The following is a 230,686-nucleotide window of genomic DNA, read 5'->3' on the forward strand; positions in this document are numbered from 1 at the left end:
GAGTGCTCGCCGCCGAAGATGGCGCCATGCTCGGCCATCGCGGCCTTGACGAAGGTGTGGCCGACCTTGGTCACCACGATCTGACCACCGAGGCGGGTGACCGTCTCGGGTACGCACCGGGACGTGATGGTGTTGCAGACGATGGTGGCCCCCGGCTCGCGGGCCAGCTCCTGGCTGGCGATCATGGCCGTGATGGCCGACGGGCTGACCACCGCACCGTGCTCGTCGATCAGGAAGCACCGGTCGGCGTCACCGTCGAAGACCAGGGCCAGATCCGCACCGTGCTCACGGACGGCCGCCTGTGCGGCGCGCAGGTTCTCCGGCTCCAGCGGGTTGGGCGGGTGGTTCGGGAACGAGCCGTCGAGGTCGGTGAACAGACCGATCAGCTCCAGGTCGGCCGAGCCCAGGACGGCGGGCAGCGTGTGCCCGGCCATCCCGTTGCCCGCGTCGGCCACCACCCGGAGCCGGCGGGCGCCGGTCAGGTCCACCAGGGAGTGCAGGTGCGCGGCGTAGTCGGGCAGCAGATCGGCCTCGGTCACGATGCCCGGCTCAGCGGCGAGGGCCGGGTCGGTGTGCATCGCCCGGTCAGCCACCGTGCGCAGCAGCTCCGACGAGACCGGGCGTGCCCCCGCCAGGCAGAACTTGATGCCGTTGTAGTGACCCGGGTTGTGGCTGGCGGTGAACATCGCGCCGGGCAGGTCGAGCCGACCGGAGGCGAACCAGAGCCCGTCGGTGCTGGCCAGCCCGATGTCGACCACGTCGACGCCCCGGCTGGTCACGCCCTGGATGAAGGCGGCTGACAGCTCGGGGCTGGTGAGTCGCATGTCACGGCCGAGCACCATGGCCGCTCGAGGGCTGCGCTCCGCCAGCCCCATGGCGTCCGCCACGGCAGCACCGATGGCGTAGGCCCCGGCGGTGTCCCACTCGGCGTCCGGGCCGACGACCACGCCGCGGATGTCGTTGGCCTTGAAGATTCCCGGCTTGATCATCGCGGCATCTTACGACTGATCTGAGACCTCGCGCGGCTCCGGGCACCTTCCGGGCACCCTCCGCTCAGGCGTCGGGGTCGGCCAGCACCGTCAGATGACCCCGCCGGCCGAGCTCGACGATGCCGGATCGGCGTTGGACGGTGCGGTCCTCGTGGTGGTCGACGGGCTGGTCGTAGGACAACCCGACCTCGCGGACGGCGTCGGCCAGTGCGAGCAGGTCGTCGGTGCTGGGCGCCGGGTCCGACTCATCCACCAACCGGATGACCTCCCAGCCGAGCGGCGCCGACAGATTCTCCGCATGCCGCTGGCACAGGTCGTAGCAGTGGGGTTCGTGCCGGGTCGCGAGCGGTCCGAGGACAGCTGTCGAGTCGTCGTAGACGTAGGTCAACGTGGCAACGGCGGCGCCGTGGCACCCCGACCGCGAACACCGTCTCGTCCTCACCGACGTGACGCTACCCGGACCCGCCCGCGATGGCGTCGCGACACTCGGTGCGGCGACGGCACAGGTTAGGCTCACCGGGTGCCCAGCCGTCGTGATCGTCATCAGCGCGGCCTACGTGGACCGCTCGCCCTGGCCAACCCGCTGTCCGGGCGGCCCGCCGTCCCGCCACGGCCGGCCACCAAGGCGGACTTCTTCACCGACGCGGTCGCCGCGGCCGTCGAGCGGATCGCCACCCAGTGCCCCGAGGCCCTGGTGGGGGTCACCTTCGGGGTGGAGGACGTACCGCTGCTGGAGACCGCTTGGTCCAGCGACCGGGTCCCGCTGGCTGCGGCGCTGGAGGCCGACGCCGACCGGATGGCGCAGGTGGTGGTCTATCGGCGACCGCTCGAGCACCGTGCCGCGTCGCGGCGAGGGCTGCGGATCCTCGTCTACCGCACCATCGTGGAGCAGCTGGCCGCCTTGACCGGTCGCTCGGTCGACGACATCGACCCCGAAGGAGCAGCGGACGATCCCGACTGAGCGATGAGCGCCGACGGCCCTCGAACGCTCAGCGTCCGACCGTGGGATCCGGGGTCACCTCGGGTGCCCGCCCCGCCACGTCGGGTGACACCAGCCCGACGGTAGCCAGCCCGGCGGTCTCGCCGTCCGGCTGGGACAGCACGACACCGCCGACCACCTGGGCGCCGGCCGGTGCCCGGACCACGAGATAGGACGGCGCCGGCGAGTTCAGCCGCCGGGTCGAGGTGCTGTTCGGGCCCATCGTGACGTCGTCGGTGCGGAGCACCACACCGTCGTAGCTGAGCACCTCGATGCCCACCGTCACCTCGGTGTCGCTGTCGTTGCTGAGCACCAGCTCGCTGTCGGCGAGGTCACTGGTCGCGGTGGCCACCAGGCCCGTCCCGGTGATCGGGGTGGCCGCCGACTGCACAGCAACGTCCGGGGTCGCGTCGGTCCGCGCACTGGTCGACACCACCGAGCCGGTGACCGGCTGCGGGCTGGTCAGCCGGATGGCGGCCGGGGTGCCGGCCACGCCGGGGGCCAGATTGACGGTGGCGGTGCTCTCCGGCGGGACCGTCACGGTGTCGGCGCCGGCGGGGGCGAAGCTGCCCTGCATGCTCAGCACCTCGACCGACACCTCAGCGGGAACCGTGTGGGGATTGGTCACCACCAGCGCCCGCCCACCCGCGCCCTCGGGGATGCCGGGGATGACCACGTGGGTGCTCGGCGCGCTCGACGGCACCTGCCAGTCAGCGCCGGCCGGCTTCAGCTTGGTGCTGCGCAGGGTTCGGGCCACGGCACTCACCCGCCCGTCGTCGGCCTGCACCTCAACGGTGAGCGGACCGGCGACTCCGACCAGCGACTCCAGCGAAATGGTGCGGCTGGACCGGGCCCCGACCACCACGCCGGGGCTGCCGGGCACGACGACCAGCCCGTTCCTGCCGTAGAACCGGAGGTCGACCTCGGCCTGAGTGTCGTCGGGGTTGGTGAGCACCAGGTCGGTGCGGGAGTCGGCGGTGGCGCCGACGCCGGGGAACCAGTGCTCGGTGGCCGGAGCCAGGCACGGCGCCGCCATCAGCCCTTCCTCGACGCCGGAGGTGGCCGTGGTGAGCACCCCGCCGCCGCTCGCGACAGCCATCACGCCCTCGCCGTTGAGCACCACGGACGCGCGCTGGTCGACCAGCGCGGCCCCCTTGCCCTGCTCGGTGATCTGGACCTTCGGTGTCGTGGCGCCGAGCTCAACGGCCCGCAGCGACCCTTCCCGGCCAGGTGCCTGCCGGGTGGCGACCGCGGCGACCGTGGTGCTGCTGCCGGCTTCGTCGGGTCCGACGGTGCAGACCGCACTCGTCCGGCCGACGACCGGGACCGGGGCGGGGACGAAGGTGGCCGACTCGGGCCGCAGCACAGCGCCACCGCCGGCGAGCAGCGCCACGGCGATCACCGTCAGCAGCACGGCGAGCGAGCCGCGACCGGGTCGCCAGCCGGTGCGAGGCGTGACGGCGGTGCTCATCGGGTCTCCTTGCGCGGCGTAGCGATCGGCTCGACGCCGGTGACGACGGCCGAGCGGCGGGCGGTCTTGGCGGGATCACGGACCTCGGGTCGCCGGACGGCGGGCGCGGCCAGCACCACCGCCACCAGCAGCAGCAGCCCGGAACCGGCCCACCACCAGCCGGTGTGGGTGCTCAGCCGATATTCCAGCCGGCCGCCGGCGGCCGGGAGGGCGTACGTCTGTTGCCAGCTGCCGCCGACCGGCGTCAGCGCGACGCCGTCCAGGGTGGCCCGCCAGCGGCGGTCGGCCGCCTCCCCCAGCCGGAGCGTACGTCCCTGCGGCCCGGGCGCCACGACCATGCCCGACTGGGCCGGGACGGAGCCGTCCGGACCGACCACCGCTGCCCGGGTGACGGCCGGCTCCAGCTGCCACACCGTGCCGCGCGCGTTGCCGCTGGCGGCACCGAGCCCGGGGGTGTTGTCGATCCGGGCCCGCTCGGCGTCATCGGCGCCGCTCACCCACACGTAGTCGATCCCCAGGTCGGCCAGCTGTGGGGCGATACCGGCGTCGGAGGTGCCGGCGATCAGCCGCAGGAGGGCATCCTGAGCCAGCATCGGCGCCTCGGTGGAACCGCCGAAGGCGAAGCCACGGTCGGCGTCGCCGAGGCGGAGCCCGTCGCCGGCCAAGACCGAGAAGCGGGCCTCGGGCTGGGTCAGGTCGACCGCCAGCACCCGCACCGCCGCCTCCCCGGCCATCGCGTTGCGGACGTAGGGCGGGATCGCGTTGAGCTGGGTCCGCTGCACCGGCCCGGAGGCACCGGCCCAGACCCACCAGCCGGCACCGGTCAGGCTCACCAGGGCGACCAACGCCCCGGCCAGCACGGTGGCCGGCTGCACGGCGGAGAAGCTGCGGTCGCCCAGGTCGACCCAGATCTTGTCGGTACCCACCCCGGCCACCATCAGCAGCGCGGCGAACCCGATCAGCAGATAGGTGCCGACCCACGGGCGTACCTCGATCCCGATCGGCGGCACGCTGACCACCAGCCGGGACAAGACGATCGCGATGGCGAAGGCCAGCAGGCTGGTGCCGATCCCGGCGACCACAGCGCGGCTGCGCGGTCGGCGACCGACCCCGACCAGCGCCAGCAGCCAGATCACCCCGAAGATCAGAGCGCCGAGCCACAGCGGTGGCAGACCCTCGCCGCCCGGACGCCCCAGCAGCAGCTGCCAGACCTCGACGGCCGCTCCGGCTCCGTCCAACGCTGAGTCCGGCCCGACCAGCAGCCGACCCCAGTCGGTGACGACGCTGGGCCACCAGGGCGCGAGGACTCCCAGCGGCACAGCGAGAGCGATCCCGATCCGCCCGATCTTGCGCGGCGTCCGCCGGAGCGCCACCGCTCCGACCAGACCGGCGATCAGGGCCATTCCCATCACCGAGGGCTCGAAGGCGACCAGGGCCACCAGCACCACGCCGGCTCCCCAGCCGCCACGCCAGGCCTCCGGCGCTCGCGGGCGCCGCATCACCAGCGCACGGACGGCCAGCATCAACAGCGGAAGGGCGATGGCGAACACGCCGAGGCTGAGCCGGCCCTGGTTGCTGCCGCCGAGCAACACCGGCAGCAGGGCGTAGGTGCCGGCCACCCACAGCCGCACCCGCCGGTCATGGATGGCGTGTCGCACCACTGGGTAGACCGCCAGCAGGGCCAGCGGCACGACCAGGCAGAGCACCGTGAAGACGAACCACTCCGGCCGCCCCGCGAGCACCGTCGAGCCGAGCGCTGACAAGACCAGCCAGGGCGGGGCGATCTGCGTCGGCGCGCCGGAGATCGGCGCCACCACCGACTGCCAGAGCGCCGACAGGCTGGCCGGGGCCGGCAGCAGGGCGGGCGCGGTCAGCGCGCCCGTGGTGAGCAGCGACCGCGCGGCGACAATGCTGCCGACCACCGAGAGCACCACCGCGATCACCACCGGGGAGAACCAGGGGCTGGAGCGGCGCTCCTCGATGGTGCTGGCGAAGTCGTCGCCGGTCAGCTCGTCCAGCAGCGGGATCTCGGCGTCGCCCGCGACCGAGCGATAGCGGTCCGACGCCACCGCGGAGATCGTCTCGGAGGCCACCTTGAGACTGGACCACCACGGCGGCCGGAGCTTGTCGACCAGCGGGCCGGTGCCGGCGACCACATCCAGCTCCGCCAGTCGGCGGCGGTACGCCCGGATTCGGTCGGGGTGCCGGACGAAGGACCACAATGCGGCCAACTCGTCCACCGACCGGCCGGGGACCTTGCCGAGCAGGTAGCCGAAGGCGTGCAGCAGACAGCTCCAGACCAGGCGGAGCCAGATGAAGGGCACCAGCCGGGACGGTGCGTGACCGAGAACGACGACCATCCCGAGCTCTCGGTCGATGCGGGCCGGCCGGCGGCCGGCGGCACCGCGGCGTCGCAGCCCGGCGTGACCGACCTGTCGGTGGGTCAGCTCCGCGGCCGGGGTGGTGACCACGGTGTAGCCGCTGAGATGGGCCCGCCAGCCGAAGTCGACGCCGTCGCGGAACACCGGCAGGGCCGGATCCAGCCCGCCCAGCTCCTCCCAGACGCTGGTGCGGACGAGCATCCCGCAGGTGGAGACACCGAGCCGTGCCTGCGGCTCGTCCCGCTGCCCCTGGTCGATCTCACCGGCCTCCAGCTGCAGCTCGCGCCGTCCGGTGCCCGAGATGGAAACACCGATCTCACTGATCTGCTGGGCGTGCTGGCGTGGCTTGGGCAGCAGCAGCTTGGGCCCGGTGATGTCGATGCCGGGTTGGCGGACGACATGGCTCAGCAGCTGTTCGAGCGCGTCCGGCGCCGGCACCGCGTCGTCGTGCAGCAGCCAGAGCCAGGACTGTCCTGGCCCGCCCACCGGGGTGCTGGTCCGCCGGGCCTGCCGCGGCGGGGAGGCGAGCAGCGCGGCGTGATCCTGGGCCAGCGCGGAGCGGACGGCGTCGCCGAAGCCGAACCCCCGCTCGCCGGAGTAGACGGCGTCCAACAGCCCGACCGCGAGCGCCTGGTCGAGGATCGCCCGGGTGTTGTCGGCGCTGGCGTTGTCGATGGCCACCAACCGCTGGGGCCGAACCGTCGACGCGGCCAACCCGTTCAGCGTCTGCGGCAGCCAGGACGCCGCGTCCAAGGTGACCAGCACGGCGGTGACCTGGCAGGACGAGAGGTCGGCCTCGGCTTCGGCGTCGTACTCGGTCTCCACCCACGCCCACGGGTTGGCCTCGTCGTGCTCGCCGGCCGGTGCCGCCGGGGCGAGCACCATGTCGCTGCGGTCGGTCACCGGGTGCGGTCGGGTCGGGGTCGTCGAGGTGGCCGCGGGGCCCGGATCGGTTCCGGGCAGCGGACGCGTCTGCGGCTCGGCCACGTCGTCGGCGATGTCTCTCTCCATCAGTGTTCGAGCAACCTCTGGACTTCTGTCCGCCTGCTGTTGCGAGCGCCCCGACGGGCGTTCGGGCTGGCAGTGCCCGTCGGTGGTCTTGACCCCGGGCGCGGACTTGGCGGACTGGCACCTTCTCGGCCCCCACCGCGAGCACCGTCGCGGGAACGGTTCCGGGTGGAGAAACGACAAAGGCGCCCCTGGTTGGGCGCCCCTACTTTAGGCGAGGTGGTCCGAAGACTCCATTCGCGGCTGTGCGATGTGGCCGGCCCGAACCACCCCCGATGGTCCGAACATGCCGACGAGCTGGTCAGACAGCCCGTTTCTTGAGCTTGCGCCGCTCCCGCTCGCTCAGCCCACCCCAGATGCCGAACCGCTCGTCGTGCGCCAAGGCGTACTCCAGGCAGTGCCCGCGTACGTCGCAGGACAGGCAGACCTTCTTGGCCTCCCGAGTCGATCCGCCCTTCTCGGGGAAGAAGGCCTCGGGGTCGGTCTGCGCGCAGAGCGCGCGTTCTTGCCAGCTGAGGGCACCTTCGTCGTCGAAGTCCATTAGTTCGTGCATGTGCCGCGCCTCCTCGACCCGAATGTGCATAGCTCGCCACCGTGGTCGGGACTTCGCGGGTCCGTGCTACACAGCAGCTCTGTTGTCCGCGGCTCGACGGCCGGGGCAGGTCCGGTGTTCGTCCCTGCCCCGCCCATCGGCGAATAACATATGTGGAATTACATGCCCGTCAATACCCGAAAGTCAAGTGCTGACCTGATATTGGGGTGCGCACCCGAAGCCCACCGGGCGAGTCCCTCGGACCCGCCTCCGGCGCCTCGGACCGCCCGCTCGGGTCAGGAGCGGCCGGGGCTCCACCAGTCGCCGCCCTGACGGTTCGGGTCGTCCCCGGCCGGGGGCTGCGGCTGCTGCGGGGTGTCCTGCTCGTCGCCCGTCACCGCGTGGGCTCCGCTCGGGCGTACGGGACCGTTCGGATCGTCCTGCGCCGGCACCACCCGGGTCGTCATGGCGGCCTCCGGGTCCTCGGTCGGGATCGGACCCGTCTGCTCGTAGCGCGGCGCCGAGGCGGCCGACGCCGCGGACCAGCCGGAGGCCTGCGAACCGGGCTGGGGCTGGCCGTACGGGGCCTGCGGCTGGCCGTACGGGGCGCTCTGGCCGGGCTGACCGTACGCGGGCTGGCCGTACTGGCCCGGCTGGCCCGGCTGGCCCTGCGGGGGCTGCGGCTGGTAGCCAGGCTGTTGCGGCTGCCAGCCACCGGGCTGACCCGGGGTGCCCCAGCCCGAGGCCGGAGCACCGGACGCGGCGTCGCCGGCGGTGTTCCAGGAAGCGCCGGCAGCCTGGTCGGGCTGCCAGGTCGGCTGCTGCTGGGCAGCGCCCTGGCGGGGGTCGTACCCCGGCTGCGGGTAGCCGCCCTGGCCGGCGGGCAGCGACTGCTGCCGGGCCGGCGCGGGCTGACCGGCCAGCAGCCGGAACAGCACCACAACGACCAGCACCGGAACGGCCAGCGTGGCCAAGAAGATGAAGAAGTCGGCCACTCGGTTGCTGCCGAACGGCGAGGCCAGACCGATCAGCTGGGTCAGAAAGGCGAGCAGCACCGAGGTGGCCACCACGATGGCGGCATAGAGGGTGAGCGAGCGGGCCCGGGACGTCCGCTCCCACAGCACGCAGGAACCGACCACAGCCAGCAGCACCACCGAGAGCAACGGGTCGAGGAACCGACCGGCGGTGCTGTCCGCTGCCGCCGCGAAGGAGTCGAGCCGTTCGTCGCTGGCCAGCACAAAGAGGCTCACCAACGCCATCAGCACTCGCAGCGCCAGCGCGCCCAGCAGCACGAAGGCCGCCGTCTCGCGAAACTTCTTCAGATTCTCGACCACTGTCGTTCTCTCCTCGCTTCACCGTCCACGCTGCCGCAGCGCAGTCTCCACCCTAGCGAGGTACCGCCCCCGGTTGCGGGTCTGGAACACTGGGCCGGTGCAGATCGTGGTGTTGGCCGGTGGAGTCGGTGGGTCCAGGTTCGTCTCGGGGGTCCGCGCCGCGTACCCGGAAGCCGAGATCACGGTGGTGGTCAACACCGCCGACGACCTCACCATCCATGGACTGCGGGTCTGCCCCGACCTGGACACCATGATGTACACCCTCGGCGGCGCCTCCGACCTGGTCCGGGGCTGGGGCCGCGCGGAGGAGACCTGGCGGATCAAGGACGAGCTCGCCGCCTACGGCGTGGAGCCGTCCTGGTTCGGCCTGGGCGACCTCGACATCGCCACCCACCTGGTCCGGACCCAGATGCTCGACGCCGGCTATCCGCTCTCGGAGGTCACCACAGCCCTGACCACCCGCTGGCTGGCCGACCAACCCCGGCTGCATCTGGTGCCGATGAGCGACGACCGGGTGGAGACCCACATCGTGATCCCCGACGACGGGCCGGCCGGGCGGCGGGCGGTGCACTTCCAGGAGTACTGGGTCCGGCTGCACGCCGGACCCCAGGCGCTGGACATGGTCCGGGTCGGGATCGAGCAGGCACGCCCCTCCCCCACCGCCGTCGCTGCGCTGGCCGCCGCGGACCTCGTCCTGATCGCGCCGAGCAACCCGGTCGTCTCGATCGGACCGATTCTGGCCGTACCGGGGATGCGCGAGGCGGTACGGGCGGCTGCCGCACCGGTGATCGGCTTCGCCGGCATCCTCGGGGGTGCCCCGGTGCTGGGAATGGCGCACCGGCTGCTGCCGATGATCGGGGTGGCCGTGGACGCCGCGGCGGTCGGGCTGCACTACGGCGCCCGCTCGCACCAGGGAGTGCTGGACGGCTGGGTGGTGGACCACGCCGACGCCTCCTCGCTGCCCGATCTGGCCGCCGCGGGGCTGCTGGCGCACGCCGACGACCTGATCATGTCCGACCCGCACCGCACCGCCACGTTCGTGACCGCGGCGGTCGCCGCGGTGACCGAACGGCGAGATCTCGACCAGCGGCACCAGACCGGCCAGGACCGTTCGGCGTGATCACCATCACCGCACCCGCCGGCATCGGTGAGGTCCACGCCGGGGACGACCTGGTCGACGTGATCGGCGACGCCCTCGCCGCCGACGGCGGCGTGCTGGACGGCGACATCGTGGTCGTGACGTCGAAGATTCTCAGCAAGGCCGAGGGCCGGCAGGTCGACGCATCCGAGCGGGAGGACCGGATCACCGAGGCTGCGATCGAGACGGTGGCCCGCCGCGGCGCCACCCGGATCGTCCGTACCCCCTTGGGGCTGACCATCGCCGCGGCCGGGGTGGACAACTCCAATGTCACCGCCGGCACCATCTTGCTGTTGCCCGAGGACCCCGACGCCAGCGCGGCGAGGATCCGGGCCGGTCTCGGTGACCGCTTCGGCGTCCGCCTCGGCGTTGTGGTGTCCGACACCGCCGGGCGGGCCTGGCGGATCGGCCAGACCGACCACGCGATCGGGTCTGCGGGGCTGCGGGTGATCCAGCGCTACGACGGCCGCATCGACGAGTACGGCAACGAGCTGCAGGTGACCGCCATCGCGATCGCCGATGAGGTGGCCGCCGCAGCCGATCTGGCCAAGGCGAAGCTGGCCGGCCGGCCGGTGGCGCTGCTGCGTGGGCTGGCCGAGCACGTCCTCGATGACGACGCCGTGACCGGGCCGGACACCCGGGCGGCGGAGCTGGTCCGGACGCCGGCTGAGGACATGTTCCGGCGGGGCGCGCGGGAGGCGGTGGTCGAGGCGCTGCTGGAGGCCGGCGGCTGCGGCGCGGCGTACGACGCGGTGATCGCCCTGCCACCGGACCAGCTGTGCGACGACGTCGTCGGCCGGCTCGGCGTCACCGGCCCGAGCGAGGACCTCGTCCGAGCGATGCTCGCGGTGGCGCTGCGCTGAGACCGCCCGCACAGCCGAGGGACGACCGGCTGGGCTGACGAGAGCCGAGAGATGTGGCGCCGCGGGATAGACTCCGCTGGCTCGTCCGTTGGGACGTGCGTGCGGTCCGCCGGAGTGTGAATGCGGGCGTGGCCGCTGCTCTGCTCAGGAACAACTCGCAACAGGAGACAACACCGGTGGCCAAGTCCAATCCGAAGAAGGTCGTCGAGTCCGGCGGAAGTCGCCGCGACAAGCTGGCCTCGTTCGAGGCCGCCCGCAAGCGGGAGCAGCGCCGACGCACCGGGGGGCTGCTGGCCATCTGCCTCGTGCTGGCCCTTGCGCTGCTGGCTTATCCGATCTATCTCTTCGTCGACGACTACCGACTGAAGTCGGCCACCCTCGACGAGCTGGGTACCAGCGTCGCCGCGGCGGGCTGCGACCCGGTCGCGGAGAACCCGGCCACCGGCAACCAGGAGCACGTACCCGACGGGACCACGGTGCAGTACGCCCAGGTGCCGCCGGACTCGGGCGCGCACTACGCCGGCCCGGCCCCGTTCACCAAGCGGTTCTACACGATGGCGGACCGCCCGGCGGTGGAGACGCTGGTGCACAACCTCGAGCACGGCTACACCGTCGCCTGGTATCGCGACACGATGGCCGAGGACGAGACGAAGGTGCTGGAGCAGATCTCCAAGACCTTCGCCGATGACGACTACACCAAGGACAAGTTCATCGCCGCCCCCTGGAGCGAGGCCGACGGCGCCGGCTTCCCCGAAGGCAAGAACGTGGTGCTGACCCACTGGTACGCCGATCCGGCGGATCCGACGAACACCACGCTGCAGAAGGGCATCCGCCAGGCCTGCGCCCAGGTCAGCGGTGCCGCGATCAAGGACTTCATGGCTGCCTACCCCTACACCGCGTCGCCGGAGCCGAACGGCGCCTGAGCCGGGGCCCATGTGGGCTGTCCTCGGCGGCTCGCTCCTGGGTCAGGCGTACGTGCGACCGAGCTGCTCGGTCACCTGGGCGACGAGCTCCTTGATCCGCTCCGCGTCCGCCATCGGGCAGACCAGGGTGATCTGCGGGGTCTGCACGATCACGGTGTCGCTCAGTCCCACCACCGCCACCAGCCGGCCGTCCTCGGCCTGGTTGATGACCAGGTTGTCCCGGGCATCGACCAGGACGCTGACCCCGGAGGTGGCGTTGCCGTGGTCATCGTGGGGCAGCTGCTCGCTGAGAGCGGCGAAGCCACCGACGTCGTGCCAGGAGATCGGCAGTCGGACCGCGACCACGTGGGCGGTGCCCTGGCCCTGGGAGACCGGTTCCATCACCGCATAGTCGACGCTGATCTTCGCCAGCTGCGGATAGAGCGTGGTCAGCAGCTCCGGCTCCCGGGCGAGCCGGGTGACCCTCGCGTGCGTCTGCGGCAGCAGGATCTCCAGCTGTTCCAGCAGCGTCTGGGCCCGCCAGACGAACATGCCCGAGTTCCACCAGTAGTTTCCGGTCCGCAGATAGGCCTCGGCGGTCTCGCGGTCGGGCTTCTCCCTGAACGCTCGGACGTGGCTGACATCTGGCCGCTCGGGCAGGTTGTCGCCCCGCTCCAGATAGCCGTAGCCGGTGTGCGGGGTGGTCGGTACGACGCCGAAGGTGACCAGCGCAGTCGGGTCCTCCTCGGCGACGGCGAACCCCTGCTGCAGCGCCAGCTGGAAGCTCGCCACCGGGTGGATCACCTGGTCGGCGGCGACCACGGCGACCACCGCGTCCGGGTCGCGCTCCGCCAGCACCGCTGCCGTCCAGGCCACCGCGTTCAGCGAGTCGCGACCCTCCGGCTCGCCCAGGATCGAGGAGGCGGGCAGCTCGGGCAGCTCGCGCGCCACCACGTCGGCGTAGTCCGCGCCGGTGCAGACCAGGACCTGGTCGGCGGGCACCAGGTCACCGAGGCGCTCGTACGCGATCCGCAGCAAGCTCTTGCCACCCACCACGTTGAGCAGCTGCTTGGGCATGTCCTGCCGGGACAGGGGCCACAGCCGCTTGCCCGAACCGCCGGCCATGATCACCACGTAGCGCATGGCTCGTAGCGTAGCGTCAGCGGGCCAGCCAGCCGCCGTCCACGGGGAGCACCACGCCGTGCACGTAGCCGGCCGCCTCCGACGACAAGAAGGTCACCGCACCGGCCAGGTCGTCGGCGTTGCCCCAGCGCCCGGCCGGGATGCGTACGGTGATCTGCTCGTTGCGGGCGGTGTCGGCGATCAGCGCCTCGTTCATGTCGGTGGCGATGTAGCCGGGAGCGACGGCGTTGACGCAGACCCCCCGTCCGGCCCACTCGTTGCACAGCGCCTTGGTCAGCTGGGCCACCGCACCCTTCGAGGCGGCGTACGCCGGCACCCGGAGCCCGCCCTGGAAGCTCAGCAACGAGGCCAGGTTGACGATCCGGCCCCAGCCGCGCTCGAGCATCGCCGGCGCGAATCCCTGGCAGAGCTGGAAGACCGCCCGCGTGTTCACCGCCATCACCTGGTCGAAGTCGGCCAGCGGGAACTCGACCGAGTCGTGCCGGATCTGCGTGCCGGCGTTGTTGACCAGGATGTCGACCTCGCCGATGGCCAGGCACTCGGCCACCGCCTTGTCGATGGAGGCTTCGTCTGACAGGTCGACGCCGACGGAGCCGACCTGCACCCCGTGGGCCGAGGCCAGCTCGTGCAGCTCGGCCGGTACGTCGCTGCGCTGCAGCCCGATGACGTCGGCACCGGCGCGGACCAGCCCCGAGGCGATGGCCAGCCCGATGCCCTTGGAGGCACCGGTGACCACCGCGCGACGACCGTGCAGGGAGAACGGGTCGGCCGCGGTCACCGGTCCACCTCCTCGGCCGTCGAGCTGACCAGCACCTTCAACGTGGCGCTGCCCGCCATCGCGGCGTCGAAGGCCGCCGAGGTCTGCTCCAGCGCGAACACCTCAGTCGGCAGCCGACCGAGCCCGAGCGCGTCCGCCTCGATCAGCGCGACCGCCCGCTCCACGTCGGTGCGGGTATAGACCCGGACCCCGACCGTACGCAGCTCGCGGAAGGTCAAGGCCTGCAGGTCGACCTCGGTGGGCCGCTTGTAGACCCCGACGAACACGACCAGGCCGCGGATCCGACACACCCGCGGCAGCACCGCCGCGACGCCAGGATGGGCGGCGGAGTCGAAGACGACGTCGGCACCCACCCCGTCGGTCCAGGCGTCGACAGCCTCGACCGGGTCGGAGCCGGGTTCGGCCACGTCGAAGCCCAGCGAGCGGGCGACCGCACAGCGTTGTGGGCTCGGCTCGATGACGAGGACCCGGGGCGCGCCATGCTGGCGGGCCATCAGCGCGGTCAGCACACCGATCGGACCTGCCCCGAACACCACCACGGCGGAGTCGGCCAGGACCGCCCCGCTGCCCTCCGCCTGGCCGATCGCGTGCACGGCCACCGCCAGCGGCTCGGCCAGCGCCGCCTCGCGGACCGGAACGCGGTCATCGATCGGGATCAGGGCGCTGGCCGGCAGGGCCACGAACTCGGCCAGCGATCCCGGCCGGTCGATGCCGTACAACATCAGCCGCTGACATACGTGCGCAGCGCCGTGGGTGCAGGGCCAGCACTCGCCGCAGCTGATCAGCGGCTCGACCACCACCCGGCGGCCGACGGCCGGGCCGGCTGCGGCCGCCACCTCGACCCTGCCGACCATCTCGTGCCCCATCACCAGCGGTGCGGCGGCCCGGGGGTGGGACCCGTGCAGGATGGAGAAGTCCGTGCCACACAGCCCGGTCAGCTCGGTCCGCACCAGCGCCCATCCGTCGGCCGGCTCCGGCACGGCCAGCTCCGTCAGCTCGATCGTGTCCGGCCCGGTCCACACCGCGGCGCGCATGGTCGATCTCACCGGAGCACCTCGGGGTTGAGCACGTTGCGAGGCTTCCGGCCGGCGACCACGTCGCAGACGTTCTCGGTCACCCGGCGCTTCAGCTCGCCGTAGGACTCCTCACTGTGCCAGGCGGCGTGCGGGGTGAAGATCACGTTCTCCTGCGCGGCGATCGGGTGATCGACCTCGAGCGGCTCGACCTCCAGCACGTCGAGCCCGGCGCCGGCCAGCCGGCCGTCACGAAGTGCGCGCAGGACGGCGTCGGTGTCGGCCACCCCGCCCCGGCAGGTGTTGACCAGGATCGAGTGCGGCCGAACCCGGGCCAGCACGTCGTCGTTGATCAGGTGGTGGGTCCCCTCAGACAACGGCACGTGCAGGGAGATCACGTCGCTGCCGGTCACCACGTCGTCGAAGCTGACCACCTCGATTCCCTCCTCGGTCACCTCCCCCGGCTCGACCTGCAGGTCGAAGCCGATCACCCGATAGCCGACTCCGGCCGCCTTGCGCCCGGTCGCCCGACCGATGCGGCCGAGGCCGACCACCCCGAAGGTGCGGGTGTTGAACCGGTGGATCGGCCGCACCGGTGTCAGGTCGATGCTGCCGCGCCGCAGGTTGCGGTCCAGCTGTGGCAGCCCGCGGGCCAGGCTCAGTGCCAAGGCGATGGCGTGGTCGCTGACGTCCTCGGTGCCGTAGTCGGGCACGTTGCAGACCGCGACCCCGTGCCGGGTGGCGGCCGCCACGTCGACGGTGTCGACGCCGACACCGTAGCGGCCGACCGCCTTGAGCTGGGGCAGCGCGGCCAGCACCCGCTCGGTGATCGGGGCGTACTGGACGATGATCGCGTCGGCCTCCGCTGCCGCAGCGATCACGTCCTCCTCGGTCCGGCACTGTGCCAGCGTGAGGCTGCCGTCTCGCTCGGCTGCGACCTCTCGCTCGATGTCGACCGCGTCATGGTCGCAGTCGGTGATCACGATGATCATCTGTCTGTCCTCTCCTCGCCTCGTTGCGCCGGCCATCTCTGGTCCGGGCTCCACCCTCGGTGATCTGATCATCCCGGACCGCTGGAACCCTAGGTCAGCAGCGAACCGCATCGGTCAGCGCGGTGCCGACACCGACGCCCGGACGACCACCTCGACCCCGACGTCGCTGATCACCAGGTCGGCGCGGGGGGCGCCGTTCAGCCGCTCGTGCAGGGCCCTGACCCCCTGCAGCCCGAGGGGATGCAGCGGCGTGTGCACTGTGGTCAGCGGGGGCCAGGTGTGATCGGCGGTCCAGACGTCGTGGATCCCGATCACCGAGAGATCGGCCGGGACGTCGAGACCGAGAGCCCGGGCATGGGTCAGCACCCCGAAGGCGGCGTTGACGTTGGCCACCACCAGACCGGTCGGCGGCCTGCGTCGGCTCAGCAGCTGCTCCAGGGCCGGCGGTGCGCTGTCCACCTGGTAGCCGGCGTGCGTGACCTGGCCGGCGGTGACCTTGAGTCCGGCTGCAGCCATCGCCTGCCGATAGCCCTGCTCGCGCTCCCGGGCGGTGCTGGACGCCCGCAGACCGTTGACCAGGGCGATCCGCTCGTGGCCGGCGTCGATCAGGAACTGCGTCGCCGTCCGGGCCGCCGCCTGGTCGTCGATCATCACGCTGCCGGGCCGGCCCTCGATCCGGGTGTGGATCAGCACCACCGGCGCATCACCGACCAGCCGCATCAGTCCCTGGGTCGTCTCGTCGTCTCGGGCCTGCAGCAGGAAGCCGTCGACCCTGCCCTCGTCCAGGAGCCGGGAGAGCTGCTTGGAGTCCGTCATCGACTCGGCCCGCCCCAGCAGCACCGTGTAGTCGAACTCCTGCGCACCGTCCTCCACCCCGCGCAGCAGTTCGGTGAACAGTGCGTTGGTGAGGTCGGGCACCACCAGGCCGATGGTGTTGGTGCGGGCGAACTTCAACGCTCGCGCCGCGTAGTGCGGCCGGTAGCCGAGGTCCGCCGCCGCCTGGACGATCCGCTGCCGCGTCTCCGGGGTCGCCCGCGTGGCCGGGGCGTCATTCAGCACCCGGGAGACCAGTCCGACCGACACCCCGGCTGCCTCTGCCACATCCACGAGCCGCGCCACGCTGGCGATGCTAACGGCTCGCCCGCCGGCGTGCGCCCCGACGGCCCTCAGCGCCGGCCCGTGCCGACCTCAGCCGACCGGGAAAATCCCCGCCATTGAGCAAACGTTTGCCCTCCGCTACGCTGCTCGGACCTCAAGTGGTGGTCACCGACCAGCGTGAAACGGCGGTCTCGGTGCTCATCCAGCTGTCTCGTCAACAAGGTGGGCAACATCTCGTGAACAAGTTCGGTCAGCCAGCGTGAGCGACACCTCCCGACCGGTCACCGTCGATGCACCAGCGCGGGTGGTGGACGCCCATCAGCACTTCTGGGACCCGTCCCAGGTCGACTACCCGTGGCTCTCGCCGGCCGACGCAGAGCTCTACCGCCGCTATGACTTCGACGACCTGGTCGGCCATCTGGTCCGCAACCAAGTGGACGGCACGGTGCTGGTCCAGGCGGCCGACAATGACGCCGACACCGAGGCCATGTTCGACATCGCCGACGATCACCCCGAGATCCTCGGCGTCGTCGGCTACGTGCCGTTGGAGCGGCCCGAGGAGGCCGCCGCCCGGTTGGCCCAGCTGCGCCGCCGACCGAAGTTCGTCGGCATCCGCAACCTGATTCACGACCAGCCCGATCCAGACTGGCTGCTCCGCGATGACGTCAACGAGGGCCTGCGGCTGCTGGAGCAGCACGACGTCCCGTTCGACCTGGTCGGAGTGCTGCCCCGGCACCTGGAGCACGCCAGCACCTTGGCCGGCCGCTATCCCGGCCTGCGAATCGTGGTGGACCACCTGGCCAAGCCGCCGATCAAGACGGCGACCGACCAGCCGTGGCGTGACCTGATCACCCGGGCAGCCGAACAACCCAACGTCTACGCCAAGGTGTCGGGTCTCTATCCGGCGGTCGGCGACCAGCGGGACCACACCGCCGAGGACCTGCGGCCGTGGGTCGACGTCGCCGTGGAGGCGTTCGGTCCACAGCGGCTGATGATCGGCAGCGACTGGCCGGTCTCCGTGCTGGCCGGCGGCTACGACGTGGTCTGGTCACACCTGCTGACCGTGCTGCGGGGGTACGGGCCCGAGGTCGCCGAGCAGGTCCTGGGCCGGACCGCCACCGCGTTCTACCGGCTGCCCGAAGCCACCAGCTGAGCCTCGGTGCCCGCCACGGACACGCTCGGCTCGTCACCGACTGACGCCCCTTCCCGCTGGAGACTGCCATGACGACCGCCCTGCTCGACTCCCTCGACGACTACAACGTCTGCTGGACCTCACCCAGCACGTCGGCTGCGGAGTCGATGCCCTGCGGCGGCGGGGACATCGGGTTGAACGTCTGGTGCGCCGACGGCGATCTGCTGATCTACCTCGACCGCTCCGGCAGCTTCGACGAGAACAACCAGATGCTCAAACTGGGCCGGCTCCGGGTCCGCACCGACTCCGACCTGCTGGCGGTGCACGACAGCTTCCGCCAGGAGCTGGTGCTGCGCACCGGCCACATCGAGATCGAGGCGGTCCGCGGTGCGGAACGGCTGCGACTGACGGTCTGGGTGGAGGTCGACCGGCCGGTGGTGCACATCGAGGTGACCTCGACCGGCGCCACCGGGCTGACCTGCGCCTACGAGTCCTGGCGGACCGCCCCCCGGTTGCTGGACACCGGCGAGCGGATGGCCTGCCTGAGCTTCCAGGGCTCCGGCCCCGACACCGTCGAGGTCACCACCTGGCCCGACGTCATCCGCGCCGACCCCGACCAGCTGGTCTGGTATCACCGCAACGCCAACGATGACCTGCTGTTCGACAAGGTGCTCCGCGTCCAGCACCTCACCGACTACGCCGACGAGCTGGTCAACCCGCAGCGGGACCGGGTCTTCGGCGGTCGGCTGAGCGGGTCCGGGCTGCGGTTCAGTGAGCAGACCACCGGCGTGCACCAGGCCACCCCCTTCACCGCCTGGTCCTACGTCGCCGCACCCGCGGACGCGCACCAGGTCGAGCTGACGCTGCACGCCGGGACGTACCCCGATGCCGGCGACTGGGAGGCAGCCCTGCCCGCCCCCACCGGTGCACCCGAGCGGGCGGCCGCGTGGGCTGCCACCACGGCGTGGTGGCAGCAGTTCTGGTGCCGCAGCCACATCCAGGTCAACCCCGGGTCGGGTCCCGACGACGTGGCCTGGCAGGTGGGGCGCAACTACCAGGTGTTCCGCTACACCCTGGGCTGCAACGTCCGCGGCTCCCACCCGACCAAGTTCAACGGAGGGTTGTTCACCTACGACCCGGAGGTCACCGCGCAGAACCAGTCGCCGGACCGGACCCCGGACTTCCGCGCCTGGGGAGGCGCCTCGGCGACGGCGCAGAACCAGCGGCTGGTGCACTTCCCGATGCTGGCCGCCGGTGACTACGACCTGCTGCTCCCCCAGCTCGAGTTCTACCGGCGGGCGCTGCCCGGGGCCGAGCTGCGGACCCGGGTGGCGTTCGGGCACCCGGGTGCCAGCTTCACCGAGCAGATGGAGGACTTCGGGCTGCCCTGCCTGAGCATCTACGACTTCACCTGGGGTCGATACGGGATCGCCCCACGCCCCGGGGACGAGATCGGGTTGCTCCGCAACGAGTGGTGCCGCGACCAGTACGACACGGTGTTCGAGTTCGCGCTGATGGCGCTCGATCTGCACGCCCACACCGGCGCCGACCCGACGCCGTACCTGCCGATGATCACCGCCGCGCTGGCTTTCTTCGACGAGCACTACCGTCGCCGGCACGCCGCGGAGCACGGCACCGAGCTGGACGCCGACGGCAAGCTGGTGATCTTCCCCGGGAGCGCGCTGGAGACCTACAAGGACGCGCTGGACCCGGCCCCGACGGTCGCCGCGCTGCAGGTGATCACCGACCGGCTGCTGCAGCTGCCCGAGGACCTCGGGACCGCCGACCAACGACAGCGCTGGCGACGGGTGGCCGACGCCGTGCCGACGCTGGGGCTGCGGGAGATGGCCGGCCGCACCACTGTGGCACCGGCGAAGCGCTGGTCGAAGATCCAGAACGTCGAGTTCCCGCAGCTGTACCCGGTCTATCCCTGGGGTCTCTACGGTGTCGGCCGGCCCGACCTGCAGCTGGCGATCGACACCTTCCGCCACGGCGCCGACGAGGAGTTCCAGCACGGGGTGGTGGGCTGGAAGCAGGACCCGATCTTCGCCGCCCGCCTCGGCCTCACCGCCGAAGCCACCGCGATGGTGGCCGAGAAGCTCGCCGATGCCCCCCGCCGGTTCCCCACCTTCTGGGGACCCGGCTTCGACTGGATCCCCGATTTCAACCACGGCGGCAGCGGGGCGATCGCGCTGCAGGAGATGCTGCTGCAGACCGACGGCCCGACGCTGCACCTGCTGCCGGCCTGGCCGGCGGAGTGGGACTGCAGCTTCCGGTTGCACGCCCCGCAGCAGACGGTGGTCGAGGGCACCGTTAGCGACGGTGTGCTGACCGAGCTGGTCGTCACCCCCGCCGAGCGCGCAGCGGACGTGGTGGTGCACCCGCTGCAGCCGGGATCGGGCAGCCCGGGTTCGCTCTAGGCTGCTGTTCGTGTCTCCTTCCGTCCTCGGCGCCCTGCGCCACCGCGTCCGCAGCACCGGTTCCGAGCCGTTGCTGACCTACTACGACCTGGGCACCGGCGAGCGCACGGAGCTGTCGGGGATCTCGTTCGGCAACTGGGTCGACAAGACGGCCAACCTGTTGCTGGACGAGCTGGACCTCGACCCCGGGGACGTGGTGGCGCTGTCACTGGCCACCGAGGCGCCCGGGCACTGGACCACCCTGATCTGGCAGGTCGCCTGCTGGCAGGTCGGTGCGGTGGTGGCAGTCGGACCGGCGCCGGCGGGCGCGCGGGTCCAGGTCCTCGGACCCGGGCCGCTGCCCGACGATGCACCGCAGGTCGCGGGCGCACAGCTGGTGGCCTGTGCCCTGCACCCGCTCGGGCTGGGGTTCGCCGAGCCGCCGCCGGCCCCGGTGCTGGACTACGCGCTCGAGGTCCGCAGCCAGCCGGACAGCTATCTGGGCGGTCCGGCGGACGAGGACTCACCGGCCTGGCAGGACCCGCAGCGTCAGCTCACGCTGGCCCAGCTGGCCGCGGTCGAGCTGCCGCCGCCGGGGCGACGCCGGCTGGTGCTCCCCGCCGACCCCTGGTCCACCACCGTGGCCGCCCTGGTGGCGCCGCTGCTCACCGGTGGCTCCAGTGTGGTCGTGGTGGGCGCGGACGACGACCGCGCTCGGCTGCAGCACATCGCCGACACCGAGCGGGCCGAGTGGGACTGAGACCCGGTCGCGCCGGAGACGTCAGGAGTTTTGCGGGAACCCGAGGTTCAGTCCGCCGTGGCTGGGGTCGAGCCAGCGGGATGTGACCACCTTGGTCCGGGTGAAGAAGTGCACGCCATCGGTGCCGTGAGCGTGGGTGTCGCCGAACAGCGAGGACTTCCAGCCGCCGAAGGAGAAGTACGCCATCGGCACCGGCACCGGCACATTGACGCCGATCATCCCGACCTGGATCTCGTTGGCGAAGCGCCGGGCAGCGCCGCCGTCGTTGGTGAAGATGGCGGTCCCGTTGCCGTACGGGTTGGCGTTGATCAAGGCGACGCCGTCGGCGTAGCTGTCGACCCGGAGCACCGCGAGCACCGGGCCGAAGATCTCGTCGGTGTAGATGGACATGTCGGGACTGACATGGTCGAACAGCGTCGGTCCGACGAAGAAGCCCTGGCCGTCGCTGTCGGGCTGTACCCGCCGCCCATCCACCACCACGGTCGCACCGGCGGCCTCGCCCGCGTCGACGTAGCCCAGCACCCGGTCCCGCGCCTGGGCTGTGACCAGCGGACCCATGTCAGCGCCGCGGCGGCCGTCCCCAGTGCGCAGGGTGAGCGTTCGTTCCCTGATCTTGCCGACCAGCTCGTCGGCGATGTCGGCGACGGCGACGACAGCCGAGATGGCCATGCACCGTTCGCCGGCCGAGCCGTAGCCGGCGTTGACCGCCTGGTCGGCGGCCAGGTCGAGGTCGGCGTCGGGAAGCACCAGCATGTGGTTCTTGGCGCCGCCGAGAGCCTGCACCCGCTTGCCGTGGGCGGTGGCCGTCTCGTACACGTGGCGGGCGATCGGGGTCGAGCCGACGAACGAGACCGACGCGATGTCGGGGTGGGTGAGCAGCGCGTCGACGGCGGTCTTGTCGCCGTTCACCACATTGAAGACACCGTCGGGCAGGCCGGCCTCCTGCCACAGCCGGGCCATCCACAAGGCGGCGGTGGGCACCTTCTCACTCGGCTTCAGCACCACGGTGTTGCCGGCGGCGATGGCGATCGGGAAGAACCACATCGGCACCATGGCGGGGAAGTTGAACGGCGAGATGATCACCACCGGTCCCAGCGGCTGCCGGACCGAGTGCACGTCGACACCGGTCGAGGCGTTCTCGGTGAACCCACCCTTGAGCAGGTGCGGCATGCCGCAGGCGAACTCCACCACCTCCTGGCCGCGGGTCACCTCACCGAGCGCGTCGGAGAGCACCTTGCCGTGCTCGGCGGTGATGATCGCGGCCAGCTCGTCCTTGCGCTGGTTCAACAGCTCGCGGAAGGCGAACAGCACCTGGGAGCGCTTGGCCAGCGAGGTGTCGCGCCAGGCCGGGAACGCGTCCACCGCCGACGCCACCACGGCATCGACGTCGGCTGGCGTGGCCAGCGCGAGCCGAGCGCTGACCTGGCCGGTGGCTGGGTCGGTCACGTCGGCGAAGCGGGTGGAGCTGCCCTCGAACGAGCTGCCGTTCGCGAAGTGATGAAGCGTGGTCGCCATGATCGGGTCCTACTTTCCTAGCGGGCTCAACGGGGTGCGGGCAGCGGTCACCGGTCGGAGGGCCATCTCGACAGTGACCTTCTCGCCGGTCGCGACGGCGCGGACGCCGGCCTCACAGACCGCCACGGCTGCGTAGCCGTCCCAGGCTGTCGGTCCGTCGACGCCACCGTGACGGGCGGCGTCGACCCAGCGTTGCAGCTCGGTGTCGTACGCCCGCGCGAAGCGCTCGACGAAGCCCGAGGCGATGGGAGAGCCGCAGCGCCCGTCCGCCGACTTCACCACGAGGTTGGTGTCCAGACCGATGAGGGCACTGCCGGACTCCCCCACCACCTCGGTGCGGACCTCATAGCCCACGCCGGTGCGGACGAAGATCTCGTCGGTGACCAGGGCACCGGCGTCGGTCTCGAAGATCACCATCATCGGGTCGTCGAAGCCGGCCGGCGCCTTGCTGGTCGGCCTTCCCCGGACCACCTGGACGGTGGTGATCTCGCAGTCCAGCAGGAACCTGGCGATGTCGACCTCGTGCACGACCGAGTCACGGATCATCATCTCGGCGTCGAAGTGCCCCGGTGCGGCGGGGTTGCGATGGGTGCAGTGCAGCAGCAGCGGCGTGCCGACCCCGCCGTCGGCGATGAGCTTGCGCAGCGCGACGTACTCGGCGTCGAAACGGCGCATGAAGCCCACCTGGACCAGCTGGCGACCGAGCGTGGCCTCCCGGGCGACGATCGCGTACGCGCTGTCGATCTCGGTGGTCAGCGGCTTCTCGCACAGCACCGGGATCCCCCGGTCCAGGCAGGCCAGCACCTGCGCCTCGTGGGCCGGTCCGGGCGAGGCGATCACCACAGCGTCGACGTCGTCGGCGTTGATCGCCTCCACCGGGTCCGCCACCACCCGTGCCCCGGGCACCGTCGCTGCCACCGCAGCGGCCCGGTCGGCGGAGAAGTCGTTGACGACCGTGACGCGAGCCCCGCGGGTGCGCCGGCTCAGCCCGTCGACGTGGTAGCTGCCCATCACCCCGACGCCGAGGACGGCGACGCGCAGCTCGGTCACCGCACCACACCCATGTCGATCGCGACGCTGCTGCAGCCGGCCAGATACGCCTTGGTCCGCCGGGCGATCGGCAGCGGCACCTCTGGCGCGCACGGATACAGGTCGTGCTCGATGATTCCGGCGATGTCGCGGTCCAGCCCGGCCAGCGCCTCCAGCACCGGCGCCATGGCGGGCACCCCCAGCGGCGGCTCGGTCATCGCCCCCATCCGGACGGCTTCTGGCCAGACGAGGTTGCGGTCCCGGACGACCTCCATCACCGCCGGGTTCACCTGCTTGAGGTGCACATAGCCGATCCGCTCGGGGTAGGTGGTGATCAGCTCCACCGGATCGCCGCCGTAGTAGGCGACGTGGCCGGTGTCCAGGCACAGGTTCACGTAGTCGGGGTTGGTCGCCTCGAGGAACCGCTCGATCTCGGACTGGTAGCCGACGTGGCTCTCGGCGTGGGAGTGGAACTGCACAGCCAAGCCGTACTCCTGGCCGATCCGACGACCGAGCTCGTCGGTCTGTCGGGTCAGCAGCGACCACTGCTCGTCGGTCAGGGTGGACGGTTCGAGCTCGGCACCGGTCTTCTCATCGCGGTACATGCCGGGGATGACCACGATGTGCTCGCCCCCCATCGCGCTGGTCAGCGCGGCGACCTCGGTGACCTGCTGCCAGGTGGCGTCCCAGGCGTCGGGGTGGTGCAGCCGGGAGAAGACGGTGCCGGCCAGCACCGACAGCCCATGCTCGGCCAACGCCTCGCGCAGCTCGCCGGGGTCGGTCGGCAGGTAGCCGTACGGACCGAGCTCGATCGCGTCGTAGCCGGCCTCGGCCACCTCGGCGAGAAAGGTGCCCGCCGGCACCTGCGCCGGGTCGCTGGGGAACCACACGCCCCACGAGTCGGGGGCGGTTCCGATGCGGATCTTGGGCACTGCGTCACTCCTGAGGGGGTCCGGGGTCACCGTTGCGGGGTCGAGGTCAGCGAGTTGCGGGCGGACGCAGATAGGCCCGCTGCGTCGCCTTGTGGAGGTCGTAGTCGGCCCGGGCGGCCTGGGTGGATGACAGCGTGGAGACCTCGCTCACGGGTACGTCCCACCAGGCGTCGGAGTCGGGCGCGTGCACCAGCGGGTCGGTCTCGACGTAGATCACGGTGCTGACCTCGGCTGCCTTGGCCACCTTCACCGCGTCGGCGAACTCGGCCGCGGTGGCGACCTTGATCACGTCCACCCCCAGGCTGGCCGCGTTGGCGGCCAGGTCGACCGGCAGGAAGTCGCCGTCCAACCGGCCACTGGCGGAGCGCCGCCGATAGCGGGTGCCGAAACGCTGCGAGCCCAGCGACTCCGACAGCGCCCCGATGGAGGCGAAGCCGTGGTTCTGCACCAGCACGGTGATGATCTTGATGCCCTCCTGGACGGCGGTCGCCAGCTCGGTGGCCATCATCAGATAGGAGCCGTCACCGACCATCACGAACACGTCGCGGTCAGGACAGGCCATGGCCACACCGAGTCCGCCGGCCACCTCGTAGCCCATGCAGGAGTAGCCGTACTCCACGTGGTAGCCCAGCGGGTCGCGGGTCCGCCACAGCTTGTGCAGATCGCCCGGCATCGACCCGGCTGCGCAGACCACCACGTCGGACGGCTCGGACAGCTCGTTCACCAGGCCGATCACCTCTCCCTGGCTGAGCAGCCCGGCCTCGGTCAGGCCCGGCTCCGGGTGGTACGTGGCGTCCACCACCGCAGCCCACTCGGCCTGAAGCTCGCTCACCCTGCTCGCGTAGTCCGCGTCGACCCGATAACCGGTCAAGGCCGCGGTCAGTGCCGTCAGCCCTTCCCGGGCGTCGGCCACCACGCTCAGTCCCGACTGCTTGACCGAGTCGAGCACGGCGACGTTGAGGTTGACGAAACGGACGCCGGGTGCGGCGAAGGCGGTCCGGCTGGCGGTGGTGAAGTCGGAGTAGCGGGTGCCGACCCCGATCACCAGGTCGGCTTCCCGGGCGATCGCGTTCGCCGCTGTCGTCCCGGTCGATCCGATCGCACCGAGGCACTGTGGGTGGTCGTGGACCAGCGACCCCTTGCCTGCCTGGGTCTGTCCGACCGGGATGCCGGTCGCCGCGCAGAACGCGGCCAGCGCGGCCTCGGCGCCGGAGTAGCCGACCCCGCCGCCGGCGACGACCAGCGGCCGCTCGGCGGCCCGGATCGCCGCCACCGCCGCCGCGAGCGCTGCCGGCTCCGGCAGCGGCCGGGCCAGGTGCCAGACCCGCGTCGCGAAGAGGTCCTCGGGCCAGTCGTGCGCCTGCGCCTGGACGTCCTGCGGCAGGCAGATGGTGACGGCCCCGGTCGCCACCGGGTCGGTCAGCACCCGCATCGCCGACAGCAGCGCGGCAGGCAGCTGCTCCGGCCGCCAGACCCGGTCGAAATAGCTGGAGACGGGGCGGAAGCAGTCGTTGACGCTCAGGTCACCGGCATACGGCGCCTCCAGCTCCTGCAGCAGCGGCGACGCGCTGCGGTCGGCGAAGGTGTCCGACGGCAGCAGCAGCACCGGCAGCCGGTTGATGTTGGCCAGTGCGGCGCCGGTGACCATGTTGGTGGCACCCGGGCCGACGCTGGTCGTCACGGCCCAGATCTGGCGCCGGCGCTTCATCCGGGCGTACGCCACCGCGGTGTGCACCATCGCCTGCTCGTTGCGACCCAGCACGTACGGCAGCGCGTCCGGCTCGGACAGCTCGGCCTGCAGCAGTGCCTGGCCCACGCCGGCGACGTTGCCGTGGCCGAAGATGCCCAGGCAGCCGGCGAAGAGCTTCTGCTCCACCCCGTCGGACTCGGTGACCTGGGCGGCGAGGAACCTCACCGTGGCCTGGGCGACGGTGAGGCGGACGGTGCTGGCTGCCATGTCAGTGGCCTTCCTGCGACGAGACGAGGCGCGGGTCGACCGGCTGGTCGGCCCAGGTGCTGCGGATCCAGCCCTGGTCGGGATGGTCACGGATCAGCCAGGCCCGCTCGTCGGCGGGGCCGGCCATCACGTTGAGGTAGTACATGTCCGAGCCCGGCCCGGCGACGCAGGGACCGTGCCAGCCGTGCGGGACGAGCACGGTGTCACGGTCGTGGACCTCCTCCAAGACGTCCATCTCGGCACCCGAGGAGGATGTTCGGTGGAAGCCGAAGCCCGGTTGGCCGTCGGGGCCGGCGGCGATCTCGAAGTAGTAGATCTCCTCCAGCTCGGCCTCGGTGGCGCTCTGCTGGTCGTGCTTGTGTGCCGGGTAGGACGACCAGTTGCCCGCCGGGGTGATCACTTCGCAGGCGATGATCTTGCCGGCCTCGAAGGCCTCCGGGGTGGCGAAGTTGCGTACCAACCGGCTGCACCGGCCCGCCCCGCGCAGCTCGACCGGGACCGCGCCGGCCGGCCCGTGGCGCGCCGGCAGCCGCTCGGTGGTGCGGGCGCCGGCCAGCGCGAACCGGCCGCCGCCAGCGGAGCGCAGCACGGCGCGTGAGTCGAGCGGCAGATAGGCGAAGTCGGTCGGGCCGGCGAAGACGTCGGCGCGACCAGCCAGCTCGATCGAGATGGCGTCGACCTCGACGTCGACCGACCCCTGCAGCGGCACGAGGAGCATCTCGTCCGGTCCGGTGTGCAGCAGGTGGCTGCCGCCGGCCGGCAGGTTCACCACCCGCAGGCTGGAGTAGCCCCAGCCGGCGGACTCCGGAGTGACGTCCACGGCGATGCCGTCCGGCCCAGCGGGCGCCGCCGGCAGGAAATAGGGCGAGCGGGGCCGGGTCATCGTGGGCGCACCATCGCCACGGCGGTGTCGACGGCGCCGACCACGTCATCGTCGGCGGGATAGAGCAGGGCCCGCCCCACCACCAGGCCCCGGACCGAGGGCAGCGCAAGCGCTGCGGCCCAGGCGGCGTAGGTCGCGTCCGGAGCACCGGCGTCCGGGTCGCCGCCGAGCAGCAGGGTGGGCAACGTGGTCGCCTCCATCACCCGTGCCATCTCCGGCACCACCGGCAGCTTCAACCAGGTGTAGGCACTGGAGGCGCCCAGCCCTTGGGCGATGTGGACGGATCTGATCACGGCGTCGGTGGACAGGTCGTTGACCACCGTGCCGTCGACCCGGCGACAGAGGAACGGCTCGACCAGGGCCACCAGCTCGGCCCGGTTCAGCTCGCTGATGGCGCGCCCGCAGGCCTCCAGCGTGCGTACCGTCGCCGGGTCGTCCAGGTCGATCCGGGTCAGCATCTTGGCGCCGTCGCAGCCGGCCTCGAGCGTGCCCTGCACGTCGAAGCCGGTGAGCCGGTCGTCGAGCTCGAAGGACGATCCCTGCAGCCCGCCGCGGTTCAGCGAGGAGAAGATGATCTTGTCCTCCAGCGCACCGAGCAGCACCAGGTCCTCGAGAATGTCGGCCGTCGCGAGCACGCCATCGACCCCTGGGCGGGCCAGGGCCGTGGTCAGCCGGGTCAGCAGCTCGGTCCGGCTGGCCATGGCGTTCGGACGTCCGCTGGCCGCCAGCGACCCCCGCGCCGGATGGTCGCAGGCGATGATCATCAGCCTCCCGTCGTGGCCGACCAGCGGTCTGCGCCGGCGAGAGGAGAGCAGCTTCTTGATCCGCCCCGGCTCGCGGAGCCGGATCTCGGTGAGCTCGGCGATGTCGGTGGCGAACGGGACCGGCGCCTCGGCCGTACCGGTGTCCGATCGCCGGCTCATGATCGGCTCTGCTGCATCGATGCGGTCCGGCCGGCATTGGGATCGCCACCGGCGAGCAGCAGGTCGATCTCACGCTCGGTGGGCATGGCGGTGGAGCACTCCAGCCGGGAGGCGACGATGGCGCCGGCCGCGTTGGCGTTGGCCAGCACCTTGGCCAGCGGCCAGCCGGCCAGCAGCCCATGGGCCAGCGAGCCGCCGAAGCTGTCGCCCGCTCCCAGTCCGTTCAGCGGCTGGATCTCGATCGGCGGTGACTCCACCCGTTCGGTACGGGTCTTGGCCAGCACCCCCTTGGGGCCCTGCTTGACCACGGCGAGCTCGACGCCGGCGTCCAGCAGCGCATCGGCGGCACGCTCCGGGTCGCTCTCGCCCACCGCGACCTCGCACTCCTCCCGGTTGCCCACCGCCACCGTCACGAACGGCAGCGCCGTGCGGATCTGCTCACCGGCGTGGGCGGCCGTCTCCCAGAACATCGGGCGATAGTCGAGGTCGAGCACGGTGTACGGCTGGCGCGACCGCGCCTCGAGCACAGCGAAGTGGGACGACCGGCTCGGTTCCTCGCTGAGACCGCTGACCGAGAGCCACAACAGGTCGGTCCCACGGACAGCGTCGAAGTCGATGTCGCCGACGCGGACCTGCAGGTCGGGCGCACTCGGCTTGCGATAGAACCACAGCGGGAAGTTGTCCGGCGGGAAGATCTCGCAGAAGGTGACCGGGGTGGCGTACTCGGAGTTGACGACCACGTGCGCGTCGTCGACGTCCAGGTCGCGCAGCGCACGGCGGACGAAGCGGCCGAACGGGTCGTCGCCGACTCCGGTGATGATGGCCGCTCGTCGGCCCAGCCGGGCGGCGGCGACCGCCACGTTGGCGGTGGTCCCGCCCAGATATTTGCCGAAGGTCTCCACATCCTCGAGCCCGACCCCGATCTGGTGCGGGTAGATGTCCACCCCGCTGCGGCCAAAGGTCAGCACCTCCAGCGCGGCCGGGCGAAAGGGGACCTCGGACCTCATAGCTCTCCTTCGATGCCAGAACCCGTGCCGCAGTATGTCAAGACAAAGTATCAAGCCAGACCGTCGTGCGCTAGGACGTTCCGCTCCCCGAGGAAAGCGCCGACTCGGCTGCTATCAAGACGGCATTGTCGGCCGGCGATCTCGCAGGCCGACCAGGAATCCGGTCCCCCAGCACAGGTGCATCGTGGCCAGGACCACCGGAAGCCAGCGGCGCGCGGCCGGGCTGATCTCCTTGGGCGTGGTCGCGGCCCCGGCGACCACCAAGGCGAGGTAGCCCAGCGGGGCGAGGAAGCCGACGCGCAGCCAGTGTCGCCGGCTCAGCAGCCCCACCAGCCCGGCCGCGGTGCCGCCGCCGATGCCGAGGACCGCGACCGGCGGAGCGAGGTAGCGGTGTCCGGCGGTCTCCGGATGCCGGCGGACGACCTCGCGGCGCCACTTGCCGGTCTCGTACATCTGCGCGGCCAGGGCACGCAGCGACGAACGCGGCCGGTAGGTCACCTTCAGCTCCGGCGAGAACCAGATCAGCTGACCCGCCTGCCGGAGCCGATAGTTCAGCTCCCAGTCCTGGGCGCGATGCATCGTCTCGTCGAACCCGCCGACCGCCAGCAACGCGTCCTTGCGGAAGACACCCAGGAAGACCGTGTCAGCCTCGCCGGCCGGCGAGTCCGCCAGATGGAACCGGGAGCCGCCCATCCCCAGCCTGGTCGTGTACGCGCACGCGACAGCTTCCTCGAAGGCGCTCTCCCCCTGGGCGTCCATCACCCCGCCCACGTTGGCCGCGCCGGTGCTGGCCAGCAGCGCCACCGCTGTCGCGATGTAGCCGTCGGTCAGTTCGCCGTGGCCGTCCACCCGGACGATGATGTCGTAGCGCGACGCGGCGATCGCGGTGTTGAGGGCGTGCGGCGTACGTCCGGCCGGGTTGTCGACCACCCGCAACCGGTGGTCCTGGGCGGCGAGCTCGGCCGCGATCTCGGCCGTACGGTCGGAGCTCGGACCGACGGCCATCACCACCTCGAGCGGACCCGGATAGTGCTGGTCGAGCACCCGGCGGACGGCGTTACGCAGGTGGCGCTCTTCGTTCAGCACCGGCATCACCACGCTGACTCCGGGCAAGGAGTCGTCGGTCAGGTCGGTGCTGGGGGTCTCGTTCACGGAGAACATCATGCCGTCCGGCCCGGCTGTGGCCGCATTAGCGCGCCGAGCACACGCTCGCCAGGTCCTCGGTGTCCTGCGGTGCCTTGGTGCTGCTGGCCGATGGGCTGGCCGACGCCGACTGCTTCGCGCTCGGCTCGGCCGATCCCTTCGTACTCGGCTCGGCCGATCCCTTCGTGCTCGGCTCCGCGGAGGTCGTCGTCGGTTGGGCAGCAGGCTTCGCCGCCGGCTTCTCGCCCCGGTCGGCGGCTTCCGCCGTCTCGATCTTGGTCCGCACCAGCTCATGCATGACGGGGAACTTCGGGCTGCCGGGATAGACCAGCGGCGGCACGAACGACAGGCTCGAGATGGGCAGATTCTTGGCCTGAAGCGCCAGCTCCATCAGGCTGTTGATGGTGGAGCCCGGGATGTCGGTGGCCATGATCTGCTTGCCCGCCGAGGCGATGGAGTTGAACTTGGTCAGCACGGTCACCGGGTCGAGCTGGTTCAGCATGGCGCTCATCACGCACTTCTGCCGGGCCATCCGCTCGTAGTCGGAGGAGTCGGCGCGGGACCTGGCGAACCACAGCGCGTCCACCCCGTTCAGGTGCTTGTTCTCGCCCGGCTCGATGTAGCGCGAGATCTTGGTGCTGCCGCCACCGACGGGAACCCGCTTGTTCACGTCCAGCCGGATGCCGCCGACAGCGTCGATCAGGGACTCGAAGCCCTTCAGGTCGATCAGCGCGTAGTAGTTGATCTTCAGCCCGGTGGCGCCCTCGACCGCTTCCTTGGTCGCCTGGGCCCCCGGGTCGTGCACGCCGGGATAGAGGTCCTTGTGTTCGGTGGCATAGGTGTAGACGGCGTTCAGCATGCAGGAGTGGTCGGGGCAGCCGAAGCCGTGCGGGAACCTGGCGTGCAGCGGTGACGACTCCGGGAAGGGGACGTCCTCGAGGTTGCGGGGCAGACTGATCAGCACCGTACGTCCGGTCTCGGCGTCGACACTGGCCACGGTCAGGCTGTCCGGCCGCAGGCCGTCGCGAGTCTTCCCCGCATCCGCACCCATCAGCAAGATGTTGAAGCGACCTGCCTGCTGCTTGGTCTCGCCGCCGCCGGCGAAGACCGCCGCCATCAGGTCACGCTGCGCCGACACCATCGACGCCGACGCGAAGAGGCCGCCGGCCACCGCCAGGACCAGCCCGATATGCAGCACGGCGAACCCCAGGCGATGCTGGCGAGCCAGCTCGGGTGGCCGGGAGATCCGCCACGCGTCCATCAGCAGCCCCGCCCAGCCGAGCCCGAGGCAGACCAGCACCACCTGGACCAGCCGCAGGGTGGGCCCGAAGGTGAAGACCGCGATAGCGCCGCCGCGCCAGACCAGCGCGAGCACCGCGACGAGGATCACCGCAGCCCACAACCCCAACCAGATCCGGATCGCGATCCGCCCGACCCGCTTGTTGCCCGCCGTGAGCTGCGCCGATCCCGGCAGCACCAGGGTCATGGCGAGGAAGGTGAGACCACGCCGGAGCTTGATCCAACTGCTCCGTCGCTCGGTCCCGGGTGCGGTCGAGGCGAAACGCTCGTTCGTGGTGTTACTGGACACCCTCAAGGGCCTTTCGATGTACAACGGGGAAGTGAGGTCTCCGGGGAGATCTGGTGTCAGTATGTCCGCCGCCCGAGGGCCGCCCGATGCGCCACGCCGTCGGAAACGGCTTTGCGCCGGGTAAAGTCCCTGACCATGGGCCGAAGCCGAGACGAGGACCTGAACTGGCTGTACGGCCGCCCGGGCGCACCGGACAACGAGCCGGAGCCGACCCGGGTGATGCCCCCACTGGGGGGCGAACCGACCCCGTCGACCCCTCCGCCGACCCCTGGGCCACCCCACCCCGGCATCGGTGGCTCGCCGGGTCCTCGGCCACCGGATCCTCGGCCGGCGGGTTCTCGGCCGGCGGGACGCCGGCGGCCGGCGCGGACCGCGGTCCGGGTGATCGCCGCCGTGGTCGCACTGCTGGTGGTCTGGCTGATCGGGGTGCCCGCCTACGCCTGGAGCCAGGTGGAGCGCGCCGATGACGCGCCCGCCGGGGACCGGCCGCCGAAGCAGCCCGGCACCGCCCTGCTGCTGCTCGGCTCGGACTCGCGCGAGGGCCTGTCGGCCGCCGAGCGCAAGAAGCTGGGGACCGGCTCCGCAGCGGGCAAGCGGACAGACACGGTCATGGTCATGTACATCCCACCGGGCGGCAAGCCGGCGCTGATCTCCATCCCGCGCGACTCCTATGTCGCCATCCCTGAGCACGGCAAGAACAAGATCAACGCGGCGTACGCCCTCGGCGGGCCGGAGCTGATGGTGCGGACCGTCGAGCAGAGCACGGGGCTGCGCCTGGACGGCTACCTCGAGATCGGGTTCGGCGGGTTCGTCAGCGTCATCGACGCGCTGGGCGGGATCGAGATGTGCCTGCCCACGGCGGTGAAGGACAAGAAGAGCCACATCAACCTCAAGAAGGGGTGCCAGACACTCGGCGGCGCCGACGCCCTGGGCTACGTCCGGATGCGGTACGCCGACCCGCAGGGCGACCTCGGCCGGGTCCAGCGGCAGCGGCAGATGCTGGCCGCCGTGGCCGCCGAGGCGGCCTCACCGGCGACCGTGCTGAACCCGGTGCGCTACTGGCGGGTCTGCAACGCCTCCACTCAGTCAGTCAGCGTCGGCGAGGACACCAGCGCCTGGGAGATGGCCAAGCTCGCGCTCGCCCTCCGCAAGGTCTCCGGTGACGGCGGCTACACCCTCACCGTGCCGGTCGCCAGCACCGACGCGTCGACCGCGGCCGGCTCGGCGGTGCTATGGGACACCACGAAGGCCAAGGCGCTGTTCTCCGACCTGGCCCGTGGCGACACCTCCGAGCTCGGCCAGTACGTGGAGTGAGCAGGGGTCAGACGGCGTGGCCGCGGACCGTGGCCATCTGCTGGGCGGTGAGGGCCAACCGCATCGCCTCGAAGGTGTGCTCCTGCGGGCAGGCCGTCCGGGTGCCGTTGCGGACGTCGTTCAGCACGTCGGCGTAGTAGGTCAGCACGACGTCTGAGGTATCCACGTGATGGGTGCCCTCGGCGTCGACGCAGAACAGGTGGTCGCCACCCTTCCGGCCGGCGATGTCGACGTACTTGCGCATCTCCAGGTAGCCCTCGGTGCCGAGCACCACCAGTCGTCCGTCACCCCAGGTGGGCAGGCCATCGGGGGTGTACCAGTCGACCCGGACGTAACCCTGTGCGGTCTCGCTGCGCAGCAGCACCTCGCCGAAGTCCTGCAGGCCCGGAGTGTCCGGGTGGGCGAAGTTGCCCACCGTGCTGGCCACCACCTCGCCGGTGCTGGAGCCGGTGAACCAGAGGAACTGGTCGATCTGGTGGGACGCGATGTCGGCCAGGATGCCGCCGTAACGCTGCCGGTCGTAGAACCAGTCCGGCCGAGCCTGACCGCCGGCCAGATGCGAGCCGATCCGGTGCGGGCCGAGCCCGAGGGTCTGGACGACGGTGCCGATCCGGCCGGAACGCACGATCTCTCCGGCCCGGCTGACGCAGGGCACCTCGAACCGCTCGGAGAATGTCACCGACCAGAAGTGACCCGACTCCTCGACCGCGGCGCGGATCCGGTCCAGGTCCGCCAGCGTGGTGGCGCCGGGCTTGTCGCTCATCACGTCCTTGCCCGCGCCGAGGGCGGCCAGCGTGATCGCGGTGCGTCGGTCCGGCACCGCGGCGGTGACCACCAGATCGACCGACTCGTGCTCGACCAGCTGCTGCACGTCATCGAACACCGCAGCGTCGGGATAGCGCTGCCGGACCTCGGTCGCCACGGCGGCGGTGGGGTCGTCGGTGGCCAGCCCGACCAGCTCGGCGCCCTGGCCGATCAGCCCGGCCAGCTGGCCGAAGATGTGGGCGTGGTCGAGGCCGACGGCGGCGATCCGTACCGGGGGTGGGGTGGTCGAGGTCATCGAGCTCCTTCGGTCGGGCGCGGTCGGCAAGCACAGCTATGACGTGAGCCTAGAGCGGTGCCGCCGAGGCGCCGCCGCTGCCCCGCCGTGTCTTCGAGAGTCTTAGGCCGGCTTGGTCGGCAGGTCGAGCTTCTTCAATCGCTCGTACGCCCCGCTCAGATGCTTCTGCACCGCTGCGCAGGCCACCGACGGGTCCGCCTGGCTGAGCGCATCTCGCAGCTCGCGATGCTCCAGATGGCCGACCTGGGTGAAGTCGGGGAAGTTCACGTTACGGACGTGCAGGAAGAAGGACACCTGGCTGCGGATCGAGGTCCACACCCGTTGCACCCGTTGGTGATCACAGGCGGCATAGATGATGTCGTGGAACTGGAGGTCGAGCCGGACCGCGTCCTCGGGGCTGACGGTCCCGGTCGCCCCCTTCATCTCCTCCAGCACCGCGTCCATGGCGGCGAACTCCGCCTCCCCCATCCGGGTGCAGGCGCGCTCGCCGGCCAGCCGTTCGATGGCGGTGCGCAGGGTGTGCACCTCCTCGACGTCCACCCGCGTCAGCGTGCTGACGAAGGCGCCGCGATGACGCCGCAGCTCCACGTGCCCTTCAGCCTCGAGCTGGGTGAGTGCCTCGCGGACCGGGCCACGGCTGACGTTGAGGGCGGTAGCCAGCTCGGCCTCCTTGAGGTGCTGGCCCGGTTTGAAGTGGCCGCTGGAGATCATGTCGCGCAGAATCCGCAGCACCACCTCGCTGAGCGCCGGTTGGCTGGGTTGCGGCAGCAGGCCGTCTGGGATCATGCCCTCACCTCGACTCGTGCCTTCCCTCGAACATGGACGGCTGCTCCCGGGGGCGGGACCAGGCGCCAGCGCGTCGGCACAGTGCCGCTCCGGCGACGGGAGCATACCCCCCGACTTCGACGGAGACTCAACCCGCCGGAATCTTAGATTGTTAGCAATTAATCATTGACAATAATTATCCACCTAGCAAGACTCGATCTCCTGACGGAAATGCAGACCCAGCTGCTGGCCGAGGGCCGGCAGCTCCCGAGATCGCCAATCCTGACGTGGAAGGCAGCGAAGCCGACGTGAGCACCAGAACCGCCATGAAGAACCCCGGATTGGCCGACGAGAAGCACCCGTTCCCGCGCTCGGCCCCCAGCGATCCCAGCGCCCCGTTCGTCCGCGAGGCGGTGATCTCGGTGGATGCATCTCTCGACCGCGGCCCCCTGACGCGGCTGTGGGAGAGCTTCGGCTACGACGAGATCAACTGGACCTACACCCCGACGGGCAAGAAGCTGCTCCGGACGTTTGCCGAGCTGGCGCAGCGCCCCTATTACGTCCGGCCGCATTACGTGTTCTGCTCCGGCAGCGGTTTCGGCGTGCCCCACTGGGGCAACGGCAACGTCTACCACGAAGACGCCGACGGCAATCCCTCGTACGACTTCACCATCGCCGACCAGACCTACGACGCGATCGTGGGTGCCGGTCACCACGTGCTGGTCGAGCTGGCCTTCACTCCGCGGGACATGCTGCCCGACCACGCCGATGACCTGGTGGTCGAGGCGAGCCCGACCGTCTACAGCAACTACGAAGCGGGCACGTGGGCGTACCCGCCGCGCGACTACGGCAAGTGGCGCGCGTTGATCGCGGCCCACGCGCGGCACTGCCTGGAACGCTACGGCGAGGCCGAGGTCAACGCCTGGCTCTGGGAGCTGTGGAACGAACCCGACATCTTCTACTGGCGCGGCACCCCGGAGCAGTTCTACGAGCTCTACACGGTGACTGCCGAGGCCGTCCGCAGCGTGCTGCCCCAGGCCAAGGTCGGCGGACCCGCCGTCACCGGCGGCGGGGTCGAGTTCCTTCGCGGCTTCTTGGCCCATACCTCAGCTTCCGGCGTGCCGCTGGACTTCGTCTCCTTCCACACCAAGGGCTCCGCCTTCACGCCATGGCGCGTCTACGGCCCGACCGGCGGCCCAGCGCCTGAGAAGCAGAACCCATCGGCGACCAAGATGCTGTTCGAGGTCCGCCGGATGCTGCGGGTGATTGCCGAGTTCGAGCAGTACGTCGATCTGCCGGCCATCGTGGACGAGTGCGACGCGGGAGTGCCGGCGCACTACAGCGTCTACGACAACGCGAACTTCGCGTTCCAGAACACCGAGTACTACCCCGTCTTCCAGGTGAAGCTGTTCAAGAAGCTCCTCGACCTCAACCAGCAGGAGGCCGTCCAGGTCGAGCAGGCGACGTCGTGGAGCTTCTACTTCGAAGGTGAGCGCTACTTCGAGGGCACCCGGGCGTTCCTGACCGCCGGAGGAGTGGAGAAGCCGCTGCTGAACGCCTACCGGATGATGGCCCAGCTCGGCTCGCGCCGGGTCGAGGCCACCTCCACCGCCGACTGGCCTGTCGGTGACCTCGACCAGATGGCCGGTCGCAACATGCCGGAGGAGATCGACACGCTCGCAGCTCGGGACGACGACGGCTCCGTCGCGGTGCTGGTATGGCGCCACACTGACGACCAGTACCAAGTCGACGAGCAGGCTGCGAGCGTCGAGGTCGGCGTGGCGGGCCTGGACGCCACGAGTTACGAGGTGCAGCATTTCCGGATCGATGCCGACCACAGCAACGCCCACACCGTGTGGCGAGCCCTCGGCTCACCGCAGGACCCGACCGAGGACGAGCTGACCCAGATCAAGCAGCGTCAGGGCTTGGAGGCACTGGGGGCGACCAGCACGCACTCCCCGGCGGACGGGAGCCTCAGCTTCTCGCTGACCCTCCCGCTGCCGTCGGCGTCACTGCTGGTGCTGACTCCCCGATGACCGCCCCCACGTCGCTGACGCTGAACAACGGCGTTTCGATCCCCCAGCTGGGTCTCGGCGTCTTCCAGGTGCCCTCGGCGGACGCGCAGCACGTCGTCGAGGCCGCCTTGGAGATCGGCTACCGCCACATCGACACCGCGGCGGCCTATAACAACGAAGCCGGCGTCGGGGCGGCAGTGCGCGCGTCCGGGCTGGACCGCTCGGAGGTCTTCCTCACCTCCAAGCTGCGTAACGGCGAGCACGGCTTCGACTCGGCCATCTCGGCGTACGCCGACAGCTGCGAGCGGCTCGGCGTGGACCAGCTCGATCTATATCTCGTCCACTGGCCGAACCCGACGGCCGGTCGCTACCTGGACAGCTGGCGGGCGTTGGAGCAGTTGTACGCCGACTCGCGGGTACGCGCCATCGGGCTGTCGAACTTCATCAGCCCATACCTGGAGGAGGTGCTGGCTGCGGCGGAGGTCGTGCCGGCGATCAACCAGATCGAGCTGCATCCCACCTTCGGCCAAGACGAGCTAGTCAGCCGCACTACCGCGGCGGGGATCGCCGTCCAGGCGTACTCGCCGCTCGGTCAGGGGGCCGACCTGTCAGCGCCCGCGGTCACCGAGATCGCCGCCGCACACGAGGTCACACCGGCCCAGGTCGTGCTGCGCTGGCATCTGCAGCGCGGACACGTGGTGATCCCCAAGTCCGCCAGCCGCGAGCGGCTCGCGGAGAACTTCCAGGTCACGGACTTCGAGCTCAGCCCAGCCGAGCTCGCCCGTGTCACCGCGCTGGAGGCGGGCAACCGGATCGGCAACGACCCGCACACCTTCACCCTCAGCCAGATCCGCTAGCTCAGCCCTACTCCGCCTGACAAGAAGGACGAGGAGACTGATCGATGGCGACGCTCTCTGTCCCAACCGACCCCACTCTGATCGGGAACGGATCCACGAAAGGCGCGCGACCGAGCGCTGCGCGCCGGTCGCGGAACCGGCACCGGTCGCTGTGGATCTGGCTGTTCCTGACGCCGACCGTGGTGCTCTACGGGCTGTACACGATCTATCCGATCGTCGCGAGCTACTGGTACTCGCTGGTGGAATGGAACGGCTTCGAGGCCGACCAACGGTTCGTCGGCATCGCCAACTACCAGGCCGTCTTCGCCGACCCGATGTTCTGGAGCTCAGTCAAGATCACCTTGGTGTTCATGCTGTTGGTGGCTCCGGCGCGCATCATCCTCAGCTTCTTGCTGGCCATCGTGCTGAACTCCCCCAAGCTGCCGTTCGCCCGATTGTTCCGCACGGTGTATTTCCTGCCGGTAGTCACCACCACCGCCATCGTTGGGGTGGTGATGCAGTTCATCTTCGACCCGAGCAGCGGGCCCGTCAACGCCGCGCTGCGCACCTTCGGCATCTCCGATGGGGTCAACTTTCTTGGTGACTCCAACACTGCGCTGATCACCGTCTCCGTCATCTACGTCTGGAAGTTCTTCGGCATCACAATGATCTACTGGCTCGCTGCGCTGCAGACCATCTCCCCCGACGTCACCGAGGCGGCCCGGATCGACGGCGCCGGTGTGGTGCAGATCTTCCGCTACATCACCCTCCCCCTGCTGATGCCGTTTCTGATCATCATCAGCCTGCTCACGATCGAGGACACCTTCCGGGCGTTCGACCTGATGCAGACCATGACCGGCGGCGGGCCGTTCTTCAGCACCGAGGTGATCGAGATCTACATTTACCGGTGGGCGTTCGCCGCCTCGATCCCCCAGCTGGGTTTCGCCTCTGCGGCGGCCGTCCTCTTCGGGCTGTTCGTCTTCCTCGTCGGGCTGGTCCAGCTCTGGGGTGTGTACGCTGCCCGCCGGCTCCGGGCGGAGCAGGCATGACCGCCGTCCCGCAGACCACGCCAGCCCGCGTCGGTGCTGTCGTCCCGCCGAGCCGGGCGCGCCGGGCGCTACGTCGACTGCCGTGGTGGATCGCCTTCGGGTTCCTGGTCGTCAGTGCACTGTTGTGGGTCTACCCCTTCGTCTGGATGGTGTCGGCCTCGCTGAAGGACTCGCTTGAGATCTTCTCGGCCGGGCTGGACCTGGTGCCGAAGGTGTTCGCTTGGGACAACTACCGCCGGGCCTGGGACGACGCAGGCTTCGGTCGATACATGATCAACACGGTGATCGTCACCGTCTGGACCGTGGCCATCGTGGTGTTCCGGTGCGCCCTGTGCGGCTACGTGCTGGGACGCTACAGCTTCCGCGGCTCCCGCATCATCATGGGGATCCTGGTGGCGACCCTGTTCGTTCCCACCGGCTACACCATCATCCCGATCGTCAAGCTGTCGTTGCAGCTGGGACTACTCAACTCGCTGACCGGGATGATCCTCGCCCTCAGCGGGGCGGCCAACGTGTCCGCGATCTTGATCTACGCCGGCTATTTCAGGCAGCTGCCGAAGGAGCTGGAGGAGGCGGCGATCGTCGACGGGGCCGGCTTCTTCCGGGTCTTCTTCACCATCATGCTGCCGCTGGCCATGCCGGTCACCGCGACGGTGGCGCTGCTGACCTTCCTCGGGACCTGGAACTCGTTCTTCCTGCCTCTGGTGTTCTCCTTCAGCCGACCCGAGCTGCGCACTCTCAGCGTGGGAATGCAGGCCTTCGTCGGCGAGAACGCCGTCGACTGGTCCGGCATGGCCGCCGCCGGTGTCATCTCGATCATCCCTGTCGTCGTCTTGTTCATCTTCTTGCAGAAGTTCTTCGTCGAAGGCATCGCAGGCGCCGTCAAGTCCTGATCACCAACCCATCCATTCTCAATGAGGAGATCTCATGTCTGCACTGACTCGTCGCACCTTCCTGGGCGGCACCGGAGCACTCGCCGTCACCGCCGTCCTCGGTGCCTGCGGCAACGACCAGAGCTCGGGCGGCGGGGGCGACAGCGAGGGCTTGCGCTGGTGGGACCACTACTCTGCGCTCCAGAAGTTCCACGCCGACTGGGCCGCGCAGCAGAGCACCACGTTGGGCACCACCATCGCCTACACCTACAACGACGCCTCGAAGTCTGCTCAAGCCCTTCAGCTGGCCAACCAGAGTCAGCAGCTCCCCGACATCTACTCCAACACCTTGGGCATTCCGCTCTCGGCGCTGGTGAAGGACAAGTGGGTCGGCGAGATCACCCTCAGCAGCGAGGCCCAGGCGCGGCTGCCGAAGGGGTCCTTCACCGACGGGATCACCAACCTCGACGGCAAGCTCTACGGTCTGCCGTTGTTCTCCTTCCGGCAGTACAGCACCGCCACCTGGTTCAACAAGGACATCATCGCCAAGGCCGGCATCGACGGCGACAACCCGCCGAGGACCTACGACGAGTACCGCGAGGCATGCGGCAAGATCAAGGCGCTCAACGGCGGGTTCTCGGCCATGACGTTGGCCCTCGGCGATCCGGGCCGGATGCGGGACCAGATGGACGACATGGCTCAGGCTGGGGGCTTCCCCGGCTATCAAGGGCTGAAGTTCGCCACCGGCGAGTACGCCTATGACGACGACGCGTACGTCAATGGGATCGAGTTCTGGAAGGAGCTCAACGACTCCGGCTACATCGTCCAGGGCAGTTCCAACTTCACCGTGGCCAACGCGCGGACCCGCTGGGCGTCCGGCGCGGCCGGGTTCTTCCCGGACGGTCCCTGGTGCGCCGGGGGCGTCCGCAACATCCTGGCCGCCTTCGTTCCCACGTTGAACGTCGGGCCCCTGCTCATGGCCGAGCCAGGAGCCGAGGTCACCGTCTATCGTGGTGCCCCGGGCTCGCAGTTCTTCATCGCCGGCAACTCCAAGGACCCCGCCAACGCGAGCAAGCTGCTTGAGTCCTTCACCACACCGGAATATCAGAAAGGGCTCGCCGCCGGGATGGACCAGCCACCGCTGAACCTGGACGTGGTCGACACCGCCGACGTGATCGAGCCGTACAGGAAGGTCGTCGGGTACTTCAAGGAGACTGTCCACCGTGCCCCCCAGGCGCTGATCCGCAACCCGGAGATCGCGGTGGCGCAGGCGGCCTCGAAGCCGATCGCCACGCACCTGGGCAACATCGTCCAGGGGTATTTGGGCGGGGACATCGCCGATCTCCGGGGCGCGCTACGCAAGCTCAACAGCGACTTCGAGAGCGACCGGGAGCAAGCGCTCAAGGCCGCCACCAGCGCCGGGGCAAAGGTTAGCGTGGACGACTACGCGTTCGCCGACTGGAAGCCCAGCACCGACTACACCTACAGCAGCTGACCCCGACCACCTTGTGAGGACATTCCATGAGCACATACCCCGAGGCCAAGACCGCCATCGTCACCGGGGCGGTGTCGGAGCGAGGCATCGGCCGGGCCACAGCTGACCTGCTGGCCAGCCGTGGCTGGAGCATCGGCATCGTCGACCTGGACGAGGGCGGGTGCAAGGCGCTGGCCGGAGACCTCGCCGACCGCCACGGTGTCGAGGCGTTCGGCGCCGCCGCCGATGTGTCCGACGAGGTCGGCGTCCGAGCGGCGATCGACCAGCTCGAGGCCAACCTGCCGCAGATCGTCGCCCTGGCCAACATCGCCGGCGTCAGCTCGTCGGTGAGCTATCTCGAGCTGACCTCCGAAGAATGGCACCGGGTTCTCAACATCAACCTGAACGGCGTGCACTACGTCACCCGCCGGGTGGCCGAGTCGATGGTGCGCTCGCGGCTGGGTCGGATCGTCAGTATCTCCTCGGTGTCGGCCCAGCGCGGCGGCGGCACGTTCAGCAAGACGCCGTACTCGGTCGCCAAGGCCGGGGTGATCGGGCTGACCCGGTCGCTGGCTCGAGAGCTGGGGCCGTACGACATCACCGTCAACGCCATCTCGCCCGGACCGATCGACACCGACATCATGGGCGGCACGCTGAGCGAGGAGCGTAAGGCGACGCTGGTCGAGGACCTGCTGGTCAACCGGCTCGGCACCACCCACGACATCGCCAGCGCGATCGGCTTCCTCTTCGCCGAGGACGCCGGCTACATCTCGGGTCAGACGCTCAACATCGACGGCGGGCTCTACATGCACTGACGCCGTCCCTGACCAACCAGCCGGACCCCCTTCCCCACCCGCGCCCGACGTACGAGGATGTCCCCGTGACCACCGACACCACCGCCTCCTGGCCCATCGCTGCCGCCATGATCAATTTTCCCGGAGTGCTGCCTGATGGCACCGCGGTGCAGGACCAGCCCGTCGAGAGCTGGCGTGACACCCTCGAGCAAGTGGCCGACGCCGGCTTCGACTACCTGGACCCGACCGACTCGTGGGTTCGGATCGCGGACCTGGAGCCGGAGCGGCTGGCCGAGTTCTCCTCGCTGCTGGACGAGGTCGGTCTGAAGCTGGGTGGCATCTCCACCGCCCGGCGGAGTGTGATCGACGCCGAACACGGTCTGGAATACCTCGCCTACGGACACCGGGTGATCGACACCGCCGCCGCCCTGGGCGTGGCTGATGTGTCCTTCGGCCTGTTCCAAGCCCTCACCGAGCAGCAGAAGCGGGCGCTGTGGTTCTGGACCGCACCCGGCTATCAGGACTCCCCCGACCCGGACAGCTGGCAGCTGGCGGTCACCCGGTTCCAGGACCTCGCCGCCCACGCCGAGCAGGTGGATGTGCACATCTCGCTGGAGATGTATGAGGACACCTATCTCGGCACAGCCGACTCCTCGGTGCGCCTGGTCACCGACATCGGCTCCGATCACGTCTGGCTGAACCCCGACATCGGCAACCTGCAGCGGCTGCACCGCCCGGTGGAGCACTGGCAGACCATGGTGGAGAAGACGGTGCCGTACGCCAGGTACTGGCATGTGAAGAACTACTTCCGCACCGAGGACGCCAGCACCGGCTCCATCGTCACCGCACCGGCCCCGATGGAGCTGGGGGTCATCAACTACCGGATGGCGGTTCGCGCCGCCATCGCGGCCGGGTTCGACGGCACCTTCCTGTGCGAGCACTACGGTGGTGACGGTCTCAGCGTGAGCGCACGCAACCGGGAGTATCTGCAGCGGATCCTGCCGCCACGTCGCCCGCGACCCTGAGCCGTACGTCCGCCGCTTTCCACAGAGTCGAGGAACCATGAGCAGACCGATCCGCACCGTTGCCGTCATCGGAGCCGGATACATGGGGGGCGGCATCGCGCAGTCCCTGGCCATCAACGGGGTCGACGTGGTGATGGCCGACCGCGACCCCGAGATCACCCGGCGGGCGTACGAACGTCTGGTGGTCGAGACCCAGGACCTTCAGGACCAGCGGCTGGTGCCGGCGGGGTCCACCGACCGGCTGGCCGCCCACCTGTCGGTGGCCGACTCGATCGCGGCGGCGGTGGCCGACGTCGACTTCGTCGAAGAAGCGGTGTTCGAGGATGTGGCAGTCAAGCACGCCGTCCTGGCGGAGATCTCGGCCGCCGCTCGAGCGGACACGATCATCGGCAGCAACACCTCCACCATCCCGGTGCATGTGCTGTGCACCGCGGTCACCGGGCCGGAGCGGTTCCTGATCGTGCACTGGTCGAACCCGGCGCCGTTCATCCCGGGGGTGGAGATCGTCTCCGGCCGGGACACCGACCCGTCGTTGGTCGCCCCCGTCAAGGAGCTGCTGGCCCGTGCGCAGCACCAGGGCGCGGAGGTGGCCGACACCCCCGGCTTCGTGCTGAACCGGCTCCAGTACGCCCTGCTCAAGGAGGCGACGGCCATCGTCGAGGAGGGCATCGCCACCCCGCAGGACGTGGACACCATCGTCAGCACCACCTTCGGCTTCCGGCTGGCCTTCTTCGGCCCGTTCGCCATCGCTGACATGGCGGGATTGGACATCTATCGCAACTGCTTCGCCACCTTCGAGCAGGCATACGGCGATCGGTTCGCCACCCCCGCGGTGCTCACCGAGCAGGTCGAGGCGGGTCACTTCGGCTTCAAGACCGGCGCCGGCTTCACCGGTGAGCACTCACCGGAGGAGATCGCCGCAGTGGTCGCCTACCGCAGCCTGGCCTACAGCCGACTCTCGCAGCTACTGCAGGAACTGGGCCCGTCGGGCATCTGGCCGCCGGCCGAGCTTGGCCAGCCCGCGCCCGAGGCCGACACTGACGGGGAGCCGCAAGCATGACCCGGGTGCTGAACACGGCCGCCAGCTTCACCGCCGACGCGGTCGCCGGACTGGTCCACGCCCAAAGTGACTATCTCGAGCCGGTGGAGGGCGGTGTCATCCGCCCCGGGCTGACCCGTCCGGGCAAGGTGGCCGTGGTCATCGGCGGCGGCAGTGGCCATTACCCCGCCTTCGCCGGCTGGGTGGGACCCGGGCTGGCCGACGGGGCCGTGATCGGCAATGTGTTCGCCTCGCCATCCACCCAGCAGATCGTCTCGGTGGCCCGTGCGGTCGACGACGGCGCCGGGGTGCTGCTGTCGTACGGCAACTATGCCGGTGACGTGCTGAACTTCTCGCTGGCCGAGGAGCGATTGCGGGCCGAGGGCATCGAGGCGGTCAACCTGCCGGTCACCGACGACGTGGTCAGCGCCGCCGCCGATGACAAGGCGCGCCGTCGGGGCGTGGCCGGTGACCTGGTGGTGTTCAAGATCGCCGGGGCCGCCGCGGAACGCGGGCTCGATCTTGCAGCCGTGGCCGCGGTGGCGGCCCGGGCCAACGCGGCGACGTACTCCTTCGGGGTGGCGTTCGCCGGCTGCACCCTGCCGGGCGACGACCACCCGCTGTTCACCGTGCCGAAGGGGTCGATGGGGGTCGGACTCGGTGTGCACGGCGAGCCGGGCGTGGACGAGGTCCCGGTCGAGCCGGCCGCCGACCTGGCTGCGCGGCTGGTCGACCGGCTGCTCGAGGAGCGTCCGGCCGGAGCCGAGCGCGCCGCGGCGCTGCTCAACGGGCTGGGCGGCACCAAGTACGAGGAGCTGTACGTCTTGTGGAACGACGTCCGGCGCCGGCTGGAGGCGGCCGGAGTCACGCTGGTGCGGCCCGAGGTGGGCGAGCTGATCACCAGCCTGGACATGGCCGGCGTCTCGTTGACACTGAGCTGGCTTGATGAGGAGCTGGAGCAGCTGTGGTGCGATCCGGCCGATACACCCGCCTTCCGCCGCAGTGAGCCGGCACGGCTGTGGCCGCGACCGGAACGGGCCGAGCGGGTCAGCGATGCCGAGGCCCGCGACGAGGCCACGCCTCAGAGCCGTGAGCTCGCCGCCGCGGTGGTGGAGACGTTCGAGGCCGTGGCGGCGTTGCTGCATGAGCGGGAGTCGGCGCTGGGTGAGCTGGACGCGATCGCCGGCGATGGCGACCACGGCCGCGGGATGACGACCGGCTGCGACGCCGCGCTGGCGGCGGCCCGGCAGGCGGCAGCTGACGGGGCCGGCCTGGCCGGCACTCTGGCCGCCGCCGGTGATGCCTGGGCCGACAAGGCCGGGGGGACGTCCGGAGCGCTGTGGGGTAACGGGCTGCACGCAGCCGCCGCCGTGCTCGACGATGTCACCCGCCCCGCGGCGGATCAGGTGGTCGCCGCGGTCACCGCCGCGCAGGACCTGGTGCTCACCTTCGGCAAGGCCAAGCGTGGCGACAAGACCCTGCTCGACGCCTTGTTGCCCTTCACGGAGGCTCTGGCCGCCGGGCTCGATGGCGGCGCGTCATTGGTGCAGGCGTGGCGGTCCGCGGCTGAGACGGCCACCGCCGAGGCGGCGGCCACCGCCCAGCTGTCCCCGCGGATCGGCCGCGCCCGGGTGCTGGCCGAGCGCAGTCAGGGTCATGCCGACCCCGGGGCAACCTCGCTGGCTCTGGTGTTCGGCGCCGTCGGGCAACGTCTTGGCTGATCAGCCGGATCCGTCGCGATCGGGCGGTTCACGCCGCCGGGTCGCGGCAGTGGGACTCAAGGCGTATTTGAGCCGCGAGCGCACTCTGGCCTGGCTGGAATCGGTCGTCCCGGCGTGCGCGGAGTATGCCGACGCGGTCGATGTGGTCGTGTTCCCCTCGCTGCCGCTGATCGAGTCTGCGCTGTCGGCGGCCGGCGGGCGGGTGGCGATCGGTGCGCAGCAGGTGTCCCAACACGGCGTCGGGGCGTACACGGGTGAAGTGCCCGCCGAGCTGCTGGCCGAGCTGGGGGTGCGGTACGCCGAGATCGGTCACGCCGAGCGCCGAGCCGAGTTCGGCGAAACGGCGGCCGTGGTCCGACAGAAGACCGCCGCCACCCTCGCCGCAGGTCTGGTGCCGCTTGTGTGCGTCGGCGAGGGCACTCGAGGCGACACCACGCCGGTCGAGCTCGGCCGGGCGATCGCGGCGGCCGGCGACCAGCTGAGCGACGTCGTGGCGGGATGCCCGACCGACGCCGAGCTGCTGATCGCCTACGAGCCGGTCTGGGCCATCGGCGCCGACCAGCCCGCCTCGGCGGACCATGTCGTCGCAGTCGCGACCGCCCTGCGCCAGATCCTGGCCGACCGCCCTCGGGCCCGCCTGCTCTACGGCGGGACGGCGGGGCCAGGGATGTTCACTCAGCTTGCGGCGGTGGTCGACGGGCTCTTCCTCGGCCGCCGAGTCCACGACCCGGCTGCCTTCGTGACCACGCTGACGGAGATCGCGACCTCCCCCTGATGGGCGCGAAGTCGGGGCGGATCGTCTGGATGCGGCCGCCCTGGGACGATCATGACCAGTGTCGACCGACATGTCGGCGATCACCCCATCACAGGTCGATGCGTGAAAGGATCAACGATCATGCCGGCCAACCAGAGTCTCGACCGCCCCGCCCCGCCGCCCAGCGCCGCCCCGCCCCAGTTCGGAGTGCTGGTGCTCGCCGGGCTGGTCATCGTCTGCGCCGGGCTGAAGGTCGTCTCCAGCATCATCGGACCGGTGTTCTTGGTCATCACCTTGGTGATCACGGTGCATCCGCTGAGCCGCTGGCTGGTGCGTCACCGGGTACCGCGGGCGCTGGCCAGTGTGATCGCGATGCTCACCGTCTATGCCACGGTGCTGGCCATCCTGGGCGCGGTGGTGTGGTCGCTGACCCGCCTCGTCAGCGCGCTGCAGGACTATGCCGACGCCTTCACGAAGATCTATAACCAGAGCCTCGAGCAGCTCGCGAAACTGGGCGTCAGCTCGGCCGCCATCGGGGACGCCCTGTCCAAGGTGAACCTCTCCAGCTTCGCCGGACTGGCGCAGACGCTGCTGAACAGCGTCACCAACGGGTTGTCGTTGCTGGCCCTGATGCTCGCCGTCGTCTTCTTCCTGGTCTTCGACGCGGCCGACATCGGCAAGCGGATGAGCATGATCCGAGCCAGCCGCCCGCCGGTGGCCACCGCTCTGACGGAGTTCGCCGACAGCGTCCGCAAATATTGGATCGTCACCACCGTCTTCGGGCTCATCGTCGCCATCTTGGACGTGGTGGCCCTGGCCATCATCGGCGTCCCGATGGCACTCACCTGGGGCGTACTGGCGTTCGTCACCAACTACATCCCCAACGTCGGCTTCCTGCTCGGCATCGTGCCGCCCGCCCTCATCGCCCTGCTGGACAGCGGTTGGGGGGCTGCCATTGCCGTGATCATCGTCTACACCGTCATCAACGTCGTCGTGCAGACGCTCATCCAGCCACGCTTCACCGGGGACGCGGTCGGGATCACCGGCACTGTCGCGTTCTTGTCCCTCATCTTCTGGGCCTATCTGCTGGGTGTGCTGGGCGCGCTGCTGGCCGTCCCGGCCACGCTGCTGGTCAAGTCGGTGCTGGTCGACAACTCCCCTTCCGGGCACTGGCTTGGCGCCCTGATCAACTCCAACCCGGGGGGCGAAGAAGACAAGCCGGTTCGACGGCGTCCGGCGCGGCCGAGGCCGGCCAACAGCTAGCTCAGGCGGCGACCGGGTCCCGCTGCGGTGCGTCCCGGCCTTTCACCGTCGCCCGGCGCCAGATCCGGCCCGCGAGCACACCGTTGCCGAGGGCGTACGTCCCCTGGTTAGTGACTAGATAAACCCAGCCATGCGGGGACCGCCACAGGTATTCACCGGGGACGGGTTGTCGGAGTCGCCAACGGCCGTGGGTCTTCAGTCGGTGATGCCTTCGATCCAGCGGGCCGAGGTTCGCCAGGCTGGTCTGCTGAGGTGGGCCTGGGTTGGCGTACGGGATGGTGTGGTCGAGGTCCATGCTCCGGCTCAGGCTGGTGCTGTAGGGGAAGACGTCGGCCGGATTGCGGAGCCGGAGGGCTTCGCGGTGGCGGTGTGGGATCTCGTAGGCGTCTACGGGTGCCGGGTTCGGGTCGAGCACCGGCCGGACGGTGATCGTGTTCGGGGTGTCGCGGAGGAATCGGCGGATCTGGTCGATGGTGACCGGGCCGTCGCCCTCGATCCGACCCACGAAGCCACCGATGGTGCCCGGGTCGTCGCCCTTGGCCCCACCCACGTAGCTGCGGGCACCACGGTGCGCGGTGTCGTGGGAGCGGGCAGGGCCGGTGTCGGGGGTTGCGGGCCGGTCGGGGCGCGCAGGGCTGGTGTCGGGGTCGCCCTCGTGGGTTGCGGCCATCAGTGCTTCGTGGCTGAGGTGGATGTAGAGCGTGGTCTGCGGCCGCGCCTTCACCGGATCCACTGTCGGTCCGTCGAACCGCACCGACTGATGCGTGTCTGCCTGGTCCGGGTCATCCGTCGACGGCTCAATCTGCTCACACGAGTCATGCCGGTGGGCCTGCAGCAGCGCCAACGCCATCGCCGGCTGACCGAGAATCCCGATCGCTTTCGATCGGCGGACCCCGACCGGACCGGTATCGCCCTCCAATTGAAGGATCTCCGCGATCCGGTTCACCATCGCGACGAACCAGACCACATCACCGGCGTTGGCCCGGGCGACCAGCACTTTGAGGCCGCCGACTTCGGTCCGACCGGCCCGGACGAACCGCTCCGCCTCCCACAACCGCGCCCGCGCTTCCGCACCCACCGGGTCCGCGCTCATCACCGCCGCCTGCAGCAGATTCTCAAACCGTGCCCACGAGATCGTCCCGATCGGACCGCACACCATGGCGTCGACAATCGCCGCTGCTTCAACAGAGAGGTGGCGGGTGTGTTGCGCGACCTTACGGGCCTTCCACCCCCGCACCTCGCCAGCCAGCACCCGTGCCCACAAGCGCGGGAAGCGGTGCCGCAGATCCAACGCATCCGCCATCTGCGCCGACGCAGCGCCGGTGGTGGTCTCCTGCAACGTCCCCAGCTCACCGGCGGCGTACTCCGACACCAACGGTGTCCCATCTCTACCCAACTGACGAAACTGCTCCCGCACCAGTCCAGGTTCGGACACCAGCTCCGGATCCGGATCCGGTCCGTGCAGGTCAGCCCAATGCGCGGCAACCATCAGCAGCCGCGTCTCCGCCATCACCACCATCCGGTGCAGTTCCGCGACACATGTCGCAGTCGCCGACGTGTCTGCCGGCAACTCCATCCGTAAATCGAACATACGTACAATTTACGAGCCGCCACTGACAATTTCGGCGCTCATCCACAGGCTTCTCCCCGTACCGATCTCCCCGCCAGACGTCTGACAGGGCACCTGTCTGAATCGCTTCCTAGACTGTCTGCGTGATGTCCGGCCGCACCCCCTCCCCCCTGCGCTCCCAGCCCCGCCCTGAGGCGGACAGCGGGACCGACTCGCGCGCGGACGTCGCCACCTCTGTACGCGACTGGATCCCGATCGCCGGAGCGGTGGGGCTCGCCCTGCTGGTCGTACTCCTCGTGTCCGGAACCACCGGTGCACTCGCCGCGATCACGCCTGCCCAGTTCGACCCCGGCGCCCTGGTCCGATACGGCCTGCCACTCGCGCGGACCGTGCACGACCTCGCCGCGGCGGTGACCGTCGGGCTTGCCGTGTTCGCCACCTGGTTCGTCGCTCCCCCTCGCGGCCGCACCAAGACCGACCGCAGCGGCGTCCTCGAAGGTCCACAGATCTGGCTGATGCGGAAGGCGGCCGTCGCCGCTGGGATCTGGCTGGGCAGTGCGATCGGCGTCATCGTCCTGACGGCCGCCGAGGTGTCCGGCACCGCACCGGGTACGCCGCTCTTCTCCAGCGTGGTGTTCTCCTTCGTCAGCCAGGTGGAGCTCGGGCGCTCGCTCGCCATCAGCGCCCTTGTGGTCGCCGTCGTGCTGAACCTGGCCATGCTGGCCACCACGGTGACCTCGGCCGCGTTCGCCGCTGTGCTGTCGCTGCTGGCCCTGCTCCCCCTCGCGTTGGGTGGGCACGCATCCGGGTCCCAGGACCACATGAACTCCGTCGACAGCCTGGCGCTGCACCTGGTGGGGGTCTGTCTGTGGGTGGGCGGCCTGGCCGCCTTGTTGCTGGTCGCCGTCCGGCTGCGAGACCAGCTGGGCACGGTGGCCGCGCGCTACTCCACCCTTGCGCTCTGGTGTTTCGTCGCCGTCGCGGTGTCGGGACTCGTCAACGGCTGGCTGCGGATCGGCTCGCTCGGCAACCTGACCAGCACGTACGGGCTGCTGCTGGTGGGCAAGACCGTCGCCCTGGTGTTGCTCGGCCTGGCCGGCTGGCTGCACCGCCGTGCCACGCTCCGCCGGCTGGGCAGCGACCGGCACTGGTTCGTCCGGCTGGCTGCGGTCGAGCTGCTCGTGATGGGCGCAACGATGGGGCTGGCCGTGGCTCTGTCCCGGTCCGCACCGCCGGTCGACGCCGAGGCGGTCGACCCGGTGTCAGGCCTGCTGGGTTATCCGGCTCCGCCGCCCATGACGGTGTCCAGCTATTTCACCACCTTCTATCCCGACCTGCTGTGGGTCGGCGTCGCGCTGCTGGCCGCAGGCTTGTACGTGGCCGGCGTGATCCGGTTACGCCGCCGCGGCGACAGCTGGCCGACCCTTCGGTTGGTGCTCTGGCTGCTCGGGTGCCTGGCGCTGATCTGGGTGACCAGCGGCGGCACCGGGGTGTACGGCCGGCTGCACTTCAGTGCCCACATGATCCAGCACATGAGCCTGGTCATGGTGGTGCCGATGTTCTTCGTCTTCGGCGCCCCGGTCACGCTTGCGCTGCGAGCACTGACCGCGCGCAGCGACGGCAGCTTCGGCCCCCGGGAGATGCTGCTCCGTCTCGTGCACAGCCGCTACCTCAGCTTCCTCGGCCACCCGGTCGTGGCCGCGGTACTGATGACCGGCAGCCTGGTCGTCTTCTATTACTCGCGGCTGTTCTCGCTGGCCATGTTCACCCACACCGGCCATGTGCTGATGACCGCCCACTTCCTGCTCAGCGGTTATCTGTTCGTCTGGGCCTTGGTCGGCACCGACCCCGGCCCCTCGCGACCGCCGTACCCGTTCCGGTTCGGGCTGCTGCTGATCACGCTGGCGTTCCATGCCTTCTTCGCCATCTCCCTGATGGCCACCGGCAGCATCCTGGCGCCGGACTGGTGGGCGGCCCTCGGTCAGACCGACCAAGCGGCGCTGCTGGCCGACCAGGAGCGCGGCGGGCAGATCGCCTGGGCCACCGGCGACCTGCCGTCGGCTCTCATCGGCGTAGCGCTGATCGCGGCGTGGGTCCGCGACGATACCCGCGAGTCACGGCGTCGCGACCGCAAGGCGGACCGTGACGGTGACGCCGAACTACGCGCCTACAACGAGCAGCTGGCGGCCATCGCCCGGCGCGACCAGTCGTCCTGATGCCTGCCTCGAGCCACGTACGTCGCCCGGCCCGGCCGGGTCGCGGCGTGGTCCGTGGGGTTCGCGCCGCGGCGCTGGGCGGCGGCTCGCTGCTGCTCGCCTGCAGCGCCCATCTCGCCGGCGGCGGCCAGCTGCCCGGAGCGGGACTGGTGGTGGTCCTGGCCGGCGTCTTCGCCCTGGTTGCCCTCTCGGTGACGGTGCGCCGCTGCCGGATGCCGCTGCTGCTCATCGTGCTCGGGCTCGAACAGCTCGCGACGCACCACGTCCTCAACGTCGCCACCCGGGTCGAGGTCATCGCTGCCGGCGGCCACGCCGAAGTGTCGGCATGCGTCCCCAGCGGCCACCACGCCACCGTGGGCTGCGGGGTCCCCCTGGGAGACGTCACCGCGAGTGGGCTGGCCCAGCCGCAGGTTGTCGGGGCCGGCTGGGGGATGACGGTGGCCCACCTGATCGCCACCGTCGCCGCGGCCTGGCTGTTGGCCCGCGGCGAGGCCTGGCTGTGGCGGGTGAGCGATCGTTTCATCCGGGCGGCGACCAGCGCGCCGACCGAGCGACCCGCCGGCCGCCGCCCTGGTGCCGCCGGCGCTGCCCCGGCCGGGCGCCCGAGCCGCATCGACCCGGTGGCGGCCCCGCGCGGGCCACCGACCCTCAGGCTCATCCCGCTGTGCTGCGCCTCGCCGGCGCACCCACCCGCCTGAGCGGCTCACCACCTGTCCCGTGCCGGACCTGAGCACGGTGACCGACGGTCGACAGTCGCGCGCGGGCCCAACCCGTACTCGACCTTGAAGGAAACCCATGTCGCACGCCCCTGGTCAATCTGTTGACCCTGTCCGCCCCGTTCAACCTGTCCGCCGCCGGCGCGCAGCCCTCCGGGTGCTGACGGCCGCCGTCCTCTGCGGCGGCCTTGCAGCGCTGTCCCCCGCGCCCGCCGCCGCCCACGTCCGGGTCATCCCGGACAGCAGCACCACCGGCTCATACAGCGCCCTCACCTTCCGGGTGCCCAACGAGTCGGACACGGCAGGCACCGTCAAGGTGTCGGTCCAGCTCCCCCAGGACACCCCCTTCCTGCACGTCAGCGCCAAACCGGTCCCTGGCTGGCAAGCCGTTCAGCAGGAGGCCACGCTGCCCGAGCCGGTCGTTATGGACGGCGCCACCATCACCAAGGCCGTCCGGACAGTGACCTGGACCGCTGACGACGACGTGCAGATCGGCCCGGGCGAATATCAGGAGTTCTCGCTCTCGGTCGGACCTCTGCCGGCGCCGGGGACCGTGCTGCTGCCGGCCACGCAGACCTACTCGGACAAGTCGGTCGTCGCCTGGGACCAGCCCACGCCCGCCTCCGGCGAGGAACCGGCGCACCCCGCTCCCGAGCTCCAGGTGATCGCCGCCGCGGCGTCCGATCCACAAGCCGCCGCCGCGCCTGCAGAGTCCAGCACCACCGACCCGGTGGCCCGGGGTCTGGGTGCCGCGGCGCTGGTGGTCAGCCTGGCCGGACTGGTCATCGGGGGGTTGGCGCTGCGCCGCCGAGCCGGTCGGACATCATCGAACCCATGACCGTCCCCGTATCGCCGGCCGGCCGTCGGCACCGGGTCCTGGCCCGGCTCGCGCTGTCGGTCGTCGGCGCGGTGGCCACCCTCGTGGTGGCCGCCGCTCCGGCGGCCGCCCACAACGCCCTGAGCCAGACCTCCCCTGCGGATCAGGAAGCGGTGGCGAGTACGCCGGCCGAGGTGGTGCTGACCTTCGACGAGCCGGCGGTCGCGATGGGCACCCAGGTGGTGGTCACCGGGCCGACCGGCCAGGTGCAAAACGGTGATCCGGTGCTGATCGACAACACTGTCCGCCAGCCGCTGAGCCCTGGATCCCCCGCCGGCCGATACACGGTCGAATGGCGGGTGACCTCCATCGACGGCCACCCGATCGCCGGGTCGTTCACGTTCACCAGCGAGTCCGCCGGCTCGGCCACCGCGTCGGCAGCACCCGCACCCACACCGGCCCCCGGCGGTCACCCGCACGAGCAGCCGGTCTTCGGCGGACGCTGGATCGCCTTCGCCGCGGTGACCATCGCGGGCGTCGCCGCCATCAGCCTGTGGCTCAGGTACGAGCGCCGGATGCGCTCCTGACCGAGCGCCCGGCGAGCATGCTCAGTAAGGTCGTCGACATGGTGCCCGCCCCTCTCGACCTGCCCACCGACGACTGGACGACCTGGCTGCAGAGTCGCGGCCACGGCCAGCTGCAGCAGGCGGCAGACCACGTCGCCGCGCTCAAGACCACGACCCCGGGCGACCCAGCCATCCTGCAGCACTGGAACGACGCCGCCATCGCCCTCCGCAACGCCTCGGCCGTCTCCTCCTTGCTGTCGGCAGTGCACCCCGACGCTGAGGTCATCGAGCTGGCCGAGGCGCTGGAGGTCGAGGCCGAGGCGTTCAGCACCGACCTGCACCTCGACACCGTGGTGTTCGAGCGACTCCGCTCGGTGCCGTCCGACGCGCTCGACGCCGGCGGCCGGCGCGTCGTGGAGACCGCACTGCGCGCCTTCCGTCGTTCCGGCGTGGACCGAGGCGATGAGATCCGTGACCGCGTCCGTGCCCTGGACCAGCGGCTCACCGACCTGAGCCAGACCTTCGCCCGTACGCTCCGCGACGGGCGCCGCAGCATCACCCTGCCGCCCGCCGCCCTGGACGGGTTGTCAGATGAGTACGTCGCGGCGCACCCGGTCGGCGAGGACCAGACGGTGACCGTCACCACCGACTACCCGGACGCGCACCCGTTCCTGGCCTACGCCCGCGATCCCGAGGCACGGCGAGCGGTGGCCCGGACGTACTTCAATGTCGGCTGGCCCGACAACGAGGCGGTACTGCAGGAACTGCTCCAGCTGCGGGATGAGAAGGCCCAGCTGCTCGGCTACGCCAGCTGGCCGGACTACGACGCCGAGATCAAGATGATCGGGACCGGCTCGGCCATCGCAGCGTTCATCGACCGCATCGCGGCCGACTCGGAGGTCGCCGCGCATCGCGAGCTCGACGTGCTGCTCGACCGGGCCGCGGCCGACGGCGAGGAGGTCATCGACCTGGCGAACTGGCGCTACTACTACGAGGCGGTCAAGCGGGAGCGGTACGGCGTGGACGCGAACGAGGTACGTCGCTACCTCGACTTCGCCAAGGTGCGCGACGGCCTGCTGAGCGTGACCAGCCGGTTGTTCGGCCTCCGCTACACCCCGGTCGACCGCGACCATGCGGGCACCTGGCACGCCGATGTCACCTCCTATGACGTGGCACTCGTGGCCGAGGACGGGAGCGCCGACGTGCTGGGCCGGATCCACCTCGACCTGCACCCGCGGGAGCGGAAATACAACCACGCCGCCCATTTCGAGTTGGTGCCCGGCATCCTCGACCGGCAGCTGCCTGAAGGCGTCCTGGTCTGCAACTTCCCGCGCGGGCTGATGGAGCACCGCGATGTGGTGACCCTGTTCCACGAGTTCGGTCACCTGATGCACCACGTGCTGGCGGGACGCCACCCGTGGGTGCGCTTCTCCGGGGTGGCCACCGAGTGGGACTTCGTCGAGGCGCCGTCGCAGATGCTCGAGGAGTGGGCCTGGGACCCCGCGGTGCTGCAGACCTTCGCCACCGACGCCGCCGGCACCTCGATCCCGACCGAGCTGGTGGCGAAGATGCGGGCCGCGGAGGACTTCGGCAAGGGCTTCCTGGCCCGGACCCAGATGTTCTACGCCGCCGTGTCCTACCGACTGCATCTGGAGCGGCCTTCGGACCTGACCGCGCGGATGCTCGAGCTGTCGGCCCAGTACAGCCTGGTGCAGCCGCTGCCCGACACCCACTTCCACGTCCGGTTCGGTCATCTGGCCGGCTACACCTCGGCGTACTACACCTACATGTGGTCGCTGGTCATCGCCAAGGACCTGTTCAGCGCCTTCGACCCGGACGACCTCTTCGACGCCACGGTGGCCACCCGCTACCGCGACACGGTGCTGGCTCCTGGCGGTTCGGACGACGCCGCCGCCCTGGTGGAACACTTCCTCGGGCGGCCGTACGACACCGCCGCGTTCACCGCGTGGCTGAACCGCTGAGCTGCATCCACCCACCGATCGCCTAGGTTGAGGCCATGAGTGCTACCCAATATCTGCCGGTCTTCTTCGTCGCGCAGACGTTCGCCATGACCCTTAACCGCTATGAGCTGCACGCCGCCAACCCCGACCTCAGCGTCGGATCCCTGCTCGGGGTGGCCGAACAGAAGCGGCTGGCGATCAAGGAGCAGGTGACGTTCTACGCCGATGCGACCCGGACGCGGCCGGTGTTCAGCTTCCGGGCGCGCAAGGCCATCGACCTCAACGGTTCCTACGACGTCTTCGACGAGGATCAGCAGCCGCTGGGCACCTTTCGCAAAGACTTCGGCCGGAGTCTGGTGCGGACGACCTTCCATCTGGAGGGACCGGGATACGCCGGCACCGGTCAGGAGCGCAGCCTGCTGGTGGCGCTGCTGAGCCGGTTCGGCGACATGCCGTTCCTGCCCGTGCACTTCGACTTCGTCGGGACCGACGGCGCCCCGCTGCTATCGGTCGAGCGGCAGGCCTCGGTCCGGGACCGCTACACCGTGCGGGTCCCGGACCAACGGATCGACTATCGGGTGGCCGCCGCCGTGGCCGTGGGCCTGGACGCTCTGCTCGGTCGCTGAGGTCCGCGCGCTCAGGCGCTGGTGACCGCGACCGTGATGGCGGCCCAGGACAGCGGCGGCAGCCGTACCACCAGGTTGCCGTCGACGACGCTGACCTCGTTCAGCTCGACCATCCCGACCGGCTGGTGTCCGGCGGAGTTCGACGCGAACCGGTCACCCCCGTCGGGGATGGTGAGCACCTGGGCCGAGGTGACGGTCCCGGCCCGCAGGCCGCGCAGCACAACATCGACGTCGGCGGGCTGCTCGAGTCCGCGGTTGGCGACGAAGACGCTGACGCTGCCCCGAGCCTCATCCCAGGTGGCACTGAGGTCGACCACGTCGGCCTCGCCGTACTTGGCGTTGTGGCTGCGGTCCGACGTCACCGCCGCGCGCAGGATCTGCCCGGTCGCGGCGCCGGCCATGGCGGCGAACGGGAAGAAGATCGACTGGCGCCAGGCGGGTCCGTTCGGCTCGGTCCGGATCATGCCGAGCAGGTTCACCAGCTGCGCCTGGTTGGCGATCTTGACCCGGTCACCGTGGCGCAGCAGCGAGTTGAGCAGGGTGCCGACCACCACCCCCTCGGTGACGTCATAGTTGCCCTCCCCGATTGGCGGTGCCTGGTCCCAGTTCCGGGTGATCTCGGACTCGGTGACCACCTCGGCTGCGTCGGTGCGCCGGTAGGTGACGTTCCACTCGTCGAAGGAGAGGTCGATCCGCTTCTGGTGCCGGCCTTGGGCCCGGACGGCGTCGGCCGTGGCCACCACCGACTCGATGAAGCGGTCCATGTCGACCGCGCTGGCCACAAAGCTGTCCACGTCGCCGTCGGAGTCGGAGTAGTAGGTGTGCAGCGAGATGTAGTCGACCTGCTCGTAGGTGTGGGCCAGCACCGTGGACTCCCAGGCCCCGAACGTCGTCATCGAGGAGTTGGAGCTGCCACAGGCCACCAGCTCCAGCCGCGGGTCGATCATCCTCATCGCGCGGGCCGCCTCGGCAGCCAGCCGCCCGTACTCGTCGGCGGTCTTGAAGCCGATCTGCCACGGGCCGTCCATCTCGTTGCCCAGGCACCACAGGCGGATGTCGAACGGCTGCTCGGCGCCGTTACTGCGCCGCAGGTCCGACCGCTGCGTTCCGCCGGGATGGTTGGCGTACTCCACCAGCGCGCGAGCCTGCTCCACTCCCCTGGTGCCGAGGTTGACCGCCTCCATCACCTCCACGTCGGCCAGCCGGGCCCAGTCGACGAACTCGTGCAGACCGAAGGCATTGGTCTCGAGGGTGTGCCACGCCCCGTCCAACCGCCGCGGCCGCTGCTCGACCGGGCCCACCCCGTCCTCCCAGTTGTAGCCGGAGACGAAGTTGCCACCCGGGTAGCGGACCACCGTGACCCCGAGCTCCTTGGTCAGCTCCAGCACGTCGCGACGAAAGCCCTGAGCGTCGGCGTCGGGGTGGCCCGGCTCATAGATCCCGGTGTAGACACACCTCCCCATGTGCTCGACGAACGACCCGAAGAGGCGCCGCGGCACGGGGCCCACGGTGAAGTCGCGGTCGAGAACGATACGTGCACGGGCCATGGACGGGTGCTCCTTGTCGTGGTGCCTGGTGGGGTGTGACACGACCTCGGTCGCCGGTCAGGCTGGCGGCCGAGGTCGTGTCGGTTCCGATGTGAAGGTCGGCGGTGAAGCAGGGTGTCAGCCCTTGAGCCCGCTGGTCGCGACCCCTTCGATGATGTAGCGCTGAAGTGCGATGTAGAGGATCAGCACCGGCACCGAGGCGATCGTCGCCCCGGCCATGATCACCGGGTAATCGGTCGCGAATGCGCCCTTGAGCGTCGACAGACCAGCCGGCAACGTCAGCCGCTCCGGGGAGAAGAGGACGAAGATCGGCCAGACGAAGTCGTTCCAGCTGGCCAGGAACGAAATCACCCCAAGGGTGACCAGGGCCGGCCGCGAGATCGGCAGGATGATCCTGGTCAGGATCGTCCAGGTGTTCGCTCCGTCGATCAGCGCGCTCTCCTCCAGCTCCCGGGGGATGCTCATGAAGAACTGCCGCAGGAAGAACACCCCGAAGGCTCCGGCCGCACCTGGCACGATCAGAGCCAGCAAGGTGTCGAGCCAGCCCAGCTGGTCCATCAGCAGATAGTTGGGCATCAAGAAGATGAAGCCCGGCACGAACAGCGTCGAGATGATGACGCCGAACATGAGCCCTCGACCCTTGAACTGCATCCGCGCCAGCGCGTACGCCGCCATCGAGGCCACCACCATCACCAACAGGGCGTGTGCGGTGGCGGCGATGAAGGAGTTCAGAGCCCAGACCAGCACCGGGTTCTGCGAGTCGGCGAAGATGAACCGGAACGCCCGCAGCGTCAGCTCATCGGGGATGATCGTCAGCGGGATCCGGCGTGAGTCAGACTGCGTGCGGAACGCCGTCAGATACATCCACAGGATCGGCACGATGAAGATCGCCGCCAGGATGACCATCCCGGCCCAGAAGAACGGGCCGTTGCGGTCCCGGGTATAGCTGCGCGTGCGGCTCATGACTTGCGCTCCCTCATCACAGCGAAGTTGATGATCGAGACGATCGCCAAGAAGATGGCCAACATGTAGCTCATCGCGGACGCCGTCCCCATCTTGAAGCCACGCAGGCCCTCCTGAGTCATAACCATAATCGCCGTCCGGGTGCTGTCACCCGGTCCGCCGTTGGTCACCAGATAGGACTGGCCGAACATGTTGGCACTGGCCAGGATCGTCGTCGTGACCACGAAGACCATGACCAGCCGGAGGCCGGGCAGCGTGATGAAGCGGAACTTGCCCCACGCGCCCGCGCCATCCAGCTCGGCCGCCTCGTACTGCTCCACCGGGATGTTGCCCAGACCCGCCAGATAGATGACGGTGTTGAAGCCGAGCGTCCACCAGACAGTCATGCCGACCAGGGCGACCCAGGCCCACGGTTGGGTCTGTGCCCAGCCCACCGGCGGAATGCCGACCAGACCGAGGACATAGTTGACCAGACCGAATTGTGCGTCCAGCAGATAGCTGAACAGCACACCGATGACCGCGATACCCAACACGTACGGGGCGAAGATCATCGCGCGGAAGAAGGTCCGCCCCGGGAACTTCCGGTTGAGCAGCAGAGCGATCATCAACGGGATGGCGATCAGGAACGGAACGCTGGCCACGGTGAAGATCGCCGTCGCCCGCATGCCGTTCCAGAACGACTCGAAGATCACCGATGCCGGGTCGAAGAGGTCCTTGTAGTTCTGCAGGCCGATGAACGGCTTCTGCGGCAGCATGAAGTCCCAGTCGTGCAGGCTGATCCAGATGCCGAAGACTGCCGGACCGAGCACGAAGGTGACCAGCAGCAGCAGATACGGCAAGCACAGCAGGTACGGCGTCGCCGGATGGTGCAGGCGGAGCCGCCCCGACTTGCGTGGGGTCGAGGAGGCCTGCGCCGGCGAGGTCTTCGCCGGCGCCGTCGCGGTGCTCATCCGTACTTCTTCTTGTTGGCCTCAAGGATCTTGTTGGCCTTCTCCGCACCTTCCCCGAGAGCCGTGGCGATGTCCTTCTTGCCGAGCATGGCCGTGCTGACCGCACTCTCGAACTCGGGCGAGACGTCCTGGATACCCGGAACGGCAGGCACGAAGTTGACATAGTCGATCTGCTTGGCGAACTCGGTGACCGCACCGAGCTTGGCGAAGCCCGGGTCCTCGCGGACGCTCTTGCGCGCCGGCACCATGCCGGCCGTCGCCCAGTTCAGCGACTGCTGCGACATCCAGTTGACGAAGACGCGAGCAGCCTGGGCCTTGTTCTGGTCCGCCTGGACCTGACGCGGCAGCACGAAGTGGTGCGCGCCCGACCAGGTCTGCAGCGAATCGCCGATCTGCGGCACCGGTGCAGCGCCCCACTTCAGCTTCTTGTTGTCGCTCAGCGGGGTCGTCATCCACGGGCCGTTCATCATGAACACGGCCTTGTCGTTGTTGAACGAGACGTAGTTGCCGTCGCCGGCGGCGTTCTTGGGGCTGTAGCCCTGGTCGATCAGGCTCTTCCACCAGGTGATCGCCTTGACCCCCTGTTCGCCGCCCCAGCCGACAGTGAGGCCGTCATCGTTGACCATCTTTCCGCCGAACTGGTAGACCAGCGTCTGGGCCTCGAGGCCGAAGACGCTCAGCGCTGAGGTCCACATGCCCTGCATTCCCTTGGACTTCGCCTTGTCCAAGATCGCCATCAGCTCGTCGCCGGTGGTCGGCGCCTTCTCCGGGTCCTCACCGAGCTTCTCCAGCACGGTCTTGTTGTAGTAGAGACCGGCCGGGTGCATGTCCAGCGGGAGGCCGTACCGGACCGGTGCCTCGTCCTTCGGACCCTTGTAGAGGCCGGCAGCCCAGACCAGCGGGGAGAAGTCCTCTTCCTTCAGATCAAGGGCGGTTGCCACATCGTCGAGCGGCTGCAGCACCTGGCGGGCTGCGTTGGTGGCCAGCGCGTACTCGTGCATGATCCCGATATCGGGGCCTTTGCCGTTGCTCACTGCGGCCGGCAGCTTCTGGTAGTACTCGGCCCAGGCGATGGCGGTCATGCTGACCTTGATGTTGGGGTGTTCCTTGTTGAAGTTGTCCATCATCTTCTTCATGATGGGCCCGTCACCACCGGTCAGGCCGTTCCAATAGGCCAGAGTGACGTTGGGGCCGTCGTACTTATCGGCACCGCCACCACCGGGCGCCGACTGGGCCTGGCCGGGCGCACCGGACGAGCCCGCACCACAGGCGGCGAGTCCCACGGCTGCGGCGGCGCCCATGGCACCGGTCAGCACGCCGCGGCGACTGATCGCCCGGTCGCGGAGGAAAGCCCCGTTGCTGGATGAGCTGAACGTCTTTGTCATCGTGCTCCTTCTTCCAATGGTGGTGTTGCTTCGCGCTGTGTGTGCTTCGCGAGGCGGGCGATCGCGGCCTTCCGCGTCGTACCCGTGGCTTCGTCTATCGGCTGCTCCTGCAGGTACTGGTTGATTATGTGAGCGTCGTCACACGAAATGTAGCCCCCTTTCTACCAATCGGTGGGACCTCGCCGGTGACAGATTTACAACGGTCACCCGCTCTGGATGAGCTGTCAGCCGCGCGGGCACTCGAACTCGAAGACCGTCCACGACAGCGCCGGCAGCGTCGCCGTGAGCTGGCCAGAGTCGAACGTGTGGTCGGTGAACGCCCGCGGGGTCACGGCATCGTGCACCTCCAGGTTGGTGGTGTGCCGGTCCTGACCCAAGCCGGCGTGCAGCGTGCTGGCGCTGCGCACCGAGGTGACGTTCAGTCCCCGAAGGTCGACCTCCAGGGTCGAGGTCTCGTCCTGGCTGCGGTTCGCCACGAACAGCGCCGCCCGGCCGGCCTCGGCGTCGTACGTTGCGCTGGCGTCGACGAGCGGTACGTCGGTGTAGGTGGGCGTGTCGTACTTGTCGGAGGTGGCCACCACCTGCACGATCTGGCCGGTGGCCAGGTGCCGCATCTGTTCGAACGGGTAGGCGATGGTCTGCTTCCAGGCTTCGCCGCCCTCCTCCGAGCGCAGCAGCCCGATCACGTTGACCAGCTGGGCCTGGTTGGCCACCGTCACCCGGTCGCCGTGGCGCAGCAACGAGTTCATCAGCGTGCCGACCACGACGGCGTCGGTGATCGTGTACTCATCCTCGATCAGCCGCGGCTTGGGCCGCCACTGAATCGTGTTGGCCTTGGGCCCGTCGCCGCTGAAGCGGCCGATGTACCAGACGTTCCACTCATCGAAGGAGAGGTTGATCCGCTTCTTGTAACGACCACGGGCACGAACGGCATCGGCGGTGGAGATGACGTCGTCGATGAAGTTGTCCATGTTGACCGCGGAAGCCAAGAAGGTGCCGGCGTCCTCGTCGGTCTCTTCGTAGTAGGCGTGCATCGAGATGTAGTCGACCGTGTCGTAGCACAGGTCGAGCACCGTGGACTCCCACGACCCGAAGGTCGGCATCCGCGAGTTCGACGAGCCGGAAGCGACCAGCTCTATGTCGGAGTCGATCAAGCGCATGGCCTTGCCGGTCTCGTTGGCCAGCCGGCCGTACTCGGCCGCAGTCTTGTGTCCGACCTGCCACGGGCCGTCCATCTCGTTGCCCAGGCACCAGAGCTTGTAGTTGAACGGATCCTTGGCACCGTTGGCGATCCGCCGGTCCGACCAATAGGTGCCGCCGGCGTGGTTGGTGTATTCCAGCAGGTCGCAGGCCTCTTGCAGACCGCGGGTGCCGAGGTTCACCGCCATCATCACCTCGGTGCCGACCTTCTTGGCCCAGTCATCGAACTCGTGGATCCCGAACTCGTTGGTCTCGATCGAATGCCAGGCCAGGTCCAGCCGCGTCGGGCGCTGGTCCCGAGGGCCGACGCCGTCCTCCCAGCGATAGTTGGAGACGAAGTTGCCGCCCGGGTAGCGGACGACCGTCGGCCCGATCTCCTTGGTCAGCTCCATCACGTCGCGGCGCAGCCCTTGATCATCGGCGGTGGGGTGACCGGGCTCATAGATGCCGGTGTAGACGCAGCGACCCATGTGCTCCACGAAGGAGCCGAACAGGCGGCGCGGAACCGGGGCGATCGTGAAGGCCGCATCAAGAACGAGCTTGGCTGAGGGCATGAAAGAAAGACTTCCTTGTCTGCTTGGTGGTCGATCAGGTTCGAAGAAGAACTGTCACGCGTGCGGCGCAACTGGTGGAGCGGGTGGCGATGAGTGGCCAGGACGGCACTGACGAAGCGGCTGAACCACACGGTCGTGGGGTGGTCAAGCGGAGCGCCGATGGTGTCCCTACTCGCCGAGTACCTCGCCTACTACATCGTTGTAAAAGCTCGCGGCCCGCCCAGTTCGCTACCGACGGTCATGTGAAAGGGACAGTACATCGTTGTAGGCGGGGCTACAACGATGCATCTTCCACTGTGACCCAGATCACTCAGAGCCGCGGCGGCGGGTGCTGTCGCGCCGAACGATCGAATGCGGCAGGGTCACCGTCGCCACGGGCCGGTCCGGATCCGCGATCCGCTGGGTCAGCAGCTCCAGCGTCGTCTCGGCGAACAGCGCCTTGTCGAACCGAACGGTGGTGAGCGGCGGCACGGCGTAGCGGCCCTCGGCGACGTCGTCGTAGCCGACCACGCTGACGTCGTCGGGCGCGCGCAGGCCCGCCGACCAGAGGGCGTTCAGCGCCCCCAGTGCGAGCGAGTCGGTGAAGCAGAAGATGGCTTCGGGCACCTCGTGCTCGGCCAGATGGCCGGTCAGCGCCGCGGCGCCGCCGGCCGGGGTGTACTCGCTGGTCTCGATCTCCAGCCGGGAGTCGAGCGGGATCCCGGCTGCGGTCAGCGCCTGGTGATAGCCGGCGAGCCGCAGCCGCGCAGTCGCGGACTCCATCTTGCCGAGCACGGCGATCCGGCGGTGGCCTTCGTCGATCAGCAGCTGGGTGATCTCCCGCGCGGCGGCGGTGTTGTCCAGCCAGACGTGATCGGCGAGCGGCTGGTCCACTTCCCCGATCAACACGACGGGGGGCAACCAGACACCCCGCTGCACCACCGTCGTCTCCAGCAGCACCGGGTTCAACACCATGCCGTCGATGAGATGCGCCCGTGCCCTGGACAACAGCTGGCGCTCCCGGTCGGCCGCGCCGGACGTCTCCTCGATCTGCACGCTGAGGCCGCGGCGAGCCGCCGCCACCACCAGGTGGTGGGCCATCTCGGCCGAGTACGGCGTGCCGAGATCGGGCAGTGCCACCGCTATCAGGCCTGACCTGCCGTTGCGCAGGCCGCGGGCGGCGAGGTTGGGGACGTAGTCGAGGTCGGCGAGCGCCTGCTCCACCCGGAGCCGCGTCGATGGACTGACCGGGAAGGTGCCGTTGACGACGTTGGAGACAGTCTTGGGTGAGACACCGGCCCGGTGGGCCACGTCCCTGACTGTCGCGCGCATCCGGTCAAACTACACCGGCGCGACCACCGTGGTGCACGCCTTCCGCGGCAGCGAACGCCGTGATCAGTTGAGGGCTGACTGGGGACGGACCGGGGCCGGGCGCAGCCGGAAAGGTCCAACCACTAGCCTTAGTGGCGATGTCTGACCAAGCCGCCATGACCAGGCCCGGGTCCGCGCTCACCCTCACCTTCAGGACCCCGTTCTACCGGCGGGCGATGATCAGCCTCTTTCTCGGCGGTCTGGGGTCCTCGATCGCCCTGCCGCAGCTGTCCCTGTTCCTGGTGCAGGACCTGCATGCTTCGCTGCCCGTGGCCGGGCTGTTCTTCCTCACCAATCTCGGTGCGCCCGTCCTGGGTTTCGTGGTCGGTCACTGGTCGGACCGGATGACTGACCGGTTGACGCTGTTTCACGTCGGCGCGGTGGTGGGCCTGGTCGGCTGGGTGGCGATGGCCTTCGCCACCGAGGTGTGGATCGCGTTCGCGATCAACCTGACCGTGCTGGGGTTCGCCGGTGCGACGAGCTCGCTGGTCTTTGCAGCAGTGCGCGACCAGCTGGACCATGCGCCATCGGGCGCCGACAACCGGGTGATGTCCACGGTCCGGCTCGGGTTCAGCGCGGGGTTCCTGACCGGGCCACTCGTGGGCAGCGTGCTGGGCGGCGTTGTCGGACTGCGATGGACGCTGGCCGCGGCCGGGATCTGCACGCTGCTGCAGGCGTTGCCCCTGCTGGGTCAGACCGTCCTGCGCGCTGTGCCCGACCCGGTCACCACGTCGGCCGACGGGAATGGGCAGGACACGGCCGGTGCCCCGAGCCTGCGTCCCCTGGTGACGTTCCTCAGCCTCGGCGTGCTGGCGATGTGCGGCGACACCATCAAGTTCGCCTACCTGCCGATCTACATGGAGCTACAGCTCGGAACTCCCGACTGGTTGCGCGGTGCGGTCATCTCCGCCCAGTCGGTCGGAATGCTCGTGTTCATCCCGATCATGGGGGTGCTGGCTGACCGGTTCGGCGCACAGCGGTTGGTGGTCGGCAATGTGCTCCTGGGGGTGGTGGCCAACCTCGGCTTCATGGTGGGCGGCAGCGAGGCGATGCTGATCGCTGCGACGGCGCTCAACGCGGCGATGTGGGCGACCCTCGGCGGCATCGGCATCACCGTGGCCCAGGAGCTCTATCCGAGTGGCATCGGGATGGCCTCCTCGCTCTACTTCTCCGCTGTCCGCTTCTCCGGCGCGGTCGGCGGCATCGCCGGCAGCCTCACGGTGGGCTGGTTGGGCGTCCCCGGGGTGTTCCTGGTGCCAGCCGTGCTGTGCCTGATAGCCGCAGCCGGACTGCTGCTGCAGGCCGTGGTCGCGCACCGTGGTGCGGTCGCTGGGGCTCGCGACTCCATTCCAGCCAGCACCTAGCCGGAGTGCGTTTCAGGTCCTAGGTTCTGACCATGGAGAAGCGCGCGCTGGGACGTAGTGGACTTGAGGTTTCGGCCCTCGGACTGGGCTGCATGACGATGACCGGCGGCTACGGCAACACGCCGGACCGCGACGACATGATCACCCTGCTGCGTACGGCAGTGGAACACGGTGTCACGTTCTTCGACACCGCCGAGATCTACGGGCCGCACCTGAACGAGGAGCTCGTCGGTGCGGCGCTGGCACCCTTCGGCGGCCAGGTGGTAATCGCCACCAAGTTCGCCCAGGACATCGATCCGGTCGACCGCCGGCCACGGGGCCGGATGCTCACCCCCGGCGACCTCCCCTCGACTGTCGACGGTTCACTGCGCCGCCTCGGCGTGGAGGCGATCGACCTCTACTATTCGCACCGGGTCAACCCGGACGTGCCGATCGAGGAGATGGCCGGGGCGGTGAAGGAGCTCATCGAGGCTGGGAAGGTGAAGCACTTCGGCATGTCCGAGGCCGCCGCCGACACGATCCGTCGTGCCCACGCGGTCCAGCCGGTGACCGCCGTGCAGAGCGAGTACAGCCTCTGGTGGCGGCACCCCGAGCAGGAGGTGCTCGCGACGTGCGCCGAGCTCGGCATCGGTTTCGTCCCGTACAGTCCGCTCGGCAAGGGCTTCCTCACCGGAACAGTGACCAGCTCCACGTTCGCCGCCAACGATCTTCGCGCCCAGATCCCCCGGTTCGCCGATGAGGCGCTCGCGCACAACGTCAGCCTGGTCGAGGAGATCACCACCATCGCGAACATCCGGGGCGCCACTCCCGGCCAGATCGCGCTGGCCTGGCTGCTTGCTCAGCAGCCGTGGATCGTGCCCATCCCCGGCACCACCAAGCGTCACCGTCTCGCCGAGAACCTCGCTGCCGAAGACATCGACCTCACCGCCGACGAGCTCGCCCAGCTCGACTCCCTGTCGTCTCGGATCGACATCCGAGGGGGCCGCTACCCCGATCACCTCGAGGCACAGACCAACCTGTAAGACCCGGCAAGGAACTGACGTCGGCGGGTGTCCCAGCGGACCGACTAGCCCTTTGACCCTCCTGTTTTGACCCTATGCGCACATCGGGCGGCTTGAGCTCAACCGCCGTGCCTGACCTCCTCTGCTAGCAATAGCCTCAGTGGCCGGCCTGTCTCAACTGACCCGGTCGACGTGGATGCCGGCGGATCGCTGCTTGGAACTGGACCTGGGGCTCGCGGCATTCTCACGGCTCTTGGTTTGGCCGCCTACTTGGGAATGCCGAACTGCTCGGCGAAACGGCCGGTGAAGATGTCGGTTCCTTTGTACGCAGAGACAATCTCGGCGGGGGTAGGAGTTGGCCCGTCGGGGGATGGCAGCTGTCCGACTCCCTTTGCCGTGCCTAGTGGGAGCAGGACCATCTGGTATCCGAGTGGCTGGTAGGTGGCCTCGGGGGTGTTGCCGGCGATCTGCGCGCGGATGTTCGCGGCGACCGTGGTGGCGTGCTGGCCGGCATAGCCGGCCATCTTCGCTTCGGCCATGTTCGTGATGTCGCCGATGGCGTAGACGCGGTTGTAGCCGTCGACGTTGAGCTGACTGGTGACCGCGACCTCGCCCTCTTCGGTGCGCTGGGTCAGTCGTCCGTCGTCGAGGTAGTCGCCGTTGAGCGTCGCTCCGTAGGCGCGAAACCAGATGTCCGCGGTGATCTCCTCCCCGCCGGTCGTCGTGACTGTGGTGGGCTCGAGCTGTCCAGGCTGGGTGGTGGGCGGGTTGGTCAGGTGGGTGCCGAGGAGGACGGTGATGCCGAGCTCGTCGAGCTGGCGGTGCAGGTCGGCGCGGACCTCGGCCAGGAATCCCGGGAGCAGCTCGCGGCCGGGATCGAGAATGGTGATCTCTTTGTCGGGCCAGACTTCCTTGGTTTCGCCGGCGAGCTCGAGACCGACCGGGCCGGCACCGAGGATGAGCACCTGCTGTGCTCCGGCGAGGGCTTTGTGGGTGCGGCGGAAATCCTCGATGGCCTCGGCGGAGGAGTCGGCGGTGGGGTTGGCCGGGTAAGGGTACGTCGAGCCAGTGGCCAGGACGATGAAGTCCGCCTCGACCCGCTGCCCGCCGGCGAGCGTGACGCCGTCGGGGTCGACCGAGACTGCGCGGTCTCGGATGTGAGTGCCGCGGGTCAGCAGCTGGTCGAGGGGGAAGAACATGTTGACTGCCCAGTCGGGCTGGGTGACCGCGCGGAGCGAGCCGGCGACATTGACGAACGCGTCGCGGGGGTCGATGAGGACGACGTCGGCGTCGTTCTCGAGATCCTTGGCAAGAGCTGCGCCGCCGTAGCCGGCACCGATGATGGCAACTGTGGGTGACATGGGTGTTCCTTCGTGTTGGTGATGCTGGTGGGTGGACTGCCGACGCGCTTCCAGCCGGACGTACCTCCCGGGGGAGCCGGTGGCCGGATCTGTGTCATGCGGTCAACGGTGCGGGACCGCTGCGGCATCGAACAGGCCGAGCGCAGGCTAGCCCTCACAGGGCCACTCAACGGCCCCGTCGCCTGGGCCGACGGAGCGTACCCTCAAGCCATGAAGACACCACTGGGCGACTTCATCCGCGCCAAACGGGACACCACCCAGCCTGCCGATTTCGAGCTCCCCGAGCACGGCCGCAGAAGGGCCCCCGGTCTACGACGAACCGAGCTAGCGGCCCGCGCCCAGATCAGCGTCGAATACCTCACCCGCATCGAGCAAGGCCGCGACCGCAACCCGACCGGTCCGGTGATCAACGCCATCGCCGACGCGCTCAGCCTCGATGGGCGGGAACGCCGGCACCTGGCCTACCTCGCCAAGATCACCGGGGGCGCTTGCGCAACGCACGCCGAACCGGAACGTCCGACGCGTCAGGTGCGTACGTCGGTGCGCAAGACCCTCGACCTCCTCGAGCCCGGGATCGCGATGCTCACCAACCGGCTCGGCGATATCCTCGCCTACACCGACGGGTTCGAGCGCATCATGCGACCGACCGGGATGCTCGACACCGACGAGCCCAACCTCACCCGCTACGTCTTCACCGACCACAGCGCACGCGACGTCTTCCCTGACTGGGGCCAGGTCGCCGACGAGCAAGCCTTCAACCTATGGCTCGGCCCGTCCGCGAGCGCTTCCGAATGGTTCAAAGCACAGCTCGCGCCCGTAGCTGGAATCGAGTTCACCAGCCGGCTCGACCAACACCTCCCCCCGGACCGAGCCCCCCTCCGGATCCGCATCGGTGATGGACTCGAGTTTCGATTCGATCGGGAGACCCTGGAACTCCCCGATCCAGACGCGCAACAAGTCATCATCTTCTTGCCGGCCGACGAACCCACCTCACAAGCTGTCAGCGGACGGTGAGTTCAGTGATCACCCGGCCTGACCTGCAAGAAGCTGCCTAGCCATGACGATTCGTTGAATCTGGTTAGTGCCCTCATAGATCTGGGTGATCTTGGCGTCGCGCATCATCCGCTCCACCGGATAGTCCTTGGTGTAGCCGTAGCCACCCAGCAGCTGGACCGCATCCGTGGTGATCTCCATCGCCACGTCGGAGGCGAAGCACTTGGCCGCGGCACCGAAGTACGTCAGGTCCGGGTCGGTCCGCTCCGACTTCGCGGCGGCGGCGTACGTCAGCTGGCGGGCCGCCTCCAGCTTCATGCCCATGTCGGCGAGCATGAACTGCAATCCCTGGAACTCAGCCAACGCCTTGCCGAACTGCTGTCGCTGCTTGACGTAGTCCAGCGCAACGTCGAGGGCGCCCTGGGCGATTCCGACCGCCTGCGCGGCAATGGTCACCCGGGTGTGGTCGAGGGTCTTCATGGCGGTGCCGAAGCCGGTCCCGGGGGCGCCGATCATCCGCTCGGCCGGGATCCGTACTTGATCAAGGTAGACCTCACGGGTCGGCGACCCCTTGACACCGAGCTTCTTCTCCGGCGCACCGAAGGACACACCCTGGTCGTTCTTCTCCACCACGAAGGCCGAGATTCCCCTGCTGCGCAGCGATGGATCGGTGACGGCGAACACCGTGTAGTAGTCGGACACCCCCGCATTGGTGATCCAGCGCTTGACCCCGTTGAGCACCCAGCCGTCCCCGTCGGGTACGGCCCGGGTGGTCATCGAGACCGCGTCCGAGCCGGCCTCGGGCTCGGACAGGCAATAGGAGAACATCGCCTCACCCCGGGCCACCGACGGCAGATAGCGCTGTCGCAGCTCGTCGGACCCGCTGAGCAGCAGGGGCAGCGAGCCGAGCTTGTTGACCGCCGGGATGAGCGAGCTGGACGCGCAGGCGCGGGCCACCTCCTCGATCACGATCACTGTGGCCAGCGCGTCGGCGCCGACGCCGTCGTATGCCTCAGGGATGTGCGGGGCATGGAAGTCGGCGGCGCGAAGCGCCTCGTAGGACGCCTTCGGAAACTCGCTCAGCTCGTCGACCTCGGCGGCGTGCGGGGCCACCTTCGCATCGCACACCTCGCGGACCGCGGCCCGGAACGCCTCGTGGTCCTCGGTCGGACGATAGATGTCGGTGAAGTCGGTCACACCCGCAGCGTACTCTCGGACCTACTGGTGAGTAACAACTTCCACCTTGTCGGGCGCTGAACCGGTCAAGTAGCGTGCCTACGTGACGACGACGCAGCCGATCCAGCCGCCCGCCGCAGTGCGGCGTACGCCTTTGACCTCCGCGGCGGGGGTCGACTGGACGGTGCGTGCCACCGGCGGGCCGGCGCCGGACTGGGCCAGGTCCGCCGACCTGCCCGCGATCGTTCCCGGCGAGATCCACACCGACCTGCTGGCCGCCGAGCTGATCCCTGACCCGTTCGATGCCGATCACGAGGCAGCCCTTGGCTGGATCGGGCGGACGGACTGGGTCTATCGCGCAGCCTTTACGTTCCACCCCGGCGACGAGGCGCGTCACGACCTGGTCGCCGACGGTCTCGACACGGTCGCGACGATCACCCTGAACGGCACCGAGGTGGCCCGGACGGCGAACCAGCATCGGCACTACCGGTTCGATGTCGGCGCCCTGCTGGTCCCGGGCCGCAACGAGCTGCAGATCGTCTTCGAGGGACCCGTCCCCGCTGCCCAGCGACTGTCCGCCGAGCTGGGCGAGCGGCCCCGGGCGTACGACCATCCCTTCAACGCGATCCGCAAGATGGCCAGCGGCTACGGCTGGGACTGGGGCCCTGACCTGGCCGGCGTCGGCATCTGGAAGTCGATCGGTCTCGAGTCCTGGAGCGTCGTCCGGCTGGCCGCCGTCCGCCCGCTGGCCACCCTCGACGGCGACGACGGCGTGCTCACCACCGACCTCGACTTCGAATGGTCCGGGAGCGACGCCGGCGGGGCGGTCCCGGTCCGGGTCCGGGTCGGGGAGGTCGACAGCTCCACCGTCGTCACGCCGGGTACGGCGAGCACCACCCTGACCACCCGGATCCGCCAGGTGGCACCGTGGTGGCCGACCGGCTACGGCGAGCCGGCGCTGCACCCGGTCCAGGTCATCCTCGGCGACCCGGAGCTCCCGGCCGACAGCTGGGCCGGCCGGGTCGGGTTCCGCACCGTCACGCTGACCACCGAGCCAGACCAGTACGGCACCAGCTTCGTCCTCGCGGTGAACGGCCAGCCGGTCTATGTGAAGGGCGCCAACTGGATCCCTGACGACGCGCTGGTGACCCGGCTCGGGCCCGACACGTACCGGCGCTCGATCGAGCACGCAGTCGCGGCCGGGATGAACCTGCTCCGGGTCTGGGGCGGGGGGATGTATGAGAGCGACGACTTCTACGACATCTGCGACGAGCTCGGGGTGCTGGTCTGGCAGGACTTCCTGTTCGCCTGCGCGGCCTACAGCGAGGACGAGCCGCTCTACAGCGAGGTGGAGGCGGAGGCCCGGCAGGCCATCACCCGGCTGTCGTCGCACGCCAGTCTGGCCCTGTGGAACGGCAACAACGAGAACATCTGGGGCTACGTCGACTGGGGCTGGCGGCAGCAGCTGGCAGGGCGCAGCTGGGGTGACGGCTACTACACCGAGCTGCTGCCCTCGCTGGTCGCCGAGCTGGACCCGCGGACGCCGTACTCCCCCGGCAGCCCGTACTCCTTCGCGAAATACCACCACCCCAACGACCCGGACCACGGCACCATGCACATCTGGGACGTCTGGAACCGGGTCGACTACGCGCACTACCGCGACTACCCAGCCCGGTTCGCCTCCGAGTTCGGCTTCCAGGGCCCACCCGCCTGGTCGACCCTGATCTCGGTGGTGCACGACGTGCCGCTGGACCCGTTCGGCCAGCAGATGCTGGTGCACCAGAAGGCGGCGGACGGCAACGGCAAGCTGCAGCGGGGACTCGGCGACCACCTGCCGATGTGGCCGACTGAGCCGAGAGTCGACATGGCCGACTGGCACTGGACCACCTCCCTGAACCAGGCGCGCGCCGTGTCGTACGCCGTCGAGCACCTGCGCAGCCACTACCCCCGCAACCGTGGCGCCGTGGTCTGGCAGCTGAATGACAACTGGCCGGTGATCTCGTGGGCGGCGGTCGACGCCGCCGACATCCGCAAGCCGCTGTGGCACGCCCTTTCGGCGGTCTACGCCGACCGGCTGCTCACCGTGCAGCCGCGAACAGACGATGCGGGACGCTCGGTCCCCACCCTGATCGCCCACAACGACGCAGCGACGCCGTGGGACGGCGAAGTCATCATCAGCCGACGCAGCACCCTGGCCGGCAGCGACCGGCTCGCCACACAGCGGGTTCGCCTGCACGTCGGCCCGCGGAGCGCGGTCAGCATCGCCCTCGACACCGACGTGCTCACCCCGGGCGAGCCGACGCGGGAGTGCCTGCAGATCACCACCGACCAGGCCGCCGTGGCCTACTGGTATTTCGTCCCGGACACCGCACTCGAGCTCGCCGCACCGGGTGAGGTGCTCAGCACCACGGTGGACAGCCGGGGCGACGTCCAACGGGTGATCGTGACGGCATCAGGTCTGGTCAAGGACCTGACGCTGTTCCCCGACCGGCTGGATCCGGCCGCGCGCGTCGACAGCGCCTTGGTCACCTTGATGGCCGGGGAGTCGCATGTCTTCGAGATCACCGGAGCCGCGGTGGACGAGGTCGCGCTCACCAGCAAGCCAGTGTTGCGCAGCGTCAACGACCTCCTGCACCGCTGAGCTGACCAGGGCACGGCTGAGCCTGAATGCGAACGATCCCGGACGGTCTGCACCGCCCGGGATCGCCTGTGTGGCCCTCGTCGCTGTGAGCGCTAGACGGTCGCGGCCATCGGGTCCCAGCCGTCCGGCAGCACCTCGGCCTTGGTCACGGTGCTCTCCACGTCGACGAACTGACCGCGCTCGCCCGACTCCGCCATCGACACCATGATGTCGAGCACGTGGTACGCCAGCGCGCCCTGGGCGCGGTGCGGTCTGCCCTCGCGGATGGCCCGGGCCATGTCCAGCACCCCGGTCCCCCGCGACGACAGCTGGGTGGTGGTCGCCAAGGTCTCCCAGTCGTCGGCGCCCCGGACCCGGCGCTTGAGCTCGCCCTCGAACGCGTTCGGATCCGGCACCAGCAGGGTGCCCTCGGTGCCGGTGATCTCCAGCAGCGTGCGTGGCAGCGCCGAGTCGAAGCTGAAGATCGTGGTCAGTGACTGGCCGCTCTCGAACCGGGCCAGTGCACTCGTCTGGCTGGGGACGGTCACGTCGAACTCCTGCCCCGCCTTGGGACCTGAGCCGATGACCCGCTTCTCCCGGGCCTTGGATCCGATCGCCGCCACGCTCGCGGCCGGACCGAAGGCCTGCACCAGAGCGGTGAGGTAGTACGGGCCGATGTCGAACAGCGGCCCGGCACCCTCCTGGAACAGGAACGCCGGGTTGGGGTGCCAGGACTCCGGGCCGGGGCTCTGCATCAAGATCAACGCGGTCAGGGGGTCACCGATGACACCCTCGTTGAGGGCCCGGAAGGTTGCTTGCAGGCCGGCACCGAGGAAGGTGTCGGGCGCGCAGCCGACGCGGAGGCCGGACTGCTCCGCCGCGTCGAGCAGGGCGGAACCGCTGGCGCGATCCAGTGAGAGCGGCTTCTCGTTCCAGACGTGCTTGCCCGCTGCGATGGCCTGCCCGGCCACCTCGGCGTGGGCCGCGGGAATGGTCAGGTTCACCACGATCTCCACGTCGGGGTGCTGCAGCACGGTGTCGACGTCACCGCTGGCCGCGATGCCATGCTCCTCGGCCTTGGCCTTGGCCACGTCGGGGAACAGGTCACCGACAGCGTGCACCGTGACGTCGGGGAAGCTGTTCAGATTCTCCAGATAGGTGTTGCTGATCACGCCGGCGCCGATGATGCCGACGCCGACGGGCCCGGTCTTCGCTGCCATCGGTCAGGCCGCCTTTCCTGCGGTCAGGAAGGTGAAGCTCGCGCCCACGGCTTCCAGCAGGTCACCCTCGCTGTCGTCCAGCTCCACCACCGACAGGACCGACGCCGGCGCGGCCTCGATGAAGTCCCACACCGGCAGGGAGCCGGAGCCGACCGCCACCTGCTTCTTGTTGTCCAAGCTGCCGTCGCCGTCCTTGACGTGGATGGCGGCAACCCGGTCCCCCAGCCGACCGAGGAGCGCGATCACGTCGGCACCGCCCGCGTACGCCCAGTAGGTGTCGACCTCGAGCACGACCTCCGGGGCCAGGTTCTCAGCCAGGATGTCCAGTCCGTGCTTACCGTCGATCACGGACTCGAGCTCGAACTGGTGGTTGTGGTAGCCCACCACCAGCCCGTGCGCTGCCGCCTTCGCCGCGGCGGCGTTGAGCTGGTCCGCGATCTGCTTGATGTCATCGGCGCTCTGCCAGCGCTCCCGCGCGACGTGCGGGTCGATGACGGTCTTCATCCCCAGCTCGACCGCCTGGCCGAAGACGGCGTCCTGGTCATCGGCGCTGAGCAGGCCAGCGTGGGTGCTCGGAGCAGTGAGGCCGTGCTTGGCCAGTCCGGTCTTGAGCTCGTCGTAGAAGTTGGTGAACTGGAACGGTTCAACCTGGGTGTAGCCGTAGTCCGCGATCTGGGCCAACGTCGCGTCGTAGTCCTTCGCCAGTGCATCGCGCACCGAGTAGAGCTGCACCGACAGGTTGAGGGGGTTGGGCATGTTTCTTCTCCTTAGAAGACTCGGATGAGTAGAAGACCCATGCCTGCCCGGCATTGGGCCACGTCCACCACCCTGGCAGGGTGGCGCGGTGGGAACCAGCCGAATCCCACCATCCGTACCGGATCAGGCGAACCGGTTCAGTTCATACAGTACGGTCAGCGTAGGAGCTGCCCGCCGGCAACCCTGGGGGTGAGGATGTCCAGAGCAGGAGACCGCATGCCTCGCGTCACCATCAACGACATCGCGCGCCGCTCGGGTGTCTCCAAGGGCGCCGTGTCGTACGCCCTCAACGGCCGTCCGGGAGTGTCGGACGAGACCCGTGCCCGCATCCTGCAGGTCGCGGCCGAGCTGGGGTGGGCGCCGAACCGGACCGCACGGCTGTTGTCCGGCTCCCGGACCGACACCTTCGGCTTGATCCTGGCCCGCGACCCGCGCACGCTCGGCAGCGAACCGTTCTACATGGAGTTCGTGGCGGGCATCGAGTCGGTGCTCTCGGAGCGCTCGTACGCCCTGATGCTGCAGGTCACCGCCGACCTCCAGGCGGAGATGGACACCTACCGCAAATGGTCCTCCGAACGGCGGGTGGACGCCGTGGTGGTGGTCGACCTCCGCGTCGACGACCCCCGGATCGCGGTGCTGACCGAGCTCGACCTTCCTGCGGTCTTCGTCGGCGACCCGTCGCTCGCGGGCGACTTCGCCTGCGTGTGGACCGACGACGCGGCGGCGATGACCGAGGCGGTCGGGCGGCTGGCGGCGCTGGGTCATCGTCGCCTGGCGCGAGTCGCCGGGCTGTCGGATCTCGGGCACGTGGCCATCCGCGACGCGGCCTTCGCCGGCGCAGTCCATCGCCACGCGGTGTCTGGTCAGGTGGTGCACGCCGACTTCTCCAGCCAGGCCGGCCGGGAGGCGACCCGGCGACTGGTCAGCGGGGCGGCGGCACCGACAGCCATCCTGTTCGACAACGACCTGATGGCGGTGGCCAGCCTGTCAGCGTTGTCCGAGCTGGGGCTCAAGGTGCCGGAGCAGGTCAGTCTGCTGGCGTGGGACGACTCGCCACTGTGCCAGATCACCCATCCTCAGCTGTCCGCGATGAGCCATGATGTGATCAGCTTCGGCGCCCACGTGGCGCGTCGGCTGTTCGACGTGCTCGACGGGACCCCGCCCCGGGCGCATCTGGACTCGACCCCCCGGTTCAAGGAGCGGGGCAGCACCGGGCCACCGCCCGCCTGAGGCGCACCTCAGTCGCGCGTGGCCAGCAGGTCGCGGGCCAAGATGGTGCCGGCCGCTGTCGCCGCCGGGAAGACCACCACGGCCAGGAACGGCACCGAGAGCAGCAGGAAGCTCGGTACGGCCAGCCCCAGCACCCGGGCACGGTTGCGGCGCAGCCCGGTCCGGCGGTCGGCCAGCCGGGTGAGGCCACGTCGGTCGAAGGCCGAGCCGACCAGCTCCATCGCCAGCATCCAGCCGCCGAAGGCCACCGACACGACCGGGACGACCAGCTGGCCCAGCAGCGGCACGAAGCCCAGCCCGAAGAGCAGCACCGCCCCGGCCGCGGAGACCGCGATCAGGGCCACCGACTGGCGGATGCTGCGCACCGCCCCGGCTGACAGCGGCTCCGCCACCTCCGCCGGCGGGTCACCCAGCTCGTTCTCGATGGCCTCGGAGATCTTGTCGTACAACGGCGAGCCGATGGCGAGGGTCAGCGTGGTGAACGAGATGACCATCACCAGCACTCCCGCCGCCACCACGGCGAGCCCGACCAGCACCCGGACGACCACCGCCAGCTCGACGGACCAACCGTCGGCGAACGGCGTCAGGGCGACCGCGATGCCGTCGACGCGGTTGATCAGCAGCACCACCACGACCAGGAAGACCAGCGAGGTGACCAGTGGCGGCAGCGCGCCGAGCAGGAACAACCGCGGTCGGCGCAGGATCAGCCCCAGCCCACGGCCCAGCAGACCGACACCGGTGAAGAACTCCGAAACGCGACTAGCCACGCGAGGAGGGTAGCGGGCGGTGCGGCTCGGCGTCGCTGTTCATCGCGGGGATGGCTGACCGGCGCGCTGACGGACGGCGGCGCCCTTGGCCTCGGCGGCCTGGCGCAGCTCATCTTGGAACCGCACCATCTGCGCGGTCAGGTCGGGGTCGCCGGCGGCCAGGATGCGGACCGCGAGCAGACCGGCGTTGCGGGCGTTGCCGACCGCCACCGTGGCCACCGGCACGCCCGCCGGCATCTGCACGATGGACAGCAACGAATCCATCCCGTCGAGATACTTCAGCGCCACCGGTACCCCGATCACCGGCAGCGGGGACAGGGCGGCGAGCATGCCCGGCAGGTGCGCCGCTCCCCCGGCGCCGGCGATCAGCACCTCCAGACCGCGGGTGTGCGCCTCGCGGCCATAGCTCACCATGGCGTCCACCATCCGGTGGGCCGAGACCACATCGGCCTCGTACGCGACGCCGAACTCCTCCAACGCGGTGGCGGCGGCCTCCATCGTCGGCCAGTCGGAGTCGGACCCCATCACGATGCCGACCCGGGGCGAGGCTGCGGCAGGCACGGTCGGCTCAGGCATCGGGGTTCCCCATCAGATAGTTGGCGGCGTGCCAGGCGCGCCGACGGACGTCGGTCAGGTCGTCGCCGAAGGTCGTCACGTGACCCACCTTGCGGCCAGGGCGGACCTGCTTGCCGTAGAGCTGGATCCGCAGCCGACGGTCCCGGGCGAAGCAGTGCAGCAGTGCCGACGGCAGGTCCTCGACGGTGCCGCCCAGCACGTTGACCATCACCGCCCACGGGCTGCGGGTGCTCGGGTCGCCCAGCGGGAGGTCGACCACGGCGCGGAGATGGTTGTCGAACTGCGAGGTGTGCGAGCCGTCGATGCTCCAGTGGCCGGTGTTGTGGGGGCGCATGGCGAGCTCGTTGACCACCACCGACCCGTCCGCGCGCTGCATCAGCTCCACCGCCAGCATTCCGACCACGCCGAGCTCGGAGGCGATCCGCAGCGCGAGCTGCTGTGCCTCGACCGCTTGGGTCTCGGTCAGCCCGGGTGCCGGCGTGATGGTCTCGACACAGACCCCGCCCCGCTGGACCGACTCCGAGACCGGGTACGCCACCGCCTGTCCGGACGGCGACCGGGTCACCAGGGCGCTCAGCTCGCGGGCGAAGTCGACGTACTCCTCGGCCAGCACCTGCACGCCCGGGGCCAGCGACCTGAACGGCTCGCCGGCGTCGGCGGCCGAGTCCAGCTTCCACACGCCCTTGCCGTCGTAGCCGCCGCGGGAGGTCTTGGCGATCACCGGCCACCCGTGCCGGTCCCCGAACGCGACCAGCGCCGCCTCATCGGCCACCACCTGGTTCGCCGGGCACGGAGCGCCGAGAGCGGTCAGCCGTTCGCGCATCACCACCTTGTCCTGGGCGTGGATCAGGGCGTCGGGGCCGGGCCGCACGGCGATGCCGGCCGCTTCGAGCTCGCCCAGCAGCCCGGTCGGCACGTGCTCGTGATCGAAGGTGATCACGTCGCAGCCGGCGGCGAACGTACGCACAGTCTGTGGATCGGTGTAGTCGCCGACGGTGACGTCGTTGACCACCGTGGCGGCGGAGACGTCGGGGCCCTCAGCCAGCAGTCGGGTCTGGATGCCGAGGCCGATGGAGGCCGCGTGCATCATCCGCGCCAGCTGACCACCACCGACGATGCCGACCACGAACGGGCGCGCTGCTGTCACGGGCCAGCAGCCTAGTGGATGGCGGATCGGTGTCCGGCACGTGCCGGACACGATCGGTTCACCGCGATGGGTTCCGGACGCACCGGGGGTGTGCTGTGCTGGCAGAGAGCAACCGCTCCCTGTCGACGAGAGGCACGAGATGACTCAGCTGGCCAGCATGGGTGGCGACACCGCCGCGGACAACGAGGGCTCGACCGAGGGCGAGAGCATCGCGCCCCAGGCCTACGAGCTGGGCGACGTCGACGGGCCGCTGGACCCCGAAGCACTGCGCCGACTGGACGCCTGGTGGCGGGCGGCGAACTATCTGTCGGTCGGACAGATCTATCTGATGGCCAATCCGCTGCTGCGGGAGCCATTGCAGGCCGAGCACATCAAGCCACGGCTGCTGGGCCACTTCGGCACGGTTCCCGGCTTGAACCTGGCGTACGTCCACGCCAACCGGATGATCGTCGAGCGTGACCTCTCCGCGGTGTTCGTGGCCGGGCCCGGCCACGGTGGCCCCGGTCCCAACGCCTGCGCCTGGCTGGAGGGCAGCTACTCCGAGCTCTACAGCGACATCCCGACCAATGCCAACGGGCTGACCCGCCTGTTCGCCCAGTTCTCCTTTCCCGGCGGCGTCCCGAGCCACTGCGCCCCGGAGACGCCCGGCTCCTTCCACGAGGGCGGTGAGCTCGGCTACTCGCTGCTGCACGCGTTCGGGGCCGTGTTGGACAACCCCGACCTGACGGTGTTCTGCGTGGTCGGCGACGGCGAGGCCGAGACCGGGCCGCTGGCCACCAGCTGGCACGCCAACAAGTTCGTCAACCCCGCCCGCGACGGTGCCGTGCTGCCGATCCTGGCGCTCAACGAATACAAGATCGCCAACCCCACACTGCTGGCCAGGATCTCAGAGGAGGAGCTGACGCTGCTGCTGCGTGGCTACGGCTACGAGCCGTTCGTGGTCGCCGGCAGCGATCCGGCCGCCGTACACCAGGCGATGGCCGAGGCGATGCAGAACTGCCTGGACCGGATCGCGGAGATCCAGCGGGCCGCCCGCGAAGACGCGGACTTCACCCATCCGGCCTGGCCGATGATCGTGCTGCGTACCCCCAAGGGCTGGACCTGCCCGCCGGTGGTGGACGGCCAAGCCGTCGAGGGCACCTTCCGCGCCCACCAGGTCCCGCTGCCCGCCGCGCGGACCGACGGTCAGCATCGGGCCGTGCTGGAGGCCTGGCTGCGGTCATATCGGCCGGACGAGCTGTTCGACGAGCACGGTGCACCGGTGCCGGAGCTGCTCGAGCTCAACCCGCAGGGGCCGCGGCGGATGAGCGCCAACCCGGTCGCCAACGGCGGCGAGCTGCTGAAGGACCTCACCCTGCCCGACTGGCGCACGTTCGGGGTCGACGTCACCAAGCCGGGTCTGACCAGCCACGAGGCGACCCGGGTGCTCGGCGGCTGGCTGAAGGAGGTGGTGCGGGCCAATCCCGACAACTTCCTCACCTTCGCCCCCGACGAGCTGGCCTCCAACCGGCTGCAGGACATTCTCGACGTCACCGGCCGGAACTGGCAGATCGAGATCGCCGAGCATGACGAGCGGCTGGACCGCGACGGCCGGGTGATCGAGGTGCTGTCGGAGCACATGTGCCAAGGGCTGCTCGAGGGATATCTGCTGACCGGGCGACACGGCTTGTTCACCTGTTACGAGGCCTTCATCCACATCGTCGACTCGATGTTCAACCAGCACGCGAAGTGGCTGCAGGCCAGCGCCGAGGTCGACTGGCGGCGGCCGATCGCCAGCTTCAACTATCTGCTCTCCTCCCACGTGTGGCGGCAGGACCACAACGGCTTCAGCCACCAAGATCCCGGCTTCCTCGACGTCGTGATGAACAAGAACCCCGAGGTCGTCCGGGTCTACCTGCCGCCGGATGCGAACACGCTGCTCTCCACCTACGACCACTGCCTGCGCTCGCGGCACTACGTGAACGTGGTGGTCGCCGGCAAGCAGCCCCAGGCGGACTGGCTCTCGGTCGAGGAGGCCGCGCTGCACTGTGCCCGGGGTCTTGGCATCTGGGAGTGGGCGGGCAACCGGGACGAGACGGGTACCGATCCGGACGTCGTGCTGGCCTGCGCCGGTGAGATCCCGACCCTGGAGACACTCGCCGCCGCAGCGATCCTGCGGGAACGGCTGCCGGACCTGCGGGTGCGGGTGGTCAACGTGGTGGACCTGATGCGGCTGCTGGCCGAGACCGAGCACCCGCACGGGCTGCCCGACCGCGAGTTCGACACCATCTTCACCGAGACCCAGCCGATCATCTTCGCCTTCCACGGCTATCCGTGGCTGGTGCACCGGCTGACCTACCGACGCCACAACCACTCCTCGATGCACGTCCGCGGCTTCAAGGAGAAGGGCACCACCACCACCCCGTTCGACATGGTGATGCTGAACGATCTGGACCGGTACCACCTGGTGATCGACACCATCGACCGGGTGCCAGGGCTCGGCTCACGGGCGGCGGGGCTGCGCCAGGAGATGGTCGACACCCGGCTGCGGGCCCGGATCTGGACCCGCGAGCACGGGGTCGACCTGCCGGAGGTGCAGAACTGGAAGTGGCCCGCCTGACCGGTCCGCCGATCCCGCGTCAGTCCGCCAGCACGTACGGCTGGTCGCGGTACTGGGCCTGGAGCCGCGTCAGCTCGGCCTCGAGCTCGCGCCGGATCTCGGCGTACGCGGGGTCGTCGGCGACGTTGTTCAGCTCCTGCGGGTCAGCGACGAGGTCATACAGCTCCCACTCCGGCGGGTAGCGGTGTTCCGACGACCCGTCGGTGCCCAGGCCGTCGGCGTAGAAGTAGACCAGCTTGTGGGTCTTCGTCCGTACGCCGTAGTGCGCCCAGGCGTGGTGATCGGGGTCGTCGTGCTCCCAGTAGCGGTAGTACATCGACTGGGGCCAGTCGTCGGGGGTGTCCCCGCGCAAGACGCGGCGGAAGCTGCGTCCCTGACTGGTGGGCAGCGCGGTGGCGGCGTCGATCCCGCACAGGTCGAGGAAGGTGGCGGCGAAGTCCACATTGGTGATGATCTCGTCCAGCCGGGAGCCGGCCGCGATCTCGCCCGGCCAGCGGATCAGGAACGGCATCTGCAGCGACGGGTCATAGATGAAGCGCTTGTCATACCAGCCGTGGTCGCCGAGGAAGAAGCCCTGGTCGGAGGTGTAGACCACGATCGTGTTGTCGGCCAGGCCGTGCTCGTCGAGGTAGTCCAGCACCCGACCCACGTTGTCGTCGACGGACTGGATGCACTGCAGATAGTCGCGCATGTAGCGCTGGTAGGCCCAGCGGGTCCGCGCCTCGCGATTCTCCTCGCCGCGCAGCTCCTCGGGCACGCTGACCTTGAGGTCCCCGGGCTGCAGGTCGTCGGCGACCGTCATCTTCGCCGCGCGCGCCGCGTCACCGCGGGTCGCGTAGTCGTCGAAGAGGGTGTCGGGCTCCGGGATGGTGCCGAGCGGGTAGAGATCACCGTGTTTGGGGTCCGGCACCCACGGTCGATGCGGCGCCTTGTGATGGATCATCAGGCAGAACGGCCGGTCGGCCTCCTGCCGCTCCAGCCAGCTCAACCCCAGATCGGTCACGATGTCGGTGGCGTAACCCGTCAGCTGTTCCTCCCCCGCCGCCGAGATCATCACCGGGTCGACGTAGTCACCCTGGCCCGGGAAGATCCTCCAGTCGTCGAACCCCCGCGGGTGACTCTTCGGTGTGTGCCCGAGGTGCCACTTGCCGAACAGCGCCGTCGCATAACCGTGCTCGGAGAGCACCTGGGCGTACGTCGGCACCCGATAGTCGAACTCCGAGTAGATCGACGGCACCTGGTTGATATGGCTGTAGGTGCCGGTGAGGATCGAGGCCCGCGACGGCGAACAGATCGCGTTGGTGCAGTAGGTCGCGTCCAACCGCGCTCCGTCGGCGGCGAGCCGATCCAGCTGCGGGGTGGAGTTGACCCGGCTGCCGTACGCGGAGATGGCATGCGCGGCGTGGTCGTCGGACATGATGAAGATCAAGTTCGGGCGGGGGCGAGGCAGCGCCTCGGTCTGGTTCATCGTGGAGATCCCTTCGTCTGTTCATGATCATCGGTGGCGCGGACCAGATACCTCGTGCCGGCTCGTGAGAGCAACTATCTCGGTACGTCCGACCGACTCGACAGGGAGGCCCCTTGGGCCACGCCGGTCACCTGGGGTTGATCTTGATCAACGAGGCCGGCGCTCCGGTTCCGGTCGTTCGATGCCACCGGACGACGTCCGCGTCGGCTCCAACAGAGCGTGGTCTGCTGTCGACAGATCCGCGAGGTCGACCGAGAGTCCGATCACCTTGACCGCCGTCCGCGGGTCGCAGGGTGCGGGCGGGGCGTCGCAGGCCAGCAGATAGCTGCGCAGCCGCTGCAGTCCGGGGTCGTCGAAGAACGACCACTCCCGCTGGACCTCCCCCACCACCAGGTCGTTGGCGTCTTGGCGGGCGAGCCATGCGGTGGCGCCGCGGCGCACAGCCTCGTCGAAGCGCTGCGCCTGAGCGTCGCTCATCGTCGGCACCAGCACCGACCTGATCGGCGCCGCGGTCTTGTCCGCGTCGGCGGGCAGATAAGCCGAATGGGTCCGCCGGCGTTCGAGCTCGGCCCACCGGTCGCTGTCGGTCAGCCGGACCAGGCGCGGGATCTGAGGGTCGGCGGGCCCGGGCAGGCCGTCGGCGCCCGACCGCGGCACCACCGACAGCGGCACCCACTCGATCGTGGCGGAGAGCAGCTCGAACGGCGGCCGGCCGCGGGAGGCGAGCCAGGCGTTGACCGCGGCGTCCAGCTGCGGCAGCACCGAGCCGGCCGTAGGCCCGGTCAGGTCGACGCCGAGGGAGACGCTCAGCCGGGAGCGCGCCTCCGCTCGCTGAGCGATTCCCAGGACCGCGACGGGAAGCTCGTCCATCGCTGCCTCGATCGCACGCAGCTCTGTCATCAGCCATCGGGCCTGGTCGATGGCCGCGGCGACGCCGTCCACGTCCAGTCGTCCCACGGTGAAACCGGCTTCGGGATCATCGACCAGGCGAAAGGTCGCCGCCGTGACCCGCACCGGCACCGGCCCACCGACGTCACTGCGCGCCGTGACAACGCTCAGCTGGCCGGCGAAGTGCTCGTCGACGAACTGTTGGGCCCGGCCGGTGGGGTCACCCGCACAACCGGCGGCGGCGCCCGCCGCGACCAGACCCAACACCAGCGCCAACGCGGTCAAGAGCCGTCGCGGAGCAGTCCGTGTCGCCATGTCGTCTCCCGTCAGTCCGGTCCTCGTCCCTGCTGAGGATAGGCACGCAGCGGGCCGAGTGAGCGAGGACGGCACGGTTGTCCTCGCGGGTGCAACCGGCTCCGGCCGGTACTGTGGGCGCTGCCATGCCAGCCGATCCCCCCTCCCGACCCGGTCTTCTCGACCGGGTACGTCACCTGGGACCAGAGGCGATCCGGTTCGGGATCGTCGGGCTCAGCGGTGTCGCGGTCCAGATCGTCGCGTTCAACCTGCTGCGCTACGCCGGGCCGGGCTACGTCGGGGTGCTGGAGTCGAAGCCGATCACCGCGCAGGTGCTGGCCATCGGGCTGGCCACCGTCGTCACCTATCTCGGCAACCGGCACTGGACCTACCGGCACCAGGTCAAGGGCAAGGTGTCACGCGAGCTGCCGGTGTTCGTGCTGCTCAACGCGATCGCCATCGGCATCGGCGCACTGTGCCTGGCCGTCAGCCACTATCTGCTGGGGCTGACGTCACCGCTGGCCGACAACGTGTCCGGCAATGTCATCGGCCTGGGACTGGGCACCCTGTTCCGGTTCTGGTCCTATCGCCGGTTCGTGTTCACCGGGTCGGCTCCGGACGGCCCGGCCACCGGGGCGCCCGCTTCTCGGTGAACGCGGCGATCCCCTCCACCCGGTCGGCGGAGAACGCCACCGCGGCCCACGCCTCGTCCTCAACGGCCAGACCCTCGGCCAGCGACATGTCGTAACCCGCCCGGAGGGCAACCCGGGCGTGCCGCACCGCCACCGGGGAGCGACCGGCGATCGCGGTGGCCAGCTCCTCGGCGACGGCGATCGCCGACCCGACCGGCACCAGCCGGTCGGCCAGGCCCAGCCGATACGCCTCCGCGGCGTCGACCCGGCGTCCGGTCAGCACCAGGTCCGCGGCCCGGTTGAGCCCGATCCGGCGCGCCAGCAGCTGGGTCCCGCCGCCACCGGGCACCAAGCCCAGCCCGACCTCCGGCAGCCCGAAGACCGCCCCGCCGCCGGCCACGATCAGGTCGCAGGACAGCGCGAGCTCGCAGCCACCGCCCAGCGCGAACCCCTCCACCGCGGCGATCGCCGGCACCGGCAGCTCCCGCACCGCCCGGAAGGCGGCGCGGAACACCGGCCGCTGCGCCCCCAGCTCGTCGTCGGTGAAGCCGGCGCGCTCCACGAGGTCGGCCCCGACGCAGAACGCCCGGTCGTCGGCGCTGCACAGCACCACGGCCCGGGTCGTGGCCTCGGCCGCCACGGTGGCACAGGCCTCGGTCAGCTCCTCAGCCTGGGAGGTGGACAGCGCGTTTCGCGCGTCCGGCCGGTCCATCACGATCGCGGTGACCCCGTCCGCGCGGAGCTCGACCCGAACGCTCACCGCCGCCGGCCCCGCTCCCGGCGATCCGCCCGGTGCCCGGTCGGTGCGGTCTGCTGCGGGCCGATCAGATCGAGCTGGGTGGTGGTCGCTTCTGGTCGGGCGGCCCGGCCGTCGCGGCTCTCGAGCGCATGCGGCACCGGCCAGCCCGTGCCCAGCTGGGTCGTGGCATCGAGGTCGGGCCCAGTCGGCGCCGGCTCCGCGGCGGCCCGGTCACGGCCGAACAGCAGCTCGGTCACCGCGACGTGCACCGCCTCCACCTCGGGCACGTCGTGGAGCACCACAGGTCCACCGTCGGAGGCGGTCTGGAGGTTCAACGTGCCGCAACCGAGCATCCGGTCGGTCAGGCTCCGGTCATAAGACACGTCGTTGATCCGCATCAACGGCAGATCCTTGCCGGTGCGGCTCAGGATGCCCGTCCTGGTGATGATGCGGCGGTCGGTGACCGTGTATGTCGTGGTCCGCCAGCGCAGGAACGGGATGACCGCCCACCACACGGCCAGCACCGTACCGAGCAGGGCGACGGCGTACTGGCCGGCTGGACGGTAGTCGGTCGGGACCAGCGCGGCACCGACGCCGGTGAGCCCGCCAGCGGCGATCAGACCGAGAGCGGGCAGCACCAGCGCCTTGCCGTGGGTGCGTAGGTGCAGCACCACGTGCTCGTCGGCGCCGAGCCACTTGCTGGGGAAGCCCATGCAGCCATGCTGACACATGACACCCAGCCGGCCGGTGGAGCGAAGATCGCAGTCAGCGCAGGTGGACGACGTCTCCGGCGCCGAAGGTCTGACGACCGGTGTCGGTCAGCACCACCAGCCGACCGTCCCGGTCGATGGCCTCTGCGGTGCCCTCCACCACCACGTCGGAGGGCAACATCACCCGAACCCGGCGGTCGATGGTGTCGCAGCGATCCACGTACGCGGCGGCGAACGCTGCGTCGTCCTCGTTGGCGCGCCAGTGGTCGAAGAGCAGCTCGAACGCCCGCAGCACGGTGACGATCACGGTGTCGCGGTGCGGTATCCGGTCCGGGGTGACCAGGCCCAGCGAGGTGGCGGTGGGCACCGGCAGCTGGTCGCGCCGCAGGTGCACGTTGAGCCCCATGCCGATCACGCAGGCCGGGCCGGTGGGGGTCTCGACCCGCTCGGCGAGGATCCCGCACAGCTTGCGGCCGTCGACCAGGACGTCGTTGGGCCACTTGAGCACGGCAGGCACCTCGGCGACCCGGCGCAGGCCCTCCACCACGGCCAGACCCGTCAGCAGCGGCAGCCAGGTCCACCGAGAGGTCACCACGTCGTCCGGTCGCACCAGCACCGACATGGTGATGGCCGTTCCCGGCGGCGCGGTCCAGGTCCGACCGAGTCGACCGCGGCCCGCGGACTGGAAGTCGGTGACCAGCACCGCGCCCGCGGGCTCGCCGGCGCGAGCGCGGGCCACCAGGTCGGCATTGGTGGACCCGGTCTGCGCGACCACGTCGAGCCGGTTCCAGTACGACCCCGGCACCACCAGGTCCGCGCGCAACCGGTCAACGTCCAGCGGGTCGGCTTCGAGCTCCGGCTCGCGGTCGGAGGCGGGTTGCGGTGCATCGGTACGGGCCATCGTCTGCACCCTACCGGCGTCGATGCGTGCACCCGGTCCGATGTCCGTCGAGTAGGCGGCGACGCGGGCGGCCAACTAGGGTGCTCAGCTATGGGCCCCGACATCCACACCACCGCCGGCAAGCTGGCCGATCTCGATCGGCGCATCGACGAAGCGGTCCACGCCGGTTCCGCCGCCGCGGTCGAGAAGCAGCACGCCAAGGGCAAGAAGACAGCCCGTGAGCGGATCGAGATGCTGCTCGACCCCGGCTCCTTCACCGAGCTGGACGAGTTCGCGCGGCACCGCTCGACCTCGTTCGGGATGGAGAAGCGGCGACCGTACGGGGACGGGGTGGTGACCGGCTTCGGCACCATCGACGACCGCCCAGTCTGTGTGTTCAGCCAGGATGTGACCGTCTTCGGCGGCAGCCTCGGTCAGGTCTACGGCGAGAAGATCGTCAAGATCATCGACTTCGCTCTGAAGACGGGCTGCCCGCTGATCGGTCTGAACGAGGGCGGCGGCGCGCGGATCCAGGAAGGCGTGGTCTCCCTCGGGCTCTACGGCGAGATCTTCCGCCGCAACACCCACGCCTCCGGGGTCATCCCGCAGATCTCGTTGATCATGGGCGCCGCAGCCGGCGGGCACGTCTACTCCCCCGCCCTGACCGACTTCGTCGTGATGGTCGACCAGACCTCACAAATGTTCATCACCGGACCCGACGTGATCAAGACCGTCACCGGCGAGGACGTCACCATGGAGGAGCTCGGTGGCGGGCGTACCCACAACACCCGCTCCGGCAACGCCCACTACCTGGCCAGCGACGAGCAGGACGCCATCGACTACGTCAAGGCCCTGGTGTCCTATCTGCCGCAGAACAACCTGGACGAGCCGCCGGCGTTCGACGTCGAGGTCGACGCCGAGATCAACGACTCCGACCGTGAGCTGGACCTGCTCATCCCCGACTCCCCCAACCAGCCCTACGACATGCACGAGGTGCTGTCCCGGGTGCTCGACGACGGCGAGTTCTGTGAGGTGCAGGAGCTGTTCGCCCCCAACATCCTGGTCGGCTTCGGCCGGGTCCAGGGTCGCAGCGTGGGGGTGGTGGCCAACCAGCCGCTGCACTTCGCCGGCTGCCTCGACATCGACGCGTCCGAGAAGGCCGCCCGCTTCGTGCGGACCTGCGACGCGTTCAACGTGCCGGTGCTCACCTTCGTCGATGTGCCCGGCTTCCTGCCCGGCACCGACCAGGAGTGGAACGGCATCATCCGCCGCGGGGCCAAGCTGATCTATGCCTACGCCGAGGCCACCGTGCCGCTGGTGACGGTGATCACCCGCAAGGCGTACGGCGGCGCGTACGACGTGATGGGCTCCAAGCACCTCGGTGCCGACATCAACCTCGCCTGGCCGACCGCCCAGATCGCGGTGATGGGGGCGCAGGGAGCTGTCAACATCCTGCACCGCCGGGAGCTGGCCACTGCCGAGGACCCGGAGTCTCGCCGGGCCGAACTGATCACCGAGTACGACGACGAGCTGGCCAACCCCTACATCGCCGCCGAGCGTGGCTATGTCGACGCCGTGATCAGCCCGCACGAGACCCGGCTGGAGATCACCCGGGTGCTGCGGCTGCTGCGCACCAAGCGCGAGACGCTGCCGCCCAAGAAGCACGGGAACATGCCGCTGTGAGCGCCGCCGAGCCAGTCTCGCCGCTGTTCTCGGTGGTCAAGGGCAGCCCGACCGACGAGGAGGTCGCCGCTCTGGTCGCGGTCCTCTCGACAGCCGGCGCCCCCGTCGTCGAGACGCCGGCGCCGCCCCGCACCGGCTGGGGAGCGTACTGGCGTGGTGTCCGCGCGCCGCTGACTCCGGGCCCCGGTGCCTGGGCCGCCTCCGGGCGACCGATCGCGCGCTAAAACCGGTTCCTGCTGTCGGCGCGGTGCCCTATCGTCGCCGCCATGCACCTCAGCTCGAGCGGCTCGGGCCCGACCCCGAGCGCCACCACCCCAGGAACCGCACTGGCGCTGGTGGCCGCGGGGGTGACGGTGCTGCTGTGGGCCTCGGCCTTCGTCGGTATCCGCAGTGTCGGCGCCAGCTTCTCCCCGGGATCACTGGCCCTGGGCCGACTGCTGATCGGCGGTGTCGTCCTCACCGCGGTGGCCCTGAGCCGTCGGGTGCGGCTGCCCCGTGGGCGCGTGTGGTGGTGGGTTCTCGGCTACGGACTGCTGTGGTTCGCCGGCTACAACGTCGCCCTGAACGCCGCCGAGCGGCACCTCGACGCCGGCACGGCGGCGCTGCTGGTCAATGTCGGCCCGATCCTGGTCGCCGCCCTCGCCGGGCTGCTGCTGTCGGAAGGCTTCCCGCGCACCCTCATCCTCGGCTCGGTGATCGCCTTCAGTGGCGTGGTGGTGATCACCCTCGGCGGCCGGGCGACCTCCCAGTTCGACCTGATCGGTGTGGTCCTCTGCTTCGCCGCGGCGCTGCTCTACGCCGCGGGGGTGGTGGCGCAGAAGGTGGCCCTGCGCACCGTCGGTCCGCTGAGCGCGACCTGGCTGGGCTGTCTGGTCGGCATGGTCGCCTGCCTCGGCTTCACCCCGACCCTGGTCGCCGACCTGGCGGCGGCCCCGACATCCGCGGTGCTGGGCCTGGTCTATCTCGGCGTCTTTCCCACCTCCGTCGCGTTCACCACCTGGGCCTACGCGTTGTCGAGGATGGACGCCGGCCGAACCAGTGCGACCACCTATCTGGTGCCCGCGGTGACCATCGTCGTGTCCTGGTTGCTGCTGGGCGAGACCCCGGGCTGGGTCGGGATCCTCGGCGGCGTGATCTGCCTCAGTGGGGTGGCCGTCACCCGACGGGGCAGCCGGTCGCCGCAGCAGCTGCCGGCAGCCGAGGAGGCGCTGCCGGAGCCCGAACGTGGGCACTAGTCTGAGGCGGGTGAGCGACCAGAGCAGGGCTGACCAGCCGGGCGACCGCCGGCCCGTGGACGACATCGCCGATGCGTATGTGACGGAGTGCACCTCCCGTTATCCCGAGCTCGCGACCTATCTGGGGGTGCCGGGCTCGGACCACCGCTGGAGCGACTACTCAGTCGACGGGCACGCGGACCGGATCGACCACGTACGCCACACCATCGCGGCCCTGAACGGGGCCAATCCGGTGGACGACCGGGAGCACACGGCCAAAGAGGCCATGCTGGAGCGCCTCGGCCTGGAGGTGGAGCTGTACGAGGCCCACACGACGACCAGCCGGGTCAGCGTGCTGGCCGGCGGCGCCCAGGAGATCCGTTCCATCTTCGACCTGATGCCGACCGACACCGAGGCGGCCTGGCACGCCATCGCCACCCGGCTGTCCACCGTCGACGTACCGCTGCAGCAGACCCGGCAGACCTTGACCACCGAGGCCAACGCCGGCAACATCTCCGCCGTCCGCCAGATCAACGGCACCGTGGATCAGATCCGTTCCTGGACCGGTGAGACCGGCAGCGATGACTTCTTCGACGGTCTGGTCGCCCGGATCCCCGAGGCCATGCCGCAGACCCTGCGCACCGAGGTACGCCACGCCGCCGACCGCGCACGGCAGGCGTTCACCGACTTCGGCCGGTTCCTGGCCGAGGACCTCGCACCGGCGGCGCCCACCCTGGATGCGGTCGGCGTGGAGCGCTATGCCCTGGACTCCCGCGACTTCCTCGGTGCCACCATCGATCTGCAGGAGACCTACCAGTGGGGCTGGGAGGAGCTGGGTCGGATCCAGCAGCAGCAGCGGCTGATCGCCCGCCAGCTCGTCGGCAGCGATCACATCGCCGAGGCGTACGCCGCCCTCGACGCCGATCCGGCCCGCCGGATCACCGGCGCGGACGCCTTCCAGCGGTGGATGCAGCAGCTGGCCGACCAGGCCGTCGCCGACCTCGCCGACACCCATTTCGACATTCCGGACCCGATCCGAGCCATCGAGTGCTGTCTGGCGCCGACCCATGACGGAGCCATCTACTACACCGGTCCCGCCGAGGACTTCTCCCGGCCCGGGCGGATGTGGTGGGCGGTGCCCGACGGCATCGAGTCCTTCTCCACCTGGAAGGAGGTCACCACCGTCTACCACGAGGGCGTCCCGGGTCACCACCTGCAGGTGGCCCAGAACGCGTACCGCAAGGACCTGCTGAACCGCTGGCAGCGCCAGATGAGCTTCGTCTCCGGTCACGGTGAGGGCTGGGCGCTGTATGCCGAGCGGCTGATGGCCGACCTGGGCTATCTCGACGACCCGGGCACCATGATGGGGATGCTGGACGCCCACGCCTTCCGCGCCGTCCGGGTGATCATCGACATCGGCATGCACCTGCAGCTGCAGATCCCGGCCCCCAACGCCTGGGGCTTCCATCCCGGTGAGTACTGGACCCCCTCGCTGGGATTCGAGTTCCTGGTTGCCAACTGCTCGACCGACGAGCCGACCCTGCGCTTCGAGCTGGACCGCTATCTCGGCTGGCCCGGTCAGGCGCCGTCCTACAAGGTCGGTGAGCGGATCTGGCTGGAGGCGCGCGATGAGGCCCGGGCCCGCCAGGGCGCGGACTTCGACCTGCGACAGTTCCACACCGACGCCTTGAACCTGGGCAGCCTCGGGCTGGACCCGCTGCGCCGCGCCCTGGCGCGGATCTGACCGCCATGGACGACCTGCGACTCATCCTCGCCTCCGCCTCCCCGGCCCGCCTGGCGACGCTGCGCAGCGCCGGCCTCCACCCGCAGCCCTTGGTCTCCGGCGTCGACGAGAGCGTGGTCGGCGCACCGACTGCGGCGGCACTGGCCGCCCGGTTGGCGCAGCTCAAGGCCGAGGCGGTCGCTGACCGGCTCGACGCCGCTCCCGGCCGGACGGTGGTGATCGGCTGTGACTCGGTGCTCGAGCTCGACGGCGGGGTGTACGGCAAACCGGAGTCGGCCGAGGTGGCCCGGCAGCGGTGGCGGCAGATGCGTGGTCGAAGCGGCGTGCTGCACACCGGTCACCACATCATCGTGTCGAGCGGCCCGACGGGCGGTCCGGGGGTCGCCACCAATGCCGGCGCCGCAACCGCCGTCGAGTTCGCCGACCTCAGCGACGACGAGATCGACGCCTACGTCGCCACCGGCGAGCCGCTGCAAGTGGCCGGCGGCTTCACCATCGACGGTCTCGGTGGTCCGTTCGTCACCCGGATCGACGGCGACCCCCACAACGTGGTGGGGATCAGCCTGCCGCTGCTGCGGACCATGCTGGCCGGTCTCGGCATTCCCTGGCCCGACCTCTGGCGCCGGCCGGCCGACTGAGCCGGCCGCCCTCGCGTCTCCCGACGTCGCGTTTCCCGACGTGGCGTTTCCCGAGCTTGATCAGCCCACGGCCTCGGCCACGGTCAGCACGACCAGTGCAGCGTTGAGTGCTACCACGATGGCCACCACCACCCAGGCGGTGACCACGGTGGCGAGCCGGGTCGGCGCCAGCCGCATCAGCGAGGCGTCCCGGGCGATCCGGACCAGCGGCACCAGCGCGAACGGGATGCCGAAGGACAACACCACCTGCGACAAGATCAGCAGCCGGGTCGGGTCCAGCCCCAGACCCAGCAGCACCAGGGCCGGCACCGCGGTGAGGATGCGGCGCCAGGCCAGCGGGATCCGGCGCTCGAGCAGCCCGTCCATGATCACCGCCCCGGCGTAGCCGCCGACCGAGGTCGACGCCAGCCCGGAGGCCAGCAGACCGAGGGCGAACAACGTGGCGACCACCGGCCCGATCGCGTCGGCCAGCGCCGCGTGAGCACCTTCGAGGGTGTCCACCGTCAGCCCGAAGAAGGTGCTGGCGGCCAGCAGCAGCATGCCGACGTTGACCGTGCCGGCCACCACCATGGCCAAGATGACGTCCAGCCGGATGGTCCGCAAGGTGCCGGCGGCACAGCTCGGGTCGGCGCGGCCGTGCCGGTCGCGGACCAGGGCGGAGTGCAGATACACCGCGTGCGGCATCACGGTGGCACCGAGCATCCCCACCGCCAGCAGCGCCGAGTCGGCACCGGCCAGCCGGGGCACGAGGCCGGCCACGGCACCGGCCGGGTCGGGCGGCGAGACCACCAGCCCGGCCAGGAAGCCCACGGTGACGATGGCGAGCATGCCTGTGATGACCCGCTCGAACGCCCGTTGACCGCGCCGGTCCTGGACCACCAACAGCGCGGTGGAGACCACGGTGGTGACCAGCGCGCCGACCAGGACCGGGAGGTCGAACAGCAGCTGCAGGGCCACCGCGCCGCCGACGATCTCGGCCAGGTCGGTGGCCACCGCCACCAGCTCGGCTTGCACCCAGTAGGCCAGCCGGGCGCGTCGGGAGTTCCGCTGCCCCACCAGCGCCGGGAGCGACGACCCGGTCAGCCAGCCCACCTTGGCCGACAGGTACTGCACCAGTCCGGCCATCAAGGTGGCGCCGACCAGCACCCAGAGCAGCAGATAGCCGTACGTCGCACCGGCTGAGGTGTTGGTGGCGACGTTGCCCGGGTCGACGTACGCGACCGCGGCGACGAAGGCGGGTCCGAGCAGCCGGGACCGCTCGATCAGGGCACGACTGGTGACCAGCATCGCGCGGCCTCAGCCGACCGGTCGCAGGGTGACAGCAGCTGCGGCATCGCCGGTGAAGCTGCCGCGCCAGCCGTGGCCGGCGAAGGTGAGGCTGGCACCGGCGGGGTCGTCAGCGGTGACGGTGAACCCGGCAGCCGGGAGTGCCTGGCGCAGATAGTCGGCCACCTCGGCGGCCGGTGGCCGGGTGAGGACCAGCGTGACGTTGCTGGGCTGGTCCACCCGGGTGGCGATCCGGGCGGTGCGCGGCAGGGAGAAGGCGCCGCTGGGGCCGTAGCGGAGGCCGAGCTCGCCCAGCGTGACACCGGTGGGCGGGATCGTCACCCGCACCGGACCCGGGCTGACCGGCCCGGACGCGCTCGGTCGCACCTGTGCACCGCTGGTGCTGCAGGCCGCGGCGACGACCAGGAGCAGGACCATCACGGCCACCACGGCGGCCCGGCCGGACCCGACGGTGCGGACCGGAGGCCGCTGGTCGCGGACAGGACTGGAGCGGGCTGCGGGCACGCGGACCAAAATACTGTGCCCGGCCGCGACTCGACGCCGGGTCTGTGTCGGGGGCGTGTCCGGTGCCGCAATTCGGCCGCGGTCGCCGTCGCCGGATAATCTCGGGGCGTCATGACTGAGAACACGCAGGTCGCCGTACGGCCCAGCCGCCTTCCCGCCGCCGTGCGCGCGATGCGTCCCCGGCAGTGGGTGAAGAACGTCTTGGTACTGACGGCGCCACTGGCGGCTGGGCGGCTGTTCGAACGTGGGGTGTTGCTCGACGCCGGCCTGGCGTTTCTGGCCTTCTGTCTGATCAGCGCCGGCGTCTATCTGCTCAACGACGTCCGCGACGTGGTCGAGGACCGACTGCACCCCCGCAAACGGCACCGACCCGTCGCCAGCGGGGAGATCTCGCCGGCCGCGGCGCTGGTGCTCGCCGCCATCGTCGGCGTACTCGGGTTCGCCCTCGCCTTCTGGACGTCCACCGGCCTGGGCATCACCTTGGTCGTCTACGTGGTGATCCAGGTCGTCTACTCGATCCTGCTCAAGCACCAGCCGGTGATCGACCTGGCGATCGTGGCCAGCGGCTTCCTGCTCCGCGCCGTCGCGGGCGGCGTCGCCACCGACATCCCGCTGAGCCAGTGGTTCTTGCTGGTCGCGTCGTTCGGATCGCTGTTCATGGTGGCCGGCAAGCGCTACTCCGAGCACAAGGCCATCGGGGTCGAGGCGGGCACCCGACGCTCGCTGGAGCACTACTCCCAGTCCTACCTGCGGTTCGTGTGGATGCTGGCCGCTGCCACCGTCGTCATGTCGTACGGGCTGTGGGCCTTCGAGAACCGCGGCGACGCGGTCTACGGCATCCCCTGGACGGCGCTGTCGATCGCGCCGTTCACCCTCGGGTTGTTGCAGTACGCGCTGAAGGTGGATGCTGGTGAGGCCGGCGAACCGGAGGACGTCGTCCTTCACGACCATGTGCTGCAAGGGATTGGATTGGTCTGGCTCGTGTTGATCTCGATCGCGGTCTTCGGATGAGCGACTTCCCCGAGGAGAAGTCGACGATCCTGCCCTCGCTGCCCGAGCAGCAGCCGATGGTGCCGCTGCACGGCTGGGGCCGGGCGTCCTCCACCAGCGCGCACCTGAGCAGCATCGAGTCGATCGAGGGCGCGGTGTCGGCGCTGCGCCACGCGGAGTCCAACGGACGGGGCGTCGTCGCCCGCGGTCTCGGCCGCAGCTACGGCGATGCGGCCCAGAACGCGGGAGGCACGGCGCTCGACCTGACCAAGCTGAACCGCATCCTGCACGTCGACGCCGAGGCCGAGGTCCCGACGGTCCAGGTCCAGGCCGGCGTCAGCCTCGACACGTTGATGCGGGCGCTGCTGCCGTTCCGGCTGTGGGTCCCGGTGCTGCCGGGGACCCGCCAGGTCACCGTGGGTGGAGCCATCGCTGCCGACGTCCACGGCAAGAACCACCACACCCAGGGCAGCTTCGGCAACCACGTACGCTCCCTGGACCTGCTCTGCGCCGACGGCGAGGTGCGCACGCTCTCCCCCGACGACGAGGACCCGTCGGTGTTCTGGGCCACCATCGGTGGGATGGGACTGACCGGGGTGGTGCTCGGCGCCACCATCGCGGTGCAGCGCACCGAGACGGCGTACTTCCTGGTCGACACCGACCAGTGCAGTGATCTCGACGACCTGATGGCGCAGATGAGCAGCGGCGACGACCGCTACACCTACTCGGTGGCCTGGTTCGACGCCGTCAGCCGGGGCAAGCACCTCGGCCGGGGCGTCCTCACCCGCGGCAACAAGGCGAAGCTGGCCGATCTCGACTTCAAGACCCGGCGCGACCCGCTGCGGTTCGTGGCCCCGTCGTTCGGCACCATCCCGGAGATCTTCCCCAACAAGATGGTGAACCGGGCCACCGCCAAGGCGTTCAGTGCGGCCTGGTTCCACAAGGCACCACGGCACCGGATGGACGAGCTGCAGAACATCACCCAGTTCTTCCATCCCCTGGACATCGTGGCCGAGTGGAACCGGGTCTATGGGCCGCACGGGTTCCTGCAATACCAGTTCGTGGTGCCGTTCGCCGAGCACGAGACGTTCAAGACCTGTTTCGAGCTGATCGTCCGCTCCGGGCACGTGTCGTGTCTGAACGTGCTGAAACGGTTCGGCCCGTCGAACCTGGCGCCGCTGTCCTTCCCGATGCCGGGCTGGACGCTGACGGTCGACCTGCCGATCGAGGACGGCCTGGAGACCCTGTGCAACACCTTGGACGAGCTCGTTGTCGCCGCCGGCGGACGGGTCTATCTGGCCAAGGACTCCCGGCTCTCGGCCGGTACCTTCCGACAGATGTACCCCCGCCTGGACGACTTCCTCACCGTCCGGCGCAAGGTCGACCCGAACGGACTGTTCAACTCCGACCTGGCCCGGCGGCTGCACCTGGACTGAGCACCGCCACCCCACTGATGCCGGCTCCCCTCGGGTGGCGGGCACGCGGCTTGCCGCACCGAACGCGGCCTCGGCCGCACACGAAGGAGAAGCATGATCGACGCCCTCGGCGCCCCGCAGTCCCTGCTGCTGCTCGGCGGCACCTCCGACATCGCGCTGGCCATCGCGCGACGCTACGCCGCCGTCCGCCCGCTGCGGGTCGTGCTGGCCGCTCGGCCGGGTGAGCGGCGCAGCGCTGCCGCGGCCGAGCTGACCACGGCCGGCTGCACCGTTGAGGAGGTCGACCTCGAAGGTCGAGACGCCGCCTCGCGGGAAGCCTGTATCGAGCAGGCTTTCGCCGGCGGCGACATCGACGTTGCGGTGGTGGCGTTCGGGCTGCTCGGTGACGCCGAGGCGGCCTGGCATGACCCGGCACTGGCGGTGGAGCTCGCCGAGGTCAACTACGTGGCCCCGGTCCATCTGGGGGTGCTGCTGTCCAACCGGATGCAGCGGCAGTCGCACGGCCGGATCGTGGCCTTGTCCAGTGTCGCCGGCGAACGCGTCCGGCGGTCCAACTTCGTCTACGGCTCGACCAAGGCCGGGATGGACGGGTTCTTCCTCGGCCTGGGCGAGGCGTTGCGCGGCACCGGGGTCAGCGTGCTCGTGGTGCGTCCCGGCTTCGTCCACTCCAAGATGACCGAGGGCCTGGACGCGGCCCCGCTGGCGGTGACGCCGGAGCAGGTGGCCGAGGCCACCGTGGCCGCGGTCAAGGAGAAGCGGGACGTGATCTGGGTGCCGGCCCCGATGCGTGCGGTGATGTCGGGACTGCGCCACGTGCCCCGTCCGCTGTTCCGCAAGCTGCCACTCTGAGCAACGCCGCAGCGCGCTCCCTAGCCGACGTCGCCTCGGCGGTTGGCCGGTTCGACGTGACCCGCCGGGTCGAGCACCTGCGACTGCTCCGCACCGGTGAGGACCCGTCGACAGCTCGCGGCTGACCGCTGCCCCCGACCGGTGCCCCCCGATCGGTGCGCCCACCCGACGCGCCGGGGCGACGCGCCGGGTGGACCACGAGCGGCTAGCCCGAGGCCTTGGCGGCGGTGGACAGCGCGGTGGCGAACTCGTCCAACGTCCAGGTGATCGACAAGATGGTCGGCGGCGACACCGCGGTGACCTTCTCCTCCCCGACCACCGGCGCGTACGCCTTGGCGGCGACCTGTGGCATCGCCTTCGCATACGGCTGGCCGAGGAACCTGTCCAGCTCGGCCTGCGACGGGGCGTACACCACGAGCACGTCGCTGGTCAGCTTGTCGAGCTGTTCGTGGCTGAGGGTGTAGTAGAACGTCGACTCGTCGGTGGAGAGCTCCTCCACGCTGGGCGCCGTCACCATCCCGAGGTCGGTGAGGAACTCAGCCCGTGGGTCAGCCTCCCGATAGACGTAGAAGGTGCCGGCCATGTCGGCCACCGCGGCCACGGTCTTGCCCGCCAGCTCGGGGTGCTCGGCCGCCTTCTGCGAGACCACGGCGTCACTGTCAGCCAGCAGCTTCTCCGCCTCGACCTTCTTGCCCAGAGCGGCGCCGACCATGGTCACCACGTCACGCCACGGCGTGGCCCAGGCCTGGTCCGGGTATGCGACGGTAGGGGCGATCTTCTCGAGCTTGGCGTAGTCCTCCGCGGTGATGCCGGAGTACGGAGCCAAGATCACGTCGGGGGCCGCCTTGGCGATCTCCTCGAACGGGACCGCCGCCCCGTCGGGGTTGCTCAGCATCGTGGGTGTCTCGGCGCCCAGGGCGGTGAGCTTCTCAGCGATCCAGGGCAGCAGACCCTGCTCGTCGCCACCGTAGGCCTGGACCGGGATGGCTACCGGCACCACGCCGAGGGCGAGCACCGCGTCGGCGCTGCCGTAGCCCCAGGTCAGCACCCGGGTCGGCGCGGCGGGGATGACAGCCTCCCCGAAGGTGTGCTTGATGGTGACGGGGAAGGTGGCGTCGGCGGTGGACGGCGAGGACTCGCCCTCGGCCGAGGACGAGGCGGAACAGCCGGTGGCAAGGCCGGTGGCTGCGGCGGCGGACACGGCGAGCAGCCGTCGGCGGGTGAAGGACATCCAGGGCTCCTGAGTAAGTAGGTTAGGCAAACCTTATCTTAATCAGGCGTCCCGGGATCCTGCCGCGGGGAGGCCCCGCGAGACACCTACGCTGTGGCCATGGGTCTCGACGTCGGGGTACGTCACCGACGTGGTCTGAGCACGGCGCCCGCACCGCCGCCGGGTCAGACCGGGGGCACCCCGTGCCGCCGGCTGGAGAAGTGCCGGTCCTTGGTCGCCGCGGCAGCGAACCGGGCCACCAGCTGCTCGCGCACCTCGCCGGGTTCCACCACGGCGTCCACCACCAGGTCGGCCGCCAGGCCGAGCAGGTCGATGTCAGCCTCGTACGCGGTTCGCAGCTCCTGCTCCCGCTCCGCCCGCTGCGCCGGGTCGGTGATCTCGGCCAGCTTGTTGGCGTAGACCGCGTTCACCGCGGCCTGGGGACCCATCACCGCGATGGAGGCGGTCGGCAGGGCCAGGCAGGCGTCCGGGGCGAAGCCCGGTCCGGCCATGGCATACAGCCCCGCACCGTAGGCCTTGCGCAGGATCAGCGAGATGGTCGGCACCGTGGCTTCGGCCACCGCAGTGATCATCTTGGCTCCGTGGCGGATGATCCCCTGCCGCTCCACCGCGCTGCCGATCATGAACCCCGGGACGTCGACCAGATAGAGCAGTGGGGTGTTGAACGCGTCACAGAGCCAGATGAACCGCGCTGCCTTGTCGGCCGAGTCGACGAACAGCACCCCGCCCTTGACCGCGGGCTGACTGGCCACGATTCCGATCGGGTGGCCCTCGAGCAGTCCCAGGCCGACGACGATCTCGGGTGCGAACAAGGGCTTGATCTCGAAGAAGCTGTCGGCGTCGAGGATCGCCTCCACCACCGCGTGGATGTCATAGCCGGCTGCGTCCGCCGTCGGTACCAGGTCGTCGCTGAACGATCTCGCCGGTGGCGTCGCGGAATAGATCGGTCCCTCGGTCCGCCAGCTCGTCGGCAGATAGGAGAAGTACGTCTTCGCCTGCTCGATGGCGTCGGCATCATCGGTGGCCAGCTGGTCGCCGCAGCCGGACACGCTGGCGTGCATCCGGGCGCCGCCCATCTCCTCCAGGCTGACCTTCTCCCCCACCACCATCTCGGCCATCCGTGGTGACCCGAGATACATCGAGGCGTTCGCCTCGACCATGATCACCAGATCGCAGAACGCCGGGATGTACGCCCCACCGGCCGCGCTCGGGCCGAACAGGCAGCAGATCTGGGGCACCTTGCCCGACAGGGCAACCTGGTTGGCGAAGATGCGGCCCGCCCCGCGGCGACCGGGGAACAAGTCGACCTGATCGGTGATCCGGGCGCCCGCGGAGTCGACGAACCAGAAGACCGGCAGCTCGTCCCGGATCGCGATCTCGGTGATGCGGATGATCTTCTCCACCGTCCGGGCACCCCATGATCCGGCCTTCACGCCGGGGTCGTTGGCGACCACCAACGCGGCCCGGCCGTCGACCAGCCCGCGACCGGTGACGACGCCGTCAGCCGGCAGGTCCCCCGCCAAGGCATTGGCCAACCGGCCGTCCTCCACGAAGCTGCCCGGGTCGAACAGCAGGTCCACCCGGTCACGGACGTAGAGCTTGCCGGCCGCCGCCAGCTTGGCTGCCGCGCGCGCGGCCGGCCGCTCGGTGGCCACCCTGGCGGCCCGGATCGCGTCGATCGGAGCGCGGCCGGTGGGCGACGGCTGTTCCGGTGCGGTCACGAGACCGGCAGTCCGAGGCCGCGGGCGATCAGCAGGCGCTGCACCTCGGAGGTACCCTCACCGATCTCCAGGATCTTGGCATCGCGGTAGAACCGGGCGACCGGGTATTCCTCCATGAACCCGTAGCCGCCGAAGACCTGGGTGGCGATCCGGGTGGCCGTCACCGCGGATTCGGTGGCGTAGAGCTTCGCGATGGCCGCGGCCCGGGTGAATGCGGCCGGCTCGGCGCCGGCATCCTTCATCGCCGCGGCGGAGTAGACCAGCAGGTGCGCCGTACGCGCCATCACGTCGAGGTCGGCGATCTTGAACGCGACCGCCTGCCGGCCACCGATCGGAGCACCGAAGGTGGTCCGCTCCAGGGCGTACGCCCGGGCCAGCTCGAGACAGGCCCGGATGCAGCCGAGCGCCAGGGCGGCAATGGCCACCCGACCGTCGTCGAGGATGGCCAACAGCTGAGCGAAGCCGTGGCCGCGTTCGCCCAGCAGCGCGTCGGCGTCCACCCGGGCGTCGGCGAAGGTCAGCGGGTGGGTGTCGGAGGCCCGCCAGCCGAGCTTGGCGTACGCCTTCTCCACGACCAGCCCGGGCGTGCCCTGCGGCATCAGGATGGCGGAGATCTCCGGCCTGCCGTCCGGACGGGTGCCGGTCCGCGCGGTGACGGTGATCACCGAGGTGAGTCCGGTGCCGGAGTTGGTGATGAACTGCTTGCTGCCGTTGACCACCCAGCAGCCGTCGGCGAGGCGTGCCGTGGTCCGGGTGGCGCCGGCGTCCGAGCCGGCCTCGGCCTCGGTGAGCCCGAAGGCCGCCAGGGCGCGGCCGGCGATCAGGTCCGGCAGGAAGCGCTCCTGCTGGGCAGCCGTTCCGAACGACGCGATCGGATTGATGCCGAGCCCGACGGCCGCCTCGAGGGTGATGCCGAGTGACTGGTCGACCTTGCCGATCTCCTCGATCGCGACGCAGAGCCCGGTGAAGTCGCCGGCACCGCCGTACTCCGGTGGCGCATTGAGACCGAACAGGCCGAGCTCGCCCATCTTCGCCACCGCCTCGAGCGACAGCAGGTGCTCGGCGTCCCAGTGGGCGACATGCGGGGCCAGCTGCTCCGCCGCGAACTCCGCCACCGCCGCCCGGAGATCACGGTGGTCCTCGCCCAGCTCGAACGTGCCAGTCATGGCTGTCCTCTCGTCGTCATCGACGCGACCGAGCCTACCTTACGTTTACGTCAACGTAAGGTACGATCTGGACATCCGTTGCGACCCGAGGACCGCATGACCACACGCACCTGGACGATCGGCGAGCTGGCCGAGGAGTTCGGCACCACCCTGCGGACCATCCGCTTCTATGAGGACAAGGGCTTGCTGTCCCCCCAGCGGGACGGGCAGGCTCGGGTGTTCCATCCGCGCGACCGCGTCCGGTTGCAGCTGATCCTGCGGGGCAAGCGCCTGGGATTCAGTCTGGAGGAGATCGCGCGGGTGATCGACATGTACGACGAGACGCCCGGCGAGGCGGGGCAGCTGGAATACCTGCTGCGGGACATCGAACGCCGGCGGGCCGATCTGGAGGCCAAGCGGCGCGACCTCGAGGAAGCGCTGGCCGAGCTGGACGGGCTGGAACGCCGGTGCCGGACCGACCTCGCGCAGCTGCGGGTCGACGCGCCGGCGGGCTAGCTCTGGTCGTCCTCGCGCTGAGCGGTCACGTCCCAGAGATGGTGCACCACGTCATGCAGGAAATACTGGGCGAGCGTGGTGACGGTGAACATGGCGCCGCCGGAGCGTCGACCGGGTCGCTGCAACTGATCCTCGGTGAGTCCACGCAGCCGGGCGGCGAAGGCCGTCGCCGCTGCGGCGAGCTCGTCGGCCACCAGGTCCGGGTCCTGCTCGGCGTAGCGCTCGGTCACCGCCGTCTCGTCCTGGTCCCAGTTGTCGAAGACCGGGTTGTCCTGCACCAGCATCATGGCGAGCCGCGCGTCGAAAAGCCGGTAGACGTCGCGGACGTGGGCACCGTACTCGAGCGGTGACCAGACGACCGGGAACGGACGCAACGTCACCCCCGGGCTGGAGGTGAGGATCTGCACCCACTCCGACGCCGCCACCTCGGCTCGGTCGCCGATCTCCTCGACCGGCACCCGGCCGGCCGCGAGGCCGCACTCATCACAGCGACGCTCGAGCGTCCAGGTCCAGTCTTTGCCATCGGGGACGGGATGGATCTCTGGGTCAGGGTCCACCCGCCCACCTTAGCCGCGTTGCAGCACGTCGGGCACGAAATCAAGCCTCCACTCAGCTGGCGGAGGTCGTGGCGCCCAACCACGGGCCGAGGCCATCGTCGGTACCGACCCAGCTGTCGGCTGCCGTCAGCTCGGCCGGCGTCAGCAGCACCTCATCGAAGGAGGCAGCGATCCGGCGCCGGTCCGCCGCATCCACGCCGGTGATCACCAGCCGGGTCTCCGGCTGCCGATCGCCCCACGGTCCCCGATCACCGATGCTCAGCTGGCCACCGCAGCCGTCCCAGACGCAGACCTTTCCCGGTCGCGACGGCAACCAGAAGTGCCCACGCGCGCGCGTCCGGCCACCGCCGAGCCGCTCGATCTGCTCGAGCAGACGCGTGGGGTGCAGCGGACGGGTGGACCGAAGATCCAGCGTCCAGACCCCGTCCCGCGCAGGCTCTCCGGTCGACGTGGCCCAGAGCGGATCGACGCGGCGGTGCGCCACCGCGCTGTCGTGCCATCGCTCGACCAGTGCGGCCGCTGCCACCTCGTTCCAGCCGATGTGCAGCTGGCTGGTGGCCGAGACGACGTGCCGCAGCAGTGTGGTGGCGGCGGCACTGCCCTCCTCCACGGCGACCACCACGTCGGCGAACTCGACCTGCGCGGCGAGCGTCTCCCCCACCGAGCGACGCTCGACCAACCCGAGTCCCATGCCCCGCTCGGCGAGCAGGTCGTGCCCGACCAGGTCCTGCTCCAAGGTGTCCAGATCGACCAGACTGACCACGCAGCTGAGTCGCGCACCGTCGAGCTCGCCGCGGGCGATGGCGTCGTTGACGTGGTACGCCACCGGCTCCGGCTCCGCGGTCAGTGGCAGCGCGAGCACGATCGAGGTCCAGCGGCCGGACGCCACCAGCATCCGTAGCGTCGGGACGATGTCCTCCCGCACCGTGCAGCTGAGGCAGGTGTGCTCCAAGGCGTTGGTGTCGTCGGACAGCACACCGCTCCGGTCGGTGACGATCCGCCGCACACCCCCGCCGTGGCCGAGGTCGGACACCAGATCGTGGGTCACCACGACGGCGCTGGGCAGGTCCAGCAGCAGCCCGATCGCCGCCGACTGCCGGGCCACGGCGTCCAGCGAGGTGAGCAGAACGATCGAGACGACATCACTCACGCAGGGCGCCCCTTTCCGTAGCGGCGTTCGCCCCTTCCCGCTTCCGGCGACGGCGTGCGCCCTCGACCGGTGAGAAGGGATGGTTCGCCGAGGACACCTCGACGCCGACCAGAGGATACTCGCGCCGGGTGCTGGGGTCGGACCCGGCGACGGCAGCTGTTCGACGTCGCTCAGACCGGACTCGGGCGGGACGAATTAATGAATATGATTGTCATGTTCACCAACTCGTTTTCAAGGAGAAGCGCATGAGTCGCCGTAACGACCTCCGCCCCGTCATTCAGCTGCGGTCCACCGCCGGGACCGGGTTCACCTACGTCACCCAGAAGAGCCGTCGCAACGACCCGGACCGCGTCGTGCTGCGCAAGTTCGATCCCGTCGTCCGCCGTCACGTCGACTTCCGCGAGGAGCGCTAGCCAGACGGCGCGCCGGGGACTTACCGCGGGATCTGGCGTACCGACGACCGTCTCCGGCGCCGGTACGCCAGACTGCTGCCATGGCGCTGGACCTGAACGCCGATCTCGGCGAGTCGTTCGGACGGTGGTCGCTGGGCGACGACCAGACCATGATCGGACTGATCACCAGTGCCAATGTGGCCTGCGGCTTCCACGCCGGGGACCCCACCACTCTTCTCACCACCTGTCGCGCGGCCGTGGCCGCCGGTGTCCGGATCGGCGCCCAGGTCGGCTATCGCGACCTGGCCGGCTTCGGCCGCCGGTTCCTCGATGTCAGTCCGGCCGACCTGACCGCTGACGTGATCTATCAGATGGGCGCGCTGGATGGCTTGGCGCGGGCCGCCGGCGGCCGGGTGAGCTATCTCAAGCCGCACGGCGCGCTCTACAACACCGTCGTCGACCACGACGCCCAGGCCGCTGCGGTCGTCGCCGCCGTGGTGGCGTACGACCCGACCCTGCCGGTGCTCGGACTGCCCGGCTCCACCCTGCTGCGGCTGGCTGACCGGGCCGGCCTGCGCACGGTGACCGAATATTTCGTCGACCGCAACTACACCACCGACGGACGGCTGGTCGACCGGCGTAAGCCAGACGCGCTGATCGACGACCCGCAGGTGGCCGCCGGACGGGCGGTCGAAGCCGCGCGGCGCCGGGTGGCGGACTCGTTCTGCACCCACGGCGACTCCCCGGGCGCCGTCGCCATGGCTGGGGCGGTCCGGTCGGCGCTGGTCGAGGCCGGCTTCCAGCTGGCGCCCTTCGTCGGTGACCCCACGCCGACCACCGAGGTCGAGTCGCATGAGCCCGGCTCCATCGGCTGACCGGGTGATGGCGATGCGGCCCCCGCGCCGGCTGCTGCCGTACGGCGAGCATGGCGTCCTGGTCGAGTGCCCGGACCTGGCCGACAGTCTGGCGCTGCAGCGGACACTGACCTCCTCGGCGGCGCCACCGGCCGAGATCGCCGAGATCATCCCCGGTGCCCGTACCGTGCTGATCCGGCTCCACCGCCCGCTCAGCGCCGCCACCCGCGAGCTGCTCCGCCATGCCGACGGCGGCGCCGACGCGGACGCGGGACTGTCGGCCACCCGGGCAGCACCGGTGGTCATCGAGGTGGACTACGACGGGGAGGACCTGGCGACGGTGGCCGAGCACTTGGGGCGGACACCGGCCGAGGTGGTCGCTCTGCATACCGGCCAGGACTGGACCGTCGCCTTCTGCGGCTTCGCCCCCGGGTTCGGCTATCTGGTGTGCCCCAGCGACGAGCTGGTCGTCCCTCGCCGCTCCACCCCGCGAACCAGGGTGCCGGCCGGTGCGGTCGGCCTGGCTGACCGGTTCTCCGGGGTCTACCCCCGGCAAGGCCCCGGCGGGTGGCAGCTGATCGGACGGACCACGGCACGGCTGTGGGACCTGGACCAGAGCCCACCGGCTCTGCTCACCCCCGGCACCGGTGTCCGGTTCGTCGACCGCGCCGGATCCGACCGGCATCGGCCGACCGGGTGAGCAGCGCCGGCGCCATCGTGGTCGAGTCGACCGGTCCACGCGCCCTCCTCCAAGACCTCGGCCGGCCCGGGCACAGCCGGCTCGGGGTGTCGCCGTCGGGCGCCGCCGACCGGGCGGCGCTGCGGCTGGCCAACCGCCTGCTCGGCAACGACGAGGGCGCCGCCGCGATCGAGGTCGTCCTGGGTGGGCTGAGCGTCCGGGCCGAGAGCGGCTGCTGGGTGACCGTGACCGGGGCGGCGGCCGAGCTCCGCGTCGACTCGACCGCCACCGCCTCGCACACCGTGATCTGGCTGGCGCCGGGCCAGCGGCTGAGCATCCGTCCGCCGCACACCGGTCTGCGCAGCTATCTGGCCGTCCGCGGCGGCCTCGACGTCGAGCCGGTGCTCGGTAGCCGGTCGACCGACACGCTCGCCGATCTCGGTCCGGCGCCGTTGGCGGCCGGCGACCGACTGCCGGTGGGTACGCCGGCGCACCCGATGCCGGGGGTCGAGCAGACGCTGCCCCGGCCACAGCCGTCGTCGCTGGCACTGACGCCGGGTCCCCGCCGGGACTGGTTCTCCGCCGCAGCCTGGCAGCAACTGCTCAGCACCGCCTGGGAGGTGACCGCCGACTCCGACCGGGTCGCGGTCCGCCTGGCCGGCCCGGCGCTGGAGCGCGTCGTCGGTGGCGAGCTGCCGTCGGAGGGCGTGCTCCGCGGGGCGGTGCAGGTGCCGGCGTCGGGTCAGCCACTGCTGTTCGGGTCCGACCACCCGGTCACCGGCGGCTACCCCGTGATCGCGGTGCTGACCGAGGCCGCCTGCGATCAGGCCGCCCAGCTGCGACCGGGACAGCGGGTACGGCTCCGCGTGGAGAGCCTCGACTGAGCGGTCCGCGACGCCTGGCCGGGCGTGCGGCCGGGCGCAAAATCACTAGACTCCTAGCCGGCGCGGTCGCGCCGGACGTCGCCTGATGGAGGAACAGTGGGAATTCGCAAGGTACTGGTAGCGAACCGCGGCGAGATCGCCGTCCGGGTGATCCGGGCCGCCGCCGACGCCTCGCTCGCCAGTGTCGCGGTCTACGCCGACGCGGACGCCGACTCCTTGTTCGTCCAGCTCGCCGACGAGGCGTACGCGCTCGGTGGCGCCACCCCGGCAGCGACCTATCTCGACGTGGCCAAGATCCTCGAAGTGGCCGTCAAGTCGGGTGCCGACGCCGTCCATCCCGGTTATGGCTTCCTGGCCGAGAATGCCGACTTCGCCCGAGCGGTCATCGACGCAGGTCTGACCTGGATCGGTCCCCCGCCGGCGGCGATCGAGAGCCTCGGCGACAAGGTGAGAGCCCGCCACATCGCCCAGAAGGTCGGCGCCCCGCTGGTCCCCGGCACCGCCGACCCGGTGGCCGACGCCGCCGAGGTGGTCACGTTCGCTGAGCAGTACGGACTGCCGATCGCCATCAAGGCGGCCTTCGGCGGCGGCGGTCGCGGGCTCAAGGTGGCTCGCACGATGGCAGAGATCCCCGAGCTGTTCGAGTCCGCCACCCGGGAGGCGGTCACCGCCTTCGGTCGGGGTGAGTGCTTCGTCGAGCGCTACCTGGACAAGCCACGCCACGTCGAGACCCAGTGCCTGGCCGACGCGCACGGCAACGTGGTGGTCGTCTCCACCCGTGACTGCTCGCTGCAGCGGCGGCACCAGAAGCTGGTCGAGGAGGCACCCGCGCCGTTCCTGACCGACGCCCAGGTCAGTGAGCTGTATGTCTCCTCCAAAGCGATCCTGCGGGAGGCGGGGTACGTCGGCGCCGGCACCTGCGAGTTCCTGGTCGGTCTGGACGGCACCATCTCCTTCCTCGAGGTCAACACCCGGCTCCAGGTGGAGCACCCCGTCTCCGAGCAGGTCACCGGGCTGGACCTGGTGCGGGAGATGTTCCGCATCGCCGACGGCGAGGAGCTCGGCTACGACGACCCGGTCACGTCCGGGCACTCGATCGAGTTCCGGATCAACGCCGAGGATCCGGGCCGCAACTTCATGCCCGCCCCCGGCACGCTGACCGCGTGGCGCGCCCCGGCCGGCCCCGGGGTGCGGGTCGACGAGGGCTATCTGACCGGGATGACCGTGCCCGGCAGCTTCGACTCGCTGGTCGCCAAGGTCATCGTCACCGGCGCCGACCGAGACCAGGCGCTGGCCCGCTCGCGGCGCGCGCTCGCCGAGCTGGTGGTCGAAGGGATGCCGACGGTCGTGCCGTTCCACCGGGCCGTCCTGAACGACCCGGCCTTCACCGCCGCCGACGGGCATTTCGGCGTCCACACCCGCTGGATCGAGACTGAGTTCAGCGGCGACCTCCCGCCGTACGCCGGTCCCAGCGGCGACGCCCCAGAAGAGCTGCAGAAGAGCACCGTCGTGGTGGAGGTCAACGGCAAGCGGCTCGAGGTGGTGATCCCGGCCCAGCTGGGGGTCGTCGGCGGTGGCAACGGCGCCGCGGCCAAGAAGCCGGCCCGGCGTACGTCCGGCGCCACCGGCGCCAAGGCCCCGTCCGGCAATGCCCTGACCTCGCCGATGCAGGGCACCATCGTGAAGGTCGCCGTGGCCGACGGTGACGCGGTCGCCGCCGGAGACCTGGTGGTGGTGCTCGAGGCGATGAAGATGGAGCAGCCCCTGACCGCCCACCGGAACGGCATCGTCTCCGGGCTCACCGCCGAGGTGGGGGCCACGGTGACCAGCGGTCTGGTGCTCTGCGAGATCGTCGATGCCTGACCGGTCAGCTCGCGCCCATGGGAACCAAAAAGCGCCTAAGAACTGACCGCTGCCCGGTCGATCCTTGCTAACGCGAGGCAGACTTCATCACATGGGTGAGTGGTTCGTACTTCTGTTGGTCCTGGCCGTCGTGGGTGGCGGCGCGATGCTGTACACCCGCCGTGCCACGCGTACGCGTGAGCTGGCGCAGCAGGCCGAGCTGGACAACCAGCTCTCGGTCTCCAAGCGCGCCGCGGACGAGGACGTCACCAAGTTCGGTGAGGAGCTGCAGCGCCTCGACTCCGACGTCGCGGGCCACTCGCTGGACGAGATGATGCAGCAGGACTACCAGCGGGCCCTGGATGCGTACGAGAACGCCAAGACGTCGCTCGACGCGGTCCGCAAACCCGACGAGATCAAGCACGTCACCGAGATCCTTGAGGACGGCCGCTATGCGGTGGCCTGTGTCAAGGCCCGGATCGCCAAGGCCCCGTTGCCGGCCAAGCGTCCGCCCTGCTTCTTCAACCCGGCCCACGGCCCGTCCTCCCAGGACGTGGATTGGGCCCCGGCCGGTGGCGTCGCCCGCGCCGTGCCCGCCTGCCCGGCCGACGCCGAGCGGGTCCTCGCCGGCGCCGACCCCTACATCCGCACTGTCCAGGTCGGCGCCCAGCGGGTGCCGTACTGGGAGGGTGGCCAGGCGTACGCACCCTGGGCCCAGGGCTACTACAGCCGCTGGCGCGGTAGTGACCTGATGACCGGTGCGCTGGTCGGTGGCTTCCTGTTCGGCGGCATGGGCAACATGTTCGGCGGCATCGGCGAAGGCGTCGGCGGGATGTTCGAGGGCCTCGGCGACGGCCTTGAGGGCATGGGCGAAGGCATCGGCGACATGTTCGGCGACCTCTTCGACTGAGGCTGGTCAGCCGAGCCGGTTCTCCACCACACCGCAGCGGCGTGCCAGCGCCGTCAGGGTCTCGGAGCAGCCCGCGTCGATCTTCTGGGTGGCGAACTCGTCACCCCGGGTCGCTCCGCGGTTGATGATCACCACTGGCAGCTGCTTCTTCCACTGGTGCCGGACGAACCGTAGCCCCGACATGACGGTCAGCGACGACCCCGCGACGACCAGCACGGCGGCCGAGTCGACCAGGTCATAGCAAGCCCTCACCCGCGGCCTGGGTACCGACTCGCCGAAGAACACCACGTCAGGCTTCAGCGGTCCGCCGCACACCTCGCAATCGGCCAGGACGAAGTCGTGGTAGTCGTCCACCACCGCATCGCCGTCGGGTCGCAGCTCGGCGTGCTCGAGCAGCGGGGCTGCCCCGATCTGGGGGTTCGCCGCAGCCAGCCGCTCCTGGACCCGGGCCCGCGAGCACCGCGTCCGGCAGTCCAGACAGACGACCACGGCGATGTCGCCGTGCAGGTTGATCACCGTTCGGCTGCCGGCGAGCTGGTGCAGACCGTCGACGTTCTGGGTGATGACGCCGTGCAGACTCTGGGTCTGCAATGCGGCCAGAGCCCGGTGTCCCGCGTTGGGTGCCGCGGTGCCGATCTGGCGCCAGCCGAGATAGGACCGCGCCCAGTAGCGCTGCTGCGCGGTGCGGGACCCCACGAACTCGCTGAACTGCATCGGGGTGGCTCTGATCGACGTCGGCCCGCGGTAGTCGGGTATGCCGCTGTCGGTGGAGAGCCCGGCCCCGGTCAGGGCGACCCAGCCGCGGTCGTTGATCAGGTCGGCGACGGCCCCGATCTGGTCGTCGACGACCTCAGGGTCGAACGAGCTGGTCAACGCTGTGCCCGTGCAGGCGTCGGGCCGCCTCGGCGATCGAGCCGGTCAGCGACGGGTAGACCGTGAACGACCCGGCCACCTGGTCGACTGTGAGACGCTCAGCGACCGCGATGGCCACCGCGTAGATGAGCTCGCTGGCCCGGGGTGACACGATCACGCCGCCGACCACGATGCCGGTCGCGGGCAGACAGAAGAGCTTGACGAAGCCGTCCCGGATCCCGCGCATCTTGGCCCGCGGGTTTCCCTTGAGCTGGAGCGTGACGCTGACGGCGCGGACCTCGCCGGAGTCCACCTGGTTCTGGGTGCAGCCCACCGTCGCGATCTCGGGCGCGGTGAAGATGTTGGACGACACCCGGCGCTGGTCGAGCGGTGCGACAGCGTCGCCGAGTGAGTGCCACATGGCGATCCGGCCTTGCATGGCGGCCACCGACGCCAGCATCAACACTCCGGTGCAGTCGCCGGAGGCGTACACCCCTCGCGCGGACGTGCGCGACACCCGGTCCACCTCGATGAACCCGCGGTCGTCCAGCTTGACGCCGGACTCGGCCAGGTTGAGGCCGGAGGTGTTCGGGATCGAGCCGAGGGCGAGCAGGCAGTGTGAGCCGGTGACGGTACGCCCGTCGGTCAGGGTGACCAGCACCTCGTCGCCGTTGCGGACCACCGACTGGGCGCGGGAGCGGGACATGACTGTCATCCCCCGCCGCTTGAACACGTCTTCCAGCACCTGGGCGGCGTCGGCGTCCTCGCCGGGCAGGACGCGGTCGCGCGAGGACACCAGCACCACCTCGGCGCCGATGGCGTCGTAGGCGCTGGCGAACTCCGCCCCGGTGACGCCGGACCCGACGACGATCAGTCGTTCCGGCAGCTCGTCGAGCTGGTAGACCTGCGTCCAGGTGAGGATGCGCTCACCGTCGGGGACGCAGTCGGGCAGGATCCGCGGGTGCGCACCGGTGCTGAGCAGGACCACGTCGGCGTCGAGTGTCTCCACGCCGGTCTCGGTTTCGACCACCACCCGCTCGGGCCCGTCCAGGCTGCCGCGACCCTTGATCACCCGGACGTTCTCGCGCTCCAGCTGGGCGCCGACGTCGACCGACTGGGCCTCGGCCAGTGCCAGCACCCGGGCGTTGACCGCCGCCAGGTCGATCTGCACGTTGGACTCCGCGGACCGCTCGTTGGAGGGACCGAACCGAAGCCCGAGCACCCCGGATCGCTTCACCTCGCTCATCACCTCAGCGGTGGCGATCAAGGTCTTCGACGGGACGCAGTCAGTCAACACAGCGGACCCGCCGAGCCCTCCGGACTGGATCAGGGTCACGTCGCCGCCGAGCTGGCTGCCCACCAGCGCTGCCTCGTACCCTCCGGGGCCACCACCGACGATCACTACGCGAGTCACACGCCTCATTCTTCCACGGGACGACCGGTACCCTCGCCTGTGTGCTCTATGCCGCGTACGGAAGCAACCTCGACCCTCAGCAGATGGCCGCGCGCTGTCCGCACTCTCCGCTGCGGGGCACCGGCTGGCTGACCGGCTGGCGCATCACCTTCGGCGGCGAAGGTTTCGACGGCGCTCTGCCGACCCTGGTCGAGGACCCCGACTCGCACGTCTTCGTCGCTCTCTACGACGTCACCGGTGCCGACGAGGCAGCCCTCGACACCTGGGAGAGCGCCGATACCGGGCTCTATTCCAAGGTTCGGGTGCGGGTGAAGACCCTGGACGGCGAGGAGTCCTGCTGGGTCTACGTCCTCAACGACTTCGAGGGTGGCCTGCCCAGCGCACGTACCCTCGGGCTGCTGGCCGACGCCGCCGAGGCCGCCGGCGCCCCGGACGACTATCTGGCCGAGCTGCGGTCGCGGAGCTGTAACAGCGGCTGGTGAGGCCTGGCGCCGGCGCCCGACGACAGCGCCCGCCGCAGGTGGGGCGCTTATAGTGCCGGTGTGACCACACCTGTCGACGTGCCCACCTCCCCCTACGCGCTTGCGGGCGACGCCGGAGCCGCTCTGCTCCAGCGATTCGACGTCCCGAGCGTCGATGTGGCGTTCGTGCTCGGATCCGGCTGGTCCGCGGCCAGCGACGCCCTCGGCGAGCTGATCGGCGAGTGCCAGCTGGCTGAGCTGCCGGGATTCTCGGCTCCGGTGGTCGTCGGTCACGGTGGCGCCCTACGGCTGGTCCGTACGCCGAACGACAAGATCGCCGCCATCTTCACCGGCCGGACCCACTTCTATGAGGGTCGCGGGGTCGCCGCTGTGGTGCATGGGGTCCGAACGGCGGCGGCCGCCGGGGCTCGCACCCTGGTGCTGACCAACGGCTGCGGCGGGCTGAACCCCGCGTGGGGACCGGGCACGCCGGTGCTGATCCGCGACCACATCAACTTGACCGGAGTCAGCCCGCTGGTCGGGGCGACCTTCGTCGACCTCACCGATGCGTACGCCGGCCGGTTGCGGGACCTGGCCCGAACGGTCTCGCCGGACCTGCCCGAGGGCGTCTACGTCCAGTTCCACGGACCGAACTACGAAACGCCGGCCGAGGTGCGGATGGCCGGCGTGCTGGGTGGCGACCTGGTCGGCATGTCGACCACGCTGGAGACGATCGCGGCACGCGAGGCGGGGATGGAGGTGCTCGGCATCTCGCTGGTCACCAACCTGGCCGCCGGCATCTCCCCCGAGCCGTTGTCGCACACGGAGGTGATCGAGGCGGGAACGGCGGCGGCACCCCGCCTGATCGCCCTGATGAGTGGCCTGGCCGGTGTGCTGTGATGCCGCAGTCGGGCCCGCGGCTGTCCACGGAGCTGCACGCCCAGGTGGCGGCGTGGCGTGAGCAGGATCCCGACCCTGCGACCACCCAGCAGCTGGTCGAGCTGACCAGTCGGGCCGAGGCCGGGGACGACGAGGCCGCCGCCGAGGTGATCGACTGCTTCGCCGGGCGGCTCGCGTTCGGCACCGCTGGGCTGCGTGGCGCGCTCGGTCCGGGTCCGAACCGGATGAACCGGGTCGTGGTCGGCCAGGCGGCCGCGGGACTCGCCACCTATCTGAGCGACGAAGGTCTCACCGGTGGACGGGTGGTGATCGGCTATGACGCTCGACACCTGTCCGACGTCTTCGCCCGCGATACCGCGGAGATCCTGGCGGCGGCGGGGTTCCAGGCGCTGCTCACCGCTGCCCCGGTCCCGACCCCGGTGGTGGCCTTCGGGATCGGCCATCTCGACTGCGTGGCGGGCGTCGTGGTGACGGCGTCGCACAACCCACCGCAGGACAACGGCTACAAGGTCTATCTCGGCGACGGGTCCCAGATCGTCCCGCCGGCCGACGTCGAGATCGCTGCGCGGATCGACGCGGTGGCCGCCTCGTCGCTGTCGGAGGTACCGCGCTCGCAGGACTACCGCCTGCTGGGCGGCGAGCTGGTCGAGGGCTATCTCGACCGGATCGCCTCGCTGGTCGGGCCCTCCGACCCGCGGGAGCTGTCCTGGGTCTACACGCCCCTGCACGGCGTCGGCGCAGCGGTGGTGGCCGCGGCGATCGAGCGGACCGGCTTCGCTGCTCCCAGCATCGTGGCCGCGCAGGCCGAGCCCGACCCCGACTTCCCCACCGTCGCGTTCCCGAACCCCGAAGAACCGGGCGCCATCGACCTCGCCCTGGCCCAGGCCGAGGAGCTCGGTGCCGATCTGGTCATCGCCAACGACCCCGACGCCGACCGGTGCGCTGTGGCGGCGCCGATCGGCGGCCGGTGGCGGATGCTGACCGGCGATGAGCTGGGTGCCCTGCTCGGTGACGACGCGCTGCGCCGGGGGGTGGCCGGGACGTACGCCTGCTCCATCGTCTCCAGCTCCTTGCTGAGCGCCATGGCGAAGGCACACGGTCAGCCCTTCACGGCGACGCTGACCGGCTTCAAGTGGATCGGCCGGGTGCCCGGTCTGGCGTTCGGCTATGAGGAGGCCATTGGCTACTGCTGCGACCCCGCGGCAGTTCCCGACAAGGACGGGATCTCTGCCCTGGTGCGGATTCTCGTGCTCGCCGCGGCGCTGAAGGCGGACGGGAAGACGGTCGCCGACCGGTTGGACGCCATCGCCCGCCGCTACGGCGTGCACGCCACCGACCAGCTGTCCGTACGGGTGCAGGATCTGACGCTCATCGCCGACGCCATGCGGCGCCTGCGGTACCAGCCTCCCGCCACCTTGCTGGGACAGGCCGTGACAGTCACGGACCTCGCCGACGGTACGCCGGAGCTGCCGCCGACCGACGGGGTGTTGTTGCGCTCCTCGGCGATCAAGGTCGTCGTCCGCCCATCGGGTACCGAGCCGAAGCTGAAGTGCTATCTCGAAGCCCGGATCCCGGTCGACCAGAGCCAGGACCTGCTGGCCGCGCGGGCCGCCGCCGGAGCGATGCTCGATCAGCTGCTGGCCGAGATGAGCGACATCCTCGGAGTCTGACCAGACTTCGGGGCCGTCAACTGATGACGGCACCCCACGGTCAGGTACGCCCGCGGTTGCCGGACGCCGACGATCGCGATCCAGCCCTGGTCGATAGGTCCGGTGACTGAGCGACATCAAGATCGTTGGCGCACAAGGCGCGCGGCGCTCAGGCATCGACCAGCATCTGCACGGCTGTCGCGGCCGCGGCCCGCTCACTCCCCCGCGGCCGGTGTTGTCGTTCGATCGTCCGGTTGAGGTGTCGTCGTCGGATGCGGTTGTTGATCATGGGGATCTGGCTGGGGTCGGCCCACCGGGGAGGGGTCCACGCTGGTAGCCCGTCAGGGTTGAGGGTGCAGGTCCAGCCACGTTGTTCGAAGTGGGTGTGGTGGTAGCGACACAACAACGTCAGGTTAGCCACATCGGTGGGGCCGCCGTCGATCCAGGGGATGAGGTGGTGCCGGTCGCACCATTCCGGTGGGTGGTCGCAGCCGGGAAAGGAGCAGCCACCGTCGCGGGCGATCAATGCATACGTCTGGGTGCGGGTGGCGATCCGCCGAGTTCGACCCAGGGTGAGTGGTTCACCGGTGGCGCTCAGCAGGGTGGGGATGATCTCTGCTTCCCCGGCCAACGTGAGGAGTTGGGTCGGGGTGAGCAGGGTGTTGGTGCTGGTTTCCGCGTGGCCGGTGCGGTGCAGCAGGTCGTCGGCGCTGATGGTGACGATCACCGTGGCCGGGGTGCCGCCGGTGTCGGGCAGCCCACCGGCGCGTAGGGCTCGGCCGGTGAGGTCGGCCAAAGCGTCATGCAGCCGCTGCCCATGCGTCCGCGCATCCACCGTCGGGTTCGCCGCCCCAGTGCCATCCACTCGTGGTTTGGCCAGCGGTGACAGCACAGCCCACAACGCCGCCCCTGTGTCGCCAGTCAACCGGCCCTCCAGCACCCAGCTGCCATCCCTGCCGGCGACGAGGCGCAGATGCCGCCGGTCTTGCTGGAGTTGCTCGTTGGGCACTGATCCGTCGGGGTCGTAGGCCTCGACCAGCTTCGTCGCGATCAGCCGCAGATCACGTGGGGCGAACGTACGGGCGTACCCGGTCAGCTCCGCCTCAGCCTCCACCACCACCGACGGGTCGTAGGCGGGATGGTCGAGCTGCTCCAACGCTCGCTCGATGATGTCAACCTGCTCGGCACTGACTTCACCCCCATCCTGGGCGGCGGCCAGGACCGGATGCGCCGGTTCGATCTCCATCCCCTGCATGGTCCGGTGAGCGCCCAACGTCCGGGCGGCCCGGACCCGCCGTCCCGCCTCACCATCGGACACCCGCAACAGCTGCACCAGCAGTGCTTTGGTGGTGCGGGCATTCAGCTGATCGGCGACCTGCCGCTCGTCCAGATCCGACACCAGCCGGTGATCCACCACCGACATCCGGTTCCGGACCCGTTCCAGGTCGACGGCGAACCGCAGCAGGTCCGGATCATCCAACTGATCCAACCCACCCGAGCCCAGCGCAGCGATCAGCCGGTCCAGCGCTCCCGACAGCTCCGTCAGGGCATGCACCGCGGGAGTCGTGTCCGACTCGTTGTCCGATCCCCCGATCGCAGCCATACCTCATATTATTCGAACACCTGTTCGATAACAATACCTCCGGCGCACTTCTTCAGAGAAATCTTGCGCTGCCGAGCTACGGCCGCGACGACCACCTGGTGCCTCGAGGCGGCATAGGCTCTGGGATGTGCTCGACGACGACCGCCTGCAGGCGATGGCTGGTGACTTGTGCGGCGTGAGGGGCGTACGTGCCGTGGCTCTCGGCGGGAGCCGTGCCCGCGGCACGCATCGCCCGGACTCAGACTTCGACCTCGGTATCTACTACGAGGAGGACCTCGATCGTGACGCGCTAGAGGATCTCGCCGCTCGATGGGCTGGCGAACCCGTGCCGGTCACGTCGCCCGGCGGCTGGGGACCGTGGGTCGACGGCGGTGCGTGGCTCACCCTCGATGGGACTGCGGTGGACTGGATCTTCCGCGACCGCCGCCGGGTCGCCGAGCAATGCCAACGAGCGCGCCGCGGAGAGTTCAGCTTCCACCCGCAACCCGGCCACCCGCTGGGGTTCCTGGACATCTCCTACGCGGGTGAGGTCGCTACCTGTGTCCGGCTCCGCGACGACGACGCGATTCTCGCCGAGCTCGCTGAACAGGTATCGCCTTACCCCGAGGCGTTGCGGATCGCCCTGCTCCAAAACATGTGGCAGGTGGACTTTCTGCTCGATGGAGCAAAGAAGGGCGCCAACGCCCCGGACGTTGCCTACGTCACGCTCTGCCTGGTGACCGCGGCCATGATCACGGCGCACGGCTGGCATGCTCTCGCCGGCCACTGGGTCACCAACGAGAAGGCGCTCGTACCAGGCGTCGATCGGCTGCCCGTCGACACTGGCGGTTTCAGCGACGTGGTCGCCTCCATCCTCGGCACCGTCGGATCGACGCCCAATGAGCTCCACCATGCGATCACCGCGATGCGCCACGCACCCCGCCCGAACCTGCCCTAGTCACGATCCACCCGAACCCTCCCGCAACCACCTCTCGATCCGAGACGCGTTCGTCGGGCCGAGACCCAGATCCAGCCGGGCAGAACACCAAGGGATGAAGTCCTAGATCGTCATCGTGCCCGAAACCACCGCCGACGGCATCAGCGCCACACACCTCAGCTCGGGCGCCGCAGCGCCTGGTGCAGCACAGCGCGCACAGCGCGACTCACCGGCACCGGCGGCTTGCCCGACAGCACCCGAAGCTGATCGCGCTTGGTCGAGCGCGCCGCATAGAACCGGTGCACCAGATCGTCGTCCAGCCGATAGAAGTGCTGCAGCACCTGATATCGATCCTCCGGCGTCGCCGCCTGGAACATCATGGTGTTCAGCAGGCGATAGTAGCGACGCCCGGCCCAGGTCCGCTCAGCATGATCGCGGGTCAGTCGCAGCAGGTTCGGGTGATCAAGATCAACTTCATTCGCGATCATCGTCGCCAGTCGCACCGAGTCCGGAAAGGAATAGCCAGTCGTCGGATGGAACAGTCCGGCTCGCATCCCGGCCTTGGCCAGACTCTCCCCCGTGGATCTCCAGTATGCTTGGAAATCACCATCGATCACCACCGGGAGAACACCGCTCTCGCTGCGCTCCACCTCGATCACGTCCCACCCGCGGCCTTGGGCGTACGCCGCGATCCGGATCATCAGTGACGCATGGTCCAGCTCGGCTCCATCGCTGTAGTAGGTGTCCTCGACGAAGATCTCCTCGGGCCCCATCGGCAGCAGGTAGACGAACCGATACCCGTCATGCTGCTCGACCGTTGCATCCATCACCATCGGCCGGACGACGCCGTGCGGCTTCCGGGTGCGTAACAACTGCCCGACGAACTTCTGATAGCCGAGCTCAAGGGTGGCGACGTCTCCCGGCCCGCGAGCGTCGAGAACCGCCCGGGTCTGCAGACGTCGCCCGTCTGCCAGGGTCACCAACGAGGGCGTGGCCTCGTCCACCCGGCCGGTGATGAACGCGTCAGCCGGCAGCCGCTCGTGCAGCACCGACTCCAGCCGCTCGGAGGTCACCGTGCGATACGACGCTCGGAGCTCGCGGCGTACCCGGGGGAAGGCGACGTCGTAGGTGTCCCACCGATTGGTGATCAGCGGCTCAACCAGCCAGTCGTCATCGACGGCGACGTCGGCACGGAAGTGGGACCAGATGTGGTTGCCGCCGATCCGGTCCTGCTCGACCACCGCGACACGGAGGTCGGGCCGGCGCTCGGCCAGCGCCAGCGCGATCAGGCCACCGGCCAGACCGCCGCCGAGAACGACCAGATCGTACGTCGTCGGGCTCGGCTCGGGCTGTGGCGACGGGTCGGGCATGCACCAACGGTAGCCACCCGGGTCCGCGAGCCGCCCGACCGCCATCACCGCCACCCCGCCCATCGTCCGTCTGGCATAGATTTCGTCGCATTAGATCTGATTCGCCGTAAGTTCTATTGCGTATTCTCTCGGAAGCGAGATATCGTCCGGTCACGTCACAGAGAGGAGATCGCCGTGGCCGAACACATCCAGGTCCATCCGTCCGAGGTGCACGAGGTGCTGGCTCGGTCCGTACTCACTGACGGGTTCAAGCTCGTCGTCGACCTCAAGCGCAGCCAGGGCAGCAGACTGGTCGACGCCCGCACCGGGCAGCGCTATCTCGACCTCTACACGTTCTTCGCCTCCGCCCCGCTGGGTTGCAACCCGCCGGGGCTGGTCGACGACCCGACGTTCATGGCCGAGCTGGGCCAGGCCGCGGCCAACAAGCCGGCCAACCCCGACATGTACTCCACCGTCTACGCGGAGTTCGTGGCGACGTTCGTCCGGGTGCTCGGCGACCCCGCGCTTCCCCACCTGTTCTTCGTCGAAGGCGGTGCCCTGGCCGTGGAGAACGCCCTCAAGGTGGCCTTCGACTGGAAGAGCCGGCACAACGAAGCGGCCGGCCGGGACCGCCGTCTGGGGACCAAGATCGTCCACCTGACCCGCGCCTTCCACGGCCGCAGCGGCTACACGTTGTCGCTCACCAACACCGAGCCCGGCAAGACCGACCGGTTCCCCCAGTTCGGATGGCCCCGGATCGACGTACCCGCCGTCGTGCACCCGCTGGCCGACCATCTCGACGAGGTGGTCGCCGCGGAGGAGCAGGCCCTGGCGCAGCTCCGTCAGGCCTTCGCCGACCACCCGCATGACATCGCCGCCTTTCTCGCCGAGCCGATCCAGGGCGAGGGCGGCGACAACCACATCCGGGCTGAGTTCTTCGCCGCGGCCCGCGACATCGTCCATGCGCACGACGCGCTCGTCATCTTCGATGAGGTCCAGACGGGCGCGGGCACCACGGGGTCAGCCTGGGCCTACCAGCAGCTCGGCGTCATCCCCGACATCGTCGCGTTCGCCAAGAAGGTGCAGGTCGGCGGTGTGATGGCCGGTGGCCGGGTGGACGAGGTCCGCGACAACGTCTTCGCGGTCTCCGGGCGGATCAACTCCACCTGGGGCGGTGGCCTGGCCGACATGGTCCGCTCCCGGCGTCTGCTCGAGATCATCGAGGCCGAGGGACTGATCGAGCAGGCCGCAGCCAAGGGCGAGCACTTCCTCGCCAGGCTGCGGAGGATCGCCGCCGCCACGGCGGGTGACGGCGCCGACCTGATCCAGAACATCCGCGGACGTGGTCTGATGGTCGCGATCGATCTGCCCAGTGCCGACTTCCGCGCCGCGGTGCTGGCCGACCTGCGCGAGCAGGAGCACGTCCTCGCTCTCGGCTGCGGTGCACGGGCCCTCCGGTTCCGTCCCGCCCTGTCGGTGAGCAAGGATGAGATCGACGAAGGTGTAGCCGCCGTCGGCCGCTCCGTCGCCCGCGTCCACGCCAGCCTCGCCACCCCGACCATCCAGGAGCACCGCCCGTGAGCACCACCGTCACGTCCATCGTCAACGGATCAGCCATTCCCGGCGTCCGGACGGTGACCAGCACCAACCCGTCGCGGCTGGCCGAGCCCGTCGGCGAGGTGTCCTTCGCCGACGCCGGGACCTTCGTGCACGCCGCCGAGTCGGCCGCCAAGGCTCAGGCGGCGTGGGCGGCCGTGCCCGCACCGGTACGCGGCCGGGCCATCGCCCACATCGGCCGGCTGGTCGAGGACAACGCCGAGGCGCTGGCCCGGCTGGTCACCGCCGAGATCGGCAAGCCCTACGCCGAGGCGCTCGGCGAGGTGCGCGAGATCGTCGACACCTGCGACTTCTTCCTGGGTGAGGGCCGCCGGCTCTACGGCCAGACGGTGCCGAGCGAGATGCCGGACAAGCAGCTGTTCACCTTCCGCAAGCCCGTCGGCACGGTCGCGGTGATCACGGCCGGCAACTTCCCCGTCGCCGTCCCGTCGTGGTACATCGTGCCCGCGCTGCTGGCCGGCAACACCGTCGTCTGGAAACCTGCCGAGTACTCCGCAGTGGTGTCCGCGGCGTTCCACGAGCTCTTCGTCCGGGGCGGCGGCCTGCCGGACGGGGTCTTCAACATCGTCCACGCCGACGGTGCAGCCACCTTCGCCGGCCTGGAGCAGGCGCTGGAGTCGGGGTTCGTGGACAAGGTCGGGTTCACCGGCTCCTCCCCCGTGGGCCGTGACATCGGGGCACTGACCGGGCGCCATCTGCAGACCGCGTGCCTGGAGCTCGGCGGCAAGAACCCGCTGGTCATCACCCCCAGCGCCGACCTGGACCTGGCCGTCGAGGGTGCCCTGTTCTCCGGCTTCGGCACCGGCGGTCAGCGGTGTACGTCGCTGGGCACCGTGATCGTGCACGAGTCGCTGCACGACGAGTTCGTCGCCCGGTTCACCCGTGCCGTGGCCGCGGCCCCGGTCGGGGACCCTCAGGAGGCGGTGCTGATGGGGCCGATGCTGGACCAGAAGTTCGCCGACCGCTACGAGGACTACCTCGGCTGGATCCAGCCGCACCACACCGTGCTCACCGCCCGTGGCCGGATCACCGCCGACAACCCGCGCGCTGGCTTCGTCGGCGACCCGGCAGCGGGACTCTTCTATCACCCGGTGGTGGTGGACGGCGTACGCCGCGATGACGACCTGTTTCGCGAAGAGACCTTCGGACCCATCGTCGGCATCACCACCTACACCGATCTGGCCTCAGCCATCGACCTGGCCAACGCGCCCGGCTACGGGCTGTCGTCAGCCATCTACACCACCGTCGCCAAGGACGCCTTCACCTTCCGCGACCAGATCGGGGCCGGCATGGTGTCGATCAACAACTCCACCTCCGGCGCGGAGGCCCATCTCCCCTTCGGCGGCAACGGCAAGTCCGGCAACGGTTCGCGCCAGTCCGGCATCTGGGTGCTGGACCAGTTCACCCGCTGGCAGTCGGTCAACTGGGACTACTCCGGCCGACTGCAGAAGGCGCAGATGGACACCGCCGAGCTGACCCCGGACACCACCTACCGGCTGCCGGCCTGACCCGACCGGCCTCAGTGTGCATCCCCTCGACGCCAGCTTCCGCGCCGCTGTCCAGGCGGCGGAACCGGCGCGTCCGGCTGCGGACCTGAGGCCGGCCGGACCGGCGCTGGACTGGTGGCAGGTCTTCGCTGCCCAGGCCGCGAGCCGGCACCTCGACCTCGCGGCCCGTGCGTTGCAGGCCCGCGGGCTGGGGTACTACACGATCGGGTCCTCCGGTCACGAGTCCAACGGCCTGGTCGCCTTGGCACTGCGGCCGGACGACCCCGCGCTGCTGCACTACCGCTCCGGTGCGTTCTACGCCGCCCGCGCGAGCCAGGTGGCGGGCAGCAGCCCGATCCGCGACGTGCTGCAGGGTCTGATGGGACTGGCCGACGAGCCCATCGCCGGCGGCCGGCACAAGGTCTTCGGCCACCCCCAGCTGTCGGTGATCCCGCAGACCTCCACCATCGCCTCGCACCTCCCCCGAGCCGTCGGGCTGGGATTGGCGCTGGCCCGGTCACGCCGGCTCAACGTGGCGGGGCGATGGCCTCGCGATGCCGTGGTGGTCTGCTCGTTCGGCGACGCCTCGGCCAACCACTCCACCGCCGCCGGTGCGGTGAACGCCGCTCTGGCCAGTGCCTTCCGTGGCTTGGCCGTGCCGGTCCTCTTCGTCTGCGAGGACAACGGGTACGGCATCTCGGTGCCGACCCCGCCCGGTTGGATCGAGGCGGCGTACGGCTCCCGGCCCGGTCTGACCTACACCAGCGCCGACGGGGCCGACCCGGCGCGGGCCTGGGCCGCGATCAGCCACGCGGTGGACACCGTGCGGACCACCCGACGCCCCGGTTTCCTGCACCTGCAGACCGTTCGCTTCCTCGCCCATGCCGGCAGCGACGCCGAGATCGCCTACCGCAAGGCCGCCGAGCTCGAGGCCGATCTGACCCGCGATCCGTTGCTGGCCACCGCCCGGTTGCTGCTGGCCGCGGGCGCGAGCTCGGTCGACGTGCTTGGCCGCTACGACGACATCGCGGCCGAGGTGGCGGAGCAGGCCGAGGAACTCATCGGCGGTCGCCGGCTGGAGTCGGCCGCCGAGGTGGCGGCCCCGCTGTCGCCGCGGCACCCCGATCAGGTCGCCGACCACGTCAGCAGACTGGCCGGCACCGCAGCACCGATCCGCATGCCGCCACCGGCGACCACCTTGGCCGGGTCGATCAACACCACCCTGGCCGAGCTGATGGCCGCCGACCCCCGGGTGCTGGTGTTCGGCGAGGACGTCGGCGTCAAGGGCGGCGTCTACGGCGTCACCCGTGGGCTGCAGCGACGCTACGGCGGCGCCCGCGTCTTCGACACCATCCTCGACGAGCAGTCGATCCTGGGCCTGGGACTCGGCACCGCCCTGCAAGGGCTGCTGCCCATCCCGGAGATCCAGTACCTGGCCTACCTGCACAACGCCGAGGACCAGATCCGCGGCGAGGCGGCGTCGTTGGCGTTCTTCTCCGGTGGCGCGTACACCAACCCGATGGTGGTGCGGGTGCCCGGACTGGCATATCAGAAGGGCTTCGGCGGGCACTTCCACAACGACAACGCCGTCGGCGTCCTTCGTGACATCCCAGGGCTAGTGATCGCCTGCCCGAGCCGGGGCGACGACGCGGCCGCGATGCTGCGCAGCTGTGTCGCGGCGGCGGCGGTCGACGCCACGGTGTCGGTGTTCTTGGAACCCATCGCGCTCTATCACGTCCGCGACCTGCACGAACCGGGGGACGACGGCTGGCTGAGTGTCGACCGCGGCGAGCATGTGCCGCTCGGACGCGCGCGCCACTACGGTCCGACCGACGCCGACCTGTGCCTGGTCACCTTCGGCAACGGCGTACCGATGAGCCTGCGGGTGGCCCGGCGGCTGGCGGAGGCCGGGGTACGGACCTCGGTGCTGGACCTGCGCTGGCTGGCGCCGCTGCCGGTGGCCGACCTGATGCAGGCCGCCCGGGCCGCGGGCCGGGTGCTGGTGGTCGATGAGACCCGGCACAGCGGCGGCGTCGGCGAGGCGGTGCTGGCCGCGCTGGTCGACGGCGGCTTCACCGGCCCCCTGGCCCGGGTCGCCGGTGTGGACAGCTTCATCCCGCTGGGCATGGCGGCGCAGCACGTGCTGCTGGGCGAGGACGAGATCGAGAAGGCAGCCACAGCTGTGGCTGGACGACCATGACGGGAAGCACACGATGACCACCACACCCCCTCCGAGCGCCACCCCCACGTCAAGATCGGGCACCGCGCCGCTGGCCCTGCTCGGCGTCGACCACCTGCTGACCGAGGACGAACGCGACATCCAGGCCGCAGTGCGCGACTTCGTGGACGGGCGGGTCCGGCCCTCGATCGCCTCCTGGTACGAGGATGGCGAGATCGACCTGTCGCTGGTCAAGGAAGCCGGTTCGCTGGGGCTGCTGGGCATGCATCTTGAGGGCTACGGCTGCGCCGGCACCAATGCGGTGTCCTACGGGCTGGCCTGCCTGGAGCTGGAGGCCGGGGACTCCGGCGTCCGCAGCCTGGTGTCGGTGCAGGGTTCGCTGGCCATGTTCGCGATCTGGAAGTTCGGCAGCGAGGAGCAGAAGCAGGCCTGGTTGCCCCGGATGGCCTCGGGCGAAGCCATCGGCTGCTTCGGCCTGACCGAGGCCGACTTCGGGTCCAACCCGGCCGGGATGCGAACCCGGGCCCGGCGTGACGGCAGCGACTGGGTGCTCGACGGCACCAAGATGTGGATCACCAACGGCTCGGTGGCCGATGTCGCGGTGGTCTGGGCGCAGACCGACGAATCCACCACCGGCAAGGGAATCCGCGGCTTCGTGGTGCCCACGACCACGCCGGGGTTCGCCGCTCCCAAGATCAGCCAGAAGCTGTCGCTGCGGGCCTCGGTCACCTCCGAGCTGGTGCTTGACGGGGTACGGCTACCCGCAGATGCCGTGCTGCCCGAGGTCACCGGACTTCGCGGACCCCTGTCCTGCTTGAACGAAGCCCGGTTCGGGATCGTCTTCGGTGCGCTCGGCGCGGCCCGCGACTGCCTGGAGACCGCGCTGGACTACGCCGACAGCCGCGAGGTCTTCGGCCGACCGCTGTCGTCCTTCCAGCTGACCCAGGCCAAGCTGGCCGACATGACACTCGAGCTGCAGAAGGGGTTTCTGCTGGCCCTGCACCTCGGCCGACTCAAAGATGATCATCGCCTCGAGCCGCGTCAGGTGAGCCTCGGCAAGCTCAACAACGTCCGTGAGTCACTGGCCATCGCTCGCGAGTGCCGCACGATCCTCGGCGCCAACGGCATCACCGGTGAGTACCCGGTGATGCGGCACGCCAACAACCTCGAGTCGGTGCTGACGTACGAGGGAACCTCCGAGGTGCACCAGCTGGTGATCGGCCAGGCGCTGACGGGTATCTCCGCCTTCTAGCGCGCCGTCACCGGGTGGCGTCGTAGAGATCGCCGAACATCTTCTCGACAGGCTCGCGGTTGCCGTCGTCAGCCTGCATCCACGCCATCAGGTGGTGGTCGGGCTTGCCGTCGTCGTTGGTGTCGAAGGTCCGCGACAGCCAGTATCGATGCGGCAGCGGACCCGAGGCGTCGTGCCGCTCCAGCACCCGCGTCCCGGGCTCCACCTGCTCGGCCTTGGCGAACAGCCCCGCGGCGTACTTTTCCAACAGGGTCTTGACCTCGGCGTCGCCGCAGGCGCCGCAGGGGTCCTGGATGAGGACGCCACCGGACCGGTCATCGCCTTGGACATCCTCGTCGATGCAGACCCAGCGCACGGCCCCACCGCGGCTGCTGCGCATGCAGCCGAAGTCGCCGGGGGCGTCGAAGACGAAGGCGAAGTCGCCGAGCTCCATCCGGTAGACGTCGGCGCCCTTCTCCCAGGTGCGCGCCAGCATCGGCACCTCCGGCGGTCGACCGCCACGGACCGGCGATGACGTGGTGCTCGGGCGTGGTTGGGGTGCCGTGGTGGTGGTCGGACCGCTCGGCGTGGAGCTGGGCGTACGCGGGGTGGCCGTACTCGACGGGTCGGCGGATCTGGACGGGGTGGCGGGACCGGACGGGGTGGCGGGGCCTTGGCTCGGGCTCGCTGCGGTGACGCGAGGGACGGGAGGGACGGGAGCGGGCGCCGTTCGCGCCGTCGAATCCGGATCCTGGACCAGGACCACCACCAGCATCAGGCAGGCGATCGCGACCAGGGTGGCCAAGACCTTGATCACCGGCGACCCGCTCGCCGGTTGCACCGCAGCGGCGACGGGGGGCGGGAACGACGGTGCCGGCGGCAGTGGCGGTGGTCCGTAGCCGAGCAGGAACTGCTGGACGTCCTTGCGGTCCGCCGGAACGGCCGCCCAGCGCGGCTCGCCCTGATAGAGGCTGGCGTTGCTGACCGCACCGGGCAGGATCAGCACCGAGTTCACCCGAGTGGCGAAGTCCGCGTTGTCCGGCGCGGCCACGACCAGCACGCACGGGTCGCCATTGCGGGCGATGGCGTGGTGCAGACTCCCGCCCGGCCCCTCGGAGATCGTGCGCCGAATCCGGTACGGACCGATGGTCTTCGCGTCGCTCACGGCGGTATTTCAGCATGCTGAGGGTTCGGAGCGCATTCGAGACCTGTGAGAGCATCGGGACATGAGTGCTGTCAGCCCGACGGAGCGTGCGTCCAACACCCCGGGTGCCGACCGCAACGGCGTCGGGAGCGAGGCGGGACCGGGCGATCGCCTGCCCAGCGCCCTGTCCGACGCGGTCCGGGACGAGGCTTCGCTACGGCGTTTCCTGCTCGGTCTGCCCGGCGTGGACCCGGTCGGGGTGGAGCAGCGCGCGGCCCTGCTCGCCACGCGCTCGATCAAGAAGGCCTCCAAGCTCACCGCCATCGACCTGGCCATCTCCATGGTCGACCTGACCACGCTCGAGGGTGCGGACACCCCGGGGAAGGTCCGCAACCTGGCCCGCAAGGCGCTGCTGCCCGATCCCGACCAGCCGGACACCCCGCGGCCGGCCGCCATCTGCGTCTATCCCGACCTCGCCGCCACCGCCGCGGCGGAGCTCGCCGGGTCCGGGGTGAAGGTGGCCGCCGTCGCCACTGCGTTCCCCGCCGGGCGTACCAGCCTGCAGGTCAAGCTCGCCGACACCGCCCTGGCCGTCGCCGCCGGCGCCGACGAGATCGACATGGTCATCGACCGTGGTGCGTTCCTGTCCGGTCGCTACGGAGTCGTCTTCGAGCAGATCCAGGCCGTCAAGGCCGCGTGCGGGTCGGCCCGCCTCAAGGTCATCTTGGAGACCGGGGAGCTGGCCACCTACGACAACGTCCGCCGTGCCTCCTGGCTCGCCCTGCTGGCGGGTGGGGACTTCATCAAGACCTCCACCGGCAAGGTGAGCCCGGCGGCCACGCTGCCGGTCACCCACGTGATGCTGCAGGCGGTGAAGGACTGGAAGACGCTGACCGGTCAGCAGCGCTCGGTCAAGCCGGCCGGTGGGATCCGCACCACCAAGGACGCCATCAAATATCTGGTCGCTGTCAACGAGGTCGCCGGGCCCGCCTGGCTCGACCCGCACTACTTCAGGTTCGGTGCCTCATCGGTGCTGAACGACCTGATCATGCAACGACGTACCCAGCGCGAAGGCCACTACTGGGGCCCCGACTACGTCACCGTCGACTGAGGAAGTTGATCATGACCATCGCCAGTGCCACCTGGGACTACGCCCCCGCCCTCGAGTCCGCCGCCATCGCGGCTATCAAGCCGCGCTATCTGCCGTTCGTCGACGGCAAGTTCGTCGAGGGCCGCGGCGCCGACCTGGACACCGTCAACCCCGGCAACGCCACCACCTTGTCGACGGTGTCGCTGGTGGACACCGCCGACGTCGACACCGCGGTCACCGCCGCCCGCCGGGCGTACGACCGGGTGTGGTCGCGGATGAGCGGGGCCGAGCGGGGCAAGTATCTGTTCCGGATCGCCCGCGGCATCGCCGAGCGGGCCCGGGAGCTCGCGGTGATCGAGACCCTGGACAACGGCAAGCCGATTCGCGAGACCCGCGACTTCGACGTACCGGCGGCGGCCCAGCACTTCTTCTACTACGCCGGCTGGGCCGACAAGCTCCAGCATCTCGGCCTCGGCGCCTCCCCTGCTCCGCTCGGGGTCGCCGGGCAGGTGATCCCGTGGAACTTCCCGCTGCTGATGGCGGCGTGGAAGATCGCCCCGGCGCTGGCCGCCGGCAACACCGTGGTGATCAAACCGGCCGAGACGACACCGCTGTCGATCTTGGTGCTGGCCGAGATCATCGCCGACGCCGACCTGCCGCCGGGGGTGGTCAACATCCTGACCGGGGCCGGCGACATCGGTTCCGCCCTGGTCAACCACCCCGGCCTGGACAAGGTCGCCTTCACCGGCTCGACCGCGGTCGGCCGCAAGATCTCCCACGATCTGGCCGGCACCGGCCGCAAGATCACCTTGGAGCTGGGTGGCAAGGGCGCCAACATCGTCTTCGACGACGCCGCCCAGGATCAGGCGATCGAGGGCATCGTCAACGGGATCTTCTTCAACGCCGGCCAGGTCTGCTGCGCCGGCTCGCGGCTGCTGGTGCAGGAGTCGATCTCCGAGGAGTTCCTGGAGCGGCTCAAGCAGCGGGTCGAGACGCTGCGGGTGGGTGACCCGCTGGACAAGAACACCGACGTCGGGGCGATCAACTCCGCGGTGCAGCTGGAACGCATCAACACGCTGGTGGAGATCGGCGTCGGCGAAGGCGCCTCGGTCTGGCGGTCCTCGTGCCCACTGCCCACCGCGGGCTACTACGTCGCCCCGACCATCTTCACCGATGCGACCGCCTCGATGCGGGTGGCTCGGGACGAGATCTTCGGACCGGTGCTGACCACGCTCACCTTCCGTACGCCGGACGAGGCCGTGGCCAAGGCCAACAACACCCCGTACGGGCTGGCGGCCGGGGTCTGGACCGAGAAGGGGTCGCGGGCGATGGGGATGGCGGCGGCGCTGCGGGCCGGCGTCATCTGGGACAACACCTTCAACCAGTTCGACCCGACGGCCAGCTTCGGCGGCTACCAGGAGTCCGGGTTCGGCCGCGAGGGCGGACCGGCCGGGCTGGCGGCCTACCTGCAGACCGATGACGAACCGGTCGTGACCGGACGGGGGGCCCGCTGATGGCTCACCTCGGTGTTCCGAAGACCTACAAGCTCTTTGTCGGTGGCAAGTTCCCCCGCTCGGAGTCGGGCCGTACCTATCCCGCGTACGACGCGAAGGGGAAGTTCATGGCCAACGCCGCACTCGCCTCCCGCAAGGACGGCCGCGACGCCGTGTCAGCCGCCCGCAAGGGGTTCGCCGCCTGGTCCGGCGCGACGCCGTACAACCGCGGCCAGGTGATCTACCGGGCGGCGGAGATGCTGGACGCCCGCCGACCGCAGTTCGTCGAGCTGCTGGCGGCGAGCCGCGGCAGCAGCACCCGCGACGCCACCGCCGAGGTCGACGCCTCGGTCGACCGGTTGGTCCACTACGCCGGCTGGACCGACAAGCTGGCCGCCGTGTTCGGCGGCGCCAACCCCGTGTCCGGCCCGTTCTTCTCCTACTCAGCACCCGAGCCCACCGGGGTGGTCGCCGCGATCGCCCCGACCGCCTCGGCCCTGCTGGGTCTGGTCTCGGTGGTCGCGCCCCTGCTGGCGACCGGCAACGCCTGCGTCGTTCTGGCCGCCGCCGAGGACCCCACCGTGGCGATCACCTTCGCGGAGGTGCTGGCCACCTCCGACCTGCCCGGCGGTGTGGTCAACCTGCTCACCGGTCAGCCGGCCGAGGTCGCCCCGCACCTGGCCGCGCACGCCGACGTCAACGCCCTCGACCTGACCGGGGCCGACCCCGCGCTGCGCGTGGTGTTGGAGCGGGCGGCCTCGCAGACCGTCAAGCGGGTGTATGCCCCGCACGGGACGCCGGACTTCACCGCGTCCCCGGGCACCGCCCGGATGCGGGCGTTCTTGGAGATCAAGACGGTCTGGCACCCGACCGGGTCGCTGTCGCTGGCCTCCGGCGGCAGCTACTGACCGGCGACACGTCCCACCGGCTGATCCTGCTGGCCGGTGCCTCCGGGAGTGGCAAGTCCCGGCTGGCCCGGTTGGCGGGCTGCCCACGGCTGGCGCTGGACGACTTCTACTACGACGGCGACCACCCCGACCTGCCGCACACGCTGGGGATCGTGGACTGGGACGACATCCGCAGCTGGGACGCCGACGCCGCGCTGGCGGTGATCGTCCAGCTCTGTCGGACCGGGGTGGCCGACGTGCCGACCTACGACATCGCCCGGAACGCGCGGACGGCCTGGCACCGCCTCGAGCTCGCCCCCGGCCAGACCTTCGTGGCGGAGGGGATCTTCGCGCCCGACATGGTCAGCCGGTGTCGGGCGGCGGGTCTGGACGTCACGGCGCTCTACCTCGACCGGCCGCGGACCATCACGCTGGTGCTGCGGTTCCTGCGTGACCTGCGCGAGCACCGTAAACCGGTCTGGGTGCTCGCCCGCCGTGGGATTGCCCAGTGGCGTGCCGAACCCGAGGTACGCCGCCGCGCGCTCACCGCCGGCTGCCGGCCGATTCGGATGCGCGAGGCCGTCGCGCTGCTGGCCGTGGCCCCCTAGCCAGGCCCCCGCCGGGGAATAACCGTCGAACCGTCGACCGTTGTGCGGACATGACTGCACCAGGAATCTCCACCATCGGTCTCATCGGCGCTGGCAACATCGGCGCCCAGGTCGCCCGCCTCGCCATCGCCGCCGGCTACGACGTCGTCCTCAGCAACTCCCGGGGACCCGAGACGCTCTCGGACCTCATCGCCGAGCTCGGCCCCAAGGCCCGCGCCGCGACCGCCGCGGAGGCCGGCGCCGCCGGCGACCTGGTGGTGGTGTCCGTACCGCTGAAGAATGTGGCCGACGTGCCGGTCGAACCGCTGGCCAACAAGATCGTTATCGACACCAACAACTACTACCCGCAGCGTGACGGCGAGATCGCCGAGCTGGAGAACGAGAGCACCACCACCGCGGAGCTGCTGCAGGCCCACCTGCCGCAGTCCTTGGTGGTCAAGGCCTTCAACCACATCTATGCCGCCGACCTCACCACTGACGGCACTCCGACCGGCACCTCGAACCGTCGGGCGCTGGTGATCGCCGGCGACGACGACGCGGCCAAGCAGACCGTCACGACGCTGCTGGACGAGTTCGGGTTCGACACCGTCGACGCCGGTCCGCTGGCCGAGGGTTGGCGGATCCAGCGGGACACCCCCGGCTACGGTCCGCGGATGAACGCCGACCAGCTCCGCGAGGCGCTGGCCGCCGCGCAGCGCTATCACGCCTGAGTCGCGGCACCGCCCAGCCACGGCGAACGGTGCTCCTGACTAAGCCGAGCTCCTGACTAAGCCGGGCTCGACCCGCCGTCGGTGGCCCGACGCAGGAGGTAGTGGCGTGCTGAGGCGTCGCCGGTGAGGGCGGCGGCCGTGGTGAACGCGTCAGCGGCCTCGGCCGGGCGGCCGGCTCGGCTCAGCAGGTCAGCTCGGGCCGCGTGATAGGGCTGGAACTGCGCGCCGGCTCCCCCGTCGCAGTTGGCGGTGAGGGAGTCGAGTGCGATCAGCCCGGCTTCGGGGCCGTCAACGCGGCCGGTGACCGTGGCCAGGGCGACCCGGGCGCCCAGGCTGGGAGCGACCATGACCAGCGCGGCGTAGAGCGTGCGCAGGGCCACCCAGTCGGTGCGACCGGTGCGGGCGCGGTCGCAGTGGACGGCCTGGATAGCGGCTTCGAGCCGGAAGCGGCCGGGCACCCCCGGCTGGCTGGTGCGCTGCAGGTAGGAGCTTCCCTGGGCAACCAGGTCGGGGTCCCACCTGCGGGTGTCTTGTTCGTCGAGGGGGACGAATCCTCCGGCCTGCCCCGGCAGCCGCGCGCGGGAGAACGCAATGAGGGCTGCGAGTCCCCATGCCTCGGGCTCGCTGCGCAGCAGGGTCGCGAGGGTGACGGCCAGATACTGCGCTTCACCGGCGAGGTCCTGGCCCTGATCGCTCCGGTCGGCACAGGTGATGGAGTAGCACGCGTAGACGGCTTCGAGCACAGCGGGCAGACGCTCGGGCATGCTGCGCCGGCTCGGCACCGTGAAGGGGATGCGCGCGTCCCGGATTCGCTTCTTCGCCCGTACCAGGCGCTGTGCCATCGTCGTGGGCGCGACGGCGAAGACTGCGGCGATGCGGGCTGCGTCGAAGCCGAGGACGGTCTGCAGCATCAGCGGCGTACGTACGGCGGGGTCGATCGCTGGATGTGCGCAGACGAAGAGGAGCTCCAGGCGTTTGTCGCCGATGGCGTCGGGGTCAACGGCGTCCAGCGGTGAAATGGCGATATCTGTCGTGGCGGTGGCGGCCTCCAGCGGGGCCGACCTGCGGTGCGCCGCCGACTTCCAGGTGTCACGTTGACGGTTGCGGGCCACGGTGAGCAGCCAGCCTTCCGGGTTGTCAGGGACGGCACCGGACGGCCAGCTGCGCAGTGCCTGCTCGAACGCACCAGCCAGGGCGTCCTCGGCGAGGCTGAGGTCGTGGGTGCGCGCCGCCAACAGCGCGAGCAGGCGCCCGTAGGACGTCCGGGCGACCTGCTCGGCCCTGGCCCGCGCCGCTGCGGCGGTCATCTATTGGGTGTCCAGTGTCCGGCGACGGTGTGCGTCGCGCCCGGTCGGACCTCGACCGCGCCCCAGGAGATCGATGGGGCCTGCCGGGCCCACTCCAGTGCGGTGTCCAGGTCGGGCACGTCGATCACCACCGTTCCGCCGAGTTGCTCCTTGGTGTCAGCGAACGGTCCGTCCTGCACCAGCAGCTGGGCATCGACCATCCGCAAGGTGGTGCTGCTGGTGGAGGGCTGGAGCACCTCGGCAGCGATCAGCACGCCGGCCTGGTGCAGGGTCGAGGCGTAGCTGGTGAAGGCCCGCTGGGCCTCCTCGATCGCCTCGGCGCCCACCGTGTCGGCGTCTGCTTCGGGGTAGTGCAACAGCAGCGTGTAGCGCATGGCTCCATCTTCCTCAGGTCGTGGCGTCGACGTCTATCAGCGGCTACGGGCCAACGGTGTACTCGGCAATGATGACGCCGGTGCTGGTCCTGACCGAACGCACCAACGTCAGGTCGGTCCGGGTGCCATCGGTGAAGAGCTTGGTGCCCGAGCCGAGCACGATGGGATGGATCTGCAGGATGTATCTGCCGACCAGCCCAGCGGCATGCATCGAGCGGATCAGCTCTCCCGAGCCCATGATCGTGAGGTCGCCGTCAATCTGCTCGCGCAGGGCCGCGACAGTCTCGACCGCGTCGCCGGCCAGCAGGGTGGACTGCGGATAAGCCAACTCGGTGTGGGCGGAGCGGGAGACCACGTACTTCGGTGTCCGGATGAGGACGTCGGTGAAGGGGTTGGCCTCGCCCGTCGTGGTCCAGAAGCCGAGCACGTCGTCGTACGTGCGGTGTCCGAACAGCAAGGACCCCGCGCTCGACATGCTCTCACTGGCGAACCGCATCGATACCTCGTCGGAGTAGCCGTCGGCCCAGCCACCGTGCGCGAAGCCCTCGCGGGTGTCCTCATCTGCCCTGCCGGGCGCCTGCATGACACCGTCGAGGGTGATGCTCTGGAATGCGCTGATCGTTGTCATGATCCCCGTCCGTTCTCTCTCGCCCGAAGCCGCACCTCGGGCTGCGTCATCGAGATGACGAACGACTCATCGCGCGATCGACACCGAGACGATGACCATCTCCAGCTCTCCCGATCACCCATGACGCGGGCGCCCGGTGGACCAGCAGTGCCGGACAGGCAGCTGGCCTAGGATCTGATGCCATGGCGCTCATCTACCAAGCGGAGCTGCACCCCACCAAGCTCGAGCTCGTGGCGCCGTGGCTGACCCGCCAGCCGTGGTCGGGCGTGCACCACGCCGTCCCACTGCACCGGGTCGGGTCCTTCCGCTTCGACGACCCCGCCGGTGAGGTCGGGATCGAGACCCTATTGGTCCGCGCCGGCGACGGGCCGATCCTGCAGGTGCCGTTGACCTATCGCGGTGCCGCGCTGCCCGCTGCGGAGCAGCATCTGATCCAGACCATGGAGCACTCGGTCCTGGGCCGGCGCTGGGTCTACGACGGCTGCGGCGACCCGGCGTACGTCGCCGCGGTGGCGCGGACGGTGCTCGACGGCGGCCACCAGGCAACCGAGCTGGTCGAGGTGGACGGACGACTCGAGCCTCAGCCGCCGTCGATCGAGGTGACCGGGCGGCCGGCACTGGCTGCGGCGCTGCCCGGGGATACGGTCCAGATCGACACGGGGCCGATCGAGAACGTACGCAATGACGCGGTCGACCACCGGACAGTGACCACGACCGGCCAGCTCGACGTCGAGGTCTGCCGCACCCTGGGCCTGCCGCCGGACGACGGCACCCTGTCGATCCTGACGGGTCGCTCAGCCGAGCTGCCGTCGGAGCTGCTGCTGGCTGTCGTCCGGCTGCGCTGACCTTCGCCGCTCACCGTCGCGCCCTCGGTGTAGAACTAGGGTCATGGCTCAGATCGTGGTGTACGGACACGCCGACGTGCTGCGCGGACGGGTCCGGCAGCTCTCGGACGCTATTCACGCGGCAACGACGAGCGCGCTGCAGCTCCCGGCGGACAAGCGGTTCCACCGTTTCGTGCCGCTGGAAGCGGGCATGTTCTGGACCCCTCCGGACCGCACCCTCGACTACACCATCATCGAGGTGAGCATGTTCGAAGGGCGATCGGTCGAGTGCCGCAAGGACCTCATCCGGCAGCTGTACCGCGAGGTGGCGGCGGTCGGCGTCGCCCCGCACGACCTGGAGATCACCATCACCGAGACGCCACGCTCCAACTGGGGTATCCGCGGCGTGCCGGCGGACGAGCTGACCCTGAGCTATCCCGTGGACCTGTGAGGCACCCGGGCGATACCGTCGGCCGATGAGCGAGGCCGACATCCCGCCGCTGCGGTTCGTCGGGATCTCCCTGGACTGCGCCGATCCCGCCGCGCTCGGGGAGTTCTATCTCGGACTGCTCGGCGGACGTCTGTTGTGGAGTCGCCCCGGCAGCGTCGGCGTGCAGGTGCCCGGGGTGCTGCTGATCCCTCAACGCGTCGAGGCTATCGTCCGCCGCTCTGGCCGGGCAGCTCCATCGTGCATCTCGACCTCACCGCGGGCGCCGAGCTGGACGAGCCCGAGGCGCGTGCCCTGGCGTTGGGCGCCCGGCTGGCGGACCCCCAGCCGGACCCGCGCTGGCGGATTCTGCTGGACCCGGCGGGACACCCGTTCTGCATCACCACGTTGGCCCCGCCGCCTGAGCTACGAGGTGGGTGAGGGACGTCAGAGCGCAACAGCTCCGGTGATGCCGAGCACCGTGTCCCCGCCGATCCAGACGGTCGCGCCCTCCTGCTCCACGTACACCAGCCCTCGGCGCCGCACCCGGGTCCCCTGCCGCGCGGTGTAACGCTGCGGCGCGCGGCCGGTGGAGATCAGCCACTGGGCGAAGCCTGCGTTCAGGCTGCCCGTCACCGGGTCCTCGCCGCCGGTCGCACCGGGCACGAAAGCCCGGACCTCGAAGTCGGCCACCGTAGGGTCGGCGTACGGGCCGATCACCCCCACCTTGGAGTACGGGGCGAGCGGTCCGGCGCCGCGCTCGATGCCGAGCACCGACTCGGCACTGTCGAGCAGCAGTCCCACCCAACCCGGACCGTTGTCGATCCAGTGGGCGTCCACCACCTGACCCGGGCCCAGGCCGAGCCCGGCGACCACTGCGGCGAGACCCGCGGGATCCACCGGACCGCTGCGGATCAGCGGCGGCGCCGCGAACGCCAATCGGTTCTGGTCACGACGCAGCCCGACCAGGCCGGCGGCGCACTCCTGCACCGGTCCCGGCGAGCCCTGGGGTGTTCCGCCGGCGGCCAGCCACGCCGCCGCGGAGCCGAGGGTGGGGTGCCCCGCGAACGGCAGCTCAGCCGTGGTGGTGAAGATGCGGACCCGATAGTCGGCTTCGGGCCGGGTCGGCGGCAGCAGGAACGTCGTCTCCGACAAGTTGGTCCAGCGGGCGAAGGCCGCCAGCTGGTCGTCGGTCAACCCCTCGGCGTCATGGACGACCGCCAACGGATTGCCCAGCCCGAGCTGGGAGGTGAAGACATCTAGCTGGCTGAACCGGCGCACGCAGGCATTCTGTCACCGGCCGATGGACGCGCCGTACACCTTTTCGACGCTCATCGTCATCAGCACCCGACGGTCGGCCACCATCACGCGGCGGTAGTCGGCCCAGTCCGGGTGCTCACCGGCGGCGGCACGGTAGTAGGCGACCAGCGCCTGCACATCCGGGCCGTCCGGATCGGTGCCCGGCCCGATCAGGGTGGCGGTGCCCTCCGCCGTCGCCCAGGTCCACCCGTCGGCGCTGGTGACCTCGAGGGAGACCCGCGGGTCGCGGCGGAGGTTGGCGGTTTTGGCCCGCCCCTCGGTCATCGACACCTGGATCTGGCCGGCAGCGCGGTCGTAGAACGGCGTGACGGGCGACAGCTGGGGCCGGCCGTCTTTCTTGATGGTGGCGAGGATGCCCAGCCGGCTTGTCGCCAGCAGTGCGTGCAGATCGAGATCTGTGCTCATAGCCGGGCAACTCCCGCCGAGGCCGGCCTATTCCGCGCGGCATCGGTACCGCGCGCTGCAGCATCCGTCGAGGTGTCGGAGTTCCCCCGCTACGGTCGACGGGTGAGCGAACCCGATGAACGGCGCACTCGGAGCTTCTACGACACCGTGGCCGCCAGCTATGCCCAGTTGCTGCCGGACACGTCGTACGAGGCACCGCTGGACCTCGGCATGCTCGACCACTTCATGGCACTGCTGCCCGGGTCGGCGGCCTCGGTCCTCGACGCCGGCTGCGGAGCGGGGCGGATGCTCAGCTATCTCAGCTCGGGCGGCGTCGACCGGTTGGCCGGCGTCGACCTCTCCCCGGCGATGGTGGCCTGCGCCCGTGCGTCGCACCCCGACATCCCGCTGTCCGTCGCGGGCCTCGGCGCGCTCCCGCACCCGGACGCCACCTTCGACGGCGTCCTGTCCTGGTATTCGATCATCCACCTCCCGCCGAGTGACCTGAGGCCCGTGATCGAGGAGTTCGCCCGAGTGCTGGTCGTCGACGGGCTGCTGCTGCTCGGTTATCAGGCGGGCACCGGCGCTCGGGTCATCGACGGTGCATACGGACACGACGTGACGCTGCGGGCCTATCTCCACCACACCGGCTATCTCAGCGACCTGCTCACCACCGGCGGGTTCGAGCTGGTGGCGGCCGCGGATCGCGCCCCGCGGCCCGGCGAGCGGCACCGGCAGGGGTTCGTCCTCGCCCGCCGTCGTTGACCCGGGCCGTGGCGAACGGCCCCGCCCGCCGGCAGACCTGTGCCCGAGCCGCTCGAACTACGAGGAGACGGCTCGCCCAGCTCAGTCGACCAGGCTGGCCCACTCCGGCCCGGTCTCCCCCAGCTTCTCGTCGATCTTGGCGAACAGCGGCGACGGCTTCGCCAGCGGCCGCCCGGCTTCGATCGGGATGGACTCCCACCGGGCCTGCTCGGCGGCGTACTCACCCATCAGCACCGGGTAGTCCGGTCCGCCCTCCTCGCTGACCGTACGGATCTCCGGTTGCGCGGCCCACACCCCGGTGCCGCCCAGCGCCTCGTGGACCTTCTGGGCTGCATGCGGCAGGAACGGGGTGAGCAGGGTATTGGCGTCGGAGACCACCTGCAAGGCGGTGTGCAGCACCGAGTCCCGGCGGGCCGGGTCATCCTTGAGCTTCCACGGCTCGGTGTCGGAGATGTACTTGTTCGCGGCACCGACCAGCCGCATCGCCTCGCCGGAGGCCTGCTTGAAGCGGTTGCGCTTCAGCAGAGCGCCGACAGCGTCGAACGCTGCCTTGGAGGTGTTCAGCAGCTCGTGGTCGATGTCGCGCAGGTCGGTGGCCTCCGGGATGGCACCGACGTTCTTGTGTGCCATCGAGACCGAGCGGTTGACCAGGTTGCCCCACTCGTTGGCCAGCTCGAAGTTGGTCCGGCGGACGAACTCGTCCCAGGTGAAGTCGGTGTCCTGGTTCTCCGGCCCGGCCACGGCGATGAAATACCGCAACGCGTCAGGTCCGAAGTCGCGGAGGAAGTCGCCGACGTAGATCACCTTGCCGCGGCTGGTGGAGAACTTCGAGCCGCTCATGGTCAGGTATTCACTCGACACCACCTCGTCAGGCAGGTTGAGGTCGCCGAGCGGCCCGACGGTGCCGCCGTGATCACCGCGACCGTTCTGGCCGAGCAGCATCCCCGGCCAGATGACCGAGTGGAAGACGATGTTGTCCTTGCCCATGAAGTAGTACCCGAGGGCGTCCGGTTCGGTCCACCACTGTCGCCACGCCTCGGGGTCGCCGGTGCGGGTCGCCCACTCCACCGACGCCGACAGATAGCCGATGACCGCGTCGAACCACACGTAGAGCCGCTTCATCGGCTGGTCGCGCCAGCCGTCCAGCGGGATCGGCACGCCCCAGTCCAGGTCGCGGGTGATGGCGCGCGGTCGCAGGTCAGCCAGCAGGTTCTGACTGAACTTGAGCACGTTCGGGCGCCAGTCGGTCCGTTCGGACAGCCACGTCCCGAGCGAGTTGGCGAGCGCGGGCAGGTCGAGGAAGAAGTGCTCGGTCTCGACGAACCTCGGCGTCTCGCCGTTGATCCGAGAGCGCGGGTTCTTCAAGTCGATCGGGTCGAGCTGGTTGCCGCAGTTGTCGCACTGGTCGCCGCGGGCGCCGTCGTAGCCGCAGATCGGACAGGTGCCCTCGATGTAGCGGTCCGGCAGCGTACGGCCGGTGGACGGGCTGACCGCACCCATCGCGGTCTTCGGGACCACATAGCCGTTCTTGTACAGCCCGAGGAACATCTCCTGCACCACGCGGTAGTGGTTGCGGGTGGTGGTGCGGGTGAACAGGTCGTACGACAGGCCCAGACCCTGCAGATCCTCGACGATCACCCGGTTGTACTTGTCGGCCAGCTGGCGGGTGGTCATCCCCTCGCGCTCCGCCTGGACCGAGATCGGGGTGCCGTGCTCGTCGGTCCCGGACACCATCAGCACGTCGTGCCCGCTCATCCGCATGAACCGGGAGAAGACGTCAGAGGGCACACCGAAGCCGGACACATGACCGATGTGCCGGGGGCCGTTGGCGTACGGCCAGGCGACAGCGGTCAGAACACGAGAACTCATGGGCCCAACCCTAGTGCCCGGCCCCACTCACGACAGAACCGTTTCCCGCCGCTGAGGCCGGCGGCCGGGCCGAGAGGGCCAGGCCGACGCCACGGTTCACAGCAATGGCGACACCAGCCGGCTGACGCCCTCCTTGACCCGACCGATGACGGGGTGGCGATACACCTCGGCGTGATCGAAGTCGGTGCACCGGCGCAGGTCAGCGAGATAGATGTCGCGCAGCACAGCGCCCAGCTCGGCGTCGTAGAAGAAGGCATTGACCTCGAAGTCGAGCCGGAAGCTCCGGTAGTCGAGGTTCGCCGTACCCACCGAGCCGAGCTCGCCGTCCACCAACACGGTCTTGGCGTGCAGGAAGCCGCCGCGGAAGATGTGGACCTTCCCGCCACACGCGACCAGCTCGTCGGCGTAGCTGAGGGTGGCCGGGTAGACCAGCAGGTGGTCGGGCTTGTCCGGGATCATCAAGCGCACGTCCAGGCCCGACCGGGCGGCCAGCTTCAGTGCCTCCAGCATCGCGGCATCGGGCATGAAGTACGGCGACTGGATCCACACCGACTGCTGCGCGCTGCCGATGATCTTGAGATAGCCGTACTTGATCCGCTCCCACTGCGAGTCCGGGCCGCTGGAGACGATCTGCATGGCCACCGAGCCCGGGTCACCTCCCACCGGTGGGAAGAACCTGTCCTGCCACACCACCTGGTGGTGCGCCGGAGCGGCGGCGTTGTAGTCCATCAGCAGCCGCCGCTGGATGGAGCTGACAGCCCCTCCCTCGATCCGCAGATGGGTGTCGCGCCAGTAGCCGAACTTCGGGTCCTCGCCCAGATACTCGTCCCCCACGTTGAACCCACCGACGTAGCCCACCTTCCCGTCGATGACGGCCATCTTGCGGTGGGAGCGGTAGTTGATCAGCCACCAGCCGGCGGGGAAGAACGGGTACGCCCTGCCGCCGGCGGCCCTCAGCCGGGCCAGGTGCTTGCGCCGGAGCTGCTTGCCGCCGAGCGCGTCGTAGACCAGCAGCACCTGGACGCCCGCCTCGGCCCGCTCGGCGAGCGTGTCGAGCACCCGCAGTCCCAGCTTGTCGGCGCGAAAGATGTAGTAGAGCAGGTGGACGGAGTCCTGGGCGGCGCGGATGTCGGCCAACAAGGCGTCGAACTTCTCCCGGCCGTCGTGGAAGACCGTGACCGCGTTGTCCTGGGACAACCGGGCACCGCGGTCCGACATCAGCAGCTCGGCGACCGTCTGATGCTCGGCTGCGACCGGGTTGGCGAAGGTGAACTCGTGTGCCGCGATGGCGGCTCGCTGCTGTTCGGCCAGCTCACCGAAGCTCACCTTCGCCCCGTCCAGGAGCCGGAAGATCTTCCGCCGAGTGAGTCGCCGACCGACGAAGACGTAGAGCAGGAAGCCGAGCACCGGGACGAACATCATCACCAGGATCCAGGCCCACAGCGAGGCCGGGTCACGACGCTCCAGGAACAGGGTCACCAACGCCAGCGCCACGTTGGCCACCAACACCACCGTGCCGATCATGGTCAGCAGGTCGATGACCTCGTGAGCTGTCACCGCGGTGCTCCGGTCCCCCGTGCGACCCGCGGCGACCCGGTCATGCGCCGAGCTCGGCGAACCCGGGCTTGATCACGTCCTCGATCAGCGCCAGGCGGTGGTCGAAGGGATAGAAGGCGCTCTTGGCCGCGTTCACGGTGAACCAGCGCACGTCGGCGAGGGTGTAGTCGAACGCCTCCGCCAGCAGGGCGAACTCCCGGCTCAGGGTGGTCCCGCTCATCAGCTGGTTGTCGCAGTTGACGGTGACCCGGAACCGCAGGTCGGTCAACAGCCCGATGGGGTGCTCGGCGATGGAGGCGGCAGCCCCCGTCTGCACGTTGGACGTCGGGCACATCTCGAGCGGTATCCGCTGGTTGCGGACGTAGGCCGCGAGGTCACCGAGGACCGCGCGGCCGTCGTCGCCGATGGTGACGTCGTCGACGATCCGGACGCCGTGGCCCAACCGGTTCGCCCCACAGATCTGCAGCGCCTCCCAGATCGACGGCAGCCCGAACGCCTCACCGGCGTGGATGGTGAAGTAGGCGTTGTTGCGCTTGAGATATTCGAAGGCGTCCAGGTAGCGGCTCGGCGGGAATCCCGCCTCCGCGCCGGCGATGTCGAACCCCGCCACAGAGTCATCGCGGTAATGGATGGCCAGCTTGGCGATCTCGCGCGACGGGCTGGCGTGCCGCATCGAGGTGACCAGCTGCCGGACGAGAATGGAGCGGCCCTGCTCGGCCGCGATCTCCATCCCCTCCCGCAGGCCGTCGCGCACGGCCACGACTGCCGCCGCCGGTGTCAGCCCATCCTGCAGATGCTGCTCGGGCGCCCACCGGGTCTCGGCGTAGACGACGCCGTCCGCAGCCAGATCCTCGACGAACTCCCGCGCCACCCGTCGCAGGTTCTCGGCCGTCTGCATCACCGCGACGGTGTGGGAGAACGTCTCGAGATAGCGCTCCAGCGAACCGGAGCTGGCCGACTCGACGAACCAGCGCGCCAGGGACTCGGCGTCCGTGGCCGGCAGCGGGTGCCCGATCTCGGCGGCCAGATCGAGGATGGTCTGCGGCCGAAGACCGCCGTCGAGGTGGTCGTGCAGGGACACCTTGGGTGCTGCCCGCAGCAGGTCCAGATCGAGACTCATAGGGGTCCTCCCGGCCGCTGCGCGGCCCGTCGTGGTCAGTGACCTACTGCAGCGGCTCGGCGTCGGCCGCAGCCATCTGCCGCAGGTGGTCGGGTCCGAAGGCGTCCGGCAGCACCTCGTTCATCGAGCGTACGCCGCGCGGTGTGTCGACCAGGCAGTTCGGGCCGCCGTGCTCCCACAGCAGCTGGCGACAGCGGCCACACGGCATCAGCACCGCGCCGTGCTTGTCGACGCAGGCGAAGGCGACCAGCCGGCCGCCCCCGGTGGCGTGCAGGTCCGACACCAGACCACACTCGGCACACAACGTGACGCCGAAGGCGGCGTTCTCCACGTTGCAGCCCGCCACGACCCGCCCGTCGTCGACCAGCGCGGCGGCGCCGACCTGATAGTTCGAGTACGGCGCATACGCCCGCGCACAGATGTCGCGGGCGCGAGACCGCAACCGGTCCCAGTCGGCCTCGGTCACCATCGGCTCACGCCTTCTCGTACGGGATGCCGTCGGCGGCGGGGGCGCGTACCCGGCCCACCAATCCGGCCACCGCGATGATGGTGGCGACGTAGGGCAGGATCAGCAGGAACTGGCTCGGCATCGGGGTGGACAGGGTCTGCAGCTGGGAGGCCATCTGGGTGACGAAGCCGAAGAACAACGCCATCAGCGCTGCCAGCCCGGGGTGCCAACGGCCCATGATCAACGCCGCCAACGCGATGAAGCCGTTGCCGACGGTGAGCTCTTTGGAGAACGAACCGGTGGCGGCCAAGGTGAAGAACGCCCCGCCCAGCCCGGCGAAGACGCCCCCGGCGAGCACGGCCGACCAGCGGATCGCGGTCACGCTGATGCCGACGGTGTCCGCGGCCTGCGGATGCTCGCCGACGGCCCTGACCCGAAGCCCCCAGCTGGTGGTGAACAGCAACAGCCAGACCACCAGCACCGACGCCCCGGCCAGGTAGGCCAGGATCGTCTGCTCGAACAGCACCGGGCCGAAGAACGGGATGGCGGACAGACCGGGGATGGCGATGGTCTCCAGCACCGGCGCGGAGTTGTACGCCGCGGCGTTCGGCTGCACCAGCTGGTCGAACAAGAAGCCGGTGACGCCGACCGCGAGCAGGTTCAAGACCACGCCGAGCACCACCTGGTTGACCAGATAGCGGATCGAGAACACCGCCAGCAGGGCGGCCATGGCCACCCCGGCGAGCACCGCGGCGACCAGCGCAAGAGGGATCGACCCGGTGACGCTGCCAACCACGGCGGCGGCGAAGGCCGCGGCCAGGAACTGACCCTCGATCGAGACGTTGACCACCCCGGCCCGCTCGCACAGCACGCCGCACATGGCACCCAGCACCAACGGGGTGGCCAGCGTCAAGGTGCCGGCGAACTGGTTGCTGACCGGGAACGGCAGGTCGCGACCGGCGGCAGCCCAGGTCAGGAAGCCGACGACGAACGCCAGCCCGGCCACGGTGCCGGCCAACGCCGGCCACCGGCCGTGCAGCCGGCCCGACAAGAACCCCACCCCGGCCAGCAGACAGAGAAGTCCGCAGACCGCCACGGTGCCCAGCCCGGGCACCGCCACGGTCGGCAGCTGCACCTCGTCGAAGGCGTCGGACAGGGCGAACTTCGCCGTACCGGTGGTCGAGCCGAGCAGCACCAGCAGCACCAGCCCGACCAGGGCGATCAGCACCCCGGTCGATCGCCGCTGGCGGCGCTGCTCGGCGGACTCCACGAAGGAGGCGTTGCGGGCGCTCCGGTCGGCGGGCTGGTGACCGGCGCCGTCGGAGCCGGCTGGGCCGTGGTGCAGGTTGGTCGTCTCGTGGCTCATGTCAGCGCCCCCGCCGCCGGGCCGACCGGTCGAGCCTTGCGCGCGCGCATGAACGGGATGAACGTGGCGACCAGCCCCGGTGCTGCCACGAACAACACGATCAGCGCCTGCAGCACGGTGGTCAGGGTGAGCGGAGTCTGAGCCACGCTCTGCATCGACAGTCCACCCGCGTGCAGGGCGCCGAACAGCAGGCCGGCCAGAACCGTACCGAGCGGCTTGGACCGGCCGAGCAGCGCAACGGTGATGGCGTCGAACCCGATCGAGCCGACCAGCCCCGCGGACAACGGCACCGGTGTGCCGGACACGCTCGGGGCGAGCGCCGCCTGGACGCCGGCCAGCCCCGCCAGGGCACCGGCCAGGCCCATGGTGATGATGGTGGTGCGGGCCACACTCATCCCCGCAGTGGCCGCCGCGTGCGGGTTGGACCCGACGGCCCGGATGGCGAAGCCGATGGTGGAGCGGTCCAGCAACCACCAGACGGCGACGGCAGCGAGCAGGGCGATCACGAAGCCCAGGTGCAGCCGACTGCCCTCCAGCCGCGGCATGGTCGCGTCCCAGCCGACCACCGGCGAGATCGGGTCGGTGCGGCCGGGTCGCTGGAAGGCAGTGGTGGTCAGCAGGAAGGCCAACAGGCCGGAGGCGATGTAGTTCATCATGATCGTCACGATCACCTCGTGCGCGCCCGCCTTGGCCTTGAGCCAGCCCACGATGCCGCCCCAGATACCGCCGCCGACGACACCGGCCAGGATGGCCACCAGCAGGTGCAGCACCGGCGGCAGGTCGACAGCGAAGCCGACGTACGCGGCCAGCACCGCACCCCAGATCGCCTGACCCTGGGCGCCGATGTTGAACAGTCCAGCGCGGAAGGCCAGGGCGACGCCCAGACCGGCGCAGATCAGCGGCGCAGCCTGCGCGGTGGTCTCGGTGATCGGCACCCAGCCACCGACCGCCCCCTTGACCAGGGCGCCGTAAGCGCCACCGACCTTGGCCGCCGACGCCCGCAGAGCGTCGGTCGGCCGGTCGAAGAAGTAGGTGAACGTCTGCCGCACCTCGGTGTCGGAGACGATCATCAGCACCGCCCCCACCACGAAGGCCAGCACGAAGGCGGCGAGCGTGGTCACGACCTCCAGCCACGGGAAGGTCCGCGGCGTCCGGCCGCCGCGCACCGGCCGGGACCGGGGCGACGCCGCCGGGCGGCCCGGCGGTGTCGACTTGGCTGACCTCACGACTGGTCCCCTTCCTGGGCGGCATCCTCTTCGGCGGCGGTGGTGACCGAGGCGGACGCCAGGGCCTCGTCGGTCGGCACACCGGCCATCATCAGCCCGAGCACCTCCCGCGACGTGTCGGGCCCGACGGTGCCGACCACCCGGCCGCGATACATCACCGCGATCCGGTCGGCGAGCGCGGTGACCTCGTCCAGCTCGGTGGACACGATCAGCACGGCCGTGCCGTTGTCGCGCTCGGACACCAGTCGCCGGTGGAGGAACTCGATCGCCCCGACGTCCACACCGCGCGTCGGCTGGCTGGCGATCAGCAGCGACAGCGGCCGGGAGAGCTCCCGGGCCAGCACCACCTTCTGCTGGTTGCCGCCCGAGAGCGAGGCCACCGGCGTATCGATGGACTGGGTCCGAATGTCGAACTCCGCCACCCGCTCGGTGGCGTTGTGGCTGATCCGGGACAGGTTGAGCCCGATGCCGTGGGCATAGGGCGGTTCGTCGAAGCTGTTCAGCACCAGGTTCTCGGCCACGCTGAACGTACCGACGAAACCGTCATGCTTGCGATCCTCGGGGACGTAGCCCACGCCGGCGTCGATGGTCTGCTTCGGGGTCAGCGACGTGATGTCGCGACCATCGAGGGTGATCGTGCCGCTGGTGACGTCGAGAACGCCGAGCAGCGCCTCGACCAGCTCGCTTTGGCCGTTGCCCTGCACCCCGGCCACGCAGACGATCTCGCCGCCACGGACCTCCAGGTCGAGGTTCTCGACCACCAGCGCACCGGACGGCCCGGCCACCGAGAGCCCTCGGACCTCCAGCCGTGGTGCTGCGGCGTGGTGCGGAAGGTCCTTGGCCACCACCAGGTTGACGGCCCGACCGACCATCAGCTCGGCCAGCGAGCCTTCGGAGTCCGAGGGTCGTGCGGTGCCGACGACCTTGCCGCGGCGGACGACGGTGATCCGATCGGCGATGGCCCGGACCTCGCGGAGCTTGTGGGTGATGAAGACGATCGCGCGGCCCTCGTCGCGCAGTGACCGCATCACCTCGATCAGCTCGTCGATCTCCTGCGGCGTGAGGACTGCGGTCGGCTCATCGAAGATCAGATACCGGGCGTCGTTCGCGAGCGCCTTGAGGATCTCGACCCGCTGCTGCACCCCGACCGGCAGGTCCTCGACCCTGGCGTCGGGGTCGACGCCGAAGTTGTACCGGGCCGACAGCTCCTGCACCCGTTTGCGGGCGGCGCGCATGTTGAGCACACCGGCGGTGCCGCCTTCACGACCCAGCACCAGGTTCTCGGCCACCGAGAACACGTCGACCAGCATGAAGTGCTGGTGCACCATGCCGATGCCCGCCGCCATCGCCTGTTTCGGGCTGTCGAAGCGCCGGCGGACGCCGTCGATGACGATCTCGCCCTCGTCGGGCTGGAGCAGGCCGTAGAGCACGTTCATCAGCGTCGACTTGCCAGCCCCGTTCTCGCCCAGCAGGCAGTGGATCTCGCCGGGCCGGATGTCGAGGTCGATGCTGTCGTTGGCCACCAGCGCGCCGAACCGCTTGGTGATGCCGCGCAGCGCAAGCCCGGTGGGCGCCGGCTCCGGAGGGTCCGCCGTGGCAGCAGACGGCATGGTCGGCCACCGCTGACCCTCGCGTGGGTTCGTCACAGACTCGATCCTTACATGGGTGCGGCGTGCTGCGGGCCGCGGGAACGGAGTGCAGCGGGGCTGCACGGCGCACGAGGGAGGTCACCGTCGGTGACCTCCCTCGTGTGGATGCTGCAGTCGACTCAGCTCTGCGGCTGGGACTTCGACGTGATCTTGATGGCGCCCGACTCGATGTCGGCCTTGATCTGCTCGACCTCGGACTTCAGCTCGGCCGGAACCTTGCTCTCGAAGTCGTGGTACGGCGACAGGCCGGTACCGGCGTTCTTCAGGTCGCCGACGTAGGGCTCGTTGGAGAAGCTGCCGTCCTTGGTGGCCTTGATGGCGTCGCGGACCGCGACGTCCATGCCCTTGTAGACGCTCGTGACGATCTGTGGGCAGTACGCCGCCGCGCTGACACAGCCGTCGGTGTCGACCCAGATGGCGCTGACCTTGCCGCCGCTGGCCTTGGCGGCCTGCAGGCCGCCCTCACCGGCCGGTCCCGCCACCGGGAACAAGATGTCAGCGCCCTGGCTGACCAGACCGGTGGCGACGTTCTTGCCGCCGGACACGTCCTCGAACGGCTTGTCGCCGGGGACGAACTGACCGTCCTGCTTGGCCGAGTCCCAGCCGAGGACGGCGACGTCGCCACCCTTCTTCTCGTTGAAGTGGGCCACGCCCTGGGCGAAGCCGTCCATGAAGATGGTCACGGTCGGGATCTTGGCCCCGCCGAAGGTGCCGACCTTCTTGGTCTGCGACATCCCGGCCGCCAGATAGCCAGCCATGAAGCTGGACTCTGCGGTGTTGAACACCAGCGGCTTGAGGTTCTTCACCTCGGCGTAGCTCGGGTCGTCGCTGTCGACGATGGCGAAGTCGATCTCCGGGTTCGCCTTGGCCGCGGCCAAGGTGGCGTCGCCGAGCAGGAAGCCGACCGTGACGATGATGTTGCACTTGGCGTCCACCATGGACTGGATGTTCTTGGCGAAGTCAGCAGTGGCGCTGGACTCCACCTGGCCGATCTGGATGCCGAGCTCCTTCTGAGCGTCGGTCAGACCCTTGTAGGAGGTCTGGTTGAACGACTTGTCGTCGAAACCGCCGGAGTCGGAGACCATGCAGGCCTTGAAGTCCGCACCGCCGGCCGATGCGCTCGGGCTGGTGCCACCGCTGGGAGCGGTCGACTCGCCGCCGCTTCCGGGGGCCTCGGCGCAGCTCGACAGCGCGAGCACCGTCGCGCCGAGCAGGGCGGGAGCGACGAGTAGGGACTTCTTCACGTATTGCCTCCTAGGCAAGATCTGTAAGTTCTGCGGCCCCGGCCACGATCACCGCCGTATTTGTCGCACGGCTGGGCATGCGGAACTGTAACCCGAGAATCCGGTGGCGGTCGACCTCAGGCAGCGCCCACGCGGCTTGGATACCCAGTTGTAACAGGGCTCCGCCCGGCCCCCGCCGAACAGCCCTCGATCCGGGCGGTCGAGGGGGCGCCGGTCAGCTCAGCGCCACCCCGGCGAGCAGTCGGACGCCCACCTCGATGCAGCGCTCGTCGACGGTGAACGTCGGCTGGTGGATATCGGCGAAGCCCTGTGCCCCAGGGGTGCGTACACCGAGGCGACCCATCGCCCCCGGCACCTGCATCAGCATCCAGGAGAAGTCCTCCCCGCCGAGTGACTGCTCGGTGGTGGTCACACTGTCGGGTCCGACGAAGGTCTGCAGCGCGGCGGTGAGACGCTCCACCCCGAGCTCGTGGTTGACCGTCGGCGGCACCCCTGCGGTGACGACGATGTCGATCTCCACCCCGTACGGCGCGACGATCTCACGACACAGCTGGGGCAGCACCTCCTCCGCCGCGCGCCAGCCGCTCACCTGCAACGCGCGCAGCGTGCCCTCGACCTGGCCGGTCTGCGGGATGGCGTTGCCGGCCGATCCGGCGGCCACCCTCCCCCACATCAGCGAGACACCGCCGCGCGGGTCGACCCGACGAGACAGCAGCAGCGGTCCGTTGGTGATGAGCGCACCGAGCGCTCCGACCAGGTCGGCGGTGAGGTGGGGCCGCGAGGTGTGCCCGCCGGGGCCGGACAGCGTGATGAGCACCCGGTCGGCGGCCGAGGTCACCGCACCGACCTTGAGCCCGACCTGGCCCACGTCGGTCCGCGGGTCGCAGTGCAGCGCGTAGATCTCGGTCAGGCCGTCCAGCACGCCGCCGTCGATGGCGTCCAGGGCACCGCCCGGTGAGGACTCCTCGGCCGGCTGGAAGATGAGACGTACTCCGCGGCGGAGCAGCCCCTGCTCTCGCAGCCGCACCAGCACCAGACCGACGCCGAGCACGATGGTGGTGTGCACGTCGTGCCCGCAGGCGTGGCAGATCCCGGGGTTCACCGAGGCGTAGTCCACCTGCTTGGCGTCCGGGATCGGCAGGGCGTCGATGTCGGCCCGGAGCCCGAGCAACCCGTCGGCGACATCGTAGCCCTCGGGCAGGACGTCCACGCAGACCCCGGTCCCCACCGGCAGCACCCGTGGCCGGAGGCCGACCTCGGTCAGCAGCCGGACGATCAGCGCCGTGGTGCGGTGCTCGGCATGGCCGATCTCGGGGTGAGCGTGCAGATCCCGGCGCAGCGACACCAGCCGGTCGTTCAGTGCGGCGGCCTCGCGGGCCACCGCCGATCCCAGCGCGGTGTCGAGGTCGGGCAGCGAAAGGGAGTCCGGTGAACGCACGGCCCCCATGTTGTCACGCCCGCCTCGGGCGCTGCCCGTACGCTGACCCCGTGGCCGAGCCGATCGATCTCCCCGCCCTCGGCGTGTCAGCGCCGCCCGGCTACGTCGTCCGGCGCGTCGGCTGGTCCGATCCCACCGCCCAGGAGCTGGTCGGTGCGCAGCAGCGCGAGCTGGCGCAGCGCCCCGGCGAGGATCACCAGCCGCCGGCGTTCGACTATCTGGACGTGGTCGGTGTCGTGCTGGTGCAGACCGTCGAGGGCTCGCCGGCGGCCTGTGGCGTGCTGGTCGAGCTCGACCAGCGGTTCGAGGTGACCCGGCTCTACGTCCGGCCGGACCAGCGCCGCCGAGGGCTGGCCCGCACGCTGCTGCGCGGACTGGAGGCGCTCGCCGCGGTGAACGGAGCCGAACACCTGGTGTTGGTCACCAGCTCGGTCCAGCGTGAGGCCCTGGCCCTCTATCCCGCGGCGGGGTGGCGGCCGGTCCCGCGCTACGGGGTCTGGGTGGACCGGCCCGAGGTGCTCTGCTTCGCCCGCGACCTGGCCGACCTCACCGCGACGATCGACCGCCGTCGCCGGGTGAAGACCCGCCGGGCCGCGCGCACCGTGGTCATCGCTGCCGACGACTCGGTCCTGATGGTGCACAACGTGTTCGGCGGCGTGAGCCATTGGGGACTGCCCGGCGGCGGGATCGAGCCCGGCGAGACGGCCGAGCAGGCTGCCGTACGCGAGCTGGCCGAGGAGACCGGGCTGCTCGACGTGCCGGTGGCAGGACCGGTCGCCGACCGCGAATACTTCGACGAGTTCCCCGACGCGATCCTGCACCAGCGCGAACAGGTGTTCTGGGGCCGTACCCACTCGACCGCGGTCAGCACCGACGGACTCAGTGAGGAAGAGGGCTATCTGGTCGGCTTGCGCTGGTGGTCGCTGGCCGCGCTGGCCGAGACGTCCGACCAGATCCACCCGGCCAGGCTGGTGGAGCTGGTCACCGCACTGCTGGACCACGGCACCCCCGGTCAGCCGTGGCCGCTGACCTCGCCCAGCGACTCGCTGCGGCTGCCGACCGGGCGCCGACCTGTCTGATCGGGCCGGGTCAGAACCGCTCGCTGGGCTGGTACAGCCCCCACACGGCGCGGAGCGCGTCGCACACCTCGCCGACGGTGGCGCGCGCGGCCAAGGCTCGCTTCATCGGCACCAGCACGTTGTCGGTGCCGGCCGCGGCCGCGCGGACCGCGGCCAGCGCCTCCTGCACGACGGCGTCGTCGCGCTCGGTCCGCAGCCGGGCCAGGCGCTGCGCCTGGATCGCCTCGATGGTCGGGTCCACCCGCAACGGCTCGTACGACTCCTCCTCGCCACCGACGAAGCGGTTCACGCCGACCACCACGCGCTCGCCGGCGTCGATCTGCTGAGCCACCGCGTACGCCGTCCGCTCGATCTCGCCCTTCTGGAAGCCCTGCTCGATCGCGGCCACCGCACCGCCACGCTCCGCGACGTCGTCCATCAGGGCCAGCGTCGCCGCCTCCACGTCGTCGGTCAGCGACTCCACCACGTACGACCCGGCGAAGGGGTCGACGGTGTGGGTCAGGTCCGTCTCATACGCCAGCACCTGCTGGGTCCGCAGCGCCAGCCGGGCGGCCTTCTGGCTCGGCAGCGCGATCGCCTCGTCGTAAGAGTTGGTGTGCAGGGACTGGGTCCCTCCGAGCACCGCTGCCAGCGCCTGCACCGTGACGCGGACCAGGTTGACCTCCGGCTGCTGCGCGGTCAGCTGCACCCCGGCGGTCTGGGTGTGGAACCGCAGCTGGAGCGACCGTGGGTTCGTGGCGCCGAAGGTGTCGCGCATCAGGTGCGCCCAGATCCGGCGGGCGGCGCGGAACTTCGCCACCTCCTCCAGCAGGCTGGTACGCGCCACGAAGAAGAACGACAGCCGCGGGGCGATGTCGTCCACCGCCAGCCCGGCAGCCAGTGCCGCCTCCACGTAGGCGATCCCGTTGGCCAGGGTGAACGCGATCTCCTGCGCCGGCGTGGCTCCCGCCTCGGCCATGTGATAGCCGGAGATGGAGATGGTGTTCCACCGCGGCAGCTGCTGGTGGCAGTAGGCGAAGGTGTCGCTGACCAGCCGCAGTGACGCCGACGGCGGATAGATGTAGGTGCCGCGGGCGATGTATTCCTTCAGCACGTCGTTCTGGATGGTGCCGGTCAGCGCCGAGGCTTCGACCCCCTGCTCCTCGGCCACCAGCTGATAGAGCAGCAGCAGGACGGCGGCCGGCGCGTTGATCGTCATCGACGTCGACACCTCACCCAGCGGGATGTCGGCGAACAGCTGGCGCATGTCGTCCAGCGAGTCGATCGCCACCCCGACCTTGCCGACCTCACCGGATGCCACCGGCGCGTCGGAGTCGTAGCCCATCTGGGTGGGCAGGTCGAACGCCACCGACAGCCCTGTCGTCCCGTGGGCGATCAGCTCCCGGTAGCGGGCGTTGGACTCGACAGCGGTGCCGAAGCCGGCGTACTGGCGCATCGTCCACGGCCGGGAGGTGTACATCGCCGGGTGGATCCCCCGCGTGTACGGGAACTCCCCGGGCCGCCCGAGCGCCGTCGCGGGGTCGAACCCGGACAGCGCCTCCGGCCCGTAGACGTCCTCGAACGGCGTCTGTGACTCGGTCTGCGAGGTCATCGGCTGTCGGTCCTGAGCGGCATGCCACCATTCTCCCCGGCTGCCCGCGCATCGGCCCAACGGGCGGGCCGCGCGGTTCAGCCGGCGCTGCGGATCAGCCGCTCGGCAGCGTCGATGATGACGGCGGTCTCGTGCTGCCAGGCCGGCTCCTGACCGCGGTACGGCCCGGTGGCCAGCGAGATCACCACAGCGGCGGCACGCAGCCGCAGCTCGACCGGGTCCACCCGCCGGTCGAACACCGGCAGCCAGCTCTGGATCAGCGCCGAGACCCGGGCCGCCTGGACGGGATCCATCCGCTGCACGGTGGACAGGTGCGCGAGCAGGCAGGCGAGGTCATCGGCCCGCCGACCGGGCCCGGCCGTGTCGACGTCGAGTACGCCGCAGATCCGACCGCCCGCGACGAAGACCTGACCCTCGTGGAAGTCGCCGTGGGTGGCCTCCTCCCCCGCGGGGATCGGCCGCAGCCCCGTCTCGATCTGGTGCACCATCCACCGCAGCCGAGATGACAGCCCCGGCAGCGCTGCGCCGACCATGGTCGCGTACTGGCCGACCGCCTCTGCCCAGGGCGGTCGTCGGGGCAGGTCGGCGACGGCCGGCGGCATGGCGTCCAGCATGGCGACCAGGTCCTCGGCGGCACACGGCGGCAGTGGGTCGAAGATGGCGTGCGCCAGCGGACGTCCCGGCAGCTCGCGGAGCACCAGCAGCGCGTCGGAGGTGGCCGCGACCACCGGCGGCGCCGGTACGCCGGCGGTCAGCAGCAGCTCGTGGCGGCGCAGTGTGGGCTCAAGGTGCTGCGCGCGCAGCACCTTGAGAAAGAACACCTGCGGCCCGACCGGGGTGGCCACCGTCGCCTTGAGCACCGCCCGGCGACGGGGCCGATAGCCGATCAGCTCCAGCAGCACCTGCTCGGGAGCGACCGGGCTGGTCAGAACCCGTTCCGCGGTGAACAGCGCCGCCACCTCCTCCACCACCGCCGCGCGGGCCAGACCGGGCAGGTCCGGGTCCTTCGGATAGAGCCAGACCGCCACCTCGCGCTCGCCGTCGGCGAAGATCACCGCCTGGCTGTCGGTGCTGGAATGCCCTTCGGCGCGGATACTGGCGCCGAGGACCTCCTGACGCCGACCGAAGGGCCAGTCGATGGTCGCGGTGTAGGTGGCGGTGGTCGACCGGGACGGGTTGGCGTCCACGTGGTCCAGCTGCCAGGCCACCAGCGAACCGCCGCCGTGAGCCACCGCCGCGGTGAGCAGATCAGCCACCGCGGGCGAGGTGAGCAGACCTGATCCGTCGGGGTCTGGTACGGCGCCGGTCACCGCGTCCTCCTGGGCTGCTCTGGCTGGGCTGCTCTGGCTGGGCTGCTCTGGGCTGGGCTGGCCCGACCGACCGGGGCTGGACCGGCCGGGCGGGCTGGTCGGCCGGATGACCGCGACGCCTGCTGCGGACCCCGACCGGGGACTGATCTTCCCATGCCTGCGCTCCGGCCGATCTGGGACCATGGGTGCGTGCACGTCGCCCTCGCAATCCTCGCGGTGGTCGCGGCTGTCGTCGCCCTGACCGGTGTCGCCGCGCGGCTGCGCGTCCCCGCGCCGCTGCTGCTGATGCTGGCCGGTATCGGTGCGTCGTTCGTGCCCGGCTTCCACGCGCCCGAGCTCAGCTCCGAGCTGGTGCTGCTCGGGTTCCTGCCGCCGTTGCTGTACGCCGCCGCCATCCGGACGTCGGTGATCGACTTCCGGGCCAACCGCCGCTCGATCGGGTTCTTGTCGGTGCTGCTGGTGGTGTTCACCGCGCTGGGCATCGGGTTGATCACCTGGTGGCTGCTGGATGTACCGTTCGCGGTGGCGTTCGCGCTGGGCGCCGTCGTCGCTCCACCCGACGCCGTGGCCGCCACCTCGATCGCCCGCCGGGTCGGCATGCCCCGTCGGCTGGTCACCGTGCTGGAGGGCGAGTCGCTGCTCAACGACGCCACGGCGATCACCTGCCTGCGGGTGGCCATCGCAGCCATCGGTGGCAGCGTCTCGATCGGTCAGATCAGCCTCGGGTTCGCGATCGCCGCCCTCGGGGGCGCCCTGACCGGCGTCGTCGTGGCCTGGCTCGCCGTGCAGATCCGGCGCCGCATCACCGAGCCGGTGTTCGACACCGCGATCTCGCTGATGCTGCCGTTCGCCGCCTACCTGCCGGCGGAGGAGATCGGGTTCGGCGACTTCCACGGCTCCGGTGTGATCGCCGTCGTCGTCGCCGGACTGATCCTGGGACACAAGTCCCCCATCATCCAGAGCGCCCAGTCGCGCGTCAGCGAGCGGATCAACTGGGCCACCATCCAGTTCCTGCTCGAGAACGCCGTGTTCCTGCTGATCGGTCTGCAGGCGGAGCGGATCCTCAGCGACGTCGACGACTCCGACCTGCCGGCGGGTCGGATCGTCGGCTTCTGTGTGGCGGTGCTGGCGGGGGTGATCGTCCTGCGGCTGCTGTGGGTCGCGGTGGCCAGGGCCGCTCTGTTCCGCCAGGACAGGAACGACGATGCCTCCGCCGCCCCGCCGTGGTCGTCCGCCCTGGTCATCGGCTGGGCCGGTCTGCGGGGCGTGGTCACCCTCGCCACCGCCTTTCTGATCCCGCAGACCGTGCCCAACCGGTCGGTGCTGGTGCTTGCCGCGATGGTGGTGACCGCCGGGACCCTCTTGCTGCAAGGGCTGACGCTGCCCCTGCTCGTACGCCGGCTGGGTCTGCGTGGACCCGACGCCCGCTCCGATGCGCTGCAGGCCGCGACGGTGCTGCAGTCATCCGGCAACGCGGCGCTGGCCGCCATCGACGACCTCCGCAAGCCCACCGACTCCGACGAGACCGTGGCGGCGCTGCGGGACCGGATCGGGTCACGCGCCAACGCGCTGTGGGAGCGGCTCGGCGCCCCGGGCGACGTGCAGACGCCCGCGGAGGAATATCGCCGGCTGCGGCTCCAGACCCTGCAGGTGGAGCGCGACGAGGTGCTGCGGATCCGCTCCACCGCGACGGTCGACCACGACGTGATCGAGCAGGTGCTCTCCTCCCTCGACGTCGAGGAGTCGATGCTGACAGCCGCCCTGGAGCGGTCGGAACGGGTCACCGACCAACCGGTGACCGCCCCGCCGCACCCGGACGGGACCTGCGCCCACCTCGACCTGGCCCCGCACGACATCGCCCCATCCGGATCCGGGGTCTGTGAGGACTGCGTCCGCGAAGGCACCCGACCGGTGCACCTGCGGATCTGCCTGGCCTGCGGCAATGTCGGCTGCTGCGACTCCTCCGTCGGCCGGCACGCCGAGCGGCACTTCCACGAGTCCAAGCACCCGGTGATGCGCAGCTTCGAGCCGGGAGAGTCCTGGCGCTGGTGCTACGTCGACGAGCGCATCGGCTGATCCCTGCCCACCCGATCGGGCTGGTCGGGGATGCGGCCGATGTATCACCGGGTCCGCAGCGCCGCTCCTGTCTGGCGTGATGAAGAACTCGGACCGCCGGTGGCACCAGAGCAGGGACACCAGATGACGCTGCAGCGACGCCCCGGCCCGAGCTCAGCGAAGCCGGCGAAGCCGCACCGGGGCGCACCGCGGACCCCGAGCCGCGCCGCGGAGCAACCCCGCCGCAACCCACCCAACCCCGAGCTGCTCGCCCGGCACCGGGGCCGGGCGCTGGACCCGGTCAATGCAGTACGTTTCCGCAACGAGCGCCTCGACCCCACCGTCTACGCCGGCGACCGGCTGCTGATCCGCCCCACCGAGAACGAGGCGGAGGTGCTCCGGCTGCTGCAGGAGGTGGCCGACGAGCAGGGCGTCGACATCGTGGTGGACCCGATCGACCGGCGGCTGCGGACCATGGCGCGCCAGGCCGGCATCTCGGTGGCTGAGGCGCAGCCGCTGCTGGCCCGGGTCCGGCTGAGTCCGCAGTGGACCGACCAGCCACTGCCACCACCCGACGCGTGGCCGGTGCTGCAGGCCTTCCGGGCCCGGTTCCGGGCATCCGACCCCGACCGCGAGTGCCTGCAGCTGGACCATCTGCTGACCTCGGCGTCGATGACGGCGAACCCGTACTGGAAGCTGCCGAGCACCACCGGCACCCCGTACTGGAAGCTGCCGGGCACCCAGGCTGAATACGCCGAACCCGGCTGGGGCGGCCGGACGCCCGTCACCTGGGTCGGCGCGGCTCCGATCCGCTGTCCGCAGGAGTCGCTGGCCGGGCGGCGGCGCCCGGTCGTCGCGGTGCTGGACACCGGCGTCGGCCGGCACGACTGGCTGCCCGACGACATCGTCGACCGTCGACCGCGTTGCGGGACGTTGCGGATCGGCCTCACCGACCCGGCCAGTGACCCCGAGCGCACCGGTGTCATCACCGACCCACTGGGCGGCGGCCTGGACGCCGACGCCGGTCACGGTACGTTCATCGCCGGTCTGATCCGACAGAAGTGTCCGGACGCGAACCTGCTCGCCATCCGGGTCATCCAAGGTGACGGTGTGGTGGCCGAGGGCGACCTGCTCGAGGCCCTCAACATGCTGTGGCTGCGGCAGAAGCTGGCGGTGATCAAGAACCGGCCCGACCTGCTGGTGGACGTGGTCAGCCTGTCGCTGGGCTACTACCACGAGCGCCCGGCCGACGCCGCCTTCGACCCACTGCTGCTGACCCCGCTGCGGGCGCTGGGCGCTCTCGGCGTGGCCGTGGTCACCTCGGCCGGCAATGACCAGACCATCCGGCCGATGTTCCCGGCGGCGTTCGCCCCGCACCCCCAGGGACCGGTACGCCGGATGCAGCACGGCGAGGTGCCGATCGTCAGCGTCGGAGCACTCAACCCTGACGGCTCGACCGCGATGTTCTCCAACGATGGCCCCTGGGTCAGGGTGCACCGCCCCGGCGCGGCCCTGGTCAGCACCTTGCCGACGACCTTCGACGCATCCCGGTCGCCGTCGTCGCAGATGCGTTACCGTGACGAAGTCAGGGCCACCATCGACCCCGACGACTTCAGCTCAGGCTTCGGCACCTGGAGCGGGACATCCTTCGCGGCCCCCATCTTCGCCGGCGAGCTAGCCGCCTGGCTGAACGACTCGGCGCTGTTGCGAGCCGATGACGCTGACCCTGAACGTGCCCTCGATCGCGGCTGGCAGGCCATCGAACAGCACGTGTCCCGCTCGAGGAGGCCGAAGGTGAGCACAACCGAGGAACAGCCATGACCGGCGACACGCTGGAGGAGAGCCTCGCGGCCAGAGCCGGACGGCTCTTCAGCGCGTACCGCGACGGCGATGAGGCCAAGATGGGCGATCTGGTGCAGATGCTCACCCCCATCCTGTGGCACACCGCGCGCGCCACCCGGCTGGACGCGGCAAGCGCCGAGGACGTGCTGCAGACCGTGTGGCTGAGTCTGGTCCGCAAGGCCGACTCGATCAGCGAACCGCTCGCGGTGCTGCAGTGGCTGGTGGTCAGCACCAAGCGGGAGGCATGGCGGGTGTCGCGGGTGGAGTCGAAAGCCCGCCCCGAGGATGCCGACAGCAGCGCGTTCATGGAGCGCGAGACGGCCCGCACCGTCGAGGACGAAGTGCTCACCAGCGACAGTCAGGCCCGACTGTGGCGCCACATCGATGGGCTGCCGCCACGGTGCCAGTCGCTGCTGCGGGTGATCGCCTTCGCGGACCGCCCGGACTACGCCGCGCTCGCGACGGCCCTCGGCATGCCGCAGGGCAGCATCGGGCCGACGCGTGGCCGCTGCCTGGCCAAGCTGCGCGTCTCACTCGCCAACGACCCCACCTGGGAGAGCCGATGAACACCTCATCCGACGCCGAACGGGAGTCGCAGCTCGCCGCGGGGGCACTGGACCCGACCGACCGGGTGATACTCAACGCCCTCCGGGCACTGTTCGAGGAGACCGACCCGGTCCCCGACGGACTCGCCGAGCGGATCCAGTTCGAGCTGACCCTGGACGCGCTCAAGACCGAGGTCGCGACCCTGATGCAGCTCGACACGGCGACAGCCGGCGTCCGCAGCGGGGCGACCGAGGCGGTCCGGACCATCACCTTCACCTCGCAGAGCCTCACCACGATGGTGACGATCAGTCCTCAGCCCAACGGCACCGTACGGGTCGACGGTTGGGCCGCCCCCGGCGCCGGCCTGCAGGTGGAGGTGCTGCTGGACTCCAACCGCGCCGAGACCCGGGCCGACGACGACGGACGCTTCGTCTTCGACGAGCTCCCCACCGGGTTGGCCAAGTTCGTCCTCCACCTGCCCAAGGGGGACGCCGTGGCCACCGTGGTCAGCCCGTCGATCCAGCTCTAGCGCGGAACCGACAGGTCGAGCCACCAGCTGTGAAGGATGCCGTGGTCGAGGCCGACCGGCTGCAGCGTCTCGCCCGGGCCGACGGCGACAAGGGTCGGCTGGATCTTGCGGTCAAACGCCTGCGCGCGGCGCTGGCCCTGCTGGACGCCGCTGACCCGGGCTCCGATGATCTCGACCTCTCGGGCAGCCCGAACCGCCGGTCAGGTCAGGTCCGGGCCAGCCGGGTCCGGGTGCTGCTCACCCTGTCCGCCGTGGAGGTCGAGCTGCACGGCTACGAGCACGGCGAACGTCACCTGCGCGAAGCCGGCGCCCTGACCGACGGGCTCGATGACCCGGCGCTGCAGTTCGTCTTCCACAACGCGAGTGCGCTGCGCGAGCTGCGGGTGGGCCACGTACCGGAGGCGATGGAGGGGTTCGCCCGGGCCGCGTCGCTCATCGGCGCCGCCTCCCCGGCGGAGGCGTGCGTCCTGCTGCTCAACCGGGGCGGGCTCTATCTGCACCAGCTCGAGCTTGACCGCGCGCGGACCGACCTCACCCGCTGCCTCCAGACGGCGGAAGCGGCGGTGCTCACCGATCCGGGCCTGCGGAGCCACGCCTTCATGGCCCGGCACAACCTCGGCTGGCTGGAGTTCCTGGCCGGCAACCTGCCCGAGGCGCTGAGGCAGATGGACCGGGCCGCCGACGACGCCGGAGACGTGTCGCTGGCCATCTCCGCCCTCGACCGGGCGCGCGTGCTGATCGAGGCTGGGCTGAGCGACGTCGCCGACCGGGTGCTGCACGAGGCGGAGCAGCAGTTCCGCCGGGGCCGACTGCAGCAGGAGCTGGCCGAGACCGAGCTGGCCCGGGCCGAGTGCGCTGTCCTCAGCGGCAACCTCGTCGCGGCCCGCGCGCTGGCGGTGTCCGCCCGCTCGCGGTTCGCCCGCCGGGGCAACGACAGGTGGCGCCGGCTGGCTGAGCTGACCCGGTTGTCGATCGATGTGGCCGCGGGGACCGCACCGGGTGCGCTGGTCAGACCAGCGGTCCAGCTGGCCGAGGATTTCCGCAGCCATGGCCTGGAGCAGCAGGCCAGGTCCGCGGAGCTGACGGCGTGCTCGGCGATGCTGGGCTCCGGCCGGACCGCAGTCGCTGCGGCCCGGTTCGACCGGCTGCCGACGCCTCAAGCCGACGACTCGTTGACGCTCGCCCTGCAGCACCGCGCCGTCGCGGCCCAGCTGGCCATCCGGACCGGCCGGCTCGACGTCGCTCGGCGGGAGGTGCGGCGCGGTCTGGAACAGCTGAGCCGCCACCAGGCGCGGTTCGGCAGCATCGACCTGCAGACCGCCGGAGCGATCCACGGTCAGCAGCTGGTCGCGCTCGACCTGGACCTGGCCATGGCACAGCAGGCGGCCACCGGCACTCCCCGCTCCCTGTTCGACGCCATCGAGCGGGGTCGTGCCGTGTCGCGGCGGCTGACCGCAGTCACGCCGCCGAGTGGCGAGTCCGCAGACCTGCTGTCCGAGCTGCGCTCGCACACGGAGACGATCAAGGCGTTGTCCGACGACCCCTCGGCTGCCGAGCACGTGGCCACGCTCCGGCGACGGACCACGGCGTTGTACGAGCAGCTGAGCGCCATCTCCTGGCGGTCGGTGGGCGACGGTGACGTGAGCCTGCCCACCACCATGGCCCAGACCTGCGAGCTGGCCGAGCAGCACGACACCGTGCTGGTGATGTTCTGCCAGCACCGGTCGCGGTGGTCGGCCCTGGTGCTCGGCGACGGACGGCCGAGGTTCGTGCCGTTGCCCGGTGACGACGCACTGTTGGAAGCGGTACGCCGTTCCCAGGCCGACCTCAATGTGGCGGCGTACGCCAGCCTGCCCGCATCGATCCGGTCCGCGGTGACCACGTCGTTGGACCGGGCGTTGCAATCACTGGACGACCGACTGCTGGCGCCGCTGCGACTCCCCGACCGGGCGTTGGCGGTGGTCCCGACCGGTTCGATCGCCACCCTCGCCTGGGGATGCCTGCCCAGTCTGCGGGGGCGACCCGTGCACGTCTCACCGACGGCCACCTCCTGGGTGGCCGGGACCCGCGCGGTCGATCTCTGCGGACCGGTCACGATGGCGTCCTTCGCCGGGCCCGCCCTAGCTGCCGCAGCCGCCGAGGCGGCGGAGGTGGCGCAGATCTGGCGACAGACCGACGCGGCCCGGGTGAGCGGCAGCACCGGTCCCGCCACCAGCCGCGCGGCGCTCACGGCGGCACTCGCCGGTGACACCGTGGTGCACGTCGCCGCTCACGGCACCCACCAACGGCAGAACCCGATGTTCTCCTCGCTGGACCTCGCCGACGGGCCGCTGTTCGCCTACGAGATCGCCGAGTCGTCCGCGGCTCCGCACGTCATCCTGTCCGCCTGCGAACTGGGGCAGGTGACCCTCCGACCGGGCGACGAGGCCCTCGGCCTGGCCCGCGTCCTGCTCCACCTGGGATCGCAGTGCGTGGTGGCCGGGGTGGCGCCGGTGGCGGACGGGCCGGCATCAACGGCGATGGCCGCCTACCATCGCCGGCTCGCCGCCGGCGACGACTCAGCCACCGCGCTGGCCCTGGCCACCGAGTCGGAACGGTATCTGCCGTTCGTCTGCTTCGGCTCCTCCTGGCGGGCTCGACCCCCCGGCTGAGCCATGATCGATCACCCGCCCGGGTGGACCGAACCCGATCGGGGCTGGGCTCCGACCGTCATCGCGCCCGGCTCGGCAGCAACCCGACCTTGGCGTACACCTCGACCAGGGTCTTCGAGGCCACGTCGCGGGCCCGTTCGGCCCCGGCGGCCAGGATGGCCTCCAGCTCGCTCCGCTCCGCCATCAGGGCGAGCGTCCGCTCCCGGTACGGGGCGGCGAACGCCGTCACCGCGTCGGCCACCGCGCCCTTGAGGTCGCCGTAGCCCTTGCCGACGAACTGCTCGACCAGGACCGGGATCTCGGTGCCGGTCAGGGCGGACAAGATGGTCAGCAGGTTGGCCACGCCCGGCTTGGACTCCAGGTCGAACAGGATCTCCCGGTCGGAGTCCGTGACCGCCGACTTGATCTTCTTGATGTTCACCTTGGGGTCATCCAGCAGCTCGATGATCCCGCTGGGCGCGGACGACGACTTGCTCATCTTCGACGTCGGGTCGGCCAGGTCCTGGATCTTGCCGACCGACTTCACGATGTGCGGCTCAGGCACGACGAAGGTCGGCCCGAACCGTGAGTTGAACCGGATGGCGAGGTCGCGGGTCAGCTCCAGGTGCTGGCGCTGGTCCTCCCCCACCGGCACCAGGTCGGACTGGTAGAGCAGGATGTCTGCGGCCATCAGCACGGGGTACGTGAACAGGCCCACCGAAGCGCTCTCCGCCCCCTGCTTGGCGGCCTTGTCCTTGAACTGTGTCATCCGTGAGGCCTGGCCGAACCCGGTCAGGCAGCTGAGGATCCAGGAAAGCTGGGTGTGCTCGGGCACGTGGGACTGGATGAACACGGTGGAGCGCTCGGGGTCGACGCCGGCGGCCAGCAGCTGCGCGGCGCTGCGCAGTGTCCGGTCCCGCAACAGGGCCGGGTCCTGCTCCACCGTCAGCGCGTGGAGGTCGGCAACGCCGTAGAAGGCGTCATGGTCGTCCTGCAGCGGCACCCACTGCCGCAACGCCCCGAGGAAGTTGCCGAGGTGGAGCGAGTCTGCGGTGGGTTGGGCGAGTGAGAACACCCGGGGCTTCGACGACATGCGCGCCATTGTTCCATGATCGCGCCGGGCGCCGGCTTCCTGCTCAGCGGCGCAAGAGCGCGCGCCGATCGGACGGCAACCCTGCTCGCGGCCGCCTCACTCGGGGGCGGGGCGCCCGGGGCGCACCGTCGGATCGTTCTCCGGCGGCATCGCGTCGGCAGCCGCCCGCACCGCGCGGACGACGAACAGGGCCGCCCGTCGTCCGTCCAACTCGGTCACCGTCAGGGCCAACCGGGAGAACCTGTCCTCCTCCCCGTCGCCGACATGGCGCAGCTCGGCCTCCACGGTGTCGTTGACCTGCGGCAGCCGACCCAACTGGGCCATCACGTATCCGGCCAATGTGTCGTACGGACCCTCGGGCAGCTCGTACCCGGTCTTCTCCGCGAACTCATCCAGGGTCGACAGGCCGTCCACCGCCAGCTCACCGCGGAGGTTGACCCGCTCCTCGGTCACCACGTCGTACTCGTCGGTGATGTCGCCGACGAGCTCCTCGACCAGGTCCTCCATCGTCACCACGCCGGCGGTGCCGCCGTACTCGTCGAGGACGATGGCCATGTGCGACGAATCGCGGCGCATCTCGGTCAGCGCGCGGAGCACCCGGACCGTGTCCGGCAACGACATGACCGGACGGGCCACCTCGCGGACCGGAGTCGAACGGGTGCTGACCTCGGGGTCGAGGAGATCGCGGACGTGGACGAAGCCGATGATGTCGTCGGCGGACTCCCCCATCACGGGATAGCGCGAGTGCGGCGCCTGCAACAGCTCGCGCACCGCCTTGTACGCCGGCATGTTGCCCGGCAGGAAGTCGACCTCGGTCCGGGGGACCATCACCTCGCGGAGGCTGCGCTCGCCGGCGGCGAACACGTCGTCCACGATCTGGCGCTCCTCGTCACCGAGCGTGGTGGATCCGCTGACCAGGGCCCGGATCTCCTCATCGCTCACCTCCTCGCGGGCAGCTCCCGGGTCACCGCCGAGCAGCTTGACCACCACGTTGGTGGAGACCCCGAGCAGCCAGATGACCGGTCGGGCCAGGGTGGCGATGAAGTCCACCAGGGGTGCCAGGGCGAGGGCGAAGGCTTCGGAGCGCTGCAGCGCGAGACGCTTGGCGGTCAGCTCGCCGATCACGATCGAGGCGTACGAGATCAAGGCGGTGATCAGCACCAGGGCGACGGTGGCGGCGACGCCCGCGCTCAAGCCGAGCCGCTGCAGCACCGGGGCGAGCTCGTTGGCGAGGGTGGCGCCACCGAAGGCGGCGGACAGGAAGCCGGACAAGGTGACGCCGACCTGGACCGCCGAGAGGAACCGGTTGGGGTTGGACGTCAGCCGGGCGACGGTGTGGCCGCGCTTGCCCCGGTGACTCAGCTGCTTGATCTGGCTGTCGCGGAGCGACACCAGGGCCATCTCCGCCGCGGCGAAGACGCCGCCGACGCTGATGAAGAGCAGGATCAGAACGGCGTTGAGGACTGTCTGGTTCATGCGTTGGCCCTCGAGGAGTCGAGCAGCACGGGTACGGCAGGCGTCGACTGGGCGGACGGGACTCCGAAGGAGTCCGACGGTCTATGGGCGTCGGAGTCGTCGGACTCGACCTCGGCGGCGCCCCAGTCGGCGTCGACCTGGTCGATCAGGTGCAGGTTCACCCGTCCAGGGTAGTGAATCGCACTCGCAGTCGCGAACATCATCGCGAGGCCGGCGCTCGGACAAACCCGTTGCCGCCCTCCGACCACGCCAGCTTGGATAACGGCTACGACCAGCGAAGCGGCCCGCGGCTTTCCGGCCTGCGTAGCCGAGTTGGTCGACGCGGTCTCCGGGGTGCGGCTGCGGCCGTTCCGCGCCGACGCCGTGGGCCGGCTCACCGCGGCCTGCTGCGACGCCCAGACCCAGCACTGGCTGGCCTCGCTGCCCCGCCCGTACACCGTCGATGACGCCGCCGCCTACGTCGAGTCGACCGGGGACTGGGAGCCCACCCGTCTGGTCGACTCCCTGCTGATCCGCTGCGCCGCCGAGAACACCGTCTCCCGCCAGGTGGCCGAGGCCGCAGGGTCGAGGCGGCGCCCCGGGGGGCGGCGCGTGGCAGACTTGCCGCCCGTGACCTTGCGTATCAGTGTGATCGGCACCAACTACTGCGGAGCGACCCATGCCGCGGGAATGGCCGAGCTCGGCCACCGGGTGGTGGGCGTGGATATCGACCAGACGAAGATCGACACGCTGAACTCGGGCCGGTCGCACATCTTCGAGACCGGGCTGGAGCCGCTGCTGGCCACGCACACCGCCAGCGGGCGACTACGGTTCACCGCCGACTACACCGAGATCGCCGACTGGGCCGACGTGCACTTCCTGGCACTGGGCACCCCGTCGCGGCCGGACGGCGGCGCCGACCTCTCCCAGCTCGAATCAGCGGTGGACACCCTGGCGCCGCTGCTGACCAAGCCCACCTTGGTGGTCGGAAAGTCGACGGTTCCGGTCGGCACCGCGATGCAGCTGCAGGAACGACTCCGCGCGGCCTCCCCGGCCGGGGACGGCATCGAGGTGGCCTGGAACCCCGAGTTCCTGCGGGAGGGCTTCGCCGTCGACGACACGCTGCACCCCGACCGCCTGGTCTTCGGCATCCAGTCGGACCACGCGCTGGAGCTGCTGCGGCAGGTCTACGCCATCCCGCTGAGCGAGGCGACCCCGGTGGTGGAGAGCGACCTGGCCACCGCGGAGCTGATCAAGTCGGCGGCCAACGCCTTCCTGTCCACCAAGATCAGCTTCATCAACGCCATGAGCCAGATGTGCCAGGCTGCGGGCGGCGACGTCAGCCTGCTGGCCGACGCGCTCGGCTATGACAAGCGGATCGGGCGCGACTTCCTCAACGCGGGTCTCGGGTTCGGCGGCGGGTGCCTGCCCAAGGACATCCGGTCGCTAGCCGTGCGGGCCGACGAGCTCGGGGTGCCGGTCCTCAGCGACTTCATCACCAGTGTCGAGGCCATCAACACCGGCCAGCGGCTGGAGGTGGCCGACCTCGCCGTCCATCAGGCCGGCGGCGACGTCCGCGGCAAGCGGATCGCCGTGCTCGGCGCGGCCTTCAAGCCCGGCACCGACGACACCCGCAACTCCCCCGCGCTCACCGTGGCCGACCACCTGCACGCCCGTGGTGCCGACGTACGCATCTACGACCCGCAGGCGAAGCTGGTCCCCCGCGAGGGGTTCACCCAGGTGGCGAGCGTCGACCAGGCGGTGCTCGGTGCTGAGGTGGTGCTGCACCTGACCGAGTGGCCCGAGTTCCGCTCCCTCGACCCCGCGCACCTGGCCACCCTGGTGAACCAGCGCACCATCATCGACGGCCGGCTGAAGCTGCACCCGCCGACCTGGCAGCAGGCGGGCTGGAAAGTGGTCCAGATCGGGCGCGCCGCCACCCTTTGAGCAGACCCACCCCCAGTGCGCAGCACAGATCCGAAAAGGCGAGCAGCACGGATCCGGAACGACGAAGCCCCGCCCCCCATCGGGGAGCGGGGCTTTGGTTCGTCGCGAGATCAGGCGAGCTTGGCCGCCAGGTTCTCGTCCAGCGCGGCGAGGAACTCCTCAGTGGTGAGGTGTCCCTGGTCCGGGCCGACGAGCATCGCCAGGTCCTTGGTCATCTTGCCCGACTCGACAGTCTCGACACAGACCTGCTCGAGGGCCTCGGCGAAGCCGGTGACCTCGGGGGTGTTGTCCAGCTTGCCGCGGTGCTTCAGGCCACCGGTCCACGCGAAGATCGACGCGATCGGGTTGGTGGAGGTCGGCTTGCCCTGCTGATGCTGGCGGTAGTGCCGGGTGACGGTGCCGTGCGCGGCCTCCGCCTCGACGGTCTTGCCGTCCGGGGTCATCAGGACCGAGGTCATCAGGCCGAGCGAGCCGAAGCCCTGCGCCACGGTGTCGGACTGGACGTCGCCGTCGTAGTTCTTGCAGGCCCAGACGTAGCCGCCCTCCCACTTCATGGCAGCAGCGACCATGTCGTCGATCAGCCGGTGCTCGTAGGTGAGACCCGCGGCCTCGAAGTCGGCCTTGAACTCGGACTCGAAGATCTCGGCGAAGATGTCCTTGAAGGAGCCGTCGTACGCCTTGAGGATGGTGTTCTTGGTCGACAGATACACCGGGTAGTTGCGCTGCAGGCCGTAGGAGAACGAGGCCCGGGCGAAGTCCGCGATCGACTTGTTGAAGTTGTACATGCCCATCGCCACGCCGCCGTCGGCGCCATAGTTGGCCACCACGTGCTGGATCGGCTCGGAGCCGTCCTCCGGGGTGAAGGTGATGGTGAGCTCACCGGCACCGGGCACCTTGAAGTTGGTCGCCTTGTACTGGTCGCCGTGGGCGTGCCGGCCGATGATGATCGGCTTGGTCCAGCCCGGCACCAGCCGCGGGATGTTGGAGATGATGATCGGCTCGCGGAAGACGACGCCACCGAGGATGTTGCGGATGGTGCCGTTCGGGGAGACCCACATCTTCTTCAGGCCGAACTCCTCCACCCGCGCCTCGTCCGGGGTGATGGTGGCGCACTTGACGCCGACGCCGTGCTTCTTGATGGCGTTGGCCGCGTCGATGGTGACCTGGTCGTCGGTCGCGTCGCGGTACTCGATGCCGAGGTCGTAGTACTCGAGGTCGACGTCCAGGTAGGGGTGGATCAGGCGGTCCTTGATGAACTGCCAGATGATCCGGGTCATCTCGTCGCCGTCGAGTTCGACGACCGTACCTTCTACCTTGATTTTCGCCATGAGCGACCTTCCGGGGTGGGATCAGTGGAGATTATGTTGACATCAAGATATCCAATGCCCCCAGATTCGGCCACCGGGGTCGGCCAGGCGGTGTCCGCGCCGCCTGCAGGCGGCGCCCGTCGCCCTCACTCAGGAGTCGGCAGCCACCTCCACCACCAGGTCAACCCGCTGCTGCGGTCGCTGCTCGCGCTGATACGCCTGTTCACTCGGGATCCAGTCGGTCAGCCAGCGCATCCGAAGCGCCGCCGGGTCACGGGCGACGATCCGTTCCCAGCGGAGCCGGGCCGGCGCCTCGACCCACACGGTGAGCGCCCAGGGCACCGGAAGGCGGATATCTGTGCAGGACACGCCCTCGACCACCACCACGCCGCCAGGCGGCACGCTGACCCAGTCGCCGCCGGTGTCCGCGGCGAAGCCCCACCGCTGGTAGCGCCCGACCCGGCCCTGGCTCAACGGGGTAAGGAGCTGCTCGGCGAAGCGGTCGCGGTCCCAGCCGCGCAGGCCAGGGCGGGCGAACTCGTCGACGCTGACCAAGGTCGCACCCAGCCGGGCCGCGACGGCGGTGGCCAACGTGGTCTTGCCCGCCGCACCGAGGCCGTCGATACCGACCCACCGCGTCGCCTCGCGCTCGTGTACGTCGGCGGCCGTCAGGCGTGAGAGGATCACCGTCTCCGCCCTGGCCCAGGGCACCCGCTCCGGACGAAGAGGTCTGTTGCCGCCGCCGGTCGACTCGTCGCCCGCCACGTGACCTCCTCAATGTTGCGGTGAGGTTTCAAGTAAATAATGATTGAGCACGATCGGGTTGAACCCCTAGCGAACATTAACGTGCACGCATAGAGTCACCTCAGCAAACTCGGGGTTCCCCCGGCGTGCCCCCGTACGACGAGTCCTACGACACGCAGGAGCAGCATGGCCATAGCTACAACAGCAGGGACGGAGGCGTCTGCCGCCGCCCGCAAGACCAGTTCATCCAGCGGCGTGCTACGCGCAGTCGGGCGTAGTTACGTCCTGCGACGCATCCTGCGCGCCCTCTTCGTCATCTACATCGTCGCCACCGGCGTGTTCTTCCTGGTGCGACTGCTACCCGGCAATCCCGTCGACGTCTACATCAACTCCCAGATCGCGATGTACGGCAAGACCTATGAGACCGCAGCTTCCGAGGCTGCGGCGCTGTTCAGCTTCGACCCCGGCACCCCGCTGTGGCAGCAGTACATCGACTACATGATCGGCGTCGTCAAGGGTGACTTCGGCATGTCGATCCTCTCGCCCGGCACCACGGTGCTCGAGAAGATCGCCCTCCACCTTCCCTGGACCCTGTTCAGCGTTGGTGTGGCCATGATTATCTCGGTGTCCGTCGGTCTGATCCTGGGCATGCTGATGGCATACCGTCGCGGCGGATTCCTCGACCACGCCATCTCCACGGTCGGCAGCGCGTTCCACGCCATCCCGAACTACCTGCTCGCCATCATGATCGTCGTGATCGGTGCGGTGCAGCTGAACGTGATCGACTTCACCCAGATGCGTGGGCACAGTTCGCCCGGGGTCAAACCGGAGTTCAGCTTCGCGTTCCTGTCTGACAGCCTCTATCACGCCACCTTGCCGATCATGACCTACGTCCTCACCACAGTGGGCACCTGGGCTCTAGTGATGAAGTCGTCGACCACCCAGACCCTGGGCGAGGACTTCGTCACCGTGGCGCGGGCGCGAGGGCTGTCCGACAACCGGATCCGCCTTCAGTACGTCGGCCGCAACGCAGTGCTGCCGTTGGTGGCGCAGATCGCCACCCAGGCAGGCTTCGTGGTCGGCGGCGCGATCTTCGTGGAGAAGACCTTCGCCTACGACGGCATCGGCATCACCTTGTTCGAGTCCATCAGTGCCCGCGACTATCCCGTCATCCAGGGGATCCTGCTGGTCATCACCATCACCGTCGTCCTCGCCAACCTGGCCGCCGACCTGATCTACAGCGTGCTCGACCCCCGTATCCGTACCGGCGAGCAGGAGGCCTGATATGTCTGCACCTACCGCGACCATCGCGATCCCGCGCGGCAACGCCGTCCAGGGCTTCTTCCGCGAGCTGGCCCGAAGCAAGAGCGGCTTCGCCGGCTTCATCCTGCTCTTCCTGATCGTCGGCATGTCGGCGATCGGCCCGCTGGTCGTCAGTTCCGAGAACCCCACCGATGTGAATGCCATCTGGGGCGGCCCGACCCCGAGCCACTGGCTGGGCACCGACGGCAGCGGCAAGGACGTGCTCAAGCAGATCGTCCTGGGCGGGCGGACCGTCGTGTTCGTCGGCTTCGCCGCCGCGGCCATCACCACGGTGATCGCCGTCGTCATCGGCGCCCTGGCTGCCTACTTCCGCGGTCGCTTCGACGCGATCATGCTTCAGATCACCGACGTGGTGATGACCATCCCGCAGATCGTCCTGCTCGCCGTCATGGGCGCCTTCTTCCGGCTCGACTCGCCGGTAGCCCTGGCGATCCTCATCGGCGCCCTGTCCTGGCCGGTCCTGATGCGCTCGATCCGAGCGCAGGTGCTGTCGCTGAAGGAGCGGGAGTTCGTCGAGGCGGCCCGGCTGCTGGATCTCGGCACCGCCCGGGTGGTGTTCGCCGAGATCGTGCCCAACATGGCGTCGTACATCCTGATCAACTTCATCATCGCGGTCACCAACGCGATCTACGCCCTGGTCGGTCTCTATCTGCTCGGTCTCGCCCCGCTGGCCGGCGCGAACTGGGGCATCATGATCAACGACGCATGGATCAAGGGGGCCATGTTCCAGCAGAGCTCGCTGCTCTACATCCTCGCGCCGGTCACGATGATCGTGCTGCTGCAGCTCAGCCTCATCATGCTGACCCGCTCCCTGGAGGAGATCCTCAATCCTCGGTTGCGTGACCGGTGATGTCTGAGCGATCCCGAGCCGTCTCTTCCTCGACGACCATCTCCTGTCCCGCATTCCTGAACGGAGAACGACTGTGACTCCCACCCCCGCACCCGGCGGGAACGAGGCGCCGATCCTCTCGGTCCGCGATCTCGTGATCTCCTACCGCACCGGCAAGGGTCAGAGCGTCGACGCGATCCGTGGCGTCGACTTCGACCTCTACCCGAACCAGTCACTGGCCCTGGTCGGTGAGTCCGGCTGTGGCAAGACCACCCTGGGTCTCGGCCTGCTCCGACTGCTGCCCCGAATGGGCGGCATCCCGGCCGGCTCGATCACCTACCGTGGCCGCGACGGCTCCGAGCAGGACGTGCTCAAGCTGGAGCGCGGTCAGCTGCGCCGCTGGCGGTGGCGCGAGGCTGCGATGGTCTTCCAGGGCGCCATGAACTCCTTCAACCCGGTCCTGCGCGTCATCGACCAGATGAGCGACACCATCCGTGCTCACCCGGAGAAGGGCGGCAAGACCGCCACCAAGGCCGAGATCTGGGAACGCAGTGCCGACCTGATGCGATCGGTCCGGCTGGAGCCGAAGCAGGTGCTGCCGGCCTATCCGCACGAGCTCTCCGGCGGCATGCGGCAGCGCGTTCTGATCGCCATGAGCCTGCTGCTCGACCCGCGCCTGCTGGTCCTGGACGAGCCGACCACCGCGCTCGACATCTTGACCCAGCGGGCCATCGTCGACGTACTGCTGGAGCTCCGCGCCGAGCGGCAGTTCGCGATGATCTTCATCTCCCACGACCTCGGCGTCGCCGCCGAGCTCGCCGACCGGGTTGCCACCATGTATGCCGGGAAGATCATCGAGACCGGCACCGCGCGCGACACCTTCTACGCCCCGCGGCACCCGTACACCTCGGGTCTGATCAACGCCGTCCCGCCGGTGGTCGGTGACCTGCCGGAGCTGGCCTCGATCCCGGGCTCACCGCCCGGCCTCAACGCCCTGCCCTCGGGCTGTGCGTTCCATCCCCGCTGCACCTACGCGGTCGAGGAGTGCGAGCGCACCGATCCTCCGCTGCTGAGCATTACCGAACGCCCCACTGGCAACAGCCACGCCGCGGCCTGTCTGCGGTGGTCCGACGTCGTCCACGAACGAAAGGTGGTGGCCCGTGCCTGAGAGCACCCCGCTGATCCGGCTGAAGAACGCCCAGCAGACTTTTGCCTCCAAGAAGGGCGACATCCCCGCCGTCGACGATGTCAACATCTCCGTCGGCCCCGGCGAGGTGCTCTGCCTCGTCGGTGAGTCCGGCTGCGGCAAGACGACCAGCGCACGGATGGCCGCCGGCCTGTCCAAGCCCACCGGCGGCACCGTCGAGTTCGAGGGCAACGACATCTGGCAGCTGAACAAGCAGGACTTCACCTCCTTCCGCAAGTCGGTGCAGTTCGTCCACCAGGACCCGTACGCCTCACTGAACCCGATCCGGGACGTCTACACGACGTTGTCCACCCCACTGCTCAAGCACAAGGTGGCGAAGAACCGGGCCGACGCCTACGAGCGGGCCACGGAACTGCTGCGCCGGGTTGACCTGACGCCGCCGGAGAACTATCTGTCGAAGTTCCCGCACCAGCTGTCGGGCGGTCAGCGGCAGCGGGTGGCGGTGGCCCGGGCGCTGACGCTGGACCCCAAGCTGATCATCGCCGACGAGTCCACCTCGATGCTCGACGTCTCCATCCGGGTCGGCATGCTGAACATGCTGGGCAAGCTGCGCGACGAGCTCAATGTCGGCTTCTTGTTCATCACCCATGACCTGGCCATCGCCAAGTACTTCGGCTGGTCCGGGAAGATCGCCGTGATGTACCTCGGTCGGATCGTCGAGTTCGGTCCGACCCCGCAGGTGATCAACAACCCGCAGCACCCGTACACCCGGGCGCTGCTGGACGCGGTGCCCGAACCCGATCCCGACCTGGCTCTGACCAAGAAGCCGGGCGGCGGCCTGCGGTCCGCGGAGATCCCGAGCCTGCGGGCGCTGCCGCCGGGCTGCACCTTCCACCCGCGGTGCCCCCGGTTCGAGGAGGGCACCTGCAACACCGACCGCCCCGACCTCTACACCATCGCCCCGGCGCGCTCGGTAGCGTGCCATGTGGTGGCCCGCGAGGTCGGAGGGGTGGCCGAACGACCGCTGGCGGGGTCCTCCCCGACAGCCAACCAGAACGTGGTCGTGGGCGATCACTGATGTTGCCCATGATCCGGGCTCTGCTCGGGCTCGCTGCCTTCTTCGTCGTCGGATCGGCACTTCTGCTGCTCACCGTCGAGCCGGGTACCGCTGAGTTCGTGATGAGCGTGGCCAGCCTCGTCGTCGGACTTGGGCTGGGCGCTATTGCAATACCGCTGATCCGCATGAGCGGACGGCAGAACATTCCTCAGGAGGAGAAGTGACCGAAGAGTTCAACCTGTCCCGTCGGGGGCTGCTGCAGATGGTCGGACTGTCCGCTGTCGGCGTTGCCGGCGCCGGCGGTATCACTGCCTGCGCACCGTCCGCACCTAACGACGGCTCCGGCAGCAGCAGCGGCGGCACCGGGGGCGAGTTCCACGGCGGATGGCCGTACAAGCAGCCACCGGAGGGCAACTTCAACAACGCCGGCGCCCCGTTCGGCGGAGCTCCGTACCGGATCCTCTCCGACAGCCCGTACGGCGACCTCATCACCCTCCCGTCCGGCTTCTACTACTGGGCCGACAAGACGTGGGAGCTGATGCTCGCCGAGTCCTACGAGCTCGACCAGGAGGCGAACACCTTCACCGTGAAGGTCAAGCCGGGCCTGAAGTGGAGCGACGGCAGCGCCCTGACGTCGAAGGACTACGTCACCAGCTTCTGGTGCCAGTGGATTCTGCGTACGTCGTTGTGGAACTACATCTCCAAGATCGACGCACCGGACGAGTCGACCTTCGTACTCACCATGAACCGCCCGTCGACGGTGATCGAGCGCTACATCCTGCGGAGCAACATCGTCGCCACCTCGCTGTACGGCGAATGGGCTGACAAGGCGAAGGCGCTCGCGGAGTCCGGCAAGGACATGGACTCCGACGAGGGCAGCGAACTCAGCAGCGAGTTCCAGCAGTTCCGTCCGGACAAGTACATCGCCTCCGGGCCCTATGACCTGGACTACGGCAGCATCTCCAACACCCAGGTCACCATGGTCAAGAACCCCAACGGCTACGGCGCCGACAAGGTGAAGTTCGACAAGATCGTCGTCTACAACGGCGAGACCCCCGAGGTCACCCCGCTGCTGCAGAGCAAGGACATCGACTACGCGACCCACGGCTTCCCGACCGCGTCGGAGAAGTCGTTCCAGTCCGGCGGCTTCCGTATCCTCCGGCCGCCGGTCTACTCCGGTCCGGCGATCCTGTTCAACCTCGACAAGCTGACCGAGTTCCGTGACTACAAGGTGCGCCGGGCGATCGCTCACGTGATCGACCGCAACGTCAACGGCACCGTGGCCCTGGGTGACTCCGGCAAGGGTGTGGAGTTCATGGCCGGGTTCTCCGACAACCAGCTGGACCAGTGGCTGTCGGCCGAGGACAAGGGCAAGCTCAACAAGTACGAGCACAGCGCGGACAAGGCGTCCGCACTGCTGACCGAAGCCGGCTGGAAGAAGAACGGCGACAGCTGGGTGCTGCCCAACGGCAAGCCTGCCGCCTACGAGATCCAGTTCCCGTCGACGTTCGCCGACTGGTCGGCTGCGGCCGCCAACGCCGCCGAGCAGCTGTCGAGCTTCGGCATCAAGATCACTCCCCGCGGCGTCGACGACAAGCAGGCGCCGATCGACATCGACAAGGGCAACTTCCAGCTCGCCATCCAGAGCTGGGGCAGCTCCAGCCACCCGCACCCCTACTTCTCGTTCATCCAGGACCTGTACACCCACAACATCCCGATCGCGAAGAACCAGGGTGGCAAGGGCATGGGCTTCGAGCTGAAGACCACGTCGCCGACCTTGGGCGAGATCGACCTGGAGGAGATCGTCACGGCCGCCGGCGCCGGCCTCGACGAGGCGGAGCAGAAGGCCAACGTCACCAAGGCTGCCATCGTGTTCAACGAGCTGGTGCCGATGGTGCCGCTGTTCGAGCGCTACGGCAACAACCCCGCCCTCGAAGGTGAGCGGGTGCAGGGCTTCCCGGCCGACGACGACCCGATCCTGAAGAACGCTCCGTACGCGGACAACTTCGTGATCATGAGCATTCTGAGCGGCAAGATGGGCCCCAAGGCCTGATCGCCTAGCGATGCCTAGCGACGCCCGCAGGACGACCCCACCGGGGCCGGCCTGCGGGCGTCTGGCGTTCGTCGCCCGGAAACGTTGCCCCGCCGCAGGCGGCACCTCGACCAGACGCACCCGCTCCGGCGCTGCGAACTCCCACTTGCTAGCGTCAGTCCTAGCAATTCAGCTGGCCTCCCGACCTCGGTGGTGGCCATGACCCAGGGAGATAGCAGTGAGCACAACCTCCGTCAGCGGCAACGCCCCCGTGAAGGTCGCCGTCACCGGCGCCGCCGGACAGATCTGCTACAGCCTGTTGTTCCGGATCGCCAGCGGCGCGCTCTTCGGCGCGAATCAGCCCGTTGAGCTGCGCCTGCTGGAGATCACCCCGGCGCTCAAGGCGCTCGAGGGGGTCGTGATGGAGCTGGACGACTGCGCCTTTCCGCTGCTGAGCACCGTCGAGATCGGTGACGACCCGAACACGGTCTTCGACGGTGTGAACCTGGCCCTGCTGGTCGGTGCCCGGCCGCGGACCAAGGGGATGGAACGGGCCGACCTGCTCGAGGCCAACGGCGCCATCTTCACCGGTCAGGGCAGAGCACTCAATGACCACGCCGCTGACGACGTCCGCGTGCTCGTGACCGGCAACCCGGCCAACACCAACGCCCTGATCGCGATGAACAACGCCCCCGACATTCCCCGCGAGCGGTTCAACGCCCTGACTCGACTCGACCACAACCGAGCCAAGGCACAGCTCGCAGCGAAGACGGGTGCCACGGTGACCGACATCGCGCAGCTCACCATCTGGGGCAACCACTCCGCCACCCAGTACCCCGACATCTTCCACGCCACCGTCCGTGGCGAGAACGCGGCCACTGTGGTCGGCGACCAGACCTGGATCGAGCAGACGTTCCTGCCGACGGTCCAGCAGCGTGGTGCCGCCATCATCGAGGCCCGCGGGGCCAGCTCGGCCGCCAGCGCGGCCAACGCGACGGTGGAACACGCCCGTGACTGGCTGCTCGGCACCCCCGAGGGCGACTGGGTCTCCCAGGCGGTGCCGTCGGACGGCTCGTACGGCGTCCCCGAAGGCCTGATCAGCTCCTTCCCCGTCACCACCAAGGGTGGCGACTACTCGATCGTCCAAGGTCTCGAGATCGACGACTTCTCCCGCGCCAAGATCGACGCGAGCGTCGCGGAGCTTGTCGAGGAGCGCGACGCGGTCACCGCGCTCGGCCTGATCGGCTGACCTCCCCGCAGCACGGGCGGTCCACCACCCCGCTGACGGTGGTGGGCCGCCCGATGCGCGACACTAGAGCCATGACGGAAAACGGTCCGGGCTCGAACAACCCGAACGACAACCAGTCCTGGCAGCCCCGCCCCTGGGAGCCCAAGAACTGGGAGTCCAGCCTCAGCGACAGCAGTCTCGACGACAACAGCGATAAGTGGGGGCCCAGCTCCACCACCGGCGGGGGCACGGCCGGAAGCCAGCCGTCCGCCGGCAGCCAGCCCTCGGCGCCTGACCCCTTCAGCCGCGATGCAGCCACGCCGCCCGGCTCGTCCCCGATCGGGTCGGACCCCGCACCCGGGCAGAGCCCGTATGCGCAGCCCGGCTATGGCCAGGCCGACGGCTTCGGGCAGCCGCCCGCCTCGCAGCCGACCTCCCAGCCCTCGGCTGCGGACCCCGGGGGCGCCGGGTGGCCGTCGTATCCGTCAAGCGACCCGCAGCAGCCCTACGGCGGCCAGCCGGGCTACGGCAACCAGCCCTACCCGCAGCAGGGTTACGGCGATGCGGCGGGCTACCCGAACCCGACCGCCGACTATCCCGCGGCACAGCAGTACGGCGGCGGCGCGGGCTACAGCAACCCCAACCCCTACGACGTGAACCCGTACCAGGCCTCCTACGGGGCGTACTCGCCCTACGGCGTCGTCCCGGTCAGCCACCCGAAGGCCGTCGTCGCCCTGGTCACCGGCATCCTCGGCCTGGCCGTCTGCCCGTTCATCGGCATCGCCGGTCTGGTGCTGGGCGGCAAGGCCCGCAAGGAGATCGATGCGGAGCCGAACCGCTACACCGGCCGCGGCGTGGCCACCGCCGGCTGGATCCTCGGCATTCTCTCCGTCGTGTACACGGTCCTCCTCGTCTTGTTCTTCACCATCGGCATCGCCGGCGGCTGGTCCTGACCGCGACGTGGTGACCCGGGTCGTCGTCGTAGAGTGACCTCATGCCTGAGCCCGACGCCGCCGTCCCCGACGCCGCACCGAAGGTGGCCGAGGCCACCGACGACCTGGTCACCACGTCCCATCAGATCGGAACCGGCCGTACCCGGCTGAAGTACACAGCGACCACCGGACGGGTGGTGCTGCGCGAAGAAGTCATCGAAGACGGCAGCTTCGGGGGCCTGAAGCCCCGAGCCCAGATCTTCTCCACCGCGTACGTACTCGACGATGCCGACCCGGCCACCCGGCCGGTGACGTTCGCGTTCAACGGCGGGCCCGGGTCCTCATCGGTCTGGCTGCACCTGGGTCTGCTTGGACCCCGTCGGGTCACCATGGGTGACGTCGACGGGCTTGCTCCCCCGCCGTACGGGCTGACCGACAACCTCGAGACCCTGCTCGCGGTCTCCGACCTGGTCTTCATCGACCCGGTCACCACGGGCTACTCGCGTGCCAGCGAAGGACACAAGGCCGACGACTTCCACGGCTTCACCCGCGACATCGAGTCGGTCAGCGAGTTCATCCGGTTGTGGACATCGCGCAACGGTCGGTGGCTGTCACCGAAGTTCCTCGCCGGTGAGTCCTACGGCACCACCCGGGCTGCCGCACTCGCCGAGCATCTGGCCACCGGAGCGGGGCTCTACGTCAACGGGTTGATGCTGATCTCGTCGGTGCTGGACATGGGCTCGGTGCACTTCAGCGAGGGCAACGACCTGCCATACAGCCTGTACCTGCCGACCTACGCCGCCGCCGCGCACTTCCACCAGGTGACCACCGGCGATCTGCGGTCGATCATCGCCGACGCCGAAGACTTCGCCGCCCGCGACCTTCCCTGGGCGCTGGCGCGGGGTAACCGATTGCAGGGCAGCGAGCGGGCCGATGTGGTCGCCCGCTATGCCGCGCTGACCGGGCTGAGCCCGGAGTACGTCGACCGCGCCGACCTGCGGGTCGACCTGTTCTCGTTCGCCGCCGAGCTGCTCCGGTCCCGGCAGGTCCTGATCGGTCGGCTGGACATGCGGTTCACCGGCTGGCTCGACCGGGCCAACGACGACCGGATGGACTACGACCCGTCGCATGCAGCCATCACCGGACCGTACTCGGCGGCGCTCAACGCCTACGTCCGCGAGGAGCTGGGCTATCGCACCGATCTGACCTACAACGTGCTCACGCCCAAGGTGCAGCCCTGGTCCTACAAGGAGTTCGAGGGCTCCTCAGTCGAGGTCGCCACCGCCTGCACCAAGGCCATGCGTGCCAACCCGCACCTGCGGGTGCACATCGCCTGCGGCTATTACGACGGCGCCACCCCGCACTTCGCCGCCGAGCACGTCTTCGCCCACCTGCGGCTGCCCGCCGCGGAGCAGGATCGGATCGAGTGGGCCTACTACGAGGCCGGCCACATGATGTATGTCCATGAGCCGAGCCGGCTGCAGCAGTCAGCCGACCTGATCGACTTCGTGCGCCGCTCGGTCTGATGGCGACCTGCGCCGCGTGGTGTGAGGCGGCCTGCGCCGCGTGGTGTGAGGGTGGCGTGCGTCGCACAGGCTGATCACTGGGTGCGAACAGATCTGGGCACGATCCGGCACGATTCATCGGCCCGGCGATAGTGGTGTGCGACCCCGTGATAGGCAAGAATATCGGCCATGAGCAACCCTTACGACCAGAACCCCTATGCCGCCGGCGGCGGCGTCCCCCAACCGCACCCGAAGGGCACCACGGTCCTCGTCCTCGGCATCGTCAGCCTTTTCGTCTGCGGGATCATCCTCGGCCCGATCGCCTTCATCCAGGGCAACAAGGCGCTGAAGGAGATCGACGCCAACCCCGCGGCCTACACCAACCGGCAGAATGTGGTCATCGGCCGCATCCTCGGCATCGTCGCGATCGTGCTGTGGATCATCGGCATCGTGATCAACATCATCGTCGCTGCCGGCACCGCGGGCTCCAACTAGGCAGACAGCCAAGTCCCCCCCTTCCGCCTCAGGATCGGTGACCTCAGGTCTCCGCCCCTGGCCAACCTTCAGGACACACCGTGACCGATCCCAGCTATCCCTCGTCTCAACCGTCGTCCGGCGAGCCGCCGGCACCCGCCCAGGGCCAGCAGCCATACCAGAGCGGTTACGGTGATCCCCAGAACGCCCAAGGTGGCCAGGGCGGCGACCCCTCCTACGGTGCCCAGCAGTACGGGGGCGGCACCCAGCCGTACGGGGCGGCTCAGCCCTACCAGCAGCCCTACCCGGCCGGTTACCCGGCGATGGCGCAGGAGCACCCGCAGGGCACGATCATCCTCGTGCTCGGCATCCTGGGCTTCTTCACCGGCGTCACCGGCATCATCGCCTGGGTGATGGGCAGCAGGGCGATGAAAGAGATCCGAGCCACTGGGGTTCACTACTCCAACGAGCAGAACATCAACATCGGCCGGATCCTGGGCATGATCACCACGATCCTGACCATCATCGGCGTCGTCTTCTTCATCATCTACATCGTTGCCGTCGTCGCGCTGGTGGCCAGCACAAGCTGATCATCCTCGACTGCGTCTCGACGACGAAGGCCGGACCCGTCGGGTCCGGCCTTCGTGGTGTTTCGGGGTCGTGCCCGCCGCGAAGCTGGCGGTGGCGAACGAAACGGCTAGCTGCCGTCGGGAACCGCGATGGCCAGCGCCACGATGGCTGTCCCGGTGACCGCCAGCACAGCGATGTCGAAACCCCGGCTGCGCACCTGGAGCAGGCCGGCGTCGCGGCGCGGCAGCGCCATCCGCTCCACCGCACCCACGCCGAGCGAGCTGCCGATGATCAGGCAGCCGAGTCGCCAGGTGTCAGAGCCGAGCACCGCGACACCGAGACCGCACAGGACGCCCGCGATCACGATCAGCAGCGGCCACTGCCGCAGCGAGCGCGCCGCCGGCGACCCGTCCTTGACCATGATCAGGCCGATGCGAGCTGGCCGGCTGCGAGCTGCTGCTCGGCCCGTTCGACCACGTTGGTGAGCAGCATCGCCCGGGTCATGGGTCCCACGCCGCCGGGTACCGGCGCCACCCAGCTGGCCACGTCACGGACCCCGGGGTGCAGGTCACCGACCAGCCCTGCCTCGGTCCGGGTGATGCCGACGTCGACACAGACGGCACCAGGCTTGATCATGTCCGCCGTGATCAGACCCGGTCGCCCGGCAGCAGCGATCACGATGTCCGCGTCGCGGGTGTGCCGGGCCACGTCGACGGTCCCGGTGTGACACAGCGTCACGGTGGCGTTCTCGGACTTGCGGGTCAGCAGCAGCCCCAGCGGACGACCGACAGTGGTGCCGCGGCCGATGACGCACACCTCAGCCCCGTTCAGCTCCACCTCGAAGCGGCGCAGCAGCTCTACGATCCCCCGCGGGGTGCAGGGCAGCGGTCCTGCCTCGCCCAGCACCAGGCGACCCAGGTTGCTCGGGTGCAGCCCGTCGGCGTCCTTGTCCGGGTCGACCAGGCCGAGCGCCCAGTTGTCGTCCAGACCGTTCGGCAGCGGCAGCTGGACGATGTAGCCGGTGCAGGCGGGGTCGGCATTGAGCTCCTCGATCTTCGCTTGCAGCTCGTCGGCCGTGGTGGTGGCCGGCAGCTCGACCTGCAGCGAGGCGATCCCGACCTGGGCGCAGTCGCGGTGCTTGCCGGCGACGTAGGAGTGGCTGCCGGGGTCATCCCCGACCAGGACCGTACCCAGGCCGGGCGTGACGCCGGCCGCCTTGAGAACGGCCACCCGTTCGGTCAGCTCGTGCTTGATCGCGGCTGCTGTCGCCTTGCCATCCAGGATTCGTGCCGTCATGTCGTCGGGTTCGCCTCTCGGTGCGATAGGTCCAAAAAGATCGAAAGGTCAGTGGAAGAAGTGTCGCGCGCCGGTGAAGTACATCGTCACGCCGGCCCGCTGCGCAGCCGCGATGACCTCTTCGTCGCGGACCGATCCCCCGGGCTGCACGACAGCGGCCACCCCGGCGTCGAAGAGGATCTGTGGGCCGTCGGCGAACGGGAAGAAGGCATCGGAGGCGGCGACCGAACCGGCAGCGCGCTCGCCAGCCCGCTCGACGGCCAGCTTGCAGGAGTCCACCCGGTTGACCTGACCCATGCCGACGCCGACCGAGGCGCCGTCCCGGGCCAGCAGGATCGCGTTGGACTTGACCGACCTGCAGGCCTTCCAGGCGAACTGCAGGTCAGCGAGCCGGGCGGCATCGGCGGGCTCACCGGACACCAGCGTCCAGGTGGCGGCGTCGTCGGCCTCGATGTCGAGCGCGTCCACCGACTGCATCAGCAGACCACCGTCGATCGGGCGCGTCTCCACCCCACCGCGACTGGCCGGCTCGACCACCAGCAACCGGATGTTCTTCTTGGCCGAGAGGATCTCTGCGGCGCCGTCCTCATATCCGGGCGCCAGCACCACCTCGGTGAAGATGGGGGCGATCTGCTCGGCCAGGGCCACACTGACCGGACGGTTCGTGGCGATGACGCCGCCGAAGGCCGACACCGGGTCGCAGGCGTGGGCCTTACGGTGGGCCTCGGCCACGTCAGCCCCGACCGCGATGCCGCACGGGTTGGCGTGCTTGATGATGGCCACGGCCGGCTCGTCGAAGTCAGCAGCGGCCCGGCGGGCTGCGTTGCCGTCGACGTAGTTGTTGTAGGACATCTCCTTGCCGTGCAGCTGCGTGGCGGTGGCGAGCCCACCGGCGCCGTGACCATCGCGGTAGAGGGCGGCGCTCTGGTGGGGGTTCTCGCCGTAGCGCAGCACCGCTGCCTTGTCCCAGGTGGCCCCGACCCACGCAGGGAAGCCGGTGCCGTCACTGGTGTCAGTGAGCACATTGCCCATCCAGCTGGCCACCGCGACGTCGTAGGTCGCTGTGTGCACGAACGCGGTAGCGGCCAGCGCCTGGCGCTGGGCGAGGGTGAACCCGCCGCCGGCCAGTGCCTCGAGGAGCTGGCCGTACTGGCTCGGCGAGGTGACCACGGCCACGTTGGCGTGGTTCTTGGCCGCGCCGCGGACCATCGACGGCCCGCCGATGTCGATCTGCTCGATGCACTCGTCGGGACCGGCCCCCGAGCCGACGGTCTCGGTAAAGGGATAGAGGTTGCTGATCAGCAGCTGGAAGGGGGTCACCTCGAGCTCGGTGAGCTGGTCGCGGTGGCTGTCCAGCCGGACGTCGGCGAGCAGTCCCGCGTGCACCTTGGGGTGCAGGGTCTTGACCCGCCCGTCGAGGCATTCCGGGAACCCGGTGACCTGCTCGATCCCGGTCACCGGCAGTCCCGCCTCGGCGATCCGGGCGGCGGTGGAGCCGGTCGAGACGATCTCCACCCCGGCCTCGACCAGGGCCCGCGCGATGTCGACCAGGTCGGTCTTGTCGTAGACGGAGACCAGGGCCCGCGTGATGGCGCGGCGGTCCTCGCCCGTCGAGACGGCCGAATCGGTGGCTGGTGCGGTGTCGCTCATTCCCAGTGGACCTTTCTGTCGATCACGTGCCAACGACCGTTGGCGAGCTGGCGGGTGGTGGAGAGCAGCAGGTCGCGCTCAACCACCTTGATGCGTTCGTGCAGCGTGTCGACGGTGTCGTCGTCGAGCACCGGTACGGCCGCCTGGGCCAAGATCACGCCCGAGTCCACGCCCTCGTCGACTAAGAACACGCTGGCGCCGGTCACCTTCACCCCGTACGCCAGCGCGTCGCGGGGACCGTGCATGCCGGGGAAGGAGGGCAGCAGCGCCGGGTGGGTGTTGATGGTGCGACCGCCGTAGCGGCGAAGGAAGTGCGACCCGACCAGCTTCATGAAGCCGGCACTGACCACCAGGTCGGGGGCGAACTCGTCCACCTGCGCGGTGAGCTCGGCGTCCCAACGGGCGCGGTCGTCGCCGCGGACGTACGGATGGACGAACGTAGGGATGCCGGCGCGAGCGGCGCGCTCGAGAGCCAGGATGCCGTCTCGGTCGGCGCCCACCGCGACGATTCGGGCACCGAAGGAGGGATCGGCGGTGGCGTCGATCAGAGCCTGCAGCAGGCTGCCGGTGCCGGAGACCAGGACGACGAGGCGGGCCGGTCCATCGTGGCGTCGGGGCGAGTGGGGGGTGCCCGCGACCGACGAGACGTGGTCCACGGGGTTCGACACGACGGTCAGCCTATCCACACGCCGAGGCCGAGTGTGAACCGTGCGGGAGCGCTGCGAGACCGCCCCGCTTCCGCCGCTGCAGCCCCGGCAGTCGCTACTGAGCTGCGCGCCGGCGCCGGAGGAGCCCGAGCGCCAGGCCCGCGACAGCGCCGGACAGTCCCATCGTGGTGGCCGCCATCGCCAACAGCGGCTGCAGCTGCGGGCCGAGACCTGTCAGCCGCAAGGTGCCGAGGTCGCCACTGCTCACCCATCCCAGAACCACGAACAGCAGCCCGGCGAGCACGCCGGCCAGCCCGCCGACCAGACTCGTCTCGTCCGCCCGGGCGGCGGGGCGCGCCCGAGTGATGCACCAGGCAGCAAGTCCGCCGGCGACCACACCGGAGACCAGCCAGAGCAGGGAGATGGTGTCGCCGGGTCCTTCAGCCGGGACGGCACCGAAGATCGGTATCGACGGCAGCAGGCCCAGATCGGTGGCCACCGGGGTGATCACGATGCCCTCCCCGAGGGAGAAGCCCGCGCCGAGCGCGTACGACCCGCTCCAGACCAGGAGGTTCGGGACGAAGGCCAGCTGCGCCGCCACCACGGTGATGCCGCCCGCGACCCCCGGGTCGAGTGCTGCGGTGAGCTGTTCCACCCGCTCCAGTCGCAGCACCAGACCAGTCACCAAGACCCCGGCCCCGGTGACGAGCATGGTGAGCTGGGCAGCGAGTACGGCCCGCGGCAGCGCACGCGACCACAACGGCCATGATGCCGTCGGGTCGACCTCGAGCGCGCGGCAGCTGCCCCAGGCGGTCGCCACCAGCGCCAGGGCGGCGGTGATCACGATCCCGCGCGGCAGGTGGTCAGCTGATCCGGCGATCACGGCCACCGCGACCATGGCCGCCGTATAGACGCCGGCCATCACCCCGACGACCTTCGCCGCTCCCCTGCCGCGGGGACCACGGGTCTGTCGGGCGGCGAAGGCGGCGAACCGGGAGAGCATCACAGCCAGCACCGCCGTCGCGCCCCAGGGCACCAAGGTCAGTGTGGTGGTGCCGAGGGTGGCGCCGGCGCCGTGCGCCAGCAACCAGAGTTCGGTGCCCACCCCGACAGCGCCGGCGAAGCTCCCTGGTTCGGCGGCCAGCCAGCCGAGGACGGCCAGGCCGGTGGTGATGATCCAGCCGAACAGCACCGTTGCGGCAGCGCCCGCAAGCGCCGCGAGCAGCCAGCTCAGCACCGGCGGATCGGCCAGGGCCGGCTTCGGCCCGGCGGTGCGCGCCAGCGGCACGGTCGTCTCCAGCGTGATGTCGCGAGCACGCCGACGGCGGGTGTCGGAGTCAGTGCGACGGGGCGAGAGAAGGGAAGCCATGGCCCTTCCATGCTCACCCAGGCTCCCCGCCAAATCGCCGAGACACGCCAGCAGCGGGTAAAGTTTGGGAATCTGTGCCAGGAGCAACTTGCCCGTCCTGGTGCCGCCAGACATCCGAGGAGTACGCAGCATGGTCGGCAAGGAGCCTGAGGACTATCGGCCCCGGCGCGCCCTACCCTTTGTGGACCCCGAGTCGGACGACGAAGCACGCAAGCCCCTCTACCGCGACGAGGTCGAGCCGGAGCAGTCCCGCCACAGCGCCGAGGAGCCGGCGCAGTCTCGCCACAGCGCCGAGGAGCCGGCGCCGTCTCGCCACAGCGCCGAGGAGCCGGAGCCGTCCACCGGCCCGGAAGCAACGTCCCAGCCGGACCTCTCTGACGAAACGACAGCCGACCGCTCCTCGAGCGACCCCAGGGCGATCGACACCCCGGCGAAGGGCGCCCCCGCGGGCCCAGCTGGGCAGCCCGTGCCGGGGCCGACCGTGGACGGGGAGAGCGCGGTGACGGCGGTCCGGCCGCGCCGTAACGGCTCAACCAGCCTCGGTGCGCGCCGATCCATGCCGGCCGACGACGCCACCACCATCCTGCCGCGGACCGAGCGACGTGGTGGCGCCCTCGGCGGCCACGTCGAAGAGTTCGACGATGAGGCAGACCCGAAGGTGTCTCGAGCCAAATGGGCGATGTTCGTCGGGCTCGCCGCTGCGGTGGCGGTGCTGGGCCTGGTCATCGTCTACGCCGTGACGTCCTTCGGCGACCGGGAGGCTGCCGATCCGCCACCCGCCACCGCGCCCCAGTCCACCAACACCTCGAATGACCCCAGCGCCGCGCCGACCGTCGACCCGGCAGCCATGCTGACGGACGACTCGATGCTCAATCCCGACGACGCCCGGCTGGTCGACGGCAAACGGACCTGGAAGGTCGCCTCGACCCAGAAGGGCCTGGACTCCAGCTCGCCGCAGGCGGCCTGCCTGGGTGGCGAGCCCGTCGAGGGCCAGCCGACCGCCCGGCAGACGGTGCTGCGACTGCTGAGCAGCGACGGCAAGGATGCTCCGGGGGTGTTGCACCAGGCAGACGCGTACGCCACTCCCGAGGAGGCGAACCAGGCCTATGCCCTGGCGGCCAAGGCCATCGGTGGCTGTGAGATGGCCGGCACCTCCATCCAGTTCGGGTACGCCGTCCGCGGTCTCGGCGATGCCGCCCTTGCCGTGGTGCTGAAGGTCGAGGACTCCGAAACCACCGAGTTCCGCACCGTCGTGATCACCCGGACCGGACAGGTCGTCGACGTCGTGGACGTCGCCAAGCCGTCGAAGGCGGTGCCGGCCGAGAGTGTGGCCAAGGCAGCGGCCGGCGCGGTGACCACCCAGTGCAAGAGCTCTGGCGGCGCCTGCGTGGAGTCGCTCAAGGTGACCGCCGGGCCGCCGCCGGTCGGTGGCGACCAGCTCGGCTTCCTCGCCACCGCCGACCTCCCCGCGGTGGGTGAGCCGGTCGGCACCTGGACCGGAACCACCGCAGCCAAGCCCGGGGCCAACCTCGTCGGCAGCGGCTGCGAGAGCGTCGAGTTCGATCGGGCCGGTGCCAAGTCGGCCCTCGGTCGCACCTATCTGCTGCAGGACACCACGCCCTCCCAGCTCTTCGGGCTGGACGAGGTCGTCCTCACCATGGACAGCGCGAAGGACGCGACAGCATTCGTGCAGGCGATGAAGAAAGAGATGACCACCTGCAAGGAGCGCAAGCTCACCGCGACCGTCACCCCGCCGGCGCCGGTCGAGGGCAAGGGTGCGAAGAACGTCGACATCGACGGATGGACGACGACAGTCGTGCAGGCCACCAGCGACACCGCCAGGAGCACCTACCGGGTCGGAGCCGTCGCGGTCGGCGCCAAGGTGGTCTACGTCTATCTGTCCGCCGATGTGGAGAAGAAGCTCGATGTCAGTGAGGGCGAGTTCACCGCGATCGCCCGCCGCGCCGCGGAGCGGGCCAGCCAGGTCAAGTGAGGCCCCGCTGACCGGTGCCGGCGGCGCTGGTCAGCGGGCTCCCAGACGCGCGCTCACCGGACGCGGCCCAGCGCCATCAGGGCGAGCAGCAGTGCACCGAGGGTCTCGCTGTCGATGATCTCCCCCCGCCCGATCATCGAGAGCACCTCGGCGACCGGCACCCGGCGGACGGCGGTGATGCCTTCCGCCTCCTGCTCGGCTCCCGCCACCGGGTGGAGTCCTCGGGCCAGGAAAACCCGGCCCGGGGCGGCGGCCACCCCGTTGAGTGACTCGATCCGCGCCAGCGGCTGCCACGCTCGCGCCGCCAACCCGGTCTCCTCACGCAGCTCCCGCCGGGCCGCCTCCAGCAGATCCTCCCCGTCCGAACCCCCGGCCGGGACCTCCCACGAACGGCTGCCGGTCGGATAGCGGTCGACCTGCACCAGCACGACCTCCTCGTCGTCTGTCACCGGCACCACGAACACTGCCGGGCTGCGGACCTCGACCACGCCGTACGTGCCCGGCGCGCCGTCGGGCCGGCGGACGACGTCTTCACGGACTCGGATCCAGGCGTTCTCATAGACGGTGCGAGACGACTCGGTGGACCACATCTGTTCTCCTCGTGGTGGCGTACCCGGATGGTCGAGAAAACGCACGAACGCCCCGGACCACAAAGGGTCCGGGGCGCTCGGGAGCTCACTCGATCAGGCCGAAAGGCCCTGCATGATCTCGCGCATCAGTTCGGCGGTCTCACTCGGCGTCTTGCCGACCTTGACCCCGGCGGCCTCAAGGGCCTCCTTCTTGGCAGCCGCCGTGCCCGAGGACCCGGAGACGATGGCGCCGGCGTGGCCCATCGTCTTGCCCTCGGGTGCGGTGAAGCCGGCCACATAGCCGACGACCGGCTTGGTCACATTGGCCTTGATGTATTCCGCCGCCCGCTCCTCGGCGTCCCCGCCGATCTCACCGATCATCACGATGGCGTCGGTGTCGGGGTCATCCTGGAACGCCTGCAGCGCGTCGATGTGGGTGGTGCCGATGACGGGGTCGCCGCCGATGCCCACGGCGGACGAGAAGCCGAAGTCCCGCAGCTCATACATCATCTGGTAGGTCAGCGTGCCCGACTTGGACACCAGACCGATCCGGCCGGCCTTGGTGATGTCAGCCGGGATGATGCCGGCGTTGGACTGTCCCGGAGAGATCAGGCCCGGGCAGTTCGGCCCGATCAGGCGGGTGGCGCTGCCCTGCGACAGGGTGTAGAACTCGGCGCTGTCCTTGACCGGGACACCCTCAGTGATGACCACGGCCAGCGGGATCTTGGCCTCGATCGCCTCGATCACCGCACCCTTGGTGAACTTGGCCGGGACGAAGATCACCGTCACATTGGCGCCGGTGGCCTCGATCGCGTCGCCCACCGAGTTGAAGACGGGAACGCTGGTCGACGAGCCGGCCTCGGACCCGGGGAACTCGACGGTCTGGCCGCCCTTGCCGGGGGTGACCCCGCCGACGATCTTGGTGCCCGAGGCGAGCATCCGCGCGGTGTGCTTACGGCCCTCCGAGCCGGTCATGCCCTGGACGATGACCTTGGAGTCCGAATTGAGAAAGATTGCCATGTCAGTACTCCCCTACTTCGCAGCCAGCTCGGCAGCCCGCTTGGCTGCTCCGTCCATCGTGTCGACCTGCTCGAGGCCGGGCAGCCCGGCGTCGTTCAGGATCGAACGCCCCAGCTCGGCGTTGTTGCCGTCCAGCCGGACGACCAGCGGCTTGGTGACTGCCTCGCCGCGGCTCTCCAGCAGGGCGAACGCCTGCACGATGCCGTTGGCCACCGCATCGCAGGCCGTGATGCCGCCGAAGACGTTGACGAAAACGCTCTTGACCTGGGGGTCGCCGAGGATGATCTCGAGGCCGTTGGCCATCACCTCCGCGCTCGCGCCGCCGCCGATGTCGAGGAAGTTGGCGGGCTGGGGCCGTCCCGGGAGCTGCTCACCGGCGTACGCGACGACGTCGAGCGTGCTCATCACCAGACCTGCGCCGTTGCCGATGATGCCGACGGACCCGTCCAGCTTGACGTAGTTCAGGCCCTTCTCCTTCGCCGCGTTCTCCAGCGGGTCGGTGGCGGAGTTGTCGACCAGCGCCTCGTGCTCGGGGTGGCGGAAGTCGGCGTTCTCGTCCAGCGACACCTTGCCGTCGAGGGCGACGATCGACCCGTCGCCGGTCTTCACCAGCGGGTTCACCTCGACGAGCGTGGCGTCCTCACCGGCGTAGACCTTGCCCAGCAGCTGCAGCACGCGGGCGATCTCGGGGCGGTCGGCCTCGTCGAAACCGGCGGCCGCGACGATCTCGTCGGCCTTGGCCTGATCGATACCCACGATCGGATCGACCGGGATGCGCGCCAGTGCCTCGGGCCGCTCGACGGCGAGCTGCTCGATGTCCATGCCGCCCTCTTTCGAGCACATGGCGAGGTAGCTGCGGTTCGCTCGGTCCAGCAACAGGGAGAAGTAGTACTCCTCGGCGATATCGGCGCCCTCAGCGATCATCACCTTCTTGACCACGTGGCCCTTGATGTCGAGCCCGAGGATCTCCTCGGCGCGCTGCGCCGCCTCGTCGGGCGTACGCGCGATCTTGACGCCGCCGGCCTTGCCGCGGCCTCCGGTCTTGACCTGCGCCTTGACCACGACCACCGGGGTGCCGAGTTCGGCCGCAGCCGTCCTGGCCTCGTCCGGGGTTGTGGCGGTGATGCCCTTGAGGACGGGAACGCCGTACTCCTCAAAGGTGTCCCTCGCCTGGTATTCGTACAGATCCACGACGGTTCTTCCTCGCTTTCGTTACGTTCCGGCGGTCGCAGGTACGCGCCCGGCGGGAGGTGCCCGTGGGTGGACGGGCAACGACGAGCCTAGTGGTCGCGGACCGGAACCGGCGTTCGGGGCGTCCAGATCCCGGCCCATCCGGTCGGGCCACCGAAGGCCAGGACTCCCCCGGTGGGCGACTCAGAGCGTCGAAGAACGAGACACGTTGTTGCGCACCCACTCCACGATCGACGCCATCGTCGCTCCCGGGGTGAAGACCTGTGCCACGCCGAGCTCGGCCAGCTCAGTCCGGTCCGCTTCCGGGATGATGCCGCCGCCGAAGACGACGATGTCGTCGGCCCCGGCCTCTCGCAGCAGCTGCACCACCCGGGCGAACAGGGTCATGTGGGCCCCGGACAGCACCGACAGCCCGATCGCGTCGGCATCCTCGGCGATCGCGGTCGCGACGATCTGTTCCGGGCTCTGGTGCAGACCCGTATAGATGACCTCCATGCCGGCGTCGCGCAACGCGCGGGCGACCACCTTGGCCCCTCGGTCGTGCCCGTCCAGACCGGGCTTGGCGACCACGACCCGCAGCGGGGTCGTCGGCTCCGTCGGCTGCTCTGCATCCACATCGGCAGCGTAGCGGGGAGTACCCTGAGTCCGTGCTGAAGTCGACCCTGGGGGGTCTGCCACGGGTGCGGGTCACCGACGTCCCCCGGATCGCGTCCGGGGTGCTCTTGGAGGCGGGCTGGACCGCAGCGCACCTGCTGCACTATCCCTTCGGCCTCCGCCTTCAGCACCCCTTCGGCGCTCAGCCGAGTGACCCGCCGACCGCGACGTCTGCCGAGGGCGATCTCTCGGTGGAGCAACGCGGCATGGTCCACCACGGCGTGGACGTCGCCGTCACCCCGATCCTGCTGGTGCACGGCATCATCGACAACCACACCGTGTTCGCCCGGATGGATCGTGCGCTGCGCCGCCGGGGCTTCTTCACCGTGGCCCACTTCGACTACGGCCTGCTCACCCGCGACGTCCGCAGCACTGCGACGGCATTGGCCACGGCGGTGGAGCGTCTGGTGGCCAAGACCGGCTACGAGAAGGTGCATCTGGTCGGGCACAGCCTCGGCGGGCTGGTGGCGCGGTACTACGTCCAGCGGATGGGCGGCCATGCCCGGGTCCGTACCCTCGTCACTCTCGGCACCCCCCATGCGGGCACGACCTTGGCCAGGGCAGGCCGGGCGCTGCCGCTGGTCCGGCAGCTGGCGCCCGGCTCTGAGCTGCTGACCGAGCTGGCGGAGCCGGCCCCGGACTGCAGCACGCGCTTCGTCGCCTTCTACAGCGATCTCGACCATCTGATCGTGCCGAGTCGAAGCGGCAGGCTGGAGCATCCCGATCTGCGGGTCCGCAACGTCGAAGTGCACCGGGTGGGGCACATGTCGCTGCCGCACAGCGCCCGGATCGCCTTCGAGGTCGCGGCCGCGCTGCGCGAGCTCGACGACGAGTCGTCGAGCGCCGAGGCCGACGCAGCCGGCTGAAGCGGTTGCTGTGGATACAGACGCCGACCCCGATCTGGGGCAGACTGTTCTTGCTGCCGTCAGGAAGTTTGGCGGTTGGGTTATCTATCCGTTATCTTTCTTCTGCGTCCTTCGCGGGGGAAGTGCGCGGTGGATTACCACCGATGTCTCATCTGGGCGCTCTTCCCCCTCCTGGATGCATCGGGCGAGAGACCGGTTCCGCGCAGGCGGTCCGGACCGACGCCCATCCAGGTCGCCGAAGACGAGGAGCTAGCAACGTGCCACCCCAGTCGCTCCGACGCATGTCCCGTCGGGCGCTGATCGCAGATGTGGAACCGGCTGACCGCCGCGGCTGGTTGTCGCACGGTATCGCCGCGCTGGCCATCTCTGCTCTGGGTATCGCCGTCGCCGGCTCGGTGACTCTCACGACCAATGCGCAGTCGACCTCTGGCGGGGTCGACGCCGCTACCACCTCCGGCGTGGCCGCCGCACCTGCTCAGCCGCGACCGGCAGGACAGCTCGGCGGACTGGGCGTACCCGCGCCGACCACGACCAAGCCCGCGGCCACCGATGGCGCGCTGGCCTCTTTCGCTCGTCGTGACAACGCCGAGACCACCTCGCGATCGATCAGCAGCGCCCAGGTCAGGGAGCGCGCCGCGGCGCGAGCCGAGGATCTGACCAAGACCGCCGAAGAGATCGTCCGCGCCGCCCAGGACAAGAGCAGCGAGAAGCGGACCAAGTCGCTGGAGGCCACCGAGCGCGCCTCGCGCGCCGCGGCCGTCAGGATGGCCGAGCGGCGCAGCCAGGAGGCGGCAGCGGCCCGGGTCCAGGCGCAGAACGCCCGCGAGGCCGTCGAGTCCACCACGACCGCGCCCGGCGTGCCGGCCGAGCCCGACCTCAGCACCATCCCCACCGGCGGCGGCGGGGCCTCCCCCGTTCCCGGTGCGGTCATCGGTGCGCACTTCGGCCAGTACGGCCTGTGGTCGCGTTATCACACCGGCCTCGACTTCCGTGCCGCGTACGGCGTCCCGATCCGCGCGGTCAAGTCCGGCGTCGTGCTGTTCGCCGGCAACTCCGGCGACTGGGCCGGCAACTACATCGCGGTCAAGCACGCCGACGGCATGACGACCATGTCGTCGCACATGTCATCGATGTCGGTCAGTGCCGGCCAGACCGTCCAGGCCGGCCAGGTCATCGGTCACGTGGGCCAGACGGGTCGGGCGTTCGGTGCCCACCTGCACTTCGAGCTGTACCCGGCAGGCGTCAAGTACGGCGACGTCTACCGCGCGGTCAACCCGCAGCCCTGGCTGAGTGCCAGCGGCGTCCAGACCCGCTGAGCAGAACTCGGGTCAGACTCGCTGACCGCCCGCAGGCCGGCAGACCCGCTGACCGCTCGCAGGGCCGGCAAACTCCCCTGAGCGCTCGCAGTGCCGTCAAACTCCCCCGCGCGCTCGCAGTTCCCTCAGACTCGCCGACGCACGCAGTGCCCCCAAGACTCGCTGACCGCTCGGAGCGCCCCCAAGACTCGCTGACCGCTCGGAGCGCCCTCAGGCTCCCTGAGCGCTAGAAGCGCCTTCGGTCCCGCCGCGTGGCGCGCGCTCGACCTCGCCGAACACCGGCAGACCACCGTCCTGTTCAGGCGCCCCAGCGCCGAAGATTCTGCGGTCCAAACCGCCCCGGACCGCAATACCATCAAACCAACTGGTACGCCGATCGTTTTGGTGCCTGTTACCCATCCGTTATGGTTGACAAGAGTCCACCGCCCTAGTAGGCGGGTTTCAATCGGCGGCGTGAAGCGATCCGTGTGAGTTCGGCGATTGAGCAGTGACCACAACCATGTCGTCGTTTGTAGGAGTTTGTCTGTGCCCCGGTTGACGCCTTTGTTCGTCCATGCGCGCCGAAATCTGAAGAACCTCCACCCCAGTCGAAAGGGTCGGCTACAGCACGGCCTTACGGCGCTGTCCGCGTCGGTCCTCGGTCTCGGACTGGCTGGTTCCGTAGCCCTGAGTGGGGCAGCATCCCAGGCCGCCACCGTCCAGACGGTGTCCACGTCGGCCCCGACCGAGGTTGCGCAGTCCTCGCCCTTCCAGAGTCGTGACCAACAGACCAGCCGTTCCGCGGGGCGCCACCCGATGACCCCCGAGGCGATCGCCGCGCTCGCGCGGCAGCGAGCCAACGACTTGTCGGCAGCCGGTCAGGCCAGCGACAAGGAAGCAGTGGCGAAGGCCGCTGCAGCGAGGGCCAAGAAGCTGAGCGCCCAATCGGCCGCCACTGCCCAGAAGGCTCAGCAGTTGCAGAAGGCCAAGGCCGCTGCCGCAGCTAAGGCGAAGGCCGCTGCCGCGGCTAAGGCGAAGGCCGCTGCCGCGGCTAAGGCGAAGGCCGCTGCCGCAGCCAAAGCCAAGGCCGCTGCCGCAGCCAAAGCCAAGGCGGCCGCCGCAGCCAAAGCCAAGGCCGCTGCCGCAGCCAAAGCGAAGGCGGCCGCCGCAGCGAAGGCGAAGGCCGCTGCCGCAGCCAAGGCGAAGGCTGCCGCGAAAGCGAGGGCCAAGGCCAAGGCTGCCGCTCGGGCCAAGGTCGCGAAGAAGCGCGCCAGCGCGGCGTCGCTTCCGCTGCGCCGCGGCTACACCATCTCGGCCAGGTTCGGGCAGGTCGGCTCGTGGTCGCGCTACCACACCGGGATGGACTTCGCCGCCTCGATCGGCACGTCCATCTACGCGCCGACCGCTGGGGTCGTCACCCATGCCGGCGGCGGCGGTGGCGCCAGCGGGTGGGCAGGCAGCTATGTCACCATCCGCCACAACGACGGCAAAAGCACGCTGTACGCCCACATGTCGACCGTCTCGGTGTCGGTGGGTCAGAAGGTCAGCGGCGGGCAGTCACTCGGCAAGGTCGGGATGACCGGACGTACGTTCGGGCCGCACATGCACTTCGAGCTCTATCCGGCCGGAGTCACACCCGGTGACGTCTACCGGGCGACCAACCCCGAGCCATGGCTGAAGAAGCTCGGCGTCCGCCCCTGACGGGAGCCGTCGCCACCGACCCTGACGGTCGCGGGCCCGGGATGCGCTATGCGCCCGGGCCCGTCGTCTCGAAGCTCAGAGCTTCTCCAGCGGTGCGTGCCGGAGCGACAGCCGCTTGAGCCCGGCGGAACCGAAGTCGACGTCGGCCTTCACGTCGTCACCGCTACCGGAGGTGGCCACCACGCTGCCCATCCCGAAGGTGGCGTGCAGCACCCGGTCCCCCGCCACCAGCGACGGGATCTCACGGGCCTTGGGCCGCGCGCCGAAGCCCACAGCGTTGCGCCACGACTGGTTGTCGCGGCCCGAGCTGGACCAGGTGCTGGTCCCCGCACGGCCGGTGGCCGAGGTGTTGCGCCAGGTGGTGGTGGCCGTCTCGAGCCGCCGCCAGTCCACCAACCGGGGCGGGATGTCGGCCAGGAAACGGCTGGGTGGGTTGTGCTGCGGCGCCCCCCAGGCTGCGCGGACCACCGCCCGGGTGAGATAGAGCCGCTGACGGGCGCGGGTCACGCCCACATACGCCAACCGCCGCTCCTCGGCCAGTTCGGTGGCGTCGGCCAAGGCCCGCTGATGCGGGAACACGCCGTCCTCGCACCCGGTCAGGAACACCGTGTCGAACTCCAGTCCCTTGGCGGTGTGCAGTGTCATCAGCGTCACCACTCCCGCATCCTCCCCGTCGGGCGTACTGGGGATCTGGTCGGAGTCGGCGACCAGGGCCACCCGCTCCAAGAAGGCGCCGAGCGAGGCGTCGGGTTCCGGCGCGCCGGCACCGAGGTCCAGCTCCGGGTCCACCGCGGTAGCCGCCGTCGCGGGCGCAACGGTCGGCGACGTGGCGAGAGACAGCTCGAAGGCGGCGAGGTCGGCCTCCCCACCCGGTCCGAGGTCGGGTGCCGCGGTCGCGCCGGTGACGAACTCCCGGGCCACGGCGACCAGCTCGACCAGGTTCTCCATCCGGGTTTCGTCCTGTGGGTCGGTCGAGGCCTGCAGCTCGGCCAGATATCCCGACTCGGTGAGCACACTGGTCAGGATCTGATCGGCCGGAACGCCCTCGGTGACCATCGCCTCATGGGCGTCGAGGAAGTCGGCGAACGCGGCGATCTGCTTGGCCGAGCGGGTGGCCAGCCCTTGAGCTTCATCGGCCCGGCGCAGCGCCTCCGCGAAGCTGATCCGCTCCTTGGCGGCGAGCGCCTCGATGGCCGCTTCGGCGCGGTCCCCGATGCCCCGCTTGGGGACGTTCAGGATCCGCCGGACCGAGACGTCGTCGGTGCGGTTGGCTATCGCTCGCAGGTACGCGATCGCGTCACGCACCTCGCGCCGCTCATAGAAGCGCACCCCGCCGACCACCTTGTACGGCAGTCCGACCCGGATGAAGACCTCCTCGAAGGCACGTGACTGAGCGTTCGTGCGATAGAACACCGCTGCATCGCTGTAGCGCGCACCGTGCTCGTCGTGCAGTCGGTCGATCTCCTCGGCCACGAACTGCGCCTCGTCGTGCTCGGAGTCGGCCACGTATCCGACGATGGGCTCGCCGTCGCCGGAGTCGGACCACAGCCGCTTCTCCGCGCGGCCCTCGTTCTTGGAGATGATCGCGTTGGCCGCGCTCAAGATGGTCTGGGTGGAGCGATAGTTCTGTTCCAGCAGGATCGTCCGGGCGCCGGGGAAATCCAGCGAGAAGTCGAGGATGTTGCGGATCGTCGCGCCGCGGAAGGCGTAGATCGACTGATCGGAGTCACCGACCACCATCAGCTCGGGCGGGTCGACCACTGGACCGTCCCCGGTCGGCTCCGCCCCGCACAGCTCCCTGATCAGTGAGTACTGCGCGTGGTTGGTGTCTTGGTATTCGTCGACCAGGACGTGGCGGAAGCGGCGCCGGTACTGCTCGCGCAGGTCCGGGAACGCCTGCAGCAGGTGCACCGTGGTCATGATCAGGTCGTCGAAGTCCAGGGCATTCGCGGCCACCAGCCGGCGCTGGTATTCCCGGTACACCTCGAGCCTGGTCTCGTCGTCGGTGGTGTTGACCTTGTCGGCGGCCGACTCATGGTCGACCAGCTCGTTCTTGAGGTTGGACACCCAGTTCATCAGCGACCGTACCGGGAACCGCTTGGCGTCGAGGTCGAGGTCGCGGGCCACCAGCTGCATCAGGCGCTTCTGGTCGGCGTCGTCGTAGATGGAGAACGTTCGCGAGATGCCGAAGCGGCCGATCTCGGCCCGCAGGATCCGCACACAGGCGGAATGGAAGGTGGAGACCCACATCAGCTTGGCACGGTTGCCGACCAGGTCGATCACCCGGCTGCGCATCTCCGCCGCTGCCTTGTTGGTGAACGTGATGGCCAGGATGGACCCAGGGTGCACGTTGCGTTCCGCCACCAGGTAGGCGATCCGCCGGGTCAGGACGCGGGTCTTGCCCGAACCTGCACCGGCGACCACCAGGACCGGGGCACCGGCGTGCAGCACGGCCTCACGCTGTGGTGGGTTCAGCCCTTCGAGCAGCTTCGCGGCGTCGAGACCGCCACCTCGACGTGAGCGTGGACGCGGCGTGGATGCCTGCGGGAAAAGGTCCTCGGGCATCCCTGGGGTCCTCGCTGAGGGTGGGGGTTCGGGCAGGATGGTCATAGCGTTTCAACCCTAGACGCCCGCGGCGACAGCCGCCGAGCCGACACCCAGGCCGTCGGATGGACAGTCCGGCCCAACGACCCGGCTGCGCGTAGATTTGACCCATGAGGCTGCGCCACGTTCCGCTCCGCAAGATCGTCCGGCGCACTCTCTTGGGCGCGGTCGGCGTGCAGGCTGCGACCATCGCCACGCTGTTGGTGGTCGACAGCCGACGCAAGCGGAAGCGGGCGCCTGCTGTTTTTCCCCGGGTGCCCCCACGTTCGGTCACGACCGGCAGCTCCGAGGTCACCGTCTACACCTACGGTGAGGACCTGTACGCCGACATGCTCGGTGCGATCCGCCAGGCCAAGCGTCAGGTGTTCTTCGAGACCTACATCTGGAAGTCGGATGCGGTGGGCCAGGCGTTCAAGGATGCCCTGATCGACGCCGCCGAGCGTGGCGTGAAGGTGTACGTGGTGTTCGACGAGTTCGCCAACTTGGTGGTGCCACGACGGTTCTTCCGCTTCCCGCCCTCGATCGAGGTCCGCCGCCACCCGCTGCTGGTCCGCGGTCTGCGGATCCCGCGCAACACCGGCCGCGACCACCGCAAGATTCTGGTGGTGGACGACGACGCCGCCTTCCTCGGTGGTTACAACATCGGGTCGCTGTATGCCACCGACTGGCGCGATACCCATGCCCGGCTCACCGGCGACATCGTCTGGGATGTACAGAATGCGTTCGTCGACTACTGGAACCTCTTCCCCGGCCGTCAGCGTCGGCCGCTGCCCGACACCGGCGGCGTGCACTGGCAGCCCACCATCCGGATCCACCGCAACATCCCGCGCAATCTGGTCTTCCCGATCCGGGGGATGTATCTGGAAGCCATCGACCGTGCCTCCGACCACATCTATCTGACGCACGCGTACCTGATCCCCGACGAGGACATGCTCTCCGGCCTGATCCGGGCGGCCAAGCGTGGCGTGGACGTACGCATCATCGTCCCGGCCGAGTCCAACCACATCGTGGCCGACTGGCTGTCCCGCGGCTACTACGGCCAGCTGCTGCGCGGCGGGGTACGCCTGTTCCTCTACCAGGGGGCCATGGTGCACGCGAAGACCGCCACCGTGGACGGGCAGTGGTCCACGATCGGCACCGCCAACATCGACCGGCTCAGCCTCAGCGGCAACTACGAGATCAACATGGAGGTGTTCGACCCGGACGTGGCCCGCCAGATGGAGGAGATCTTCGCCATCGACACCTCGAACACCGTGGAGCTGACCTCGCAGGAGTGGCACCGTCGGCACGCGATGGTGAAGTTCTCCGAGACGGTGCTCACTCCCCTGCGCCCCTTGTTGTAGCGCGGCGCCGACGCCGGGGGCTCCGGTTCAGACGGGAAGCGACTCCGGCTCGTCCGCGGCGGCGCTCTTGGCGTTGCGGTTCCGAACGGCGGCGAGATAGAGGCCGGCGATGGTGACCAGCAGGATCGCGCCATAGACCACGAACCGGATCGGGTCGGCCACGTCGTAGCCCTTGAGCAGCGTGCGGGCGTTAGTCACCAAGATGATGCCTCCGACGGCGACCCCGAGCAGGTGGGCCGGGGCGACCTTGACCAGATACGCCGCCAGCGGCGCCGCGATCAGACCGCCGACGAGCAGGGCCAGTGCGAAGCTCCAGTTGATCCCGGCCGCACCGAGCCCGACCAGGAAGCCGATGCTCGCCGCCGCGCTGACGGCGAACTCACTGGTGTCGACCGAGCCGATCACCTTGCGCGGCTCGAGCCGACCGTCGGCGAGCAGGGCCGGTGTGGCGACCGGTCCCCAGCCGCCACCGCCGCTGGCGTCGATGAAGCCGGCGAACAGCCCCAGTGGGGCCAAGAACTTGACGGTGAGCTGCTTGCGCAGGCTCGGCTTGATGCCGAGGATGAATCGAACCAGGATGTAGAGACCCAGCAGCACCAAGATGCCCGACATCAGCGGAGCGGCGGCTTCGGTCGACAGGCTGGACAAGACTGTCGCGCCGAGGAAGGCCCCGACCGCACCGGGCCCGGCGATCCGTCCGACCACGCGCCAGTCCACGTTGTTCAGCTTCCAGTGCGAGACGCCGGAGGCGAGGTTGGTGCCGATCTCGGAGAAGTGCACCGACGCCGACGCCGCCGCCGGAGTGAGGCCCGCCAGCACCAGCAGGGTCGTCGACGTAACGCCGTACCCCATTCCCAGGCTGCCGTCGACGAGCTGCGCCGCCAAGCCCACTAGGGCGAGGATGATCAGTTTCTTCACGGGATGCCACCTCTGGTTTGCCTACCGACTTGGTAGGAATTGTGGTCAACCCTAACCAGGAGTGGCGGGCCCTCCGAGGGCTTGTCTCACTTTACGGACCCTCGTCTCATAATTCGGAACAGCGCTGAGGTCTGCCCGGCCGACGCGTCAAGTCGGGACAATCGTCACGGACGGGGATTGATCCGCCGCCACGGTTTCGAGTCTCGACGTGCGCCCATCCCCGCAGCGCAACGCCGGCACACCTCGGTCACCTCGTCCGCGTGCCGGCCGGTGGCAGGCTGGACATCGGCCCACGCCGTCCCCGGAAACTTCGTCAGCTGGGACTTGCTCAGGGCCAGCCCGCACACTGTCTGGTTCGTTCCCGGGCGCCAGGCGTGAACGACGCCGGCGGGCCGGCGGACGTTGTCGGGGTCCTTCCAGGTGCCTGTGGCCGCTACCGATGACATCGATCACCCTCCCAGACGTGACGGCCGTTCCACCCTATCCGCGCGCCTGCGCGCAGGGTGCGGACCGCCCGATCGGGCCCCGGTCGGCCCGCCGAACCTCTAGTAAGGTGTGCTCTGTGGTGGATAAAGAGCCGCCAGCGGATCGGTTCGCAGCGATCGCGCGAGAGATGCGCGCGGAGGCGGATGAGGGCTCGACGCTGGACCGTGCGGTCAAGGTCGCGACTGAGCTGATCGACACCTGTGACTGGGCCGGGGTGACGCTGGTCTTGGGCACGGGCCGACGGCTGGAGACGCCATCGGCAACTGATGAGCTGGCAGTTCGCGCCGACCAGCTGCAGCAGGAGCTCGGCGAAGGCCCGGGCGTCAACACCCTCGCCCGGTACGACACAGTGTCCAGCCCGGACCTGCTCCTCGACCAGCGGTGGCCGCGGTGGGCGGCGCGGGCTGTCGACGAGCTGGGCGTACGGAGCCTGCTGTGCTTCCAGCTGTTCACGACCGACGAGGCGTATGGGGCGCTGAACCTCTATTCCCGCAGAACCGACGCGTTCACCGTGCAGGATCACGCCGTCGGCCTGGCGTTGGCCGCGCATGTCGCCGTCGCGCTTGGCGCGGCCCGGGATATCGGCCATCGCGACATCGCCATCGGGCGTCGCACGCTCATCGGGCAGGCCGAAGGCATTGTGATGGAACGGTTCCAACTGAGCGCGACACAGGCGTTCGCCTTTCTGCGGCGGGTGTCGCAGGCCGAGAACCGCAAGCTGTACGACATCGCCCGCGACATCGTCGACACGCGCCGCACCCCCACCGCGACCTCCGCCCCAGACTGACGGCGACCGGACCGCTCAGCCGAGCGGTCCGGCGACCAGAAGAACGCAGGCCTGGCGCTGACTGTTTAACACCGGCCTGCGCCTCCGGCTGGCCCGGCGCCGTACTCATTGCCGGGCCGCCACCTCCTGACTACCCGCAGGCGCGAACCTGACGCAGGTCGGTCTCATTCTGGGAGCAATCCACGCGGATCAGCGGCTGGGAGTCGTCTGATCGCGGGGCGCGACGGGCGCGGCCTCCGACCACGGAGATGGAGTCAGTCGATCTTGTTTTGGTCCGGCGACGTCGGGGCATTTGACCCTCGGGCGAGCGCCGGCATTGTCCACGTCGGTGCCTGCTATGCCCAGGAGGTGGTGCACCCCCTCCTGGGTCCCCCGAGCACCGACAATGAGGCGATGACGAAGACCGACTTGAAGAAGGAGATCTCGACCTACGCGGCACGCCGGGGGTTCGAGATCGTCACCGTGCCGGCGATGCAGTTCTTGATGGTCGACGGCCACGGCGACCCGAACACCTCCCAGGCCTATGCCGAGGCGTTGAGGACCATCTATCCCGTCGCCTATTCGCTGAAGTTCGCCAGCAAGTCCACCCTCGGCCGCGACTACACGGTGATGCCCCTGGAAGCTCTCTGGTGGTCCGACGACCTGACCGCCTTCACGACCGCCCGGGACAAGTCGCGCTGGGACTGGACGCTGATGAACATGGTGCCGGAGTGGCTCACCGCCGACGACCTCGACGCGGCCCGGCTGGCGGTCGCGCGGAAGGGCGGCGCGCCCGCGCTGGACGCTCTGCGCCTCGAATCCTTCGATGAAGGGCTGGTCGTGCAGACGCTGCACGTCGGTTCGTACGACGACGAAGCCCCGGTGCTGGACGCGATGCACCACGACTTCATCCCGGCGCAGTCGCTGCGGATGACCGGCAAGCACCATGAGATCTATCTCAACGACGCTCGCCGGACACCGCCAGAGAAGCTGAGAACGATCTTGCGTCAGCCAGTGCTGCGTTCCGCCTCCCGTGACGATTCCGAGCCTGCCTCGCGGTGACCTCGGGCACCTTCCAAGTTCAGATACGCATCCAGGGCCGCCGCGCCGCCGAGCATGGCCCGCCTCCTGGCCGACAGGCGGGCGCGCCAGTCCCGGAGCAGAGATTCCAGCGGCGCAAGGCCCCCGGCTGATCGGACCTGCGCGATCACCGGCACGATCTGCGCCAACAGGTAGCCGCCGCGTCTGAGCTGGTGCACCAGGTGGGCATCGCGAACGTCAGCCGCGGTGTACACCCGGTATCCCGTCTGCGGGTGCCGGCGCGGTCGAAGCAGGCCGGCGCGTTCCCACGTACGCAACGTGGCCGGGCGAAGCCCGAGCCGGTCCGCCAGCAACCCGATGAAGACGTCACCTCGGTCGGTCTGCTCCGGTTCGAGGTCACCGACAGCAACTTCGACTGCCTGCAGGGTGCGACGGTCCTCGACGAGCTCGAGGTGACTCGCATCGATCAGCTGCAGCGCATCGTCGGTGGCGCCCCGGTGGACCGCCTGCAGGATCGACCTGGATGTCTGGTGTCCGTGCCCGGGCACCAGGGCGAGGAAGGCGCGGAGCGCATACCCGTGCGCCACCGTATAGACCCGGTAGCCCTGGGCCGTACGCTCGGCCGGCGGCAGGATACCGGCGGCCTCATAGTTCCTGACCGCTTGGGTGGACAGGTGGTGCGGACGGGCCAGATCGACCGGCCGGAGCCTTCCCCCCGTTTGAGGCTTATGAACCATCGCGCCTCCAACTCTTCGCAGAAGCTTCAACCGGAGCTTCAAAGATAGCGTTGAGGGTATGACTGACCCACTCGCCACCATCCCCCAGCTGGTCGACGCCGACACCGTGATGGGGCTGCTGGTCGACCGCCCCCGCCTGCTGGCGCTGGGCGAGCCCACTCACGGCGAGGACGTGCTGCTCCGGCTGCGCAACGACCTCTTCTTCGAACTCGTCGAGCAGCATGGCTATCGAAGGATCGCCCTCGAGAGCGACTGCCTGGGTGGTCTGATCGTGGAGGAGTACGTCACCTCCGGTATCGGCTCCCTGGAGGAGGTGATGGAGCGCGGCTTCAGCCACGAGTGGGGCGCCTTCGCGGGCAACCGGGAGCTGGTGCGCTGGATGCGGGCGTACAACGAGGGCCGCTCCGGGACCGAACAGGTGCACTTCGCCGGCTTCGACGGGCCGCTGGAGATCCACGCAGCGGCGAGCCCTCGGCAGTGCGTCACCGCGCTCCACCACTACCTCGCCGCCCGGGTGCCGGCCGAGCTGCTGCCGTGCACCGACCAGGCACTCGATCGTCTGATCGGCGACGACGCGCAGTGGACGAATCCCGCCGCCATGAGAGAGCCGGCCGAGTCCGTGGGACAGACGTCCCACGCCCGGGCGCTGCGGCTGATCACCGGTGATCTGATCGCCCTGCTCGACATGCAGGCCCCACAGCTGGTCGCGGAGTCGTCGCGGGATGAGTGGGACCGCGCCCGCCTGTACGCGCGGACCGCTAGCGGGCTGCTGCGCTACCACTCGGCGATGGCCGACCGCACACCGAGCCGGATGGCTCAGCTGCTGGGCGTGCGGGACTCGATGATGGCCGCCAACCTGCTCGCCCTCGCCGAGCAGGGCCCCACTCTGGTCAACGCCCACAACAGCCACCTGCAGCGGGACCGGAGCTCGATGCGGATGGGCGAGGCGCCCGTCCAGTGGTGGAGCGCGGGCGCGATCGCCGCCGTCCAGCTGGGCCGGGACTATGCGTTCCTGGCCACAGCCCTGGGAACGATCCGGGACCGCGGCGTGGACGCGCCCCCTCCGGACACCGTCGAGGGAATGCTCTACGCGGCGGTGGCGCAGCCGTGCCTGCTCGACGCCCGCCGGCTGGCTGAGGCGCTCGCCGACGTTGGGCCCACAGCGCGCGTCTCCCCCTGGTACGGCTACGCGCCGCTGGACCCGGCCCAACTGCTCAGCATCGACGCTGTCCTGTTCGTGCCGGACGCCGGCCGGTGATCCGCCGGCCGCAGATCTGCTGCCCGGCCAGCCGGCGGCAGGGCTCAGCTCCAGGCCGACGGGTTCGCCACCAAGGTGACCACGCTCTGCGGCATCTGGCCTGAGGCGACGTGCGCCAGGGTGACCGACTCAAGGATCGCCCGCTCCGAAGCTCGCAGGGCGATCCAGACCTGTTGCAGCGGGGCCGCGGCGCCGACATATTCGAGGTGCTCGGGTCGGCTGCCGCGGACGTTCGCCAGCTCACCGTCCAGCGCCCGGATCACGTCGGCGATGCTGATCTCCGCCGCGGGACGCGCCAACCTGTATCCACCATCCGGGCCACGCTGGCTGCGCAGCAGCCCACCACGGCGCAGCTCCCCGAGAATGCTCTCGAGATACTTGTTGGGGATCTGCTGGGCCGCCGACAGCTGGTCCACCGTGCGCGGGGCATTCACCGCGGCCAGCTCCGACACGGCGCGGAGGGCGTAGTCGACCCGCGCGGACAGTCTCATCGTGTCCTCGACCTTACTGCCACAGCACGGCCAGTGCGGCATTGCCGAGCGTCAGGACGGCCATGATCGCCCACAGGCCCTTGGGGATGGATTCAAACTTGCGGTTCTTCGCCACCAACAGCACGAGCAGCGCCGTCACCACGAGCTTCACCCCGAGCTTGACGTGGTTGAGCTCACCCTCGACGGTGGGGTCCCAGCCGAGCTCGAGGAACACCACCAGTCCCAGGCCGCTGACCAGCTGGGTCCAGGCTCCGTACAGCATGGTCGCGTTCACCTCCGGATGAGGGGACCGGGCCTGGACCAACAGACCACCGAACAGCGCCGCAAAACCGACCAGGTGGATCAGCACCAGCAACTGGTGGACGAAGGGCATGGCGGCAGCCTAGTGGAACCCTGACCTGACCCCCAGAACCGCGACACGCGACCCGCTATCACGCTCAGGTGGTCAGCCGAGCCGCATTTACACTGTAAGTTGAACGCTATGGGAACAATTATCGGATACATCGTCATCGGCCTGATCGCAGGAGCGATCGCCAAGGCCCTCCTGCCGGGCAAGCAAGGCGGCGGCTGGGTGGCCACCATCATCCTCGGGATCGTCGGAGCCCTCCTCGGTGGGTTCCTGGGTGGCCTGCTGCTCGATGTCAGCTACGACGACATCTTCAGCTTCAAGGGCCTCATCACCGCGGTTATCGGCAGCCTCATCGTGCTGCTGATCTGGGGCTTCATCCGCAAGCGCTCCAACGCCTGACCTGCAACTTTGAGATCCCGGCTCACCATACGGTGGGCCGGGATCTCTGCGTTCGGGTCCGTTTCTCGGTGACCCGCCCGCCGGGACGGCTCAGACCAGCCGGCGGTCGGTGGCCCAGCGGGTGAGCTGGTGGCGGTTGGACAGCTGCAGCTTGCGGAGCACGCTGCTGACGTGGGTCTCCACGGTCTTCACCGAGATGAACAGCTCCTTGGCCACTTCCTTGTACGCATATCCCCGCGCAATCAGCCGGAGCACCTCGCGCTCGCGCTGGGACAGCCGGTCCAGATCCTCGTCCACGCTGGCCACGTCGATCGCACCGGAGAAGGCGTCCAGCACGAACCCCGCCAGCCGTGGGGAGAAGACAGCGTCCCCCTCGGCGACCCGGCGGATCGCGTCGATCAGCTCGGCCCCGTTGATGGACTTGGTCACATAGCCACGTGCGCCGGCGCGGATCACCCCGATGACATCCTCGGCCGCGTCCGACACCGACAGGGCGAGGAACTTCTGCTCGGGGTTACGTTCGAGCACCCGACGCAACACCTCCACCCCGCCACCACGGGGCAGGTGGACGTCGAGCAGCACCACGTCGGGACGGGTCGCCAACACCACCTTGATCGCCGTGTCGGCGTCGGCCGCTTCGCCGACCACCTGCACCGCGGTGCCGATCTCGGCCTTGACCCCGGTACGGAACATGGCGTGGTCGTCGACCACAACCACCCGCCGCTGAGCGGTCGGCTCGGTAGGAACGGGTGGGGCCAGGTTCGGTTCGCTCATCGTTTGATCTCCAGTCGTACTTCGGTGCCGTCGTTGGGGGTGGAACGTATCTGGGCGGTGCCGCCGTGCCGCTCCATCCTGTCGATGATGCTGCCCTTGACGCCCATCCGGTCCTGGGCCACGGCCGCCACATCGAAACCACGACCGCGGTCGCGGACGAACACCTCGACCGTGTCGTCGGTGACCTCGGCGTAGACGTCGATCTTGTCGGCGCCGGAGTGCTTCGCGGCGTTCACCATCGCCTCTCGAGCGGCGCGGACGAGGGCATGGACGGAGTCGGAGGGGTCACAGTCGCCCACCACCACCAGCTCAACCGGTACGGCGCGCTCGTCCTCGACCTCCGCTGCCGCTTCCGACAGCGCGGCTTTGAGGGAGGTGTCGGCCAGCTCGTCGCCGTAGAGCCAGCCCCGCAGCTCACGCTCCTGCCGCCGGGCCAGCTGCTGGACGATCTTCGGGTCGTCGGCTTGGCGTTGGATCAGCGCCAGCGTCTGCAGCACGGAGTCGTGCAGGTGGGCGGCCATGTCGGCGCGGGCGTCGGCACGTACCTTCTCGGCCCTGGCCTCGTTCAGTGCCGAGCGCGACCGGTGCAGCCAAGGGGCCATCACGATCGCCATCCCGGCCAACGCCATGGTGGTCATGGCGAGCACCTCGGGCAGCTGCTCCAGCTTTCCCTGCTGAGCGATCACCAGACCGAACGCAGCACCGACGAAGCCCAAGCCCAAGATGACCCGGATGATCGCCGGCCAACCTCCTCGGGCCACGAACGGCGCCAGCCAGACCCGCCCACCGGCTTCGGCCCGCCACTGCTTCTGGCGCGCGGAGTCGGCCTGCCGCCAGACCAGCGCAGCACCGGCACAGGCGAAGGCGACCGGCCAGAACAGCTGCTGGCTGATGCCAAGGCCGCTCGTCTGCACGATCCACAGCAGCCCGGTGGCCAGCGCCACCAGGGCGATCAGCATGCCCCAGTCGACGCGCCGGCGCGGCTTGCTCGAATCGCGCATCCCCGCGCGCGCTGCGGACTCCAGCCCGGGCGCCTTGGTCGGCCGCTCGGGGGGCAGCAGCAACCACAGCGCGCCATAGGCGATGACACCGATGAACTGGAAGATCAGTAGGGCGACGAAGCCGACCCGAATCACCATCACCGGACAGTTCAGGTGTCGCGCCAGCCCGGTGCAGACGCCGCCGAGCAAGGCGCCTTCGGACACCCGCGTCGCGCGGGGGCGATCCTCGGTGGCCGGATCGACCACACCCGCCTTGTCGTACGCCGCGGCGGGTGGGGCCTGGCTGGTCGCTGACCGGCCGGGAGTGATGCCCGAGTCGCTCACCGCGGGCGCGGGAACAGCTGAGCCGGTCTGTACGGGGTCAGTCTGCACAGGGTCAGTCTGCAGAGGGGCGTCGGACACCTCGGACAGCGCGATCGACGTACCCGTCTTCGCGGGCGCCCGTCGAGGGCCGGACTCGGTCGTAGCCATGGTGCATCCAGGGTTGCACGAACCAAGGCGCCGTTCCACAGGGTCGTCCCCGACACCACCCCGAACTACTCTGAGGCCCGCCTCGCTCGTGGCGCCCCGACTCACTCTCGGACAACCGGCCCGGATCCTGCCGGGAGGGATCGGCGGGACATCTCGGGGTGGTCCCTGATGGTGCGAGCCGACGAAGTCGACAAGATGGGCAGGTGACTTCGATCTGGCAGATGCGGCGCAGCGCGACCGACGGCAGGATCACCGGTCTCTGTGCGGGCGCCGCCCGGCACTGGGGCGTCGACCCGGTGCTGGTCCGGGTGGCGTGCGCGGTGCTCGCCCTCAGTGGCGGTATCGGCCTGGTGCTCTACGTCGCCGGCTGGCTGCTGATCCCGGTCGAGGGAAAGACCACTGCACCCATCGACGACCTGCTCGGTCCCCAGGCCCGCCGGTGGCCCAAGGAGCTGTGGCTGGTGGTGGTCGCCGTCGCGTGCGTGGTCGCCTTCACCGTGCTGGGCGCCATCACCCCGTTCGGTTTCGGCCCCGCCCTCATCCTCGCGGCCATCTGGTATTTCGGCTTCTACAAGACCAAGCAGCCCTCGGCCCCCGCCGATCCTCCCGCGCCTGGCCTCACCTCGCCCGCTCAGCAGGCGCCGTTCGCCGGCTATCCCGGTCCAGCCACCCCCTTCACCGAAGCTGCGTACGCCTGGCAGCGCCGGGTGTACGACTACCATGCCCGCACGACCGGCCAACCATCGGCTGCGCCGATGCCACCCCCGTGGTTGCCTCAGGCCCCGAACGCGACAGCGCCCTTCCCGACGTATCCCTCGCAGCCGGCGTGGTCCGACCCCCGCCACAGCCCGCAGGATCCGCCGCCGCGGATCGACGCGGTCGCCCCGCCGTCGGTCGACCCAGTCCGGCAGTCGTTCCTGGCCACTCCCGACCCGGTCGGGCTCTACACCGATCCGGAACCGGTCGCCGCCACTGCGATCGTCCCGCGCTCACGGCGCAAGGCCGCCCGCCGCCTGCGGCTGGTGACCCTGGTGGTGGGAGGGCTGGTGCTCACCGTCCTGGGTGCGCTCGACTCGATGGGGCTGGCGACCATCCCGCTGACCGCCTACTTCGCCGCCGCGCTGCTGGTGGTCGGGCTCAGCCTGGTCGCGGCCACCTGGCTGGGGCGCGCCCGCGGCCTGCTGCCCGTCGGCTTGCTGCTGCTCGTGACCACGCTCGGCGTCGCCGCCAGCGGTCCGGTCGCCGACGTACGCCACTGGGGCACCGAGCAGCACTCCTTCACCGAGGTGTCGCAGCTGCCGACGGCCGGCCTCACCCGGGAGGCCGGAGCCATGACGGTGGACCTCAGCCACCTCAGCGTCGACCGGGATGCGACCTTGACCGCGCAGGTCGAGCTGGGCCGGCTCGAGGTCCGGGTCCCCGCCGACGCCGAGGTCCGGGTGAACTGGCGGGTCGAGGCCGGTGTGTTCTCCGCCTACGGGGACCAGGCGCAGGTCGGCAACGACCTGACGGGCGTGGTCCAGCCGCAGGACCAGACCCCCGGCCGACCGACGCTGACCCTGGACCTCGAGGTCGGCCAGGGCGAGCTGCGGGTGGTCCGATGAGACACGTCGACGTGGTCGCCCTGATCACCGGCCTGCTGCTCACTGCGGTCGCCGCCGGCTCGCTGTGGTGGTCCTTCACCGGATCCCTGAACTGGGGCCTGATCCGGGTGGTCGCACCGATGGCCCTCGTGGTCGTCGGTGTCCTCGGCCTCGCCCTGTCCCGCAACCGGGAGTGAGACCACAACTCCTTCACCTCGTTCATCCTCTCGACCCAGACCAGGAAGGCACGACATGTCCCAGCCCTATCCCCCGTACTCGGGGCCGAAGAAGCTCGAGCGGAGCCGCGACAACAAGGTGATCGGCGGTGTCTGCGGCGGCGTGGCCGACTATCTCAACATGGACGCGACCCTGGTCCGGGTGTTGTGGGTCGTTATCACGCTGTTCACCGGCGTCCCCGTCGTGCTGTACATCCTGGCGCTCTTCCTGATGCCGGAGAAGTCCAGCGTTCCGCCCCAGCCCGGATACCCGCACGTCAACGGACCGCAGTCGCCGACCGGGTATCCGTCGCCGTACCCCCCGTCCGCGGCTCCGTTCGCCGCCGACCCCTACCCGCAGGCTCCGGTCGCCGATCCCGTCTGGGGACCGGGCGGTGCCCCGTGGGAGCAGCCCACTCCCCCGGCTCCGGCTGAGCCGGCCCAGACGAGCACCTGGGAGTCGGCCCCGGCCGAGCCCACCGAGGAATCGCCCGGCGATCCCACCACCAAGCCGGAGTCCGGCGGTCCCCGCCCCCTCTGAGCCCTGGACCGGAGCCGGTGTCACCTGACGAGGTGGCACCGGTTCTGCAGGTCCGCGACACCTAGCCGGTGCGGATCAGCTCCACGAAGAGCTGGTGGACTCTGAGGTCGTCGGTCACCTCCGGGTGGAAGGCGGTGGCGAGCCGTTGCTCCTGTCGGACGACCACGATCTTGGGCTCGGCGACGCCGGGGACAGCCACCTCGGCCAGCACCTCGACCTTCGCGCCGGCCGACTCGACCCAGGGCGCACGGATGAACACCGCGTGCAGCGCGGAGTCGATGCCTTTCACCTGGAGATCGGTCTCGAAGGAGTCGGTCTGTCGGCCGAACGCGTTGCGGCGAACGGTGATGTCCAACCCGCCGATGGTCTGCTGATCGGCGGTGCCGTCCAGCACCCGGTCAGCCAGCAGGATCATCCCGGCGCAGGAGCCGTAGACCGGCAGCCCATCCTGCACCGCAGCGACCAGCGACTCGCGGATCCCGAACGTTCGGGTCAGCTTGTCGATGGTGGTCGACTCACCGCCGGGCAGCACCAGACCGTCCAGCCCTGACAGCTCCTCCGGACGGCGGACGGCCCGTACGTTCGTCCCACAGGCCCGAAGCGCGGCGAGATGCTCGCGAAAGTCGCCCTGCAGCGCCAAGACGCCGACGAGCGGAGCGCTCACCAGCCGCGTTCGGCGAGCCGGTGCGGTTCGGGGATCTCGTCAACGTTGATGCCGACCATCGCCTCGCCCAGACCGCGAGACACCTTGGCGACCACGTCGGCGTCGTCGAAGAAGGTGGTGGCCTGGACGATCGCCGCCGCGCGTTCGGCCGGGTTGCCCGACTTGAAGATGCCCGAGCCGACGAAGACGCCCTCGGCGCCGAGCTGCATCATCATGGCTGCGTCGGCCGGCGTGGCGATGCCGCCCGCGGTGAACAGCACCACCGGCAGCTTGCCGCGCTCGGCGATCTCGGCGACCAGGTCATACGGCGCCTGCAGCTCCTTGGCGGCGACGTACAGCTCGTCGTGCGACAGCGAGCTGAGCCGACGGATCTCCCCACCGATCTTGCGCATGTGCATGGTGGCGTTGGAGACGTCGCCGGTCCCCGCCTCGCCCTTGGACCGGATCATCGCCGCGCCCTCGGTGATCCGGCGCAGCGCCTCACCCAGATGGGTGGCGCCACAGACGAACGGGACGGTGAAGTTCCACTTGTCGATGTGGTTCGCGTAGTCGGCGGGCGTCAGCACCTCCGACTCGTCGATGTAGTCGACGCCGAGGGACTGCAGCACCTGGGCCTCGACGAAGTGGCCGATCCGGGCCTTCGCCATCACCGGGATGGAGACCGCGGCGATGATGCTCTCGATCATGTCGGGGTCGCTCATCCGGGACACGCCACCTTGGGCACGGATATCGGCGGGCACCCGCTCGAGGGCCATCACGGCGACCGCGCCGGCGTCCTCGGCGATCTTGGCCTGCTCGGCGGTGACGACGTCCATGATGACGCCGCCCTTGAGCATCTCGGCCATCCCGCGCTTCACGCGAGAGGTGCCGGTTCCAGGGGTGGAGGGGAAGGGAGTGCTCTCGGTCATGCGGAATCCTTGCTGCGAGGTGTCGCACGGGAGCGGTCGACGACCGCGATTTCGGCGCGCGGGTGCGACGGCACTCGCACCAAACCCCATCCTAGGACCGATCCCGGCCGATGGAGCCGGCGTCTTACCACTGACCGAGCCCGGGACTCACTCCCACTCGATCGTCCCCGGCGGCTTGCTGGTGATGTCGACGACGACGCGGTTGACCTCGTCCACCTCGTTGGTGATCCGGGTGCTGATCTTCTCCAACAGCTCGTACGGCAGTCGGCCCCAGTCGGCGGTCATGGCGTCCTCGCTGGTGACCGGCCGCAGCACGATCGGGTGTCCGTACGTCCGCCCGTCGCCTTGGACACCGACCGAGCGCACGTCGGCGAGCAGCACCACCGGGAACTGCCAGATGTCGCGGTCCAGTCCGGCCAGGGTGATCTCCTCGCGGACGATGGCGTCGGCGTCCTGCAGGATCGCCAGTCGCTCCCGGGTGACCTCGCCGATGATCCGGATGGCCAGGCCCGGACCGGGGAACGGGTGCCGCCAGACCATGGCCGGGGGCAGCCCGAGCTGCTCGCCGACAGCACGGACCTCATCCTTGAAGAGCGTCCGCAGCGGCTCGATCAACTTGAACTGCAGGTCGTCCGGCAGCCCGCCGACGTTGTGGTGGCTCTTGATGTTGGCCGCGCCCTCGCCGCCGCCGGACTCGACCACGTCGGGATAGAGCGTGCCCTGCACCAACCACTCCACGTCGCCATGCTGGTCGTCGTGCGCCGCGTCGGCCACCACCTCGCGGGCGGCCTGTTCGAACGTACGGATGAACTCGCGGCCGATGATCTTGCGCTTGGTCTCCGGATCGGTGACCCCGGCGAGATGGCCCAGGAACTGGTCACTGGCCTCCACCACCTTGAGGTTCACCTCGGTGGCATCCACGTAGTCCTGCTCCACCTGCTCGGCCTCGCCCTTGCGCAGCAGTCCGTGGTCGACGAAGACGCAGGTCAGCTGATCGCCCACCGCCCGCTGAACGAGCGCTGCCGCGACCGAGGAGTCCACCCCGCCGGACAGGGCGCAGAGGACCTTGGCGTCGCCGACCTGGGCGCGGATCCTCTCCACCTGCTCCTCGACGATGTTGACCATGGTCCAGGTCTGTCGGCAGCCGGCGATCTCGACCAGGAACTTCTCCAGCACAGCCTGTCCGTGGTCGCTGTGCAGCACCTCGGGGTGCCACTGCACGCCGGCGAGCTTCTTGTCGGTGTCCTCGAAGGCGGCCACCGTCGCTCGTGCCGACGTTGCGTTGACCAGGAAGCCGGGCGGGGCGGCCACCACCTCGTCGCCGTGCGACATCCACGAGCGCACCGTGTCCGGCAGACCGGCCAGCAGGGTGCCGTGCTCGGTGATCGAGACCGACGTACGGCCGTACTCACGCATCCCGGTCTTGGCGACCGAACCGCCCAGCGCCTGGGCCATCGCCATGAAGCCGTAGCAGATGCCGAACACCGGGGTGCCGGCCTCGAGCATGGTGGGGTCGAGCTGCGGGGCCCCCGGCTCGTACACCGATGAGGGGCCGCCGGACAAGATGATGGCCTTCGGGTTGCGGGCCAGGATGTCTTCCACGCTGGTGGTGTGGGGGACGACCTCGGAGTAGACCTTGGCCTCGCGGACCCGGCGCGCGATCAGCTGTGCGTATTGCGCGCCGTAGTCGATCACGAGCACCAGGTCATGGTCGTGCTGGCTCATCTGTGGTCCACGCCTCTCGCCCTTCACCGAACTGCTGAAGCTCGAAGTCTAGTGACGATTCGACCTCGCCCGATCGACCGGTCCACTCGTGCGGACTCTGCGACCATGCAGATATGGATGCTGACGTCGTCGTCGTGGGTGCCGGGCTGGCCGGGCTGGTCGCCGCCGCCGAGCTGGCCGAGGCAGGCCGGTCGGTCATCCTGGTCGACGGTGAGCCGCTGTCGAGTCTCGGCGGACAGGCCCACTGGAGCTTCGGCGGGCTGTTTCTGGTCGACACGCCCGAACAGCGGCGGCTGCGGATCACCGACTCGGCCGAGCTGGCGCTGGCCGACTGGTTCGGGTCGGCCGGGTTCGACCGGCCCGAGGACTACTGGCCACGGCGATGGGCCGAGGCCTTCGTCGACTTCGCGGCGGGTGAGCAGCGCGAGTGGCTGCACCGACTCGGGGTCCGGTTCTTCCCGCTGGTGCAGTGGGCCGAGCGCGGCGGCTACGCCGCCCCGGGCCACGGAAACTCGGTGCCGCGATTCCATCTCACCTGGGGCACCGGACCCGCTCTCGTGGCCCCGTTCGCGCGGGCCGTGCGCAAGTCGCGCTCCGTCCGGCTGCGCAACCGTCATCTGGTCACCGACCTGACGATGGAGTCGGGCGGGGTCCGGGTCACGGGATCGGTGCTGGAGCCCAGCGACGTCCCCCGCGGGGTGGCCACCAGCCGGGTGGCGATCGGCGACTTCAGCTTCTCGGCGCGAGCGGTGCTCGTGGCGGCCGGGGGTTTCGGCGCGAACCTCAACCTGGTCCGCAGCTACTGGCCGACCGGGTGGGGTGCGCCCCCAACCTCGATGGTCGTCGGCGTACCGGACTTCGTGGACGGATCCATGATGGCGATCAGCCAGCGGGCCGGGGCGCGGATGATCAACGCCGACCGGATGTGGCACTACCCCGAGGGGGTGCGTAACCACTCGCCGCTGTGGACCGAGCACGGGATCCGGATCCTGCCCGGACCATCGTCGCTGTGGCTGGACGCCCTCGGACAACGGCTGCCCGCGCCGCTCTTCCCCGGCTTCGACTCCCTCGGCGCGCTGCGGCACATCACCGGCACCGGCTACGACTATTCGTGGTTCGTCCTCGACGCCGATACCGCCGCGACCGAGTTCGCGCTGTCGGGCTCGGAACAGAACGCCGATCTGACCGGCAAGGACCTGCGACTGCTGGCCGGTCGCATCCGCCCCGGGGCGACGCCGGAGGTGCAGGCCTTCCTCGATCGTGGTGTCGACTTCGTCACCGCTGCGGGGGTTCCGGAGCTCGCTGCACAGATGAACCAGCTGGCCGGCGAGCACCTGGTGGACGCCGACTCGTTGCTGCGCACCATCACGGCCCGCGATCAGCAGGTGCGCAGCGGCTTGGGTAAGGATCCGCAGGTGGTCGCCACCGCGGCGGCCCGCCGGTTCCTCGGCGACCGGCTGATCCGGGTGGTCCGACCGCACGAGCTGCTCCGACCCGGCACCGACCGCGCCGGTACGGGCGGGCCGCTGATGGCTGTCCGGCTGCATGTCCTCACCCGAAAGTCGCTGGGTGGACTGGAGACTGACCTGGGTGGCCGGGTGCTGGGGCGGGACGGATCGGTTCTGCCCGGGGTGTACGCCGCCGGTGAGGCCGCCGGCTTCGGGGGCGGCGGTATGCATGGCTATCGGTCGTTGGAGGGCAGCTTCCTCGGCGGGTGTCTGTTCTCCGGCCGGCAGGCGGCACGAGGGCTCGCCGCGGACCTGGGCTGACGCCCTGCCCGGTTCGCTATCGCCTCGGGTTCATCCGGGACCGGCTATCGCCTCGACTCATCGGGGACCGGCTATCGCCTCGGGTTCATCCGGGACCCGCTACTCGCCTCGGGCTAGTGGGCGTCGGCGATCGCCTCGTGATGCCGGACGACCTCGGCGACGACGAAGTTGAGGAACTTCTCGGCGAACTCCGGGTCGAGGCGCGCCTGCTCAGCCAGGGACCGCAGCCGGGCGATCTGCTGCTGCTCCCGAGTCGGGTCTGCGGCCGGCAGCCCGTGCTCCGCCTTCAGCACCCCGACCTGCTGGGTGATCTTGAAGCGTTCGGCGAGCAGATGGACCAGTGCGGCGTCCATGTTGTCGATGCTCATCCGAAGCCGATTCAGCTCTGCGGTCACGTCCTCGTTCACGCGGGTCAGCCTACGGGCCGGTGCTCCCGCCGTGGCTTCGTCTCGCCGTCGGGGACGCTGCTGCCGCCCGCCGCGGCATCCGCCAGCCGTTGGCGTACCCGCGCCGCGAGCACCCGGCGCGGGGTGGCGGCCGTCTTCAGCCGACCACCGGCGTAGGGCACCCCGGCACGGCGGTGCCGCACCGCCAGCCAGACGCAGACCGCACGTTCCGCGACCCAGACCGGTGCCCACAGCGCCGAGCTGGGCGGATAGGCCGCGACGCCACCAGCACGTCGACGGCCCACCTCGGCCGCCGCGACGACCAGAGCGGTCGCGGCCGCCAACCGGCGTGGCCGGCGCACGCACCACAGCAGGGTGGGCAGCAGCGACAGCTCCACGACCAGGCGCAGCGGCTGGGCGAAGTCGTCATACGCCTGACGCACCCGCTGGCCCCAGAAATGGTCGACGCTGGGCGGGAGCCGGGGCACCTGGATCTCCCGGGCGACCACCTCGCTCCCCCCGGCCGCCCGGATGGTGCGGATCATCTCGAGGTTCTCGAACAGCACATCGCCGCTGTAGCCCCCGGCTCGGAGCAGGGTCGAGCGCCGCAGCCCGAAGGTGCCCGGGTAGTCGTCGCCGAACGCCCGGTTGAGCAGGGTCCGGGCGGTGTCCCAGCGGGCGTACCACGGCAGCGCCGAGTAGTGGTTCGAAGGCCTGACCAAGTCGTGATGGTCGAGCAGTGACACCACGGCCCGAAGCGACGACAGCCGATAGCGGACGTCGTCATCAGCCAGCACGATCCGGTCAGAGCGAGCCAGCCGCACCCCCGTCATCACGCCGCGGACCTTGCCGTTGGCTCCGGGCCACGGCTCAGGGGGCAGCTGCCGGATCCGCGAGTCCAAGGCGGCCCGGTGGGCGGCGTAGCGATCCGGGTCGGAGCCGTCCACGACGGTGACGTCCAGCCAGTCGACCAAGTCGTTGAGATAGCCGGCGAGGTCGGCGAGGTCGGCGTCATCGGCCCACTTCAGGGGCAGGACGTATTCGGCGTCCAGCCGGTCAGGATCGGCGGCCGACTCGAAGGGCCCGGTCATGCCGCCAGGCTGCTGCTCTCGGCGGACCTCGCCACCGAGTCCAGCATCCGATCACTGAGCAGCCGCAGCAGCGGCCGACGAAGCTCGGCCGGAACCCGGGTGAGCGGACCGTCGAGCACCCGCACGCTGAGGTGGGCGAGGACACCGTTGGCACCCGGCTCGACCTCCAGGCACCAGGAGAGGGTGCTGCCAGCAAAGGCCCGGGCCCGCCACCGCACGACCCGCCCTGGCGGTGGATCGTCGCCGTAGCGCCAGCTCGCGCACCGCGAGGTCGCCCGTACGTCGGGGGGCCCGGTGACGGAGGGCGCCGCTGTCGACGCATCAGGGCCGGAGGGCACCGCCGACTGCTGGCTGACGGAGGCCATCACCGTACGGACCACGGTGTGGAGGGAACCACGGATCAGTCGATGACTCGTCATGGTCCTCTCCTGCGTCGGAAACGTCCTCTTCTACCCGGGTGGTCCGGTCTTAGTCGCCATCGTCACGTCGCGGCGGCGAGTGGGCCCGCCGAGCCCGGGCAGCCGTCACTGCCGGAGTCAAGGCCGACGAAGCCTGTGAATAGCCAGCGGTGGAACGGAAAAGGCAGCCCTGGACTCGCGCTGGGCGTGGTGAGCGGTCTACCGTCGGAGGTGGCGGCCAACCACGGGTTCGGCGCCGCCCTGGTCCTCGCCGGAGGTGAGGAGCCACCATCCCCGCGGGTAGGCTCAGGAGATGGCCTGCCGCTGGTCCGGTGCCCCGGCAGCAATTCGCCGAGGGCATCGGGGAGCAGCGTACGGACCCGTCACGTGACCGCACGACCGACTTCGAAGGAGGGAGCAGAGCATGACAGATGCTCTCGACGACGCAGCCAGTCCAGGCCGCGATCGAGCGTCAGATCTGCCTCAGGTAGACGAGACTATGGATAGACCAACCATCAACTAGCACTCTCTGGGAGCACCACCACACCGGCCCCGCCGCGGTGAGCTCGCCGAGTTCCTACGCCACAACTCAACTGCTGAAGGAGCACACATTTCATGACTGACGTCGCCAGCCAGGGCTCAGACCCGAGTGACGACCGCCCGATCCTGACCAACCGTCAGGGCCACCCGGTCTACGACAACCAGAACCAGCGGACAGTCGGCGCCCGCGGTCCGGCCACGCTGGAGAACTACCAGTTCCTGGAGAAGGTGAGCCACTTCGACCGGGAGCGTATCCCGGAGCGGGTGGTGCACGCCCGCGGCGCGGTCGCGTACGGGTTCTTCGAGGCGACCGGCAAGTGGGGCGACGAGCCGATCGAGCGATACACCCGCGCCAAGTTGTTCAACACGGCTGGCAAGCGCACCGACCTGGCCATCCGGCTCTCCACGGTGATCGGCGGCCGGGACTCCTCCGAGGCCACCCGCGACCCGCGCGGGTTCGCGGTCAAGTTCTACACCGAGGACGGCAACTGGGACCTGGTCGGCAACAACCTCGCGGTGTTCTTCATCCGCGACGCGATCAAGTTCCCCGACGTCATCCACTCGCTCAAGCCCGACCCCATCACCTTCCGGCAGGAGCCGGCCCGGATCTTCGACTTCATGTCGCAGACGCCGGAGTCGATGCACATGCTGGTCAACCTGTTCAGCCCGCGGGGCATCCCCGCCGACTACCGCCACATGCAGGGCTTCGGCGTGAACACGTACAAGTGGGTCAACGCCGAGGGCGAGACGCACCTGGTCAAGTACACCTGGCAGCCGCATCAGGGTGTGAAGAGCCTGACCGAGGCCGACGCTGCGAACATCCAGGCCAACGATCTGGGGCACGCCTCGCTTGACCTCTATCAGGCCATCGAGTCCGGGGACTACCCCAAGTGGGACCTCTACGTGCAGCTGATGAGCGACGAGGAGCACCCCGAGCTCGGCTTCGACCCGCTCGATGACACCAAGACCTGGCCGGAGCAGGACTTCCCGCCGAAGCTGGTCGGCACCATGACGCTGAACAGCAACGTGAGTGACCACCACAACGAGAACGAGCAGATCGCGTTCGGCACCGGCGTGCTGGTGGACGGGCTGGACTTCTCCGACGACAAGATGCTGGTCGGGCGTACGTTCAGCTACAGCGACACCCAGCGCTACCGGGTCGGCCCGAACTATCTGCAGCTGCCGGTCAACAGCGCCAAGAACGCCCCGGTCCACACCAACCAGCGTGGCGGCCAGATGTCGTACGGCCTCGACCTCGGTCCGGGGCAGAACCCGCACGTGAACTACGAGCCGTCGATCACCGGTGGGCTGCGCGAGGCTCAGTATCCGACCCACGACGACCAGGGCCCGGAGATCACCGGTCGGCTGACCCGCAAGCGGATCCCGCTGACCAATGACTACGAGCAGGCCGGTCAGCGGTTCCGGCTGATGCACGACTGGGAGCGCGACGACTTGGTCGCCAACTTCATCACCCTCATCTCGCAGGCGGAGCGAAAGGTGCAGGAGCGAATGGTCTGGCACTTCTTGATGGTGGAGGACGAGCTCGGGCTGCGGGTCGGCGAGGGTCTGGGCATCACCCCGGACGACGTACGCCACCTGGAGCCGCTGGCCAGCCAGACCCTGTCCGAGGCGGAGCTGCAGCGGCTCAGCAACCTGGGCAAGAACGGCCCCCGCAACGTCGAGGGCCTGACCATGACGCACTGCGTGCCCAATGAGCACGTGGTCGTCGAGCGCTGAGCGAGCCCGTGACGCGAGCGCTGAGCGAGCCGTGACGCGAGCGCTGAGCGAGCCCGTGACGCGAGCGCGAAGCGAGCCGTGATGCACCCGGACCCGTCCGGACGCCAGCGGTGACCACAGGGCTGCCCACCACCCGCCGACCACGACTCGTCGTGGTCGGCGGTGGTGTTCTGGGGGTCTCGACCGCAGCCTCGCTGGCGCGCGCCGGCACCGAGGTGCAGCTGATCTCCGAGGGTCCCCTGGCCAGCGGCGCCTCGGGCCGCTCCCTCGCCTGGCTCAACTCTGCGGGTCCGAAGTCCGAGGCGTACCACCGTCTCCGGATGGTGGGCATCGACCGTTACCGGACGCTGGCGGCTCGGCACTCGAGCCCGCCGTGGCTGCGGTTCGACGGCGGGCTGCGCTGGGGCGCCGCCGACGACCGCGACGCGCTGCTGGCGGACCACCACCTCGAGCATGACCGTGGCTACGACAGCCGGGTGCTCACGTCGTCGGAGGTCTCCACCTGCGTGCCGGGCGTCGATCCGGCCGCTGTCCCGGCGACCGGAGCCCTCTGGAACGCTGGTGAGGGCTGGGTCGATCTCCCGTCGTTGGTGGACGTCCTGAGCCAGGAGCTACGTCGCCACGGCGGCCACATCACCACCGGCACGGGGCCGGCACGACTCGAGCTCACGGCCGGCGAAGTGACTGGGGTCACCCCGACCGATCAGCGTCTCCCGGCCGATCGAGTGCTGGTGGCGGCCGGCGCAGCGACTCCGCGGCTGGTGGCCGAGGCCGGTGTCCAGCTGCCGGAGGCCACCACGAACGCCCTGCTGGTGGTCACCCATCCGGTGGCCACCCACCTGCGCGCGGTGCTGAACACTCCGCGCGTCGCTCTCCGCCCGACGCCCTCCGGGGCTTTGGCCGTGGACGCGGACTGGACGGCCGAACAGCTTGAGCCGGGGGCGGATGGAGTGCTACACGCTCCGGCCGAGACCGTCCGGGAGCTGCTCTCCGCAGCGACGGAGGTGCTGGCGGGCCACCCGCCGCTTAGCGCGGCTGCCTGTCGGATCGGCGCGAAGCCGATCCCCGCGGACGGGCAACCGGTGCTGGGACCGACCGCGGTGCCTGGTCTGTCGGTGGCTTTCACCCACAGCGGCGCCACGCTCGCTCTGGTGGCAGGTGAGCTCCTCGCATATGAGATGCTCTCGGGCCGACGTCATCCGCTCCTGGCCGAGTTCGGTGCTGACCGCTTCGATCAGCGGTCCGGCCACAGCCCGGCTGGGTGAGCGCTCGGTCGGAGAAGGAACCGCCCCGGCAGGGGTACGACTGCAGGACTGCTGGCCCGGTTCGCGCCGGCGCACAGCCGGAAAAGGAGGCACCATGTCCGACGCGCGGGTCGAACCCGACCCGGCGCAGCCGACCGCTCTGCAGCGAGCATCGATGGTCGTGGGGCTGCTGCTGATGGTCCTCGGCGGCCTGGGCTTCGTGCCTGGTGTCACTGTGGCGCACACCGCCGCGGCCTTCTCCTCGCCCAGCTCACAGGCCACCCTCTTCGGTCTGTTCCAGGTATCGACGCTGCACAATCTCGTCCATCTGGTCTTCGGGCTGGCGGGCGTGGTGTGCGCCCGGCGGGTGCCGTCCGCGGCCGGCTATCTGGTCGGTGGGGGTTTCGTCTATCTGGCCCTGACCATCTACGGCTTCGTGATCCCGAAGCGCTCGGTGGCGAACTTCATCCCGGTCAACACGGCCGACAACTGGTTGCACCTGGGGCTGAGCGTGATCATGGTCATCGGCGGTCTGGTGCTCACCAGGCGGCTGACCAGGGCGGCGGACGAGCAAGCGGCTCAGCTCGACTCAGCCCACGGCGGCTCGTCCGCTGCCGCCGATGCCGGCGGCGAAAGCGCTGATGCGGTACCGGCGACATCCGATGCTGACTCCGGTTCCGGTGTCGAGCAGCACGGGCCGACCTCCGCGACGTCCTGAATCGTCACACGAGGCCGGCCCGATCAGTCAGCGACCACCCGGCTCAGGGCTGGTCGGTCACATGCAACGCTGCTTCCTCGGCGCTCAGGTCGGCAGTGTCCTCGACGTCGAGGCCGATGAGCTGGGCCTCGGTGTCTTCGCCGATGCCCTCGTTCGGGTCGGCCAAGCGGCCCACCTGCTCGTCGTCGACGGGTCCGCCCGCATCCAGGCTCTCCTCCAGCAGCGCGTCCAGGTCTTCGGTGACACCGTCGGCAGCGGGTGAGGTCGGGAGGTCATCCTCCGTCAGGTCGGGGACCTCCTGCGCCAGCCGCTGCTCCAGGGTCTCACCTTCGGCCTGCTCCGCCGCCGTGTTGCCGAAGCCCTCCGCCGCGGAGTAATGGTCCGGCACCTCATAGCCGCCGTCCAGCATGTCGTCCTTGCCGGTGTCCAGCAGCATCTCCTCCGGCTGGAGGTCGAGCTGCTCGGACTGCTCCGGCACGCTCTCATCGAAAGAGTTGTCGCTCATCGCACTTCCCTTTTGTCCTCGTCGTTCACGCCCGGTCACGAGTCGTTTCCGGACGGCGGCGGGCCACCTGCGGCCCGCTCCAGAGTCCGTACCCGCGCGGTCCGGACCCAACCACACCCTACTGCGCGGCAGCGCCCACCCTCGGCGGCGGAAACGGCGACGACCCCCCGCCGAAACGGCGAACACCCCGCGCCGAAACGGCGAACACCCTGCGCCGAAACGGCGAACACCCTGCGCCGAAACGGCGACGACGCCACCCCCGGAGTCCGGGGATGGCGTCGTCGTCGTCTTGCCGCGCGGAGCGCGACGGGGTTGGGATCAGTTCACCGTCACGATGGTGCCCGACCCATCCGGGTATTCCACGAAGCCCAGGTACGGCGTCGCGGCATCGAGCCCGGACCACGAGGCAGTGACCTGGATGGGTCTGCCGATCGTGGCGCGCGGGTTGGCCGGGCTGACCGTGAAGTTGCCCTGGCCCGCCCCGCCGGTGACCGCGGCGGAGCGATAGGTGAAGGCCGTCGAGGTAGTACCCGGAGCGTTGGCGAACCCCACCACCAGGGCTACGTACGTCCCGGCTTCCGGCGACGGCAACACCACCGTCTCGTTGGCCGCGGCGCTCGCCGACTGGCCCACCAGCACACCGGTACCGTCCACGATCTGATAGACCGCGAGGTCCAGATCGGCCGTGGTGGCTGCCGTACGGACGCTGAACTGCGCGACCTTGGCGTTCGCCGGCACCGTGGTGGCGTACTGCTGCTGAGCGCCGGCCGCGATGGTCGCATTCGTCGCCGTCCCCGAGGTCAGGCCGTTGGCCCTGATCGGGAACGAGCCCTTGACGCCCGGGGTGATGGTGTACTTCACCGAACCGGAGGCGCCCGACCCACTGACCACATCCGGGGCGGAGACAACCTTCGGCGTGACCGCGATGGGGCTGCGCACCTTGGTGCCGGCCCCGGTCCAGGTGAGGAAGCCGGTGGCTGCCTCGTCGTAGGCCGCCGACTTCTTGGTGAAGGTCACCGTGAAGGTCTTGGTCTCGCCGGCCCGGTTGAAGTTGAGGATGGATGGGCTCACCTTCACCCGAACCCCCGCGACTTTGGCGGTGGCCCGATAGAGGCCCGGCTTGACCGCGGTCACCCGGCGGGTGACCGTCTGACTGTTCAGCAGCTCGCCGACCGCGATGGAGGGCGCGTTGTAGTCGCTCGCGTCCTTCGCCTTCACCCCGGTGCCCTTGACCCCCAGCGAAGCGAGGTAAGCCAGCCAGTCACGGTCGGAGGAGTTGTAGACCAGTCCCGGGTTGAACATGCGGGTCGGCGTGACCTCGCCGGCCCCCTGCGCGAACGGATCGGTGTTCTTCGACCCGTCGGCGTTGAGGGTGTCGGCCGAGGTGGTCATCAAGGCCGACTTGATCTTCATCGGCGACCACCGCGGGTGGACGTCGAAGAACAGGGCGGCCAGACCTGCGATGTGCGGAGCAGCCATCGACGTACCGGAGTAGAAGTCGTAGTTGCGGTTGCTGTTCGACGGTGGCGCCACCGCGGCGAGGATGTCGACGCCGGGAGCGCTGATGTCCGGCTTCAGCAGGTCACCGTTGCTCGAGGTGGACGGCCCTCGCGAGGAGAAGTCGGCCACCTGCGGGTAGGCCGCGGTGTCCCCCACCTGGTTGCCCTTGACCAGCGTCGCGGTTGCGCCGGCGCCTGCGGCGTAGGCCTTGATGGCCGGACCACCGGGGGCGTTGACGTGCACGCTCGGGATCGAGTGGACATCCCCGTTGACCGTGTTGTCGGTCAGGTTGACCAACACCATGCCTGAACCGCCGGCCCGCTTGACCTCGGCCGACTTGGCCACCCGGTCCACCACGCCACGGTCACAGACAATGATCTTGCCTGCCACCTTGGCCGGGTCGAGGGTGTTGGGGCTGCACAGGGCAGCGTCGGCATCGGTGGCCGCAGCCAGCTTGACCGAGGCGGCGGTCACCAGCGGCTTCGGGCCGACCTGGCTCGTGATGCTGGTGCTGATGCCGGAGTACTTGGAGCCGTTGCCCAGCACCACGGTGCCCTCGTTCGGGGCGATGGTGCTCGCCGCGACGGTGGTCAGCCACGGCGCCGTGTTGTCCATCGTCGAAGCGCCGGGGCCGTTGTTGCCGGCCGAGGTGGACACGAAGATCCCGGCCGAGGCTGCCGACAGGAACGCCAGCTGGATCGGCTCATCGTGCGGGGACTCCGAGCTTCCGCCGATCGAGTAGTTGATCACGTCGACACCGTCGGTGACGGCGGCGTCGATCGCCTCAACGATGTCGGAGGCCCAGCCGCCGGTCTCCTGCTCGGTGGCTCCCTCCCACAACACCTTGTAGGCAGCGATCTTGGCCGCCGGAGCGACGCCGCTGATCTTGCCGAACGGCACGCCGTCCACGCTGGCGACCACGCCAGCGTTACCGGCGGCGGTGGAGGCGGTGTGGGAGCCATGGCCGCCACCGTCGCGGGTGGAGATGATGTCGCGCCGAAGCTCCGGGGCGACAGCGGCCTGCCAGGCGGTGCCGAAATAACGGGCGCCGACCAGCTTGGTGTTGCACAAGTCCGCCGTCCACTGTTCACCCGTCTGGCAGGTGCCGGTGAAAGTGCTGCCGTCCGACTTGGTCATGACGATCTTGGTGCCGACCTTGTAGGGACGGAACCGATCAGCCCTGGTGGTCGGCTTCCTGGTGGTGAGCGGGGCGCCGGCGAACGACTGATTCTCCGGCCAGATGCCGCTGTCGATCACACCGACGACCACTCCGTCACCCGACTTGGCCGGCCCACCGAGCGAGGCCCAGACTCCCTTATTGCCCGACAGCTTCAAGAAGTCGGTCGAGTTGGTGTCGTCATTGGCCTTGTGCAGCGTGTCCTTGGTCACCGAGACGACACCGGAGGTGCGCTGCAGATCCCGAGCCTGCGCGGTGGTCAACGACGCGGTGAAGGCGTTGAGGCTGACCGAGTAACGCCTTGAGGGCTTGGCACCGACCCTGTCGGCGATCTTGTCCTGCTGCTGAACGAGATAGGACTTGTAGCGCTTGGCGGCATCGCTGGTGACATCCACCTTGCGGCCGTCGACGGGGCGGGTGGCCGGGAGGCCCTTGACGTCGCCCTCATAGGTGGCGACCGGGTCGGCGGCCAGGGCGACGATGTAACGGCCAGGCGCGCCGACGGCGGGCAACTGATCCTTGGGGAGCAGCGGCTTCGCAGCCGCCAGGGTCGGGGCACCGACGGCGAGACCGACGGCGAGTGCGGTGGCGACAAAAGCCACCCGGGGAGAACGGGAGTTGCGTGGCACAGATTCCTCCAGTGTTGCCAGGCAGGGGCGCGCCGGCATCCACGGAAAACGTGGACACGGCGCGAAGTAGGCTTGACGCTAGCACCGCTGCAGACGGCCGTCGAGAGGATCTTTTCCCGTGACTCGGACACTTCGATGAAGATCTTCTTGCTGGTCTGTGCGGCCGTAGGAGCCGCGCTGCTGACCGGCTGCGGCATGTCGACCCCCAGCGCACCATCGTCCGGCCCGGCAACCGGCGTACCGTCCGCTCCGGTGTCGAAGACTCCCCCGAGCACGTTGCCGGTTTCCCCCTCAGGTTCGCCGACGGCGACGGACGACCCGTCGGGTTCGCCGACGGCCACGGACGGCCTCACGATCGTGGTCGACGACGGCAGCGGGCGTCGGGTGACGTGGCGGCTGACCTGTGACCCGCCCGGCGGTGATCATCCGGACCCGTCGGCGGCCTGCGCGGTGCTGGACCGCAACGGTGCGACCGCACTGCGGCCGGTGGCCAAGGATCGCCGCTGCAGCCAGGTGTACGGCGGCCCGCAGACCGCCACTGTCACCGGCACCTGGCGCGGCACGCCGGTGAACAGCACGTTCTCCCGGACCAACGGATGTGAGATCGCCCGCTGGGACGCCCTGACAGGGCTGTTGCCGAGCCCGAAATCCTGACCGTCGCGAACTGTGCAGAGCGTCGGCTCAGCCGACGGGCCTGATAGAGCGTCGGCTCGCCGACGAGCCCAACCGAGCGTCGGCTCAGCCGACGACGACCTCGACCCGCTGGAACTCCTTGACCTCGGTGTAGCCCGTGGTGGCCATCGCCTTGCGCAGGGCACCGACCAGGTTCATCGTGCCGTCGGGGGTCGACGACGGGCCGAGCAGGATCTCCTCGAGAGTGCCGACCGTGGTGAAGGCGGCCCGCTCGCCGCGGGGCAGCAGCTCGTGCCAAGCCTCGGGCCCCCAGTGGAAGCCTCGACCCGGAGCCTCCTCCGCCTTGGCCAGCGGCGAGCCGACCATCACCGCGTCCGCGCCGCAGGCGATCGCCTTGGCGATGTCTCCGGATCGACCCACCGAGCCGTCCGCGATGACATGCACATACCGGCCGCCGGACTCGTCCAGATAGTCCCGGCGGGCTGCGGCCACGTCCGAGACCGCCGAGGCCATCGGTACCGCGACTCCGAGCACCGCGCGGGTCGTGTACGCGGCCCCACCGCCGAAGCCGACGAGGACGCCGGCCGCGCCGGTCCGCATCAGGTGCAGAGCCGCCTGGTACGTCGCACAGCCGCCGACGATCACCGGCACGTCCAGGTCATAGATGAACTGCTTGAGGTTGAGCGGCTCCGCGGCGGACGAGACGTGCTCCGCGGAGACGGTCGTCCCGCGGATGACGAAGAAGTCGACCCCGGAGTCCACCACGGCCTGGGCGTACGCCTGGGTGTTCTGCGGCGAGAGCGCTCCGGCGGCCGGCACGCCGGCTTCACGGATCTCGGCGATCCGCTTGCCGATCAGCTCGGGCTTGATCGGCTCCGCGTAGATCTGCTGCATCCGCCGGGTCACCGCACCCGGGTCCTCGACGGCGATGATCTCGTCCAGCAGTGGCTGCGGGTCGTCGTAGCGCGTCCACAGCCCTTCGAGGTTGAGCACCCCCAGACCGCCCAGCTGACCGACCCGGATGGCGGTGGCCGGCGACATCACCGAGTCCATCGGTGCGGCGATCAGCGGGAACTCGAAGGTGTGTGCATCGATCCGCCAGGACAACGACACCTGGTCCTCGCCCCGAGTACGCCGCGAGGGGACGATGGCGATGTCGTCAAAGGCGAACGCCTGCTGCGCGCGCTTGTTACGGCCGATCTCGAACATGGAGAGCTCCTCGGAGGAAGGGATGGCGACCAACCGGCGTAGACCGGCGCCGAATTCAGCCGGCGTAGTTCGGCGCTTCGACGGTCATCTGGATGTCGTGCGGATGAGACTCACGAAGACCGGCAGAGGTGATCCGGACGAAGGAGCCACGCTCCTGCAGATCGGGGATCGTCGCCGCCCCGGTGTAGAACATGGACTGCCGCAGACCGCCGATCAGCTGATAGGCCACGGCCGCCAGCGGCCCTCGGAACGGCACTTGGCCCTCGATCCCTTCGGCGATCAGCCGGGAGTCGGAGGTGACGTCGCCTTGGAAGTAGCGGTCCTTGGAGTAGGAGGCGTCGCGGCCCCGCGACGCCATGGCGCCGAGCGAGCCCATCCCGCGGTAGGTCTTGAACTGCTTGCCGTTGAGGAACACCAGATCCCCGGGGCTCTCCTCGCAGCCGGCCAGCAACGATCCCAGCATCACGGTGTCGGCCCCGGCGACCAGCGCCTTGGCGATGTCACCGGAGTACTGCAGACCGCCGTCGCCGATCACCGGCACCCCGGCCGGACGGCATGCGCGCGAGGCGTTGTGGATGGCGGTGACCTGCGGCACGCCCACCCCGGCGACCACGCGGGTGGTGCAGATGGAGCCCGGACCGACCCCGACCTTGACCCCATCGACACCGGCCTCCACCAGCGCCTTCGCACCGGCGTACGTGGCGACGTTGCCGCCGACGATGTCGACGCCCGCCGCGGCCGACTCGGCCTTGAGCCGGCGGACCATGTCGATGACGCCTTGGGAGTGACCATGGGCGGTGTCGACGATGAGCATGTCGACCCCCTCCTCGACCAGCGCCATCGCCCGCTTCCACGAGTCGCCGAAGAAGCCGACCGCGGCAGCCACCCGGAGGCGGCCCTGGTCGTCCTTGGAGGCGTCGGGGTACTGGTCGGACTTGACGAAGTCCTTGAGCGTGATCAAGCCCTTGAGCCGGCCCTGGGCGTCGACCAAGGGCAGCTTCTCGATCTTGTTCTGAGCCAGCAGCGCCATGGCGTCCTCGCCACTGATCCCCACATGGCCGGTCACCAACGGCATCTTGGTCATCACGTCGCCCACGAGGCGGCTCGGGTCGTTCTCGAACCGCATGTCGCGGTTGGTGACGATGCCGAGCAACCGCATGTCCGCGTCCACCACCGGTACGCCGGAGATCCGGAACCGGCCGCACATCGCATCGGCCTCGCCGATCGTGGCGTCCGGGGAGATGGTGATCGGCTCGTCGACCATGCCGGCCTCGGACCGCTTGACCACATCGACCTGGTGCGCCTGCTCCTCGATCGACAGGTTGCGGTGGATGACGCCGAGACCGCCCTGACGTGCGATGGCCACAGCCATCCGAGCTTCCGTCACGGTGTCCATCGGGGAGGAGATCAACGGGATCCGGACCGAGATCCGCTTCGACACCCGAGAGGTCGTGTCGACCGAGGAGGGGATGATGTCGCTCTCGGCGGGCTGCAACAGCACGTCGTCGAACGTGAGGCCAAGGGTGGCGAAGGGTTCGGGCACCCCGGCGGCGGTGATATCAGCGGGAGACTGCGACACGGAAGACCTTTCACACACAGAGGGGAAGCCTTTATGCTACCCGGCCGCTTCCGAGGGACCAGCCAGCGCCGGAGAGTGGGCCGGGGACGGTTGGCACGCCAGCAGCCGACCGAACCGATGGAAAATTGTTGCAAACGTTTGCCACCCCCGAGGGCGTGTGGTTCGCTGTGGCCATGGTCGCGGAATCGACGCCGAGCAGGCGATCCAAACCGACGACCATCCATGATGTCGCGGCCCTGGCCGGCGTCGCGCCCTCCACCGTCTCCCGGGCCCTCAACAACCCCGGTCGGGTCAACTACGCCACCCGTGAGCGGGTCGAACAGGCTGCGGCCGAGCTGAACTATGTGGCCAGCGCGCAGGCCCGGGCGCTGTCCAGCGGACGTACCCGCACGGTCGCCCTGCTGGTTCCCGACATCACCAACCCGTTCTACTTCGAGCTGATCCGAGGGACCCAGCACCAGCTCAAGGCCGCGGGCTACACCCAGGTCCTGGTCGACACCGAGGAGTCGGCTGACGTCGAGGTCGCCACACTGGAGCGGATGCGGAAGGCCGCGGACGGCGTGGTCCTGACCGCCTCCCGGATGAGTGACGACGAGATCGCCGCCGCGGCCGCGCTGCGCCCATTGGTCACCATCAACCGCAACGTCAGCGGTGTTCCGAGCGTCATCATCGACACCCCGACGGCCATCCAGCAGGCGCTCGACCACCTAGTCTATCTCGGCCACCGACGGGTCGCGTACGTCTCCGGCCCGCCGAACTCGTTCTCCAACCGCTGGCGCGGCAAGAAGCTGGCCGAAGCGATCGCACAGAAGGTGGCCGACGGGATCGCGATGGAGCTGGTCCGGGTGGGCCCGTTCGCGCCGACGATGGCATCCGGCGGCGCTGCCACCGAGGCCGTGCTCAGCGCCGGCGCCACCGCATGCATCTGCTACAACGACCTGATCGCGCTCGGCATGCTCGAGCGCTGCCGTGCCCGCAGCATCTCCATTCCCGACGAGCTCAGCGTCGTCGGCTGCGACGACATCTTCGGAGCCTCGTTCTGCCATCCCCCGCTCACGACGATGACCGCGCCGACCGAACGGGCCGGCCAAGTCGCCATCACGATGTTGCTCGGTCTGATCAATCCGGCGGTGAACCAGGCCGGCCGGCGACTGGCCATGCTTCCCACCCACCTGACCATTCGCGGGTCCACCGGACCCGTCAGCACCTGACCGGCCATCCGCCGCATCCCGCGCGGACTCCTGGCCGCCGCTCCTCGAAAGGACCACCATGGTGGCGCTCTCCCCCCACCCCGACCGCCTGCTGCCCGCAGACCCCGCAACCCGTGAGATCGCGCGCACCCTGTACGACCAGGTCGCCGACGCACCGATCTACTCCCCCCACGGCCATGTCGAGGCCGAGGTGCTGGCCGGCAACGAGCCGTTCGGGGACCCGGCCGAGCTGCTGATCACTCCGGACCACTACGTGACCCGGTTGCTGCACACCGCGGGCGTGCCCCTGGATCAGCTGGGCGTGCGGACTCCGGGGGTCGACCCGCGGGAGATCTGGCGTACGTTCTGCCAGCACTGGCCCACCCTCGTCGGCACCACCGTGCGGTACTGGTTCGAGTCGGAGCTGCAGGAGGTGTTCGGGGTGACCGAGCACCCGTCCGCCGACACAGCCGACCGGCTCTACGACCAGCTGTCCGAGGCGCTGCGCACCGACGCCTTCCGGCCGCGGGCCCTTTTCGACCGCTTCGGCATCTCGGTGCTGGCCACCACCGATGACCCAGCGGACGACCTCTGTGCCCACGCCCGGCTGGCGGCCGATGAGACCTTCACCGGCCGGGTGCTGCCGACCTTCCGGGCCGACCGCTACATGGATCCGAGCGAAGCCGGCTGGGGCAAGCGGCTGGAGCGGCTGAGCCAGGCCGCCGGGATCGAGTGCTCGAGCTATGCCAACCTGCTGGACGCGCTGCGTTCGCGACGCGCGCATTTCGCCGCCCACGGCTGCACCGCGACGGACACCGGCCCGGTGGATGCAGTGGCTGAGCCGCTGAGCGACACTGAGGCGGATCGGATCCACCAGCTGGCGCTGCGCGGCGGGCCCGAGGCCGTCTCGGTCGCGGACGCGATCGCCTACCGACGCAACATGCTGTATCAGTTCGCGGCGATGGCCGCCGAGGACGGCCTGGTGATGCAGCTGCATCCTGGCATCCTGCGCAACCATCACCGGCCCACCCTGCAGCGGTTCGGCCCCGACAGCGGCCATGACCTGCCCGCCGTAGCTTCGTTCACCGGCCCGCTGACCCGGGTCCTGAACGACTTCGGTACCAACCCGACCTTCCGGTTGGTGCTGTTCACCGTGGACGAGACGGTCTTCTCCCGCGAGATCGCCCCCTTGGCCGGGTTCTATCCCAGCGTGTACGCCGGAGCGCCGTGGTGGTTCATCGACTCCCCTGCCGGGATCAGTCGCTATCGGGCTGCCATCACCGATGGCATCGGCTTCTACAAGACCTCCGGCTTCATCGACGACACGCGGGCCTTCTGCTCCATCCCGGCCCGCCACGACATGTCCCGCCGGGTCGACGCAGCCCACCTGGCCGGTCTGGTGACCACCCATCAGATCAGCGAGGAGGACGCTGCCCGGGTCGCCCGGGATCTGGTCGGCCGGATCCCCCGCGAGACCTTCCGTCTGGGGTAGTCCGAGCGAGATCGGGTCTCGGGTGGTCCGAGCGAGACCTCGGGTCGTCCGCCGTCGCGGTCCCTCGCCCCGCTAGGACGCGATCGGGACCGTGGTCCCGGAGGGGAACAGTCCGAGGTATTCATCGGACTCCGTCACCAGCTGGCGCAGTCTGGCCACCGCTCGGTGATGGGTGACCCGGACGGCCCCGGCGCTGATGCCGAGCTCGAGCGCGACCTCGTCGGCCGACGCACCACAGGCTCTGCGGATCAAGACAGTCCGCATCCTGCTCGGCAGCTGGTCGATCAGCTGGGTCGCTGCCGCCACGTGGGCCGCAGAGATGGCCCGTTCCTCGGGGGTCTGGGACGGCTCAGTGCGGTCGGGGAGCTCGTCCACCGGCACGGCTGCGCGGGCGAAAGCGCGCTGGGCGTCGGCCACCTTGTTGGCGGCGACGGAGAAGACCCACGCCGTGAACGGCGCACCACTGTCGCGGTAGCGCGGCAACACCTTGTAGATCGCCATGCAGGTCTCCTGGGACGCGTCGTCCGCGGCCTCCAGGCCGCCGGCGTACCCGATCAGCCGGGACCGGCAGTAGCTGAAGATCATGGGGCGCAGCCGGGTGATCAACTCGTCCATGGCGTCGTGATCACCCGCCCCCGCAGCAGCCACGAGGTCTTGGACTGTGCGCAGCTGACCGTCTTCGGTGCTCACCCGCCCCCCATCGATCGTCGAGATCATGTCCGCTTCCTGCGACGGACCTAACTGTGGCAGATGGGTCGCGCCTGACGACGGCGATCTCGCCCGGGTCGGTTGAGAAATGTCGAACCCGGCATCCGACGCAGCGCGATGTTGATCATCGAGCCGATCTCCGGTGATGATCAGAAGGTTCGATGATCAACCGGTCCGGGTCTTGAAGTCGCCGCGGGGTGGGCGAACGGTGATCAAAGCTCGCGCGTTCTCCGGCGGCCATCCCCGACGCTGCCCGGACAACACGATGGCCTCCCCCGCGAGCGGGAGAGGCCATCGTGGATGTGCGGTTGAGCTGAGAGATCAGTGCGCGTGACCGTGTCCGGCCGCGGGCTCCTCTTCCTCGGGCTTCTCGACCACCAGAGTCTCGGTGGTGAGCAGCAGCGACGCGATCGACGCCGCGTTGGCGAGCGCGGAACGCGTCACCTTCACCGGGTCGATGACGCCGGCCGCCAGCAGGTCGACATACTCGTTGGTCGCGGCGTTGTAGCCGGAACCCGGCTTCATCTCCGCCACCTTCGAGGTCACCACGTAACCGGGCTCGCCACCGTTCTCGGCGATCCAGCGCAGCGGCTCGACAGCAGCCTTCTTGACGATGGAGACGCCGACGCGCTCGTCTCCGGTCAGACCCAGGCCATCAGCCAGGGCGGCCGAGGCGTGAACCAGTGCCGAACCGCCACCGGCCACGATGCCCTCTTCGATGGCAGCGCGGGTCGCGGAGACAGCATCCTCGATGCGGTGCTTCTTCTCCTTGAGCTCCACCTCGGTGGCAGCGCCGACCTTGATCACGCAGACGCCGCCGGCCAGCTTGGCCACCCGCTCCTGCAGCTTCTCACGGTCCCAGTCGGAGTCGGTGCGCGCGATCTCGGCGTGCAGCTGAGCCACGCGCGCCTTGACCTCGTCGCTCGAGCCCGCACCGTCGACGATGGTCGTGTTGTCCTTGGTGACGACGATGCGACGAGCGCGGCCGAGCACCTCCAGACCGACCTGGTCGAGCTTGAGGCCGACCTCGGGGGCGATGACCTGACCGCCGGTCAGGATCGCGATGTCCTCGAGCATGGCCTTGCGCCGGTCACCGAAGGCCGGAGCCTTGACGGCGACCGAGGTGAAGGTGCCCCGGATCTTGTTCACGACCAGGGTGGACAGCGCTTCGCCGTCCACGTCCTCAGCCACGATGAACAAGGTGCCGGAGGCGCCGATGACCTTCTCCAGCAGCGGCAGGAGCTCGCTCATGGCGCTGATCTTGCCGGAGTGGATCAGGATGTACGGGTCGTCCAGGGACGCCTCCATCCGCTCTGCGTCGGTGACGAAGTACGGCGAGAGGTAGCCCTTGTCGAACTGCATGCCTTCGGTGAACTCGAGCTCGGTGCCGAAGGTGTTGGACTCGTCGACGGTGATGACGCCGTCCTTGCCGACCTTGTCGAACGCGTCGGCGATCAGCGAGCCGATCACCTCGTCACGGGCGGAGATGGTGGCGACGTGCGCCATGTCCTGGGTGGTCTGCACATCGCGAGCGATCTCGCGCAGGCGCTCCTCCACCTTGGCCACAGCGATGTCGATGCCACGCTTGAGGGCGATCGGGTTGGCACCGGACGCGACGGCCTTGAGCCCTTCGTGCACCAGCGCCTGCGCCAGCACCGTCGCCGTGGTGGTTCCGTCGCCGGCCACGTCGTTGGTCTTGGTCGCAACTTCCTTGGCCAGCTGGGCGCCCAGGTTCTCGTACGGGTCGTCCAGCTCGACCTCACGGGCCACGGTCACACCATCGTTGGTGATGGTGGGCGCGCCCCACTTCTTGTCGAGCACCACGTAGCGGCCCTTCGGGCCGAGCGTGACCTTCACGGTGTTGGCGAGGATGTCGACGCCACGCTCAAGTGAGCGGCGCGCCTCCTCGTCGAACTGAAGGATCTTTGCCATGGGTGTTCCCCTTACTTGGTGACGA

At 69.7% G+C, this 230,686-nt stretch carries 204 protein-coding genes (2 of these 204 only partly in view); 101 read left to right on the top strand and 103 right to left on the bottom strand.

All coding sequences use genetic code 11. From position 1 onward, the window contains the following. On the bottom strand, positions 1-989 hold the 5' portion of the coding sequence (locus AC1XX3_RS01870) for a phosphohexomutase domain-containing protein (RefSeq protein ID WP_483319372.1). It extends 373 nt beyond the left edge of the window; 989 of the gene's 1,362 nt are visible here — the first part of the coding sequence; its start codon is at positions 987-989; its stop codon lies beyond the left edge, outside the window. Positions 990-1,053: 64 nt separating this feature from the next. Then, complete coding sequence (locus AC1XX3_RS01875; protein WP_483319373.1) at positions 1,054-1,431, bottom strand: DUF3499 domain-containing protein; 378 nt, start codon at positions 1,429-1,431, stop codon at positions 1,054-1,056. A gap of 78 nt (positions 1,432-1,509) precedes the next feature. Between AC1XX3_RS01875 and AC1XX3_RS01880 the strand changes: the two genes are divergently transcribed. Then, positions 1,510-1,950 carry a metallopeptidase family protein gene (locus AC1XX3_RS01880; RefSeq protein ID WP_483319374.1) on the top strand — a complete coding sequence of 147 codons (441 nt, stop codon included), beginning with the start codon at positions 1,510-1,512 and terminating at the stop codon, positions 1,948-1,950. Positions 1,951-1,978: 28 nt separating this feature from the next. Here the strand turns inward: AC1XX3_RS01880 and AC1XX3_RS01885 are convergent, their stop codons facing one another. From AC1XX3_RS01885 to AC1XX3_RS01900, 4 genes are all read right to left on the bottom strand, one after another. Next, on the bottom strand, positions 1,979-3,439 hold the full coding sequence (locus AC1XX3_RS01885; RefSeq protein WP_483319375.1) for a DUF5719 family protein: 1,461 nt from the start codon (positions 3,437-3,439) through the stop codon (positions 1,979-1,981). Continuing rightward, positions 3,436-6,831: a glycosyltransferase gene (locus tag AC1XX3_RS01890; protein ID WP_483319376.1), complete on the bottom strand. Its 3,396-nt coding sequence runs from the start codon at positions 6,829-6,831 to the stop codon at positions 3,436-3,438. Before AC1XX3_RS01890 ends, AC1XX3_RS01885 begins: the two co-directional genes overlap by 4 nt. A gap of 298 nt (positions 6,832-7,129) precedes the next feature. Then, complete coding sequence (locus AC1XX3_RS01895) at positions 7,130-7,381, bottom strand: WhiB family transcriptional regulator (RefSeq protein ID WP_483319377.1); 252 nt, start codon at positions 7,379-7,381, stop codon at positions 7,130-7,132. A 275-nt stretch (positions 7,382-7,656) separates the two neighbouring features. Further along, the gene (locus AC1XX3_RS01900) at positions 7,657-8,694 is read right to left on the bottom strand and encodes a hypothetical protein (protein ID WP_483319378.1); all 1,038 of its coding nucleotides are present in this window, start codon (positions 8,692-8,694) and stop codon (positions 7,657-7,659) included. A gap of 97 nt (positions 8,695-8,791) precedes the next feature. Between AC1XX3_RS01900 and cofD the strand changes: the two genes are divergently transcribed. The 3 genes from cofD to AC1XX3_RS01915 all read left to right on the top strand — a co-directional run bounded on the left by cofD (position 8,792) and on the right by AC1XX3_RS01915 (position 11,618). Beyond that, complete coding sequence (gene cofD / locus AC1XX3_RS01905) at positions 8,792-9,814, top strand: 2-phospho-L-lactate transferase (RefSeq protein WP_483319379.1); 1,023 nt, start codon at positions 8,792-8,794, stop codon at positions 9,812-9,814. Then, positions 9,811-10,695 (top strand): coenzyme F420-0:L-glutamate ligase, encoded by an 885-nt coding sequence (cofE, locus tag AC1XX3_RS01910; protein WP_483319380.1) that lies wholly within the window; start codon positions 9,811-9,813, stop codon positions 10,693-10,695. Before cofD ends, cofE begins: the two co-directional genes overlap by 4 nt. 176 nt (positions 10,696-10,871) lie before the next feature. Next, positions 10,872-11,618 carry a DUF3105 domain-containing protein gene (locus tag AC1XX3_RS01915; RefSeq protein WP_483319381.1) on the top strand — a complete coding sequence of 249 codons (747 nt, stop codon included), beginning with the start codon at positions 10,872-10,874 and terminating at the stop codon, positions 11,616-11,618. A 42-nt stretch (positions 11,619-11,660) separates the two neighbouring features. Here the strand turns inward: AC1XX3_RS01915 and AC1XX3_RS01920 are convergent, their stop codons facing one another. From AC1XX3_RS01920 to AC1XX3_RS01940, 5 genes are all read right to left on the bottom strand, one after another. Then, positions 11,661-12,740, bottom strand: coding sequence for a mannose-1-phosphate guanylyltransferase (locus AC1XX3_RS01920; protein ID WP_483319382.1), 1,080 nt, complete (start codon positions 12,738-12,740; stop codon positions 11,661-11,663). Between the two features lie 16 nt (positions 12,741-12,756). Further along, on the bottom strand, positions 12,757-13,518 hold the full coding sequence (locus AC1XX3_RS01925; protein ID WP_483319383.1) for an SDR family oxidoreductase: 762 nt from the start codon (positions 13,516-13,518) through the stop codon (positions 12,757-12,759). Continuing rightward, positions 13,515-14,564, bottom strand: a complete 1,050-nt coding sequence (locus AC1XX3_RS01930; RefSeq protein WP_483319384.1) for a zinc-dependent alcohol dehydrogenase — start codon at positions 14,562-14,564, stop codon at positions 13,515-13,517. Before AC1XX3_RS01930 ends, AC1XX3_RS01925 begins: the two co-directional genes overlap by 4 nt. Further along, entirely contained in the window at positions 14,561-15,523 is a 963-nt protein-coding gene (locus tag AC1XX3_RS01935) for a C-terminal binding protein (RefSeq protein WP_483319385.1), read from the bottom strand. The genes AC1XX3_RS01930 and AC1XX3_RS01935 overlap by 4 nt, the downstream gene beginning before the upstream one ends. 114 nt (positions 15,524-15,637) lie before the next feature. Beyond that, positions 15,638-16,642 carry a LacI family DNA-binding transcriptional regulator gene (locus AC1XX3_RS01940; protein WP_483319386.1) on the bottom strand — a complete coding sequence of 335 codons (1,005 nt, stop codon included), beginning with the start codon at positions 16,640-16,642 and terminating at the stop codon, positions 15,638-15,640. 238 nt (positions 16,643-16,880) lie between these two features. Here AC1XX3_RS01940 and AC1XX3_RS01945 point away from each other — a divergent pair, with 238 nt between their 5' ends. From AC1XX3_RS01945 to AC1XX3_RS01955, 3 genes are all read left to right on the top strand, one after another. Further along, entirely contained in the window at positions 16,881-17,774 is an 894-nt protein-coding gene (locus AC1XX3_RS01945) for an amidohydrolase family protein (RefSeq protein ID WP_483319387.1), read from the top strand. A 68-nt stretch (positions 17,775-17,842) separates the two neighbouring features. Next, the gene (locus AC1XX3_RS01950; RefSeq protein WP_483319388.1) at positions 17,843-20,173 is read left to right on the top strand and encodes a DUF5703 domain-containing protein; all 2,331 of its coding nucleotides are present in this window, start codon (positions 17,843-17,845) and stop codon (positions 20,171-20,173) included. Between the two features lie 10 nt (positions 20,174-20,183). Continuing rightward, positions 20,184-20,912 carry a TIGR03089 family protein gene (locus AC1XX3_RS01955; RefSeq protein ID WP_483319389.1) on the top strand — a complete coding sequence of 243 codons (729 nt, stop codon included), beginning with the start codon at positions 20,184-20,186 and terminating at the stop codon, positions 20,910-20,912. A 21-nt stretch (positions 20,913-20,933) separates the two neighbouring features. On the opposite strand, the gene AC1XX3_RS01960 is transcribed toward AC1XX3_RS01955, so the two are convergent. From AC1XX3_RS01960 to AC1XX3_RS02000, 9 genes are all read right to left on the bottom strand, one after another. Beyond that, the gene (locus AC1XX3_RS01960; protein WP_483319390.1) at positions 20,934-22,427 is read right to left on the bottom strand and encodes a CoA-acylating methylmalonate-semialdehyde dehydrogenase; all 1,494 of its coding nucleotides are present in this window, start codon (positions 22,425-22,427) and stop codon (positions 20,934-20,936) included. A gap of 9 nt (positions 22,428-22,436) precedes the next feature. Then, a complete protein-coding gene (locus tag AC1XX3_RS01965) occupies positions 22,437-23,477 on the bottom strand; it encodes a Gfo/Idh/MocA family protein (protein ID WP_483319391.1) in 1,041 nt (346 codons plus the stop codon). After that, positions 23,474-24,388 (bottom strand): TIM barrel protein, encoded by a 915-nt coding sequence (locus tag AC1XX3_RS01970; RefSeq protein WP_483319392.1) that lies wholly within the window; start codon positions 24,386-24,388, stop codon positions 23,474-23,476. Before AC1XX3_RS01970 ends, AC1XX3_RS01965 begins: the two co-directional genes overlap by 4 nt. Before the next feature lie 46 nt (positions 24,389-24,434). Then, positions 24,435-26,345, bottom strand: coding sequence for a 3D-(3,5/4)-trihydroxycyclohexane-1,2-dione acylhydrolase (decyclizing) (gene iolD, locus AC1XX3_RS01975; protein WP_483319393.1), 1,911 nt, complete (start codon positions 26,343-26,345; stop codon positions 24,435-24,437). A gap of 1 nt (position 26,346) precedes the next feature. Further along, on the bottom strand, positions 26,347-27,228 hold the full coding sequence (gene iolB, locus AC1XX3_RS01980; protein WP_483319394.1) for a 5-deoxy-glucuronate isomerase: 882 nt from the start codon (positions 27,226-27,228) through the stop codon (positions 26,347-26,349). Beyond that, entirely contained in the window at positions 27,225-28,151 is a 927-nt protein-coding gene (locus tag AC1XX3_RS01985; RefSeq protein ID WP_483319395.1) for a Cgl0159 family (beta/alpha)8-fold protein, read from the bottom strand. Before AC1XX3_RS01985 ends, iolB begins: the two co-directional genes overlap by 4 nt. Further along, complete coding sequence (iolC, locus tag AC1XX3_RS01990; RefSeq protein ID WP_483319396.1) at positions 28,148-29,158, bottom strand: 5-dehydro-2-deoxygluconokinase; 1,011 nt, start codon at positions 29,156-29,158, stop codon at positions 28,148-28,150. The genes AC1XX3_RS01985 and iolC overlap by 4 nt, the downstream gene beginning before the upstream one ends. Positions 29,159-29,272: 114 nt before the next feature. After that, positions 29,273-30,250, bottom strand: a complete 978-nt coding sequence (locus tag AC1XX3_RS01995) for a glycosyltransferase family 2 protein (protein WP_483320198.1) — start codon at positions 30,248-30,250, stop codon at positions 29,273-29,275. A gap of 97 nt (positions 30,251-30,347) precedes the next feature. Continuing rightward, positions 30,348-31,889 (bottom strand): LCP family protein, encoded by a 1,542-nt coding sequence (locus tag AC1XX3_RS02000; RefSeq protein WP_483319397.1) that lies wholly within the window; start codon positions 31,887-31,889, stop codon positions 30,348-30,350. Positions 31,890-32,024: 135 nt separating this feature from the next. On the opposite strand from AC1XX3_RS02000, the gene AC1XX3_RS02005 reads away from it, so the two are divergent. Beyond that, on the top strand, positions 32,025-33,203 hold the full coding sequence (locus tag AC1XX3_RS02005) for an LCP family protein (RefSeq protein ID WP_483319398.1): 1,179 nt from the start codon (positions 32,025-32,027) through the stop codon (positions 33,201-33,203). Positions 33,204-33,210: 7 nt separating this feature from the next. On the opposite strand, the gene AC1XX3_RS02010 is transcribed toward AC1XX3_RS02005, so the two are convergent. Both AC1XX3_RS02010 and AC1XX3_RS02015 read right to left on the bottom strand, forming a co-directional pair. Then, positions 33,211-34,263 carry a Gfo/Idh/MocA family protein gene (locus AC1XX3_RS02010; RefSeq protein ID WP_483319399.1) on the bottom strand — a complete coding sequence of 351 codons (1,053 nt, stop codon included), beginning with the start codon at positions 34,261-34,263 and terminating at the stop codon, positions 33,211-33,213. A 102-nt stretch (positions 34,264-34,365) separates the two neighbouring features. Beyond that, positions 34,366-35,049 carry a GntR family transcriptional regulator gene (locus tag AC1XX3_RS02015; RefSeq protein ID WP_483319400.1) on the bottom strand — a complete coding sequence of 228 codons (684 nt, stop codon included), beginning with the start codon at positions 35,047-35,049 and terminating at the stop codon, positions 34,366-34,368. Between the two features lie 287 nt (positions 35,050-35,336). On the opposite strand from AC1XX3_RS02015, the gene AC1XX3_RS02020 reads away from it, so the two are divergent. The 11 genes from AC1XX3_RS02020 (at position 35,337) to AC1XX3_RS02070 (ending at position 47,870) form a co-directional block, all read left to right on the top strand. Beyond that, positions 35,337-37,064 (top strand): GH39 family glycosyl hydrolase, encoded by a 1,728-nt coding sequence (locus AC1XX3_RS02020; RefSeq protein ID WP_483319401.1) that lies wholly within the window; start codon positions 35,337-35,339, stop codon positions 37,062-37,064. Then, positions 37,061-37,900, top strand: a complete 840-nt coding sequence (locus AC1XX3_RS02025; RefSeq protein ID WP_483319402.1) for an aldo/keto reductase — start codon at positions 37,061-37,063, stop codon at positions 37,898-37,900. The genes AC1XX3_RS02020 and AC1XX3_RS02025 overlap by 4 nt, the downstream gene beginning before the upstream one ends. A 44-nt stretch (positions 37,901-37,944) precedes the next feature. Continuing rightward, positions 37,945-38,928 (top strand): carbohydrate ABC transporter permease, encoded by a 984-nt coding sequence (locus AC1XX3_RS02030; RefSeq protein ID WP_483319403.1) that lies wholly within the window; start codon positions 37,945-37,947, stop codon positions 38,926-38,928. Next, a complete protein-coding gene (locus AC1XX3_RS02035; RefSeq protein WP_483319404.1) occupies positions 38,925-39,821 on the top strand; it encodes a carbohydrate ABC transporter permease in 897 nt (298 codons plus the stop codon). Before AC1XX3_RS02030 ends, AC1XX3_RS02035 begins: the two co-directional genes overlap by 4 nt. A 34-nt stretch (positions 39,822-39,855) precedes the next feature. After that, on the top strand, positions 39,856-41,295 hold the full coding sequence (locus tag AC1XX3_RS02040; RefSeq protein ID WP_483319405.1) for an ABC transporter substrate-binding protein: 1,440 nt from the start codon (positions 39,856-39,858) through the stop codon (positions 41,293-41,295). A gap of 26 nt (positions 41,296-41,321) precedes the next feature. After that, positions 41,322-42,089, top strand: a complete 768-nt coding sequence (locus AC1XX3_RS02045) for an SDR family NAD(P)-dependent oxidoreductase (RefSeq protein ID WP_483319406.1) — start codon at positions 41,322-41,324, stop codon at positions 42,087-42,089. A gap of 65 nt (positions 42,090-42,154) precedes the next feature. Beyond that, entirely contained in the window at positions 42,155-43,093 is a 939-nt protein-coding gene (locus AC1XX3_RS02050) for a sugar phosphate isomerase/epimerase family protein (protein ID WP_483319407.1), read from the top strand. Positions 43,094-43,130: 37 nt separating this feature from the next. Continuing rightward, the gene (locus AC1XX3_RS02055; RefSeq protein WP_483319408.1) at positions 43,131-44,153 is read left to right on the top strand and encodes a 3-hydroxyacyl-CoA dehydrogenase family protein; all 1,023 of its coding nucleotides are present in this window, start codon (positions 43,131-43,133) and stop codon (positions 44,151-44,153) included. Then, positions 44,150-45,853, top strand: coding sequence for a dihydroxyacetone kinase family protein (locus AC1XX3_RS02060; RefSeq protein WP_483319409.1), 1,704 nt, complete (start codon positions 44,150-44,152; stop codon positions 45,851-45,853). Before AC1XX3_RS02055 ends, AC1XX3_RS02060 begins: the two co-directional genes overlap by 4 nt. A gap of 49 nt (positions 45,854-45,902) precedes the next feature. Further along, the gene (locus tag AC1XX3_RS02065) at positions 45,903-46,628 is read left to right on the top strand and encodes a triose-phosphate isomerase family protein (protein WP_483319410.1); all 726 of its coding nucleotides are present in this window, start codon (positions 45,903-45,905) and stop codon (positions 46,626-46,628) included. A 120-nt stretch (positions 46,629-46,748) separates the two neighbouring features. Beyond that, positions 46,749-47,870, top strand: coding sequence for an AI-2E family transporter (locus AC1XX3_RS02070; RefSeq protein ID WP_483319411.1), 1,122 nt, complete (start codon positions 46,749-46,751; stop codon positions 47,868-47,870). Position 47,871: 1 nt separating this feature from the next. Here AC1XX3_RS02070 and AC1XX3_RS02075 read toward each other — a convergent pair whose 3' ends face one another. After that, entirely contained in the window at positions 47,872-49,461 is a 1,590-nt protein-coding gene (locus tag AC1XX3_RS02075; RefSeq protein WP_483319412.1) for an HNH endonuclease signature motif containing protein, read from the bottom strand. A 125-nt stretch (positions 49,462-49,586) separates the two neighbouring features. On the opposite strand from AC1XX3_RS02075, the gene AC1XX3_RS02080 reads away from it, so the two are divergent. The 6 genes from AC1XX3_RS02080 (at position 49,587) to AC1XX3_RS02105 (ending at position 56,342) form a co-directional block, all read left to right on the top strand. Then, positions 49,587-51,656 carry a bifunctional copper resistance protein CopD/cytochrome c oxidase assembly protein gene (locus tag AC1XX3_RS02080; protein WP_483320199.1) on the top strand — a complete coding sequence of 690 codons (2,070 nt, stop codon included), beginning with the start codon at positions 49,587-49,589 and terminating at the stop codon, positions 51,654-51,656. Further along, the gene (locus AC1XX3_RS02085) at positions 51,656-52,354 is read left to right on the top strand and encodes a hypothetical protein (protein ID WP_483319413.1); all 699 of its coding nucleotides are present in this window, start codon (positions 51,656-51,658) and stop codon (positions 52,352-52,354) included. Before AC1XX3_RS02080 ends, AC1XX3_RS02085 begins: the two co-directional genes overlap by 1 nt. A 97-nt stretch (positions 52,355-52,451) precedes the next feature. Then, the gene (locus AC1XX3_RS02090; RefSeq protein WP_483319414.1) at positions 52,452-53,210 is read left to right on the top strand and encodes a DUF1775 domain-containing protein; all 759 of its coding nucleotides are present in this window, start codon (positions 52,452-52,454) and stop codon (positions 53,208-53,210) included. Then, positions 53,207-53,776 (top strand): copper resistance CopC family protein, encoded by a 570-nt coding sequence (locus tag AC1XX3_RS02095; RefSeq protein WP_483319415.1) that lies wholly within the window; start codon positions 53,207-53,209, stop codon positions 53,774-53,776. The genes AC1XX3_RS02090 and AC1XX3_RS02095 overlap by 4 nt, the downstream gene beginning before the upstream one ends. Positions 53,777-53,814: 38 nt before the next feature. After that, a complete protein-coding gene (locus tag AC1XX3_RS02100; protein ID WP_483319416.1) occupies positions 53,815-55,737 on the top strand; it encodes a M3 family metallopeptidase in 1,923 nt (640 codons plus the stop codon). Between the two features lie 35 nt (positions 55,738-55,772). After that, on the top strand, positions 55,773-56,342 hold the full coding sequence (locus tag AC1XX3_RS02105) for an LURP-one-related family protein (protein ID WP_483319417.1): 570 nt from the start codon (positions 55,773-55,775) through the stop codon (positions 56,340-56,342). A gap of 11 nt (positions 56,343-56,353) precedes the next feature. Here AC1XX3_RS02105 and arfA (AC1XX3_RS02110) read toward each other — a convergent pair whose 3' ends face one another. The 6 genes from arfA (AC1XX3_RS02110) to AC1XX3_RS02135 form a co-directional block, all read right to left on the bottom strand. Continuing rightward, on the bottom strand, positions 56,354-57,889 hold the full coding sequence (arfA, locus tag AC1XX3_RS02110; RefSeq protein WP_483319418.1) for an arabinosylfuranosidase ArfA: 1,536 nt from the start codon (positions 57,887-57,889) through the stop codon (positions 56,354-56,356). Positions 57,890-58,006: 117 nt separating this feature from the next. Continuing rightward, positions 58,007-58,852, bottom strand: a complete 846-nt coding sequence (locus AC1XX3_RS02115; RefSeq protein ID WP_483319419.1) for a carbohydrate ABC transporter permease — start codon at positions 58,850-58,852, stop codon at positions 58,007-58,009. After that, on the bottom strand, positions 58,849-59,802 hold the full coding sequence (locus AC1XX3_RS02120; RefSeq protein WP_483319420.1) for a carbohydrate ABC transporter permease: 954 nt from the start codon (positions 59,800-59,802) through the stop codon (positions 58,849-58,851). The genes AC1XX3_RS02115 and AC1XX3_RS02120 overlap by 4 nt, the downstream gene beginning before the upstream one ends. Then, complete coding sequence (locus AC1XX3_RS02125) at positions 59,799-61,187, bottom strand: ABC transporter substrate-binding protein (RefSeq protein WP_483319421.1); 1,389 nt, start codon at positions 61,185-61,187, stop codon at positions 59,799-59,801. Before AC1XX3_RS02125 ends, AC1XX3_RS02120 begins: the two co-directional genes overlap by 4 nt. A 224-nt stretch (positions 61,188-61,411) precedes the next feature. Then, positions 61,412-62,941 (bottom strand): arabinosylfuranosidase ArfA, encoded by a 1,530-nt coding sequence (gene arfA, locus AC1XX3_RS02130; RefSeq protein WP_483319422.1) that lies wholly within the window; start codon positions 62,939-62,941, stop codon positions 61,412-61,414. A 306-nt stretch (positions 62,942-63,247) separates the two neighbouring features. Beyond that, on the bottom strand, positions 63,248-64,252 hold the full coding sequence (locus AC1XX3_RS02135) for a LacI family DNA-binding transcriptional regulator (RefSeq protein ID WP_483319423.1): 1,005 nt from the start codon (positions 64,250-64,252) through the stop codon (positions 63,248-63,250). A gap of 137 nt (positions 64,253-64,389) precedes the next feature. Here AC1XX3_RS02135 and AC1XX3_RS02140 point away from each other — a divergent pair, with 137 nt between their 5' ends. Both AC1XX3_RS02140 and AC1XX3_RS02145 read left to right on the top strand, forming a co-directional pair. Next, complete coding sequence (locus AC1XX3_RS02140) at positions 64,390-65,655, top strand: MFS transporter (RefSeq protein WP_483319424.1); 1,266 nt, start codon at positions 64,390-64,392, stop codon at positions 65,653-65,655. A gap of 32 nt (positions 65,656-65,687) precedes the next feature. After that, positions 65,688-66,677: an aldo/keto reductase gene (locus AC1XX3_RS02145; RefSeq protein ID WP_483319425.1), complete on the top strand. Its 990-nt coding sequence runs from the start codon at positions 65,688-65,690 to the stop codon at positions 66,675-66,677. 245 nt (positions 66,678-66,922) lie between these two features. Here the strand turns inward: AC1XX3_RS02145 and AC1XX3_RS02150 are convergent, their stop codons facing one another. Further along, entirely contained in the window at positions 66,923-68,017 is a 1,095-nt protein-coding gene (locus AC1XX3_RS02150) for an NAD(P)/FAD-dependent oxidoreductase (RefSeq protein ID WP_483319426.1), read from the bottom strand. A 108-nt stretch (positions 68,018-68,125) separates the two neighbouring features. Here AC1XX3_RS02150 and AC1XX3_RS02155 point away from each other — a divergent pair, with 108 nt between their 5' ends. After that, a complete protein-coding gene (locus AC1XX3_RS02155) occupies positions 68,126-69,031 on the top strand; it encodes a helix-turn-helix transcriptional regulator (RefSeq protein ID WP_483319427.1) in 906 nt (301 codons plus the stop codon). A 9-nt stretch (positions 69,032-69,040) separates the two neighbouring features. Here the strand turns inward: AC1XX3_RS02155 and AC1XX3_RS02160 are convergent, their stop codons facing one another. Further along, positions 69,041-70,207 carry an acyl-CoA dehydrogenase family protein gene (locus AC1XX3_RS02160; RefSeq protein ID WP_483319428.1) on the bottom strand — a complete coding sequence of 389 codons (1,167 nt, stop codon included), beginning with the start codon at positions 70,205-70,207 and terminating at the stop codon, positions 69,041-69,043. Between the two features lie 82 nt (positions 70,208-70,289). Between AC1XX3_RS02160 and AC1XX3_RS02165 the strand changes: the two genes are divergently transcribed. Next, positions 70,290-72,827 carry a glycoside hydrolase family 2 protein gene (locus tag AC1XX3_RS02165; RefSeq protein WP_483319429.1) on the top strand — a complete coding sequence of 846 codons (2,538 nt, stop codon included), beginning with the start codon at positions 70,290-70,292 and terminating at the stop codon, positions 72,825-72,827. 92 nt (positions 72,828-72,919) lie between these two features. Here the strand turns inward: AC1XX3_RS02165 and AC1XX3_RS02170 are convergent, their stop codons facing one another. Together AC1XX3_RS02170 and AC1XX3_RS02175 are read right to left on the bottom strand one after the other, a co-directional pair. Beyond that, positions 72,920-74,026 (bottom strand): Gfo/Idh/MocA family protein, encoded by a 1,107-nt coding sequence (locus AC1XX3_RS02170; protein WP_483319430.1) that lies wholly within the window; start codon positions 74,024-74,026, stop codon positions 72,920-72,922. Positions 74,027-74,029: 3 nt separating this feature from the next. Continuing rightward, positions 74,030-74,782: a sugar phosphate isomerase/epimerase family protein gene (locus AC1XX3_RS02175; RefSeq protein WP_483319431.1), complete on the bottom strand. Its 753-nt coding sequence runs from the start codon at positions 74,780-74,782 to the stop codon at positions 74,030-74,032. 216 nt (positions 74,783-74,998) lie between these two features. Between AC1XX3_RS02175 and AC1XX3_RS02180 the strand changes: the two genes are divergently transcribed. Beyond that, positions 74,999-76,012 carry a LacI family DNA-binding transcriptional regulator gene (locus AC1XX3_RS02180; protein WP_483319432.1) on the top strand — a complete coding sequence of 338 codons (1,014 nt, stop codon included), beginning with the start codon at positions 74,999-75,001 and terminating at the stop codon, positions 76,010-76,012. Positions 76,013-76,020: 8 nt separating this feature from the next. Here AC1XX3_RS02180 and AC1XX3_RS02185 read toward each other — a convergent pair whose 3' ends face one another. From AC1XX3_RS02185 to AC1XX3_RS02195, 3 genes are read right to left on the bottom strand one after another with little or no spacing between them, the layout of a single operon-like run. Continuing rightward, positions 76,021-76,779, bottom strand: coding sequence for an EI24 domain-containing protein (locus tag AC1XX3_RS02185; RefSeq protein WP_483319433.1), 759 nt, complete (start codon positions 76,777-76,779; stop codon positions 76,021-76,023). 39 nt (positions 76,780-76,818) lie between these two features. Continuing rightward, entirely contained in the window at positions 76,819-77,355 is a 537-nt protein-coding gene (gene purE / locus AC1XX3_RS02190) for a 5-(carboxyamino)imidazole ribonucleotide mutase (protein ID WP_483319434.1), read from the bottom strand. Then, on the bottom strand, positions 77,348-78,502 hold the full coding sequence (locus tag AC1XX3_RS02195; protein ID WP_483319435.1) for a 5-(carboxyamino)imidazole ribonucleotide synthase: 1,155 nt from the start codon (positions 78,500-78,502) through the stop codon (positions 77,348-77,350). Before AC1XX3_RS02195 ends, purE begins: the two co-directional genes overlap by 8 nt. A gap of 139 nt (positions 78,503-78,641) precedes the next feature. Here AC1XX3_RS02195 and AC1XX3_RS02200 point away from each other — a divergent pair, with 139 nt between their 5' ends. Continuing rightward, on the top strand, positions 78,642-81,101 hold the full coding sequence (locus AC1XX3_RS02200) for a phosphoketolase family protein (RefSeq protein ID WP_483319436.1): 2,460 nt from the start codon (positions 78,642-78,644) through the stop codon (positions 81,099-81,101). Between the two features lie 19 nt (positions 81,102-81,120). On the opposite strand, the gene AC1XX3_RS02205 is transcribed toward AC1XX3_RS02200, so the two are convergent. Beyond that, on the bottom strand, positions 81,121-82,569 hold the full coding sequence (locus AC1XX3_RS02205) for a sulfatase family protein (RefSeq protein WP_483319437.1): 1,449 nt from the start codon (positions 82,567-82,569) through the stop codon (positions 81,121-81,123). A 147-nt stretch (positions 82,570-82,716) separates the two neighbouring features. Further along, a complete protein-coding gene (locus AC1XX3_RS02210; RefSeq protein ID WP_483319438.1) occupies positions 82,717-83,772 on the bottom strand; it encodes a hypothetical protein in 1,056 nt (351 codons plus the stop codon). 125 nt (positions 83,773-83,897) lie between these two features. On the opposite strand from AC1XX3_RS02210, the gene AC1XX3_RS02215 reads away from it, so the two are divergent. Next, entirely contained in the window at positions 83,898-84,404 is a 507-nt protein-coding gene (locus AC1XX3_RS02215; RefSeq protein WP_483319439.1) for a GtrA family protein, read from the top strand. On the opposite strand, the gene AC1XX3_RS02220 is transcribed toward AC1XX3_RS02215, so the two are convergent. The 3 genes from AC1XX3_RS02220 to AC1XX3_RS02230 are packed head-to-tail and all read right to left on the bottom strand — an operon-like array spanning position 84,352 to position 86,733. Further along, entirely contained in the window at positions 84,352-85,143 is a 792-nt protein-coding gene (locus tag AC1XX3_RS02220) for an enoyl-CoA hydratase/isomerase family protein (RefSeq protein WP_483319440.1), read from the bottom strand. The two genes, AC1XX3_RS02215 and AC1XX3_RS02220, sit on opposite strands and share 53 nt — an antisense overlap. After that, a complete protein-coding gene (locus AC1XX3_RS02225; RefSeq protein WP_483319441.1) occupies positions 85,140-85,835 on the bottom strand; it encodes a PH domain-containing protein in 696 nt (231 codons plus the stop codon). The genes AC1XX3_RS02220 and AC1XX3_RS02225 overlap by 4 nt, the downstream gene beginning before the upstream one ends. Before the next feature lie 52 nt (positions 85,836-85,887). Then, the gene (locus AC1XX3_RS02230) at positions 85,888-86,733 is read right to left on the bottom strand and encodes a biotin--[acetyl-CoA-carboxylase] ligase (RefSeq protein ID WP_483319442.1); all 846 of its coding nucleotides are present in this window, start codon (positions 86,731-86,733) and stop codon (positions 85,888-85,890) included. 90 nt (positions 86,734-86,823) lie between these two features. Between AC1XX3_RS02230 and AC1XX3_RS02235 the strand changes: the two genes are divergently transcribed. The 5 genes from AC1XX3_RS02235 to AC1XX3_RS02255 are packed head-to-tail and all read left to right on the top strand — an operon-like array spanning position 86,824 to position 91,991. Then, complete coding sequence (locus AC1XX3_RS02235; protein ID WP_483319443.1) at positions 86,824-88,395, top strand: acyl-CoA carboxylase subunit beta; 1,572 nt, start codon at positions 86,824-86,826, stop codon at positions 88,393-88,395. Further along, a complete protein-coding gene (locus AC1XX3_RS02240; protein WP_483319444.1) occupies positions 88,392-88,619 on the top strand; it encodes an acyl-CoA carboxylase subunit epsilon in 228 nt (75 codons plus the stop codon). The genes AC1XX3_RS02235 and AC1XX3_RS02240 overlap by 4 nt, the downstream gene beginning before the upstream one ends. 42 nt (positions 88,620-88,661) lie before the next feature. Then, positions 88,662-89,630: a DMT family transporter gene (locus tag AC1XX3_RS02245; RefSeq protein ID WP_483319445.1), complete on the top strand. Its 969-nt coding sequence runs from the start codon at positions 88,662-88,664 to the stop codon at positions 89,628-89,630. A gap of 10 nt (positions 89,631-89,640) precedes the next feature. Then, positions 89,641-91,353, top strand: coding sequence for a DUF885 domain-containing protein (locus AC1XX3_RS02250; protein WP_483319446.1), 1,713 nt, complete (start codon positions 89,641-89,643; stop codon positions 91,351-91,353). A gap of 5 nt (positions 91,354-91,358) precedes the next feature. Beyond that, positions 91,359-91,991, top strand: coding sequence for a Maf family protein (locus AC1XX3_RS02255; protein WP_483319447.1), 633 nt, complete (start codon positions 91,359-91,361; stop codon positions 91,989-91,991). 60 nt (positions 91,992-92,051) lie between these two features. Here the strand turns inward: AC1XX3_RS02255 and AC1XX3_RS02260 are convergent, their stop codons facing one another. Together AC1XX3_RS02260 and AC1XX3_RS02265 are read right to left on the bottom strand one after the other, a co-directional pair. Next, positions 92,052-93,278 carry an Nramp family divalent metal transporter gene (locus tag AC1XX3_RS02260; RefSeq protein ID WP_483319448.1) on the bottom strand — a complete coding sequence of 409 codons (1,227 nt, stop codon included), beginning with the start codon at positions 93,276-93,278 and terminating at the stop codon, positions 92,052-92,054. Positions 93,279-93,287: 9 nt separating this feature from the next. Continuing rightward, positions 93,288-93,782: a hypothetical protein gene (locus AC1XX3_RS02265; protein ID WP_483319449.1), complete on the bottom strand. Its 495-nt coding sequence runs from the start codon at positions 93,780-93,782 to the stop codon at positions 93,288-93,290. 111 nt (positions 93,783-93,893) lie between these two features. On the opposite strand from AC1XX3_RS02265, the gene AC1XX3_RS02270 reads away from it, so the two are divergent. The 3 genes from AC1XX3_RS02270 to dprE2 all read left to right on the top strand — a co-directional run bounded on the left by AC1XX3_RS02270 (position 93,894) and on the right by dprE2 (position 97,057). Beyond that, a complete protein-coding gene (locus AC1XX3_RS02270; RefSeq protein ID WP_483319450.1) occupies positions 93,894-94,793 on the top strand; it encodes a decaprenyl-phosphate phosphoribosyltransferase in 900 nt (299 codons plus the stop codon). Further along, positions 94,790-96,208 carry a decaprenylphosphoryl-beta-D-ribose oxidase gene (gene dprE1, locus AC1XX3_RS02275; RefSeq protein ID WP_483319451.1) on the top strand — a complete coding sequence of 473 codons (1,419 nt, stop codon included), beginning with the start codon at positions 94,790-94,792 and terminating at the stop codon, positions 96,206-96,208. The genes AC1XX3_RS02270 and dprE1 overlap by 4 nt, the downstream gene beginning before the upstream one ends. Before the next feature lie 93 nt (positions 96,209-96,301). Next, entirely contained in the window at positions 96,302-97,057 is a 756-nt protein-coding gene (dprE2, locus tag AC1XX3_RS02280) for a decaprenylphospho-beta-D-erythro-pentofuranosid-2-ulose 2-reductase (RefSeq protein WP_483319452.1), read from the top strand. 205 nt (positions 97,058-97,262) lie between these two features. On the opposite strand, the gene AC1XX3_RS02285 is transcribed toward dprE2, so the two are convergent. The 3 genes from AC1XX3_RS02285 to AC1XX3_RS02295 all read right to left on the bottom strand — a co-directional run bounded on the left by AC1XX3_RS02285 (position 97,263) and on the right by AC1XX3_RS02295 (position 101,175). Beyond that, positions 97,263-98,288, bottom strand: coding sequence for an iron-siderophore ABC transporter substrate-binding protein (locus AC1XX3_RS02285; protein ID WP_483319453.1), 1,026 nt, complete (start codon positions 98,286-98,288; stop codon positions 97,263-97,265). Between the two features lie 164 nt (positions 98,289-98,452). Continuing rightward, a complete protein-coding gene (locus AC1XX3_RS02290) occupies positions 98,453-100,009 on the bottom strand; it encodes an acyl-CoA carboxylase subunit beta (protein ID WP_483319454.1) in 1,557 nt (518 codons plus the stop codon). Beyond that, entirely contained in the window at positions 100,006-101,175 is a 1,170-nt protein-coding gene (locus AC1XX3_RS02295; protein WP_483319455.1) for an acyl-CoA dehydrogenase family protein, read from the bottom strand. Before AC1XX3_RS02295 ends, AC1XX3_RS02290 begins: the two co-directional genes overlap by 4 nt. 96 nt (positions 101,176-101,271) lie before the next feature. Between AC1XX3_RS02295 and AC1XX3_RS02300 the strand changes: the two genes are divergently transcribed. Further along, complete coding sequence (locus AC1XX3_RS02300; RefSeq protein ID WP_483319456.1) at positions 101,272-101,670, top strand: MerR family transcriptional regulator; 399 nt, start codon at positions 101,272-101,274, stop codon at positions 101,668-101,670. On the opposite strand, the gene AC1XX3_RS02305 is transcribed toward AC1XX3_RS02300, so the two are convergent. Both AC1XX3_RS02305 and AC1XX3_RS02310 read right to left on the bottom strand, forming a co-directional pair. Continuing rightward, positions 101,667-102,227: a DinB family protein gene (locus tag AC1XX3_RS02305; RefSeq protein WP_483319457.1), complete on the bottom strand. Its 561-nt coding sequence runs from the start codon at positions 102,225-102,227 to the stop codon at positions 101,667-101,669. The genes AC1XX3_RS02300 and AC1XX3_RS02305 overlap by 4 nt on opposite strands. 52 nt (positions 102,228-102,279) lie before the next feature. Then, positions 102,280-103,377: a CobW family GTP-binding protein gene (locus AC1XX3_RS02310; RefSeq protein WP_483319458.1), complete on the bottom strand. Its 1,098-nt coding sequence runs from the start codon at positions 103,375-103,377 to the stop codon at positions 102,280-102,282. Positions 103,378-103,622: 245 nt separating this feature from the next. On the opposite strand from AC1XX3_RS02310, the gene rpmG reads away from it, so the two are divergent. The 6 genes from rpmG (at position 103,623) to AC1XX3_RS02340 (ending at position 108,938) form a co-directional block, all read left to right on the top strand. Next, positions 103,623-103,790 (top strand): 50S ribosomal protein L33, encoded by a 168-nt coding sequence (rpmG, locus tag AC1XX3_RS02315; protein WP_483319459.1) that lies wholly within the window; start codon positions 103,623-103,625, stop codon positions 103,788-103,790. A gap of 80 nt (positions 103,791-103,870) precedes the next feature. Further along, positions 103,871-104,644 (top strand): LamB/YcsF family protein, encoded by a 774-nt coding sequence (locus tag AC1XX3_RS02320; RefSeq protein WP_483319460.1) that lies wholly within the window; start codon positions 103,871-103,873, stop codon positions 104,642-104,644. Continuing rightward, on the top strand, positions 104,622-105,323 hold the full coding sequence (locus AC1XX3_RS02325) for a 5-oxoprolinase subunit B family protein (RefSeq protein WP_483319461.1): 702 nt from the start codon (positions 104,622-104,624) through the stop codon (positions 105,321-105,323). Before AC1XX3_RS02320 ends, AC1XX3_RS02325 begins: the two co-directional genes overlap by 23 nt. After that, positions 105,320-106,186 carry a 5-oxoprolinase subunit C family protein gene (locus tag AC1XX3_RS02330; RefSeq protein ID WP_483319462.1) on the top strand — a complete coding sequence of 289 codons (867 nt, stop codon included), beginning with the start codon at positions 105,320-105,322 and terminating at the stop codon, positions 106,184-106,186. The genes AC1XX3_RS02325 and AC1XX3_RS02330 overlap by 4 nt, the downstream gene beginning before the upstream one ends. Before the next feature lie 96 nt (positions 106,187-106,282). Further along, positions 106,283-108,049, top strand: coding sequence for an acetyl-CoA carboxylase biotin carboxylase subunit (locus tag AC1XX3_RS02335; RefSeq protein ID WP_483319463.1), 1,767 nt, complete (start codon positions 106,283-106,285; stop codon positions 108,047-108,049). Positions 108,050-108,140: 91 nt separating this feature from the next. Beyond that, positions 108,141-108,938 carry a hypothetical protein gene (locus tag AC1XX3_RS02340; RefSeq protein ID WP_483319464.1) on the top strand — a complete coding sequence of 266 codons (798 nt, stop codon included), beginning with the start codon at positions 108,141-108,143 and terminating at the stop codon, positions 108,936-108,938. Positions 108,939-108,944: 6 nt separating this feature from the next. On the opposite strand, the gene AC1XX3_RS02345 is transcribed toward AC1XX3_RS02340, so the two are convergent. Further along, positions 108,945-109,811, bottom strand: coding sequence for an NAD-dependent protein deacetylase (locus tag AC1XX3_RS02345; protein WP_483319465.1), 867 nt, complete (start codon positions 109,809-109,811; stop codon positions 108,945-108,947). Then, entirely contained in the window at positions 109,789-111,204 is a 1,416-nt protein-coding gene (locus AC1XX3_RS02350) for an NAD(P)H-quinone dehydrogenase (protein ID WP_483319466.1), read from the bottom strand. The genes AC1XX3_RS02345 and AC1XX3_RS02350 overlap by 23 nt, the downstream gene beginning before the upstream one ends. A 41-nt stretch (positions 111,205-111,245) precedes the next feature. Here AC1XX3_RS02350 and AC1XX3_RS02355 point away from each other — a divergent pair, with 41 nt between their 5' ends. From AC1XX3_RS02355 to AC1XX3_RS02365, 3 genes are read left to right on the top strand one after another with little or no spacing between them, the layout of a single operon-like run. Then, positions 111,246-111,686 (top strand): gamma-glutamylcyclotransferase family protein, encoded by a 441-nt coding sequence (locus tag AC1XX3_RS02355; RefSeq protein WP_483319467.1) that lies wholly within the window; start codon positions 111,246-111,248, stop codon positions 111,684-111,686. 60 nt (positions 111,687-111,746) lie between these two features. Then, complete coding sequence (locus AC1XX3_RS02360) at positions 111,747-112,565, top strand: purine-nucleoside phosphorylase (protein ID WP_483319468.1); 819 nt, start codon at positions 111,747-111,749, stop codon at positions 112,563-112,565. After that, positions 112,565-114,235: a phospho-sugar mutase gene (locus tag AC1XX3_RS02365; protein ID WP_483319469.1), complete on the top strand. Its 1,671-nt coding sequence runs from the start codon at positions 112,565-112,567 to the stop codon at positions 114,233-114,235. Before AC1XX3_RS02360 ends, AC1XX3_RS02365 begins: the two co-directional genes overlap by 1 nt. Before the next feature lie 148 nt (positions 114,236-114,383). Here the strand turns inward: AC1XX3_RS02365 and AC1XX3_RS02370 are convergent, their stop codons facing one another. Further along, a complete protein-coding gene (locus AC1XX3_RS02370; protein ID WP_483319470.1) occupies positions 114,384-115,817 on the bottom strand; it encodes an HNH endonuclease signature motif containing protein in 1,434 nt (477 codons plus the stop codon). A gap of 127 nt (positions 115,818-115,944) precedes the next feature. Here AC1XX3_RS02370 and AC1XX3_RS02375 point away from each other — a divergent pair, with 127 nt between their 5' ends. Further along, positions 115,945-116,754 carry a nucleotidyltransferase domain-containing protein gene (locus tag AC1XX3_RS02375; protein WP_483319471.1) on the top strand — a complete coding sequence of 270 codons (810 nt, stop codon included), beginning with the start codon at positions 115,945-115,947 and terminating at the stop codon, positions 116,752-116,754. 155 nt (positions 116,755-116,909) lie between these two features. Here the strand turns inward: AC1XX3_RS02375 and crtY are convergent, their stop codons facing one another. Next, complete coding sequence (crtY, locus tag AC1XX3_RS02380) at positions 116,910-118,103, bottom strand: lycopene beta-cyclase CrtY (protein WP_483319472.1); 1,194 nt, start codon at positions 118,101-118,103, stop codon at positions 116,910-116,912. Between the two features lie 174 nt (positions 118,104-118,277). Here crtY and lat point away from each other — a divergent pair, with 174 nt between their 5' ends. From lat to AC1XX3_RS02400, 4 genes are read left to right on the top strand one after another with little or no spacing between them, the layout of a single operon-like run. Next, a complete protein-coding gene (gene lat, locus AC1XX3_RS02385) occupies positions 118,278-119,663 on the top strand; it encodes an L-lysine 6-transaminase (RefSeq protein WP_483319473.1) in 1,386 nt (461 codons plus the stop codon). Next, positions 119,660-121,207 (top strand): aldehyde dehydrogenase family protein, encoded by a 1,548-nt coding sequence (locus AC1XX3_RS02390; protein WP_483319474.1) that lies wholly within the window; start codon positions 119,660-119,662, stop codon positions 121,205-121,207. Before lat ends, AC1XX3_RS02390 begins: the two co-directional genes overlap by 4 nt. Before the next feature lie 16 nt (positions 121,208-121,223). Continuing rightward, on the top strand, positions 121,224-123,386 hold the full coding sequence (locus AC1XX3_RS02395) for a thiamine pyrophosphate-dependent enzyme (RefSeq protein ID WP_483319475.1): 2,163 nt from the start codon (positions 121,224-121,226) through the stop codon (positions 123,384-123,386). Between the two features lie 13 nt (positions 123,387-123,399). After that, complete coding sequence (locus tag AC1XX3_RS02400; RefSeq protein WP_483319476.1) at positions 123,400-124,617, top strand: acyl-CoA dehydrogenase family protein; 1,218 nt, start codon at positions 123,400-123,402, stop codon at positions 124,615-124,617. Between the two features lie 7 nt (positions 124,618-124,624). Here AC1XX3_RS02400 and AC1XX3_RS02405 read toward each other — a convergent pair whose 3' ends face one another. Further along, the gene (locus AC1XX3_RS02405; RefSeq protein ID WP_483319477.1) at positions 124,625-125,761 is read right to left on the bottom strand and encodes a hypothetical protein; all 1,137 of its coding nucleotides are present in this window, start codon (positions 125,759-125,761) and stop codon (positions 124,625-124,627) included. A 61-nt stretch (positions 125,762-125,822) separates the two neighbouring features. Between AC1XX3_RS02405 and deoC the strand changes: the two genes are divergently transcribed. The 5 genes from deoC to AC1XX3_RS02430 all read left to right on the top strand — a co-directional run bounded on the left by deoC (position 125,823) and on the right by AC1XX3_RS02430 (position 130,528). After that, positions 125,823-126,851, top strand: coding sequence for a deoxyribose-phosphate aldolase (gene deoC / locus AC1XX3_RS02410; RefSeq protein ID WP_483319478.1), 1,029 nt, complete (start codon positions 125,823-125,825; stop codon positions 126,849-126,851). Positions 126,852-126,862: 11 nt separating this feature from the next. After that, positions 126,863-128,344, top strand: a complete 1,482-nt coding sequence (locus AC1XX3_RS02415; protein ID WP_483319479.1) for an aldehyde dehydrogenase family protein — start codon at positions 126,863-126,865, stop codon at positions 128,342-128,344. Beyond that, positions 128,344-129,231 carry an aldehyde dehydrogenase family protein gene (locus tag AC1XX3_RS02420; RefSeq protein ID WP_483319480.1) on the top strand — a complete coding sequence of 296 codons (888 nt, stop codon included), beginning with the start codon at positions 128,344-128,346 and terminating at the stop codon, positions 129,229-129,231. Before AC1XX3_RS02415 ends, AC1XX3_RS02420 begins: the two co-directional genes overlap by 1 nt. 71 nt (positions 129,232-129,302) lie before the next feature. Next, entirely contained in the window at positions 129,303-129,818 is a 516-nt protein-coding gene (locus tag AC1XX3_RS02425; protein WP_483319481.1) for a uridine kinase, read from the top strand. A 50-nt stretch (positions 129,819-129,868) separates the two neighbouring features. Further along, positions 129,869-130,528, top strand: a complete 660-nt coding sequence (locus AC1XX3_RS02430) for an NADPH-dependent F420 reductase (protein ID WP_483319482.1) — start codon at positions 129,869-129,871, stop codon at positions 130,526-130,528. A gap of 56 nt (positions 130,529-130,584) precedes the next feature. On the opposite strand, the gene AC1XX3_RS02435 is transcribed toward AC1XX3_RS02430, so the two are convergent. From AC1XX3_RS02435 to AC1XX3_RS02445, 3 genes are read right to left on the bottom strand one after another with little or no spacing between them, the layout of a single operon-like run. Continuing rightward, entirely contained in the window at positions 130,585-131,835 is a 1,251-nt protein-coding gene (locus AC1XX3_RS02435) for an RNA polymerase sigma factor (protein ID WP_483319483.1), read from the bottom strand. After that, entirely contained in the window at positions 131,832-132,209 is a 378-nt protein-coding gene (locus AC1XX3_RS02440) for a YciI family protein (RefSeq protein WP_483319484.1), read from the bottom strand. Before AC1XX3_RS02440 ends, AC1XX3_RS02435 begins: the two co-directional genes overlap by 4 nt. Before the next feature lie 43 nt (positions 132,210-132,252). Continuing rightward, complete coding sequence (locus tag AC1XX3_RS02445; protein ID WP_483319485.1) at positions 132,253-132,837, bottom strand: dihydrofolate reductase family protein; 585 nt, start codon at positions 132,835-132,837, stop codon at positions 132,253-132,255. Positions 132,838-133,019: 182 nt separating this feature from the next. On the opposite strand from AC1XX3_RS02445, the gene AC1XX3_RS02450 reads away from it, so the two are divergent. From AC1XX3_RS02450 to AC1XX3_RS02460, 3 genes are all read left to right on the top strand, one after another. Next, positions 133,020-133,682: a CG0192-related protein gene (locus AC1XX3_RS02450; protein ID WP_483319486.1), complete on the top strand. Its 663-nt coding sequence runs from the start codon at positions 133,020-133,022 to the stop codon at positions 133,680-133,682. Positions 133,683-133,725: 43 nt separating this feature from the next. Next, entirely contained in the window at positions 133,726-134,112 is a 387-nt protein-coding gene (locus tag AC1XX3_RS02455) for a tautomerase family protein (RefSeq protein ID WP_483319487.1), read from the top strand. Positions 134,113-134,247: 135 nt separating this feature from the next. Then, on the top strand, positions 134,248-134,529 hold the full coding sequence (locus AC1XX3_RS02460; protein ID WP_483319488.1) for a VOC family protein: 282 nt from the start codon (positions 134,248-134,250) through the stop codon (positions 134,527-134,529). Between the two features lie 6 nt (positions 134,530-134,535). Here AC1XX3_RS02460 and AC1XX3_RS02465 read toward each other — a convergent pair whose 3' ends face one another. Continuing rightward, the gene (locus tag AC1XX3_RS02465) at positions 134,536-135,369 is read right to left on the bottom strand and encodes a PhzF family phenazine biosynthesis protein (protein ID WP_483319489.1); all 834 of its coding nucleotides are present in this window, start codon (positions 135,367-135,369) and stop codon (positions 134,536-134,538) included. A gap of 12 nt (positions 135,370-135,381) precedes the next feature. Beyond that, on the bottom strand, positions 135,382-135,813 hold the full coding sequence (locus tag AC1XX3_RS02470) for a PPOX class F420-dependent oxidoreductase (protein WP_483319490.1): 432 nt from the start codon (positions 135,811-135,813) through the stop codon (positions 135,382-135,384). 102 nt (positions 135,814-135,915) lie between these two features. Here AC1XX3_RS02470 and AC1XX3_RS02475 point away from each other — a divergent pair, with 102 nt between their 5' ends. After that, entirely contained in the window at positions 135,916-136,557 is a 642-nt protein-coding gene (locus tag AC1XX3_RS02475) for a class I SAM-dependent DNA methyltransferase (RefSeq protein WP_483319491.1), read from the top strand. An 81-nt stretch (positions 136,558-136,638) separates the two neighbouring features. On the opposite strand, the gene metG is transcribed toward AC1XX3_RS02475, so the two are convergent. From metG to AC1XX3_RS02520, 9 genes are all read right to left on the bottom strand, one after another. After that, positions 136,639-138,426 (bottom strand): methionine--tRNA ligase, encoded by a 1,788-nt coding sequence (gene metG, locus AC1XX3_RS02480; protein ID WP_483319492.1) that lies wholly within the window; start codon positions 138,424-138,426, stop codon positions 136,639-136,641. Between the two features lie 96 nt (positions 138,427-138,522). Further along, positions 138,523-139,983 (bottom strand): cardiolipin synthase, encoded by a 1,461-nt coding sequence (gene cls, locus AC1XX3_RS02485; protein WP_483319493.1) that lies wholly within the window; start codon positions 139,981-139,983, stop codon positions 138,523-138,525. Between the two features lie 40 nt (positions 139,984-140,023). Further along, positions 140,024-141,103 carry an adenosine deaminase gene (locus tag AC1XX3_RS02490; protein ID WP_483319494.1) on the bottom strand — a complete coding sequence of 360 codons (1,080 nt, stop codon included), beginning with the start codon at positions 141,101-141,103 and terminating at the stop codon, positions 140,024-140,026. Positions 141,104-141,146: 43 nt separating this feature from the next. Continuing rightward, positions 141,147-141,572, bottom strand: a complete 426-nt coding sequence (locus tag AC1XX3_RS02495) for a cytidine deaminase (protein WP_483319495.1) — start codon at positions 141,570-141,572, stop codon at positions 141,147-141,149. 4 nt (positions 141,573-141,576) lie between these two features. Then, entirely contained in the window at positions 141,577-142,917 is a 1,341-nt protein-coding gene (locus tag AC1XX3_RS02500; protein ID WP_483319496.1) for an ABC transporter permease, read from the bottom strand. Continuing rightward, positions 142,914-144,083, bottom strand: a complete 1,170-nt coding sequence (locus tag AC1XX3_RS02505) for an ABC transporter permease (protein WP_483320200.1) — start codon at positions 144,081-144,083, stop codon at positions 142,914-142,916. The genes AC1XX3_RS02500 and AC1XX3_RS02505 overlap by 4 nt, the downstream gene beginning before the upstream one ends. A gap of 56 nt (positions 144,084-144,139) precedes the next feature. Further along, a complete protein-coding gene (locus tag AC1XX3_RS02510) occupies positions 144,140-145,753 on the bottom strand; it encodes an ABC transporter ATP-binding protein (protein ID WP_483320201.1) in 1,614 nt (537 codons plus the stop codon). A 158-nt stretch (positions 145,754-145,911) separates the two neighbouring features. Next, complete coding sequence (locus AC1XX3_RS02515) at positions 145,912-147,036, bottom strand: BMP family lipoprotein (protein ID WP_483319497.1); 1,125 nt, start codon at positions 147,034-147,036, stop codon at positions 145,912-145,914. A 214-nt stretch (positions 147,037-147,250) separates the two neighbouring features. After that, positions 147,251-148,474: an amidohydrolase gene (locus AC1XX3_RS02520; RefSeq protein WP_483319498.1), complete on the bottom strand. Its 1,224-nt coding sequence runs from the start codon at positions 148,472-148,474 to the stop codon at positions 147,251-147,253. A 50-nt stretch (positions 148,475-148,524) separates the two neighbouring features. On the opposite strand from AC1XX3_RS02520, the gene AC1XX3_RS02525 reads away from it, so the two are divergent. Then, positions 148,525-149,553, top strand: a complete 1,029-nt coding sequence (locus AC1XX3_RS02525) for a GNAT family N-acetyltransferase (RefSeq protein ID WP_483319499.1) — start codon at positions 148,525-148,527, stop codon at positions 149,551-149,553. Between the two features lie 10 nt (positions 149,554-149,563). On the opposite strand, the gene AC1XX3_RS02530 is transcribed toward AC1XX3_RS02525, so the two are convergent. Both AC1XX3_RS02530 and AC1XX3_RS02535 read right to left on the bottom strand, forming a co-directional pair. Continuing rightward, a complete protein-coding gene (locus AC1XX3_RS02530) occupies positions 149,564-151,144 on the bottom strand; it encodes an acyl-CoA mutase large subunit family protein (RefSeq protein WP_483319500.1) in 1,581 nt (526 codons plus the stop codon). A gap of 77 nt (positions 151,145-151,221) precedes the next feature. Next, complete coding sequence (locus AC1XX3_RS02535) at positions 151,222-152,454, bottom strand: phosphotransferase (RefSeq protein WP_483319501.1); 1,233 nt, start codon at positions 152,452-152,454, stop codon at positions 151,222-151,224. Positions 152,455-152,607: 153 nt separating this feature from the next. Here AC1XX3_RS02535 and AC1XX3_RS02540 point away from each other — a divergent pair, with 153 nt between their 5' ends. The 5 genes from AC1XX3_RS02540 to AC1XX3_RS02560 all read left to right on the top strand — a co-directional run bounded on the left by AC1XX3_RS02540 (position 152,608) and on the right by AC1XX3_RS02560 (position 160,077). Next, on the top strand, positions 152,608-154,530 hold the full coding sequence (locus AC1XX3_RS02540; RefSeq protein WP_483319502.1) for a Na+/H+ antiporter: 1,923 nt from the start codon (positions 152,608-152,610) through the stop codon (positions 154,528-154,530). 123 nt (positions 154,531-154,653) lie between these two features. Then, entirely contained in the window at positions 154,654-156,330 is a 1,677-nt protein-coding gene (locus AC1XX3_RS02545; protein ID WP_483319503.1) for a S8/S53 family peptidase, read from the top strand. Next, a complete protein-coding gene (locus AC1XX3_RS02550) occupies positions 156,327-156,917 on the top strand; it encodes an RNA polymerase sigma factor (protein ID WP_483319504.1) in 591 nt (196 codons plus the stop codon). Before AC1XX3_RS02545 ends, AC1XX3_RS02550 begins: the two co-directional genes overlap by 4 nt. Continuing rightward, positions 156,914-157,426 (top strand): hypothetical protein, encoded by a 513-nt coding sequence (locus AC1XX3_RS02555; RefSeq protein WP_483319505.1) that lies wholly within the window; start codon positions 156,914-156,916, stop codon positions 157,424-157,426. Before AC1XX3_RS02550 ends, AC1XX3_RS02555 begins: the two co-directional genes overlap by 4 nt. A 29-nt stretch (positions 157,427-157,455) precedes the next feature. After that, positions 157,456-160,077: a CHAT domain-containing protein gene (locus tag AC1XX3_RS02560; RefSeq protein ID WP_483319506.1), complete on the top strand. Its 2,622-nt coding sequence runs from the start codon at positions 157,456-157,458 to the stop codon at positions 160,075-160,077. 58 nt (positions 160,078-160,135) lie between these two features. Here AC1XX3_RS02560 and trpS read toward each other — a convergent pair whose 3' ends face one another. The 3 genes from trpS to AC1XX3_RS02575 form a co-directional block, all read right to left on the bottom strand. After that, on the bottom strand, positions 160,136-161,149 hold the full coding sequence (trpS, locus tag AC1XX3_RS02565; RefSeq protein ID WP_483319507.1) for a tryptophan--tRNA ligase: 1,014 nt from the start codon (positions 161,147-161,149) through the stop codon (positions 160,136-160,138). A gap of 96 nt (positions 161,150-161,245) precedes the next feature. Next, positions 161,246-162,625 (bottom strand): hemolysin family protein, encoded by a 1,380-nt coding sequence (locus AC1XX3_RS02570; protein WP_483319508.1) that lies wholly within the window; start codon positions 162,623-162,625, stop codon positions 161,246-161,248. Beyond that, positions 162,622-162,786 (bottom strand): hypothetical protein, encoded by a 165-nt coding sequence (locus tag AC1XX3_RS02575; protein ID WP_483319509.1) that lies wholly within the window; start codon positions 162,784-162,786, stop codon positions 162,622-162,624. The genes AC1XX3_RS02570 and AC1XX3_RS02575 overlap by 4 nt, the downstream gene beginning before the upstream one ends. Before the next feature lie 151 nt (positions 162,787-162,937). On the opposite strand from AC1XX3_RS02575, the gene AC1XX3_RS02580 reads away from it, so the two are divergent. Beyond that, positions 162,938-164,551 carry a UDP-glucose dehydrogenase family protein gene (locus AC1XX3_RS02580; protein WP_483319510.1) on the top strand — a complete coding sequence of 538 codons (1,614 nt, stop codon included), beginning with the start codon at positions 162,938-162,940 and terminating at the stop codon, positions 164,549-164,551. A 110-nt stretch (positions 164,552-164,661) separates the two neighbouring features. On the opposite strand, the gene AC1XX3_RS02585 is transcribed toward AC1XX3_RS02580, so the two are convergent. Both AC1XX3_RS02585 and AC1XX3_RS02590 read right to left on the bottom strand, forming a co-directional pair. After that, complete coding sequence (locus tag AC1XX3_RS02585; protein ID WP_483319511.1) at positions 164,662-165,879, bottom strand: NADP-dependent isocitrate dehydrogenase; 1,218 nt, start codon at positions 165,877-165,879, stop codon at positions 164,662-164,664. Between the two features lie 129 nt (positions 165,880-166,008). Next, positions 166,009-166,623 (bottom strand): hypothetical protein, encoded by a 615-nt coding sequence (locus AC1XX3_RS02590; RefSeq protein ID WP_483319512.1) that lies wholly within the window; start codon positions 166,621-166,623, stop codon positions 166,009-166,011. Between the two features lie 165 nt (positions 166,624-166,788). On the opposite strand from AC1XX3_RS02590, the gene AC1XX3_RS02595 reads away from it, so the two are divergent. The 11 genes from AC1XX3_RS02595 to AC1XX3_RS02645 all read left to right on the top strand — a co-directional run bounded on the left by AC1XX3_RS02595 (position 166,789) and on the right by AC1XX3_RS02645 (position 177,719). Continuing rightward, a complete protein-coding gene (locus AC1XX3_RS02595) occupies positions 166,789-167,886 on the top strand; it encodes an ABC transporter permease (RefSeq protein WP_483319513.1) in 1,098 nt (365 codons plus the stop codon). Position 167,887: 1 nt separating this feature from the next. After that, positions 167,888-168,775 carry an ABC transporter permease gene (locus AC1XX3_RS02600; protein WP_483319514.1) on the top strand — a complete coding sequence of 296 codons (888 nt, stop codon included), beginning with the start codon at positions 167,888-167,890 and terminating at the stop codon, positions 168,773-168,775. 73 nt (positions 168,776-168,848) lie between these two features. Beyond that, positions 168,849-169,922 (top strand): ABC transporter ATP-binding protein, encoded by a 1,074-nt coding sequence (locus AC1XX3_RS02605; RefSeq protein WP_483319515.1) that lies wholly within the window; start codon positions 168,849-168,851, stop codon positions 169,920-169,922. Further along, positions 169,915-170,979 carry an ABC transporter ATP-binding protein gene (locus tag AC1XX3_RS02610; protein ID WP_483319516.1) on the top strand — a complete coding sequence of 355 codons (1,065 nt, stop codon included), beginning with the start codon at positions 169,915-169,917 and terminating at the stop codon, positions 170,977-170,979. Before AC1XX3_RS02605 ends, AC1XX3_RS02610 begins: the two co-directional genes overlap by 8 nt. Before the next feature lie 8 nt (positions 170,980-170,987). Next, the gene (locus AC1XX3_RS02615) at positions 170,988-171,182 is read left to right on the top strand and encodes a hypothetical protein (RefSeq protein WP_483319517.1); all 195 of its coding nucleotides are present in this window, start codon (positions 170,988-170,990) and stop codon (positions 171,180-171,182) included. Next, on the top strand, positions 171,179-173,011 hold the full coding sequence (locus AC1XX3_RS02620; protein ID WP_483319518.1) for an ABC transporter substrate-binding protein: 1,833 nt from the start codon (positions 171,179-171,181) through the stop codon (positions 173,009-173,011). Before AC1XX3_RS02615 ends, AC1XX3_RS02620 begins: the two co-directional genes overlap by 4 nt. A gap of 217 nt (positions 173,012-173,228) precedes the next feature. Next, positions 173,229-174,239 carry a malate dehydrogenase gene (locus AC1XX3_RS02625; RefSeq protein ID WP_483319519.1) on the top strand — a complete coding sequence of 337 codons (1,011 nt, stop codon included), beginning with the start codon at positions 173,229-173,231 and terminating at the stop codon, positions 174,237-174,239. 71 nt (positions 174,240-174,310) lie between these two features. Next, positions 174,311-175,171, top strand: coding sequence for a DUF4190 domain-containing protein (locus tag AC1XX3_RS02630; RefSeq protein WP_483319520.1), 861 nt, complete (start codon positions 174,311-174,313; stop codon positions 175,169-175,171). Between the two features lie 41 nt (positions 175,172-175,212). After that, positions 175,213-176,676, top strand: coding sequence for a S10 family peptidase (locus tag AC1XX3_RS02635; RefSeq protein ID WP_483319521.1), 1,464 nt, complete (start codon positions 175,213-175,215; stop codon positions 176,674-176,676). A 168-nt stretch (positions 176,677-176,844) separates the two neighbouring features. Beyond that, on the top strand, positions 176,845-177,150 hold the full coding sequence (locus tag AC1XX3_RS02640) for a DUF4190 domain-containing protein (protein WP_483319522.1): 306 nt from the start codon (positions 176,845-176,847) through the stop codon (positions 177,148-177,150). Positions 177,151-177,230: 80 nt separating this feature from the next. After that, positions 177,231-177,719 (top strand): hypothetical protein, encoded by a 489-nt coding sequence (locus AC1XX3_RS02645; protein WP_483319523.1) that lies wholly within the window; start codon positions 177,231-177,233, stop codon positions 177,717-177,719. Between the two features lie 107 nt (positions 177,720-177,826). Here the strand turns inward: AC1XX3_RS02645 and AC1XX3_RS02650 are convergent, their stop codons facing one another. The 5 genes from AC1XX3_RS02650 to AC1XX3_RS02670 form a co-directional block, all read right to left on the bottom strand. Beyond that, positions 177,827-178,120, bottom strand: a complete 294-nt coding sequence (locus AC1XX3_RS02650; RefSeq protein ID WP_483319524.1) for a DUF3017 domain-containing protein — start codon at positions 178,118-178,120, stop codon at positions 177,827-177,829. Positions 178,121-178,122: 2 nt separating this feature from the next. After that, positions 178,123-178,995 carry a bifunctional methylenetetrahydrofolate dehydrogenase/methenyltetrahydrofolate cyclohydrolase gene (locus AC1XX3_RS02655; RefSeq protein WP_483319525.1) on the bottom strand — a complete coding sequence of 291 codons (873 nt, stop codon included), beginning with the start codon at positions 178,993-178,995 and terminating at the stop codon, positions 178,123-178,125. A gap of 48 nt (positions 178,996-179,043) precedes the next feature. Further along, positions 179,044-180,645 carry a bifunctional phosphoribosylaminoimidazolecarboxamide formyltransferase/IMP cyclohydrolase gene (purH, locus tag AC1XX3_RS02660; protein WP_483319526.1) on the bottom strand — a complete coding sequence of 534 codons (1,602 nt, stop codon included), beginning with the start codon at positions 180,643-180,645 and terminating at the stop codon, positions 179,044-179,046. Next, on the bottom strand, positions 180,642-181,313 hold the full coding sequence (gene purN / locus AC1XX3_RS02665; RefSeq protein ID WP_483319527.1) for a phosphoribosylglycinamide formyltransferase: 672 nt from the start codon (positions 181,311-181,313) through the stop codon (positions 180,642-180,644). Before purN ends, purH begins: the two co-directional genes overlap by 4 nt. Before the next feature lie 94 nt (positions 181,314-181,407). Next, entirely contained in the window at positions 181,408-182,661 is a 1,254-nt protein-coding gene (locus AC1XX3_RS02670) for a cell division protein PerM (RefSeq protein WP_483319528.1), read from the bottom strand. Between the two features lie 130 nt (positions 182,662-182,791). On the opposite strand from AC1XX3_RS02670, the gene AC1XX3_RS02675 reads away from it, so the two are divergent. After that, on the top strand, positions 182,792-184,654 hold the full coding sequence (locus AC1XX3_RS02675; RefSeq protein WP_483319529.1) for a hypothetical protein: 1,863 nt from the start codon (positions 182,792-182,794) through the stop codon (positions 184,652-184,654). Between the two features lie 53 nt (positions 184,655-184,707). Here AC1XX3_RS02675 and AC1XX3_RS02680 read toward each other — a convergent pair whose 3' ends face one another. The 4 genes from AC1XX3_RS02680 to icmB all read right to left on the bottom strand — a co-directional run bounded on the left by AC1XX3_RS02680 (position 184,708) and on the right by icmB (position 188,049). Beyond that, a complete protein-coding gene (locus AC1XX3_RS02680) occupies positions 184,708-185,244 on the bottom strand; it encodes an NUDIX domain-containing protein (protein WP_483319530.1) in 537 nt (178 codons plus the stop codon). Positions 185,245-185,337: 93 nt separating this feature from the next. After that, entirely contained in the window at positions 185,338-186,243 is a 906-nt protein-coding gene (gene sucD, locus AC1XX3_RS02685; RefSeq protein ID WP_483319531.1) for a succinate--CoA ligase subunit alpha, read from the bottom strand. Between the two features lie 12 nt (positions 186,244-186,255). Continuing rightward, positions 186,256-187,434, bottom strand: a complete 1,179-nt coding sequence (gene sucC, locus AC1XX3_RS02690) for an ADP-forming succinate--CoA ligase subunit beta (RefSeq protein ID WP_483319532.1) — start codon at positions 187,432-187,434, stop codon at positions 186,256-186,258. Between the two features lie 183 nt (positions 187,435-187,617). After that, on the bottom strand, positions 187,618-188,049 hold the full coding sequence (icmB, locus tag AC1XX3_RS02695; protein WP_483319533.1) for a coenzyme B12-dependent isobutyryl CoA mutase small subunit: 432 nt from the start codon (positions 188,047-188,049) through the stop codon (positions 187,618-187,620). Between the two features lie 32 nt (positions 188,050-188,081). Between icmB and AC1XX3_RS02700 the strand changes: the two genes are divergently transcribed. From AC1XX3_RS02700 to tolA, 3 genes are all read left to right on the top strand, one after another. Further along, on the top strand, positions 188,082-188,954 hold the full coding sequence (locus AC1XX3_RS02700) for a lipase family alpha/beta hydrolase (protein WP_483319534.1): 873 nt from the start codon (positions 188,082-188,084) through the stop codon (positions 188,952-188,954). Positions 188,955-189,211: 257 nt separating this feature from the next. Next, the gene (locus AC1XX3_RS02705; RefSeq protein ID WP_483319535.1) at positions 189,212-190,270 is read left to right on the top strand and encodes a M23 family metallopeptidase; all 1,059 of its coding nucleotides are present in this window, start codon (positions 189,212-189,214) and stop codon (positions 190,268-190,270) included. A gap of 525 nt (positions 190,271-190,795) precedes the next feature. Further along, positions 190,796-191,950 (top strand): cell envelope integrity protein TolA, encoded by a 1,155-nt coding sequence (gene tolA, locus AC1XX3_RS02710; RefSeq protein ID WP_483319536.1) that lies wholly within the window; start codon positions 190,796-190,798, stop codon positions 191,948-191,950. Positions 191,951-192,025: 75 nt separating this feature from the next. Here tolA and AC1XX3_RS02715 read toward each other — a convergent pair whose 3' ends face one another. Continuing rightward, positions 192,026-194,515: a UvrD-helicase domain-containing protein gene (locus AC1XX3_RS02715; protein ID WP_483319537.1), complete on the bottom strand. Its 2,490-nt coding sequence runs from the start codon at positions 194,513-194,515 to the stop codon at positions 192,026-192,028. 149 nt (positions 194,516-194,664) lie between these two features. Here AC1XX3_RS02715 and AC1XX3_RS02720 point away from each other — a divergent pair, with 149 nt between their 5' ends. Continuing rightward, a complete protein-coding gene (locus AC1XX3_RS02720) occupies positions 194,665-195,897 on the top strand; it encodes a phospholipase D-like domain-containing protein (RefSeq protein ID WP_483319538.1) in 1,233 nt (410 codons plus the stop codon). 27 nt (positions 195,898-195,924) lie between these two features. Here the strand turns inward: AC1XX3_RS02720 and AC1XX3_RS02725 are convergent, their stop codons facing one another. Next, entirely contained in the window at positions 195,925-196,815 is an 891-nt protein-coding gene (locus AC1XX3_RS02725; protein WP_483319539.1) for a sulfite exporter TauE/SafE family protein, read from the bottom strand. A 565-nt stretch (positions 196,816-197,380) separates the two neighbouring features. Here AC1XX3_RS02725 and AC1XX3_RS02730 point away from each other — a divergent pair. Both AC1XX3_RS02730 and AC1XX3_RS02735 read left to right on the top strand, forming a co-directional pair. Then, complete coding sequence (locus tag AC1XX3_RS02730; protein WP_483319540.1) at positions 197,381-198,088, top strand: GAF and ANTAR domain-containing protein; 708 nt, start codon at positions 197,381-197,383, stop codon at positions 198,086-198,088. 393 nt (positions 198,089-198,481) lie between these two features. Further along, positions 198,482-199,129 carry a GyrI-like domain-containing protein gene (locus AC1XX3_RS02735; RefSeq protein WP_483319541.1) on the top strand — a complete coding sequence of 216 codons (648 nt, stop codon included), beginning with the start codon at positions 198,482-198,484 and terminating at the stop codon, positions 199,127-199,129. On the opposite strand, the gene AC1XX3_RS02740 is transcribed toward AC1XX3_RS02735, so the two are convergent. Then, positions 199,075-199,845, bottom strand: a complete 771-nt coding sequence (locus AC1XX3_RS02740; protein WP_483319542.1) for a MerR family transcriptional regulator — start codon at positions 199,843-199,845, stop codon at positions 199,075-199,077. The two genes, AC1XX3_RS02735 and AC1XX3_RS02740, sit on opposite strands and share 55 nt — an antisense overlap. Positions 199,846-199,903: 58 nt before the next feature. On the opposite strand from AC1XX3_RS02740, the gene AC1XX3_RS02745 reads away from it, so the two are divergent. Further along, positions 199,904-201,103 (top strand): erythromycin esterase family protein, encoded by a 1,200-nt coding sequence (locus tag AC1XX3_RS02745; RefSeq protein WP_483319543.1) that lies wholly within the window; start codon positions 199,904-199,906, stop codon positions 201,101-201,103. Between the two features lie 44 nt (positions 201,104-201,147). On the opposite strand, the gene AC1XX3_RS02750 is transcribed toward AC1XX3_RS02745, so the two are convergent. Then, entirely contained in the window at positions 201,148-201,594 is a 447-nt protein-coding gene (locus tag AC1XX3_RS02750) for an RrF2 family transcriptional regulator (protein WP_483319544.1), read from the bottom strand. 13 nt (positions 201,595-201,607) lie between these two features. Next, a complete protein-coding gene (locus AC1XX3_RS02755) occupies positions 201,608-201,967 on the bottom strand; it encodes a hypothetical protein (RefSeq protein ID WP_483319545.1) in 360 nt (119 codons plus the stop codon). Positions 201,968-202,075: 108 nt separating this feature from the next. Between AC1XX3_RS02755 and AC1XX3_RS02760 the strand changes: the two genes are divergently transcribed. Continuing rightward, the gene (locus AC1XX3_RS02760; protein WP_483319546.1) at positions 202,076-202,342 is read left to right on the top strand and encodes a GlsB/YeaQ/YmgE family stress response membrane protein; all 267 of its coding nucleotides are present in this window, start codon (positions 202,076-202,078) and stop codon (positions 202,340-202,342) included. A 90-nt stretch (positions 202,343-202,432) separates the two neighbouring features. Here AC1XX3_RS02760 and AC1XX3_RS02765 read toward each other — a convergent pair whose 3' ends face one another. Both AC1XX3_RS02765 and AC1XX3_RS02770 read right to left on the bottom strand, forming a co-directional pair. Continuing rightward, positions 202,433-203,116: a response regulator gene (locus AC1XX3_RS02765; protein WP_483319547.1), complete on the bottom strand. Its 684-nt coding sequence runs from the start codon at positions 203,114-203,116 to the stop codon at positions 202,433-202,435. Further along, positions 203,113-204,588 carry an ATP-binding protein gene (locus AC1XX3_RS02770; protein ID WP_483319548.1) on the bottom strand — a complete coding sequence of 492 codons (1,476 nt, stop codon included), beginning with the start codon at positions 204,586-204,588 and terminating at the stop codon, positions 203,113-203,115. The genes AC1XX3_RS02765 and AC1XX3_RS02770 overlap by 4 nt, the downstream gene beginning before the upstream one ends. 203 nt (positions 204,589-204,791) lie before the next feature. Here AC1XX3_RS02770 and AC1XX3_RS02775 point away from each other — a divergent pair, with 203 nt between their 5' ends. The 3 genes from AC1XX3_RS02775 to AC1XX3_RS02785 are packed head-to-tail and all read left to right on the top strand — an operon-like array spanning position 204,792 to position 206,927. Further along, positions 204,792-206,192 (top strand): PspC domain-containing protein, encoded by a 1,401-nt coding sequence (locus tag AC1XX3_RS02775; protein WP_483319549.1) that lies wholly within the window; start codon positions 204,792-204,794, stop codon positions 206,190-206,192. Next, positions 206,189-206,368 carry a hypothetical protein gene (locus AC1XX3_RS02780; protein WP_483319550.1) on the top strand — a complete coding sequence of 60 codons (180 nt, stop codon included), beginning with the start codon at positions 206,189-206,191 and terminating at the stop codon, positions 206,366-206,368. The genes AC1XX3_RS02775 and AC1XX3_RS02780 overlap by 4 nt, the downstream gene beginning before the upstream one ends. Positions 206,369-206,423: 55 nt before the next feature. Beyond that, positions 206,424-206,927 (top strand): PspC domain-containing protein, encoded by a 504-nt coding sequence (locus AC1XX3_RS02785; protein ID WP_483319551.1) that lies wholly within the window; start codon positions 206,424-206,426, stop codon positions 206,925-206,927. Positions 206,928-206,988: 61 nt separating this feature from the next. On the opposite strand, the gene pdxT is transcribed toward AC1XX3_RS02785, so the two are convergent. The 3 genes from pdxT to guaA form a co-directional block, all read right to left on the bottom strand. Continuing rightward, positions 206,989-207,591 carry a pyridoxal 5'-phosphate synthase glutaminase subunit PdxT gene (pdxT, locus tag AC1XX3_RS02790; protein WP_483319552.1) on the bottom strand — a complete coding sequence of 201 codons (603 nt, stop codon included), beginning with the start codon at positions 207,589-207,591 and terminating at the stop codon, positions 206,989-206,991. After that, positions 207,588-208,499 carry a pyridoxal 5'-phosphate synthase lyase subunit PdxS gene (pdxS, locus tag AC1XX3_RS02795; protein ID WP_483319553.1) on the bottom strand — a complete coding sequence of 304 codons (912 nt, stop codon included), beginning with the start codon at positions 208,497-208,499 and terminating at the stop codon, positions 207,588-207,590. The genes pdxT and pdxS overlap by 4 nt, the downstream gene beginning before the upstream one ends. 147 nt (positions 208,500-208,646) lie before the next feature. After that, the gene (guaA, locus tag AC1XX3_RS02800; protein WP_483319554.1) at positions 208,647-210,224 is read right to left on the bottom strand and encodes a glutamine-hydrolyzing GMP synthase; all 1,578 of its coding nucleotides are present in this window, start codon (positions 210,222-210,224) and stop codon (positions 208,647-208,649) included. Between the two features lie 113 nt (positions 210,225-210,337). On the opposite strand from guaA, the gene AC1XX3_RS02805 reads away from it, so the two are divergent. Beyond that, complete coding sequence (locus AC1XX3_RS02805) at positions 210,338-211,993, top strand: FAD-binding dehydrogenase (RefSeq protein WP_483319555.1); 1,656 nt, start codon at positions 210,338-210,340, stop codon at positions 211,991-211,993. A gap of 113 nt (positions 211,994-212,106) precedes the next feature. Here the strand turns inward: AC1XX3_RS02805 and AC1XX3_RS02810 are convergent, their stop codons facing one another. From AC1XX3_RS02810 to AC1XX3_RS02820, 3 genes are read right to left on the bottom strand one after another with little or no spacing between them, the layout of a single operon-like run. Continuing rightward, positions 212,107-212,400 carry a chorismate mutase gene (locus tag AC1XX3_RS02810; protein WP_483319556.1) on the bottom strand — a complete coding sequence of 98 codons (294 nt, stop codon included), beginning with the start codon at positions 212,398-212,400 and terminating at the stop codon, positions 212,107-212,109. Between the two features lie 5 nt (positions 212,401-212,405). Next, on the bottom strand, positions 212,406-213,470 hold the full coding sequence (locus tag AC1XX3_RS02815; RefSeq protein WP_483319557.1) for a glycosyltransferase family 2 protein: 1,065 nt from the start codon (positions 213,468-213,470) through the stop codon (positions 212,406-212,408). Further along, on the bottom strand, positions 213,467-213,889 hold the full coding sequence (locus tag AC1XX3_RS02820) for a hypothetical protein (RefSeq protein ID WP_483319558.1): 423 nt from the start codon (positions 213,887-213,889) through the stop codon (positions 213,467-213,469). The genes AC1XX3_RS02815 and AC1XX3_RS02820 overlap by 4 nt, the downstream gene beginning before the upstream one ends. 594 nt (positions 213,890-214,483) lie before the next feature. Between AC1XX3_RS02820 and AC1XX3_RS02825 the strand changes: the two genes are divergently transcribed. From AC1XX3_RS02825 to AC1XX3_RS02835, 3 genes are all read left to right on the top strand, one after another. After that, complete coding sequence (locus tag AC1XX3_RS02825; protein ID WP_483319559.1) at positions 214,484-216,145, top strand: catalase; 1,662 nt, start codon at positions 214,484-214,486, stop codon at positions 216,143-216,145. A gap of 110 nt (positions 216,146-216,255) precedes the next feature. After that, on the top strand, positions 216,256-217,410 hold the full coding sequence (locus AC1XX3_RS02830; protein ID WP_483319560.1) for an NAD(P)/FAD-dependent oxidoreductase: 1,155 nt from the start codon (positions 216,256-216,258) through the stop codon (positions 217,408-217,410). Between the two features lie 94 nt (positions 217,411-217,504). Beyond that, entirely contained in the window at positions 217,505-218,107 is a 603-nt protein-coding gene (locus tag AC1XX3_RS02835) for a DUF4383 domain-containing protein (protein ID WP_483319561.1), read from the top strand. A gap of 43 nt (positions 218,108-218,150) precedes the next feature. Here the strand turns inward: AC1XX3_RS02835 and AC1XX3_RS02840 are convergent, their stop codons facing one another. Continuing rightward, positions 218,151-218,612 carry a DUF5709 domain-containing protein gene (locus AC1XX3_RS02840; protein WP_483319562.1) on the bottom strand — a complete coding sequence of 154 codons (462 nt, stop codon included), beginning with the start codon at positions 218,610-218,612 and terminating at the stop codon, positions 218,151-218,153. A 318-nt stretch (positions 218,613-218,930) separates the two neighbouring features. Next, the gene (locus AC1XX3_RS02845; RefSeq protein WP_483319563.1) at positions 218,931-221,918 is read right to left on the bottom strand and encodes a S8 family serine peptidase; all 2,988 of its coding nucleotides are present in this window, start codon (positions 221,916-221,918) and stop codon (positions 218,931-218,933) included. 135 nt (positions 221,919-222,053) lie between these two features. Between AC1XX3_RS02845 and AC1XX3_RS02850 the strand changes: the two genes are divergently transcribed. Beyond that, the gene (locus AC1XX3_RS02850) at positions 222,054-222,572 is read left to right on the top strand and encodes an SSI family serine proteinase inhibitor (RefSeq protein ID WP_483319564.1); all 519 of its coding nucleotides are present in this window, start codon (positions 222,054-222,056) and stop codon (positions 222,570-222,572) included. 84 nt (positions 222,573-222,656) lie between these two features. Here the strand turns inward: AC1XX3_RS02850 and AC1XX3_RS02855 are convergent, their stop codons facing one another. Continuing rightward, positions 222,657-223,760, bottom strand: coding sequence for a GuaB3 family IMP dehydrogenase-related protein (locus AC1XX3_RS02855; RefSeq protein ID WP_483319565.1), 1,104 nt, complete (start codon positions 223,758-223,760; stop codon positions 222,657-222,659). Positions 223,761-223,815: 55 nt separating this feature from the next. After that, the gene (gene guaB, locus AC1XX3_RS02860; protein ID WP_483320202.1) at positions 223,816-225,318 is read right to left on the bottom strand and encodes an IMP dehydrogenase; all 1,503 of its coding nucleotides are present in this window, start codon (positions 225,316-225,318) and stop codon (positions 223,816-223,818) included. Positions 225,319-225,512: 194 nt separating this feature from the next. Here guaB and AC1XX3_RS02865 point away from each other — a divergent pair, with 194 nt between their 5' ends. Further along, positions 225,513-226,550, top strand: coding sequence for a LacI family DNA-binding transcriptional regulator (locus AC1XX3_RS02865; protein WP_483319566.1), 1,038 nt, complete (start codon positions 225,513-225,515; stop codon positions 226,548-226,550). Positions 226,551-226,608: 58 nt separating this feature from the next. After that, entirely contained in the window at positions 226,609-228,021 is a 1,413-nt protein-coding gene (uxaC, locus tag AC1XX3_RS02870; RefSeq protein ID WP_483319567.1) for a glucuronate isomerase, read from the top strand. Positions 228,022-228,093: 72 nt separating this feature from the next. Here uxaC and AC1XX3_RS02875 read toward each other — a convergent pair whose 3' ends face one another. The 3 genes from AC1XX3_RS02875 to groES form a co-directional block, all read right to left on the bottom strand. Continuing rightward, on the bottom strand, positions 228,094-228,711 hold the full coding sequence (locus AC1XX3_RS02875; RefSeq protein ID WP_483319568.1) for a sigma-70 family RNA polymerase sigma factor: 618 nt from the start codon (positions 228,709-228,711) through the stop codon (positions 228,094-228,096). Positions 228,712-229,050: 339 nt separating this feature from the next. Beyond that, positions 229,051-230,661, bottom strand: a complete 1,611-nt coding sequence (gene groL, locus AC1XX3_RS02880) for a chaperonin GroEL (protein WP_483319569.1) — start codon at positions 230,659-230,661, stop codon at positions 229,051-229,053. A gap of 11 nt (positions 230,662-230,672) precedes the next feature. Beyond that, positions 230,673-230,686, bottom strand: the final stretch of a protein-coding gene (gene groES, locus AC1XX3_RS02885; protein ID WP_483319570.1) for a co-chaperone GroES. The gene runs 283 nt beyond the window's last position; only the last 14 of its 297 coding nucleotides appear in the window; the start codon falls outside the window, past its right edge — the gene reads right to left on this strand; it ends in the stop codon at positions 230,673-230,675.

This window comes from Microlunatus sp. M237, from assembly GCF_056896895.1.

Excerpts from the sequence above, each read along its gene's own strand:
- AC1XX3_RS02175 (WP_483319431.1), bottom strand. The coding sequence starts at position 74,782 with ATGCCCAACCCCCTCAACCTGTCGGTGCAGCTCTACTCGGTGCGCGAT.
- AC1XX3_RS02550 (WP_483319504.1), top strand. The coding sequence starts at position 156,327 with ATGACCGGCGACACGCTGGAGGAGAGCCTCGCGGCCAGAGCCGGACGG.
- AC1XX3_RS02545 (WP_483319503.1), top strand. The coding sequence starts at position 154,654 with ATGACGCTGCAGCGACGCCCCGGCCCGAGCTCAGCGAAGCCGGCGAAG.
- AC1XX3_RS02850 (WP_483319564.1), top strand. The coding sequence starts at position 222,054 with ATGAAGATCTTCTTGCTGGTCTGTGCGGCCGTAGGAGCCGCGCTGCTG.
- AC1XX3_RS02820 (WP_483319558.1), bottom strand. The coding sequence starts at position 213,889 with ATGACGAGTCATCGACTGATCCGTGGTTCCCTCCACACCGTGGTCCGT.
- uxaC (WP_483319567.1), top strand. The coding sequence starts at position 226,609 with ATGGTGGCGCTCTCCCCCCACCCCGACCGCCTGCTGCCCGCAGACCCC.
- AC1XX3_RS02115 (WP_483319419.1), bottom strand. The coding sequence starts at position 58,852 with ATGAGCCGCACGCGCAGCTATACCCGGGACCGCAACGGCCCGTTCTTC.
- dprE2 (WP_483319452.1), top strand. The coding sequence starts at position 96,302 with ATGATCGACGCCCTCGGCGCCCCGCAGTCCCTGCTGCTGCTCGGCGGC.
- AC1XX3_RS02010 (WP_483319399.1), bottom strand. The coding sequence starts at position 34,263 with ATGACCTCGACCACCCCACCCCCGGTACGGATCGCCGCCGTCGGCCTC.
- AC1XX3_RS02805 (WP_483319555.1), top strand. The coding sequence starts at position 210,338 with ATGGATGCTGACGTCGTCGTCGTGGGTGCCGGGCTGGCCGGGCTGGTC.
- AC1XX3_RS02855 (WP_483319565.1), bottom strand. The coding sequence starts at position 223,760 with ATGTTCGAGATCGGCCGTAACAAGCGCGCGCAGCAGGCGTTCGCCTTT.
- AC1XX3_RS02025 (WP_483319402.1), top strand. The coding sequence starts at position 37,061 with ATGACCGCCCCCACGTCGCTGACGCTGAACAACGGCGTTTCGATCCCC.
- purH (WP_483319526.1), bottom strand. The coding sequence starts at position 180,645 with ATGAGCGACACCGCACCAGCCACCGATTCGGCCGTCTCGACGGGCGAG.
- AC1XX3_RS02815 (WP_483319557.1), bottom strand. The coding sequence starts at position 213,470 with ATGACCGGGCCCTTCGAGTCGGCCGCCGATCCTGACCGGCTGGACGCC.
- AC1XX3_RS02530 (WP_483319500.1), bottom strand. The coding sequence starts at position 151,144 with ATGACCTCGCAGACCGAGTCACAGACGCCGTTCGAGGACGTCTACGGG.
- AC1XX3_RS02300 (WP_483319456.1), top strand. The coding sequence starts at position 101,272 with ATGACCACACGCACCTGGACGATCGGCGAGCTGGCCGAGGAGTTCGGC.
- AC1XX3_RS02455 (WP_483319487.1), top strand. The coding sequence starts at position 133,726 with ATGGCTCAGATCGTGGTGTACGGACACGCCGACGTGCTGCGCGGACGG.
- AC1XX3_RS02835 (WP_483319561.1), top strand. The coding sequence starts at position 217,505 with ATGTCCGACGCGCGGGTCGAACCCGACCCGGCGCAGCCGACCGCTCTG.
- AC1XX3_RS02120 (WP_483319420.1), bottom strand. The coding sequence starts at position 59,802 with ATGAGCACCGCGACGGCGCCGGCGAAGACCTCGCCGGCGCAGGCCTCC.
- deoC (WP_483319478.1), top strand. The coding sequence starts at position 125,823 with ATGAGTGCTGTCAGCCCGACGGAGCGTGCGTCCAACACCCCGGGTGCC.
- AC1XX3_RS02510 (WP_483320201.1), bottom strand. The coding sequence starts at position 145,753 with ATGCCGTCTGCTGCCACGGCGGACCCTCCGGAGCCGGCGCCCACCGGG.
- AC1XX3_RS02440 (WP_483319484.1), bottom strand. The coding sequence starts at position 132,209 with ATGCGCTACACGCTGCTGTTGCACTACCCCGAAGCAGACGCCGACACG.
- AC1XX3_RS01995 (WP_483320198.1), bottom strand. The coding sequence starts at position 30,250 with ATGCCGGTGCTGAACGAAGAGCGCCACCTGCGTAACGCCGTCCGCCGG.
- AC1XX3_RS02490 (WP_483319494.1), bottom strand. The coding sequence starts at position 141,103 with ATGAGTCTCGATCTGGACCTGCTGCGGGCAGCACCCAAGGTGTCCCTG.
- AC1XX3_RS02470 (WP_483319490.1), bottom strand. The coding sequence starts at position 135,813 with ATGAGCACAGATCTCGATCTGCACGCACTGCTGGCGACAAGCCGGCTG.
- AC1XX3_RS02675 (WP_483319529.1), top strand. The coding sequence starts at position 182,792 with ATGGTCGGCAAGGAGCCTGAGGACTATCGGCCCCGGCGCGCCCTACCC.
- AC1XX3_RS02420 (WP_483319480.1), top strand. The coding sequence starts at position 128,344 with ATGGCTCACCTCGGTGTTCCGAAGACCTACAAGCTCTTTGTCGGTGGC.
- AC1XX3_RS02555 (WP_483319505.1), top strand. The coding sequence starts at position 156,914 with ATGAACACCTCATCCGACGCCGAACGGGAGTCGCAGCTCGCCGCGGGG.
- AC1XX3_RS02765 (WP_483319547.1), bottom strand. The coding sequence starts at position 203,116 with ATGAGCGAACCGAACCTGGCCCCACCCGTTCCTACCGAGCCGACCGCT.
- AC1XX3_RS02755 (WP_483319545.1), bottom strand. The coding sequence starts at position 201,967 with ATGCCCTTCGTCCACCAGTTGCTGGTGCTGATCCACCTGGTCGGTTTT.
- AC1XX3_RS02080 (WP_483320199.1), top strand. The coding sequence starts at position 49,587 with ATGTCCGGCCGCACCCCCTCCCCCCTGCGCTCCCAGCCCCGCCCTGAG.
- AC1XX3_RS02785 (WP_483319551.1), top strand. The coding sequence starts at position 206,424 with ATGTCCCAGCCCTATCCCCCGTACTCGGGGCCGAAGAAGCTCGAGCGG.
- AC1XX3_RS02135 (WP_483319423.1), bottom strand. The coding sequence starts at position 64,252 with ATGCGCGCGACAGTCAGGGACGTGGCCCACCGGGCCGGTGTCTCACCC.
- AC1XX3_RS02770 (WP_483319548.1), bottom strand. The coding sequence starts at position 204,588 with ATGGCTACGACCGAGTCCGGCCCTCGACGGGCGCCCGCGAAGACGGGT.
- AC1XX3_RS02070 (WP_483319411.1), top strand. The coding sequence starts at position 46,749 with ATGCCGGCCAACCAGAGTCTCGACCGCCCCGCCCCGCCGCCCAGCGCC.
- AC1XX3_RS02400 (WP_483319476.1), top strand. The coding sequence starts at position 123,400 with ATGACCACCACACCCCCTCCGAGCGCCACCCCCACGTCAAGATCGGGC.
- AC1XX3_RS02715 (WP_483319537.1), bottom strand. The coding sequence starts at position 194,515 with ATGCCCGAGGACCTTTTCCCGCAGGCATCCACGCCGCGTCCACGCTCA.
- AC1XX3_RS02260 (WP_483319448.1), bottom strand. The coding sequence starts at position 93,278 with ATGCTGGTCACCAGTCGTGCCCTGATCGAGCGGTCCCGGCTGCTCGGA.
- AC1XX3_RS01950 (WP_483319388.1), top strand. The coding sequence starts at position 17,843 with ATGACGACCGCCCTGCTCGACTCCCTCGACGACTACAACGTCTGCTGG.
- AC1XX3_RS02170 (WP_483319430.1), bottom strand. The coding sequence starts at position 74,026 with ATGGCAGCGAAGACCGGGCCCGTCGGCGTCGGCATCATCGGCGCCGGC.
- AC1XX3_RS02415 (WP_483319479.1), top strand. The coding sequence starts at position 126,863 with ATGACCATCGCCAGTGCCACCTGGGACTACGCCCCCGCCCTCGAGTCC.
- AC1XX3_RS02320 (WP_483319460.1), top strand. The coding sequence starts at position 103,871 with ATGGCGCTGGACCTGAACGCCGATCTCGGCGAGTCGTTCGGACGGTGG.
- crtY (WP_483319472.1), bottom strand. The coding sequence starts at position 118,103 with ATGCCCGACCCGTCGCCACAGCCCGAGCCGAGCCCGACGACGTACGAT.
- AC1XX3_RS02060 (WP_483319409.1), top strand. The coding sequence starts at position 44,150 with ATGACCCGGGTGCTGAACACGGCCGCCAGCTTCACCGCCGACGCGGTC.
- iolC (WP_483319396.1), bottom strand. The coding sequence starts at position 29,158 with ATGAGGTCCGAGGTCCCCTTTCGCCCGGCCGCGCTGGAGGTGCTGACC.
- AC1XX3_RS02105 (WP_483319417.1), top strand. The coding sequence starts at position 55,773 with ATGAGTGCTACCCAATATCTGCCGGTCTTCTTCGTCGCGCAGACGTTC.
- dprE1 (WP_483319451.1), top strand. The coding sequence starts at position 94,790 with ATGAGCGACTTCCCCGAGGAGAAGTCGACGATCCTGCCCTCGCTGCCC.
- AC1XX3_RS02180 (WP_483319432.1), top strand. The coding sequence starts at position 74,999 with ATGCCTCGCGTCACCATCAACGACATCGCGCGCCGCTCGGGTGTCTCC.
- iolD (WP_483319393.1), bottom strand. The coding sequence starts at position 26,345 with ATGGCAGCCAGCACCGTCCGCCTCACCGTCGCCCAGGCCACGGTGAGG.
- AC1XX3_RS01890 (WP_483319376.1), bottom strand. The coding sequence starts at position 6,831 with ATGGAGAGAGACATCGCCGACGACGTGGCCGAGCCGCAGACGCGTCCG.
- AC1XX3_RS02750 (WP_483319544.1), bottom strand. The coding sequence starts at position 201,594 with ATGAGACTGTCCGCGCGGGTCGACTACGCCCTCCGCGCCGTGTCGGAG.
- AC1XX3_RS02045 (WP_483319406.1), top strand. The coding sequence starts at position 41,322 with ATGAGCACATACCCCGAGGCCAAGACCGCCATCGTCACCGGGGCGGTG.
- AC1XX3_RS02140 (WP_483319424.1), top strand. The coding sequence starts at position 64,390 with ATGTCTGACCAAGCCGCCATGACCAGGCCCGGGTCCGCGCTCACCCTC.
- AC1XX3_RS02005 (WP_483319398.1), top strand. The coding sequence starts at position 32,025 with ATGGGCCGAAGCCGAGACGAGGACCTGAACTGGCTGTACGGCCGCCCG.
- AC1XX3_RS02230 (WP_483319442.1), bottom strand. The coding sequence starts at position 86,733 with ATGGCCCGTACCGATGCACCGCAACCCGCCTCCGACCGCGAGCCGGAG.
- AC1XX3_RS02015 (WP_483319400.1), bottom strand. The coding sequence starts at position 35,049 with ATGATCCCAGACGGCCTGCTGCCGCAACCCAGCCAACCGGCGCTCAGC.
- AC1XX3_RS02095 (WP_483319415.1), top strand. The coding sequence starts at position 53,207 with ATGACCGTCCCCGTATCGCCGGCCGGCCGTCGGCACCGGGTCCTGGCC.
- AC1XX3_RS01885 (WP_483319375.1), bottom strand. The coding sequence starts at position 3,439 with ATGAGCACCGCCGTCACGCCTCGCACCGGCTGGCGACCCGGTCGCGGC.
- AC1XX3_RS02035 (WP_483319404.1), top strand. The coding sequence starts at position 38,925 with ATGACCGCCGTCCCGCAGACCACGCCAGCCCGCGTCGGTGCTGTCGTC.
- AC1XX3_RS02205 (WP_483319437.1), bottom strand. The coding sequence starts at position 82,569 with ATGAACCAGACCGAGGCGCTGCCTCGCCCCCGCCCGAACTTGATCTTC.
- arfA (WP_483319418.1), bottom strand. The coding sequence starts at position 57,889 with ATGGCCCGTGCACGTATCGTTCTCGACCGCGACTTCACCGTGGGCCCC.
- AC1XX3_RS02085 (WP_483319413.1), top strand. The coding sequence starts at position 51,656 with ATGCCTGCCTCGAGCCACGTACGTCGCCCGGCCCGGCCGGGTCGCGGC.
- AC1XX3_RS02540 (WP_483319502.1), top strand. The coding sequence starts at position 152,608 with ATGCCTGCGCTCCGGCCGATCTGGGACCATGGGTGCGTGCACGTCGCC.
- AC1XX3_RS02640 (WP_483319522.1), top strand. The coding sequence starts at position 176,845 with ATGAGCAACCCTTACGACCAGAACCCCTATGCCGCCGGCGGCGGCGTC.
- AC1XX3_RS02365 (WP_483319469.1), top strand. The coding sequence starts at position 112,565 with ATGCCGCAGTCGGGCCCGCGGCTGTCCACGGAGCTGCACGCCCAGGTG.
- AC1XX3_RS02145 (WP_483319425.1), top strand. The coding sequence starts at position 65,688 with ATGGAGAAGCGCGCGCTGGGACGTAGTGGACTTGAGGTTTCGGCCCTC.
- AC1XX3_RS02235 (WP_483319443.1), top strand. The coding sequence starts at position 86,824 with ATGGGCCCCGACATCCACACCACCGCCGGCAAGCTGGCCGATCTCGAT.
- AC1XX3_RS02255 (WP_483319447.1), top strand. The coding sequence starts at position 91,359 with ATGGACGACCTGCGACTCATCCTCGCCTCCGCCTCCCCGGCCCGCCTG.
- AC1XX3_RS02430 (WP_483319482.1), top strand. The coding sequence starts at position 129,869 with ATGACTGCACCAGGAATCTCCACCATCGGTCTCATCGGCGCTGGCAAC.
- AC1XX3_RS02650 (WP_483319524.1), bottom strand. The coding sequence starts at position 178,120 with ATGGTCAAGGACGGGTCGCCGGCGGCGCGCTCGCTGCGGCAGTGGCCG.
- AC1XX3_RS01960 (WP_483319390.1), bottom strand. The coding sequence starts at position 22,427 with ATGGCGACCACGCTTCATCACTTCGCGAACGGCAGCTCGTTCGAGGGC.
- AC1XX3_RS02825 (WP_483319559.1), top strand. The coding sequence starts at position 214,484 with ATGACTGACGTCGCCAGCCAGGGCTCAGACCCGAGTGACGACCGCCCG.
- AC1XX3_RS02745 (WP_483319543.1), top strand. The coding sequence starts at position 199,904 with ATGACTGACCCACTCGCCACCATCCCCCAGCTGGTCGACGCCGACACC.
- AC1XX3_RS02495 (WP_483319495.1), bottom strand. The coding sequence starts at position 141,572 with ATGGTGACCGAGGCCGACTGGGACCGGTTGCGGTCTCGCGCCCGCGAC.
- AC1XX3_RS02720 (WP_483319538.1), top strand. The coding sequence starts at position 194,665 with ATGAGGCTGCGCCACGTTCCGCTCCGCAAGATCGTCCGGCGCACTCTC.
- AC1XX3_RS02630 (WP_483319520.1), top strand. The coding sequence starts at position 174,311 with ATGACGGAAAACGGTCCGGGCTCGAACAACCCGAACGACAACCAGTCC.
- AC1XX3_RS02040 (WP_483319405.1), top strand. The coding sequence starts at position 39,856 with ATGTCTGCACTGACTCGTCGCACCTTCCTGGGCGGCACCGGAGCACTC.
- AC1XX3_RS02670 (WP_483319528.1), bottom strand. The coding sequence starts at position 182,661 with ATGGCTTCCCTTCTCTCGCCCCGTCGCACTGACTCCGACACCCGCCGT.
- trpS (WP_483319507.1), bottom strand. The coding sequence starts at position 161,149 with ATGTCGTCGAAGCCCCGGGTGTTCTCACTCGCCCAACCCACCGCAGAC.
- pdxS (WP_483319553.1), bottom strand. The coding sequence starts at position 208,499 with ATGACCGAGAGCACTCCCTTCCCCTCCACCCCTGGAACCGGCACCTCT.
- AC1XX3_RS02055 (WP_483319408.1), top strand. The coding sequence starts at position 43,131 with ATGAGCAGACCGATCCGCACCGTTGCCGTCATCGGAGCCGGATACATG.
- groL (WP_483319569.1), bottom strand. The coding sequence starts at position 230,661 with ATGGCAAAGATCCTTCAGTTCGACGAGGAGGCGCGCCGCTCACTTGAG.
- AC1XX3_RS02655 (WP_483319525.1), bottom strand. The coding sequence starts at position 178,995 with ATGACGGCACGAATCCTGGATGGCAAGGCGACAGCAGCCGCGATCAAG.
- AC1XX3_RS02450 (WP_483319486.1), top strand. The coding sequence starts at position 133,020 with ATGGCGCTCATCTACCAAGCGGAGCTGCACCCCACCAAGCTCGAGCTC.
- AC1XX3_RS01985 (WP_483319395.1), bottom strand. The coding sequence starts at position 28,151 with ATGAGCCGGCGATCGGACACCGGTACGGCCGAGGCGCCGGTCCCGTTC.
- rpmG (WP_483319459.1), top strand. The coding sequence starts at position 103,623 with ATGAGTCGCCGTAACGACCTCCGCCCCGTCATTCAGCTGCGGTCCACC.
- AC1XX3_RS01935 (WP_483319385.1), bottom strand. The coding sequence starts at position 15,523 with ATGATCATCGTGATCACCGACTGCGACCATGACGCGGTCGACATCGAG.
- guaA (WP_483319554.1), bottom strand. The coding sequence starts at position 210,224 with ATGAGCCAGCACGACCATGACCTGGTGCTCGTGATCGACTACGGCGCG.
- AC1XX3_RS02090 (WP_483319414.1), top strand. The coding sequence starts at position 52,452 with ATGTCGCACGCCCCTGGTCAATCTGTTGACCCTGTCCGCCCCGTTCAA.
- AC1XX3_RS02840 (WP_483319562.1), bottom strand. The coding sequence starts at position 218,612 with ATGAGCGACAACTCTTTCGATGAGAGCGTGCCGGAGCAGTCCGAGCAG.
- AC1XX3_RS02780 (WP_483319550.1), top strand. The coding sequence starts at position 206,189 with ATGAGACACGTCGACGTGGTCGCCCTGATCACCGGCCTGCTGCTCACT.
- AC1XX3_RS02150 (WP_483319426.1), bottom strand. The coding sequence starts at position 68,017 with ATGTCACCCACAGTTGCCATCATCGGTGCCGGCTACGGCGGCGCAGCT.
- AC1XX3_RS02735 (WP_483319541.1), top strand. The coding sequence starts at position 198,482 with ATGACGAAGACCGACTTGAAGAAGGAGATCTCGACCTACGCGGCACGC.
- AC1XX3_RS02215 (WP_483319439.1), top strand. The coding sequence starts at position 83,898 with ATGCCAGCCGATCCCCCCTCCCGACCCGGTCTTCTCGACCGGGTACGT.
- AC1XX3_RS02865 (WP_483319566.1), top strand. The coding sequence starts at position 225,513 with ATGGTCGCGGAATCGACGCCGAGCAGGCGATCCAAACCGACGACCATC.
- AC1XX3_RS02125 (WP_483319421.1), bottom strand. The coding sequence starts at position 61,187 with ATGACAAAGACGTTCAGCTCATCCAGCAACGGGGCTTTCCTCCGCGAC.
- AC1XX3_RS02585 (WP_483319511.1), bottom strand. The coding sequence starts at position 165,879 with ATGGCGAAAATCAAGGTAGAAGGTACGGTCGTCGAACTCGACGGCGAC.
- AC1XX3_RS02295 (WP_483319455.1), bottom strand. The coding sequence starts at position 101,175 with ATGACTGGCACGTTCGAGCTGGGCGAGGACCACCGTGATCTCCGGGCG.
- AC1XX3_RS02760 (WP_483319546.1), top strand. The coding sequence starts at position 202,076 with ATGGGAACAATTATCGGATACATCGTCATCGGCCTGATCGCAGGAGCG.
- AC1XX3_RS02600 (WP_483319514.1), top strand. The coding sequence starts at position 167,888 with ATGTCTGCACCTACCGCGACCATCGCGATCCCGCGCGGCAACGCCGTC.
- AC1XX3_RS02500 (WP_483319496.1), bottom strand. The coding sequence starts at position 142,917 with ATGAGCCACGAGACGACCAACCTGCACCACGGCCCAGCCGGCTCCGAC.
- AC1XX3_RS02325 (WP_483319461.1), top strand. The coding sequence starts at position 104,622 with ATGAGCCCGGCTCCATCGGCTGACCGGGTGATGGCGATGCGGCCCCCG.
- AC1XX3_RS02445 (WP_483319485.1), bottom strand. The coding sequence starts at position 132,837 with ATGACAACGATCAGCGCATTCCAGAGCATCACCCTCGACGGTGTCATG.
- AC1XX3_RS01895 (WP_483319377.1), bottom strand. The coding sequence starts at position 7,381 with ATGCACGAACTAATGGACTTCGACGACGAAGGTGCCCTCAGCTGGCAA.
- AC1XX3_RS02075 (WP_483319412.1), bottom strand. The coding sequence starts at position 49,461 with ATGTTCGATTTACGGATGGAGTTGCCGGCAGACACGTCGGCGACTGCG.
- AC1XX3_RS02200 (WP_483319436.1), top strand. The coding sequence starts at position 78,642 with ATGACTCAGCTGGCCAGCATGGGTGGCGACACCGCCGCGGACAACGAG.
- AC1XX3_RS02435 (WP_483319483.1), bottom strand. The coding sequence starts at position 131,835 with ATGACCGCCGCAGCGGCGCGGGCCAGGGCCGAGCAGGTCGCCCGGACG.
- AC1XX3_RS01920 (WP_483319382.1), bottom strand. The coding sequence starts at position 12,740 with ATGCGCTACGTGGTGATCATGGCCGGCGGTTCGGGCAAGCGGCTGTGG.
- AC1XX3_RS02210 (WP_483319438.1), bottom strand. The coding sequence starts at position 83,772 with ATGGCGACACGGACTGCTCCGCGACGGCTCTTGACCGCGTTGGCGCTG.
- iolB (WP_483319394.1), bottom strand. The coding sequence starts at position 27,228 with ATGACCCGGCCCCGCTCGCCCTATTTCCTGCCGGCGGCGCCCGCTGGG.
- AC1XX3_RS02680 (WP_483319530.1), bottom strand. The coding sequence starts at position 185,244 with ATGTGGTCCACCGAGTCGTCTCGCACCGTCTATGAGAACGCCTGGATC.
- AC1XX3_RS02030 (WP_483319403.1), top strand. The coding sequence starts at position 37,945 with ATGGCGACGCTCTCTGTCCCAACCGACCCCACTCTGATCGGGAACGGA.
- metG (WP_483319492.1), bottom strand. The coding sequence starts at position 138,426 with ATGAGTTCTCGTGTTCTGACCGCTGTCGCCTGGCCGTACGCCAACGGC.
- AC1XX3_RS02635 (WP_483319521.1), top strand. The coding sequence starts at position 175,213 with ATGCCTGAGCCCGACGCCGCCGTCCCCGACGCCGCACCGAAGGTGGCC.
- AC1XX3_RS02595 (WP_483319513.1), top strand. The coding sequence starts at position 166,789 with ATGGCCATAGCTACAACAGCAGGGACGGAGGCGTCTGCCGCCGCCCGC.
- purE (WP_483319434.1), bottom strand. The coding sequence starts at position 77,355 with ATGCCTGAGCCGACCGTGCCTGCCGCAGCCTCGCCCCGGGTCGGCATC.
- sucD (WP_483319531.1), bottom strand. The coding sequence starts at position 186,243 with ATGGCAATCTTTCTCAATTCGGACTCCAAGGTCATCGTCCAGGGCATG.
- AC1XX3_RS02285 (WP_483319453.1), bottom strand. The coding sequence starts at position 98,288 with ATGTCCTTCACCCGCCGACGGCTGCTCGCCGTGTCCGCCGCCGCAGCC.
- AC1XX3_RS02225 (WP_483319441.1), bottom strand. The coding sequence starts at position 85,835 with ATGGGCTTCCCCAGCAAGTGGCTCGGCGCCGACGAGCACGTGGTGCTG.
- AC1XX3_RS02270 (WP_483319450.1), top strand. The coding sequence starts at position 93,894 with ATGACTGAGAACACGCAGGTCGCCGTACGGCCCAGCCGCCTTCCCGCC.
- AC1XX3_RS02245 (WP_483319445.1), top strand. The coding sequence starts at position 88,662 with ATGCACCTCAGCTCGAGCGGCTCGGGCCCGACCCCGAGCGCCACCACC.
- arfA (WP_483319422.1), bottom strand. The coding sequence starts at position 62,941 with ATGCCCTCAGCCAAGCTCGTTCTTGATGCGGCCTTCACGATCGCCCCG.
- AC1XX3_RS02370 (WP_483319470.1), bottom strand. The coding sequence starts at position 115,817 with ATGGCTGCGATCGGGGGATCGGACAACGAGTCGGACACGACTCCCGCG.
- AC1XX3_RS02570 (WP_483319508.1), bottom strand. The coding sequence starts at position 162,625 with ATGAACCAGACAGTCCTCAACGCCGTTCTGATCCTGCTCTTCATCAGC.
- AC1XX3_RS02740 (WP_483319542.1), bottom strand. The coding sequence starts at position 199,845 with ATGGTTCATAAGCCTCAAACGGGGGGAAGGCTCCGGCCGGTCGATCTG.
- AC1XX3_RS02340 (WP_483319464.1), top strand. The coding sequence starts at position 108,141 with ATGGGTGAGTGGTTCGTACTTCTGTTGGTCCTGGCCGTCGTGGGTGGC.
- AC1XX3_RS02100 (WP_483319416.1), top strand. The coding sequence starts at position 53,815 with ATGGTGCCCGCCCCTCTCGACCTGCCCACCGACGACTGGACGACCTGG.
- AC1XX3_RS02615 (WP_483319517.1), top strand. The coding sequence starts at position 170,988 with ATGATCCGGGCTCTGCTCGGGCTCGCTGCCTTCTTCGTCGTCGGATCG.